The sequence below is a fragment of the Caballeronia calidae genome (assembly GCF_900044055.2).
Taxonomy (GTDB): Bacteria; Pseudomonadota; Gammaproteobacteria; order Burkholderiales; family Burkholderiaceae; genus Caballeronia; species Caballeronia calidae.
On sequence record NZ_FCOX02000001.1, the window covers coordinates 1 to 226,854 of the forward strand.

Annotated in this window: 211 protein-coding genes and 4 tRNA genes (1 of these 215 only partly in view); 86 read left to right on the forward strand and 129 right to left on the reverse strand. The window is 64.1% G+C overall.

Translation table 11 applies throughout. The annotated features are described in order from the left end of the window. Positions 1–527: 527 nt before the first annotated feature. From AWB78_RS00005 to AWB78_RS00020, 4 genes are all read left to right on the forward strand, one after another. Positions 528–1,742, forward strand: coding sequence for a DUF2863 family protein (locus tag AWB78_RS00005; RefSeq protein WP_062601320.1), 1,215 nt, complete (start codon positions 528–530; stop codon positions 1,740–1,742). 190 nt (positions 1,743–1,932) lie between these two features. After that, positions 1,933–2,742 carry a helix-turn-helix transcriptional regulator gene (locus AWB78_RS00010; RefSeq protein ID WP_062601321.1) on the forward strand — a complete coding sequence of 270 codons (810 nt, stop codon included), beginning with the start codon at positions 1,933–1,935 and terminating at the stop codon, positions 2,740–2,742. A 68-nt stretch (positions 2,743–2,810) separates the two neighbouring features. Beyond that, positions 2,811–3,485, forward strand: a complete 675-nt coding sequence (locus tag AWB78_RS00015) for a hypothetical protein (protein ID WP_062601708.1) — start codon at positions 2,811–2,813, stop codon at positions 3,483–3,485. A gap of 147 nt (positions 3,486–3,632) precedes the next feature. Continuing rightward, a complete protein-coding gene (locus tag AWB78_RS00020; protein ID WP_062601711.1) occupies positions 3,633–4,238 on the forward strand; it encodes a BspC domain-containing protein in 606 nt (201 codons plus the stop codon). 91 nt (positions 4,239–4,329) lie between these two features. Here the strand turns inward: AWB78_RS00020 and AWB78_RS00025 are convergent, their stop codons facing one another. Next, positions 4,330–5,490: a M14 family metallopeptidase gene (locus AWB78_RS00025; protein WP_062601322.1), complete on the reverse strand. Its 1,161-nt coding sequence runs from the start codon at positions 5,488–5,490 to the stop codon at positions 4,330–4,332. A 32-nt stretch (positions 5,491–5,522) separates the two neighbouring features. Continuing rightward, positions 5,523–6,302 carry a peroxide stress protein YaaA gene (gene yaaA / locus AWB78_RS00030; RefSeq protein WP_062601323.1) on the reverse strand — a complete coding sequence of 260 codons (780 nt, stop codon included), beginning with the start codon at positions 6,300–6,302 and terminating at the stop codon, positions 5,523–5,525. Positions 6,303–6,358: 56 nt separating this feature from the next. Between yaaA and AWB78_RS00035 the strand changes: the two genes are divergently transcribed. From AWB78_RS00035 to AWB78_RS00065, 7 genes are all read left to right on the forward strand, one after another. Next, on the forward strand, positions 6,359–6,850 hold the full coding sequence (locus AWB78_RS00035) for a putative toxin-antitoxin system toxin component, PIN family (protein ID WP_062601324.1): 492 nt from the start codon (positions 6,359–6,361) through the stop codon (positions 6,848–6,850). A gap of 47 nt (positions 6,851–6,897) precedes the next feature. Further along, on the forward strand, positions 6,898–8,079 hold the full coding sequence (locus AWB78_RS00040; protein ID WP_062601712.1) for a pyridoxal phosphate-dependent aminotransferase: 1,182 nt from the start codon (positions 6,898–6,900) through the stop codon (positions 8,077–8,079). A 99-nt stretch (positions 8,080–8,178) separates the two neighbouring features. Beyond that, positions 8,179–9,720, forward strand: a complete 1,542-nt coding sequence (locus AWB78_RS00045) for a 3-hydroxyacyl-CoA dehydrogenase (protein ID WP_062601325.1) — start codon at positions 8,179–8,181, stop codon at positions 9,718–9,720. Then, a complete protein-coding gene (locus AWB78_RS00050; protein WP_062601326.1) occupies positions 9,717–10,505 on the forward strand; it encodes an oxepin-CoA hydrolase, alternative type in 789 nt (262 codons plus the stop codon). The genes AWB78_RS00045 and AWB78_RS00050 overlap by 4 nt, the downstream gene beginning before the upstream one ends. Before the next feature lie 4 nt (positions 10,506–10,509). After that, the gene (locus AWB78_RS00055) at positions 10,510–11,235 is read left to right on the forward strand and encodes a histidine phosphatase family protein (protein WP_062601327.1); all 726 of its coding nucleotides are present in this window, start codon (positions 10,510–10,512) and stop codon (positions 11,233–11,235) included. A gap of 21 nt (positions 11,236–11,256) precedes the next feature. After that, the gene (locus AWB78_RS00060) at positions 11,257–12,360 is read left to right on the forward strand and encodes a phosphotransferase (RefSeq protein WP_062601328.1); all 1,104 of its coding nucleotides are present in this window, start codon (positions 11,257–11,259) and stop codon (positions 12,358–12,360) included. Further along, positions 12,357–13,571: an acyl-CoA dehydrogenase family protein gene (locus tag AWB78_RS00065; protein ID WP_062601329.1), complete on the forward strand. Its 1,215-nt coding sequence runs from the start codon at positions 12,357–12,359 to the stop codon at positions 13,569–13,571. The genes AWB78_RS00060 and AWB78_RS00065 overlap by 4 nt, the downstream gene beginning before the upstream one ends. 68 nt (positions 13,572–13,639) lie before the next feature. Here the strand turns inward: AWB78_RS00065 and AWB78_RS00070 are convergent, their stop codons facing one another. The 27 genes from AWB78_RS00070 to AWB78_RS00200 form a co-directional block, all read right to left on the reverse strand. Then, positions 13,640–14,098: a MaoC family dehydratase gene (locus AWB78_RS00070; protein ID WP_062601714.1), complete on the reverse strand. Its 459-nt coding sequence runs from the start codon at positions 14,096–14,098 to the stop codon at positions 13,640–13,642. Positions 14,099–14,118: 20 nt separating this feature from the next. Further along, entirely contained in the window at positions 14,119–15,234 is a 1,116-nt protein-coding gene (locus AWB78_RS00075; RefSeq protein WP_062601330.1) for an acyl-CoA dehydrogenase family protein, read from the reverse strand. 10 nt (positions 15,235–15,244) lie between these two features. Beyond that, positions 15,245–16,441, reverse strand: coding sequence for an acyl-CoA dehydrogenase family protein (locus tag AWB78_RS00080; protein WP_062601331.1), 1,197 nt, complete (start codon positions 16,439–16,441; stop codon positions 15,245–15,247). Between the two features lie 57 nt (positions 16,442–16,498). Beyond that, positions 16,499–16,948, reverse strand: coding sequence for a DUF1178 family protein (locus tag AWB78_RS00085; protein WP_062601332.1), 450 nt, complete (start codon positions 16,946–16,948; stop codon positions 16,499–16,501). 200 nt (positions 16,949–17,148) lie between these two features. Beyond that, positions 17,149–17,742: an NUDIX domain-containing protein gene (locus tag AWB78_RS00090; protein ID WP_062601333.1), complete on the reverse strand. Its 594-nt coding sequence runs from the start codon at positions 17,740–17,742 to the stop codon at positions 17,149–17,151. A gap of 50 nt (positions 17,743–17,792) precedes the next feature. Beyond that, complete coding sequence (locus AWB78_RS00095) at positions 17,793–18,113, reverse strand: DUF2818 family protein (RefSeq protein WP_062601334.1); 321 nt, start codon at positions 18,111–18,113, stop codon at positions 17,793–17,795. Then, positions 18,113–19,585: an NADH-quinone oxidoreductase subunit NuoN gene (gene nuoN / locus AWB78_RS00100; protein WP_062601335.1), complete on the reverse strand. Its 1,473-nt coding sequence runs from the start codon at positions 19,583–19,585 to the stop codon at positions 18,113–18,115. Before nuoN ends, AWB78_RS00095 begins: the two co-directional genes overlap by 1 nt. Positions 19,586–19,610: 25 nt before the next feature. After that, a complete protein-coding gene (locus tag AWB78_RS00105) occupies positions 19,611–21,110 on the reverse strand; it encodes an NADH-quinone oxidoreductase subunit M (protein ID WP_062601336.1) in 1,500 nt (499 codons plus the stop codon). 13 nt (positions 21,111–21,123) lie between these two features. Next, positions 21,124–23,196 carry an NADH-quinone oxidoreductase subunit L gene (gene nuoL, locus AWB78_RS00110; protein WP_062601337.1) on the reverse strand — a complete coding sequence of 691 codons (2,073 nt, stop codon included), beginning with the start codon at positions 23,194–23,196 and terminating at the stop codon, positions 21,124–21,126. 17 nt (positions 23,197–23,213) lie between these two features. Next, on the reverse strand, positions 23,214–23,519 hold the full coding sequence (nuoK, locus tag AWB78_RS00115; protein WP_007588140.1) for an NADH-quinone oxidoreductase subunit NuoK: 306 nt from the start codon (positions 23,517–23,519) through the stop codon (positions 23,214–23,216). Positions 23,520–23,539: 20 nt separating this feature from the next. Further along, on the reverse strand, positions 23,540–24,229 hold the full coding sequence (locus tag AWB78_RS00120; protein WP_062601338.1) for an NADH-quinone oxidoreductase subunit J: 690 nt from the start codon (positions 24,227–24,229) through the stop codon (positions 23,540–23,542). Between the two features lie 174 nt (positions 24,230–24,403). Continuing rightward, positions 24,404–24,892, reverse strand: a complete 489-nt coding sequence (nuoI, locus tag AWB78_RS00125; RefSeq protein ID WP_050327022.1) for an NADH-quinone oxidoreductase subunit NuoI — start codon at positions 24,890–24,892, stop codon at positions 24,404–24,406. A gap of 25 nt (positions 24,893–24,917) precedes the next feature. Beyond that, on the reverse strand, positions 24,918–25,982 hold the full coding sequence (nuoH, locus tag AWB78_RS00130) for an NADH-quinone oxidoreductase subunit NuoH (protein WP_062601339.1): 1,065 nt from the start codon (positions 25,980–25,982) through the stop codon (positions 24,918–24,920). 2 nt (positions 25,983–25,984) lie between these two features. Then, positions 25,985–28,324: an NADH-quinone oxidoreductase subunit NuoG gene (gene nuoG, locus AWB78_RS00135; protein ID WP_062601340.1), complete on the reverse strand. Its 2,340-nt coding sequence runs from the start codon at positions 28,322–28,324 to the stop codon at positions 25,985–25,987. Between the two features lie 52 nt (positions 28,325–28,376). After that, positions 28,377–29,699: an NADH-quinone oxidoreductase subunit NuoF gene (gene nuoF / locus AWB78_RS00140; RefSeq protein WP_062601341.1), complete on the reverse strand. Its 1,323-nt coding sequence runs from the start codon at positions 29,697–29,699 to the stop codon at positions 28,377–28,379. Continuing rightward, positions 29,696–30,181 carry an NADH-quinone oxidoreductase subunit NuoE gene (gene nuoE, locus AWB78_RS00145; protein WP_062601342.1) on the reverse strand — a complete coding sequence of 162 codons (486 nt, stop codon included), beginning with the start codon at positions 30,179–30,181 and terminating at the stop codon, positions 29,696–29,698. The genes nuoF and nuoE overlap by 4 nt, the downstream gene beginning before the upstream one ends. Positions 30,182–30,334: 153 nt before the next feature. After that, positions 30,335–31,588: an NADH-quinone oxidoreductase subunit D gene (locus tag AWB78_RS00150; RefSeq protein ID WP_062601343.1), complete on the reverse strand. Its 1,254-nt coding sequence runs from the start codon at positions 31,586–31,588 to the stop codon at positions 30,335–30,337. A gap of 9 nt (positions 31,589–31,597) precedes the next feature. Continuing rightward, positions 31,598–32,200 (reverse strand): NADH-quinone oxidoreductase subunit C, encoded by a 603-nt coding sequence (locus AWB78_RS00155; protein WP_062601344.1) that lies wholly within the window; start codon positions 32,198–32,200, stop codon positions 31,598–31,600. Between the two features lie 20 nt (positions 32,201–32,220). After that, complete coding sequence (locus tag AWB78_RS00160) at positions 32,221–32,700, reverse strand: NuoB/complex I 20 kDa subunit family protein (protein ID WP_006052903.1); 480 nt, start codon at positions 32,698–32,700, stop codon at positions 32,221–32,223. 61 nt (positions 32,701–32,761) lie between these two features. Then, positions 32,762–33,121, reverse strand: a complete 360-nt coding sequence (locus AWB78_RS00165; protein WP_041730499.1) for an NADH-quinone oxidoreductase subunit A — start codon at positions 33,119–33,121, stop codon at positions 32,762–32,764. Between the two features lie 214 nt (positions 33,122–33,335). Next, a tRNA-Leu gene (locus AWB78_RS00170) sits at positions 33,336–33,420 on the reverse strand. Between the two features lie 127 nt (positions 33,421–33,547). Further along, positions 33,548–33,922: a preprotein translocase subunit SecG gene (gene secG, locus AWB78_RS00175; protein WP_062601345.1), complete on the reverse strand. Its 375-nt coding sequence runs from the start codon at positions 33,920–33,922 to the stop codon at positions 33,548–33,550. 88 nt (positions 33,923–34,010) lie between these two features. Beyond that, entirely contained in the window at positions 34,011–34,784 is a 774-nt protein-coding gene (tpiA, locus tag AWB78_RS00180; protein WP_062601346.1) for a triose-phosphate isomerase, read from the reverse strand. Positions 34,785–34,968: 184 nt separating this feature from the next. Then, a complete protein-coding gene (locus tag AWB78_RS00185) occupies positions 34,969–35,985 on the reverse strand; it encodes an NAD(P)H-quinone oxidoreductase (RefSeq protein WP_062601347.1) in 1,017 nt (338 codons plus the stop codon). A 208-nt stretch (positions 35,986–36,193) separates the two neighbouring features. Beyond that, the gene (gene pnp / locus AWB78_RS00190; protein ID WP_062601348.1) at positions 36,194–38,332 is read right to left on the reverse strand and encodes a polyribonucleotide nucleotidyltransferase; all 2,139 of its coding nucleotides are present in this window, start codon (positions 38,330–38,332) and stop codon (positions 36,194–36,196) included. Between the two features lie 353 nt (positions 38,333–38,685). Next, on the reverse strand, positions 38,686–38,955 hold the full coding sequence (rpsO, locus tag AWB78_RS00195) for a 30S ribosomal protein S15 (protein WP_008341789.1): 270 nt from the start codon (positions 38,953–38,955) through the stop codon (positions 38,686–38,688). Positions 38,956–39,114: 159 nt separating this feature from the next. Next, entirely contained in the window at positions 39,115–40,404 is a 1,290-nt protein-coding gene (locus tag AWB78_RS00200) for a branched-chain amino acid ABC transporter substrate-binding protein (protein WP_096031722.1), read from the reverse strand. 175 nt (positions 40,405–40,579) lie between these two features. On the opposite strand from AWB78_RS00200, the gene AWB78_RS00205 reads away from it, so the two are divergent. After that, positions 40,580–41,095 (forward strand): hypothetical protein, encoded by a 516-nt coding sequence (locus tag AWB78_RS00205; RefSeq protein ID WP_062601717.1) that lies wholly within the window; start codon positions 40,580–40,582, stop codon positions 41,093–41,095. 66 nt (positions 41,096–41,161) lie between these two features. Here AWB78_RS00205 and AWB78_RS00210 read toward each other — a convergent pair whose 3' ends face one another. The 6 genes from AWB78_RS00210 to AWB78_RS00235 all read right to left on the reverse strand — a co-directional run bounded on the left by AWB78_RS00210 (position 41,162) and on the right by AWB78_RS00235 (position 49,543). Continuing rightward, positions 41,162–42,706: a 2-isopropylmalate synthase gene (locus tag AWB78_RS00210; RefSeq protein ID WP_062601350.1), complete on the reverse strand. Its 1,545-nt coding sequence runs from the start codon at positions 42,704–42,706 to the stop codon at positions 41,162–41,164. A gap of 387 nt (positions 42,707–43,093) precedes the next feature. Beyond that, complete coding sequence (locus tag AWB78_RS00215; RefSeq protein WP_062601351.1) at positions 43,094–43,753, reverse strand: C40 family peptidase; 660 nt, start codon at positions 43,751–43,753, stop codon at positions 43,094–43,096. Positions 43,754–43,900: 147 nt separating this feature from the next. Continuing rightward, entirely contained in the window at positions 43,901–45,499 is a 1,599-nt protein-coding gene (locus AWB78_RS00220) for an ABC transporter ATP-binding protein (protein ID WP_062601352.1), read from the reverse strand. Next, positions 45,496–46,554: an ABC transporter permease gene (locus AWB78_RS00225; RefSeq protein WP_198399186.1), complete on the reverse strand. Its 1,059-nt coding sequence runs from the start codon at positions 46,552–46,554 to the stop codon at positions 45,496–45,498. Before AWB78_RS00225 ends, AWB78_RS00220 begins: the two co-directional genes overlap by 4 nt. 64 nt (positions 46,555–46,618) lie before the next feature. After that, complete coding sequence (locus AWB78_RS00230) at positions 46,619–47,662, reverse strand: microcin C ABC transporter permease YejB (RefSeq protein WP_062601354.1); 1,044 nt, start codon at positions 47,660–47,662, stop codon at positions 46,619–46,621. A gap of 12 nt (positions 47,663–47,674) precedes the next feature. Further along, a complete protein-coding gene (locus AWB78_RS00235) occupies positions 47,675–49,543 on the reverse strand; it encodes an extracellular solute-binding protein (protein WP_062601355.1) in 1,869 nt (622 codons plus the stop codon). A gap of 237 nt (positions 49,544–49,780) precedes the next feature. Between AWB78_RS00235 and fabI the strand changes: the two genes are divergently transcribed. Further along, positions 49,781–50,578 (forward strand): enoyl-ACP reductase FabI, encoded by a 798-nt coding sequence (gene fabI, locus AWB78_RS00240; RefSeq protein WP_062601356.1) that lies wholly within the window; start codon positions 49,781–49,783, stop codon positions 50,576–50,578. An 88-nt stretch (positions 50,579–50,666) separates the two neighbouring features. On the opposite strand, the gene AWB78_RS00245 is transcribed toward fabI, so the two are convergent. The 3 genes from AWB78_RS00245 to AWB78_RS00255 form a co-directional block, all read right to left on the reverse strand. Continuing rightward, the gene (locus AWB78_RS00245) at positions 50,667–51,011 is read right to left on the reverse strand and encodes a hypothetical protein (protein WP_062601719.1); all 345 of its coding nucleotides are present in this window, start codon (positions 51,009–51,011) and stop codon (positions 50,667–50,669) included. 257 nt (positions 51,012–51,268) lie between these two features. Then, positions 51,269–51,628: a hypothetical protein gene (locus AWB78_RS00250; protein ID WP_062601357.1), complete on the reverse strand. Its 360-nt coding sequence runs from the start codon at positions 51,626–51,628 to the stop codon at positions 51,269–51,271. Positions 51,629–51,826: 198 nt separating this feature from the next. After that, positions 51,827–53,140: an MFS transporter gene (locus tag AWB78_RS00255; protein WP_062601721.1), complete on the reverse strand. Its 1,314-nt coding sequence runs from the start codon at positions 53,138–53,140 to the stop codon at positions 51,827–51,829. 145 nt (positions 53,141–53,285) lie between these two features. Between AWB78_RS00255 and AWB78_RS00260 the strand changes: the two genes are divergently transcribed. The 9 genes from AWB78_RS00260 (at position 53,286) to loiP (ending at position 61,090) form a co-directional block, all read left to right on the forward strand. Then, on the forward strand, positions 53,286–54,059 hold the full coding sequence (locus AWB78_RS00260) for a GntR family transcriptional regulator (RefSeq protein ID WP_062601358.1): 774 nt from the start codon (positions 53,286–53,288) through the stop codon (positions 54,057–54,059). Continuing rightward, positions 54,056–55,732, forward strand: a complete 1,677-nt coding sequence (gene mdcA / locus AWB78_RS00265) for a malonate decarboxylase subunit alpha (RefSeq protein WP_062601359.1) — start codon at positions 54,056–54,058, stop codon at positions 55,730–55,732. Before AWB78_RS00260 ends, mdcA begins: the two co-directional genes overlap by 4 nt. 14 nt (positions 55,733–55,746) lie before the next feature. Beyond that, positions 55,747–56,619 (forward strand): triphosphoribosyl-dephospho-CoA synthase, encoded by an 873-nt coding sequence (locus AWB78_RS00270; RefSeq protein WP_062601723.1) that lies wholly within the window; start codon positions 55,747–55,749, stop codon positions 56,617–56,619. 23 nt (positions 56,620–56,642) lie between these two features. Beyond that, a complete protein-coding gene (locus AWB78_RS00275; RefSeq protein ID WP_062601360.1) occupies positions 56,643–56,945 on the forward strand; it encodes a malonate decarboxylase subunit delta in 303 nt (100 codons plus the stop codon). Beyond that, positions 56,942–57,784 carry a biotin-independent malonate decarboxylase subunit beta gene (locus tag AWB78_RS00280; protein WP_062601361.1) on the forward strand — a complete coding sequence of 281 codons (843 nt, stop codon included), beginning with the start codon at positions 56,942–56,944 and terminating at the stop codon, positions 57,782–57,784. The genes AWB78_RS00275 and AWB78_RS00280 overlap by 4 nt, the downstream gene beginning before the upstream one ends. After that, positions 57,781–58,605 (forward strand): biotin-independent malonate decarboxylase subunit gamma, encoded by an 825-nt coding sequence (gene mdcE / locus AWB78_RS48120; protein ID WP_062601362.1) that lies wholly within the window; start codon positions 57,781–57,783, stop codon positions 58,603–58,605. The genes AWB78_RS00280 and mdcE overlap by 4 nt, the downstream gene beginning before the upstream one ends. Next, the gene (locus AWB78_RS48125; protein ID WP_232477578.1) at positions 58,605–59,234 is read left to right on the forward strand and encodes a malonate decarboxylase holo-ACP synthase; all 630 of its coding nucleotides are present in this window, start codon (positions 58,605–58,607) and stop codon (positions 59,232–59,234) included. Before mdcE ends, AWB78_RS48125 begins: the two co-directional genes overlap by 1 nt. Next, positions 59,231–60,166: a malonate decarboxylase subunit epsilon gene (mdcH, locus tag AWB78_RS00295; protein ID WP_062601726.1), complete on the forward strand. Its 936-nt coding sequence runs from the start codon at positions 59,231–59,233 to the stop codon at positions 60,164–60,166. Before AWB78_RS48125 ends, mdcH begins: the two co-directional genes overlap by 4 nt. Positions 60,167–60,331: 165 nt before the next feature. Continuing rightward, positions 60,332–61,090 (forward strand): metalloprotease LoiP, encoded by a 759-nt coding sequence (gene loiP / locus AWB78_RS00300; RefSeq protein ID WP_062601364.1) that lies wholly within the window; start codon positions 60,332–60,334, stop codon positions 61,088–61,090. A 59-nt stretch (positions 61,091–61,149) separates the two neighbouring features. On the opposite strand, the gene AWB78_RS00305 is transcribed toward loiP, so the two are convergent. The 7 genes from AWB78_RS00305 to cysS form a co-directional block, all read right to left on the reverse strand. Next, positions 61,150–61,647 carry an outer membrane beta-barrel protein gene (locus tag AWB78_RS00305; RefSeq protein ID WP_062601365.1) on the reverse strand — a complete coding sequence of 166 codons (498 nt, stop codon included), beginning with the start codon at positions 61,645–61,647 and terminating at the stop codon, positions 61,150–61,152. Positions 61,648–62,005: 358 nt separating this feature from the next. After that, positions 62,006–62,098: transfer RNA gene (locus AWB78_RS00310), tRNA-Ser, on the reverse strand. A 185-nt stretch (positions 62,099–62,283) separates the two neighbouring features. Next, on the reverse strand, positions 62,284–63,534 hold the full coding sequence (locus AWB78_RS00315; protein ID WP_062601366.1) for an aspartate kinase: 1,251 nt from the start codon (positions 63,532–63,534) through the stop codon (positions 62,284–62,286). A 324-nt stretch (positions 63,535–63,858) separates the two neighbouring features. Beyond that, entirely contained in the window at positions 63,859–65,286 is a 1,428-nt protein-coding gene (gene tilS, locus AWB78_RS00320; protein WP_062601367.1) for a tRNA lysidine(34) synthetase TilS, read from the reverse strand. 38 nt (positions 65,287–65,324) lie between these two features. Then, positions 65,325–66,296: an acetyl-CoA carboxylase carboxyltransferase subunit alpha gene (locus AWB78_RS00325; protein WP_062601368.1), complete on the reverse strand. Its 972-nt coding sequence runs from the start codon at positions 66,294–66,296 to the stop codon at positions 65,325–65,327. Between the two features lie 117 nt (positions 66,297–66,413). Next, complete coding sequence (locus AWB78_RS00330) at positions 66,414–67,475, reverse strand: endonuclease III domain-containing protein (RefSeq protein ID WP_062601369.1); 1,062 nt, start codon at positions 67,473–67,475, stop codon at positions 66,414–66,416. 47 nt (positions 67,476–67,522) lie between these two features. Beyond that, positions 67,523–68,920 (reverse strand): cysteine--tRNA ligase, encoded by a 1,398-nt coding sequence (cysS, locus tag AWB78_RS00335; protein WP_062601370.1) that lies wholly within the window; start codon positions 68,918–68,920, stop codon positions 67,523–67,525. A 485-nt stretch (positions 68,921–69,405) separates the two neighbouring features. Between cysS and AWB78_RS00345 the strand changes: the two genes are divergently transcribed. From AWB78_RS00345 to AWB78_RS00360, 4 genes are all read left to right on the forward strand, one after another. Further along, positions 69,406–70,206, forward strand: coding sequence for a tetratricopeptide repeat protein (locus AWB78_RS00345; protein ID WP_082883210.1), 801 nt, complete (start codon positions 69,406–69,408; stop codon positions 70,204–70,206). Positions 70,207–70,312: 106 nt separating this feature from the next. Next, positions 70,313–70,894: a peptidylprolyl isomerase gene (locus AWB78_RS00350; protein ID WP_062601372.1), complete on the forward strand. Its 582-nt coding sequence runs from the start codon at positions 70,313–70,315 to the stop codon at positions 70,892–70,894. Positions 70,895–70,972: 78 nt separating this feature from the next. Continuing rightward, a complete protein-coding gene (locus AWB78_RS00355) occupies positions 70,973–71,464 on the forward strand; it encodes a peptidylprolyl isomerase (RefSeq protein ID WP_062601373.1) in 492 nt (163 codons plus the stop codon). Between the two features lie 13 nt (positions 71,465–71,477). Then, positions 71,478–72,278 carry a UDP-2,3-diacylglucosamine diphosphatase gene (locus tag AWB78_RS00360; RefSeq protein ID WP_062601374.1) on the forward strand — a complete coding sequence of 267 codons (801 nt, stop codon included), beginning with the start codon at positions 71,478–71,480 and terminating at the stop codon, positions 72,276–72,278. A gap of 4 nt (positions 72,279–72,282) precedes the next feature. Here the strand turns inward: AWB78_RS00360 and cysE are convergent, their stop codons facing one another. Together cysE and AWB78_RS00370 are read right to left on the reverse strand one after the other, a co-directional pair. Further along, positions 72,283–73,080: a serine O-acetyltransferase gene (gene cysE, locus AWB78_RS00365; protein WP_062601375.1), complete on the reverse strand. Its 798-nt coding sequence runs from the start codon at positions 73,078–73,080 to the stop codon at positions 72,283–72,285. 177 nt (positions 73,081–73,257) lie between these two features. Beyond that, positions 73,258–74,028 (reverse strand): RNA methyltransferase, encoded by a 771-nt coding sequence (locus AWB78_RS00370; RefSeq protein ID WP_062601376.1) that lies wholly within the window; start codon positions 74,026–74,028, stop codon positions 73,258–73,260. Positions 74,029–74,309: 281 nt separating this feature from the next. On the opposite strand from AWB78_RS00370, the gene AWB78_RS00375 reads away from it, so the two are divergent. The 5 genes from AWB78_RS00375 (at position 74,310) to AWB78_RS00395 (ending at position 81,521) form a co-directional block, all read left to right on the forward strand. Then, a complete protein-coding gene (locus tag AWB78_RS00375; RefSeq protein WP_062601377.1) occupies positions 74,310–75,113 on the forward strand; it encodes an inositol monophosphatase family protein in 804 nt (267 codons plus the stop codon). Between the two features lie 228 nt (positions 75,114–75,341). Continuing rightward, positions 75,342–76,640, forward strand: coding sequence for a lysophospholipid transporter LplT (lplT, locus tag AWB78_RS00380; protein WP_062601378.1), 1,299 nt, complete (start codon positions 75,342–75,344; stop codon positions 76,638–76,640). Between the two features lie 202 nt (positions 76,641–76,842). Then, positions 76,843–77,211: an ElaB/YgaM/YqjD family protein gene (locus AWB78_RS00385; protein ID WP_062601379.1), complete on the forward strand. Its 369-nt coding sequence runs from the start codon at positions 76,843–76,845 to the stop codon at positions 77,209–77,211. A 247-nt stretch (positions 77,212–77,458) separates the two neighbouring features. Next, positions 77,459–80,149 (forward strand): DNA mismatch repair protein MutS, encoded by a 2,691-nt coding sequence (mutS, locus tag AWB78_RS00390; protein WP_062601380.1) that lies wholly within the window; start codon positions 77,459–77,461, stop codon positions 80,147–80,149. 55 nt (positions 80,150–80,204) lie between these two features. Then, positions 80,205–81,521, forward strand: a complete 1,317-nt coding sequence (locus tag AWB78_RS00395; protein ID WP_063958922.1) for a hypothetical protein — start codon at positions 80,205–80,207, stop codon at positions 81,519–81,521. A gap of 43 nt (positions 81,522–81,564) precedes the next feature. Here AWB78_RS00395 and AWB78_RS00400 read toward each other — a convergent pair whose 3' ends face one another. Then, positions 81,565–82,116: an FKBP-type peptidyl-prolyl cis-trans isomerase gene (locus AWB78_RS00400; protein ID WP_062601382.1), complete on the reverse strand. Its 552-nt coding sequence runs from the start codon at positions 82,114–82,116 to the stop codon at positions 81,565–81,567. A 33-nt stretch (positions 82,117–82,149) separates the two neighbouring features. Between AWB78_RS00400 and AWB78_RS00405 the strand changes: the two genes are divergently transcribed. Both AWB78_RS00405 and AWB78_RS48130 read left to right on the forward strand, forming a co-directional pair. Further along, on the forward strand, positions 82,150–83,388 hold the full coding sequence (locus AWB78_RS00405) for a cupin domain-containing protein (protein WP_062601383.1): 1,239 nt from the start codon (positions 82,150–82,152) through the stop codon (positions 83,386–83,388). Positions 83,389–83,656: 268 nt separating this feature from the next. Next, positions 83,657–83,917, forward strand: a complete 261-nt coding sequence (locus AWB78_RS48130) for a hypothetical protein (RefSeq protein WP_074173366.1) — start codon at positions 83,657–83,659, stop codon at positions 83,915–83,917. Between the two features lie 131 nt (positions 83,918–84,048). On the opposite strand, the gene AWB78_RS00410 is transcribed toward AWB78_RS48130, so the two are convergent. The 10 genes from AWB78_RS00410 to AWB78_RS00455 form a co-directional block, all read right to left on the reverse strand. Further along, the gene (locus AWB78_RS00410) at positions 84,049–84,822 is read right to left on the reverse strand and encodes an MBL fold metallo-hydrolase (protein ID WP_062601384.1); all 774 of its coding nucleotides are present in this window, start codon (positions 84,820–84,822) and stop codon (positions 84,049–84,051) included. A gap of 37 nt (positions 84,823–84,859) precedes the next feature. After that, on the reverse strand, positions 84,860–86,002 hold the full coding sequence (gene bamC, locus AWB78_RS00415) for an NlpB/DapX family lipoprotein (RefSeq protein ID WP_062601385.1): 1,143 nt from the start codon (positions 86,000–86,002) through the stop codon (positions 84,860–84,862). A gap of 182 nt (positions 86,003–86,184) precedes the next feature. Beyond that, positions 86,185–87,090: a 4-hydroxy-tetrahydrodipicolinate synthase gene (gene dapA, locus AWB78_RS00420; protein WP_062601386.1), complete on the reverse strand. Its 906-nt coding sequence runs from the start codon at positions 87,088–87,090 to the stop codon at positions 86,185–86,187. 63 nt (positions 87,091–87,153) lie between these two features. After that, positions 87,154–87,738 carry a class I SAM-dependent methyltransferase gene (locus AWB78_RS00425; RefSeq protein ID WP_062601387.1) on the reverse strand — a complete coding sequence of 195 codons (585 nt, stop codon included), beginning with the start codon at positions 87,736–87,738 and terminating at the stop codon, positions 87,154–87,156. Then, entirely contained in the window at positions 87,738–88,940 is a 1,203-nt protein-coding gene (locus tag AWB78_RS00430) for a tryptophan--tRNA ligase (RefSeq protein ID WP_062601388.1), read from the reverse strand. Before AWB78_RS00430 ends, AWB78_RS00425 begins: the two co-directional genes overlap by 1 nt. 4 nt (positions 88,941–88,944) lie before the next feature. Then, positions 88,945–89,610 carry a site-2 protease family protein gene (locus tag AWB78_RS00435; RefSeq protein WP_062601389.1) on the reverse strand — a complete coding sequence of 222 codons (666 nt, stop codon included), beginning with the start codon at positions 89,608–89,610 and terminating at the stop codon, positions 88,945–88,947. A gap of 131 nt (positions 89,611–89,741) precedes the next feature. Further along, positions 89,742–90,371, reverse strand: a complete 630-nt coding sequence (locus AWB78_RS00440) for an L-threonylcarbamoyladenylate synthase (protein ID WP_062601390.1) — start codon at positions 90,369–90,371, stop codon at positions 89,742–89,744. Positions 90,372–90,524: 153 nt separating this feature from the next. Beyond that, entirely contained in the window at positions 90,525–91,355 is an 831-nt protein-coding gene (locus AWB78_RS00445) for a 3',5'-nucleoside bisphosphate phosphatase (protein ID WP_062601391.1), read from the reverse strand. Between the two features lie 83 nt (positions 91,356–91,438). Beyond that, the gene (locus AWB78_RS00450) at positions 91,439–92,323 is read right to left on the reverse strand and encodes an alpha/beta fold hydrolase (RefSeq protein WP_062601392.1); all 885 of its coding nucleotides are present in this window, start codon (positions 92,321–92,323) and stop codon (positions 91,439–91,441) included. A 60-nt stretch (positions 92,324–92,383) separates the two neighbouring features. Then, entirely contained in the window at positions 92,384–93,223 is an 840-nt protein-coding gene (locus AWB78_RS00455) for a ferritin-like domain-containing protein (protein WP_062601393.1), read from the reverse strand. Positions 93,224–93,446: 223 nt separating this feature from the next. On the opposite strand from AWB78_RS00455, the gene AWB78_RS00460 reads away from it, so the two are divergent. The 3 genes from AWB78_RS00460 (at position 93,447) to AWB78_RS00470 (ending at position 95,486) form a co-directional block, all read left to right on the forward strand. Next, entirely contained in the window at positions 93,447–93,971 is a 525-nt protein-coding gene (locus AWB78_RS00460; protein WP_061123873.1) for a gamma carbonic anhydrase family protein, read from the forward strand. Between the two features lie 46 nt (positions 93,972–94,017). After that, complete coding sequence (hslO, locus tag AWB78_RS00465) at positions 94,018–94,968, forward strand: Hsp33 family molecular chaperone HslO (protein ID WP_062601394.1); 951 nt, start codon at positions 94,018–94,020, stop codon at positions 94,966–94,968. 164 nt (positions 94,969–95,132) lie between these two features. Next, positions 95,133–95,486 (forward strand): hypothetical protein, encoded by a 354-nt coding sequence (locus AWB78_RS00470; RefSeq protein ID WP_062601395.1) that lies wholly within the window; start codon positions 95,133–95,135, stop codon positions 95,484–95,486. An 88-nt stretch (positions 95,487–95,574) separates the two neighbouring features. Here the strand turns inward: AWB78_RS00470 and ftsB are convergent, their stop codons facing one another. The 10 genes from ftsB to AWB78_RS00520 all read right to left on the reverse strand — a co-directional run bounded on the left by ftsB (position 95,575) and on the right by AWB78_RS00520 (position 108,798). Continuing rightward, positions 95,575–96,042, reverse strand: coding sequence for a cell division protein FtsB (gene ftsB, locus AWB78_RS00475; protein WP_062601396.1), 468 nt, complete (start codon positions 96,040–96,042; stop codon positions 95,575–95,577). 113 nt (positions 96,043–96,155) lie between these two features. Further along, positions 96,156–97,439: a phosphopyruvate hydratase gene (eno, locus tag AWB78_RS00480; RefSeq protein ID WP_014191822.1), complete on the reverse strand. Its 1,284-nt coding sequence runs from the start codon at positions 97,437–97,439 to the stop codon at positions 96,156–96,158. Between the two features lie 406 nt (positions 97,440–97,845). Further along, positions 97,846–98,700, reverse strand: a complete 855-nt coding sequence (kdsA, locus tag AWB78_RS00485) for a 3-deoxy-8-phosphooctulonate synthase (protein WP_062601397.1) — start codon at positions 98,698–98,700, stop codon at positions 97,846–97,848. Beyond that, positions 98,697–100,391, reverse strand: coding sequence for a CTP synthase (gene pyrG / locus AWB78_RS00490; protein ID WP_062601398.1), 1,695 nt, complete (start codon positions 100,389–100,391; stop codon positions 98,697–98,699). The genes kdsA and pyrG overlap by 4 nt, the downstream gene beginning before the upstream one ends. A gap of 171 nt (positions 100,392–100,562) precedes the next feature. Beyond that, positions 100,563–101,384, reverse strand: a complete 822-nt coding sequence (locus tag AWB78_RS00495; RefSeq protein WP_062601399.1) for an alpha/beta fold hydrolase — start codon at positions 101,382–101,384, stop codon at positions 100,563–100,565. 16 nt (positions 101,385–101,400) lie between these two features. Beyond that, a complete protein-coding gene (locus AWB78_RS00500; RefSeq protein WP_062601729.1) occupies positions 101,401–103,884 on the reverse strand; it encodes a ComEC/Rec2 family competence protein in 2,484 nt (827 codons plus the stop codon). Positions 103,885–103,965: 81 nt separating this feature from the next. Then, entirely contained in the window at positions 103,966–104,754 is a 789-nt protein-coding gene (locus tag AWB78_RS00505) for a TatD family hydrolase (RefSeq protein ID WP_062601400.1), read from the reverse strand. Positions 104,755–104,779: 25 nt separating this feature from the next. Beyond that, positions 104,780–105,493 (reverse strand): lipoprotein-releasing ABC transporter ATP-binding protein LolD, encoded by a 714-nt coding sequence (gene lolD / locus AWB78_RS00510; protein WP_062601401.1) that lies wholly within the window; start codon positions 105,491–105,493, stop codon positions 104,780–104,782. Beyond that, positions 105,486–106,739: a lipoprotein-releasing ABC transporter permease subunit gene (locus AWB78_RS00515; RefSeq protein ID WP_062601402.1), complete on the reverse strand. Its 1,254-nt coding sequence runs from the start codon at positions 106,737–106,739 to the stop codon at positions 105,486–105,488. Before AWB78_RS00515 ends, lolD begins: the two co-directional genes overlap by 8 nt. A 244-nt stretch (positions 106,740–106,983) precedes the next feature. After that, positions 106,984–108,798 (reverse strand): hypothetical protein, encoded by a 1,815-nt coding sequence (locus AWB78_RS00520; RefSeq protein WP_232477579.1) that lies wholly within the window; start codon positions 108,796–108,798, stop codon positions 106,984–106,986. A 184-nt stretch (positions 108,799–108,982) separates the two neighbouring features. Between AWB78_RS00520 and AWB78_RS00525 the strand changes: the two genes are divergently transcribed. From AWB78_RS00525 to AWB78_RS00550, 5 genes are all read left to right on the forward strand, one after another. Next, positions 108,983–110,077: a hypothetical protein gene (locus AWB78_RS00525; protein WP_062601733.1), complete on the forward strand. Its 1,095-nt coding sequence runs from the start codon at positions 108,983–108,985 to the stop codon at positions 110,075–110,077. A 13-nt stretch (positions 110,078–110,090) separates the two neighbouring features. Next, positions 110,091–111,794, forward strand: coding sequence for a single-stranded-DNA-specific exonuclease RecJ (gene recJ, locus AWB78_RS00530; RefSeq protein ID WP_062601403.1), 1,704 nt, complete (start codon positions 110,091–110,093; stop codon positions 111,792–111,794). 84 nt (positions 111,795–111,878) lie between these two features. Further along, positions 111,879–112,983 (forward strand): peptide chain release factor 2 gene (gene prfB / locus AWB78_RS00540; protein WP_096031725.1). Its coding sequence is split into 2 segments (ribosomal slippage): positions 111,879–111,959 and positions 111,961–112,983, totalling 1,104 coding nucleotides; the frame shifts between segments, so codons are not numbered across the junction. An 86-nt stretch (positions 112,984–113,069) separates the two neighbouring features. Then, on the forward strand, positions 113,070–114,596 hold the full coding sequence (gene lysS, locus AWB78_RS00545) for a lysine--tRNA ligase (RefSeq protein WP_062601405.1): 1,527 nt from the start codon (positions 113,070–113,072) through the stop codon (positions 114,594–114,596). 291 nt (positions 114,597–114,887) lie between these two features. Beyond that, positions 114,888–115,640, forward strand: coding sequence for a glycine zipper 2TM domain-containing protein (locus AWB78_RS00550; protein WP_062601406.1), 753 nt, complete (start codon positions 114,888–114,890; stop codon positions 115,638–115,640). A gap of 68 nt (positions 115,641–115,708) precedes the next feature. Here AWB78_RS00550 and pssA read toward each other — a convergent pair whose 3' ends face one another. The 5 genes from pssA to AWB78_RS00575 form a co-directional block, all read right to left on the reverse strand. Next, positions 115,709–116,575: a CDP-diacylglycerol--serine O-phosphatidyltransferase gene (pssA, locus tag AWB78_RS00555; RefSeq protein ID WP_062601407.1), complete on the reverse strand. Its 867-nt coding sequence runs from the start codon at positions 116,573–116,575 to the stop codon at positions 115,709–115,711. Positions 116,576–116,588: 13 nt separating this feature from the next. After that, positions 116,589–117,233 carry a phosphatidylserine decarboxylase gene (locus AWB78_RS00560; protein ID WP_062601408.1) on the reverse strand — a complete coding sequence of 215 codons (645 nt, stop codon included), beginning with the start codon at positions 117,231–117,233 and terminating at the stop codon, positions 116,589–116,591. Positions 117,234–117,347: 114 nt separating this feature from the next. Next, positions 117,348–118,364: a ketol-acid reductoisomerase gene (gene ilvC, locus AWB78_RS00565; RefSeq protein ID WP_062601409.1), complete on the reverse strand. Its 1,017-nt coding sequence runs from the start codon at positions 118,362–118,364 to the stop codon at positions 117,348–117,350. Between the two features lie 64 nt (positions 118,365–118,428). After that, a complete protein-coding gene (gene ilvN, locus AWB78_RS00570) occupies positions 118,429–118,920 on the reverse strand; it encodes an acetolactate synthase small subunit (protein ID WP_008341906.1) in 492 nt (163 codons plus the stop codon). Between the two features lie 107 nt (positions 118,921–119,027). After that, positions 119,028–120,791 carry an acetolactate synthase 3 catalytic subunit gene (locus AWB78_RS00575; RefSeq protein ID WP_062601410.1) on the reverse strand — a complete coding sequence of 588 codons (1,764 nt, stop codon included), beginning with the start codon at positions 120,789–120,791 and terminating at the stop codon, positions 119,028–119,030. 411 nt (positions 120,792–121,202) lie between these two features. On the opposite strand from AWB78_RS00575, the gene AWB78_RS00580 reads away from it, so the two are divergent. From AWB78_RS00580 to AWB78_RS00625, 10 genes are all read left to right on the forward strand, one after another. Next, positions 121,203–121,766: an RNA polymerase sigma factor gene (locus tag AWB78_RS00580; RefSeq protein WP_062601411.1), complete on the forward strand. Its 564-nt coding sequence runs from the start codon at positions 121,203–121,205 to the stop codon at positions 121,764–121,766. Beyond that, positions 121,763–122,215, forward strand: coding sequence for a DUF3619 family protein (locus AWB78_RS00585; RefSeq protein WP_062601412.1), 453 nt, complete (start codon positions 121,763–121,765; stop codon positions 122,213–122,215). Before AWB78_RS00580 ends, AWB78_RS00585 begins: the two co-directional genes overlap by 4 nt. A gap of 28 nt (positions 122,216–122,243) precedes the next feature. Next, on the forward strand, positions 122,244–123,014 hold the full coding sequence (locus AWB78_RS00590; protein ID WP_062601413.1) for a DUF3106 domain-containing protein: 771 nt from the start codon (positions 122,244–122,246) through the stop codon (positions 123,012–123,014). 32 nt (positions 123,015–123,046) lie between these two features. After that, complete coding sequence (locus tag AWB78_RS00595; RefSeq protein WP_062601734.1) at positions 123,047–123,532, forward strand: RDD family protein; 486 nt, start codon at positions 123,047–123,049, stop codon at positions 123,530–123,532. 79 nt (positions 123,533–123,611) lie between these two features. Continuing rightward, a complete protein-coding gene (locus tag AWB78_RS00600) occupies positions 123,612–124,580 on the forward strand; it encodes a UDP-2,3-diacylglucosamine diphosphatase (RefSeq protein ID WP_074173367.1) in 969 nt (322 codons plus the stop codon). Positions 124,581–124,608: 28 nt separating this feature from the next. Further along, on the forward strand, positions 124,609–125,640 hold the full coding sequence (locus tag AWB78_RS00605; protein ID WP_062601415.1) for a glycosyltransferase family 4 protein: 1,032 nt from the start codon (positions 124,609–124,611) through the stop codon (positions 125,638–125,640). Next, complete coding sequence (locus tag AWB78_RS00610) at positions 125,637–126,182, forward strand: diacylglycerol kinase (RefSeq protein ID WP_062601416.1); 546 nt, start codon at positions 125,637–125,639, stop codon at positions 126,180–126,182. The genes AWB78_RS00605 and AWB78_RS00610 overlap by 4 nt, the downstream gene beginning before the upstream one ends. A 144-nt stretch (positions 126,183–126,326) precedes the next feature. Continuing rightward, positions 126,327–127,076, forward strand: a complete 750-nt coding sequence (locus AWB78_RS00615; protein WP_062601417.1) for a TetR/AcrR family transcriptional regulator — start codon at positions 126,327–126,329, stop codon at positions 127,074–127,076. Further along, positions 127,077–127,661, forward strand: coding sequence for an LOG family protein (locus AWB78_RS00620; RefSeq protein ID WP_062601418.1), 585 nt, complete (start codon positions 127,077–127,079; stop codon positions 127,659–127,661). It abuts the gene before it with no gap. 13 nt (positions 127,662–127,674) lie between these two features. Continuing rightward, a complete protein-coding gene (locus AWB78_RS00625) occupies positions 127,675–128,421 on the forward strand; it encodes an SDR family oxidoreductase (RefSeq protein ID WP_062601419.1) in 747 nt (248 codons plus the stop codon). Between the two features lie 31 nt (positions 128,422–128,452). Here the strand turns inward: AWB78_RS00625 and AWB78_RS00630 are convergent, their stop codons facing one another. The 6 genes from AWB78_RS00630 to sugE form a co-directional block, all read right to left on the reverse strand. Next, positions 128,453–129,031, reverse strand: coding sequence for a DUF924 family protein (locus AWB78_RS00630; RefSeq protein ID WP_062601420.1), 579 nt, complete (start codon positions 129,029–129,031; stop codon positions 128,453–128,455). Between the two features lie 2 nt (positions 129,032–129,033). Continuing rightward, on the reverse strand, positions 129,034–129,765 hold the full coding sequence (locus tag AWB78_RS00635) for an alanyl-tRNA editing protein (RefSeq protein WP_062601736.1): 732 nt from the start codon (positions 129,763–129,765) through the stop codon (positions 129,034–129,036). A gap of 81 nt (positions 129,766–129,846) precedes the next feature. Beyond that, positions 129,847–130,269, reverse strand: coding sequence for a group II truncated hemoglobin (locus AWB78_RS00640; protein WP_062601421.1), 423 nt, complete (start codon positions 130,267–130,269; stop codon positions 129,847–129,849). A gap of 15 nt (positions 130,270–130,284) precedes the next feature. Then, positions 130,285–132,774 (reverse strand): ABC transporter permease, encoded by a 2,490-nt coding sequence (locus tag AWB78_RS00645; protein ID WP_374729440.1) that lies wholly within the window; start codon positions 132,772–132,774, stop codon positions 130,285–130,287. A 98-nt stretch (positions 132,775–132,872) separates the two neighbouring features. Beyond that, positions 132,873–133,499: a DUF4126 domain-containing protein gene (locus AWB78_RS00650; RefSeq protein WP_062601423.1), complete on the reverse strand. Its 627-nt coding sequence runs from the start codon at positions 133,497–133,499 to the stop codon at positions 132,873–132,875. A 274-nt stretch (positions 133,500–133,773) separates the two neighbouring features. After that, positions 133,774–134,094 (reverse strand): quaternary ammonium compound efflux SMR transporter SugE, encoded by a 321-nt coding sequence (gene sugE, locus AWB78_RS00655; protein WP_062601424.1) that lies wholly within the window; start codon positions 134,092–134,094, stop codon positions 133,774–133,776. Between the two features lie 245 nt (positions 134,095–134,339). Between sugE and AWB78_RS00660 the strand changes: the two genes are divergently transcribed. Together AWB78_RS00660 and cydB are read left to right on the forward strand one after the other, a co-directional pair. Continuing rightward, on the forward strand, positions 134,340–135,797 hold the full coding sequence (locus AWB78_RS00660) for a cytochrome ubiquinol oxidase subunit I (RefSeq protein ID WP_062601425.1): 1,458 nt from the start codon (positions 134,340–134,342) through the stop codon (positions 135,795–135,797). Between the two features lie 16 nt (positions 135,798–135,813). Next, positions 135,814–136,818: a cytochrome d ubiquinol oxidase subunit II gene (gene cydB, locus AWB78_RS00665; RefSeq protein WP_062601426.1), complete on the forward strand. Its 1,005-nt coding sequence runs from the start codon at positions 135,814–135,816 to the stop codon at positions 136,816–136,818. 7 nt (positions 136,819–136,825) lie between these two features. On the opposite strand, the gene AWB78_RS00670 is transcribed toward cydB, so the two are convergent. Genes AWB78_RS00670 through AWB78_RS00680 form a run of 3 tightly spaced genes read right to left on the reverse strand, consistent with a single transcriptional unit; the run spans position 136,826 to position 139,270 of the window. After that, positions 136,826–137,308, reverse strand: a complete 483-nt coding sequence (locus AWB78_RS00670; protein WP_062601427.1) for a hypothetical protein — start codon at positions 137,306–137,308, stop codon at positions 136,826–136,828. Positions 137,309–137,347: 39 nt separating this feature from the next. Further along, positions 137,348–137,929: a peroxiredoxin gene (locus AWB78_RS00675; RefSeq protein ID WP_062601428.1), complete on the reverse strand. Its 582-nt coding sequence runs from the start codon at positions 137,927–137,929 to the stop codon at positions 137,348–137,350. 42 nt (positions 137,930–137,971) lie between these two features. Next, on the reverse strand, positions 137,972–139,270 hold the full coding sequence (locus AWB78_RS00680) for an EAL and HDOD domain-containing protein (RefSeq protein ID WP_062601429.1): 1,299 nt from the start codon (positions 139,268–139,270) through the stop codon (positions 137,972–137,974). 423 nt (positions 139,271–139,693) lie between these two features. On the opposite strand from AWB78_RS00680, the gene AWB78_RS00685 reads away from it, so the two are divergent. Together AWB78_RS00685 and AWB78_RS00690 are read left to right on the forward strand one after the other, a co-directional pair. Beyond that, a complete protein-coding gene (locus tag AWB78_RS00685) occupies positions 139,694–141,559 on the forward strand; it encodes a putative bifunctional diguanylate cyclase/phosphodiesterase (protein ID WP_062601430.1) in 1,866 nt (621 codons plus the stop codon). A gap of 142 nt (positions 141,560–141,701) precedes the next feature. Then, entirely contained in the window at positions 141,702–143,174 is a 1,473-nt protein-coding gene (locus tag AWB78_RS00690) for an HDOD domain-containing protein (RefSeq protein ID WP_062601431.1), read from the forward strand. A 32-nt stretch (positions 143,175–143,206) separates the two neighbouring features. Here AWB78_RS00690 and AWB78_RS00695 read toward each other — a convergent pair whose 3' ends face one another. Then, positions 143,207–143,650: a hypothetical protein gene (locus tag AWB78_RS00695; RefSeq protein ID WP_062601432.1), complete on the reverse strand. Its 444-nt coding sequence runs from the start codon at positions 143,648–143,650 to the stop codon at positions 143,207–143,209. 169 nt (positions 143,651–143,819) lie between these two features. Beyond that, complete coding sequence (locus AWB78_RS00700; RefSeq protein ID WP_082883212.1) at positions 143,820–145,487, reverse strand: methyl-accepting chemotaxis protein; 1,668 nt, start codon at positions 145,485–145,487, stop codon at positions 143,820–143,822. A 348-nt stretch (positions 145,488–145,835) separates the two neighbouring features. Between AWB78_RS00700 and AWB78_RS00705 the strand changes: the two genes are divergently transcribed. Next, the gene (locus AWB78_RS00705; RefSeq protein WP_062601433.1) at positions 145,836–147,095 is read left to right on the forward strand and encodes an MFS transporter; all 1,260 of its coding nucleotides are present in this window, start codon (positions 145,836–145,838) and stop codon (positions 147,093–147,095) included. 155 nt (positions 147,096–147,250) lie between these two features. On the opposite strand, the gene AWB78_RS00710 is transcribed toward AWB78_RS00705, so the two are convergent. From AWB78_RS00710 to AWB78_RS00730, 5 genes are all read right to left on the reverse strand, one after another. Continuing rightward, positions 147,251–149,146, reverse strand: coding sequence for a propionate--CoA ligase (locus AWB78_RS00710; RefSeq protein ID WP_062601434.1), 1,896 nt, complete (start codon positions 149,144–149,146; stop codon positions 147,251–147,253). A 91-nt stretch (positions 149,147–149,237) separates the two neighbouring features. Further along, positions 149,238–149,687 carry a hypothetical protein gene (locus AWB78_RS00715; protein WP_232477580.1) on the reverse strand — a complete coding sequence of 150 codons (450 nt, stop codon included), beginning with the start codon at positions 149,685–149,687 and terminating at the stop codon, positions 149,238–149,240. A gap of 26 nt (positions 149,688–149,713) precedes the next feature. Further along, the gene (locus tag AWB78_RS00720; protein ID WP_062601436.1) at positions 149,714–149,989 is read right to left on the reverse strand and encodes a hypothetical protein; all 276 of its coding nucleotides are present in this window, start codon (positions 149,987–149,989) and stop codon (positions 149,714–149,716) included. Positions 149,990–150,120: 131 nt separating this feature from the next. Next, positions 150,121–150,873 (reverse strand): 5'-methylthioadenosine/adenosylhomocysteine nucleosidase, encoded by a 753-nt coding sequence (locus AWB78_RS00725; protein ID WP_074173368.1) that lies wholly within the window; start codon positions 150,871–150,873, stop codon positions 150,121–150,123. A gap of 2 nt (positions 150,874–150,875) precedes the next feature. Continuing rightward, positions 150,876–153,242: a UvrD-helicase domain-containing protein gene (locus tag AWB78_RS00730; protein ID WP_062601438.1), complete on the reverse strand. Its 2,367-nt coding sequence runs from the start codon at positions 153,240–153,242 to the stop codon at positions 150,876–150,878. A gap of 182 nt (positions 153,243–153,424) precedes the next feature. Here AWB78_RS00730 and AWB78_RS00735 point away from each other — a divergent pair, with 182 nt between their 5' ends. Both AWB78_RS00735 and galU read left to right on the forward strand, forming a co-directional pair. Continuing rightward, positions 153,425–156,304 (forward strand): valine--tRNA ligase, encoded by a 2,880-nt coding sequence (locus AWB78_RS00735; protein ID WP_062601439.1) that lies wholly within the window; start codon positions 153,425–153,427, stop codon positions 156,302–156,304. Positions 156,305–156,383: 79 nt separating this feature from the next. Next, positions 156,384–157,265 carry a UTP--glucose-1-phosphate uridylyltransferase GalU gene (gene galU, locus AWB78_RS00740; protein ID WP_062601440.1) on the forward strand — a complete coding sequence of 294 codons (882 nt, stop codon included), beginning with the start codon at positions 156,384–156,386 and terminating at the stop codon, positions 157,263–157,265. 569 nt (positions 157,266–157,834) lie between these two features. On the opposite strand, the gene AWB78_RS00750 is transcribed toward galU, so the two are convergent. After that, positions 157,835–158,062, reverse strand: coding sequence for a sulfurtransferase TusA family protein (locus tag AWB78_RS00750; RefSeq protein ID WP_062601442.1), 228 nt, complete (start codon positions 158,060–158,062; stop codon positions 157,835–157,837). 285 nt (positions 158,063–158,347) lie between these two features. Between AWB78_RS00750 and AWB78_RS00755 the strand changes: the two genes are divergently transcribed. Both AWB78_RS00755 and AWB78_RS00760 read left to right on the forward strand, forming a co-directional pair. Further along, complete coding sequence (locus tag AWB78_RS00755) at positions 158,348–158,692, forward strand: type II toxin-antitoxin system RelE/ParE family toxin (RefSeq protein ID WP_062601443.1); 345 nt, start codon at positions 158,348–158,350, stop codon at positions 158,690–158,692. Beyond that, entirely contained in the window at positions 158,689–159,024 is a 336-nt protein-coding gene (locus AWB78_RS00760; protein ID WP_062601444.1) for a helix-turn-helix domain-containing protein, read from the forward strand. The genes AWB78_RS00755 and AWB78_RS00760 overlap by 4 nt, the downstream gene beginning before the upstream one ends. Positions 159,025–159,056: 32 nt before the next feature. On the opposite strand, the gene AWB78_RS00765 is transcribed toward AWB78_RS00760, so the two are convergent. Genes AWB78_RS00765 through AWB78_RS00775 form a run of 3 tightly spaced genes read right to left on the reverse strand, consistent with a single transcriptional unit; the run spans position 159,057 to position 161,942 of the window. Continuing rightward, a complete protein-coding gene (locus tag AWB78_RS00765; protein WP_062601445.1) occupies positions 159,057–160,073 on the reverse strand; it encodes a Gfo/Idh/MocA family oxidoreductase in 1,017 nt (338 codons plus the stop codon). Continuing rightward, positions 160,070–161,074, reverse strand: a complete 1,005-nt coding sequence (iolG, locus tag AWB78_RS00770; RefSeq protein ID WP_062601446.1) for an inositol 2-dehydrogenase — start codon at positions 161,072–161,074, stop codon at positions 160,070–160,072. Before iolG ends, AWB78_RS00765 begins: the two co-directional genes overlap by 4 nt. Further along, complete coding sequence (locus tag AWB78_RS00775) at positions 161,064–161,942, reverse strand: MurR/RpiR family transcriptional regulator (RefSeq protein ID WP_062601447.1); 879 nt, start codon at positions 161,940–161,942, stop codon at positions 161,064–161,066. Before AWB78_RS00775 ends, iolG begins: the two co-directional genes overlap by 11 nt. Before the next feature lie 216 nt (positions 161,943–162,158). Between AWB78_RS00775 and AWB78_RS00780 the strand changes: the two genes are divergently transcribed. From AWB78_RS00780 to iolD, 5 genes are all read left to right on the forward strand, one after another. Then, complete coding sequence (locus AWB78_RS00780) at positions 162,159–163,211, forward strand: sugar ABC transporter substrate-binding protein (RefSeq protein WP_062601448.1); 1,053 nt, start codon at positions 162,159–162,161, stop codon at positions 163,209–163,211. Positions 163,212–163,372: 161 nt separating this feature from the next. Then, positions 163,373–164,539 (forward strand): ABC transporter permease, encoded by a 1,167-nt coding sequence (locus AWB78_RS00785; protein WP_062601449.1) that lies wholly within the window; start codon positions 163,373–163,375, stop codon positions 164,537–164,539. A gap of 14 nt (positions 164,540–164,553) precedes the next feature. After that, complete coding sequence (locus tag AWB78_RS00790; protein ID WP_062601450.1) at positions 164,554–165,339, forward strand: ATP-binding cassette domain-containing protein; 786 nt, start codon at positions 164,554–164,556, stop codon at positions 165,337–165,339. 13 nt (positions 165,340–165,352) lie between these two features. Next, a complete protein-coding gene (locus AWB78_RS00795; RefSeq protein WP_062601451.1) occupies positions 165,353–167,353 on the forward strand; it encodes a bifunctional 5-dehydro-2-deoxygluconokinase/5-dehydro-2-deoxyphosphogluconate aldolase in 2,001 nt (666 codons plus the stop codon). Next, positions 167,350–169,233 carry a 3D-(3,5/4)-trihydroxycyclohexane-1,2-dione acylhydrolase (decyclizing) gene (gene iolD / locus AWB78_RS00800; RefSeq protein ID WP_062601452.1) on the forward strand — a complete coding sequence of 628 codons (1,884 nt, stop codon included), beginning with the start codon at positions 167,350–167,352 and terminating at the stop codon, positions 169,231–169,233. Before AWB78_RS00795 ends, iolD begins: the two co-directional genes overlap by 4 nt. 695 nt (positions 169,234–169,928) lie before the next feature. Here the strand turns inward: iolD and AWB78_RS00805 are convergent. The 5 genes from AWB78_RS00805 to AWB78_RS00825 form a co-directional block, all read right to left on the reverse strand. Further along, complete coding sequence (locus tag AWB78_RS00805; RefSeq protein WP_062601453.1) at positions 169,929–171,230, reverse strand: solute carrier family 23 protein; 1,302 nt, start codon at positions 171,228–171,230, stop codon at positions 169,929–169,931. 162 nt (positions 171,231–171,392) lie between these two features. After that, the gene (locus AWB78_RS00810; RefSeq protein WP_062601454.1) at positions 171,393–172,952 is read right to left on the reverse strand and encodes a methyl-accepting chemotaxis protein; all 1,560 of its coding nucleotides are present in this window, start codon (positions 172,950–172,952) and stop codon (positions 171,393–171,395) included. 538 nt (positions 172,953–173,490) lie between these two features. Next, complete coding sequence (locus AWB78_RS00815) at positions 173,491–174,033, reverse strand: response regulator transcription factor (RefSeq protein WP_062601455.1); 543 nt, start codon at positions 174,031–174,033, stop codon at positions 173,491–173,493. 43 nt (positions 174,034–174,076) lie between these two features. After that, complete coding sequence (locus tag AWB78_RS00820; protein ID WP_062601740.1) at positions 174,077–175,375, reverse strand: ATP-binding protein; 1,299 nt, start codon at positions 175,373–175,375, stop codon at positions 174,077–174,079. A 136-nt stretch (positions 175,376–175,511) separates the two neighbouring features. Further along, complete coding sequence (locus AWB78_RS00825) at positions 175,512–175,733, reverse strand: cysteine-rich CWC family protein (RefSeq protein ID WP_062601456.1); 222 nt, start codon at positions 175,731–175,733, stop codon at positions 175,512–175,514. A gap of 144 nt (positions 175,734–175,877) precedes the next feature. Between AWB78_RS00825 and argB the strand changes: the two genes are divergently transcribed. Both argB and AWB78_RS00835 read left to right on the forward strand, forming a co-directional pair. Further along, positions 175,878–176,777, forward strand: a complete 900-nt coding sequence (gene argB / locus AWB78_RS00830) for an acetylglutamate kinase (protein ID WP_014190130.1) — start codon at positions 175,878–175,880, stop codon at positions 176,775–176,777. Between the two features lie 49 nt (positions 176,778–176,826). After that, positions 176,827–177,573, forward strand: coding sequence for a pyrimidine 5'-nucleotidase (locus tag AWB78_RS00835; RefSeq protein ID WP_062601457.1), 747 nt, complete (start codon positions 176,827–176,829; stop codon positions 177,571–177,573). A gap of 20 nt (positions 177,574–177,593) precedes the next feature. Here AWB78_RS00835 and AWB78_RS00840 read toward each other — a convergent pair whose 3' ends face one another. Beyond that, positions 177,594–177,914, reverse strand: a complete 321-nt coding sequence (locus tag AWB78_RS00840; RefSeq protein WP_062601458.1) for a type II toxin-antitoxin system RelE/ParE family toxin — start codon at positions 177,912–177,914, stop codon at positions 177,594–177,596. Beyond that, on the reverse strand, positions 177,911–178,192 hold the full coding sequence (locus AWB78_RS00845; RefSeq protein WP_062601459.1) for a type II toxin-antitoxin system Phd/YefM family antitoxin: 282 nt from the start codon (positions 178,190–178,192) through the stop codon (positions 177,911–177,913). Before AWB78_RS00845 ends, AWB78_RS00840 begins: the two co-directional genes overlap by 4 nt. A 296-nt stretch (positions 178,193–178,488) precedes the next feature. Between AWB78_RS00845 and metX the strand changes: the two genes are divergently transcribed. The 4 genes from metX to AWB78_RS00865 are packed head-to-tail and all read left to right on the forward strand — an operon-like array spanning position 178,489 to position 182,489. Then, the gene (metX, locus tag AWB78_RS00850; RefSeq protein WP_062601460.1) at positions 178,489–179,634 is read left to right on the forward strand and encodes a homoserine O-succinyltransferase MetX; all 1,146 of its coding nucleotides are present in this window, start codon (positions 178,489–178,491) and stop codon (positions 179,632–179,634) included. Next, positions 179,631–180,239 carry a methionine biosynthesis protein MetW gene (gene metW, locus AWB78_RS00855; RefSeq protein ID WP_062601461.1) on the forward strand — a complete coding sequence of 203 codons (609 nt, stop codon included), beginning with the start codon at positions 179,631–179,633 and terminating at the stop codon, positions 180,237–180,239. Before metX ends, metW begins: the two co-directional genes overlap by 4 nt. 49 nt (positions 180,240–180,288) lie before the next feature. After that, the gene (locus AWB78_RS00860) at positions 180,289–181,575 is read left to right on the forward strand and encodes an AmpG family muropeptide MFS transporter (RefSeq protein ID WP_062601462.1); all 1,287 of its coding nucleotides are present in this window, start codon (positions 180,289–180,291) and stop codon (positions 181,573–181,575) included. Then, positions 181,572–182,489: a M48 family metallopeptidase gene (locus tag AWB78_RS00865; RefSeq protein ID WP_062601463.1), complete on the forward strand. Its 918-nt coding sequence runs from the start codon at positions 181,572–181,574 to the stop codon at positions 182,487–182,489. The genes AWB78_RS00860 and AWB78_RS00865 overlap by 4 nt, the downstream gene beginning before the upstream one ends. Positions 182,490–182,491: 2 nt before the next feature. Here the strand turns inward: AWB78_RS00865 and AWB78_RS00870 are convergent, their stop codons facing one another. The 5 genes from AWB78_RS00870 to gatC all read right to left on the reverse strand — a co-directional run bounded on the left by AWB78_RS00870 (position 182,492) and on the right by gatC (position 187,622). After that, complete coding sequence (locus AWB78_RS00870) at positions 182,492–183,280, reverse strand: exodeoxyribonuclease III (RefSeq protein ID WP_062601464.1); 789 nt, start codon at positions 183,278–183,280, stop codon at positions 182,492–182,494. Positions 183,281–183,305: 25 nt separating this feature from the next. Then, on the reverse strand, positions 183,306–184,145 hold the full coding sequence (locus AWB78_RS00875; RefSeq protein WP_062601465.1) for a PPK2 family polyphosphate kinase: 840 nt from the start codon (positions 184,143–184,145) through the stop codon (positions 183,306–183,308). Between the two features lie 151 nt (positions 184,146–184,296). Further along, on the reverse strand, positions 184,297–185,766 hold the full coding sequence (gene gatB, locus AWB78_RS00880; protein WP_062601466.1) for an Asp-tRNA(Asn)/Glu-tRNA(Gln) amidotransferase subunit GatB: 1,470 nt from the start codon (positions 185,764–185,766) through the stop codon (positions 184,297–184,299). Between the two features lie 2 nt (positions 185,767–185,768). After that, positions 185,769–187,262, reverse strand: a complete 1,494-nt coding sequence (gatA, locus tag AWB78_RS00885) for an Asp-tRNA(Asn)/Glu-tRNA(Gln) amidotransferase subunit GatA (RefSeq protein ID WP_062601467.1) — start codon at positions 187,260–187,262, stop codon at positions 185,769–185,771. 60 nt (positions 187,263–187,322) lie between these two features. Continuing rightward, positions 187,323–187,622, reverse strand: coding sequence for an Asp-tRNA(Asn)/Glu-tRNA(Gln) amidotransferase subunit GatC (gene gatC, locus AWB78_RS00890; protein ID WP_035509719.1), 300 nt, complete (start codon positions 187,620–187,622; stop codon positions 187,323–187,325). A gap of 376 nt (positions 187,623–187,998) precedes the next feature. Here gatC and AWB78_RS00895 point away from each other — a divergent pair, with 376 nt between their 5' ends. From AWB78_RS00895 to rodA, 5 genes are all read left to right on the forward strand, one after another. Then, positions 187,999–189,042, forward strand: coding sequence for a rod shape-determining protein (locus AWB78_RS00895; protein WP_004189550.1), 1,044 nt, complete (start codon positions 187,999–188,001; stop codon positions 189,040–189,042). A gap of 198 nt (positions 189,043–189,240) precedes the next feature. Beyond that, positions 189,241–190,362 carry a rod shape-determining protein MreC gene (mreC, locus tag AWB78_RS00905; RefSeq protein ID WP_062601469.1) on the forward strand — a complete coding sequence of 374 codons (1,122 nt, stop codon included), beginning with the start codon at positions 189,241–189,243 and terminating at the stop codon, positions 190,360–190,362. Next, positions 190,359–190,871 carry a rod shape-determining protein MreD gene (gene mreD, locus AWB78_RS00910; RefSeq protein ID WP_050328041.1) on the forward strand — a complete coding sequence of 171 codons (513 nt, stop codon included), beginning with the start codon at positions 190,359–190,361 and terminating at the stop codon, positions 190,869–190,871. Before mreC ends, mreD begins: the two co-directional genes overlap by 4 nt. Positions 190,872–190,962: 91 nt before the next feature. Beyond that, positions 190,963–193,254, forward strand: a complete 2,292-nt coding sequence (gene mrdA / locus AWB78_RS00915; protein ID WP_062601470.1) for a penicillin-binding protein 2 — start codon at positions 190,963–190,965, stop codon at positions 193,252–193,254. Between the two features lie 23 nt (positions 193,255–193,277). Beyond that, positions 193,278–194,426 carry a rod shape-determining protein RodA gene (gene rodA, locus AWB78_RS00920; RefSeq protein ID WP_062601742.1) on the forward strand — a complete coding sequence of 383 codons (1,149 nt, stop codon included), beginning with the start codon at positions 193,278–193,280 and terminating at the stop codon, positions 194,424–194,426. A 72-nt stretch (positions 194,427–194,498) separates the two neighbouring features. On the opposite strand, the gene AWB78_RS00925 is transcribed toward rodA, so the two are convergent. From AWB78_RS00925 to queC, 5 genes are all read right to left on the reverse strand, one after another. Continuing rightward, complete coding sequence (locus AWB78_RS00925) at positions 194,499–195,179, reverse strand: tetratricopeptide repeat protein (protein ID WP_062601471.1); 681 nt, start codon at positions 195,177–195,179, stop codon at positions 194,499–194,501. Beyond that, on the reverse strand, positions 195,176–195,958 hold the full coding sequence (locus AWB78_RS00930; RefSeq protein ID WP_062601472.1) for an HpcH/HpaI aldolase family protein: 783 nt from the start codon (positions 195,956–195,958) through the stop codon (positions 195,176–195,178). Before AWB78_RS00930 ends, AWB78_RS00925 begins: the two co-directional genes overlap by 4 nt. A 186-nt stretch (positions 195,959–196,144) precedes the next feature. Further along, positions 196,145–196,591 carry a 6-carboxytetrahydropterin synthase QueD gene (queD, locus tag AWB78_RS00935; protein WP_062601473.1) on the reverse strand — a complete coding sequence of 149 codons (447 nt, stop codon included), beginning with the start codon at positions 196,589–196,591 and terminating at the stop codon, positions 196,145–196,147. A 6-nt stretch (positions 196,592–196,597) separates the two neighbouring features. Further along, positions 196,598–197,230: a 7-carboxy-7-deazaguanine synthase gene (queE, locus tag AWB78_RS00940; RefSeq protein ID WP_062601474.1), complete on the reverse strand. Its 633-nt coding sequence runs from the start codon at positions 197,228–197,230 to the stop codon at positions 196,598–196,600. 25 nt (positions 197,231–197,255) lie between these two features. Then, on the reverse strand, positions 197,256–197,990 hold the full coding sequence (queC, locus tag AWB78_RS00945; RefSeq protein ID WP_062601475.1) for a 7-cyano-7-deazaguanine synthase QueC: 735 nt from the start codon (positions 197,988–197,990) through the stop codon (positions 197,256–197,258). Between the two features lie 694 nt (positions 197,991–198,684). Here queC and AWB78_RS00950 point away from each other — a divergent pair. Further along, positions 198,685–199,827, forward strand: a complete 1,143-nt coding sequence (locus AWB78_RS00950) for a glycosyl hydrolase (RefSeq protein ID WP_062601476.1) — start codon at positions 198,685–198,687, stop codon at positions 199,825–199,827. Positions 199,828–199,975: 148 nt separating this feature from the next. Then, positions 199,976–200,356: a hypothetical protein gene (locus AWB78_RS00955; protein ID WP_062601477.1), complete on the forward strand. Its 381-nt coding sequence runs from the start codon at positions 199,976–199,978 to the stop codon at positions 200,354–200,356. A gap of 239 nt (positions 200,357–200,595) precedes the next feature. Here the strand turns inward: AWB78_RS00955 and AWB78_RS00960 are convergent. The 9 genes from AWB78_RS00960 to def all read right to left on the reverse strand — a co-directional run bounded on the left by AWB78_RS00960 (position 200,596) and on the right by def (position 209,270). Then, a tRNA-Phe gene (locus AWB78_RS00960) sits at positions 200,596–200,671 on the reverse strand. A gap of 82 nt (positions 200,672–200,753) precedes the next feature. Then, a complete protein-coding gene (gene esaR / locus AWB78_RS00965) occupies positions 200,754–201,467 on the reverse strand; it encodes a response regulator transcription factor EsaR (protein ID WP_062601478.1) in 714 nt (237 codons plus the stop codon). Then, complete coding sequence (locus AWB78_RS00970) at positions 201,468–203,897, reverse strand: sensor histidine kinase (RefSeq protein WP_062601479.1); 2,430 nt, start codon at positions 203,895–203,897, stop codon at positions 201,468–201,470. Between the two features lie 22 nt (positions 203,898–203,919). Further along, on the reverse strand, positions 203,920–204,516 hold the full coding sequence (locus tag AWB78_RS00975; protein ID WP_062601480.1) for a DUF4390 domain-containing protein: 597 nt from the start codon (positions 204,514–204,516) through the stop codon (positions 203,920–203,922). After that, positions 204,513–205,931: a 16S rRNA (cytosine(967)-C(5))-methyltransferase RsmB gene (gene rsmB, locus AWB78_RS00980; protein ID WP_062601744.1), complete on the reverse strand. Its 1,419-nt coding sequence runs from the start codon at positions 205,929–205,931 to the stop codon at positions 204,513–204,515. The genes AWB78_RS00975 and rsmB overlap by 4 nt, the downstream gene beginning before the upstream one ends. 152 nt (positions 205,932–206,083) lie before the next feature. Next, complete coding sequence (gene htpX, locus AWB78_RS00985) at positions 206,084–206,938, reverse strand: zinc metalloprotease HtpX (RefSeq protein WP_062601481.1); 855 nt, start codon at positions 206,936–206,938, stop codon at positions 206,084–206,086. A 142-nt stretch (positions 206,939–207,080) separates the two neighbouring features. Further along, a complete protein-coding gene (locus AWB78_RS00990) occupies positions 207,081–207,728 on the reverse strand; it encodes a LysE family translocator (RefSeq protein ID WP_062601482.1) in 648 nt (215 codons plus the stop codon). A gap of 66 nt (positions 207,729–207,794) precedes the next feature. Then, entirely contained in the window at positions 207,795–208,763 is a 969-nt protein-coding gene (gene fmt / locus AWB78_RS00995) for a methionyl-tRNA formyltransferase (RefSeq protein WP_062601483.1), read from the reverse strand. A 3-nt stretch (positions 208,764–208,766) separates the two neighbouring features. Further along, positions 208,767–209,270, reverse strand: a complete 504-nt coding sequence (gene def, locus AWB78_RS01000; RefSeq protein WP_062601484.1) for a peptide deformylase — start codon at positions 209,268–209,270, stop codon at positions 208,767–208,769. Between the two features lie 200 nt (positions 209,271–209,470). Between def and dprA the strand changes: the two genes are divergently transcribed. From dprA to AWB78_RS01015, 3 genes are all read left to right on the forward strand, one after another. Next, positions 209,471–210,679: a DNA-processing protein DprA gene (dprA, locus tag AWB78_RS01005; RefSeq protein WP_062601485.1), complete on the forward strand. Its 1,209-nt coding sequence runs from the start codon at positions 209,471–209,473 to the stop codon at positions 210,677–210,679. A 74-nt stretch (positions 210,680–210,753) separates the two neighbouring features. Beyond that, complete coding sequence (locus tag AWB78_RS01010; protein WP_062601486.1) at positions 210,754–211,131, forward strand: thioredoxin family protein; 378 nt, start codon at positions 210,754–210,756, stop codon at positions 211,129–211,131. A gap of 171 nt (positions 211,132–211,302) precedes the next feature. Continuing rightward, entirely contained in the window at positions 211,303–213,948 is a 2,646-nt protein-coding gene (locus AWB78_RS01015; protein WP_062601487.1) for a DNA topoisomerase III, read from the forward strand. Between the two features lie 91 nt (positions 213,949–214,039). Here the strand turns inward: AWB78_RS01015 and gvmR are convergent, their stop codons facing one another. Next, a complete protein-coding gene (gene gvmR, locus AWB78_RS01020) occupies positions 214,040–215,125 on the reverse strand; it encodes a transcriptional regulator GvmR (protein ID WP_062601488.1) in 1,086 nt (361 codons plus the stop codon). A 140-nt stretch (positions 215,126–215,265) separates the two neighbouring features. Here gvmR and AWB78_RS46220 point away from each other — a divergent pair, with 140 nt between their 5' ends. Continuing rightward, a complete protein-coding gene (locus AWB78_RS46220; protein ID WP_157697388.1) occupies positions 215,266–215,418 on the forward strand; it encodes a hypothetical protein in 153 nt (50 codons plus the stop codon). A gap of 30 nt (positions 215,419–215,448) precedes the next feature. Here the strand turns inward: AWB78_RS46220 and AWB78_RS01030 are convergent, their stop codons facing one another. Then, entirely contained in the window at positions 215,449–217,317 is a 1,869-nt protein-coding gene (locus tag AWB78_RS01030; RefSeq protein WP_062601746.1) for a phosphoenolpyruvate carboxykinase (GTP), read from the reverse strand. A 486-nt stretch (positions 217,318–217,803) separates the two neighbouring features. Here AWB78_RS01030 and AWB78_RS01035 point away from each other — a divergent pair, with 486 nt between their 5' ends. Next, a complete protein-coding gene (locus tag AWB78_RS01035; RefSeq protein ID WP_062601490.1) occupies positions 217,804–218,820 on the forward strand; it encodes a D-2-hydroxyacid dehydrogenase family protein in 1,017 nt (338 codons plus the stop codon). 12 nt (positions 218,821–218,832) lie between these two features. Here the strand turns inward: AWB78_RS01035 and AWB78_RS01040 are convergent, their stop codons facing one another. From AWB78_RS01040 to AWB78_RS01050, 3 genes are read right to left on the reverse strand one after another with little or no spacing between them, the layout of a single operon-like run. Continuing rightward, positions 218,833–219,309: an OsmC family protein gene (locus tag AWB78_RS01040; RefSeq protein WP_062601491.1), complete on the reverse strand. Its 477-nt coding sequence runs from the start codon at positions 219,307–219,309 to the stop codon at positions 218,833–218,835. 10 nt (positions 219,310–219,319) lie between these two features. Beyond that, entirely contained in the window at positions 219,320–220,189 is an 870-nt protein-coding gene (locus AWB78_RS01045; protein WP_062601492.1) for a patatin-like phospholipase family protein, read from the reverse strand. After that, a complete protein-coding gene (locus tag AWB78_RS01050) occupies positions 220,190–220,597 on the reverse strand; it encodes a PaaI family thioesterase (RefSeq protein WP_062601493.1) in 408 nt (135 codons plus the stop codon). A gap of 178 nt (positions 220,598–220,775) precedes the next feature. Between AWB78_RS01050 and AWB78_RS01055 the strand changes: the two genes are divergently transcribed. Continuing rightward, positions 220,776–220,851: transfer RNA gene (locus AWB78_RS01055), tRNA-Lys, on the forward strand. Positions 220,852–220,898: 47 nt separating this feature from the next. Here AWB78_RS01055 and AWB78_RS01060 read toward each other — a convergent pair. Beyond that, complete coding sequence (locus tag AWB78_RS01060; protein ID WP_062601494.1) at positions 220,899–221,285, reverse strand: DUF488 domain-containing protein; 387 nt, start codon at positions 221,283–221,285, stop codon at positions 220,899–220,901. 194 nt (positions 221,286–221,479) lie between these two features. Here AWB78_RS01060 and AWB78_RS01065 point away from each other — a divergent pair, with 194 nt between their 5' ends. Continuing rightward, positions 221,480–222,862: an MFS transporter gene (locus AWB78_RS01065; RefSeq protein ID WP_062601748.1), complete on the forward strand. Its 1,383-nt coding sequence runs from the start codon at positions 221,480–221,482 to the stop codon at positions 222,860–222,862. A gap of 3 nt (positions 222,863–222,865) precedes the next feature. On the opposite strand, the gene dbpA is transcribed toward AWB78_RS01065, so the two are convergent. Together dbpA and AWB78_RS01075 are read right to left on the reverse strand one after the other, a co-directional pair. Next, entirely contained in the window at positions 222,866–224,248 is a 1,383-nt protein-coding gene (dbpA, locus tag AWB78_RS01070) for an ATP-dependent RNA helicase DbpA (RefSeq protein ID WP_062601495.1), read from the reverse strand. 4 nt (positions 224,249–224,252) lie between these two features. Next, positions 224,253–224,447, reverse strand: coding sequence for a hypothetical protein (locus tag AWB78_RS01075; RefSeq protein WP_062601496.1), 195 nt, complete (start codon positions 224,445–224,447; stop codon positions 224,253–224,255). A 151-nt stretch (positions 224,448–224,598) separates the two neighbouring features. On the opposite strand from AWB78_RS01075, the gene AWB78_RS01080 reads away from it, so the two are divergent. Further along, complete coding sequence (locus AWB78_RS01080) at positions 224,599–225,459, forward strand: AraC family transcriptional regulator (RefSeq protein WP_062601497.1); 861 nt, start codon at positions 224,599–224,601, stop codon at positions 225,457–225,459. Positions 225,460–225,461: 2 nt separating this feature from the next. Here AWB78_RS01080 and AWB78_RS01085 read toward each other — a convergent pair whose 3' ends face one another. Next, entirely contained in the window at positions 225,462–226,385 is a 924-nt protein-coding gene (locus tag AWB78_RS01085; RefSeq protein ID WP_062601498.1) for a phosphorothioated DNA-binding restriction endonuclease, read from the reverse strand. Positions 226,386–226,469: 84 nt separating this feature from the next. After that, a protein-coding gene (gene gyrB / locus AWB78_RS01090) for a DNA topoisomerase (ATP-hydrolyzing) subunit B (protein WP_062601499.1) crosses the window boundary here: on the reverse strand, positions 226,470–226,854 show its 3' end. It continues 2,099 nt past the right edge of the window; 385 of the gene's 2,484 nt are visible here — the last part of the coding sequence; its start codon lies off the right edge, out of view — the gene reads right to left on this strand; it ends in the stop codon at positions 226,470–226,472.

The following is a 226,854-nucleotide window of genomic DNA, read 5'->3' on the forward strand; positions in this document are numbered from 1 at the left end:
ATGATTTATTCCATCCAAAGATGAAAAAACCTTCCTCTGATACTTCGTGTGAGACTCTTGATTACTTTTGCTATTGCCGATTCCGAAGAACCAGCCGCACTCGCCATCAAGCGCCCACACTTATCGGCTGTTAGTTTTTAAAGAGCACATCGCAAGAGCTTTACTACCCTTCCGTCTTGCGTCGCTGCATCAGCAGCAGAGAAACGAGATTGTGAAGAACGTTTCTTTATCTGTCAACAAGAATTTGAAGCTTTCTTTTCTTGTCGACCGCGCCAGGAGCCTTCTACAACCTTCTCCAAGCACATAACGAAACCACCTTCCCCGCTCCCTTCGCGTTCATCGAATCGCGAAGGAACGGAATTCTAGTGAGCGAACCGCGCCTCCGCAAGGGGAAAACGAAAAAATATTCAGTGTCTCCGAACGATGATCGTGCCGACGGCTACTCGTGCTGCAACGCCACACGATAAAACCCGCTTCCAAGCGACTACAATTAAAGGTTCTCCGCACCAATTCATTCTTGTATCGATATGCGCTCGCGAATCGCAAAACGTATTCCCCCGGACGCCGACAAGCTCGTCAGCCTCTCCCTCGCGCTCTTTGCGTCCGGCAGCCGCGTCGAGGATCGCTTCTGGGAAGCCCGCCTGGACACGCTCATCGCCAAGCTCGTACGCAACGGCAACCAGACGACGCTCGACGCCGCGCTCGACCATCTGCAGCAGAATCATCCGGACGCCTATGGCGCGCTGGCCGATATGGCCGAGACGCACAGCGAGTCGTTCAGAATCGACATCGACGGCGCGCCTCACGAAGCGTTGCTGATCGCCGCGCCCGTGCTCGCGTGGACGCGCTACGCGATCCCGTCCGGCTCGCTCAAAAGCGATGCCGTCGATGCATTGCGCACGCAGATGCAAGCGCATGTCCTCGCGGCAGGCGCGCGCGTGACCGTCGCGCCCTATCTCTACAGCATCGACCAGTTGCCGAGACATCACGTCGATACGGCGCGCCTCGCGCAACAGTTGCTGCAAACCGTGCAGAGCGGCAGCGCGGCGCGCCTGAACCTGGCCGACCTTCCGGAGACCTCGCCGATTCTCGCCGACCCGCGCTTTCTGCTGGCTCTCGTCGTCGTGCCGGCCGGCGCGGCGCTGTTCCGCTGGCAGGAGGACGAGAACGGCAGTCGCGTCGAACGTGGCCAATGTCTCGAACAGTGGGCGGCACAGGGCGGCCCGAGCTTTGCAGCGATCCTTCCCGGCTGCGAGTTCGAATGCCTGCTTCCCGACGCCTATTACTCGGCCTGTCGCGATGCCGATGAGCAAGTCCGTCCGCACACCGTGCGTACCGCCGTCCGATATCTCTTCGACACCCTGGGCACCGCGCCTCAGGACTTGCGCGCGGTCATCGCGGGTTTCGGCGACCGGCGCATCGACGAATACCGCATCGGCTTCACGCGGCGCGGCAGCAATGACGTCATCTATGGCGTCGTGTGGCCGCTCTACGGACGAGAGAACGGAGAGCTGGGGATGGACGAGGATGCCGTCGATCTCGAAGGCGCGAATGGTCCGGTCGAGCAAATCGTCGAGTTGCTGAAGAAAGCCGGCGTATCGGACGTGCGCAGACATGCGGGACGCTTCGAGCCGGAGTTCTGCGACGACTGCGGCGTACCGCTCTATGCCGATCCGCTCGGCGAGATCGTCCATGCCGAAATGCCTGAAGACGCTGAGCCGGCACAACCACATTTCCATTAACGGCGCCAATTAGCTGCTTTATCAGCCCTGCGAACCCCGCCCTAGCGCGGGGTTTTGTGCATTTATGCCTATGCCATTCGGATAGGGGGTCAAGTGACCTCAAATTTGTCAATATTACCGGGACGCCGGCACTCAACCGGCATTGGGTTCCCGAAGCTACGGCGACGGGTGTATTGACGAGAGGTAAAGCATGAAAATAAACATCATTGGTTCCGACGCCGAACGCCGTGCGGGCCTTAAAACATTGCTGCGCCGCGTTGCGCGCCAGGCGCAATTCACCGAGGCGAAGGACTGGAGACAAGCTCGTTCTGCCTTGAAACGCGCTCAACCCGACATGATCGTGATCGACTGGGCGTCGAATCTGCGCATAGGCGACCTGCAGAACGTGCTCGACGATGCGCCCCGCATTCCGGTTGCAGTCATGGTCGACCGCTGCGGCGCCGCCCTCGTCTACGCACTGATGAGCGCGGGGGTAATGGGCGTGATCCCGCGAATGCTCGATCCAATCCTGATTCTTCGCGCACTGGAGATGGTGCTCGTCGGTGGACACTATATTCCGCCAGACGTCGTCGACCCGGAACTGACGCTCGAACTCACCGCCCGCCGCGCGCAAATCGGCGTCAAGCTTCCGCACAAGATTCGCCATCATCCGACGCTCTCGCCCCGGCAACGGCAGATCATGCGCTGCGTGCACATGGGAAGCACGAACAAGATGATCGCGAAGACGCTCGGTATCAGCGAAGGCACGGTGAAAATCCACCTTGCAAGTATCTTCCAGCAACTCGGTGCGACGAATCGCGCCGCCGCGGTCGCGATTTACAACGGCGTGCAAAACGCACATCTCGAGATTCTGCGGAGCGGAGACGCGTCATCGGTGCGGGTCGTGTCGGGCCAGCCAGGGGTGATCCCGCTGCGCAGGCCACGGACGCGCTATCCATCGCTCCTCGACAACGACGCGGCCTCGCTGCCGATCGCCGCCGAGCCTGAATCACCGTTCTAGCAACAAACGAGGCGAACGGGTCCGTCCTTTGCGCACACGTTTTACGCGCAACGAGTAATATGCAAGGCATGGGGTTCTTCTACACACCGCTACCGCTTTGGCTTACCGTCGGCAGCTGGATCGTCGCCGCGGGAGTGCTCGTGCTCGCGCTGATGCAGCGCCCGTTCGCGCGCCTGCAAGACGCCACGCTGCAGAACGTGTGGCTCGGCGTCATCGTCGCGGTCTCGGTGCTGTGGGCGTGCAACGCATGGTTCGACGACGGACCCGTTATCCATCTGCTGGGCGCGACGCTGATGGTCACGCTGTTCGACTGGCGGCTCGCGCTCATCGGCACCGCTGCAACGACAGGCCTCGCCGCGGTCGTACTCGATGCTTCCTGGCTCTCGGTCGCGACCACGTATCTTCTTTTCGGCGCATTGCCCGTCGCGGTCTCGACCCTGCTGCAACGTCTGAGCAACGCCTGGCTGCCTCGTAATCTCTTTACCTTTATCGCCGGGCATGGCTTCATCACGTCGGCGGCCGCGGTTGCGGCGGCGTGCGGCGCAACCGTGCTGCTGGAGATGGCGCTCGCCGGCGGCCACATCGTCGTGCCCGCCGCGTTCACGCGTGGCTCGCTGCTGCTGGGCGGGGGCGAAGCGCTGTTCACCGGTCTGCTCACCATCCTCATCACGGTGTACAAGCCTGCGTGGATCACCACGTATGATGTGCGCCGATATCGCCTCGATCGCGGTCCGCGCGTCTAGGTTTCGCGAAACGCACCGGTCGGTTGCCGCCGGGATCGACTCATATCGGATTTCTGCCAGTCGTCAGGCGCGCAAAGTACGATAAGATTGAACTCCTTCCCCACACGGCGCATCTTACTTGCCCGTGTCTTCTTAGCGCCAGACTTGATGGAAAGTAACTACGCACCGCGCCGGCTCCTGCGGCTCGTCGGCCGGTTGGCGGCATGCGCATCGTTGGCATGCGCGGTCTCCGCTTTTGCCGATTCGCTCGACGAGCGCAACGAACTGATTCACCACTTCGTCACCGACTTCAACGCCAATCCGCTCGTCGCGGATTGCGCCGCGCATGGCAACTTCATCGCCAGCACATCCACGGCCTTCGATCACGTCGAATTTCCGCCTACTTCGTTCGATGATTCCCACTCCGCGATCGAGCCTTGGAATGATTCGTTCGACGAGAAGAAACAGCGAATCAAGGTGGACAACGTCGTGACCGTCGAAGGTCAAGGCATTCCGAAGAACGGCGAGCGCGATTCCACCGCGCTCAAGTTCCGATGCGGTTATGTCGGCAGCCAGATGCTCGCGTTCGGCTGGAACGATCCCGTGCCGCCCTTGCGCGCACACGCCGAACCGCGCTCCACACACGCGACGGGCAAGCACGGCGCAAAAGGCAAAGCGGCGGCAGGCAAGACGAAAAACTCGGGCAAGAGCACGGCAAAGAGCGCGTCGAAGTCTTCAGGCAAGTCGACGAAGCAATCGACCAAGAAGCACTGATCCGCTTCTCCCCGCGTCGAAGACACAGAAAAAAGGGCGTGGCCACACAAAGTGGCCACGCCCTTTTTGCGTCTGCGTGAATCGCCGGCCGTCAATCGCCGAACGACTGGAGATGCCACAAAATAGCCTGCAACATCGATGCGCCGAGCGCCGCGCTGCGCGCGCCGTTCCAGCCGACGCTCTCGTCGGGCAGATTGGCGTTGTCCTTGAACGGCATCTCCAGCGTCAGCGACAGACATGTGTACTCGTTGCCGATGTACTTCGATGCGAGCTTGAGCGCATCCGTCTGATACTTGCCCGACTCGTAGCCGTAGACGTCCTGAAAATCCGGGCTCGCCTGCTTGAAGAAATCGACGAAGGCCTTCTGCTCTTTCGCCTGCTGCTCGGTGAAGCCCGGCAGCATCTCCGACCCCGCCACGAACACGTACGGAATGGCTTCGTCGCCATGGATATCGAAGAAGAGGTCGCAGCCGGTATCCTCGATCGCCTCGCGCACGAGCAGCACTTCAGGGCTGCGCTCGGCGCTCGGCTCCATCCACTCGCGATTCAGGTTCGCGCCCGCCGCGTTGGTGCGCAGGTTGCCGAGCACGCTGCCATCGGGATTCATGTTCGGCACGATATGGAACACGGCGCGTTCGAAGAGCGCGCGCGCGACCGGATCGCCCGCCCAATCCCCGAAGCCCGCGAGGCGCTTCACGAGACCTTCGACGAACCATTCGGCCATCGTCTCGCCCGGATGCTGGCGCGCGATGATCCACACTTTCTTCTTCGGTGCGGCGTCGCCGAAGTCCGGCAGACCGAGCGAGAGCACCGACATCGGCCGGCCCTGCACCGTGCTGCCGAGCTCGGTCAGCGTCGCGAGCGGCATCTGCTGGACGGCGCCGAGAAATTCCGAGTGGCGTTCCTCGCTGTAAGGCTCGAAGTACGCGTAATAGATGCGGTCGAAGTCCGGCGTGTGATCGATCTTCATGACCTTGCCGTCGTATTCCGTCGATACGCGGAACCAGTTCACGCGGTCATAGCTCGCGACGGCTTCGTAGTCGCGCCAGCCTTCCGGAAACGCGCACTGCGCCGCGTTCTCGAAGGTCATCACCAGACGCTCGCCGCGCGCGCCCGATACGCGGAAGTAGAACCATTGCGCGAAATCGGCATGCGAATCGGGACGAATGCGCAGGCGGATGTCCGCGGGCTCGTCGGCATTGATGACTTCGATCGCGCCCGCGTCGAAGTTGCTTGAAATGGAGAGGCTCATCTGTGTTTCCTTGCGTGCTTGCCGTACGGATCTCATTCCGCTACGCGGCGACGAAATAGGTATGTCGTATCGTTCGATGCCTTCGCATCGAACTTGTAGCCTTCGCTGTCGAAGCCCTTGAGCGCTTCCGGCTCGTCGATGCGGTTCTCGACCGCATAACGCGCCATCAGCCCGCGCGCGCGCTTCGCGTGAAAGCTGATGATCTTGTATCGCCCGCCCTTCCAGTCCTCGAACACGGGCGAGATGACGGGCGCGGCCAGCAGTTTCGGCTTGACCGACTTGAAATACTCCTCCGACGCGCAATTCACCAGCACGCGCGCGCCACGCTGCTTCTTCAGTTGCTCGTTGAGCGCCGCCGTGATGCGCTCGCCCCAAAAGGCGTACAGATCCTTGCCGCGCGCGTTGGGAAACTTCGTGCCCATTTCCAGCCGATAAGGCTGCAGCAGATCCAGCGGCCGCAACAGGCCGTACAGCCCCGACAGCACGCGCACATGGTTCTGCGCAAAATCGAGATCGCTCGCCGACAGCGATTTTGCGGCGAAGCCTTCATACACGTCGCCGTTGAACGCGAGCACCGCCTGCTTGGCGTTGTGCGCGTCGAAGGTCGTCGACCAGTCTGCGTAGCGCTGGAAATTGAGCGCCGCGAGCTGATCCGAAATGCCCATCATGCCGCCGATCTGCTGCGGCGAGAGTTCGCGCAGGCCGCCGATCAATTCGGCGGCGTCATCGACGAACTGCGGCAGCGTGTGCTTCTTGATATGGGCGGGCGTCTCGTAGTCGAGCGATTTGGCGGGCGAGAGAACGATTATCATGGAGGCTCGCCGGCACGCCGCCGGCGATCATTGGCATAAACCCCTGATTGTATCGAATGGACCATTCCGCCGCGCCGCCGCCGTTGCCGTTGTCGTCCCCGATGCGCGTGGTGCTCGATTCGAACGTGTGGATCGACATCCTCGTATTCGACGACCCCGCCACGCGCCCGATTCACGCGGCCCTCGAAGCCCGCACGCTCGAAGCGCTGATCGACGAGCGCTGTCTCAGGGAGCTCACGCGCGTGCTCGACTATCCGCAGTTCGTGCGCATGGAAGTCGACAAGACCGCGGCGCTCGCGACCGTCGCGCGCCTGTCGACGCACGTCGCCGCGACCATCGACGAAAACGAGCGGCCGCTGCCCAAGTGCCGCGACCGCGACGATCAAAAGTTTCTGGAGCTCGCGCACGCGTCGGGCGCCGACTGGCTCGTTTCGAAGGACCGCGCGGTGTTGAAGCTCGCACGGCGCGTCGCCCGCGACTTCGCGTTTCGCATCGCGGAGCCGAAGCCCTTCGTTCTCGAATTCGAGGCACAGGCGGCCATCGGCTGATGCTGTCTTAAAATAGCTGCGAGCCATCATCCATTGCCCACATGACCATGAACGCCACGCACGAATTGCCGCCGACACCGCCCGAGCTTTCCTTCCCGTCGCGTCTGCCCAATGTGGGCACGACCATCTTCACCGTGATGAGCGCGCTCGCGACGCAAAAAGGCGCGGTGAATCTCGGTCAGGGTTTCCCCGATTTCGATTGCGATGCGCGCATCGTCGATGCCGTCGCGACCGCGATGCGCGACGGCCACAATCAATATCCGCCGATGGCCGGCGTCGCGCCGTTGCGCCAGGCGATCGCGCGCAAGATCGACTCTCTTTACGGCCGTGCCTACGACGCCGACCGCGAGATCACCGTGACCGCCGGCGCGACGCAGGCGCTGTTGACCGCGATCCTGTGCTGCGTGCATCCGGGCGATGAAGTCATCGTCATCGAGCCGATGTACGACAGCTACGTGCCGTCGATCGAGCTCGCGGGCGGCAAGCCCGTGTTCGTGTCGCTCGAAGCACCCGATTACGCACTGCCCTTCGACAAGATCGCCGCCGCGATCACGCCGAAGACGCGCCTCCTGATGATCAACACGCCGCACAACCCGACCGGCCGCGTGTGGCACGCGGAGGACATGAAGAAGCTCGAAGAGATCGTGCGCGGCACCAACGTGCTGATCGTCTCCGATGAAGTCTATGAGCACATGGTCTATGACGGCGCGCCGCACGAAAGCGTCTCGCGCTATCCGGAACTGGCGAAGCGCAGCTTCGTCGTGTCGAGCTTCGGCAAGACGTTTCATGTGACCGGCTGGAAAGTGGGCTACGTGGCCGCGCCCGCTGCGCTCACCGCCGAATTCCGCAAGGTGCATCAGTTCAACGTGTTCACGGTGAACACGCCGATGCAGATCGGCCTCGCGCATTATCTCGAGGATCCGAAGCCATATCTGGAGCTGCCCGCGTTCTATCAGAAGAAGCGCGATTTCTTCCGCGAAGGCCTCGCAAAGACACGCTTCTCGCTGTTGCCGTCCGAAGGCACGTACTTCCAGTGCGTCGACTATTCGAAGATCAGCGACATGCCCGAAGCCGAATTCTCGCAATGGCTCACGAGCGAAATCGGCGTCGCGGCGATTCCGGTGTCGGCGTTCTATCACGAGAGCCATGAATCGGGCGTCGTGCGCTTTTGCTTCGCGAAGAAGGAAGAGACGCTCGCGCTCGCGCTCGAACGTCTCGCCAAACTCTGACCGACGGCGCGCGCCATTCCGCGCGCGCTCGATCGGCTGGCCTCGCCCGACGCTGTGCGAGCCACGCGTGTTCCATTCCTGAAGGAGCAGAGCCGCATCATGAGTCAGCACGAATACAGGATCGAGACGCTCGGTATCGTCGGTAGCGGTGCGATGGGGCGCGGCATCGCGCAGATCGCCGCGCTCGGCGGGCTGAACGTGCGCCTCTACGACACGAACCCGAGAGCGCTCGCCGCCGCCCGCGAATATCTTTCGGAGACGCTCGCGAAGCTCACCGCGAAGGGCAAGCTCAAGGAAGCCGACGCGCATGCGGCGCTCGCGCGCATCCGCGATGCGGGCGACACGAGCGAGCTGTCCGATTGCGATGCCATCGTCGAGGCGATCGTCGAGAATCTCGACATCAAGCGCGAGTTGTTCCGCGAGCTCGAAGCGGTGGTCGGCGAGCATTGCGTGCTGGCGTCGAACACGTCGTCGCTGTCGATCACCGCGATCGCCGCCGGATGCGCGCATCCCGAACGTGTCGCGGGCTTTCACTTCTTCAATCCGGTGCCGTTGATGCGCGTCGTCGAAGTGATCGACGGCCTGCGCGGCGACCCGCGCGCCGGCGACGCACTGATGGAGCTCGCGCGCCGCATGGGTCACACGCCGGTGCGCGCGAAGGACATGCCGGGCTTCATCGTCAATCATGCGGGCCGCGGCATGAACACCGAAGGCCTGCGCGTCGCGAGCGAAGGCGTTGCGAGCTTCGCGGACATCGACCGCATCATGCGCGAGCAGGCGGGCTTCCGGCTCGGGCCGTTCGAGCTGCTCGATCTCACCGCGCTCGATGTCTCGCATCCGGTGATGGAATCGATCTATCACCAGTTCTACGAAGAGCCGCGCTTCAAGCCGTCGCCGATCACGGGCACGCGGCTCGCGGGCGGGCTCATCGGGCGCAAGGCAGGCGTCGGCTTCTATCGTTATGTCGATGGCAAGCAGGAGGTTGCGCCGGAACCGGCCGCGCCCACGCACTTGCCGACGCGCGTCTGGATCAGCCGCGCATCGCACGAAGGACGCGAGGAAGTGCTGAAGCTGATCGCCAAGTGCGATTGCTCGGTGCATATCGACTCGGGCCACACGCCCGAGCCGGATTCGCTGATCATCGTGACCCCTCTCGGTTTCGATGCGACGACCACGGCCGTCGACGAGCATCTCGACGCGACGCGCGTCGTCGCCGTCGATACGCTCTTTCCGCTCGACACCGTCGCGCGCCGCACGATCATGACGACGCCTGCGACCACGCCCGCGATGCGCGACGCCGCGCACGCCCTCTTCGCCTTCGACGGCGTGCCCGTCAGCGTGATCCGCGATTCGACCGGCTTCGTCGCGCAGCGCGTCGTCGCGACGATCGTGAATATCGGCTGCGATATCGCGCAGCAAGGCATCGCGACGCCCGAGGACATCGATCTCGCCGTGACGCTCGGTCTCGGCTATCCGCGCGGCCCGCTCGCGCTCGGCGATGCGATCGGCGCGCGCACCATCCTCACCATCCTGCGCAATATCTACGCCGTGCTCGGCGATCCGCGCTACCGGCCCGCGCCGTGGCTCACGCGGCGCGCGCAGCTCGGACTTCCGCTTACCCATATCGAGGAGCTCAGATGAGCGCCGAACTACTGACAGACCGTCCCGCGGGCAGCGACACCACGCTCGTGCTGAAGCTCTCCAACCCCGGCGCGCGCAACGCGCTGCATCCGGACATGTACGCCGCCGGCATCGAGGCGTTGAACACGGCCGAACGCGACAACACCGTGCGCGCGATCGTGCTGACGGGCGCCGACAACTTCTTCTGCGCGGGCGGCAACCTGAACCGCCTGCTCGAGAATCGCGCGAAGGATCCGTCGGTGCAAGGGCAAAGCATCGACTTGCTGGCCGAATGGATCAGCGCGCTGCGGGCATCGACGAAACCGGTGATCGCGGCCGTCGAAGGCGCGGCGGCGGGCGCGGGCTTTTCGCTCGCGCTCGCGTGCGATCTGATCGTCGCCGCCGATGACGCGAAGTTCGTCATGTCGTATGCGCGCGTCGGTCTCACGCCGGATGGCGGCGCATCGTGGTTCCTGGCGCGCGCGCTGCCGCGCACGCTCGCGAGCGAAGTGCTGCTCGAAGCGAAGCCGATCGGCGCGGCGCGTCTGCATGAAGTGGGCGTCGTGAACCGGCTGACGAAGAAAGGCATCGCGCTCGATGCGGCCATCGCATGGGCCGACGATCTCGGCAGCGTGTCGCCGAAAGCGATGGCGCGCATCAAGTCGCTGATCAACGCCGCCGATGTGCAGCCGCTCGCCGCGCATCTCGACATGGAACGCGACAGCTTCGTCGACGCGCTCCATCACGGCGATGCGCTCGAAGGCATCACCGCGTTCCTCGACAAGCGTCAGCCGAACTATCGCTAAGCCCATGGCTCACTACGAACTGCCGAAGCGCCGGCGCATCTTTCTGATGCGTCATGGCGACGTCACCTATTTCGACGACAGCGGCCGCGCGATCGATCCGGAAAGCGTGCCGCTCAACGAGCGCGGACGCGAGGAAGCGCGCGCGGCGGGCCTCGAGTTCGCCGCACACAACGTACGGTTCGATCGCGTGATCGTGAGCGGACTGCCGCGCACGGTCGAAACCGCGCAACGCGTGCTCGCGGAAACGGGTCAGTCGATCGCACCGGAAATCTGGCCAGAATGGCAGGAGATTCGTGGCGGCAAGCTCAAGGACCTCTCGACGTCCGATATCGAGCGCGCGTTCCTCTCCGTGTTCGATGGCGTCGTGCCCGAAGACACGCAGTTCCTCGGCGGTGAAACGATCGGCGAGTTGCTCGATCGCGCGCTGCCGGCCGTCACGCGCCTGCGCGACGATCCCTCGTGGGACACGGTGCTGCTGGTGCTGCACGGCGGCGTCAATCGCGCGCTGCTCTCGCATGCGATCACAGCTGGCGGGCGCGCGTTCTTCGGGCATCTGTCGCAGGCGACGGGCTGCATCAACGCGCTCGATGTCGGCGATAAACCCGGCGACTGGGTCGTGCATGCGATCAATCATTCGCCGCCCTCGCCGCTGCACGCCGATGTGCGCAACACGACGATGGAACTGCTCTACGCGCAATTCATACGCTACAAGGCCGGCGACATGAGTTGATGTAATAGCCCGGAGGAGACGATGCAAAACAACGAGACTCAACACCAGTCCGATTTCTCCGCGTTCGAAGGAACGCGTCCCGTGCAGGAACGACAGCGCTTCGATACCGACGCGCTCGCGTCATGGCTCGCATCGCACGTCGATGGCTTCAGCGGTCCGTTGAGCGTCGAGCAGTTCGCGGGCGGTCAGTCGAATCCCACGTTCAAGCTCGTCACGCCCGCGCGCAGCTATGTGATGCGCGCGAAGCCGGGACCGGCCGCGAAGCTGTTGCCGTCGGCGCATGCGATCGAGCGCGAGTATCGCGTGATGGACGCGCTTGCCTCGACCGACGTGCCCGTCGCCCGCATGCTCGCGTTGTGCGAGGACGAAAGCGTGATCGGCCGCGCGTTCTATGTGATGGAGTTCGTGCAGGGCCGCGTGTTGTGGGATCAATCGCTGCCCGGCATGGCGCCCGACGAACGCACCGCGATCTATGACGAAACGAATCGCGTGATCGCGGCGCTGCATACGGTCGATGTCGAATCCGCCGGTCTTTCGAGCTACGGCAAGCCGGGCAATTACTTCGAGCGTCAGATCGGGCGATGGAGCAAGCAGTACGTCGCGTCGGAAACTGAAAAGATCGACGCGATGGATCGGCTCATCGACTGGCTCCCGCAGCACATTCCGCCATCGCGGAACGCGCGGGTCAGCGTCGTGCATGGCGACTATCGGCTCGACAATCTCATCTTTCATCCGACCGAGCCGCGCGTGCTCGCCGTGCTCGACTGGGAACTCTCGACGCTCGGCGATCCCCTCGCCGACTTTGCGTATCACTGCATGGCGTGGCATGTCGATCCTTCGCAGTTTCGCGGCATCGCCGGACTCGACTGGGCGGCGCTCGGCATTCCCGATGAAGCCGCGTACGTGAAGCGCTATTGCGAGCGCACGGGCTTCGCGATCGAAGGCGACTGGAACTTCTATCTCGCCTACAACATGTTCCGCATCGCCGCGATTCTGCAAGGCATCATGAAACGCGTCGTCGACGGCACGGCCGCGAGCGCGCAAGCCGTCGATGCGGGCAGGCGCGCGCGCCCGATGGCCGAGCTCGCGTGGCGATACGCACAAAAGGTGGAGACCAAGGCATGAACTTCGATTACACACCCAAGGTGCAAGCGTTGCGCGAAAAGCTGCTCGCCTTTTTCGACGCGCACATCTACCCGAACGAACGCGCTTACGCCGAAGAGATTGCGACAAACCGCGCGGCCGGCAACGCGTGGGTTCCGACGCGCCTCATCGAAGGTCTGAAAGAGCAGGCGCGCGCCGAAGGGCTTTGGAATCTCTTTCTGCCCGCATCGGAGCGCGGCGCGGGCCTGACGAATCTCGAATACGCGCCGTTGTGCGAAATCATGGGCCGCGTGCCGTGGGCGCCTGAAGTCTTCAATTGCAGCGCGCCCGACACCGGCAACATGGAAACCATCGAGCGCTACGGCACCGATGCGCAGAAGGCGCAATGGCTCGAACCGCTGTTGCGCGGCGAAATCCGCTCGGCGTTTCTGATGACGGAGCCGGAAGTCGCGTCGTCGGATGCGACCAACATCCGATGCAGCATCGCGCGCGACGGCGACAGTTACGTGATCGACGGTCACAAATGGTGGTCGTCGGGCGCGGGCGATCCGCGCTGCAAGGTGTATATCGTGATGGGCAAGACCGATCCCGACGCGCCGAAACACGCGCAACAGTCGATGATTCTCGTGCCCGCCGATGCGAGCGGCATCACGGTGCATCGGCCATTGAACGTCTTCGGTTACGACGACGCGCCGCATGGCCACATGGACATCACGCTCGACACCGTGCGCGTGCCGGCGGCCAATATGTTGCTCGGCGAGGGGCGCGGCTTCGAAATCGCACAGGGCCGGCTCGGGCCGGGACGCCTTCATCATTGCATGCGCCTGATCGGCCTCGCGGAACGCGCGCTCGAACTGATGACGAAGCGCACGCTCACGCGCGTCGCGTTCGGCAAGCCGATCGCGCAGCATGGCGTGACGCAGGAACGCATCGCCGAGGCGCGCATCATGATCGAGCAGGCGCGGCTTCTGACGCTCAAAGCCGCGTACATGATGGACACCGTCGGCAACAAGGGCGCGCGCGGCGAGATCGCGATGATCAAGGTCGTCGCGCCGAATGTCGCGTGTCAGGTCATCGACTGGGCGATTCAGGCGCACGGCGCGGGCGGCGTCAGCGACGACTTTCCGCTCGCGTATGCGTATGCATCGGCGCGCACGCTGCGTCTCGCGGATGGCCCGGACGAAGTGCATCGCAACGCCATCGCGAAGCTCGAGCTCGGCAAGCACGCGTGAAGCGTCGAGCGCGCTTCAGAACGCGTGCCGCGTGATGAACTCCGCGACGCTCTTCGACGACGCCACGCTCATGCCTGACCGCCCGGATCGCGCAGGCCGAAGAGCGCGGCCGAATCCACCGTGAGCACGAGCTCGCCGTTCTGGTTGTGCGCCTCCCAGCGCGTCTGCACGATGCCGCGATCCGGCTTGCTCTTCGACACGCGCTTGTCGAGCACGCGCACGGTGAGCCGCACCGTATCGCCGACGCGCACGGGCTTGATCCACCGGATGTTGTCGAGGCCGGGCGAGCCCATCGAGGTCGAATCGCCGACCATGTCGCGCACGAGGATGCCCATCATCGCGGAGCACGTGTTCCAGCCGCTCGCGACGAGCCCGCCGAAATGCGACGCCTCGCCCGCCGCCTCCGACAAATGAAAAGGCTGCGGATCGTACCTCTCGGCGAACCCGACGATCTCTTCTCTCGTGAACGTATGCGCGCTCAATTGGACCGCGCTGCCGATTTCGAAATCCTCATAGGCGTATTTCATGCATGTTTCCTCGGTGAGCATCAAACTTCGGTGACGGAGAATGCGGGAAGCGCGGCAAAGCGCGCGAGATGATGATCGACATCGCCGAGCGTCGTCTCGATGATCGACAGGCGCTTGAACCAGTGCGCCGCGGGCAGCTCGTTGGTCATGCCCATGCCGCCGTGCAACTGCACCGCTTGCTGACCGACGAAGCGCGCAGCCTGTCCGACGCGTGCCTTCGCGGCCGAGACGGCTTGCGCGCGCGTCGCGGCGTCGTCGCTCGTGTAGCGCGCGGCGGCCAGATACGTGATCGAGCGCGCCTGCTCGGTGTGGATCAGCATATCGACCATGCGATGCTGCAGCACTTGAAAACGCGCGATCGGCATGCCGAACTGCTCGCGCTCCTTCGTGTAAGCCACGGTCGCAAGGTTGAGCGCATCGAGCGCGCCGAGCGCTTCTGCGCACAGCAGGAAGGTCGCGTAGTCGGCGATGCGTTCGAGCGTTGCAGCGCCTGTGCCGCGACCGTCGAGACGCGTCGCGGGAGTATTGTCGAACGTGAGCGTCGCGGCGCGTTGTCCGTCGATCGTGCGGTATTCGGTGATGCCGACATTGGCCGCCTCTTTCCCGACGATGAACAACGCCACGTCGCCAGCGAGCCGTGCGGGCACGATCCAGTAATCGGCTTGTGCGCCATGCTGAACCATCGACTTCGTGCCGTCGATCGTGAAGTGGCCGTCATCGCCGCTCGCGATCGTGCGCAAATCGAAGAGATCGTAGCGCGCGTGCGGCTCATTGAACGCGACGGACAGACGAATCTCGCCGCGCCCCGCGCGTTCCAGCAAATCGCCGGCATTCGCAGCGAGCCGCAACGCTTCGATGCCCACCGCCGTCGCCCAATACGGCTCGACGACGAGCGCGCGCCCAAGCTCCTGCATCACGACGAGCATGTCGACCGGGCCGCCATCGAAGCCGCCCTGCGCTTCGGGAACCGGCAGCGCTAATAAACCAAGCTCGGCGAACGCGCGCCAATGCTTTTCATCGACGCCCGCCGCCGATGCGACGATTTTCTGCCGCGCGTCGAACGCATATTCCTTGTCGAGATAACGGCGCAGCGCGTCGCGGAACTGCTGCTGTTCATCGCTGAAAGTGAAGTCCATGCGGCGCTCCTCAAAGTCCCAGAATCATCTGCGCGATGATGTTCTTTTGAATTTCGTTCGAGCCGCCGTAGATCGAGGTCTTGCGGAAGTTGAAGTAGTACGCGGCGAGCGGCGCGGCATCGTCGTCGCCGGTGATGCTGTGCGCGCGCTCGCCTTCGAGATACGCGGGATCGAACGCGGCGGCTTGCGGGCCGATCGCTTCGACCATCAACTCGGTCAGCGCCTGCTGCACTTCGGTGCCCTTGATCTTCAGCATCGATGCTTCCGGTCCCGGCCCCTTGCCACCGGCTTCGCTCGCGACGACGCGCTGCACCGTTACTTCGAGCGCCATCAGTTCGACTTCGAGCGCGGCCACTTTCGCGGCGAAGCGCGGATCGTGCAGCAGCGGCTTCCCGCCTTCGGTGCGATCGGCTGCGGTGCGCTTCAGAAAGAGCAACTCGCGCTTCGATTGCCCAACGCGCGCGATTCCCGTGCGTTCATGCCCGAGCAGATACTTCGCATAGGTCCAGCCGCGATTTTCCTCGCCGACGAGATTCGCGACCGGCACGTCCACATCTTCGAAGAAGACCTCGTTGACTTCGTGATCTTCGTCGAGCGTGATGATCGGCCGCACGGTGATGCCGGGCGTCTTCATGTCGATCAGAAGGAACGAGATGCCCTCCTGCTTCTTGGCTTCCGGATCGGTGCGCACGAGGCAGAACATCATGTCGGCGTGCTGGCCGAGCGTGGTCCAGGTCTTTTGTCCGTTCACGATATAGCGATCGCCGCGCCGCTCGGCGCGCGTGCGCAGCGACGCGAGATCGGAGCCCGAGCCGGGTTCGGAGTAGCCTTGGCACCACCAGTCGGTGCCATCGAGGATGCGCGGCAGATAGTGCAACTTCTGCCCGGCGCTGCCGTACTTCATCAGCACGGGCGCGACCATCGAGACGCCGAAAGGCAGCACCATCGGCGCGCCGGCGCGGGCGCATTCTTCATCCCAGATATGGCGTTTCGTGACGTCCCAGCCCGGGCCGCCGTATTCCTTCGGCCATGCGACCGCCGACCAGCCGCGCGCGGCGAGCAGCCTGTGCCAGCTCGCGTAGTCTTCGCGGGTCAGACGTTTGTGATGGAGAACTTTGTCGCGCAGCGCGCGAGGGAGACTGGCTTCGAGCCAGGTGCGGATCTCGGCGCGAAAGGCGTCGTCGGCGGGGGAATAATCGAGGTTCATTCGCGGTGTCTCCCATTCATGGCTCAGTCCGGAGCCAAAGGAGACGCCGCGCGAACGTTACTGCAGCGGCTCTTTCAGTGCGTCCGGAACAGGCAACGGCATCACGTCGATCCCTTCTTCGAGCAAGGCGTGCGTCTCTTCGGGCGTCGTGACACCGCGAATGCTGCGCGCCGGCGCCTCGTTGTAGTGAATGCGCCGCGCCTCCTCTGCAAACCGTTCGCCCACGTTTTCGGTCTTCGCTATCAGCTCGCGCATGAAGTGCAGCGCGCGCGCCTGCAGCGCCGCCGCCTCGGGCGCCGCTTGAGGTTGCGGAGCCTGCGGCGCCGTCTCGCCTCGCGTAGACGACAGATTCAGGCGTGGCGCGGACGGCATGCGGCTCACTTCCGTCGACGAGCAAACCGGACATGCGACCAGCTTGCGCGACAACTGCGACTCGAACTCCTCGGTCGAGGCGAACCAGCCTTCGAACCGGTGTTCATGCGAGCACTTTAAATCGAGGACCTTCATGCTGATGGGGCTTCGTTGAAGTTTATCTCAAAATGGCGTTTTATGAACGCTCGTTCGTAAAACCAGATGGATGCGATGATCCGCGAGACGAGCGAACTATTCATTCTAGCCGTTCGGTCTGCCCGATGCTTTTCGTCGCTCGAAAACGACGAAAGCGGCCATCGAGGCCGCTTTCGCTTGAATCCCTCCGACGCCGACGCCTACGCCGACGCGCCCAGCTTCCATTCGCCCGAGCGGATTTTCTCCAGCCAGAACACGCCGATGATCGTCTTGACGTCGCTGATGCTGCCGTCCTTCACCCAGTTCAACAGTTGCGCTTCATCGGCGATGAAGGTTTCGAGAAACTCGCCTTCATCCAGCTTGGCATCGCCCGCGGTCAGGCCGCGCGCGAGGTAAAGATCGATGAACTCGGTCGAATACGAAATCACCGGATGGATGCGCGTGAGGAATGTCCATTCGCGCGCCGTGTAGCCCGTCTCTTCCTCCAGTTCCCGCTTCGCGCACGTCAGTTCGTCCTCGTTGGGATCGAGCTTGCCCGCGGGAAATTCCAGCAGCACGCGCCCCACCGGATAGCGGAACTGACGCTCGAGCAGCACGCGGCCATCGTCGAAAACGGGCAGGATCATCACCGCGCCGGGGTGCTCGACGAACTCGCGCGTCGCGTGTTTGCCGTCGGGCAATTCGACGGTATCGCGCTTCAACGTGAGGAATTTGCCCTCGTGCAGCGTGACGCTTTCGACCTTCTTTTCGATGAGGCCGTCGTCGTTACGGGGAATCGAGGAATGATCTGCCATCTTGAGCCCTGTGCTTTTGAAGCAAACAAGCCGCTAACGGCGCGAAGCCGTCAGCGGCGTTTGACGAGATACTGATACGTGAAGCCCGGAAAGGCGAACACGACGAAGAGACTGAAGGTAATGGCATAGAACTGCCATTCCTGAGCGAATCGGTTGCCGGCGCGCGCTTCGAGCATGAAGCCGAGCGCGCCGACCACGAAGTAAAGAACGATGAGCTCGCCGATGCGAATCCACGCGCTCTTCTTCGCCGCCTTGCGTCCCGTCGGCGCCGGAAGCGGCAACGGGACGAGGGCGAAGAGGCGCTGATTCAGGAACGGCACGTTGGCGAGAACGAGCGCCAACAGTACGATGAACCAGCCAGCCGCCGACATTAGAGTTGCAGCGTATGCGCGATCGCCGTCAGGCACGCCGTCATCAGCGGACCCGGCACCAGGCCGAGCACGAGGATGGCAAGACCGTTGAACGCGAGCAGCGAGCGGTTGAGGCCGCCAGCGACGATCGGCGACGAATCTTCCGGCGCATCGAAGTACATCAGCTTCACGACGCGCAGGTAGTAGAACGCGCCCACGAGCGAAGTCATCACGGCAAGAACGGCGAGCCAGGTGAGACCGGCGTTCATCGTCGCTTCGAGCACGGCGAGCTTCGCGTAGAACCCGACCGTCGGCGGGATGCCGGCGAGCGAGAACATCATGATCATCATGACGAACGCGAACACCGGGCTGCGCTGGTTCAGGCCCTTGAAGTCCTCGAGCATTTCGGCTTCGAAGTCGCGGCGCGCGAGCAGCATGACCACACCGAAGGTGCCGAGCGTCGTCACGAGATAGATGATGCTGTAGAACATCGCCGAGCTGTATGCGCCCGCCGCGCCCGTCACCTTGCCGTCAACCACGCCGGCCAAGAGACCCAGCAGCACGAAGCCCATGTTCGAGATGGCCGAGTACGCCAGCATCCGCTTGATGTTCTTCTGCACGATACCCGTGATGTTGCCGACGATCAGCGACAGCGCCGCGAGAATCACGAGCATCTCTTGCCAGTCCACCGCCAGCGGCAGCAGGCCCATCACGAGGAAGCGCAGACCCCACGCGAAAGCCGCGACCTTCGGGCCGCCGCCGGTGAGCAGCGTCATCGCGGTCGGCGCGCCTTGATAGACGTCGGGCACCCACATATGGAACGGCACCGCGCCCATCTTGAACGCCACGCCCGCGACGATGAAGATCACGCCGAACAGCAGCACTGCGTCGTTGATGCGGCCCGAAGCCACCGCCTTCAGCACTTCGTTCAGCTCGAGCGAACCGGTCGCGCCGTAGAGCATCGAGATGCCGTAGAGCAGGAAACCGGATGCGAGCGCGCCGAGCACGTAATACTTCATCGCCGATTCGTTCGACTGCGGCACGTCCTTGCGCAGCGCGATGATCGCGTACAGCGAGAGCGACATCAGTTCGAGGCCGAGATACAGCGTGAGGAAGTTGTTGCCCGAGATCATCACGCACTGGCCGAGCAGCGAGAACATGCCGAGCAAGAAGAAGTCACCGCGGAACAGGTCGCGGTCTTCCAGATACTTCTTCGAGTAGATGATCGACACCGCGTAGCCGAGGCACACCACCGCCTTCATCGCGCTCGCGAACGGATCGACGATGTACATGCGCGTGAAGAAGTAATGCGGCGTCGGATCGAGCGCGGTGAAGGCGAACCACACGCCGACGACGAGCGTCGAGACGAGCGCGATCAGATACGTCGTGCCGCGGCTCTTCGGGCCGAACATGGTGTCGTTCAGCCACGCGATGACGACCGCAGCCATCAGGATCGCGTCGGGCCACAGGAGACTCATAGGAGCGTTTTGCATGATCTTTTAGTTCCTCCGCACGACGTTACTGAGCCAGCGGCAGCTTGGACTGCGCGACGTGGGAGAGCAGGTTTGCCACCGAAGCGTGCATCACGTCCGTGAAGGGCTTCGGATGCAGGCCCATGTACAGCGTGAACAGCGCAAGGATGGCGAGCATCAGGAATTCGCGCTTGTTGATGTCGGCGAGCTTCGCGACGTGGTCGTTCTCGACCGCGCCGAAGTACACGCGCTTGTACATCCACAGCGTGTACGCCGCGCCGAGAATCAGCGTGAACGTGGCGAGGAACGCGATCCAGAAGTTGTACTTGACCGCGGCCAGAATCACCATGAATTCGCCGACGAAACCCGAGGTGCCCGGCAGGCCGCAGTTGGCCATCGCGAAGAGCATCGCGAACGCGGCGAACTTCGGCATCGTGTTCACGACACCGCCGTAATCCGCGATCTGGCGCGAGTGCACGCGGTCATAGAGCACGCCGATCGAAAGGAACATCGCGCCCGAGATGAAACCGTGCGAGATCATCTGGATGAGCCCGCCTTCGACCGCCAGCTGGCTCGATTCGCCGAACATGAAGAAGCCGAGCGTGACGAAGCCCATGTGCGCGATCGACGAGTACGCGACGAGCTTCTTCATGTCGGCCTGCACCATCGCGACCAGCCCGATGTAGATCACCGCGATCAGCGACAGCGTGATGACGACCGGAGCCAGGAAGTGGCTCGCGTCCGGCGCGATCGGCAGCGAGAAGCGCAGGAAACCGTATGCGCCCAGCTTCAGCATGATCGCCGCCAGCACGACCGAGCCGCCCGTCGGCGCTTCCACGTGCGCGTCAGGCAACCACGTGTGCACCGGGAACATCGGCACCTTCACGGCGAACGCCAGGAAGAACGCGATGAAGAGCAGCACCTGCGGCGTCATGTCGAGCTTCGCGGCTTGCCACGTGGCGAGATCGAACGTGTGCGTCTGCGTGTAGAGGTACAGCAGCGCGACCAGCATCAGCAGCGAGCCGGCCAGCGTGTACAGGAAGAACTTGAACGCGGCGTACACGCGATTCGGGCCGCCCCACACGCCGATGATGATGTACATCGGAATGAGCGTGGCTTCGAAGAACACGTAGAACAGCAGGCCGTCCGCCGTCGAGAACACGCCGATCATGATGCCCGAGAGGATCAGGAACGCGGCCATGTACTGCGACACGCGCTCGGTGATCACTTCCCAGCCGGCGATCACGACGACCACCGTGATGAGCGCGGTCAGCACGACGAACCACATCGAGATGCCGTCCACGCCGAGGTGATACGTGATGTTGAAGCGCTCGATCCAGTTCGACTGCTCGACGAACTGCAGCGCGGCGCTCGACGTATCGAAGCCGGTGATGAGCGGAATCGTGACGATCAGCCCGAGCACCGAGCCGACCAGCGCCATCCAGCGCGCGGGCGCCGGGTTGCGATCGTTACCAACTGCGAGTACCAGCAGGCCGAAAATGATCGGCAGCCAGATCGCGACACTGAGAATCGGAAAAGAGTGCATAGGATCCCTCGCCTTATTTGCCGCCGAGCGTCACAAACAGGGTCAAGAGCCCCAACATGCCGATAATCATGGCGAACGCGTAGTGATAGATGTAACCGGATTGAAGGAAGCGGATCACACCGGCGAACCAGCCCATGAACCGCGCACTGCCGTTGACGATGCCGTCGATGACGACCACATCGCCCTCTTTCCACAGGCCGCGACCGATGGCGATCGCGCCCTTCGCGAACACGACCTCGTTGATCTTGTCGCAGTAGTACTTGTTGTCGAGCAACACGTAGATCGGACGGAAGGTCTTCGCGACGACCGCCGGCAGATCCGGGCGCTTCATGTAGAAGAACCATGCGACGATCACGCCGAGCGCCGCGAGCCACACCGGACCCGGCGTGATGATGCCATGCAGCGCCATCGCGACCCAGCCGTGGAACTCTTCGGCCATTTCCTTCAGGCCTTCGTGGTTCTCGCCGATGAAGATCACCTTGTCGAACGCCACGCCGTGCGAGAAGAAGTCGCCGTAGATCATCGGGCCGATCATGATCGCGCCGATGATGATCGACGGAATCGCGAGCAGCACGAGCGGCAGCGTCACCACCCAGGGCGTTTCGTGCGGCACGTGCGGGCCGTGACCATGGCCGTGGTCATCGTGATGACCGTGCGCGTCATGACCGTGGCCGTTCGCTTCGGCCTGGCCCATCGGCGATTCGGGATGCTTCGGACCGCGGAAGCGCTCTTCGCCGTGGAATACCATGAAATACATGCGGAACGAGTACAGCGACGTGACGAACACGCTCGCCACCACCGCGAAGTACGCGAAGCCCGAACCCGCGAGATGCGAATACTTCACCGCCTCGATGATCGAGTCCTTCGAATAGAAGCCCGAGAAGAACGGCGTGCCGATCAGCGCGAGCGAGCCGATCAGCGACGTGATCCAGGTGATCGGCATGTACTTGCGCAGGCCGCCCATGTTGCGCATGTCCTGATCGTGGTGCATGCCGATGATGACCGAGCCCGCGCCGAGGAACAGCAGCGCCTTGAAGAACGCGTGCGTGCCGAGGTGGAACACGGCGACCGGGTAAGCCGACACGCCCAGCGCGACCGTCATGTAGCCGAGCTGCGAGAGCGTCGAGTAGGCGACCACGCGCTTGATGTCGTTCTGCACGACGCCGAGGAAGCCCATGAACAACGCCGTGATCGCACCGATGACCGTCACGAACGACAGCGCCGCATCCGAGTGCTCGAAGAGCGGCGACATGCGCGTCACCATGAAGATGCCGGCCGTCACCATGGTCGCCGCGTGAATCAGCGCTGAGATCGGCGTCGGGCCTTCCATCGAGTCCGGCAGCCAGACGTGCAGCGGGAACTGCGCCGACTTGCCCATCGCGCCGATGAACAGGCAGATACACGCGACCGTCAGCAGGCCCCATTGCGTGCCGGGGAAGGTCATCGTCGCGAGCTTGTCGCCCTGCGCGAAGACATCGCCGTAATTCAGCGAGCCTGCGAACGCGAGCAGCAGGCCGATGCCCAGCAGAAAGCCGAAGTCACCGACGCGGTTCACGAGGAACGCCTTCAGGTTCGCGTAGATGGCGCTCTCACGCGTGAAGTAGAAGCCGATCAGCAGGTACGACACGAGACCCACCGCTTCCCAGCCGAAGAACAGCTGCAGGAAGTTGTTGCTCATGACGAGCATCAGCATCGAGAACGTGAAGAGCGAGATGTACGAGAAGAAGCGCTCGTAGCCGACTTCCTCGTCCGCCATGTAGCCGATCGTGTAGATGTGCACCATCAGCGAGACGAAGGTCACGATGACCATCATCATTGCCGTGAGCGAGTCGACCAGGAAGCCGACTTCCATCTTCAGCGAGCCGACGTTCATCCATTCGTAGATGGTCGCGTTGAAGCTCGCGCCGTGCATCACGTCGTTGAAGACGAGCGCCGACAGGATGAACGAGATGAAGACGCCGAGGATCGTGATGCGATGCGAGCCCTTGCGCCCTACCGCCTTCCCGAATAGCCCCGCGATCAGCGAGCCCGCAAGCGGAGCCAGCGGAACCGCGAGCAGGAGGTTTTCATTGAGTGTCGTGGACATAACAGCCTAGCCTGAAATTAACCTTTGAGCTGATCGAGGTCCTCGACGTTGATCGTGTCGAGGCTACGGAACAGGGTCACGAGAATCGCGAGACCGATCGCGGCTTCAGCCGCGGCCACGGTCAACACGAAGAACACGAAGATCTGGCCGTGCACGTCGCCCAGATAGTGCGAGAACGCGACGAAATTGGTGTTCACCGCGAGCAGCATCAATTCGATGGCCATCAGGATGATGATGACGTTGCGGCGGTTCAGGAAGATGCCGACGATGCTGATCGCAAACAGGATCGCGCCGAGCACGAGGTAATGGGCAAGACTCAACATATTCGATTTCTCCTTCGCGCTCAGCCCTTGTTGTCGACCGTGCCCGCGCCGATGTTGCCGGTCACGGCGGGTTCGGTGGAGGCATCCGGCGCCTCCGTCTCGGGCTTCATCTTCACGATACGCACGCGGTCCTGAGCGCGCACCTTGACTTGCTGGCTGACGGTTTGCGTCTTCTTGTCCTTCTTGTCGCGGATCGTGAGCGAGATTGCCGCGATGATCGCGACGAGCAGCACGAGTCCCGCGATTTCGAACGCGAAGATGTAATCCGTGTAGATGACCTTGCCGATCAGCTGCGTGTTCGGCATCAGCGCCGCGCCGGAGACGCCTGCGCCCGCGGATGCATCGCGCAGCGGCGTGGTCGTCGCGCCGTAGCCGTGCCAAAGGATCAGCGCCGTCTCGATCACGATGATTGCGCCGACGATGCTCGCGAGCGGCACGAAGCGCTTGAAATCCTTGCGCAGGACATCAATGTTGATGTCGAGCATCATGACCACGAAGAGGAACAGCACCATGACGGCGCCCACATACACGAGAACCAGCAGAATCGCGAGGAATTCGGCTTGCAGCAGCATCCAGATCGCGGCCGCGTTGAAGAACGCGAGCACGAGGAAGAGCGCGGATGACACCGGGTTGCGCGAGGTGATCACCTTCAGCGCCGACACGGTCAGCAGCAGCGCGAAGATATAGAACAGTACGGTTGTGAATTCCATGATTACCGGTTCATCGTTAGGCCATCATCAGGCATGGTGTGTCGGCGCTCGTGGTCTCTTCTGCCCTCGAACGGACAGAACGCGACCTCGGCGCGCGCCGCAGTGTGCCAAACAGCAACAACAAAATCGCTTTGGTTCGATGCCGGAACCAGGGGTTTCGGCATCGAACGCATATCAACGATAAGGCGCGTCCGCCGCCTTCGATGCGGCGATTTCCTTCTCGTAACGATCGCCCACCGCAAGCAGCATGTCCTTCGTGAAGTACAGGTCGCCGCGCTTTTCGCCGTGGTATTCGAGGATGTGCGTTTCGACGATCGAATCGACCGGGCAGCTCTCTTCGCAGAAACCGCAGAAGATGCACTTGGTCAGGTCGATGTCGTAGCGCGTCGTGCGGCGGGTGTTGTCCGCGCGCGTTTCCGATTCGATCGTGATCGCCATCGCCGGGCACACTGCTTCGCACAGCTTGCAGGCGATGCAGCGCTCTTCGCCGTTCTCGTAACGGCGCAGCGCGTGCAGGCCGCGGAAACGCGGCGAGATCGGCGTCTTTTCTTCCGGGAACTGCACCGTGATCTTGCGCTGGAACGTGTAACGGCCCGTCAGCGCGAGACCCTTCAGGAGCTCGGTGAGGAAGAAGGTTTTGAAGAAGTTCTGAATAGCGTTCATGATGTTTTCGTCCGCCCGAGTCCTGTTACTTCCAGATGTTGAGCGGCGACATGATCCAGAAGCCGACCACGACCACCCAAATCACCGACACCGGCAGGAACACCTTCCAGCCGAGACGCATGATCTGGTCGTAGCGGTAACGCGGGAAAGTCGCGCGCGCCCAGATGAAGACCGACAGCAGCAGGAAAACCTTGAAAACGAACCAGAATACGCCCGGAATGAACGACAGGAAGCCGAACGGCGCATCCCAGCCGCCGAGGAACAGCGTCGTCGCGATCGCGGAGATCACGATCATGTTGATGTACTCGGCCAGGAAGAACAGCGCGAACGCCATGCCGGAGTAATCGATCATGTGACCCGCCACGATTTCCGATTCGCCTTCCACCACGTCGAACGGGTGACGGTTCGTTTCAGCGATGCCCGAGATGAAGTACACGACGAACATCGGCAGGAGCGGCAGCCAGTTCCACGACAGGAAGTTGATGCCCCAGCCCGCGAACATGCCGCGCTGCTGCGAGTGCACGATGTCGGACATATTCAGCGTGCCCGCGACCATCAGCACCACGACGAGCGCGAAGCCCATCGAGATTTCGTAGGACACCATCTGGGCTGCTGCGCGCATCGCGCCGAGGAACGCGTACTTCGAGTTCGATGCCCAACCCGCGAGAATCACGCCGTACACGCCGATCGACGAGATCGCCATCGCGTACAGCAGGCCCGCGTTGATGTTGCCGAGCACCGCCTGCGCCTGGAACGGGATGACCGCCCACACCGCGAACGCGGGCACCACGGTCATGATCGGCGCGATCATGTAGATCCAGCGGCTCGCCTGCGTCGGCTGAATGACTTCCTTCAGCAGAAGCTTCAGGACGTCCGCGATCGGCTGCAACAGACCAGCCGGACCGACACGGTTCGGGCCGAGACGCACGTGCATCCAGCCGATGAGCTTGCGTTCCCAGAGAATCAGGTACGCCACGCACAGCAGGATCACCACCGAAACCACGAGGATGCGGACCAGCGCCCACACCGTCGGCCATGCGACGCCCAGAAGCTGCGTGCCGCCTGCGTTGATCGTATCGAACAAGCCCATTTTTACGCCTTCTCCACTACCAGTTCACCGAACAGGCCGCCGAGCGCGGCGCCAGCCGTCGTGCCCGCCGACACGCGGACCACCGATTCCGCGAGATTCGCATCGCGGACCGCGGGCAGCGTCACCGACAGGTTGCCTTGCTTGATACGCACGGCTTCGCCGTCCTTCAGGCCGAGCTTGTCGAACAGCGCGGTCGGCAGACCTGCCACATTCGCGTCGCGTGCAGCGGCCGTCAGATGCAGCGACGGCGCGCGGCGCACGAGCGCATCGGCGTGATAGATCGGCACATCGGCGAGACGCTGCAGGCCGCTGCCGTTCAGCGTCACCTTCGATGCGGCGCGCGTGGCCGTCACCGTCGTCTTGTTCGACAGACGCGCGCTCAGATCGCCCGTGCCGAGCGCCGCGACGCGCACTTCTTCAGCCGTGTCGTACTCGAAGCCCGGCAGGCCGAGGATCGTGCCCAGCACGCGCAGCACCTTCCAGCCCGGACGCGTGTCGCCCAGCGCGCGCACGACGCCGTTGAACGACTGAGCCGTGCCTTCCGCGTTGACGAACGTGCCCGACGTTTCCGTGAACGGCGCGATCGGCAGCAGCACGTCCGCGTAGTCCATGCCGTGCTTGAACGGCGACATCACGACGACCATTTCCGCTGCCTTCAGCGCGGCGATGGCTTGCGCCGGATTGGCCGTGTCGTATTCCGGCTCGGCGTTGAGCAACACGTAGCCCTTGCGCGGCGCTTCGAACACTTCGCGTGCGTTGAGACCGCCCTCGCCCGGCAATGCATCGACGAGATGCGCGCCGACCGAGTTCGCGCCTTCCGTGAGGAAGCCGAGCGTCGCGCCGGTATTGTCGGCGATCCACTGCGCGGCTGCCTGAATTTGTGCAAAGTCCGGATGCTGCACCGCGACGTTGCCGAGCAGCACGACGCGCTTCTCGCCCGCCGACAGCGATGCCGCGACGTCCTTCGCCGCCGCCGACATTTCGCGGCCCGCGAACGCGTCGGGAAGCGCAACCCCGCGCGCTTCGGCCACTGCCGCAGCGATGCCCGCGAGCATGTCGAGCCATGCGGACGGCGCCGCGACCAGGCGATGCGCGGTCGGGATCAGGGAGTCGTCGTTGCTGGCGTTGAGGAACGTGACCTTCGCGCCGTTCTTCGCCGCCTGACGCAGACGCGATGCGAACAGCGGATGATCGCGGCGCAGGAACGAGCCGATCACGAACGCGGTGTCGACGGTCGACAGATCCGCGATCTTCGTGCCGAGCCACGGCGCGCCGACGCCCACCGGCGCCGAGAAATCGTTCTGACGCAGACGGAAATCGACGTTCGGCGTACCGACGCCTTCCGCCAGTTGCTTCAGCAGATGCAGTTCTTCGACCGTGCTGTGCGGCGTGGCCAAAGCGGCGATGGCGTTCGCGCCATGATCCGCCTTGATGCCCTTCAAACCCTTCGCGACGTATTCGAGCGCGGTCTGCCAGTCGGTTTCGATCCAGTTGCCGCCTTGCTTGAGCATCGGCACGGTGAGACGCTCGTCGCCATTCAGGCCTTCGTACGAGAAGCGATCCTTGTCCGAGATCCAGCATTCGTTGATGGCTTCGTTCTCCATCGGCAGAACGCGCATCACGCGATTATTCTTCACTTGCACGACGAGGTTCGCGCCGACGGAATCGTGCGGGCTCACCGACTTGCGGCGCGACAGTTCCCACGTACGCGCGCTGTAGCGGAACGGCTTGCTGGTCAACGCGCCGACCGGGCACAGGTCGATCATGTTGCCCGACAGTTCCGAATCCACCGTCTTGCCGACGAACGACGTGATTTCCGAATGCTCGCCGCGGCCCAGCATGCCGAGCTCCATCACGCCGGCGACTTCCTGACCGAAGCGCACGCAGCGCGTGCAGTGGATGCAGCGCGACATCTCTTCCATCGAGATGAGCGGACCCACGTTCTTGTGGAACACCACGCGCTTTTCTTCGCTGTAGCGCGACTGCGACTTGCCGTAACCGACGGCCAGATCCTGCAACTGGCACTCGCCGCCCTGATCGCAGATCGGGCAATCGAGCGGATGGTTGATCAGCAGGAATTCCATCACCGACTGCTGGGCCTTCACGGCCTTGTCGGAGGTGGTGCGCACGACCATGCCTGCCGACACCGGCGTGGCACAGGCGGGGACGGCCTTCGGCATCTTCTCGACTTCGACGAGGCACATCCGGCAGTTTGCCGCGATCGACAGCTTCTTGTGATAGCAGAAGTGAGGAATGTACGTATCGACCTTATGCGCAGCCTGGATCACCATGCTGCCTTCAGGCACCTCGACCGTCTTGCCGTCAATTTCTAGTTCAACCATGATGGGGAATGGTCCTCAACCTCTTATCTCGCGCATCTGACTGCGCGTCTGATTACGCGGTAAGCGCTTCGGACGGCGCGTGATGCGCATGCCCGCCGACGAGACAATGCTTGTGCTCGACGTGATATTCGAATTCGTCCCAGAAGTGCTTGAGCATGCCGCGCACGGGCATCGCCGCCGCATCGCCGAGCGCGCAGATCGTGCGGCCCATGATGTTTTCGGCGACCGAGTTCAGCAGATCCAGATCTTCCTTGCGGCCGAGACCGTGCTCGATGCGATGCACCACGCGATACAGCCAGCCGGTGCCCTCGCGGCACGGCGTGCACTGGCCGCATGACTCTTCATAGTAGAAGTACGACAGGCGCAACAGCGAGCGCACCATGCAGCGCGTTTCGTTCATCACGATCACCGCGCCCGAGCCCAGCATCGAACCGGCCTTCGCGATCGAATCGTAGTCCATGTCGGTGGCGAGCATCATGTCGCCCGGCACGACCGGCGCGGACGAACCGCCCGGAATCACGGCCTTCACCGACTTGCCGCGCACGCCGCCCGCCAGCTCCATCAGCGTCGAGAACGGCGTGCCGAGCGGAATTTCATAGTTACCCGGACGGTTCACATCGCCCGACACGGAGAAAATCTTCGTGCCGCCGTTGTTCGGCTTGCCGAGCTCGAGATAATTCTGCGGACCGATTTCCAGCAGGAACGGCACCGCCGCGAACGTCTCGGTGTTGTTGATCGTCGTCGGCTTGCCGTACACGCCGAAGCTCGCCGGGAACGGCGGCTTGAAGCGCGGCTGGCCCTTCTTGCCTTCGAGCGATTCGAGCAGCGCGGTCTCTTCGCCGCAGATGTACGCGCCGTAGCCATGGTGCGCGTACAGCTCGAACGAGAAGCCCGAGCCGAGGATGTTCGCGCCGAGATAGCCGGCACGGCGCGCTTCTTCGAGCGCCGCCTCGAACACCCGATAGACTTCGAAAATCTCGCCGTGGATGTAGTTGTAGCCGACGGTGATGCCCATCGCGTACGCGCCGATGGCCATGCCTTCGATCAGCGCGTGCGGATTCCAGCGCAGGATGTCGCGATCCTTGAACGTGCCCGGCTCGCCTTCGTCCGAGTTGCAGACGAGATACTTCTGCCCCGGGAACTGACGCGGCATGAAGCTCCACTTCAGGCCGGTCGGGAAGCCCGCGCCGCCGCGGCCGCGCAGACCCGACGCCTTGACGTCGGCGATCACCTGCTCGGGCGGAATCTTTTCTTCGAGAATGCGGCGCAGCTGCTTGTAGCCGCCGCGCGCGACGTAATCTTCGAGATGCCAGTTCTCGCCATTGAGACCGGCGAGGATCAGCGGCTTGATGTGACGATCGTGGAGTGACGTCATTTCGAAAGTTCCTCGATCAACTGGTCGATCTTCTCGCGGCTCATGAAGCTGCACATGCGGTGATTGTTCACGAGCAGGACGGGTGCGTCGCCGCACGCGCCGAAGCACTCGCCTTCCTTCAGCGTGAACTTGCCGTCCGGCGTCGTTTCGCCGAAGTCGATCCCGAGCTTTTGCTTGAGATACTCGGCGGCGCTGTCCGAGCCGCCGTCCGGACCGAGCTGGCAAGGCAGATTCGTGCAGAGCGTGATCTTGTGCTTACCGACCGGTTTCAGCTCGTACATCGTGTAGAACGTGGCGACTTCCTGCACCGCGACGGGCGGCATGCTCAGGTAATCGGCCACGAACTGCATGATGTCGGGCGAGAGCCAACCATGCTCTTCCTGAGCGACAGCAAGCGCCGCCATCACCGCCGATTGCTTTTGCTCGGCGGGATACTTCGCGACCGCGCGATCGATTTCTTTCAGGCCTTCAGCTGAGATCATTTTCAGACACGACTCTTTCAATTCCTACCGAACGAAAACCTGCCGCGCCCTTCGTATTGCGGCAGACCTGGCGTTCCTGCGGGTTCCTGTTATTGCTTTCGCGTTTTCGCGCACGGCGGCTCATTCAGCGCCCCATGCAAGCGGGCGATGAGATCAGCGATCGATCTCGCCGAACACGATGTCTTGCGTACCGATGATCGTCACAGCGTCGGCGATCATGTGGCCTCGCGCCATTTCGTCGAGCGCTGCGAGGTGTGCATAGCCCGGCGCGCGAATCTTCAGGCGATACGGCTTGTTCGCGCCATCCGAAATCAGGTAGATGCCGAACTCGCCCTTCGGATGCTCGACCGCCGCGTACGTTTCGCCTTCCGGCACGTGGAAGCCTTCGGTGAAGAGCTTGAAATGGTGAATCAGCTCTTCCATGTTGCTCTTCATGCCGACGCGCGACGGCGGCGCAACCTTGTGATTATCGACCATCACAGGGCCGGGATTCTTGCGCAGCCAGGCAATGCACTGTTGGGCGATGCGGGTCGACTGGCGCATTTCTTCCACGCGCACCAGATAGCGGTCGTAGCAGTCGCCATTCACGCCGACGGGGATATCGAAGTCGAGCTGATCGTACACTTCGTACGGCTGTTTCTTGCGCAAATCCCACTCGATGCCCGAGCCGCGCAGCATCGCGCCGCTCAAGCCCATTTGCAACGCACGCTCCGGGCTCACCACGCCGATGCCCACGAGACGCTGCTTCCAGATGCGGTTATCGGTGAGCAGCGTTTCATACTCGTCGACACACTTCGGGAAGCGATTGAAGAAGTCCTCGATGAAGTCGAGCAACGAGCCCTGACGGGTCTCGTTCATCTTTTCGAGCGCCTTCGCGTTGCGGATCTTCGATGCCTTGTACTGCGGCATCGCGTCCGGCAGATCGCGATACACACCGCCCGGACGATAGTACGCCGCGTGCATGCGCGCGCCCGACACCGCCTCGTAGACGTCCATCAGGTCTTCGCGCTCGCGGAACGCGTAGAGAAACACCGCCATCGCGCCGACGTCGAGCGCGTGCGAGCCGATCCACATCAGGTGGTTCAGCACGCGCGTGATTTCGTCGAACAGCACGCGGATGTACTTCGCGCGGATAGGGACATCGATGCCGAGCAGCTTTTCGATGGCGAGCACATAGCCGTGCTCGTTGACCATCATCGACACGTAGTCGAGACGGTCCATGTACGGCACGGACTGCAGGAAAGTCTTGGTCTCGGCCAGCTTTTCGGTCGCGCGGTGCAGGAGACCGATGTGCGGATCGGCGCGCTGGATGACTTCGCCGTCGAGTTCGAGCACGAGGCGCAGCACGCCGTGCGCTGCCGGGTGCTGCGGGCCAAAGTTCAGCGTGTAGTTTTTGATCTCTGCCATGACGCTCTCTTAATGTTTCAGACCGCCATAGCGATCTTCGCGGATCACGCGCGGCGTGATTTCGCGCGGCTCGATCGTCACAGGCTGATACACGACGCGCTTCTCTTCCGGGTCGTAGCGCATTTCCACGTAACCGGAGATCGGGAAGTCCTTGCGGAACGGATGGCCGATGAAGCCGTAGTCCGTGAGAATGCGGCGCAGGTCCGGATGGCCTTCGAACACGATGCCGTAGAGGTCGAACGCTTCGCGCTCGTACCAGTTCGCCGACGACCAGATATCGACCACCGAAGGCACGATGGGCACTTCGTCGTCCGGAGCGAATACGCGCACGCGCACGCGCCAGTTGTTCGTGATCGAGAGAAGATGGCTCACGGCCGCGAAGCGCGGACCGTCGTAGGCGCCGTCGCCGTAAGTCGAGTAATCGACGCCGGAGAGGTCCATGAGCTGCTCGAAGCGCAGCGACGGGTCATCGCGCAGCTGCTTGCAGACTTGCAGATAGTTCGCCGCCTTGACGACGATCGTCACTTGCCCAAGCGACTCCGTAACGCTCTGGAGACGGTCGCCAAACGCCGTCTCGAGCTTCGCTTTGAGGGTCTCGAGTTTGCTTGCCATAGTTGGGGAGACTCAGGCCCTTACTGACGGGCGATGGTGTTGGTGCGGCGAATCTTCGCCTGCAACTGGATCACGCCGTAGACCAGGGCTTCGGCGGTCGGAGGACAACCGGGGACGTACACATCGACCGGCACGATCCGGTCGCAACCACGCACGACGGAATACGAATAGTGGTAGTAGCCGCCGCCGTTCGCGCACGAGCCCATGGAGATGACCCAGCGCGGCTCGGCCATCTGGTCGTACACCTTACGAAGCGCGGGCGCCATCTTGTTGCACAGCGTGCCGGCGACGATCATCACGTCGGACTGGCGCGGGCTCGGACGGAACACCACGCCGAAACGGTCCAGGTCGTAACGGGCGGCGCCCGCGTGCATCATCTCGACCGCGCAGCAGGCGAGACCGAACGTCATCGGCCACAGGGAGCCGGTGCGCGTCCAGTTGATCAGCTTGTCAGCCGTGGTGGTGACAAAGCCTTCCTTCAAGACCCCTTCGATACTCATTTGTTTTCCACTCCAGATGAGCAGCCAGCCATAGCCGCCCATGAATCCGGTGATCTAACTGTCATTCCCAGTCGAGTCCGCCCTTTCTCCAGATGTAGGCGAAGCCGAGCAAAAATTCGAGCAGAAAAATCATCATCGCGATGAAGCCGGGCCAGCCGATATCGCGCAGGGACACACCCCACGGGAACAGGAACGCCGTTTCAAGATCGAAAATGATGAAAAGAATCGCGACGAGATAGTAACGCACATCGAACTTCATACGCGCGTCTTCGAAGGCTTCGAAGCCACACTCGTACGGCGCGTTCTTTTCGGTGTCGGGCTTGTTGGGACCGAGGATCTTGCCGATACTGACCAGCGCTATACCTAAACCAAGGCCCACCACGAGAAACAAGAAGACGGGGTAATAGGGTGCGAGGTTCAAGGCTATCCTCAGATCGGTAGATATGGTCTGTTAGTGATTGGGGCCTTCAGCCGGGACGGACCACCCGGCGGGAGAATTCACTTGGGACCGCTCACGATATCAGCGTACTGTGACAACCGCTTTGAGGATGTCGACGCTGCTGTGAAAACGTAAGGGTACTCCAGAAGTGACAATGCCAGCCGAAGCGATGCATGCGGCTGGCATTGGATAACTTTGGTGCCGACGGCGAGACTCGAACTCGCACAGCTTTCGCCACTACCCCCTCAAGATAGCGTGTCTACCAATTTCACCACGTCGGCACTGTACTGCAATCCGGGAAAACTACTTCTTAATTGCCGCGAATCGCTTCAAGACTTGAATTATAACTGGGCCCTACGAATTGTTCAACGCACAAAATGCAAATTTCGCGAAAAATCTGTTCTGCCGTTATTTGGGCACGTCAGCGCCCGGAGCCGACGACGCGACCGGTGCCGATGCAGGCGCCGAAGCCGCCGATGCCGCAGCAGCAGCCGATGTCGGCACGGGAGCCGCACCGCCCAGCACGCCCGCCGAAGTTTGCGGCTTGTAGCTGCCGAGGTAGGTCAGCGCCAGCGTGGTAACGAAGAAGATCGCGGCCAGTACCGCCGTGGTGCGCGACAGGAAGTTGGCCGAGCCGGTCGCTCCGAAGAGACTGCCCGATGCACCGCTGCCGAACGCCGCGCCCATGTCAGCGCCCTTGCCGTGCTGGAGCAGCACGAGGCCGATGACGCCCAACGCCGACAACAACTGGACGACGATAATCAATGTCTTCAAATACAGCATTTCAACTCACCCGATTCCTGATGTTTCCGTGACACCTTCGTGTCGCACTATGCTCTTTCGCCTGCCCTGCCCGCTTGCCGTTCGATGCTCAGTGCAACACGGTTTGCGCAGCCCGGCAGATCGCCAGAAAATCCTTCGACTTCAGCGACGCGCCGCCGATCAGCCCACCGTCGATGTCCTTTTGCCCGAACAGCTCTTCCGCGTTTTCGGGCTTCACGCTGCCGCCGTAGAGGAGCGGCACGTTCGCTACCGATGCACCCTTCTCGACCAGCTTGCGACGCAGGAACGCGTGAACGTCCTGCGCCTGTCCCGGCCGCGCGGTCTTGCCCGTTCCAATTGCCCACACAGGTTCGTACGCGACCACGATCCCCGCCGCCTGCGCTTCCGTCAGCAGGAGCAGGACGGCGTCGATCTGCTCGCCGATGATCTGCTCCGTCGCGCCGGCTTCGCGTTCGTCGAGCGTCTCACCGACGCAGACGATCGGTGTAAGCCCCGCTTCGATCGCGCGCTGTGCTTTCGCCGCGACGAGTTCCGGGCTTTCGCGATGATACGCGCGCCGCTCCGAGTGCCCGACGATCGCGTAGGTCACGCCGAAGTCCGCCGCCATTTCGGCCGCGACTTCGCCGGTGTAGGCACCGCCCGTATGCGCCGAAATATCCTGAATGCCCCACCGCACCACCGATCCGCTCAAGAGCGCCTGCGATTGCGCGAGATACGGACACGGCACGCACACGCCGACGCGCACGCCCTTTTGCAAAGCCGATGCGCCCGCGGCGACTTCGGTCAGCAAGGTCGCGTTGTCACCGATGCGACCGTGCATCTTCCAGTTGCCCACCACCAGTTTCGCTCGTTCTCTGGACATAAGTCTCGTCAGTCGGCGGCGGCTTCCGAGAGCCGCCATGTTATAGGAATGAACCCGCTACGAACTGCAAACTGCTTGCAAAACAGGCGATTTTACTGTGTTACGGCGAAGCCGGTCAAACCGCCGAAAGCGGGTCGCAACACGCAGCGCCCAAACGCGCGGCGCCGCGACCCACCATGAAACGTCACGCGGTCTCGCGCCAGTCGAGCACGATCTTGCCGACGTGCGTGCTGCTTTCCATGAGCGCATGCGCGGCGGCGGCTTCGGCTGCCGGAAAGACCTGATGGATCACCGGCTTGATACGCCCCGCCTCGATTTCCGGCCACACGCGCTCCTTGAGCTTGGCCGCGAGCTTCGCCTTGAACGCGACCGGACGCGGACGCAGCGTCGAGCCGGTGATGACGAGCCGCCGGCGCAGCACGTCGTTCAGATTGATCTCCGCCTTCGCGCCGCCGAGCAGCGCGATCACGCAGATGCGCCCGCCGTCGGCCAGCGCCTTGAGCTCGCGCTGCACGTAATCGCCGGCGACCATGTCGAGAATGACGTCGACGCCGCGATCGTTCGTCAGCGACTTCACCACTTCGACGAAATCTTCCGTCTTGTAGTTGATCGCGCGCTCCGCGCCGAGCGCTTCGCACGCGCGGCATTTTTCATCGGTGCCGGCGGTGGCGAACACGCGAAAACCGAGCGCCTTCGCGATCTGGATAGCCGTCACGCCGATGCCGCTCGACCCGCCCTGCACGAGCAGCGTCTCTTCCTCTCCGTTCTCGCCCGCGCCCAGCTGAGCGCGCTCGAAGACGTTGCTCCATACCGTGAAGAACGTCTCCGGCAGCGATGCGGCTTCGATATCCGACAAGCCCTTCGGCACCGGCAGGCACTGTTCGAGCGGCGCGACCGCGTACTCGGCATATCCGCCGCCCGCGAGCAGCGCGCACACGCGATCACCTTTTTTCAGGCCGAACGGGTTGTGCCTGGGATCGAAATCGCCATCGACGATTTCACCGGCCACTTCCAGCCCCGGCAGATCCGACGCGCCCGGCGGCGGCGCATACGCGCCCTTGCGCTGAAACACATCCGGCCGGTTCACGCCCGAAGCCGTCACCTTGATGAGCACTTCGCACTTGCCCGGCGCGGGCGTCGGGCGTTCGCCCAGCTTCAGTACGTCCGGTGCGCCAAACTCCGTGATCTCGATCGCCTTCATATGCTCTCCGTGACTTCGCGTGGGCTTACGTTTTCGCTGCAATCCGGCTTGGGCATTCGAACCGGATGGCACTGCGCGCGCATGAAGCAATCCGCGCTCCACACTGCCATCGAGTCCGATGACGCGTCGGACAATGCGTAGCGTCCGAAGCGTCATACATGAAAACGGCCGGCTCGCAAAAGCGGCCGGCCGTCTACACATTACCGCATTACTGCTGCGGGTGCGTAGGCTCTGCCTGCTGCGCGGCTTCGTTCAGAAGCGCCTTGGCCGACAGACGCACGCGGCCCTTCTCGTCCGTCTGGATGACCTTGACTTTCACGATCTGGCCTTCCTTCAGGTAATCGTTGATGTCCTTCACGCGCTCGTTGACGATCTCCGAGATGTGCAGGAGACCATCCTTGCCCGGCAGGATGTTCACGATCGCGCCGAAATCCAGCAGCTTGAGCACCGGGCCTTCGTAGACCTGGCCGACTTCCACTTCCGCCGTGATGTTCTCGATGCGCTTCTTCGCCTCGGCCATGCCTTCGCTCGACGTGCTCGCGATCGTCACGACGCCGTCGTCCGAAATGTCGATGGTCGTGCCGGTCTCTTCCGTCAGCGCGCGGATCACCGACCCGCCCTTGCCGATCACGTCGCGGATCTTCTCCGGATTGATCTTGATGGTGATCATGCGCGGCGCGTAGTCCGACAGCTCCGTGTTCGTGTGCGGAACGGCAGCCGTCATCTTGCCGAGGATGTGCATGCGGCCTTCCTTCGCCTGCGCGAGCGCGACCTGCATGATTTCCTTCGTGATGCCCTGGATCTTGATGTCCATCTGCAGCGCGGTCACGCCTTGCGCCGTACCGGCCACCTTGAAGTCCATGTCGCCGAGGTGATCTTCGTCGCCGAGGATGTCGGTCAGAACCGCGAACTTGTTGCCTTCGAGGATCAGGCCCATCGCGATGCCCGCGACGTGCGCCTTCATCGGCACGCCGGCGTCCATCAGCGCGAGACAGCCGCCGCAGACCGAAGCCATCGACGACGAACCGTTCGATTCCGTGATTTCCGACACCACGCGGATCGAGTAGCCGAACTCGTCGGCGCTCGGCAGGCACGCGACCAGCGCGCGCTTCGCGAGACGGCCGTGACCGATTTCACGACGCTTCGGCGAGCCGACGCGGCCGGTTTCGCCCGTCGCGAACGGCGGCATGTTGTAGTGGAGCATGAAGCGCTCGCGGTATTCGCCTTCGAGTGCGTCGATGCTCTGCTCATCGCCCTTCGTGCCGAGCGTAGCCACGACCATCGCCTGCGTCTCGCCGCGCGTGAACAGCGCCGAGCCGTGCGTGCGCGGCAAAACGCCCGTGCGGATTTCGATCGGGCGCACCGTGCGCGTGTCGCGGCCGTCGATGCGCGGCTCGCCGTTCAGGATCTGCGTGCGGACGATCTTCGCTTCGATGTCGAACAGGACGTTGCCGACCGTGGCCGCATCGGCCGCCGCCGTGCCCGCCGCAACCGCTTCTTCCGCCAGCTTCGCCGAGGTCGCTGCGTACACTTCCTTCAGCTTGGTCGAACGCGCCTGCTTGTTGCGCAGCTGGTAAGCCGCTTCGAGTTCCGGCTTGGCGATTTCCGCGACGCGCGAAATCAGCGCTTCGTTCTTCGGCGCCGGCTGCCAGTCCCACTCGGGCTTGCCGCCGTCGCGCACGAGTTCGTGGATCGCGTCGATGGCCGTTTGCATCTGCTCGTGGCCGAACACGACCGCGCCGAGCATCACTTCTTCCGAAAGCTGCTGCGCTTCCGATTCCACCATCAGCACGGCGCGCTCCGTGCCCGCGACGACGAGATCGAGCGCCGATTCCTTCATCTGCGGGCGCGTCGGGTTCAGCACGTACTCGTTGTTGATGTAGGCGACGCGCGCGGCGCCGACCGGGCCGTTGAACGGCAGGCCGGACACGGCCAGCGCGGCCGATGCGCCGATCAGCGCGGGAATGTCAGCCGGGACTTCCGGATTCAGCGACAGGACGTGAATCACGACCTGCACTTCGTTGTAGAAGCCTTCCGGGAAGAGCGGACGCAGCGGACGGTCGATCAGGCGCGAGATCAGCGTCTCGCCTTCCGACGGACGGCCTTCGCGGCGGAAGAAGCCACCCGGGATCTTGCCGGCGGCATAGGTCTTTTCGAGGTAATCGACAGTCAGCGGGAAGAAGTCCTGGCCCGGTTTGGCGGTCTTCGCGCCGACGACGGTGGCGAGAACGACGGTGTCTTCGATATCGACGATGACCGCGCCGCTCGCCTGGCGGGCGATTTCACCCGTCTCGAGGCGGACGGTGTGCTGCCCCCACTTGAACTCTTTGACGATCTTATTGAACATTTCGACTCCTTCTACGTGTGCGCCGCGCCGGTCGATTGGCGCGGGCGGGAAGGTCCGAAGCCACGCTTGAGAGGTGTGTTATGCCATTCCAGCGCGATGCGCTTCGAAGAGCGGCGTCGCGCTGGAATGACACAAAGCTCCGCTGCGAGGCTGGACCGAGTGTCGGACCGGATGCGTTCATCCGGGGTAAAGCCTATGAACTGCTGAAACTGCCTGATACGAGGCGCCGGCCGCATGAAAAGCGATCCGGCACCACTTCACGACCGAAACGTACAAAAACAAAGTGCCTGTATCAGCGAACTGACACAGGCACTTCATTAGAACGTTGGCCGCAAAGCCACGCTTCGCGCCAATTACTTGCGCAGACCCAGCTTCTCGATCAGCGAGCGATAACGGTCTGCGTCCTTGCCCTTCAGGTAGTCGAGCAGCTTACGACGACGGCTCACCATGCGCAGCAGACCGCGGCGGCTGTGGTGATCCTTCGAGTGCGACTTGAAGTGGACGGTCAGTTCATTGATGCGGCTCGTCAGCAGTGCGACTTGCACTTCGGGAGAGCCGGTGTCGTTTGCGCCGCGTGCGTATTCAGCGACGATATCGGACTTCTTGATTTCTGCTACGGACATTTGCTTTTCCTTTGATACAGACAGGCGGTCACGGAAGAAAGGCCGTGCCGTGGATTTACAAAAATGAATCGTTCGAGGCCATGCGCCAAAAACGAAGCGCAGAGTATAGCACAGCGCGATGTCTCACCGAAGGACTTCCGTGCAAGCCAAATCGAGGATTCAGCGGGCCGGGCGCGTCATCCTGCACGTCGTCGGCTGCGCGGTCCTGTCGGCGGGGACGTTCAGCAGCGTGCGGAAACCGTAGCCCGAGCCTTCGTTGTCGAATTTCACGCCCTTGGTTCCCGCCTTGTCCATTTCCATCACGTAAAGGGGCTGGATCACCTGGTGATCCTCCGCGCGCATGATCATCGCGTGAAAGCCCTCGCCGTCGAACTTCATGCCTTCCAGCGCGCGCGCCACCGCGAGCGGGTCGGCGCTGCCTGCGCGCGTCATCGCCGCGGCGAGCATTTCGATCATCAGCGGCATGCGCAGCGCGAGATAGTCGTCGGACGCGGCGGGATAGCGGGCGCGGAAAGCCCGGTAATAGGCGTCCGACGCGGCGCCACCCGCATTCGGATGCCAGTCCGCCACGGCGATCACGCGCCTCACGCCCGCATCGCCCAGCGCCGCCGGCGCGCCCAGACTGTTGCCGTAGAACGTGTAGAACTTCGTGTCGAGCCCCTGCTCGCGCGCCGCCTTGACGAGCAGCGTGAGATCGTTGCCCCAGTTGCCGGTGATCACGGCATCCGCGCCACTCGCGCGAATTTTCGCGATGTACGGCGCGAAATCCTTCACGCGCCCGATCGGATGAAACTCGTCGCCGGCAATCGCGATATCCGGGCGCCGCTCCTTCAGCGCGCGCTGCGCTTCGCGGCTCACGTCATGACCGAAGCTGTAGTCCTGATTCAGCAGATAGACCTTCTTCACCGCGCGATCGTTCTTGAGTGCATCGGCGAGCGCGTCCATGCGCATGCCGGCGTGCGCGTCGAAGCGGAAGTGCCAGAAGCTGCACGCGTCGTTGGTGAGCGCGGGATCGTCGGCGGAATAGTTGAGGAACAGCACGCGCCGCTCCGGCTCGCGCGCGTTCTGCTTGTCGATGGCCGCGACGAGCGCCGACGCCACCGCCGAGCTGTTGCCCTGCATGACGAAGCCGATTTTCTCGTCGATCGCCGCGCGCAGCTGCACGAGACTCGCTTCGCTGCTGCCCTTGCCGTCGAGCACGACGAGCTGCAGCGGATGCATGCCGTCGGCGAGCTTCACGCCGCCCTTCGCGTTCACGCGTTCGACGCCGAAGCGCAGATTGCGCTCGACCATCGCGCCGGCGTTCGCGAACGGGCCGGACATGCCTTCGATCAGCGCCAGCCTGACGGGCGGCAAATCGGCCGCATGCGCCGTCATGGACAACGCGAGGCACGCCGATGCCGCGACGCGCAGCCATCGCGTCGCGCGCCCGCCGATTCGTTTCTTCATGGTCCGCACCCGATCCGCCGAAAGCGCGGATCATAGGCCGCGCCGCGTTTCCGGCGCAAGTGCGACATTGCCGACACATCCGCTCGAATACCGCGACGTCGTGGAGAATGCTTTGCCGCGCGCGCGTGTCAAAATCACGGCAAAACATCGAACGATCCAGCACGTGGAGGCTGCCATGCCGCACCTATTCAACCGCCTGCGCGTCACGCTCGCGGGCGCGAGCGTCGCGCTGCTGCTCTCGGCCTGCGCGCAGCCGTGGCAGAACTATCAGGCCGGCGCCGATGTATCGACCGTCATCGCCCGCCTCGGCCCGCCGCGCGAAGTCTACGATCTGCCCAACGGCGGCAAGCGCCTGATGTGGCCGACGCAGCCGCTCGGCGAATTCACCACCGCAGCCGATATCGACGCGTCCGGCAGGATCGTCAGCGTGCGCCAGGTGCTCGACGAGAACGAGTTCTACAAGGCGCAGATCGGCACCTGGACGAGAAAGGACGTGCTCGAGAACTTCGGCCGCCCGGTGGAGACGTCGTATTTTCCGCTGATGAAGCGCGAAGTCTGGACGTACCGCTACATGGAAGCGAACATCTGGTACCTGATGTACAACTTCTATTTCGACGAGCAGGGCATCTTGCGCATGACACAGAAGACGCCCGATCCGCTGCACGATCCCGACAGGCGCAGCCTGTTCTGAGCACGCCGCACCAAAGAAAAAGCCCTCTCGCGAGGGCTTTTTCAATCAGACGAGACGACGCTCGACTCAGAGCTGCGGATTGAGCTTCTCGACCTTCGAATGCAGCTTGTTCAACGCGGCGATGTACGCCTTCGCCGAAGCCGCGACGATGTCCGGGTCCGTGCCCACGCCGTTCACGATGCGCCCGCTCTTCGACAGACGCACCGTCACTTCGCCCTGCGCCTGCGTGCCGGTCGTGATCGCGTTGACCGAGTACAGCACGAGTTCCGCGCCGCTCTCGACCTTCGACTCGATCGCGTGCAGCGTCGCATCGACGGGGCCGTTGCCGCGCGCTTCGCCCGTGACTTCGGTGCCTTCCACCGCGAACACGACCTTCGCCTGCGGCTGCTCGCCGGTCTCCGAATGCTGCTTCATCGAAACAAAGCGGAAATGCTCCTTCGCCTGCGCCTCGGCGGATTCCTCGGAGACGATCTGCATGATGTCTTCGTCGAAGATTTCGGCCTTGCGGTCCGCGAGATCCTTGAAACGGGCAAACGCGGCGTTCACGTCGGCTTCGGATTCGAGCGTCACGCCGAGTTCTTCCAGACGCTGCTTGAACGCGTTACGGCCCGAGAGCTTGCCGAGCACGATCTTGTTCGCGCTCCAGCCCACGTCTTCCGCGCGCATGATTTCATACGTGTCGCGCGCCTTCAGCACGCCGTCCTGGTGGATGCCCGACGCGTGCGCAAACGCGTTCGCGCCGACGACCGCCTTATTCGGCTGCACGACGAAGCCGGTGATCTGCGAGACGAGCTTGGACGTGGGCACGATCTGCGTCGTATCGATGCCGAGATCGAGGCCGAAGTAGTCCTTGCGCGTCTTCACCGACATCACGATCTCTTCGAGCGACGTATTGCCCGCGCGCTCGCCGAGACCGTTGATCGTGCACTCGACCTGACGCGCGCCGCCGATCTTCACGCCCGCGAGCGAATTGGCGACCGCCATGCCGAGGTCATCGTGGCAGTGCACGGACCAGATCGCCTTGTCGGAATTCGGCACGCGCTCACGCAGCGTCTTGACGAGATTGCCGTAGAGCTCGGGCACGCCGTAGCCGACCGTATCCGCGATATTGATGGTGCGCGCGCCTTCGTCGATCACGGCTTCGAGCACGCGGCACAGAAAGTCGATGTCCGAGCGGCTGCCGTCTTCCGGCGAGAACTCCACGTCATCCGTGAAGTTGCGCGCGAAACGCACCGCGAGACGCGCCTGGTCGTAGACCTGCTCCGGCGTCATGCGCAGCTTCTTTTCCATGTGCAGCGCCGACGTGGCGATGAACGTGTGAATGCGGAACTGGTTCGCGGGCTTGAGCGCGTCGGCGGCGCGCTGGATGTCTTTATCGTTCGCGCGGGCGAGCGAGCAGACCGTGCTGTCCTTCACGAGCGACGCGATGGTATGGATCGCGTCGAAATCGCCGTTCGAGCTGGCGGCGAAGCCCGCTTCGATCACGTCGACCTTCATGCGCTCCAGCTGCTTCGCGATACGGATCTTCTCTTCCTTCGTCATCGACGCGCCGGGGGACTGCTCGCCATCGCGCAAGGTCGTGTCGAAGATGATCAACTTGTCTGCTGCCATGTTGGGCTCCTGTGGGGAGATTTATCGATTGTTGGAAATATCGCGATCGTGTGGAAACGATAAGGCAAAAGGGAATTCGGGTGTTCGCGCCACCGCTGGCGTCGAAAACCTGAATTGGACGAGCAGACGGGAGGCGAGACGAATCAGCGCGGTAGGCGCGCTAGCAGCGATAGTGCGCGTAGCGACGCACCAGCCGGGAACAACGAGAAGGGGAACGGGAAAAAGTTCATTCAAAAACTATAACGGCTTTTGCGAGCGCGTGCAACGAGGCTTTCAGATCGCGCCGATCGACTTTCACCTGCCGCGGGCGATCCGCTCGAAAAACAAAAAAGCCTGCGTCCGAAAGGAGGCAGGCTTTTCGATGATCGCTTGTCGCGAGCTGGCTGGTCAGTAACCGCCGATGGTCGCGCTCACGCGTTGACGCAGTTCCGAGCCATCGCCGACTTGCGCGTTCTCGATGCGGCGCGCGCCCTGAAAGCGCTTTTCCCAATAGCCGTCTTCCATGTCGTCGACACGGATCGTGCTGCCGGTGGACGGCGAATGCACGAACTTGTTGTCGCCGATATAGATGCCGACGTGCGAGAACGAACGACGCATCGTGTTGAAGAACACGAGATCGCCCGGCTTCAGTTCGCTCACGGCGACCTTTTCGCCGACGCGGCTCATTTCCTCGGCGCGGCGCGGCAGGGTCATGCCGAGCGTGTCCTGGAAGACGTAGCGGACGAAGCCGCTGCAATCGAGGCCCGAATCAGGCGAATTGCCGCCCCAGCGATAGCGCACGCCGATCATGTTCAGCGCGCCGACGACGACATCGCCGGCTTTGCTCGCCACGCCCGACAGAAACGACTTGGCGCCGCCCGACGTGCTGGCGGTGTCTGCGGTCGCTGCGTCATTGGATTTGGTGGAGGAGAAAATGCCGTTTGTGGCATTCTGGCTTCTACTGCTGACTTCGTCGGCGAACGCGCCGGAAGTTGTTGTCATCAGGAGGCCGATCAACATGCTCGCGGCGGCGCGCGCGCATGTCTGAGTCATTGTAAGTGGCTGCATCGGTCGGTAGGTTTTACAATTAAAAGCTGCTAAATCAGGGAGATACGTGAAAGTTTGGAGGGATACTAGCCATAAAGTATTTAACTGTCAAAAGAAATAGAAAAATACAATTGAGATGGGCACTCAATTGGTGAAAAAGAAAGATTTTTAGGAATTTAGAGCTGCTTTCAGAAGCTTTCTTGTGTATTCGTCGGAAGGGTTCGCAAAAATCTTCTCTACCTCCCCCGCTTCCACGACAAAACCATTCCGCATCACCGCGACTCGATGCGCCATCGCGCCGATCACCTGCAAATCATGGCTGATGAAAACGTAGCCGAGATTGTGCTTCTTCTGAATGTCGGCCAGGAGCGCAAGTACTTGAGTCTGAATGGAAACATCGAGCGCGCTCGTCGGCTCGTCGAGGATCAGAATGCTCGGCTCCAGCACGAGGGCGCGCGCAATCGCGATGCGCTGCCGCTGCCCGCCCGAGAATTCATGCGGATAGCGATCGAGCGCCAATCGATCCATGCCGACTTCGCGCAGCACCGCGATCACCTTCGCGCGCCGCGCGGCCGCATCGAGTTCCGGGCGATGCAGCGCGAGCCCCTCTCCGACGATCCGCGCAACCGTCTGTCGCGGCGACAGCGAGCTGAACGGGTCCTGAAACACCACTTGCAGATTCGAGCGCAGCACGGTTTTCTCGCGTCCGCGAAACTCGCCGAGCGCGCGGCCCTGAAACTGCACGGTGCCGTTCGACGTGCGCTGCAGGCCGAGGAGCGCCATCGCGAGCGTGGATTTTCCCGAACCCGACTCGCCGACGATGCCGAGCGTCTCGCCCTGCCGCACCGTCAGCGTCACATCGTCGACGGCTTTGAAACGGCCGCGTCTGAACCAGCCGGCGAAACCCGGCAGGCGCGTCGGATAGTCCACCGACACGGCCTTCGCGTCGAGCAGCACCGGCGCGATCGGCAGCACGGGCAGCACGCTGCGCTTGGGCTTGCTCGCCAGAAGGCGCTGTGTGTACGGATGCTGCGGCGACGTGAAAATCTCCTCCACCGCGCCGCTCTCGACGAGCACGCCCTTCTCCATCACCGCGACGCGCTCGGCGAAACGCCGCACGAGATTCAGGTCGTGCGTGATGAGCAGCACGGCCATGCCGCGTTTCTCGGCTTCGTCGCGCTGCAACTCCAGCAGTAATTCGACGATCTGCGCGCGGATCGTCACGTCGAGCGCCGTGGTCGGCTCGTCGGCGAGCAGAAGCCGCGGCCGGCACGCGAGCGCCATCGCGATCATCACGCGCTGGCGCTGTCCGCCCGACAGCTGATGCGGATAGCTGTCGACGCGCCGCTCCGGCTCCGTGATGCCCGTGCGCGCGAGCAGCGCGATCGCGCGCTGCCGTGCTTCGCGCGGGCTCGCACCGTCGTGCAGCTGGATCGTTTCGCCGATCTGGTCGCCGACCGTGTAGAGCGGATTGAGCGCGGTCATCGGCTCCTGAAAGATCATCGCGATGTCGGAGCCGCGCAGACCTCGCATCGCGTGCTCGCTCTTCGAGAGCAGTTCGTCGCCGGCGAAGCGGATTGAGCCGCTCAGCTCGGCATCGCGCAAGAGACGCAGGATCGACAGCGCCGTCACGCTCTTGCCCGAGCCCGATTCACCGACGAGCGCCACGCGCTCGCCCGCGTGGATTTCGAGATTCGCGCCGTCGACGGCGAGCGTGTCGCCGAAACGCACGCGCAGGTCCTGAATCGAAAGAAGCGGTTCGCTCATTGATTGCCACCCGCCTTCACCGCATCGGCGATGCGCGTATCGAGCGCGTTGCGCAACGCGTCGCCCATGAAAGTCAGCAGCAGCAACGTGGCGACGAGCACGCCGAAGGTCGAGAGCGAAATCCACCACGCGTCGAGATTCGCCTTGCCTTGCGCGAGCAGTTCGCCGAGCGACGGCGTCGGCGACGGCACGCCGAGGCCGAGGAAATCGAGGCTCGTCAGCGCGAGAATCGCGCCGCTCATGCGAAACGGCAGAAACGTGATGACCGGCGTCATGCTGTTGGGCAGCACGTGCCGCCAGATGACCTGCCAGTTCGAGAGGCCCATCGCGCGCGCCGCCCGCACGTAGTCCTGCGTGCGATTGCGCAGAAACTCCGCGCGCACATAATCGGACAGGCCGATCCATCCGAATAGCGACAGCAGAATGATCAACAGAATCAGGCTGGGCTCGAAAATCGACGCGAAGATGATCAGCAGATAAAGCTCCGGCAACGCGCTCCATATCTCGATCAGCCGCTGCCCGGTGATATCGATCCTTCCGCCGAAGTAGCCCTGCACCGCGCCCGCGACGACACCGAGCACCGTCCCGATCGCCGTCAGCACGAGCGCGAACAGCACCGACACGCGAAAGCCGTACACGAGCCGCGCGAACACGTCGCGGCCGCGGTCGTCGGTGCCGAGCCAGTTCTCGCGCGAAGGCGGCGCCGGATTCGAGCCCTTCGAGAAGTAATTGAGCGTGTCGTAGTAGTAGTGATTCGGCGGATAGATCGCGAAGTTGCCGGGCGCGCTGAAGCGATCGCGCACGAAGGGATCGAGATAATCGGCGGGCGTCGGGAAGTCGCCGCCGAAAGTTGTCTCCGCATAGGTCTTGACGAGCGGAAAGTAGAACTGTCCCTGATAGCGCACGACGAGCGGCTTGTCATTCGACCAAAGCGGCCCCGCGAGGCTGATGACGAACGCCGCGACGAACACGATGAGGCTCCAGTAGCCCAGCCGATTGCGCTTGAAGCGCTGCCACACGCGTCGCCCGGGCGGCACCGATGTCTCGCCGCGCAGCGGTTGCGCGTCGCTGCCGTTGACGCCGCGCCGTGAAGATCGTGGTGAAGCGGCTCGATTCAAATCAGCGCTCCAGTTGTTCGAATTGAATGCGCGGATCGACCCAGACGTAGCACAGGTCCGAGATGAGCTTCGTCGCGAGGCCGATCAGCGTGAAGAGATAGAGCGTGCCGAGCACGACAGGATAGTCGCGCCGCACGACGGATTCATACGAGAGCAGGCCGAGGCCGTCGAGCGAAAAGAGCGTTTCGATCAGCAGGCTGCCCGTGAAGAACGCGCCGATGAACGCCGCCGGAAAGCCGACGATCAGCGGCAGCAACGCGTTGCGGAACACGTGCTTCCACAGCACGCGTCGCTCGCTCAGGCCTTTGGCGCGCGCGGTGAGCACGTATTGCTTGCGGATTTCATCGAGGAACGCGTTCTTCGTGAGCATCGTGATGATGGCGAAGCTGCCGACCACCGACGCCGTCACCGGCAATGTGATGTGCCACAGATAATCGAGAATCTTGCCGCCGAGCGAGAGCGTCGCCCAGTTGTCGGACGTGAGATTGCGCAGCGGGAACAGTTGCCAGAACGACCCGCCGCCGAACAGCACGAGCAGCAGCACGCCCAGCACGAAGCCCGGAATCGCGAAGCCGACGAGCACGATGAGACTCGTCGCGACATCGAACTTCGAGCCGTTCTTCACCGCCTTCGCGATGCCGAGCGGCACCGATATCAGATACGTGATGAAGAAGGTCCACAAGCCGATGCTGATCGACACCGGTAGCTTCGACACGATCAGCGACCACACGCTCTGATGCCTGAAATAACTTTCGCCAAGATCGAAGCGCGCGAATTTGCCGAGCATGAGGACATAGCGCTGCAGCGGTGGCTTGTCGAAGCCATAGAGCTTCTTGAGCTGCTCGACCTGTTGCGCGTCGACGCCCGTGTGCGTGCGCAGGCCGAAGCCGCCGCCACCGCCTTCCGACTGACCGCGCCGCAGATCATGCACGGCCTGCTCGACCGGTCCGCCCGGCACGAACTGGATCACGACGAACGTGAGCGTCAATACGCCGATGAGCGTCGGGATCATCAAGAGAATGCGTTTAAGGATGTAGCTCCACATGGCGCGTCCTCGTTACTTCGTCGCGTGCGCGGGTTTCGCCCACCACGTCGATATGACCCACTCCTCGGCGCCGTAATACAGCGGCAATGTCGACGGATACGCGAGCGTATTCCGATACGCCACGCGATGCGTCGCCGAGTACCAGTGCGGCACCACATAGTAGCCGTTCATCAGCACGCGATCGAGCGCGTGCGTCGCGTCGACGAGTTGCTCGCGCGTCTGCGCGGAGATCACTTTCTGCAGGATCGCATCGACGGCCGGCGACTTCACGCCCGCGAGATTGTCGGAGCCCTGCTCGTCCGCGGACTTGCTGCCGAAGCGCGAGACCTGCTCGGTGCCCGGCACCTGCACGTCGGGCATGCGCACGCTCGTCATGTCGAAGTCGAACGCGTCGAGACGCTTCTGGATCAGCGCGTAATCGACGGTGCGAAAGTTCATCTTGATGCCGAGCTTCTGCAGATTGCGCCCGAACGCGGCCGCGACCGGCTCCATCGACGCGCCGCCGCCGGTGTCGTCGAGAATCTCGAAGACGAAAGGCTCGCCCTTCGCGTTGCGCAGCGCGCCGTCGCGATACGTCCAGCCTGCCTGCGCCAGCAATTCACGCGCCTTGATCAGATTCGCGCGCAACGAGCCGGGCGGATCGGTGTTCGGCTGGCGCGGCATCTCGCCGAACACGGCGGGATCGAGCTGCTGCTTCAGCGGGTTCAGTATGGCGAGCTCGCCATCGCCCGGCTTGCCCTTCGCCTGCAGATCCGTATTGACGAAGAAGCTGTCGATGCGTCTGTACTGGTTGAAGAACAGTTGCCGGTTGAGCCACTCGAAATCGAGCGCGAGATCGAGCGCCTGGCGCACGCGCACATCCTTGAAGAGCGGCTTGCGCGTGTTCATGAAGAAGCCCTGCATGCCCGTGCCGTTGTGCTGCGGGAATTCGCGCTTGATGAGCTCGCCGCTGTCGAAGCGCTTGCCGATATCGCGCCGCACCCAGCTTCGCGCGACGTATTCGACGAGCACGTCGTACTCGCCCGCCTTGAACGCTTCGAGACGCGCGGTGGGATCGCCGTAGAGCTTGTAATCGATGTGCGCGAAATTGAACAACCCGACGCGCACCGGCAGCGCCGCGCCCCAGTAATCCGGATTGCGCCTGTATGAGATCGTGCGGCCGTTGTCGAACCGGTCGATCAGATACGGCCCGCTGCCGATGGGCTTCTGGAACGCGATCTGATCGAACGGAATGCGCGTGCCGTCCGGCTTCACGCCCCACTTGCGCGAAAACACGGGGATGCCGCCCGCGAGCAGCGGCATCTCGCGCGTCGCGATCTTGAACTCGAAGCGGATCGTGAGCGGATCGACGACCACCGCGCGCGCGATCTGCCCGAAGTAGACCGCGAACTGCGGCGCGGCCTTCGGGCTCTTCAGCGTTTCGAACGAGAACTTCACGTCTTCCGCCGTGACCGGGTCGCCGTTGGAGAAGCGCGCTTTCGGATTGATGTGGAACGTCGTCGACATGCCGTCGGGCGCGACGGAGATATCGTCGGCAAGCAGGCCATACGCGGTCGATACCTCGTCGGAACTGCCCGTCGTCAGGCTCTCGAACATCAGCGAAAGGCCCGGCGCAGGATTGCCGCGCAGCGTGAACGGATTGAACTTGTCGAAGCTCGTCAGCCGGTTCGGATTCGCGAGCACGAGCGTGCCGTCGCGCGGCGCATCGGGATTGACGTAATCGAAGTGCTTGAAACCGGCCGGATATTTCGGTTCGCCGTATTGCGCGATCGCGTGGACAGCGCAGGCCGGGCCCGCCATCAATGCGATCGATCCGGCCAGCGCGCAGGCGATGAACCAGTGTGAGGCGCGGAATGAGCGGATCGGCGTGCGAGTCGTCATGGGCCTCTTGGCGCGATGTGAATGGGTGACGCGGTTGAAGAGACCCGAACGAAAGCCCGGAGCGAACGCCGCAAGAATGCTTGGCGGGGCACTGCGATGTGAGAGAATTCTACCCAAAATCATGCGCCAATCGGCTCGTGGCCTAAGGGTTTGCATTTAAGCCGATCGCGCCACGCACGACGCGCGCGGCACCCGATCAATCGCCCGCGCCACATTGACATCAAAGAAGGAGCATTCATGGGCTTTCTCGCTGGAAAACGAATTCTGCTGACGGGCCTGCTGTCGAACCGCTCGATCGCTTACGGCATCGCCGAGGCCTGCAAGCGCGAAGGCGCGGAGCTGGCGTTCACCTATGTCGGCGAGCGTTTCAAGGAGCGCATCACCGAGTTCGCAACCGAGTTCGGCAGCGACATGGTCTACCCCTGCGACGTCGCCGACGACGCGCAGATCGAAGCGCTCTTCACGTCGCTCAAGGAACGCTGGGACTCGCTCGACGGCCTCGTGCATTCCATCGGCTTCGCGCCGCGCGAGGCGATTGCCGGCGACTTCCTCGACGGCATGACGCGCGAGAACTTCCGCGTCGCGCACGATATCTCCGCGTACAGCTTCCCCGCGCTCGCGAAGGCCGCGCTGCCGATGCTGAAAGACGGTTCGTCGCTGCTCACGCTCTCCTATCTCGGCGCCGAGCGCGCGCTGCCGAACTACAACACGATGGGCCTCGCGAAGGCATCGCTCGAAGCGAGCGTGCGTTACATGGCGGCGTCGCCGTCGCTCGGCGGCAAGGGCGTGCGCGTCAACGCCATCTCGGCCGGCCCGATCAAGACGCTCGCGGCGAGCGGCATCAAGGGCTTCGGCAAGATCCTGAACTTCGTCGAAGAGAACGCGCCGCTCAAGCGCAACGTGACCATCGAGCAAGTGGGCAATGTCGCGGCGTTCCTGCTGTCGGATCTCGCGGCCGGCGTCAGCGCGGAGCTCGTCCATGTCGATGCCGGTTTCCACGCGGTCGTCGGCGGAATGGGCAGCGAAGCGGAATAAGCGCGGTCGCTGCGCTCGAAAAAAAAGCGCCGCTCACTTGAGGTGAGCGGCGCTTTTTCGTTTGCTGCGGCAGGTCCAGGCCCTGCCCTCAGTGATGTCCGTGCCCGTTGCCGTGGCCCTTGCCGTGTCCATTGCCGTGCCCGTGGCCATGCCCATGATGGCGATACCAGTCGTTGCGGTTCCAGTAACGGCGGCCGTCCCAGTAGCGATCGCCGTGCCAGCCGATCACCACCGGCACCGCGTACACCGGCGCGGGCTGATAGATGACGGGCGGCGGAGGCGGCGCATAAACCGGCGTCGGCGCGACGTACACCGGCGCCGGAATGCCGACGTTCACGCCCACATGCACATCCGCGCGCGCGATGCTCGTCGCGCCCAGGGCCGCAACCGCCAGCACGCTCGCCAGGATTCGTCCCGCAAGTTTCTTTTTCATACGCAAACGCACCTCGCTTTTTTGCTTGTTCGCTTGCGGCAAAATATAACGGAAAGCTTTCAGCGCAATATTTCAGCTTTGTAAGTTCTTGCGCGCCTCTGCGTAATGTCAGGAGAAAGCTTACCTTTTGTTACATTGTGTGGAGGCGGGAATCTCCTGTCGCGCCGTATCTGTTGCGCGAATCCAACCTCTGATCATTGAGCGTCAATAAAAAAGCCACCCGCGCTGGCGGGTGGCTTCCTCTGACAGTCAAACGCTCAATGCCAGCCGTGATGGCCGTGACCGTGGCCATGATCGTCGTCATCGTCGCGATCGTGGCCGTATCCGTGACCATGATGGCGATACCAGTCGTCGCGCTCCCAATAGCGGCGGCCATCCCAGTAACGATCGCCATGCCAGCCGACCACGACGACCGGCTGCGCATACATCGGCGGCGGCGGCGCGTACACGACGGGCGGCGGGGGCGGCGCATAGACCGGCTCGGGCGCCACGTACACGGGCGCGGGCACGCCGATGTTGACGCCCACGGACACGCCCGCATTGGCCGCGCCGGACAGCATCAGGCCGCCGATCATCACGGCGCCAGCCAGCACGGAAGCCTTCGATACCTTGTTCATGTGAAGCCCCACCTCGATGGGTTGTTTGTTGTGTTGGCCGGACTATATCGGATGAAAACCGCGTCGAGTGTTCGGCTTCGTAACCACCTATTACTGAGCGCAAGCCTAGGGAAAACTTACGAAAAGTAAGCCTCGCGCGCATGAAAAACGGCGGCCTCCGATGATCGAAGGCCGCGCTCGCGATGCGTCTCGCGCCGCTCAGTTCGGCAGTTCCTGGCCCTTCGTTTCGGGCGCGAGCGGAATCACGGCAAGACCGATCAGGAACGCGACCGCCGTGATCGCGATCGGCACGCCGAGCGTCTTCATGTTGAGCACCATCGCGCCGATGCCGAAGTTCACGATCGCACCGAAGAAGCGCCCGATCGACGTGCAGAACGCGAAGGCGGTCGCCCGCACGCGGGTCTCGAACTGCTCGGGCAGCCACAACGAGAACAGCGCGAAGTTGCCGCCGAAGAAGCCCAGCACGACGAGCAGCGCGATGAACGGCACGAGCCCGTTCGGCAGATAGAACGCCCAGCCGAACGCGAGCGCGATCGACGCCGCCATGCCGGCGAAATACACCGCGAGCGTCTTCCTGCGGCCGATCTTCTCGGCCATCGGCGGCAAGGCGAGACAGCCGACGATCGTGCCGATCGAAAGCAGCCCGGTCGCGATCGACGCCATGCGCGCCGCTTCCGCCTTGTCCATGCCCGCCTTCGTCGCGAGCTGGATGACCGCCGACGGCTCGTACACCGCGCCCGCCCACAGGCCGATGATCGCCACCGTCAGCAGCACGGCCGCGACGATCGTGCGCTTGCGGTACTGCGCATTGAAGATCGCCTTGAGCGAGCTCTCATGTTTGACGTGCGGATGAACCGCTTCGGCGCGCTGCCACTTGTCGGTTTCCTTCACGCGCAGGAGCACCACGATCGACACGACGACCGGGAACAGCCCGACGAGGAACATCGCGCGCCAGCCGAACGCCGCGCCGATCGTGTAATTCAGCACCGCCGCGAGAAAGAAGCCCGCGTAGTAGCCCGTCTGCAGATAGCCCGCGCCCATCTTGCGGCGATCCTCCGGCCACGCCTCCGCGACATACGTCCCGGCCAGCGCCCATTCCCCGCCGATCCCCACGCCCGCGAAGAAGCGATAGATGCCGAGCTCCCACACCGTATGCGCGGTCGCGGCGAGCCCGGTGAAAATCGCGAACGTGAAGATGGTCGCCGCGAGCACCTTGGTGCGCCCGAAACGGTCGGCGAGCGGCCCCCAGATGAACGACAGGCCCCACCCGACCAGAAAGAGCGCGAACAGAATCGAGCCCGCGAGACCGACGTTCGCCGGCGTCGCCGCGTAGCCGGAGCGCGGCAGCAGCTCCGTGAGCGCCGGGGCGAGCACGAGCGCGTAGATGAACGAATCCATTCCGTCGAGCGTCCAGCCCGCCCACGCGCCCCAGAAACCGGTGATCTGCGACCGGTTGAGCGGCGTTTTCGTGGCGCGCGCGGCGCTTATCTCTCGATCCAGCGTTGTCGGCATGGCCATGTCTCTCTAAAGGGAATCAACGACGCGCCATCGAATAGTGTTTGTTATGGCGTCTAGGGAAAGCACCGGGGTCCGGTGCACCTTTTTATATACAATATTTAAACATCGACATACGATAACTCCGCACTTTCACCTAGCCATGCCGACCGATCTTTCCGCCGGATCGCAGACTCCGGCTTCATTTCGCGACGCGCAGTTCGAACCGCGCCAGAGCACGTCGCGCTTCATCGCGGATGCGCTGCGCGCCGCGATCGTCGAAGGCTCGCTGCTGCCGGGCGAGCCGCTGCGTCAGGACGCGATCGCGCGACAGTTTTCCGTCAGCGCGATTCCCGTGCGCGAGGCGTTTCGCCAGCTCGAAAGCGAAGGCTGGGTGACGATCGAGCCGAATCGCGGCGCGGCCGTCAGCCTGCAATCGGCCGACGAGGCGCGCGAGATCTACGAGATCCGCGCGTCGCTGGAAAGCCTGGCGATCGGCATCGCGATCGGGCATCACACGCCCGAGACGCTCGCGGAGTCGAAGCGTCTGCTCGAAGCCGCCGAGAACGAGCCCGATCCGGCGCTCTATGTGGTGCGCAACGAGCAGTTCCATATGAGCCTTTACGCGCCCGCGAGTCGTCCGCGCCTGATGGAGCTGATCGGCCAGATGCATCGGCGCGGCGAGCGCTATCTGCGTCTCAAGCTCGGCCTTCCGATTCACAAGGATGCGTCCGATGCCGAGCACCGCGCGATCTTCGATGCCCTCGCCGCGCGCGACATCGAACAGGCGCAGACGCTCGTCGCGCGCCATCTGCTCGCGACGGGCGAACTGATCCACCGCTTTCTCGCCGATGCCCAGGCGCTCGCTCAAACGAGCCACGTCAGGAAGAAGCGCCGCGCATCATCCCGAACGATCTCTTCGAAGGCCGACCGATGAACTCGTCCACCCCCGCCGACGCGCTCGCCGCATCCCGCAACTGGAACACGCGCGCGCAGGAAAAGGCGCGGCGTCTGAAGCTGATCGAGCCGTGGCTGAACGGCTGCGTGCTCGATACCGCGCGCATCGTCGATGCGCTGAGCGCGCTGATCGTCAGCGGCGATCGCGTCGCGCTCGAAGGCAACAACCAGAAGCAGGCCGACTTCCTTTCGCGCGCGTTCGCGAAGCTCGACTCCGGGCGCGTGCACGACGTGCATCTGCTCATCTCGAGCATCAGCCGGCCCGAGCATCTCGCGCTCTTCGAGCAAGGCATCGCGCGCAAGGTCGACTTCGCGTTCGCGGGGCCACAGAGCCTGCGCGTCGCGCAACTGCTCGAAGACGGCATGCTGGAGATCGGCGCGATCTATACGTACATCGAACTGTATGCGCGCATGTTCATCGATCTCACGCCGCAGGTCGCGCTCGTGTGCGCGGTGCAGGCGGACCGCCACGGCAATCTCTATACCGGCGCGAACACCGAGGACACGCCGACCATCGTCGAGGCCACCGCGTTTCGTCATGGCATCGTTGTCGCGCAGGTCAATGAAATCGTCGATGAACTGCCGCGCGTCGATATCCCCGGCTCGTGGGTCGATGTCGTCGTGGAGGCGGACAGGCCGTTCGCCGTCGAGCCGCTCTTCACGCGCGATCCGCGTCACATCGGCGAATTGCAGATCCTCATGGGGATGATGACGATCCGCGGCATCTACGACCGTTATGGCGTGACGTCGCTCAATCACGGCATCGGCTTCGATACCGCCGCGATCGAGCTGCTCCTGCCGACGTACGGCGAAGCGCTCGGGCTCAAGGGCAAGATCTGCACGAACTGGGCGCTCAATCCGCATCCGACGCTCATTCCCGCGATCGAATCCGGTTGGGTGCAAAGCGTGCATTGCTTCGGCAGCGAAGTGGGCATGGAGGATTACATCGCGGCGCGCTCCGACGTGTTCTTCACCGGACGCGACGGCAGCCTGCGCTCGAATCGCGTGTTCTGCCAGCTTGCGGGGCAATATGGCGTCGATCTTTTCATCGGCTCGACCTTGCAGATGGATGCGGACGCGAACTCGTCGACGGTCACGCTCGGGCGGCTTGCCGGCTTCGGCGGCGCGCCCAACATGGGACATGACCCGCGCGGGCGCCGCCATTCGAGCGAGGCATGGCTCAAGCTGCTGAAGGACGACGGCCCGAATCCGAAGATCGCGCGCGGTCACAAGCTCGTCGTGCAGACCGCCGAGACGTACAAGAAAGGCGGCGAGCCGACCATCGTCGATGCGCTCGATGCGATCGCGGTCGGCGAGAAAAGCGGCATGCCGATCGCGCCCGTGATGATCTACGGCGACGATGTCACGCACGTCGTGACCGAGGAAGGCATCGCGTATCTGCATGCGGCCGAAGGCGTCGATGAGCGTCGCGCCGCGCTCGCGGCGGTCGCGGGCGTGACGCCGATCGGCATGCGCGCCGATCCGGCGAAGACGGCGGAACTGAGGCGGCGCGGCATCGTCGCGTATCCGGAAGACCTCGGCGTGCGGCGCGGCGAAGCGAAGCGCTCGCTGCTCGCGGCGCGCAACATCGACGATCTCGTCGCGTGGTCCGGCGGGCTGTACGCGCCGCCCGCGCGCTTCAGAAGCTGGTGATCGCGATGGCTGGCATGACAGCGGCGGCCCTGCCCTTTTCGCGCGACGAAGCCCGCGATGACGCGACTTCGCCGCCGACCATCGCCGCGCACGCCGTCGATGCCTTGATCGCCGAGGCGCGTCTCACGCCGAAGCCTGCGCTCGTCGATGAACGCGGCAGCGGCGCGCATCGCGATCTCGATCTGGACACGATGCTGCGTTCCGCACACGCGCTGCAACCGACCTTTCTCGCGATCGCGCGCGCGGCGCACGGCGTGCGGCCGTCGCAGGTCTTGCGCGAGCAACTGGCGCGCATCGGCCGCGAGGGCGAAGCCGCGATGATGCGCGCGACCGACGGCAGCAACGCGCATCGCGGCGCGATCTGGATCATCGGTTTGCTGTGCGCGGGCGCGGCGATGCACATGCCCGGCGACAGCGAAGCGATCTGCGCATCGGCCGCGTGCATCGCGCGCTTCGACGATCGATACGCGCCCGCATCGGCGGCGGCGAGCCACGGCGCGCGCGTGAGCGAACGCTATCGGGTCGCGGGCGCGCGCGGCGAGGCGCGCGACGGCTTTCCGCATGCGCTGCGCATCGGCCTGCCCGCCCTCGACGATGCGCGCGCACGCGGTATCGGCGAATCCGGCGCACGGCTCGATGCGCTGATCGCGATCATCGCGTCGCTCGACGATACGTGTCTCTTGCATCGCGGCGGGCTGAACGCGCTCGAGGTGGCGCAACGCGGCGCGCAACGCGTGCTGCGCCAGGGCGGCGCGAGCACGCGCGAAGGCAGCGTCACATTGGAAAGACTCGAAGCCGAATTGCTGGCATTGAACGCATCGCCCGGCGGCGCTGCCGATCTGCTCGCGGCGACGCTCTTTCTCGACAGTCTCAGGGGCCTGGCTTAAGGCGCATCGAAGAGGAACGACCGATGGAAAACATGCGATACGAATATCCGGCCAAACGGTCCGTCACGCGCCGCGCGCACGTGGGCGTGGTCGGCTCGGGCGATCTCGAAGTGCTGCTGTCGCCGTCGCAGGGCGCGAACGCGGAAGTCGTGATCCGCACGAGCGTCGATGGTTACGGCCACGTGTGGAAGAGCGTGCTCGACCGCTTCTTCCAGCGCTACGACGGCGCCGCGAAAATCGAAGTCAACGACTTCGGCGCGACGCCCGGCGTCGTCATGCTGCGCCTGAACGAAGCGGTGGAAGCAAGCGAAGGAGACACACCATGAACGCGCACGCACCTTTTCTCGCGCGGCACAGCTTCATCGAGCTGACGGCGCGGGAGCGCGCGCAAGCATTGCTCGATAAAGGCACGTTCCGCGAACTGCTCGGCCCCTTCGACCGGCTCGAATCGCCGTGGCTCGCGATGCAGAACATCGTCTGTCAGGCCGACGACGGCGCGGTCATCGCGCGCGGCCTGCTCGCCGGCGAGCCCGCGGTGATCGCCGCGATCGAGCCCGCGTTCCAGGGCGGCAGCATCGGCGAAGTGTCGGGTGCGAAGATCGCGGCGGCGCTCGAAATGGCCTTGAGCGAATGCGAAGCCGGTCGCCCGATTCGCCCCGTCGTGCTGTTCGAAACCGGCGGCGTGCGCCTGCAGGAAGCGAACCTCGGGCTGGCCGTCATCGCCGAGATTCAGGCGGCGATCGTCGCGCTCAGGCGTCACGTGCCGGTCGTCGGCGTGATCGGCGGCATGGTGGGCTGCTTCGGCGGCATGTCGCTCGCGGCGGCCCTCTGCACGGAGCTCGTGATGACGCGTCAGGCGCGCCTCGGCATGAACGGTCCGGAAGTGATCGAGCAGGAAGCGGGCATCGAGGAACTGGATTCGGGCGACCGTCGCCTCGTCTGGTCGATGATCGGCGGCGAGGAACGCGTCGCGGTCGGGCTGGCGGATACGCTCGTCGACGACGATACCGATCAGGTTCGCACCGCCGTGCTCGCCGCGTTCGGGCGCGGCGTGCCGAAGCTGCATCGCAGCGAGAACGTCGACGGCTTCATCGCGCGGCTCGCGCAGGTGAATCCGGACGCCATCGATCCCGACACGCTGCGCACCTTGTGGGGCACATCATGACCGCCTTTCTTTCCCGCGGCGAGCGCTGGCTCGACGCGCTGACTTTTAGCGCCGAAGAAGCCAAAGCCACCCAAAGCGGCCCGATCCGCGCCCGCGACGGCCAGCTCGACGGCGAGCGCGCGAGCTTCTTCGCCGTCGTGCCCGATCCCGCGAACCGCTTTCCCCGCGCGACCGACAACGTCGTCGGGCTCGAACAGGGATGGCTGCTCGCGCGCGCCGTGCGCGCAGTCATCGACGCCGACCGCAACGCCGACGCGAAGCGCCCGATCGTCGCGGTCGTGGATGTGAAGAGCCAGGCGTACGGGCGTCGCGAGGAATTGCTCGGCATTCACCTCGCATGCGCCGCCGCCGTCGATGCCTACGCGAGCGCGCGCCTCGCCGGACATCCGGTAATCGCGCTGATCGTCGGGCCGGCGATGTCGGGCGCGTATCTCGCGCACGGCTATCAGGCGAACCGCATCGTCGCGCTCGATGCGCCCGGCACCGCGGTGCACGCGATGGGCAAGGAAGCCGCGGCGCGCGTCACGCGGCGCAGCGTCGAGAGCCTCGACGCGCTGGGCGACACGGTTCTGCCGATGTCCTACAAGATGAGCGCATACGCGAAGCTCGGCTTGCTGCACGAGCTGATCGAAGACATCGACGCGGATGCGCCCTCTCCCGCCGACATCGAGCGCGTGAAGACGTCGCTCGCCGCGGCGGTGAAGGACGCGCGCAACGGTCCGCGCGATCTGTCGAACCGTCTCGCGTCCGCCGATGCGAAGCGCACGCGCGCCGCGTCGATCGAAGTGCGCAGGCGCATGCGCGAGCAGTGGAGCGCGTAGTGGACCGCGCGCCGCGTCCGCACGACTTGCTGCACCTCGCGCCCGATGCGCCGCCTTTCGGCGATGCGCCCACGTGGGTCGCGGCGGCGCTCGCGCGCGCGCCTTTCGTGGTCGTGCGGCGCGCGCCTCGCATCGGCGATTCGATCGCGGTCGGCGTGCGCGGCATCACGCGCGGCGAACGCTTCGGCACGTGGATCGATCCGCGCCGGATCGATGCGCTGCTCACGCCCGAGGACCTGCGCACGCGCGCGCCCGATCCGACCCGCGCCGCCCTGCCCGCGTTCGCGTTGCTGCGCGCGGTCGCGCCGATCATCGATGCCGCCGGTCTCGACTGGGGCCCGACCGGCAGCGCCGGCTTCGAGCTCCCGAGCGCCATGCCGACGATCACGCCCGCGAGCGATCTCGACATCGTCGTGCGCGCGCCGACGCCGCTGCCGCGCGCCGATGCCGCCACGCTTCTCGACGCGCTCTCGCTCGCCGCGCGAAAGGAAGGCACGCGCATCGACGTGCAGATCGAAACGCCGGAAGCCGCGTTCTCGCTCGCCGAATTCGCGCGTACCGATCTGCGCGTGATGCTGCGGCACGCCGACGGTCCGCGTCTCGTCACCGATCCGTGGGCGGCGGCATGATCGCTTTTCTGTTTCCCGGACAAGGCGCGCAGACGCCGGGCTTTCTGCATCGTCTCGGCGGCGAGAAGCCGCATCCGGCGATCGCGCGCACGCTCGACGAAGCATCGGACGTGCTCGGCGAAAACGTGCACATGCTCGATACCGCCGATGCCCTCGCGTCGACCGTCGCCGTGCAGGTCGCGCTCGTCGTCGCGGGCGTGGCGGCGGCGCGCGCGCTTGCGGACGTTGGCATCGAGCCGCAGGCGGTCGCGGGGTTGTCGGTCGGCGCGTACGGCGCGGCGGTCGTCAGTGGCGCGATCGCCTTCGCCGATGCGCTGAAGCTCGTGCGCCTGCGCGCGCAACTGATGCAGGACGCCTGGCCGCGCGGCTACGGCATGCTCGCCGTGCTCGGGCTGAACGAAACCGAGATCGCCCGCGCGATCGCCGACAGCGGCGCCGATGCGTACATCGGCAATCTGAATGCGCCGCGTCAGATCGTCGTGTCGGGCAGCGACGACGCGCTCGCCCGCGTTCGCGACATCGCGCTTTCACGCGGCGCGCGCAAGGCCGAGCGCCTGTGCGTCAGCGTGCCGTCGCATTGCGTGCTGCTCGACGATGCCGCCCGACGGCTCATCGAAGCGGCCAGCGACGTGCATATCGACGCGCCGCGTATCGCGTATGTCGGCAATCGCGGCGCGCGCGTACTGCGGCGCGCCGACGCCATCCGCGATGACCTCGCCACCAATCTGCGCTATCCCGTGCGCTGGCACGACTCGACCATCGCGCTGGCGGAGCTCGGCGCGATGGTGTTCGTCGAAATGCCGCCGGGGCAGACGCTCACCCAGCTCGCGGCGGAAGCCCTGCCCGACGCCGCGGGCATCGCGATGGACGCATCGCCCGTCTCAACCGTGGCCGCCCGCGTGCGCGCCGCTTGCCGCCGCACGCACGACTGATTCGCTGCCTGCGCGCCACTGATTCGAATATTTGTCTTCTCGTTGTCAGGGTTTGTAAGGAAAATCGGAATTTTCGCGTAGCAAACGGGTCGTTCTCCATCGAGCATTTCGCCCGGCCCATGTCCGATACGGGCTTCAAACCACAACGCACTTTTAGGGACGACTATGAGAATCATCCGCTCGGCGATCGCGGCTGCCACCGTGACCGCGCTGGCATCGTGCAGCAGCATCGGCAATCTCAACCCCGACGCGCTCATGCAATCCGGGCAACTCGCCACGCAGGCACTCGCGCTGAGCGACAACGACGTGCGCACGCTCTCCGACAAGTCGTGCACGCAGATGGACAGCGAGAACACCATCGCGCCGGCGTCGAGCCCGTACACGCAGCGCCTGAACAAGATCGCCAAGCAACTCGGCGACAACATCAACGGCGTGCCGGTCAATTACAAGGTCTACCTCACGAAGGACGTCAATGCGTGGGCGATGGCCAACGGCTGCGTGCGCGTCTACAGCGGCCTCATGGACCTGATGAACGACGATGAAGTGCGCGGCGTCGTCGGGCACGAGATGGGCCACGTCGCGCTCGGCCACACCAAGAAGGCGATGCAGGTCGCCTATGCGACCTCGGCCGCGCGCTCGGTGGTATCGGCGAGTTCGGGCGTGCTCGCGAACCTCTCCAGCTCGCAGATCGGCGATCTGTCCGAGAAATTCGTCAATGCGCAGTTCTCGCAATCGCAGGAAACCGCCGCCGACGATTACTCGTTCGATACGCAGAAGAAGAAGGGCTACAACCCGGCGGGCCTCGTCACGGCGTTCCAGAAGCTCGCGACGATCGATGGCGGACAGTCGAGCATGTTGAGCTCGCACCCGTCGTCGCCGGCGCGCGCGAAGCACATTCAGGATCGGATCGCGTCGGGGAAGTGACGCGAACATGAGCGCGATGCGCGTGCGTTCGATTCGCACGCGCATCGGCGAGAGAAGAATCAGAAGAAGTAATGCACGCCGACGGTCAGGCTGTCGTTATGGCGATTGCCGCCGTCGTAGCGCGCCGTGTCGCCGGTGTACTCGGCCGCGACGCTCCATTTCTTGTCGAACTTGTATTCGACGCCCGCGCCGTAGTGCAGGCGCGTATCCGGCCAGAAGCCCGTGAAGCCGATGCGGGCATACGACATGACGTTGTTTATCGGCATGCCGATCTTTGCGTCGATGCCGGCGTCCTTCCCGGTCGTCGAGCCGCCGTGGAAGTCGGCGAATGCTTCGACGCCGAGCACCGCGCGCTCGACATCATAGTTGTAACCCGCCGTGAGGCCGGGGAAGAACGTGGTGTGCGTGGATTCCTGATAATGGACGCCGGTTGCATCGGACCCATTGAAGCCGAGTTTCGCGCCCGCGTAAGGACCGGCGAATTCGCTGGCCTGAACGTGTGCGACCGCGAGCAACGAGACGAGAACCGGCGCGATGAATTTCCTGATATCTGCCATGACTAACTTGATGAATCGTGAGAAAGGTCTGCCTGAACGCGTCAGCGCGTTCGGGCAACGACCATAATCTGGGCAACGAACGCTTGCGTTGCGCCCTGCTTGCCGAAAAGCAAGCAGGCAGCGAGATTAGTTATCCACGGTCATCATCGAAAGCGGAACTATCCGAAAGGAAAGTGACCTTTCGTTACAGGCAGGTGACTCCCAAGCGCACGATTCAGGCAGGATGACGAACCAATCGCAGTCGCGCAGCGACGAAAGCCTATGGCTCGAGCGGAAGAATGATGAGGACGACGCTGGAGGATGCGGAAAAGAAAAAGCCCCGCAAGTTTTTACGCTTGCGGGGCTCTTCTACGACAACTGGCGGAGACGGAGGGATTCGAACCCTCGATCCAGTTTTTAGCCAGATGCTCCCTTAGCAGGGGAGTGCCTTCGACCTCTCGGCCACGTCTCCCAAACTTTTCGTTGGCACCGGGAGTGCAGTGCAACGAGATCGAGATAATAGCGTGTTCGCGGGCGCCGGTCAAATTCGCATGACGATTTTTTGCCAATCGATGCATTTCGAATTCCGGCGCTACGCAAATCGCAACGATGCGAAGGCCCGCGAGCCTTCACATCCGCGTCACCTCGGAAGGCGGATTACCCGCGATCCAGTTCGAACGCCTTGTGCAGCGCGCGCACGGCCAGTTCCGTGTACTTCTCGTCGATCAGCACCGAAATCTTGATTTCCGACGTGGAGATCATCTGGATGTTGATGCCCTCTTCCGACAGCGTGCGGAACATCGTGCTCGCGATGCCCACGTGCGAGCGCATGCCGACGCCCACCACCGACACCTTCGACACCTTCGGGTCGCCCAGCACGGTTTCCGCCTGAACGTGGCCCTTCACCGTGTTGTTCAGAATTTCGAGCGCGCGCTGATAGTCGCCGCGGCCCACCGTGAACGTGAAGTCGGTCTTGCCGTTCACGCTCTGGTTCTGAATGATCATGTCGATGTCGATGTTCGCATCGGCGACCGGCCCGAGAATCTGATACGCGACGCCCGGCTTGTCGGGCACGCCCATCACCGCGATGCGCGCTTCGTCGCGCTGGAACGCGATGCCAGAAATCACTGCTTTTTCCATGTTCTCGTCTTCTTCAAAAGTAATCAGGGTGCCGGAGTGCATCTCGTCTTCGAGCGGCATCAGCGGATCGGTCAGGCTGGAGAGCACGCGCGTCTTTACCTGATACTTGCCGGCGAATTCCACCGAGCGGATCTGCAGCACCTTCGAGCCGAGGCTCGCCATTTCCAGCATTTCCTCGAAGGTCACGCGGTCGAGCCGGCGCGCTTCTTCGACGACGCGCGGGTCGGTCGTGTAGACGCCGTCGACGTCGGTGTAGATAAGGCACTCGTCCGCCTTCATCGCCGCCGCGATCGCGACTGCCGAGGTGTCCGAGCCGCCGCGGCCGAGCGTCGCGATATGGCCTTCCGGATCGACGCCCTGGAAGCCCGTGATGACCACGACCTTGCCTGCGTCGAGTTCCTTCAGCACGCGCTCGCCGTCGATTTCGCTGATGCGCGCCTTCGTGAAGGCGCTGTCCGTCCTGATCGGCACTTGCCAGCCGGCATAGCTCACGGCCTCGAGGCCTTCGGCGTGCAGCGCGATGGCGAGAAGTCCCACGCTCACCTGCTCGCCCGTGGAGGCAATCATGTCGAGTTCGCGCGGGTCCGGATCGGCCTTGATGTCTCTTGCGAGGCCGAGCAGGCGGTTGGTTTCGCCGGACATCGCCGAGGGCACGACGACCATCTTGTGGCCGGCCTTGTGCCATTTGGCGACGCGCTTGGCGACGTTCTTGATGCGCTCGACCGAGCCCATCGAGGTGCCGCCGTATTTGTGTACGATGAGTGCCATTGTCGTTCTGAACTGGAAGGAAAACCGCGCTTTACGCGCTCAACGCGAGAGCGCTCGAGACTCGCGCTCGATCGCTTCAGGGGATGTCGAAGCCGGCTACGATCGCGGGCGCTGCCGCACGCCCGCCGCGCGCTGACAAGAATGTGGGTATGCGGCGCACGGATGCGTGGTTGCGGGCGAAATCGAGTCTTTTGAACGCAGATGCCGCGCAAGAACGCGCTTGGGCGAAACGAGTTACCGTACCCGATCGAAGCTGAAATTACAAGATGACGCGCCCGTGGCGGCGATTTTACCGGCTTCGGCGCAACGCCCCGCGAAAGCGCTTCACGCCAGCAGCAAATCCGGCCGCCACACGATCCGCCGCAGCGGCCCGTGCGCCGCGCTCGGCGCCGCTTCCCGGTTCACGCCCACGTGCGGCACGAACAGCAGCGCCTCGCCGACGAACAGCAGCGGCACGTCGCGCTTCCACGCCGGCACGCCGCGCTCCTGAAACAGGTTCTTGAGCGTGCGGCTCGGCGCCTCGCCCGCGACGCGCATGCGCTCGCCGCCCATCCGCGAGCGCGCGACGAGCGGCGCGGTGCGCAACACGCCCTCCCCGACGACGTCGTCGGCGGGCGCATCGGCCGGCTCGAACACGAACGAGCCGCGCCATTGCGGCAGACGCCAGACTTCCTCGCCCTGCCATTGCAGATCCACCGTGGCGCGGGCCGCGCGCGCGCCTTCGTCGAGATCGGGAGCATCGGCGCTGTCGCCCGGCTCCCAGAACAGCACGTTGCGATACGCGCGCAGGCTATGCCCCGCATGATCGACGCGCAACGCGTGGCCGTCGCGCGCCGCGGCGGCGTCGCGCACCTGACGCAGCATGTCGGCGATACGCGCCGTCGATGCCGCCGGCAAGCCGCGCGAGCGAATCCAGAAACGCATCAGGTTGATCGCGCGTTCGTCGTCGAGGGCGAGGAACGTGTCGAGCGTCAACGCGCCGTCCTCGACGGCGCTTCGCACCTGCTCGAGATCGATGCGCGCGAGCTGGTCCAGCAACCGCTGCGCCGATGCCGCATGCGATGCCGTGCGCGCGAGCGCATCGCGGAAGCCGGGAAAATGCACCGCGAGCACCGGCAGCACGTCGTGACGCAGCGCGTTGCGGGAATAGCGCGTATCGGCGTTGGATTCGTCGTCGATCCAGCTCAGATCGCGCTCGTGCGCGTACTGCTCCAACTGCGCGCGCAAGAGCCGCAAGAGCGGACGCAGCCGCGGCGCCGCGCCATCCGAGCGCTGCGGCGCCATCGCCGCGAGACCCGCGACGCCCGCGCCGCGCAGCAGTTGCAGCAGCACGGTTTCGGCCTGATCGTCGGCATGATGCGCGATCAGGAGCGCGCTCGCGCCGTGCTCGTCGCAGAGTTGATCGAGCGCGCGGTAACGCGCATCGCGCGCCGCCGCTTCGAGACTCTCGCCGCCCGCGCGCGCGACATCGACATGGCGCGCCGCATAAGCCACGTCGAGCGATTGCGCGAAGCTCTCGCAATGCGCGGCCCACGCGTTCGCGTTCGGGCTCAGCCCATGATGAATATGCAACGCGACGACGCAGCGCGCGCCGAAGCAGCGCACGGCCGCATCGAGCAGGACGGTCGAATCGAGTCCGCCGCTCAAGGCGACGGCGAGAAGCGCATCGGGGGAAAGATCCGCGTCCGAAACCGCCGCGCGCACCGCCTCGAAGACGAGGCGGCCGGCTGGGGTTTCGTTATCGGATGTCACGAGAGATCGTGAGAAGAAAGATGACGATGAGCGCGGATTCAGGCGCCCGGAATCGATTCCTTGAACTTGCCGTACGCCATCAGCTTTTCGAAGCGGCGCTCGCGCAGCTCGTTGACGCTCATGCCCTGGAACTGACGCAGCGAATCGGCGAGCGCGCGGCGCAGCAGCGCGGCCATGCCCTTCGGATCGCGATGCGCGCCGCCGAGCGGCTCGTTCACGATCTTATCGATGAGACCGAGCGCCTTCAGGCGATGCGCGGTCAGACCGAGCGCTTCCGCCGCTTCCGGCGCCTTCGCCGCGCTCTTCCACAGGATCGACGCGCAGCCTTCCGGCGAGATCACCGAGTAGGTGGAGAACTGCAGCATCATCACGGTATCCGCGACGGCGATCGCGAGCGCGCCGCCCGAGCCGCCTTCGCCGATGATCGTCGTGATGATCGGCGTCTTGAGTTCGGCCATCACATACAGGTTGCGGCCGATCGCTTCCGACTGCCCGCGCTCTTCCGCGCCGATGCCCGGATACGCGCCCGGCGTATCGACGAACGTGAAAATCGGCAAGCCGAACTTCTCGGCGGTGCGCATCAGGCGCTCGGCCTTGCGATAGCCTTCCGGACGCGGCATGCCGAAGTTGCGCAGCGCGCGCTCCTTCGTGTCGCGGCCCTTCTGATGGCCGATCACCATGCACGGCTGACCGTTGAATCGCGCGAAGCCGCCGACGATCGCGAGGTCGTCCGCGAAGGCGCGGTCGCCATGCAATTCGTGGAAATCGGTGAAAAGCTCGCTCACATAGTCGAGCGTGTACGGACGCTGCGGATGACGCGCGATTTGCGAAACCTGCCAGGGCGACAGATTCGCATAGAGATCCTTCGTGAGTTGCTGGCTCTTCTTCGACAGCCGGTCGATTTCTTCCGAAATATCGACAGCGGAATCGTCCTGAACGAAGCGGAGTTCTTCGATCTTCGCTTCGAGTTCAGCGATCGGCTGCTCGAAATCCAGAAACGTGGTCTTCATGTGTTCGAGTCCTAGAACATCGGGCAGCGCGTATTCTAACCGCGTCCGTCCCTGATAAATGCGCGCGGAAGCTATGGATTATAAAACAACGATAGTTCCGTAATTCGCTGGCTGGAATCAGTGATCTGCCGGGATCGGATTGAGACTGCGCCACATGTACCACGTCGCGACCGTGCGCCATGGCTCCCAGTTCGCCGCGACCTCGCGCGCCTCGCTGCGCGTGACCGGCTCGCCGCTGAAATAGTTGACGCTGATCGCCTGGATCAGGCCGAGATCGTCGAGCGGCAAAACGTCCGGGCGCGACAGATTGAAGATGAGGAACATCTCCGCCGTCCATCGGCCGATGCCGCGAATCTGCGTGAGCTCGGCGATCACGGCTTCGTCGTCCATCGAGGTCCACGCGTTGACGTGCAGCGCGCCCGATTCGAAATGCTGCGCGAGATCGAGAATGTATTCGGCCTTGCGTTTCGACAAACCGCACGCCTGGAGCTTCTCGTGACCCAGCCCGATGAAGTGCGCCGGATGGATCTCCGGGCACGCGGCCTTCACGCGCTCCCAGATCGCTTGCGCCGCCTTCACCGAAATCTGCTGACCGGCCACCGAGCGCGCGAGCGTCGAGAACGGATCGCCGAGATTGACGAGGTGAATCTCGCCGAACTTCGGAATCAGCTTCTTGAGGATGCGGTCGCGCTTCATGAGATCGGCGCACGCGCGGTCCCAGTAGTCAGGACGGACGACTTCGCGCGTGAGTCCGCCGATCTGCACCGGCACCGCCGCATCGGACGTGACGACGCGCGACTTGCGCACGACTTCGCCCTGCTGCGTGTCCGGCACGAGCACCTGCGCGCTCGCGCCTGCCGCGACCGCGCGGCCGCTGCCCTTCGCGGGCGATGCCTCGGCTTCCTCGGTGCCCGCCTTCGATGCGCGCGCCGCGCCGTTCAGACGCGCCGTCGCCTCGGGTTTCGGTGCCTTGAGCGCGGCGCTTCTCGTCGGCTTCATGCCGGCACCCGCTCGCTTGACCGCGGTCGGGCGGCCGGTTGCCGTGCTCACGCCATCGATCTTCTGCGCGTTCGAGGCCGCGTTCGTTTTCGTATGCGCGCCGCGCGTGCGCTTCGTTGCGCCCGACGCATCGCTGACAGACGCGGGTCGCTTGACCGGCGCCTTCCTGGCCGTTGCCATCTTGCCTCCTGCCTGGTGAGTCGATCAGAGGGTTCGAAGGACCGCGCTCAAACGCGGCGCCATTCGGTCGACCCACCCGGTTTGTCTTCAAGCGCAATACCGGCTTCGAGCAATGCGGCGCGAATCCGGTCTGCTTCGGCATAGTTCTTCGCCTGCTTCGCGGCGATGCGTTCGGCGATCTTCGCTTCGATCTCCTGCGGCGAAAGGCCCTGCTCCGCGCCCGAGCCGGCCGCCTGCTGAAGGAAGACGCGCGGCTCGCGGCCGAGCAGGCCGAGCACGCCGGCGAGACCCTTGAGCTGGCGAGCGAGCGCGGCATCGCGCGTGCGGTTCACTTCGCCTGCAAGATCGAACAACACCGACACGGCCACCGGCGTGTTGAAGTCGTCGTTCATCGCTGACTGGAAACGCTGCGCGTTCGCTTCGTTCCAGTCAAGTTGCTGATTGTCCGGCTCGACATCCTTCAACGCCGTATATAGGCGCGTCAACGCGTTCTTTGCGTCGTCGATATGCACATCGCTGTAATTCAGCGGCGACCGATAGTGTGCCCGCGCAATAAAGAAGCGCACGACTTCGGCATCGAATTTTTCAAGGACTTCGCGGATCGTGAAGAAGTTGCCGAGCGACTTCGACATCTTCTCGTTGTCGATCTGCACGTAGCCGTTGTGCATCCAGTAGTTCACGAACGTCTTGCCGGTCGCGCCTTCGCTCTGCGCGATCTCGTTCTCGTGATGCGGAAACTGCAGATCCTGCCCGCCGCCGTGGATATCGAACTGTTCGCCGAGCAGCGTGCAGCCCATGGCGGAACATTCGATGTGCCAGCCCGGACGCCCGCGGCCCCACTTCGAGTCCCAGCCGGAGTCGGCGGGCTCGTCGGCCTTCGCCTGCTTCCACAGCACGAAGTCGAGCGGATCTTCCTTCGCATCGTTGGCGGCGACGCGCTCGCCCGCACGGAGGTCTTCGATCGACTTGCCCGACAGCTTGCCGTAGTCGGCGAACTTGCGCACCGCGTAGTTCACGTCGCCATCTTTCGCGTGATACGCATAGCCGTTCGCCTGCAACGCATCGATCATGCCGAGCATCTGCGGGATGAAGTCGGTCGCGCGCGGCTCGATATCCGGACGCGCGACGCCGAGCGCATCGGCGTCTTCATGCATGGCCGTGATGAAGCGATGCGTGAGCGACTTGATCGGCTCGTTGTTCTCGACCGCGCGGCGGATGATCTTGTCGTCGATGTCCGTGATGTTGCGCACGTACGTGACCTTGTAGCCGACCGTGCGCAGCCATCGCTGCACGATATCGAACACCACCATCACGCGCGCATGACCGATGTGACAATAGTCATACACCGTCATTCCGCAGACATACATGCGTACCTCGCCGGCTTTGAGCGGCGTGAAGGGTTGCTTGTCACGGGCGAGCGTGTTGTAGATGCGCAGCGAGTTCATAGAAGGCGAAGCGTAGGCCGGAATCACCGTGTGCCGGGAAGCAGGCGGCGTGATCGATGCGTGCGGGGGTCACGAAAGACGCACACGCGATGGCGAACACGACGGTCATGCGACCAGGACGGAGACGGCCACGAGTGGCGAAGGACAGTCTGGCGTCGGCGCGGGTACGCGCCCGGCAAGCACCAAGCGCAAGACACGTGCGCGGGACGTGCAGACCTTTTGTTAGAATGGGTCGGAGTATAACACCGGGACTTGAGCCTATGAAATCTCGAAGCGGCCGCGCGGCGGGCAGTGCAAGCCGCGCTCCAGGCGGGGCTGAAAGCCTTGCCGGACAGCGTGCCGCATCGGGCATTTCTGCCCGCGTTCCGGTCCATGCGCGCATTCACGGGCCCGTCCATCCGCTCATCGAAGCGGGTACGCGCCCGTCGTCTCGTTCGCCGCTTTCGTGGCTTCTTTCGCTGCATCATTCATTGACTCGATTCCAAGTGACTCATCGCAACGCGCGCACGCCTCTGCAACTCTCCTGCCGGCCGGTTGCCCGGACCTTCGGCACCTTCGCCGCACGCACGCTCGCCATCGCGACGCTCGGATTCGCCGCCTGCATCGGCATGTCGGGCGCCGCGCTCGCGCAGACGTCACCGGCCACGCGCGATGACACGCCGCAAGCCGATGCGGCCATCGCCAACAAGGACTGGAACGCCGCGCTCAAGCAGCTCGATGCGCGCATCGCCGGCAATCCGCGTGACGTGCAGGCGAAGTTCAAGCGCGCCACCGTGCTCGCGCGCCTGAACCGCGACGACGAAGCCATCGCCGCCTTCACCGAGCTCACGCAGGCTTACCCGGAATTGCCCGAGCCGTACAACAATCTCGCCGCGCTCTATGCGAAGAAGGGCCGCTACGAGGACGCGCGCGCCGCGCTCGAAACCGCGGTCAAGGCGAACCCCGGCTACGCGCTCGCGTATGACAACCTGGGCGACCTCTATCTTCGCCTCGCGAGCGAGTCGTACAAGCGCGCGCAATCGCTCGGCTCGAAGAGCCCGGTCACGAGCCAGCGCATCGCGGCGATTCAGAACATCTACAATCCGCCGAAGAAGCGCGCGGGCGCGGCGGATATCGCCTCGGGCACGCCCGCTGCGACAGCACCGCGTACGGCCGCCGACGAATGGGCGCCGGCATCGGGCACGACCTCGTCGCCGATGCCCTCGCCCGACGAGTACTCGCCGTTCGGCGGCCCGACCGCGCCGCTGCCGACCACGCCTTATGTCGCCCCGAAAGCGCAGCCTTGAACGAACGGACCGGCGCGCGCGGTAAGCTGTCGCCGCGCGTCGCAGTTTGCCGGACGCGCGCTTCGCGGTTGACGCTTTGCATTCACCACACGAGGATCGATCCTTCATGAAATTCCTGATGTTGGCGCTGTCGAGCGCTGCCCTGATCGCGAGCGCGCCCGCGTTCGCCCAGCCGAATGCGCAGGCCGCGCACCCCACCGTGCTCTTCAAGACCACGCAAGGCGACATCAAGGTCGAGCTCTATCCGGAGAAGGCGCCGAAGACGGTCGCGAACTTTCTCGACTACGTGAAGTCCGGTCAATACAGCGGCACGATCTTCCATCGCGTGATTCCGGGCTTCATGATCCAGGGCGGCGGCTACAGCACGAGCTTCGCGGAGAAGCCGACGCGCGCGCCGATTCCGCTCGAGAGCAAGAACGGTCTGAAGAACGCCACGGGCACGATCGCGATGGCGCGCACGAGCGACCCGAACTCCGCCACGGCACAGTTCTTCATCAATACGGTCGATAATGCGGGTCTCGACTATCCGAGCCCGGACGGCAACGGCTATGCCGTGTTCGGCAAGGTCGTCGCGGGCATGGACGTCGTGAAGAAGATCGAAGGCAGCCCGACCACCACGCGCGGCCCGATGCAGGACGTGCCGCAGAAGCCGACCGTGATCGAGTCGGCGAGCGTGGTCTCGCAGTAACCAGAAGCGCATGTCGCTGACCCGGCGCGCACGCCGCGCCGGGGCTCAAATCAAACACACATTGGAGAGAACATCATCATGGTCGAATTGCATACGAACCACGGCGTCATCAAGCTCGAACTGGACGCGGACAAGGCGCCTAAGACCGTCGAGAACTTCCTCAACTATGTGAAGAAGGGTCACTACGACAACACCGTGTTCCACCGCGTCATCGACGGCTTCATGATCCAGGGCGGCGGTTTCGAGCCGGGCATGAATCAGAAAGGCACGGACGCGCCGATCAACAACGAAGCGAACAACGGCCTCAAGAACGACACGGGCACGATCGCGATGGCGCGCACGAACGATCCGCATTCGGCGACCGCGCAGTTCTTCATCAACGTGAAGGACAACGACTTCCTGAACCACTCGTCGCCGACGCCGCAAGGCTGGGGCTACACGGTGTTCGGCCGTGTCGTCGAAGGCATGGACGTGGTCGAGAAGATCAAGAAGGTCAAGACCGGCTCGAAGGGCTTCCATCAGGACGTGCCGGTCGACGACGTGGTGATCGAAAAGGCCGTCGTAGTCTGATCCCGGTCATTGCATGATCGACACGAAGACCACGTTCGGTCACGAGACAGCGGGCGCAGCGCATAACGCGCGCCCGCTGTTTTTCATTGCCGACCTGCACCTCTCCGAAGCGATCCCGAGAACGGTCGCCGCGTTCGAGCATTTCATCGAAGTAACGGCGAACGAGGCGGACTCCGTCTTCATACTCGGCGACCTGTTCGAGTTCTGGATCGGCGACGACATTCTGGACGCGCCCGCAACCGACGCGCGCGCCAGCTTCGCGCGCCGCATGACGCGTCTCATGCACACGCTTTCCGAGCGCGGCATCGGACTCTACGTGATGCACGGCAATCGCGATTTCCTGCTGGGCAAGCGCTTCATGAAAGACGCCGGCGCGATGCCGCTGCCCGATCCGTTCGTGATCACCGCGTTCGGCAGGCGCATCGCGCTCGCGCACGGCGATGGCCTCTGCACGGCCGATCGTGCCTATCAAGGCTTTCGCGCGTTCGCGCGCAACAGGCTCGCGCAGCGGCTCTTTCTCGCGCTGCCGCTCGACACGCGGCTAGGCATAGGCCAGCGCATGCGCACGAAGAGCGAAGGCGCGCGCATGACGGGCGTCAAGGCGAAATACGATGTCACGAAGAAAGCCGTGTCCGAGCTCTTCATCAACAGCCGCACGCATACGCTGATTCACGGCCACACGCATCGCCCGGCGATGCATCGCGAAGTCGAAGGCGTGCGCTGGGTCCTGCCCGACTGGGAACTGGACATCGACACGCCGCGCGGCGGCTATCTGCGCCTCGACGCAGACGGCGTGAGCCCGTTGCCGCTCTGACGCTTCAGCGGTCGAGCGACGCGGCCCGCTCTTCGGTCTTGCCGTCCATCGACGTGCACAGGCGCTTGAGATCGACGAGCGCGGCGCCATCGGCGGCATTGAGCGCTTCCACGCGCGCGCCGAGCCGCTCGAGCGCCGCGACGATCTCGTCGATGCGCTGCGTCTGCGTCGATGCGTGATCGATGAGGCCGTGGATCGCGAGCGAGACCGGATCGTCCGCGTTCGGCGTGATGCCGTAGGCGCAAAAGCCGCTCTTCGCGGGTTCATCGGACCGCTTCTTCTCGACCGCCGGCATCACGATGCGCGCCGGATTGCCGACCGCCGTGCCGCCCGCCGGCACCGGCTTCACGACGACCGCGTTCGAACCGATTTTCGCGTCCGCGCCGATCGTGAAGCCGCCGAGCACCTTCGCGCCCGCGCCGACGATCACGCCGCGCTCGAGCGTCGGATGCCGTTTCGCGCCGCGCGTGAGCGACGTGCCGCCGAGCGTCACGCCCTGATAGATCGTGCAGTCGTCGCCGATTTCGGCCGTCTCGCCGATCACGACGCCCATGCCGTGATCGATGAACACGCGCCGCCCGAGCGTCGCGCCCGGATGGATCTCGATGCCGGTCAGAAAGCGCGCGACCTGCGACACGAAGCGCCCGAGCCAGCGCCATTGCGCCTTCCAGCACGCATGCGCGAAACGATGCAGCACGATCGCGTGCAGGCCGGGATAACAGGTGACGACTTCCCACGCGCTGCGGGCGGCGGGATCGCGCTCGCGGATGGCGGCGATGTCTTCGCGAAGTCGGTCGAACATGGCGATGTCTCTGTTGAGGGGAACGAGCGCGCCGTGGAGCGCGGGAAAACGCCCAAAGCACGGAACGCGCAAAGCTTATATCGGCAGTCGCCGTTTTTCGCCGATTGTAGGACGAGCGCGGACACTCTGCCCGATGCCCACGATGGCAGCGCGGTCGCTGCCGGCGAGCACGCGCATTCAGTCTTTCTTCGCGCGCAGCAGGATGTGCTTCGCGATGCCGCGCAGGATATTCACTTCCTCGCGCTCCAGTCCCGAGCGGGCGAAGAGCCGCCGCACGCGCGACATCAGCTTCTTCGGATTGGCCGGATCGAGGAAATCGAGCGAGACGAGCGCGTCTTCGAGATGCGCGTACATGCCTTCGATTTCATCGCTCGACGCGCTCTGCCCCGCCGAATCGACGACGGCGAGCGCGCTCGCGGGCGCCTGGAACGCGAGCCGCAGTTCGTAGGCGAGCAGCTGAACGGCCTGCGCGAGATTGAGCGAGCTGTAGGCCGGATTGGCGGGAATATGCGCGAGCGCGCTGCAGCGCTCGACGTCCGCGTTGGACAGGCCCGTGCGCTCGTTGCCGAACACGAGCGCGATGTCGCCGTGGCGCACGAAGTCGTGCGCGCGCTCGGCCAGGGCGCGCGGCGGCATCTGCGGCGGGCCGTACTCGCGCATGCGCGCGGTCAGCGCCACCGACCAGCGCACGCCGACGAGCGCATCGGCGAGCGTGTCGACCACGTGCGCGGACGCGAGAACGTCGTCGGCGCCGGAGGCCATCGCGATGGCTTCGGGCTCGTTCTTGACATCGGCCACACGCGGCGCGACGAGGACGAGGCGCGCGAAGCCCATCGTCTTGAGTGCGCGCGCGGCCGCGCCGACATTGCCCGGATGACTCGGCTCGACGAGGATGAAGCGCGTGGACGTGAAGCCGCCGGCAGGCGCGGAAAGATCGTTGGGTTCCAAGGCGCGATTTGTGCTGAAGTTGATGAACGTGCGAACCGGATATGTTAACGCGCTTTGCCGATGCGGCTCAAACTCGTGTCCACATGCGAGGAATTGCGGCGACTTTCGGGTAAAATGGCGCCTTCGCGCGCCGCGAACGGATTTCACGGTCAGTCGAACCTTCGCGCGAACGCCCCGCTCTTATTCAATTCGTCTTTCGTCGACATAGTCGTTGTCGCCAACTTTTCCGCCTGCGTGCGTTCACTTCGCGTGAGCATTCGGGCGGTCAGAGGATTTCGCTCATGCATCCGATGCTCAATATCGCTGTCAAGGCCGCGCGCCGCGCCGGACAGATCATCAACCGCGCGTCGCTCGATCTGGACCGCCTCCAGGTCAGCAAGAAGCAGCACAACGACTTCGTGACGGAAGTCGACAAGGCGTCGGAAGCAGCGATCATCGAGACGCTGCATACCGCCTATCCCGACCACTCCATCCTCGCCGAAGAATCCGGCGAAACGGATCGCGAGTCCGAGTTCCAGTGGATCATCGATCCGCTCGACGGCACCACCAACTTCATCCACGGCTTCCCGTACTACTGCGTGTCGATCGCGCTCGTGCACAAGGGCATCGTCACGCAGGCCGTCGTCTACGATCCGACGCGCAACGATCTCTTCACCGCCTCGCGCGGCCGCGGCGCGTATCTGAACGAGCGGCGCATCCGCGTCGGCAAGCTGGACCGTCTGTCGGATGCGCTGATCGGCACCGGCTTTCCGTTCCGCGACGGTCAGGGCCTCAACGCCTACATGCGCCTCTTCAGCGAAATGACGCTCTCGTGCGCGGGCCTGCGCCGCCCGGGCGCGGCCGCGCTCGATCTCGCGAACGTCGCGGCCGGACGCCTCGACGGCTTCTTCGAGCAGGGCATCCATCCGTGGGACGTCGCGGCGGGCAGCCTGATCGTCACCGAAGCGGGCGGACTCGTCGGCAACTACACCGGCGAATCGGACTTCCTGTTCAAGAATGAGATCGTCGCCGCCAATCCGAAGGTGTACGCGCAGATGATCAAGATTCTCGACCTGTACTCGCGCACGCGCCTGACGGGCGAATAAGCAGCAATTAAAGGGGCGCGTCTTGCGCCCCTTTGTTTTTCGCCCCTGGTTTTCTCTCCGCTTCCCTCCGCTCGCGCTGCGGGCGCGCCGCCTGCTCTGCAACGAATGCAGGGCTCCGTTACAGTGCAACCTTTCGCCCTCGTCCCAGAGGGCGCGCGGTTCATCCGCCCTTCTCCCGTTTCTCCGCCACGCGGGCCGCATGTCGGGTCCGGCACGTCATTCCCGCTCATGAAAAAAGGCTTCTACACGATCATCGCAGCGCAATTCGTTTCGTCGCTCGCCGACAACGCGCTCCTCATCGCCGCGATCGCGATGCTGGCCGTCGTGCGTTCCGCGCCGTGGGTCACGCCGCTGCTGCAGATTTTTTTCACGATTTCGTATGTTGTGCTCGCACCATTCGTCGGCGCATTCGCCGATGCGGTCCAGAAGCGCCACGTCATGTTCATCTCCAACGCGCTCAAGGCGGCTGGCTGCGCGATGATGATCGCGGGTATGCATCCGATGATCGCGTACGGCGTCGTCGGTCTGGGCGCAGCCGCGTATTCGCCCGCGAAGTACGGCATTCTCACCGAGCTGCTGCCGCCGCAGAAGCTGATCGCGGCGAACGCATGGCTCGAATCGGCGACCGTCGGCTCGACGATTCTCGGCACCGTGATCGGCGGCGCGCTCGTGAGCCGGGTCGTGGCGCGCTGGGTCACGCACGCGCATCTGCCGTTCGTGAGCACCGCCGCGCATGCCGCGCTCTTCGCGGTAATGGTGATTTACGCGTCGGCGGCGGTCATCAACGTGTTCATTCCCGATACCGGCGCGCGCTATCCGAATCTGCTGACCGAGCCGACGAAGCTCGTCAACGATTTCTCGCACTGCTTCATGGTGCTCTGGAAGGACAAGCTCGCGCAGATCGCGCTGTGGGTCACGACACTGCTCTGGGGCGCGGCCGTCACGCTGCAGTTGCTCGTGCTCAAATGGGCCGATGCGAACCTCGGCCTGTCGCTGTCGAAGGCGGCCGTGCTGCAGGGCATAACCGGCTTGGGCATCGCGCTCGGCGCGGCAGCGGCATCGGCGTGGATCGTGCTGCGCCAGTCGCTCAGGGTGTTGCCGGTGGGCGTGCTGATCGGCGCGGTGGCCGTCGCGATGGCGTTCTACAACAAGGACCTGTTCCCGGCCGGCGCGGGCGTGCAGATCGGCCCGTTCTTCGCGCCGGCGTACATTCTGATGGCCTATCCGCTGATGATCGCGCTCGGCGGGCTGTCCGGCTTTTTCATCGTGCCGATGAACGCGATCCTTCAACATCGCGGCGCGACGCTGCTATCCGCCGGACATTCCATCGCCGTGCAGAATTTCAATCAGAATCTCGCCGTGCTGGCGATGCTCGGCGCCTACGCGCTGATGTTGACGTCGAAAGTGCCGGTGCAGTGGATCATCGTCGTGTTCGGGCTGTTCGTGTGCGCGATGATGGCGCTCGCAATGCGCCGCCACACGCAGAACGAGCGCGAAACGGACCTCGTGGCGCTCGTCGAGGAATGAAGCTTGCTCAACGGTGTATTCTGGGTTCATACCCCGGCGCCGGCCTACGAGGAAGACAGGGAGGGAACGCGGGCGGCGGGGGCACGGGTCGTAATGTTGTAACCGCGGCAGTAAGCGGCGCGCCGGGCCATCCGCGCAACAAGACGACACGACGCGAGCCCGGCGTCATTCTTCCTCGGCAACGTCAATAAGGAGCAAGGAAATGGGATTGTTCACACGTTCGACGCTCGACAGCAAAATCAATGGCGCAGCCAACCTTGGCGAACGCGCGGTGCGCGGTGCGAGCGACGCGGTCGATTCGGCCAGCGGTCAGTTGCGCAGCCTGCTCGACGATCTGGAAAGTTCGATCCAGAACGCGAAGGACATCGACGCGGACAAACTGCGCAAGGAGCTGCAGTCGAAACTCAAGACCGCGCGTTCGCAGATGAACGGCGCGAGCGGCGCCGTCGCAAGCCGGTTCAACGATGCTGCAGGCTATGCCGACGACTTCGTGCATGACAAGCCGTGGCATACGCTCGGCGCGGTGGCGGGGCTCGCGTTGCTCGTCGGGTATCTCGCCGGGCGCGCGTGACGCGTCCTGACTTCTTAGGCACCGGCCGCCGGAACGGCATCGCGTTCGTTCCGGCGGCGGACGCCGCTCCCGCCGAATCTGCGCGGGCGCGCTCGCCTCGTTGCGCCGGCTGATCGCATTCCATTGGCCATTCGGCCGACTCTGCGCGCATCCCACGACAGGTTAAACTCATGCCCTATCGGCTGATTTGCGGCCGGCGCACGTTGCGTCCGGCCGTTTGATCATTCCGGCTTCCACAGCAGGCAAGATGGGCAATCACACGGCAACTCCCGACACCTCTTCCGACACCGCCCCGCTCGCGGACCTGTCGCAGCACACGCCCATGATGCAGCAGTATCTGCGCATCAAGGCGGAGCATCCCGGCACGCTCGTTTTTTACCGGATGGGCGATTTCTACGAGCTCTTCTTCGACGACGCCGAGAAGGCCGCGCGTCTGCTCGATCTCACGCTCACGCAGCGCGGCGCTTCGGGCGGCAATCCCATCAAGATGGCGGGTGTGCCGCATCACGCGTGCGAGCAATATCTCGCCAAGCTCGTGAAACTCGGCGAGTCGGTTGCGATCTGCGAGCAGATCGGCGATCCGGCTACATCGAAGGGGCCGGTCGAGCGCAAGGTGGTGCGCGTCGTCACGCCGGGCACGCTGACCGATGCCGCCCTGCTCTCCGATAAAAGCGATGTCTACCTTCTCGCGCTCTGCCCCGCGCATAACCGGCGCGGCGTGGTCACGAGCGTCGGCCTCGCGTGGCTCAATCTCGCAAGCGGTGCGCTGCGGCTCGCGGAAGTCGCACCCGGCCAGGTGAGCGCGGCGCTCGAGCGGATTCGTCCGGCGGAAACGCTCATCGCCGATTCGATCACCGATGTTCAGGCATCGCTCGGCGTGGCGAACCCGGGCGCAACGACACGTGTTCCCGCGTGGCACTTCGACGTCGGCTCGGGCACGCAGCGCTTGCGCGAGCAACTCGACGTCGCGAGCCTCGACGGTTTCGGCGCGCAGACGCTCACATGCGCGTGCGGCGCGGCGGGCGCGCTGCTGCTCTATGCCGCCGCGACGCAAGGCCAGCAATTGCGCCACGTGCGCAGCCTGAAGGTCGAGTACGAATCGGAATACATCGGGCTGGATCCGGCCACGCGGCGCAATCTCGAACTGACCGAAACGCTGCGCGGCACCGAATCGCCCACGCTTTTCTCGCTGCTCGACACCTGCTGCACGACGATGGGCAGCCGTCTGTTGCGTCACTGGCTGCATCATCCGCCGCGCGATGCATCGATCGCGCAGGCGCGCCAGCAGGCCATCGGCGCACTGCTCGACGCGCCCACGAGCGGCGGTCTCGACACGCTGCGCGGCGCGTTGCGCAAGATCTCGGATATCGAACGCATCACGGGCCGCCTCGCGCTGTTTTCGGCGCGGCCGCGCGATCTGTCGAGCCTGCGCGACACCTTCGCCGCGCTGCCCGATCTGCGCGCGCTCGTCGCGGGCGTCGCCGCGCAGACGTCGGCGCTGGAGCGCATCACCGCCGCGCTGGAGCCGCCGCACGAGTGCCTCGATCTGCTGACGAGCGCCATCGCGCAAGAGCCCGCCGCGCTGATTCGCGACGGCGGCGTGATCGCGCGCGGCTACGATCCCGATCTCGACGAACTGCGCGATATTTCGGAGAACTGCGATCAGTTCCTGATCGATCTCGAAGCGCGCGAGCGCACGCGCACGGGCATCGCGAACCTGCGCGTCGAGTACAACAAGGTGCACGGCTTCTATATCGAGGTGACGCGCGGACAGACCGACAAGGTCCCCGACGACTATCGCCGCCGTCAGACGCTCAAGAACGCCGAGCGCTACATCACACCCGAGCTGAAAACGTTCGAGGACAAGGCGCTGTCCGCGCAGGAACGCGCGCTCGCCCGCGAACGCGCGCTCTACGATGCACTGCTGCAGAACCTGCTGCCCTTCATCGCCGATTGCCAGCGCGTCGCTGGCGCGCTCGCGGAGCTCGATCTCCTGTGCGCGTTCGCGGAGCGTGCCCGCGCGCTCGACTGGGTCGCGCCGGAATTCACTGCCGATGCGGGCATCGATATCGAGCAGGGCCGGCATCCGGTCGTCGAGGCGCAGGTCGAGCAGTTCATCGCCAATGATTGCTGTCTCAGCCAGGACCGCAAGCTCTTACTCATCACCGGCCCGAACATGGGCGGTAAATCGACCTTCATGCGTCAGACCGCGCTGATCGCGCTGATGGCGCATGTCGGCAGCTACGTGCCCGCGAAGCGCGCGCGCTTCGGCGCGCTCGATCGCATCTTCACGCGCATCGGCGCGGCGGACGATCTCGCAGGCGGCCGGTCTACCTTCATGGTCGAGATGACCGAAGCGGCCGCCATTCTCAACGACGCGAGCGCGTCGAGCCTCGTCTTGATGGACGAGATCGGACGCGGCACCTCGACCTTCGACGGTCTCGCGCTCGCATGGGCCATCGCGCGACATCTGCTCACGCACAACGGCTGCTACACGCTCTTCGCGACGCACTACTTCGAGCTCACGCAATTGCCCGCGGAGTTCGCCCAGGCTGCGAACGTGCACTTGTCGGCGGTCGAGCACGATCATGGCATCGTGTTCCTGCACGCGGTGAGCGAAGGTCCGGCCAATCAGAGTTACGGGCTGCAGGTCGCGCAGCTCGCGGGCGTGCCGTCCGCGGTGATCCGCGCCGCGCGCAAGCATCTCGTGCATCTGGAGCAACAGTCGATCGGCCAGCCCACCGCGCAATTCGATCTGTTCGCGAGTCAGCCGGTTGCGCCTTACGAGGACGAACCGCAAGCGACGGAAACGCCCGAGCATCCCGTCATGGAAAAGCTGCGCGCGCTCGATCCGAACGATCTGCGTCCGCGCGATGCGCTCGATCTGCTCTTCGAACTGCATGAACTGGCGAATAGTCCGCCGGATGCCTCGCGTTGAGCGTGGCGCCGCCGCGCGCGTTTCGCGTGCGTCGCGCCTGAGAAGCGCCGTGAGGATGACGGTCGCGGCCGCGCTCGCGTGCGGCGCCGCCGTTCACGCGCATGCCCAAGGCAATGCGCCGCTCAGCTTCGCCGTGATCTCCGACGCGCTCACGCGCCCCGCCGACGAAGCGCCGGTGCGCCGCATGCTCGATGCGATCGGGCGCGACGGCAACATCGCGTTCATCGTCTACGACGGCAATTTCAAAGGCAGCGCCGAGCCGTGCCGCGACAGCGTCTATCAGTCGCGCCACGACTTGCTGGACGCGTCGCGCACGCCGCTCGTCCTGCTGCTCGGCCAGCACGACTGGGCCGATTGCGGTCTCGCGCACGCGGGCGCCTACGACCCCGTCGAACGGCTCGATTTCGTGCGTCAGCTCTTCTTCATCGATGCCACCGCGCTCGGCCAGACGCCGCTCACGCTCTCGCGCGAAAGCGATGTCGCGCGCTTTCGCACGTTCAGGGAAATCGTGCGCTGGCAGGCGCAAGGCATCGCGTTCATCGGCCTCAACGTGCCGAGTCCGAACAATCACTATCTGACCGCGGGCGGGCGCAATGGCGAATTCGAAGACCGCGCCGTCGCCACGACCTTCTGGCTCGAACATGCGGCGGAATCGGCGCGGCGCAGCGACATGCGCGCGCTCGTCATCCTGCTTCAGGGCGATCCGGATTTTTCGCGCTACGAAAAGCGCGACCGTTTTGCCTGGCTGCGCTTCTCGCATTCGAATCAGCCGCGCGATGGCTTTCTTGAATTGAAGCGCAGCCTCGTGAAATCGGCGGAGCTGTTTCGCGGGCCGGTCATCGTGATTCACGGCACGGATGCGCCCGAGCCCAATGGCTTTCATATCGATCAACCATTGCGCAACGACAAGGGCATGGTCGTCACGAATCTCACGCGCGTGGCGGTCGCGTTCGGGAAGCCGCAGTCGCAATGGCTCGAAGTACAAAGCGATGCGCAATGGCGTCCGCCGTTTCGCCTGCGCGTGCGCGATGTAAAGGAGTCCCGCACGCGCGAACCGGTCGCGCCGGCGCCGGAGACGCCCGCGCAATCGGGCATGCCGTATGTGCCGTACCCTGCTCCGTACCTTGCTCCGTACCCGGCGCCTCAACCTACGCTGCCCGCATCATCGATGCCGCCCGCGATGCCGCGCAACGATCTGCCCGAATCGCTGCCCGCGCCGCCGTCGATGCCGCTGCCGGCCTCCGACCTGCCCCCGATCCTCACACCGCCGCAAGCGCGGCCGCCGATCTATCCGGTGCCCGCGTCGGGCGTGCAGAACGGCGCGCTGCCAGCTGGCAAGAGCGACGACAGGAGCAAGCCGGCCGGACAATAAAAAAGCGCAGCCGCGGCTGCGCTTTTTTCATGGGCCGATGCCTTCAGTGAAGCGTCGGACCTGCGTCCTTGCGCTGTTCGTCGTCATCGTCGTCTTCGTCCTCGTCGACGACGTGCAAGCCGTCAGCGCCATGCGCGTGCTGATGCTCGATCTCGTCGTCGGTCGCCGTGCGGACTTCCTGCACCGACAGCGCGAAACGCAGCGCCATGCCCGCGAGCGGATGATTGCCGTCGAGCACGACTTTGTCCTCGGCGACATCGGTCACGGTGTAGATGAGCGAGTCGATGTCGTCGTCGCCGTCTTCCGGCGTGCCTTCGAACTGCATGCCGACTTCCAGCGGCTCGGGAAAGCGGCTGCGCTCTTCGATCTTCACGAGTTCGGGATCGTATTCGCCGAACGCATCCTGCGGCTCGAGCTGGATGAGCGTTTCATAACCCGCCTCGTGACCGTCGAGCGCTTCCTCGATCTTGGGGAACGTGCCATCATAGCCGCCGTGCAGATAGACCATCGGCTCGTCGCTCTCTTCGATCAGATTGCCTTGCGCATCCGATAGCTTGTACGCGACCGAAACGACAGTGTCTTTCGCAATTTTCATTGGATCCTCCAAGATACAAGCCTCGATTATACGATGCCCAAGCGGCCACAATACGCAACACCTTCCCCCGTTTCCGGCCTTCCCGAGCACGCTCGCGCGCCCTTGCCAGACGAACTCACGCCCTTGTTGGGCAACCGCACGCCGCGACAGTTCATGCGGCGTTACTGGCAGAAAAAGCCGCTTTTGATCCGCCAGGCGATTCCCGGCATCGCGGCCCCGCTACAGCGCGACGAACTCTTCGAACTCGCCGATCTCGATGACGTCGAGTCGCGTCTCATCACACATTTTCGCAATACGTGGAATCTGGAGCACGGCCCGTTCGCACCCGACGAATTGCCTGCGGTCAGAAAGCGCGAATGGACCTTGCTCGTGCAAGGCGTGAACCTGCACGACGACCGCGCGCATGCGCTGATGAACCGGTTCCGTTTCATCCCGGACGCGCGCCTCGACGATCTGATGATCTCGTATGCCACGGATGGCGGCGGCGTCGGACCGCACTTCGACTCTTATGACGTGTTTCTGCTTCAGGTTCATGGCAAGCGCCGCTGGCGCATCGGCGCGCAGCGCGATCTTTCGCTAAAACCCGGACTGCCGTTGAAAGTTTTACAGCACTTCGAGCCCGAGGAAGAATGGGTGCTGGAGCCGGGCGACATGCTCTATCTGCCGCCGCACATCGCGCACGACGGCATCGCCGAGGGCGAATGCATGACGGCATCCATCGGCTTTCGCGCGCCCTCCGCGCACGAGCTCACGGCACAGTTTCTGTATCACCTCGCCGAACGCGCGGACGATGCATCCGACAACGCCCGCGCGAACCCGCGCTATCGCGATCCGGCTCAGGAGCCCGTATCGAATCCGGCCGCGTTGCCCGGCCTTCTGATCGAACGCGTTGGCGCGATCCTTGCGAACGTGGACTGGAACGACAAGGACATCGCCGCGTTTCTGGGCACCTATTTGAGCGAGCCGAAAGCCAGCGTGGTATTCGACGCGCCCGAGCGCGCGCTGAATGAGCAAAAGTTTGTGGCGCAGGCAAAAAAATCTGGCCTGAGACTGGATAGAAAGACTATTTTGCTGTACGACGCACGGTCATATTTCCTAAATGGCGAAGCCGCGTTGTTGTCGTCGAAGTTGAAAAAATGGCTCCCCGAATTGGCCGATACTCGGTGTCTAGAGGCGAAACGCTTTGTAACACTTACAGACGAATCGTCAATGACAGCGCTGCTGCACGAATGGTATCGTGCGGGCTGGATTCGGATGGGCGCTTTGCCTTGACAGGCTTGCCTTCAGGAGACTTCCCGGCACGCTGCGGATGCTAGAATTTTGCTGTTCCGCAATATGAAAGTTTGTATGAGAAAGACAACGCATCGTCCCCTGATTTATCGACGGTCGTTACGAAAGTGCCTATAATTTCCGGCCAAGCCGTAGGAAGTCTCACATAAAAAAGAATTGTGAGTCTCCACAGCGGCCCAGGTCGGTGTTGGAGCACACATTACCGGTACTTTGCGCTGTTGCTTACCTTTAACCATAAAAGGACGTGATCATGAAGAAATCCCTCCTCGTAGCATCCCTGTTGGCTGCTGTTGCTCTGGCTGCATGCAACAAGTCTAGCGAAACGGCTGCTCCGAGCGCTGCAAGCGAAGCGCCGGCAGCTTCGGCTCCGGCTGCTGCTGCTTCGGACGCAAACGCTGCTGCATCGAGCGCTTCGGCCGCTGCAAGCGACGCAGCTTCGGCTGCTGGCGCGGCTTCGGACGCTGCTGCTTCGGCTGCTACCGCAGCTCCGGCATCGGGCGCAAGCCAGTAAGGCGTATCGGCGCCACATCGTGGCGCTACGCCTTGGGCCGCTCCGAGCGGCCCGCCAACGAAAAAACCGGCTCTTTGGGCCGGTTTTTTCATATCTGCTTTGCGCGCAGTTCTTACGTCACGCGCGGCCTGTCACAGCGTGAGCCAGTCGAAGCCTTCCGCCTGAGTCGCGACAACCACGTCGACAGCCGACGCCCCCACGACCGCCGCAAGCGCGGCCTGCGCGAGATGCGGCAGATTGTTTTGCTGACTGAGATGAGCGGCCACGAGATGGCGCAGCCTGGAACGGTCGAGCGACGCGAGTATGGCCGCCGCCGCTTCATTATTCAGGTGTCCGTGAGTCCCGCCGATGCGCGCCTTCAGCGAGGGCGGATAGCGGCTCGCGGCGAGCATCTCGACATCGTGATTGGATTCGAGCACGAGCGCGTCACAGCCGCTCAGCACGCTCGTGATATGCGGCGTCGATACGCCGACATCCGTCAGCACGCCGAGGCGGCACGCGCCGTCGGAGAACACGTATTGCAGGGGCTCGCGGGCATCGTGAGGCACGGTGTACGGCAGCACGCTCAGATCGCCGATGGCGACGCTCTCATCGCCCCATAACACGTTCAGTTCGACGTTGGCTTCATCGGCGCCGATCGCGCGCGCCGTGCCCCAGCTCATGTAGAGCGGAATGGACCATCGGCGCGCGAGCGTCAGCGCGCTGCCGATATGGTCCGTATGCTCGTGCGTGATGACGATGGCGTCGAGGTCTTCGGCACGGCAGTTCAGACGCGCGAGACGGCGCTCGACCTCCTTGCCGGAGAAACCGCAATCGAGCAGCACGCGCGTCGTGGTCGTGCCGCTCGATGCCTCGACGAGCAATGCATTGCCCTCGCTGCCGCTGCCAAGACTGGCGAATCTCACGATGAACTCATGATCGACTGAAGATGACGCGTGTCGCCTAGTTCAACTGAGCATGCAGCAAGGACACGATGCGCTGCGCATCGGACGAGGTGTCCGGCTGACCGTTCGCATCGATCACGCCCACTTGCGTAAGCGAGTCCGCCTTCGGCTTCACGTTGACGAGGAACTGACGCGTCGGCTTCGGCGTGTTGCCCGAGAAGAACTTGCCGAAGAGGCCGTCTTTTTTCAGCTCCGCCATGGAGTCCGAATAATGGACGTAGTAAATGCCCTTGTCGCGATCACGATTGTCGACGGTGAAGTTGGTGCGATCGAGCGCGAGGCCCACGCGCAGCCACGCGCGATCGAACGGCTCGGCGAGATCGAGCGTGGAGCCGCCCGCGCTCTGAGCCACCGCCACCTTCGCGCCCGACGGACGCGCCTGTGCCATCAACTGCTGCGACTGCTTTTCGGTGAGACCGAACTTCTGCATCATCTTCGTGAGCACCGCGGCTTCGAGCTGCGGATTGCGCGGACGCGCTTCCCAGCGCGACGAGGTCTTGTCCTGCCCCGTCAGCACTTCTTCCATCGCGCTGTGCGTGACGGAGATGTCCGTCGAGCCGTTGGATGCGCGGTCCACCTGCGTGCGGAACATGTCGCGCGTGCCCGACGAGTACGCGAAGTCGAGCAGCTTGCCCACGCTGTTGCGGAACCAGTCGTTCGGGATGTTCGCGCGGTTCTCGGCCCAGTCGGTGGCCATGATGCCGGTTTGCGGCGCGTCGGTCTTGAGCGTAAAGCCGTTCTCTTCCCAGAACTCCTTCAGCGGTCCCCAGATCTGATCGGGCGAGCGGCCGTCGACGACGAGCCAGCGGCGGTCGCCGTCGCTCTCGACGTGCATGCCGTACGGGTCCTGCGCGTTCGGCACGCCGAGCGTCGCGTTGCCGGCCGGCGTGACCGCACGCTCCGCGGCGCCGCCGAGCGCGTTGACCTTCGGCGGCGCGGCATAGCGCTGGCTGATGTCCGCGGTGGACAAATCCGACGGCACGCTGAGCGCGGGTGCGGTTTCAGCAGCCTTGTAGTTGACGCGATCCGGCGCGAGCCAGTCGTTGAGCGTATCGCAACCCGCAAGCGCGAAGAGCGCGCTGGCGCCGAGCGACAACACGCTCAGGCGTTTGGCTTGAGTAAGAAGAGCGGAACGTTTCATGAGGTCCTTCTTTGCTGCTGATGACGCATTGCGTCGCGCCGGCCCCGCTCTACCGGAGCGGTTCGGCGAGACGAATGTTGAGGCCAATGAGCGGCGGTTGATGACTGAAGGTGAGGTTCATCTCGATCACTTGCGGCGGCGCGGACTTTCGATTCTTTGGACTCGGGTGCCGCCGCATGTGATCAGGCGAGAAGCCCGGAATCGCGCAACGCGTCACGCACCACGTCGTGATAGCGCGCGTCGAGCGGCGTGAGCGGCAAACGGATGCCGCCTTCCATGCGGCCCAGTTCGGCGAGCGCCCACTTGGCCGGAATCGGATTCGATTCGCAGAAGAGTTGCTTGTGCAGCGACAGGAGCTTCAGATGGATGCGGCGCGCGGTGATGGCGTCGCCTTCCAGCGCGGCGCGGCAAAGCTGGCTCATTTCCTTCGGCGCGACGTTGGCCGTCACCGAGATATTGCCGTGGCCGCCGAGCAGCATCAGCGCGATAGCCGTGGGATCGTCGCCGCTGAAGATCGAGAAATTCGCCGGCGCGTGCTTGATGAGATGCGCCGCGCGGTCGATGTTGCCCGTCGCTTCCTTCACACCGATGATGCCCGGCACGTCGGCGAGGCGCAGGATCGTCTCGTTGCTCATGTCGGCAACAGTGCGGCCCGGCACGTTGTAGAGCAGCACGGGAAGATCGACAGCTTCAGCGATCGCCTTGAAGTGGCGATACATGCCTTCCTGCGTCGGCTTGTTGTAATACGGGACGACCTGGAGCGTGGCGTCCGCGCCGACCTTCTTCGCGTGCTTCGACAGCTCGATGGCTTCCGCGGTCGAATTGCCGCCCGCGCCCGCGATGATCGGGAAACGCTTGGCCGTGTGCTCGACGGCCGTCTGGATCATGAGCATGTGCTCTTCGACCGACAGCGTGGCCGATTCGCCGCTCGTGCCCACCACGACGAGACCGTTCGAGCCTTGCTCGACGTGCCAGTCGATCAGTTTTCGAAACGCCGGCAGATCGAGACTACCGTCCTCGTGCATCGGTGTGACGATGGCAGGAATGCTGCCGCGGATCTGGATGCCGCCGTGTGTTCCGTTTGTCATGAAACTCTATGAATTTAATCGTGAATTTAATCGCAAAAAGCGATATTACGCGATTGTAGCGGATTAGCCGGTCAGCGCGTAACGTGGCGGACCCGGGGGTGTGTTACCAATCGTGAGCGCATTTTCCGCTGACCGCGATACGCGAACCGCGCAAATCCGCTGCACATAGGCAGGACGCGGATCGTCGAGAAATCCGTCCTCGTAAGCAATCACGCGCAGCCGCCCTCTCACGGCTTCCAGCAGTTCGCCGGGTCCCAGCAAAAACGCCGGATTCGACGGCTTGCCGATGCTGCCGTTGCCCGCCGCGAAGGTTTCGTAGATCAGCACGCCGCCGGGCGCGAGCGCGTCGATCAGATGCCCGAACAGCGGCCGATGCAGATAGTTCGTGACGACGACCGCATCGAACGTTCGGTCGTTCGAAAGCGGCCACGGCGCGTTTTCGATATCGGCCGCAAGTGTTTCGATGCCCTCGCCTGGCGGCATCGACGCCAGCGCGTCGGCGTCGCGGTCGACTGCGAGCACGGCGAAGCCGCGGGCGGCGAACCAGCGCGCGTGCCGGCCCCGACCCGATGCCACATCGAGCACCGCGCCGCCGGGCGCCACCAGATGCGCCCAGCGCTCGACCCACCGACTCGGCGCGCCTTCCATCAGTTGTAAGACAGACCCATGGCCTCGCGCACTTCGCGCATCGTCTCGGTGGCGAACTTGCGGGCCTTGTCGCAGCCGTCCGCGACGATCGCGCGCAGCAGCGACGGATCGTCCATGTACTTCTGCGCGCGCTCGAGCATCGGCTGCTGCTCGCGCAGAATGCCTTCGATCACCGGCTGCTTGCACTCCAGACAGCCGATGCCCGCGCTGCGGCAGCCCTTCTGCACCCATTGATGCGTGGCTTCGTCGGTGTAGACCTCGTGCAGCTTCCACACCGGGCACTTGTCCGGATCGCCCGGATCGGTGCGGCGCACGCGCGCCGGGTCGGTCGGCATCTTGCGGACCTTCTGCTCGATGGTCGCCGCGTCCTCGCGCAGGCCGATGGTATTGCCGTAGGACTTCGACATCTTCTGCCCGTCGAGGCCCGGCATGCGCGACGCTTCGGTCAGCAGCACCTGCGGCTCGACGAGGATGATCTTGCGCGAGCCTTCCAGATAGCCGAACAGGCGCTCGCGGTCGCTCATCGACAGGCTTTGCGATTCCTGCAGCATCGCGCGCGCTTGCTCGAGCGCTTCGTCGTCGCCTTCCTGCTGATACGCGACGCGCAACTCGTGATACAGCTTCGAGCGCTTGCCGCCGAGCTTCTTCGCGGCTTCCATCGCCTTCTCTTCGAAACCCGGCTCGCGCCCGTAGAGATAGTTGAAGCGGCGCGCGATCTCGCGCGTCATCTCGACGTGCGGCACCTGATCTTCGCCGACCGGCACGAGCGACGCGCGATACAGCAGGATGTCCGCCGCCATCAGCACCGGATAGCCGAGGAAGCCGTACGTGGAGAGATCCTTCTCCCTCAGCTTCTCGATCTGCTCCTTGTAGGTCGGCACGCGTTCGAGCCAGCCGAGCGGCGTGCCCATGCCGAGCAGCAGCGAAAGCTCGGCGTGCTCCGGCACGCGGCTCTGGATGAAGAGCGTCGCCTGCGCCGGATCGATGCCCGATGCCAGCCAGTCGATGAGCACTTCCCAGACGTTTTTCTCGATGACCTCGGGCGTCTCGTAGTGCGTCGTGAGCGCGTGCCAGTCGACCACGGCGAAGAAGCACGGGTATTCGGACTGCAGCCGCACCCAGTTTTTCAGCACGCCGTGATAGTGGCCGAGGTGCAGCGACCCGGTGGGCCGCATGCCGGAGAAGATACGGTCAGGGAACATGATGTTATGGAAATAGTGAAGCGAGGGGATTCAGAATAGCCGACACCGCCGTATAACCGACGTTCACGAGCGGGCTCAGCCAATAGCGCGTCAGGAAGCCGGTCACGACGAGCGCCATCACGATGAAGAAGCCGTACGGCTCGAGCTTCGAGAACGCGATGGACGCGCGCACCGGCAACAGCGCCATGACGACGCGCCCGCCGTCGAGCGGCGGCAAGGGAAAGAGGTTCAGCACGCCGAGCACGAGATTCACGCCGACGCCCGCGGCGGCCATGCGCGTGACAAACGGCTCGTCGACGTGAAAGGCCGCGAGCAGCACCGCGATCACGCCCCAGACGATCGCCTGCACGAAGTTGCTGCCTGGGCCCGCCGCCGCGACCCACAGGCTGCCCCAGCGCGGATTGCGCAGATTGCCGAACGCCACCGGCACGGGCTTCGCGTAGCCGAACATGAACGCGCCGCTCGTCACGAAATACAGGACGATCGGAATCACGATCGTGCCGATCGGATCGATATGGCGCATCGGATTCATGGAAACACGGCCCAGCACGTAGGCCGTGTTGTCGCCGAGCAGTCGCGCGGCATAGCCATGCGCGGCCTCGTGCAGCGTGATCGCGAAGATCACCGGGAGCGCGTAGACCGCGATGGTTTGTATCAGGGAAGGATCCATAGGACGGTATTGTATCAAGCAGGCAGGCCGGATCAGACGCGCGCAGTGAGGCCGGGCGCGCACGATTTCGCCCCATGATGTGCGAGAACGCTTAATCGGGTCGTATGCCCGTGTGCGCTACTGCGCGGCGCTTACGCCGTGAGCCCGAACGGTTCGAGACTGCCTCTCCCCGCGCGCACGAGCACTGGCTCCCCCGATGAAAGGTCGATCACGGTCGAAGGTTCCGCCGGACACGCGCCGGAATCGATCACGAGCTCGATCTGTTTTTCCAGACGCTCGCGGATGTCCTCAGGATCGTTGAGCGGCTCGGTATCCGGCGGCAGGATCAGCGTCGATGCGAGCAGCGGCTCGCCGAGCGCCTCGAGCAGCGCGAGCGCGATCGCGTGATCGGGCACGCGCAGCCCGATCGTCTTGCGCGACGGATGCGAGAGCCGGCGCGGCACTTCCTTCGTCGCCTGCAGCACGAACACGTACGGCCCCGGCGTCACCGATTTGATCAGCCGGTATTGCTGGTTATCGACCATCGCGAAATTGGACAGCTCGGAGAGATCGCGCACGAGCAGCGACAGCAGCTGCTTGTCGTCGATGCCGCGTATGCGTCGCAGGCGCTCGACCGCGTTCTTGTCGTCGAGATGGCAGCCGAGCGCGTAGCTCGAATCCGTCGGCAGCGCGACAAGCCCCCCGTCCTTGATGATCTGCACGGCCTGGTTGATGAGCCGCGGCTGCGGATTGTCCGGATGAATGCGAAAGAATTGAGACATGGCGACGCCTTGTTGTTTCGATCGTTTTCGCGAAGGTCGGGCGCGGCGCGAACCAGTGCGCGAGCGCGCCTTCACGCATGATGCGTGCGGAAAATCAGCATTGATGCAAAGACCGTGCGCGCGAGGCGAAAGAGGCTCGCGCGCGGGACAGCGCTAAAGCCAGCGCTCCCAGACGGGCGTGAGATCGTCGGGCAGCGGCGGCAGCAGGCCGAGATCGACACGCCCCTCGCCCGCGCCGTGGAAGTCGGAGCCGCGCGACGCCTCGAAACCGTAGCGGCGCGCGACATCGGCGTATTCGCGGTATTGATCGGGCGTGTGGCTGCCCGTGACGACCTCGATCGCGCGGCCGCCGAGCTGGATGAACTCGTCGAAGAGCGCGGCGAACTGGACCGGCGTGTAGTCGTAGCGCCCCGGATGCGCGACGATCGGCTCGCCGCCCGCATCCTTGATCCACTTCATCGCGTCCGCGAGTTTCGCCCACCGATGTCCGACGTAACCCGGCTTGCCTTCGCCAAGATAACGCGCGAAGACGTCGGAGGTGGACTGCGCGTAGCCCGCTTCCACCAGAAAGCGCGCGAAGTGTGTGCGCGAGATCATGTCGGGATCGTCGGTGAAGCGCAGCGCGCCTTCGTAGGCATTCGGAATGCCGACCGCGGCGAGCGCCTCGCCGATGGCGACGCCGCGCGCCGCGCGCCCGTTGCGCGTGGACGCGAGCCCGTTGCGCAGTGCTTCGTTCGCCGGATCGACGTTCATGCCGACGATATGCACCGTACGCGATGCCCACGTCACCGAGATCTCGACGCCGGGCAGATAGCCCATGCCGAGCGCCTCGGCCGCCTGACGCGCTTCGTCCTGCCCGCCCAGCTGATCGTGATCCGTGAGCGACCACAGCGTCACGCCGTTCGCATGCGCGCGCGCCGCGACCTCGGCGGGCGCGAACTGGCCGTCGGACACAGTGGAGTGGCAATGCAGATCGGCGTTCATCATGGGCTCGTGGATATCACTGACATTCTAACTGTATCGGCATGACACGCCGATTATGTAGTCGCTTCGCTCTGGCAGCGCCCTCATGCGCAGAACAACTCGATCAGCGCCGCGATGCGCTCCGGCTGGTCGTGGTGGATCATGTGACCCGCCTCGTCGACGATTTCCTCGCGCCAGTCGGAAAACACGTCGAAGCGCGTCTTGAACTCTGCGACGGGCATCTTCCCCGCGAAGACCGCGAGGGCCGGCGAATCCTTCGCTTCGACGTGCAGCACTGGCGCCTCGACGCGCGCCCATACGGCGCTCACCTCGTCCAGCCGATAAAGCGTGGGTCCGCGCAGCTTGTGCGCCGGATCGGCGAGCAGATGGAAGCGCTCGTCCGCTTCCTTGCGCGACCAGTGCTGCGCGAGATAACGCGCGCGGTCGCGCGCAAGACGCGGATTCGTGCGGATGAGCCGGTCGGCGACTTCGTCGAGGTTCGCGTAGCTGCGCAGCGCGGGCGGCGCGCGCAGATCGTCGAGCCATTGCGCGATGCGCCCCGGAGACTGCGACGCGCGCGCGGCAGCCAGCCCGAAGCCTTCCAGATCGACCACGCGGCGCACACGCTGCGGCCGCACGCCCGCGTATAGCAACGACACGTTCGCGCCCATGCTGTGTCCGACGAGATTCACCTGCGCGCCCGGCGCGTAGTGATCGAGCAGCACGTCGAGATCGCCGAGGTAGTCGGGGAAGTAGTAATGGCCCCCACCCTTTTGAGCGACCGGCCAGTCCGACAGTCCGAAGCCGCGCGCGTCCGGCGCGAGCACTTGCCAGTCGCCGGCGAGCGCATCGACGACGAACTGGAACGACGCGCCGATATCCATCCAGCCGTGCAGCATGAAGAGCATCGGGGCGTCGGGCGAGCCCCAGCGGCGCACGTGCAGACGCACGCTGCGCACATCGACGAACTCGGAGCGCGATTCTTTCATGGTCTCGTCTCGCATCGAATGAAAAAGGATGATCGTTCGATTATAGCGGCGATGGGCGCGCTACTTTGCGTCGTCGAGGCCGGCGAGCGCGCGCAACTCGGCCTCGTCGAAGCCGGCGTCGCGGCGGGCCTCGAAGTTGAACGGGCCGCGCAGCTTCGGCGCGTGATAGCGCTCGGCGAGGCTTTCGTAGGTCGTGTGCGGATCGAGATTCTCGCCGTCGCACAGGAAACGGAACCAGCGATTGCCGATCAGCACGTGCCCGATTTCATCGCGCAGGATCACGTCGAGGATCGCCGCCGACGCGTGATCGCCCGCCTGCGCGAGGCGCTTTCTGATAGGCGGCGACGCGTCGAGTCCACGCGCTTCCAGCGTGCGCGGCACGAGCGCCATGCGCGCGAGCACATCTCCGCGCGTGCGCTGCGCCATTTCCCACAGGCCGTCGTGAGCGGGGAAATCGCCGTAGGCGTGGCCGAACTCGGCGAGCCGCGCGCTCAGCAACGAAAAATGATGCGCTTCCTCGGCAGCCACTTTCAACCAGTCAAGATAAAAATCGACTGGCATCGACGGAAAGCGCCATACGGCGTCGAGCGCGAGATTGATCGCATTGAATTCGATGTGCGCGAGCGCGTGCAGCAGCACCGCGCGCCCTGCTTCCGACTGCATGCCGCGGCGCTTCAGCGACGAGGGTTCGACGAGTGCCGGGCGCTCGGGCCTTCCGGGCAAGTCGCCCGGTTCCGCGAATGTCGCGCCCGGATCGATGCGCGACGGCTCCGCGCGCACCGCGTCCCACAGCGCGCCGGCGCGCGCCGCTTTCGCGGCGGGCTCGCGCTCGCGCAGGATGTCGAGCGCCGCGCGGCGTGCGCAATCGTCGGCGTCGGGGAAAATCGTTGACTCGTGCATCGGACTATCTCGAAAACAGACGGCGAAGGCGACGGTCCGGCGGACCAATGTCGCAAACAGCTAAAATGGTAATCCCGGCGAACGCCTCATCACGCGCAACAATCGGCGCAAGGATCGCGCGACGGCGTCGGTCACGCCGCACCGGCAGGCGCGCATTTTAGCGCCGCAGCCACGCGGCGCCGCGCGCGCCCCACCTTCACGACACCACGCCCCAGGAGACAATGTGGCCATCTACAAACTCGGCGACGACGCCCCCACCATCCACGAAAGCGTGTTCCTCGCGGACACCGCGACCATCATCGGCCGCGTGACGCTCGAGGAAAACGCGAGCGTCTGGCCCGCCGCCGCGCTGCGCGGCGACAACGAGCCGATCGTCGTCGGGCGCGGCAGCAATGTCCAGGAAGGTGCCGTGCTGCATGCGGACCCGGGCTTTCCGCTGACGATCGAAAACGACGTCACCGTCGGCCATCAGGCGATGCTGCACGGCTGCACGATCAAGGAAGGCTCGCTGATCGGGATTCAGGCGGTGGTCTTGAATGGTGCGGTGATCGGCCGCAACTGTCTGGTTGGCGCGGGCGCCGTCGTCACCGAAGGCAAGGTGTTCCCGGACAACACGCTGATTCTCGGCTCGCCCGCGAAGGCGGTGCGTGAGATCGGCGAGGCGGATATCGCCCGCATGCGCGCGGCCACGGCAAGCTATGCCGACCGGCGCGAATATTACAAGGCGCAGCTCGTGCGCATCGGCTGAGCACCGCGCAAGACGGCGCATCGGCCTCATTACCCAAGGAAGAGTTGTGAACGACCAGTTGCAGAAATTCATGTTCAACGCGGCGCCCGTGCGCGGCGAGATCGTCTCATTGCACCACACGTGGCAGGAAGTGCTTGCGCGCCGCGCCTATCCGCTGGCCGTGCGCAACGTGCTCGGCGAGATGATGGCCGCGTGCGCGCTCCTGTCGGCGAACCTCAAGTTCGACGGCACGCTCGTCATGCAGATCTACGGCGACGGCCCGGTGAAGATGCTGGTCGTGCAATGCCACTCGAACCTCTCGCTGCGCGCCACCGCCAAGCTCGCGGAAGGCGTGGAGGGCGAGCTCGAGAACGAGATGTCGCTCGCCGATCTGCTGAACCGGCACGGGCGTGGCCGCTGTGTCATCACGCTCGATCCCGCCGACAAAAAGCCGGGGCAGCAGCCGTATCAGGGCATCGTGCCGCTGTCGGGCGAGCATGGTCCGCTTGCATCGATGGCCGAAGTGCTCGAGCACTACATGCATCACTCCGAGCAGCTCGACACGCGCCTGTGGCTCGCCGCCGATACCGATCGCGCGGTCGGCATGCTGCTCCAGAAGCTGCCGGGCGATGGCGGCATCATCCCGCATCCGGGCGAGCACGACGCCGACACCTGGCAGCGCGTCTGTCATCTCGGCAGTACGCTTTCGAATGAGGAATTGCTGAAGGAAGAGCCGGAGACGGTCTTCAAGCGGCTCTTCTGGCAGGAGAACGTGCAGCATTTCGATCCCGCGCCGGCGCGCTTCCAGTGCACGTGCTCGCGCGAGAAAGTGGGCGGCATGCTGAAGATGCTCGGCCGCGAGGAAGTCGACAGCGTGCTCGAGGAGCGCGGCGACGTCGAAGTGCATTGCGAGTTCTGCAACCAGCGCTACGACTTCGACGCCGTCGACGTCGCGCAACTTTTTGTCGCGAAAGAACTCTCACAGGGTGTGAGCCCGGCGTCGGATCAGCGGCACTGAGCACCTGCGAAAGCCTTGTTCAGCGGGCGTTACGCCGCACTGGCCGAAGCGCCGGAGGCACGACGCGCGGCGGTCGTGCCCACCCGGCGCGGGTGTCTCGTCATATCCGCTGCGCGCTATGATGGGGCTCTTGCTTAGTTGTCCGACCCGCTGGAGGTCGCCAGATGAAAACCGCAACGCTCAACCTGAAACTCGCGTCGTGCATCGCCGGGGTGGCGCTCGCCGCCGGCTGCACGATGGACCCGCCCGGCCCCTCGCCCATCTATAGCCGCCTGCCCGATGCGCCCCCCGCGCTTCAGCAGACGCTGACGCCGCAACAGCAGATGGACCGCTACAACGCCATCGACAAGCAGGCGCTGAACGAATCGCAACAGGCCGCCGCAGCGGGCAACGCCGCGAAGACGATGTCGCAGTTCTACGCGCCCATGCCGGTCTCGGTCTACGGCGGATATTCGAGCGGCGGCTGGGGCGGCGGTCCATACTGGGGTGTCGGCACCGGTTTCGGCACCGCGTGGTGAGCGAAGCAGCAAGCAGAAGCCGGATACAAAAATGGCGCGGTCGATGTGACCGCGCCATTTTTTCGTCTTGCCCGATGAAGCCGCCACGCTACTGCGCCGCGCCCTCCTGCTTCTTCTTCGCTTCAGCCGCTTTTTCCTTCTGCGCCTTCTTGTCCATGTCGCGCAACTCCTGCTTCGAGCGCGAAACGGGATTCGGCACCACGCGCAGCGGCGCCGCCGAGACCTGACCGCGCGTCGAGCCGGTCACGCCCGGCACGTTCGCCGAATTGACGGGCGCGGTGGAATTCGGCGAGACGAACTGCACGAAGACTTCGCTGTCTTTCACCATGCCCATCTCGTAGCGCGCGCGCTCTTCCACGGCGGCAGTGCCGCCTTGAAGATCCTGCACTTCGCCCTGGACGCGCTCGTTGCGCAATCGAAGGTTCGTGTTCTTCTCCGTCTGCTGCGCGAGCTGCTGTTGCAATTCATGCACACGCAGCCAGCCGCCGTGCCCCCACCAGAGCGGGTATTGGATCAGCACCAGCAACAGAACCAGAACGACAGTTACGAGCCGCATTCACGTAGCCGAAATAAGCGCCGCCCCGCGGCAAAAAAGCCGTTGGGCGGCGGGCTTCAAAGATGACGCATCAAAGACCACTAAGCGTCTTATCGACTAAAGCGGCAAAAGCTTTAGCGCAAGTTATAGAACGCCGACTTGCCCGGGTAGCTGGCGATATCGCCGAGATCTTCCTCGATGCGCAGCAGCTGGTTGTACTTCGAGATGCGATCGCTGCGCGACAGCGAACCCGTCTTGATCTGACCGGCATTCAGGCCGACCGCAATATCCGCGATGGTCGAATCTTCCGTTTCGCCCGAGCGGTGCGAGATGACGGCGGTGTAGCCCGCGCGCTTGGCCATTTCGATCGCCGCGAAGGTTTCCGTCAGCGTGCCGATCTGGTTGATCTTGATGAGGATCGAGTTCGCGATGCCCTTCTCGATGCCTTCCTTCAGGATGCGCGTGTTGGTGACGAAGAGATCGTCGCCGACGAGCTGGATCTTCTTGCCGAGCTTGTCGGTGAGCAGCTTCCAGCCTTCCCAGTCGGACTCGTGCATGCCGTCCTCGATCGAAACGATCGGGAACTTGTCGGCCAGCGTGGCCAGATAATCCGTGAATTCCGCCGACGACAGTTGCAGGCCTTCGCCCGCGAGCTGGTACTTGCCATCGTGGTAGAACTCGCTCGCCGCGCAGTCGAGCGCGAGCAGCACGTCTTCACCCGCGCGGTAGCCGGCCTTCTCGATGGCTTGCAGGATGGTCGACAGGCACTCGTCGTTGCTGCCGAAGTTCGGCGCGAAGCCGCCTTCGTCGCCCACCGCCGTGCTCATGCCGCGCTCGGCCAGAATCTTCTTCAGCGCATGGAACACTTCGGCGCCGCAGCGCAACGCTTCGCGGAAGGTCGGCTGGCTCACCGGCACGATCATGAATTCCTGGATGTCCAGGCTGTTGTTCGCGTGCGCGCCGCCGTTGACGATGTTCATCATCGGCACGGGAAGCTGCATCGCGCCCGAGCCGCCGAAGTAGCGGTAGAGCGGCAGGCCGGCTTCTTCAGCCGCGGCCTTGGCGACCGCCATCGACACGGCCAGCATCGCGTTCGCGCCGAGGCGCGACTTGTTGTCGGTGCCGTCGAGCTCGAGCAGGGTCTTGTCGAGGAAAGCCTGTTCCGAGGCGTCGAGGCCCATGATGGCTTCGGAGATCTCGGTGTTGATGTGTTCGACGGCCTTCAGCACGCCTTTGCCGTTGTAGCGGCCGGCTTCGTCGTCGCGCAGTTCGATGGCTTCGCGCGAACCGGTGGACGCACCCGACGGCACCGCGGCGCGGCCCATCGTGCCCGATTCGAGCAACACGTCGCATTCGACGGTCGGATTGCCTCGCGAATCGAGAATCTCGCGTCCGATGATATCTACGATAGCACTCATGGTTTCCTCAAGAAATGACGATGAATTCTGTCAGTCACAACGAAGCGCGCCGCGTGTTTTTACACTTCGATACACCCATCGGCGCGCGCTTCACTGGCTTCGCTCAGACCTTTCGATGACCGCCGGGTTCAGCTCCGGCGCAGCGAGCGGTCATATCGGGATCGGCGATTCATCGCGACCTGGCGCAGATGCCGCCCTCATCGCGAATCGAATCCGATCCGCATCGCTTTCGTGGGGAGCGGGCGTTGGTCCCGCTGATCGCGGGTATCGCCCTGATGCGTTGCACGCTCCGCCGTTGCTCCGGTCACTCCAGGTGACCTTCGCGACGCGGGCGCCGATCAGGACGCCCGTGTCTTGCTGCTTCTCGTTACTTTTTGCTGCCGTTTGCTGCTTTTTCTGCCGATGCTCAGCTGAAATCGTTCTCGAGGAACGCGCCGCTCTTCACCGCGCGATCGATCGTGATGAGCGTCGTGAGCAACGCTTCCATGTGATGCAGCGGCACCGCGTTCGGGCCGTCCGACTTCGCGCAGGCCGGGTCCGGATGCGTCTCCATGAAGAGACCGGCCACGCCCGTCGCGACCGCCGCGCGCGCCAGCACCGGCACGAACTCGCGCTGACCGCCCGAACTCGTGCCCTGCCCGCCCGGCAACTGCACCGAGTGGGTTGCATCGAACACGACGGGCGCGTTGGTTTCGCGCATGATCGCGAGCGAACGCATGTCGGACACGAGATTGTTATAGCCGAACGACACACCACGCTCGCACGCCATGAAGCGGTCTTCCGACAGACCCGCTTCACGCGCCGCGTCGCGCGCCTTGTCGATCACGTTCGTCATGTCGTGCGGCGCGAGGAACTGGCCCTTCTTGATGTTGACGGGCTTGCCCGAGCGCGCGCACGCGTGGATGAAGTCGGTCTGACGGCACAGGAACGCGGGCGTCTGCAGCACGTCGACGACCGATGCGACCGCTTCGATTTCTTCTTCCGTGTGCACGTCGGTGAGAACCGGCACGCCGAGTTGCTTCTTCACTTCGCCGAGAATGCGCAGCCCTTCGTCCATGCCGGGACCGCGAAACGACTTGCCCGAGCTGCGGTTCGCCTTGTCGAACGACGACTTGTAGATGAACGGCACGCCGAGCTTCGAGGTGATTTCCTTGAGGCGCCCGGCGACGTCGATTGTCATCTGCTCCGACTCGACCACGCACGTACCGGCGATCAGAAAGAACGGCTTGTCGAGACCCGCTTCGAAGTGACACAGCTTCATGCTTGTGCTCCTGCGGTAGCTGCTGCGCGGACCGGCGCCTTCGCGCCGCCTGCCTCGGCGTGCCCGCGCGCCGCTTCGACGAACGCCTTGAAGAGCGGATGCCCGTCGCGCGGCGTCGAGGTGAATTCGGGGTGGAACTGCACGCCGACGAACCACGGGTGCAACGACTGCGGCAACTCCATCATCTCGGGCAGATCCTCGCTCGGGGTACGGGCGCTGATGATAAGCCCGCCCGCCTCGAGTTGGGGCACGAAACGGTTATTGACTTCATAACGGTGACGATGACGCTCGTTCACATCGGTGCCGTAGATGCGCTCGGCCATCGTGCCGGGCTTGATCGGGCACTTCTGCGAACCGAGGCGCATGGTGCCGCCGAGATCCGACTCTTCGTTGCGCTTTTCGATGCGGCCTGCGCGGTCGTACCACTCGGTGATGAGCGCGACGACCGGGTTCTTCGTGTCCTGATCGAACTCGGTACTGTTCGCGTCTGCCAGACCGGCGACATCGCGTGCGAACTCGATCACCGCGAGCTGCATGCCGAGGCAGATGCCGAGATACGGCGTCTTCGATTCACGCGCATAGCGGATCGCCTTGATCTTGCCTTCCGTGCCGCGACGGCCGAAACCGCCCGGCACCAGCACGGCGTCGAGGTGCTTCAGCGCGTCGGTGCCTTCGGCGTCGATCTGCTCCGAATCGATGTACTCGATGTTGACCTTCGTCGACGTATGAATGGCCGCGTGACGCAGCGCTTCGATCAGCGACTTGTACGACTCCGTCAGTTCGACATACTTGCCGACCATGCCGATGGTCACTTCGCTCTTCGGATTCTCGAGCTTCTGCACGAGGTCCGACCACATTTTCAGATCGGCCGGCGGCGGCGAGAGCTTAAGCTCTTCGCAGATGATGTCGTCGAGATGCTGGTCGTTGAGCATCTGCGGAATCTTGTAGATGCTGTCCGCGTCCCACACGGAGATGACCGCGTCTTCCTGCACGTTCGAGAAGAGCGAAATCTTCTGGCGCTCGTCGTCGGGGATCGGACGGTCCGCGCGGCACAGGAGCACGTTCGGATAGATACCGATTTCGCGCAGCTTCTGCACGCTGTGCTGCGTGGGCTTCGTCTTCAGCTCGCCCGCGGTCGCGATGAACGGCACGAGCGTCAGGTGCACGAAGCACGCGCTGTTGCGGCCCATGCGCAGACTCATCTGACGTGCGGCTTCGAGGAACGGCAGCGATTCGATGTCACCCACCGTGCCGCCGATCTCGACGATCGCGACATCCGGCTGGCCGCACGTGGCCGCGGCCGCGCCGCGCTCGACGAACGCCTGGATTTCGTTGGTGATGTGCGGAATGACCTGCACCGTCTTGCCGAGATACTCGCCGCGGCGTTCCTTGCGGATCACCGATTCGTAGATCTGGCCGGTGGTGAAATTGTTGGCCTTGCGCATCTTCGTGCTGATGAAGCGCTCGTAGTGGCCGAGGTCGAGGTCGGTCTCCGCGCCGTCTTCCGTCACGAACACTTCCCCGTGCTGGAACGGGCTCATCGTGCCGGGGTCGACGTTGATGTAGGGATCGAGCTTGAGGAGAGTGACTTTGAGACCGCGCGATTCGAGGATCGCGGCGAGGGAGGCGGCGGCAATACCCTTGCCAAGGGACGAAACTACGCCGCCGGTGACGAATACATATTTGGTCATCGCTAGATGCTCGCGGGAAAAACGGATTATACCGTAAAGGCAGGTTCCCACGAAGCGCGCGCGAGCCGGGAGTTGACTGCAAATACGCCCATTTTCATGCCGTTCGCGCGGATCATTTCGTCACGCATTCGTCAAGCCCCGGAGGCGTGCTCGCGCCCTTTTGACGAGCCGTCAGAGGGATGCCCGCATCGCCTTAAGCAGGCGCTGCACTGCACGCGCGGTGTCGACCGGACGCTCCATCGGAAAGAGATGGCTGCCTTCCATCCATTCGAAATACTCGCCCGCGATGCGCCGCGTCATGCCGAGTCCGACCTGCCGCACTTCACGCGAATGCGTCCCCGCGATGAAGCCGACCGGCACCGGCGCGCCGTGCGCGAGCCGCGCGCCGAGCGTGTGCGGCAGCGTGCGGTAGATCAGATACTCGATGTGCCGGTCGAATGCGAGCGTGCGGGCGCCGTTCGCTTGAGTCTGCGGAATGCCGAAGTCGATATAGTCTGCGAGCATGCGCGCGTCCCAGCGCGCGAACGCGGGCTTCGCCAGGAAATGCCGCCATGCCTCCTCGCGGCTCGCCCATTGCGTGCGGCGCTTCTTCGTCGCGGCGGCGGGCGACAGCCGCTCGTCCAGCCCGGTCCATTGCGTGACGCGCAACAGGCTGCTCTTCCAGCCCGCGATCACCGGCGAATCGAGCATCACGACGCCTTTCACCCACCGCGGACGTTTCAGCGCCGCCATCATCGACAGATAGCCGCCGAGCGAATGCCCGACGAGCCACACTTTCGGATGCCCTTCATCGGCGTCGCGGCGATAGCGGCTCATATCGTCGATGAGTTGATCGACGAGATACGGCCAGTCGCGCGTGACCGGAAAGCGCGCGTCATGACCGATGCGCTCGATGCTGCGAATCTCGTAATCGTCGGCGAGCTCCGAGAAAATCGTGCGATACGTCGACGCCGGAAAGCCGTTCGCGTGCGAGAAATGGATGATGTCTTTCAAGCGTGTCTCTGTTTTTTTAGCGCGCCATCCAGTAGCGCGCGTGGCTTTGCCGGTAGCGCTCGAACGTGATCTGCGAACCGATTTCGCTGCGTGCCGCGCCGTCTTCGTCGCTGCGCGAGAGAACGATATCGCGCATCCGATACCGCGCGAAGACAGTCGGATGCGGATGATGAAAGCGGTTGCGATAGCCTACCTGAAATATCGCCGCGAACGGCCCGACGGAATCGAGGAAAGGCTCGATCGACGAGGTCCGGCTGCCGTGATGCGGCACGATCAGCACGTCGGCGCGCAAGGCGGCGCCTTCATGCGCGATCAGCGTTCTTTCGACGTCGGCTTCGATATCCGCCGCGAACAGCGCCGCGCGCCCCGCCGCGCTCGTCACCTTCAGCACGCACGACTGATGGTTCGGCTTGCCTGAAAGCGGGCCGGGCTCGGGCCACAGCATGCGGAACTCGACGCCGTCCCACGTCCAGCGCTGCCCGGCCGCGCAACGCAGCGTTTGCGCGCCGCGCGAGCGTGCGCCGGACCAGAGCGCGTCGTTCGCCGGCAACGACGCGAGCAACTGCCGCACGGCGATCGACTGCAGCACGGCCGGCGCGCCGCCCGCGTGATCCGAATCGGAATGGCTGATCACGAGCGCATCGAGCGCATGCACGCCCGCGGCCCGCAGATACGGCACCACGATGCGCTCGCCCGCATGCGTCGATTCCGGGCCGGGACCGGCGTCGAAGAGCAGCGTATGCCGCGCGGTCTCGACGACGAGCGCCGAACCCTGACCGATATCGAGGGCGGTCACGCGAAACGCACCTTCGGGCGCGGGATGCGCGGCGGGCGCGAGAAGCGGCAGCCAGGTCAGCGGCGCGGCGAAGCGCAACGGCCAGCCGCGCGGCGCGAGCGCCCACGCGATGCCGATGCACGATGCGGCGAGCGCGAACGCATCGGGCCGAGGCAGATACCAGAGCGGCGACGACGCGGCATCGGCGAGGCGCGCGAGCATGTCGCAGAGCACGGACAGCGCGGCATGCGCGGCGTGGAGCATCGGTGCGTCGAGCGGTGCGGGAAGCATGAACCCGGCGAGTGTCGCGGGCGTAACGAGCACGCTGATCCACGGAATCGCGAACGCATTCGCGAGCGGGCCGAAGAGCGGAATCTGCGAGAACCAGTAGACGGTGAGCGGCGCGAGCGCGATCGTCACCGCGTACTGCACGCGCACGCTCGACGCGATGTGACGCCGCGCGCGACCGACGAACCGCGCGATGAACGCGAGCGGCCTGCGCTTTCTCGAAGGCTCGGGACGCCCCCCGACTTCGCTCGGGTCGACGCGATCCCATTGATCGATATCATCGTGATCCTGCGCCTGCGCCCGCGATTCGACCCGGCCCGCCGACGCGATCGCATGCAGGATCGCCGCCACCGCGCAGAACGACAGCCAGAATCCCGGCGACGTCACCGCCCACGGATCGGCGATCAGCACGAACGCGAGCGCCCACAAAAGCACGAGCGACGACGCTGGCCGCCGCCCGCACAGAAACGCGACCGCGACGATCAGCAGCATCCAGAGCGTGCGCTGCGCGGGCACGTTGAATCCGGCGAGCGCGGCGTAGCACGCGGCGAACGCGGCCGCGCCGGCCGCCGCCACTTTCGGCGCCGCCGCGATCAGCGGCGCGCTCACGCCCCGCACGCGAATGCGCTTCCATGCGAAGCCGACGATCAACGCCGCCAGTCCCGCGACGAAGCCGATATGCAAGCCCGATATCGCGACCAGATGGCTCGTGCCGGTCGCGCGCATGACGGTCCAGTCGGCGTCGCTGACGGCGTCCTGCGCGCCCACCGCGAGCGCGACGATGATCCCGCGATGCGGCGCATCGCCCAGAACGCTTTCGATGCGATCGCGCGCGCGGGCGCGCAGACGATCGATCGTCAGACGCGGGCCGGTTGCATCGGGCCTCAGACGACGCGGCATGCGCGCGGTCGATACGTTGCCCGTCGCGCGGATCCCGCTTTCGAGCAAGCTTGCTTCGGCATCGCGCAAGCCGAAGTTCGCGTTCGCGTGCGCGCGCTTCAGACGCGCGCTCAACGTCCATCGCTCACCGGCCCGAAGCTTCGCGTGATCCGGCGACATCCAGACCAGTCGCACGAGGCGCGGAAAGTCACGCAGGCCCGCGCCGTTCGTTTGCACTTCGAAGAGAAAGCGCGTGCCATCGGGCTGTTGCTGCGGCAGCCCGTGCACGAAACCGGTCAGTTCGATATCGCGCTGCTCGTATTCGACGGGCAATTGCTCGCGCAGCCGCACGTCGGCGCGTATCGCGGCATACGCGAAGCCGAACGCGCAAGCCGCGATCGCGAAGCTCGCGATGCGCACGCGCGGCTTCATCGCGCCGAGCGTCATCGCGAAGAGAAACGAAGCGACACACGCCGTCCACCCGATCGAATCCGGCAAGCGAGCCTGCTGCTGCAACCACCAGACGCCCAACGCAAATCCCAGCAGAATCGCCCGCACTTCTTCCTCTTCGTTCTTCGTCACGGCGAACGCATGCGTCCGGAACGGCGTCCGGAACCAACGATGCGTTGACTGAAACGATTATGAAGAGGCGAGCGCGAGCCGTGGGAGCGCTGCGTGAGCGTTGGCCATTGTGCCTAGGGAAAGCGCGTTTTCATCGATGCCGCGCAACTGCGCGAGCACCTTCGCGATGGCCGCGACCTGATCCGGCGTGTTGCGCCGCTTGTAGAGCCACGAAGGCGCGATGTCGGGTGCATCGGTTTCGAGCACGATCGCGTCGAGCGGCAGTTCGGTCGCGAGACGGCGAATCTGCAGCGCGCGCTCGAAGGTCAGATTGCCGCCGAAGCCGAGATGCATGCCCTGCGCGATGAACGCCTCGGCCTGCTGAAAACTGCCGTTGAACGCATGCGCGATGCCGCCGTGGATATCGTGCACGCGCAGGCCCTTCAGCACCTTGTCCTGCGACTTGCGCACATGACAAATGACCGGCAGATCGAATTCCCGCGCGAGCTTCAGCTGTTCGTTATAGAAGAACTGCTGGCGCGCATCGTCGAGCGTCGGCACGAAGTAATCGAGCCCGATCTCGCCGATGCCGACGAAAAGCGGATCGTCGAGACTCGCCTCGATTTCATCGCGCAGCACACGCAGATCGTCTTCGTGCGCGCCCGGCGTGAAGAGCGGATGAATGCCGAGCGCATACGCGCCGCCCGTGACGCGATGCGCGAGCGCGCGCACCGTGCCGAAGTTGCCGCGATCGACGCCCGGAATCACGATGCGCGTGACGCCCGCGCCGAGCGCCGCAGCGGCGACGGCGTCGCGGTCGGCGTCGAATTCTCCGGCATCGAGATGACAGTGCGTATCGATCCACATGGCGGCCTCCGCGCCTCGCGAAACGTCAGACCGGCACGACCGGCTCTTCGTGCAGCACGCCGTCGCGCAGGCGCATGATACGGTCGCAGCGCGCGGCGAGATCGGGATCGTGCGTGACGATCACGAAGCTCGTTTCGAGCGTCTGCGACAACTCCAGCATCAGGTTGAAGACGGTATCGGCCGTGCCGCCGTCGAGATTGCCGGTGGGTTCGTCGGCCAGCACGCACGCCGGACGCGTGACGAGCGCGCGCGCGATCGCCACGCGCTGCCGCTCGCCGCCCGACAGCGCGCCCGGCCGATGCTTCGCGCGATGCCCGATGCCCACGCGTTCGAGCATCTGCTGTGCCTCCTTGCGCGCGTCGTCTTCCGACATGCGGCGGATGCGCAGCGGCATCGCCACGTTATCGAGCGCCGTGAATTCCGGCAGCAGATGATGGAACTGATACACGAAGCCGAGCGCGCGGTTGCGCAGCTCGTTGCGCTCCTTCTCCTTCAGCTCGGTGAACGGCTTGCCGAGCAGCGAGACCTTGCCGGCGCTCGGCTCGTCGAGGCCGCCGAGCACGTGCAGAAGCGTGCTCTTGCCCGAACCCGACGCGCCGACGATCGCGAGCTTCTCGCCCTTCATCACTTCGAGTTGCGCGTTGTTGAGCACCTGCACGTTGAAGCCGCCCTGCACGAAGGTCTTCGAAATCGCGGATGCGTGCAGCACGACATTGTTGGCGGGAATCAGATCACTCATAGCGCAGCGCCTCCGCCGGACGAACCTTCGCGCCGCGCCAGCTCGGATAGAGCGTCGCGAGCGACGACAACAGGAATGCGATGACGCCGATCTTCGCGACATCGCCCGGCACGAGCTCGGACGGCAGCTCGCTGATGAAGTACACCGAAGACGGCAGGAACTGCACGTTGAAGAGATGCTCGATCATCGGCACGAGCCACGGAATGCTCCACGCGATGAGACAGCCGAGCGTGACGCCGAGCGCCGTGCCGATGAAGCCGATCGTCACGCCCTGCACGACGAAGATTTTCATGATCGAGCCGGGTTGCGCGCCGAGCGTGCGCAGGATGGCGATATCGGCCTGCTTGTCGGTGACCGTCATCACGAGCGACGACACCAGATTGAACGCCGCCACCGCGATGATCAGCGTGAGGATGATGAACATCATGCGCTTTTCGATCTGCACGGCGGAGAACCAGGTCTTGTTCTGCTGCGTCCAGTCGCGGATGTAGAGATCGCCCGAGAGCGTGCGCGCGAGCTGGCGCGCGACTTCGGGCGCGCGCTGCATGTCCTTCAGGCGCAGGCGCACGCCGGTCGGCGCGGGCAGGCGGAAGAGCGCTTCGGCATCGCGGATCGAGATGAGCGCGAGCGTCGAGTCGTACTCGTAGTGTCCCGACTCGAAGATGCCGACCACCGTGAACTGCTTGAGGCGCGGCATCATCCCGGCCGGCGTGATGGTGCCTTCGGGCGCGACGAGCGTGATCTTGTCGCCGTCCATCACGCCGAGATTGGCCGCGAGATCCTTGCCGAGCACGATGCCGAATTCGCCCGGCCTGAGGTCCGTGAGCTTGCCCGCGCGCATTTCCTTGCCGATGTCCGATACCTCCGGCTCGAGCGTCGGTTCCACGCCGCGCAGCGCGACGCCGCTCACCGCGCCCTGGCGCGTGAGCAATGCCTGCGCTTCGACATACGGTGCCGCGCCGGTCACTTCCGGATTGCGGCGCGCTTCCTGCGCGGTCAGTTGCCAGTTGGGCATGGAGCCGGTCGGCGAGAAAATTTCGACGTGCGCGAGCACCGAGAGCATGCGGTCGCGCACTTCCTTCTGGAAGCCGTTCATGACCGACAGCACGACGATCAGCGCGGCGACGCCGAGCGCGATGCCCGCCATCGACACGAGCGCGATGAAGGAGATGAAGCCGTTGCCTGTCGTGCGTTTGCTGGCGCGTGTGTAACGCCAGCCTATCTGCCATTCGTACGGAAGTTTCAAGCGATTCCTTTCTGCTGCTGGTTCAGCGTTGATGTGCCCCGGTGGCGCGGCGGTTGTCGCTTTGCCCGATGTCGCCGGCATTGCGTGAATGCACCGCGGCGCGGCGCCGATGCATGGCGACGGCGGCGTAGCGGGCCGACGTCCCACGCCCGAGCGTGAAATTTGCGAAAGTTTGCCATATATGGCGGGAGCGAGACGTTACGCGACGCCGAAACGCGTGCCTTGCGGACGGCCTCCGATCGTCTCAGCGCAGGCTCACGCGGCACCACTGGTAGACGGAAACGCCCGCCCCGATGCCGGAGCGATAGCGCTCGCACGACGCCGTATCGAGCACGAAGCCATTGCGCTCGAACGCGGGCGCTGCTCGCTCGGCCAGAAAGCGGTTTTCGGCATCGACGTCGCGCACGTCGTCGGCGCGCAGATCGAGGCGGCAGCGTTTGGAACCGGCGGCTTCGTCGTGATAGCTCGCGCGCAGGCGCAGATGATCCACGGCCCAGCGCAGCGCGCCGCAGCCCCGCGCGCCCGACGTTACACCGAGCCGGTCGAGAAACGCATTCGTGCGCGCGACGGTCTCGATTCGCCCGTTGTAGCTTCCGTCGATGAGCGCGAATGCGGGGCCGCCGCGCGAGCGCACCGTCTCGCGCACGCGTTCCTCGAAGGCCGGACCGCGCGGAAAACTGCTGTCGATCTGCGTGAACGCGACTTCGACGGGAAAGCGCGTCGCGAGCCAGGACCACGCGGTGCTCGAACTGTAGATGATGGCCGTCGTGCGCGCGGGCTCGGACAACACCGGAAGCTCCGCGTGATAGAGCGGGTCCGCCCAGCCCTCATGGCCCCAGTTGCGCACGCCGCCGCCGACCGTCACCGCGACCGCACCGCCGATGAGCCAGAACGCCGCGCGCCGCGCCAGCCGATACTCGAAGAGCCGCTGGAGCAGCACGAACATGACGATCGGCGTGAGCACTTCGACGGCGACGATGTATCGGTAGATGCTGAAGCCTTTCATCCACGCGAGATAGCCGAGCGCGACATAGACGACGACGAAACGCGCCCGCGTGTCGAGGGGCGCCATACCGCGCCCGCGGAACTTCGCGACGACGCGCGCCGCGACCCAGATCCAGAACAGCGCATAAAGGATCGGCCACACGATCTGCCGCACCGGCACTTCGCCGACACGCTTCGGGTCGGCGGCGAACACGAATGGCCACAGCGCGGTTTCGACCACGTTGCGCGGCAGCCAGCGCACGTCGCCGGCGATCGGCACGGTCAGCGGATCGGGGAACCACTTCGCGAAGAGCGGGAAGAACGGGTTGCCGTACAACTGCCACATGTGGAACAGCCAATAGCCGCCCGTCACGGCGAATCCGGCCAGCGCGCCGATGCCGAAGACAAAGGCGAGCCGCACGCGCGCGGCAAGCGATGCGGGATACCACATGAGGGCCGCGCACAGCGCCACGGCGAAGATTGCATTGGTGAGCTTGAAACCGACGCCGAGCCCGCACAGGACGCCGCTGCCTGCAACGACGAGCCAGCTTCGCACGCGCACCGATGACAGCGTCTCCCAGTTCGCAAGCAGCACGAGCAGGCTCGCGAGACTGAAGAGCGCGGTCGTATCGTCGCCCATCGAGTTGCCGAGGCCGGTCAGGAAGCTGCCGCTCAGGCAGCCCGCGAGCGCGAGCAGCAGCGGCACGCGATTCGCGTCCTCCGCCGTTCGATTTGGCACCGCATGCCGCGCCACGTGGAACAGGAGCACGAACACGAGGCCATGCAGCGCGCCCATCGCGAAGCCGACGACGCGCGAAGGCAGATGCGTATTCAGCCAGTACAGCCCGACGTCGAGCATCGGATTGAAGTACGACTGCATGCCCGCGGGCGCGAAGTCGATCGACAGCTTGCCGTTGAGCCACGCGAACGGGTTGTACAGGTGATAGTTGTAGAGATCCCAGTTTGCGTCCGCGCCGAGCCACAGGGAATACAGGCCGAAGAACACCGGCACGAGAGCGAGTGCCAGGGCACGCGTGCGCGATGAGTTCAGATCGGCGGACTTCAGTCTCGCCATCCATGACGACCGCGACGCGGGTATATCGGATGTCCGCATCGGAACGAATGCTTTCAATTTTGAGGAGGCGCCATTCTACGTGGCCGCACGCGCCTGGCTCAAAATTTCGACCCGCGACGGCAAGGCAGACACGTCCGCGCCGTCACCGCATGGCCGCGCATCGGTCGATGCGCTTTGGCCTACAATGCCGACCATCATGCACGTTCACCACCTCCATCTCCTGTTGCCGTTCGCCCTGCCTTCGGCCGCGGACGCCGCCACCGCCCTGCACGGACTGGAGAGCGCGGCGCTCGACAAGCTGCTCGCCCGCGCGACGCTCGCGGAGCGCGTCGTCGGCGAGGATTTTCAGCGCACGCTGCCGCACGAACGCTGGATCGCGCGAAGCTTCGGCGCGGTCACGCCCGCCGATCAACGCTACGCCGACGACGCTCCGCTCGCACCCTTCATGCTGCTCGCCGATGGCGGCACACCCGGCGATGCGCTCTGGGCCTGCATCGAGCCGGTTCATGTCCGGATCGCGCACGATCATCTGGTGCTGATCGATCCCGACACGCTCGGCGTGCACACGGAAGAAGCGCGCGCGCTCTTCGGAACCGCGCGGCCCGTGATCGAAGATCTGGGCGTCGCACTGCAGGCGCCGACGCCGCTGCGCTGGTATGTGTCGGGCGAAGCGCTCGGCGCGCTCGCGGGCGCATCGCCGTTGCGCGCGACGGGACGCAACATCGAAATCTGGCTGCCGCACGAAGCCCGCACCGGCGAGCGTTCGCGCGCGTGGATGAAGCTGCAGAACGAAGTGCAGATGGCATGGTTCGAGCATCCGCTGAACCTCGCGCGCGAATCGCGCGGGCTGCCCGCGATCAACTCTATCTGGCTGCACGGGCAAGGCAAGCTGCGGCCCGTGAAAAGCCCGTTCGTACGCGTGATGTCCGACGCCGCCGCCACGCGCGGCCTCGCGCTCGCGGCGGGCGTTGCGCCGTCGATGTCGCCGGAGTCGTTCGCCTCGCTCGCGAAAGACGACGCGCAAGGCACGACGCTCGTCGAGCTGAATCCGTTCTCCGCGCCGTTCATCGAGCAGGACTGGATGCGCTGGAACGCATCGCTGCAGGAGCTCGAAGGCGCATGGTTCGCCCCCGCGCTGCAAGCGCTCACCGATGGCTCGCTCGGCCGCCTGAGCCTCACGCTCTGCGGCGATACCGGCTCGGTCACGCTGTCCGTCACGCGCGCCGATTTGCGCAAATTCTGGCGGCGCCGGCCGATCGCGTCGCTTTTCATCGAATAAGGCACACCCTGCAATGACGCGAATCGTTACGCGCGCCTCCTCTCCCGCCGACACCGAAGCGCTGATGCGTCACGGCCTGCATCCCGTCATCGCGCGTCTTTACGCGTCGCGCGGCGTGAGTTCGCCCGATGAAGTCGAAACCGAGTTCAAGCGCCTGCACGCGCCCGCCGGCCTCAAAGGCTGCGACGATGCCGCCGTCGTGCTCGCCGATGCGCTCGCGGCGGGCAAGCGCATGCTCGTCGTCGCGGACTACGACTGCGACGGCGCCACCGCGTGCGCCGTGGCCGTGCGCGGGCTGCGCATGTTCGGCGCGACGATCGACTATCTCGTGCCGAACCGCTTCGAATACGGCTATGGCCTGACGCCGGAGATCGTCGAGCTGGCCGCGCGCTCGAAGTCCGGCCTGCCCGATCTGCTCATCACGGTCGATAACGGCATCGCCAGCGTGGATGGCGTCGCGGCGGCGAATGCGCTCGGCGTCGACGTGCTCGTCACCGATCATCACCTGCCGGGCGACGAGCTGCCCGCCGCGCGCGCGATCGTCAATCCGAATCAGCCGGGTTGCGAGTTTCCGAGCAAGTGCATCGCGGGCGTGGGCGTGATGTTCTACGTGCTGCTCGCGTTGCGCGCCGAGTTGCGCCGTCGCGGTGCGTATGACGATGCGCGTCCCGAGCCGCGTCTCGACGGCCTGCTCGATCTCGTCGCGCTCGGCACCGTCGCCGATGTGGTGAAGCTCGACTGCAACAACCGCATTCTCGTCGCGCAGGGTTTGAAGCGGATTCGCGCGGGGCGCATGCAGCCGGGCATCGCCGCCCTCTTCCGTACCGCCGGCCGCGATGCGCGCACCGCGTCCGGCTTCGACCTCGGCTTCGCGCTCGGCCCGCGCCTGAACGCGGCGGGACGGCTGTCGGACATGTCGCTCGGCATCGAGTGTCTGACCACCGACGATGTCGGCCGCGCGTGGGAACTCGCGCAGCAGCTCGATTCGATGAACCGCGAACGCCGCGAGATCGAAGCGGGCATGCAGCAGCAGGCGCTCGCCGAATTGCAGACTTTCGATTGCGGCGAACGTGCGACGCTCACGCTCTTCGATCCGAGCTGGCACCAGGGCGTGATCGGCATCGTCGCGGGGCGGCTGAAGGAGCGGTTTCACCGGCCGTCGTTCACATTCGCGCACGCCGACGACAGCGGCACGCTCTGCAAGGGCTCGGGCCGCTCGATTCCCGGCTTCCATCTGCGCGACGCGGTCGATCTCATCAGCAAGCGCGAACCCGGCCTCATCCACAAGTTCGGCGGCCACGCGATGGCCGCGGGCCTGACGATCGCCACCGCCGATATCCCGCGCTTTACGGAAGCGTTCGAAGCGATCGGCCGCGAATGGCTGACGGCCGAGGCGCTGTCGCGCACGATCGAAACCGACGGCGAGCTCGAAGACGCCTACTTCACGCCGCAATTCGTCGAGATGCTGGACGCCGCCGTGTGGGGCCAGGGCTTTCCGGCGCCGACCTTCTCCGGCGAGTTCGAAATTGCTTCGCAGGCGCTCGTCAAGGACAAGCATCTGAAGCTGTCGCTGTTGCGCGGGCGCCAGCGCTTCAACGCGATCTGGTTCAACCACGTCGATCCGCTGCCGCCGCGCGCGACCGTCGCGTACCGGCTCGTCAGCGATTCCTGGAACGGCGTCGCGCGGGTGCAACTGATCGTCGAGCACGCGGGCTGAACGCGTCTCCCGCGCACCGGCAAAGGCGGGGAAACCCGGTCGATCGGCTATAATTTCATCTTTTTACGAAGCCGAAGATCGACAATGGAAGCGGAACGTCTCAACGCGATCGAAAGCCTTCTGGCCGACCTGCGCCGCCGCGCGGGCGAGCTACGGGGGTATCTTTGACTACGACGCCAAGTCCGCGCGTCTAGCCGAAGTCAACAAGGAACTCGAAGATCCGAACGTCTGGAACGACTCGAAGAACGCCCAGGCGCTCGGTCGTGAAAAGAAGCTGCTCGACGGCGTGGTGTCCACGCTGACCGCCCTCGACAACGATCTGCGCGACGCGAACGAACTGTTCGACATGGCGCGCGACGAAAACGACGAGGACACGCTCGTCGCGTCCGAAGCCGACGCCGATGCGTTGAAGGCGCGCGTCGAGGACATGGAATTCCGCCGGATGTTCGCGAACCCGGCCGACCCGAACAACTGCTTCATCGACATTCAGGCGGGCGCGGGCGGCACCGAAGCGTGCGACTGGGCGTCGATGCTGCTGCGTCAATACCTGCGCTACTGCGAACGCAAGGGCTTCAAGACCGAAGTCCTCGAAGAGTCCGAAGGCGACGTCGCGGGCATCAAGAGCGCGACCATCAAGGTGGAAGGCGAATACGCGTACGGCTATCTGCGCACCGAAACCGGCATTCACCGGCTCGTGCGCAAGTCGCCGTTCGATTCGTCGGGCGGGCGGCATACGTCGTTCTCGTCGGTGTTCGTGTATCCGGAAATCGACGATTCGATCGAAATCGAGATCAATCCCGCCGATATCCGCACGGACACGTATCGCGCATCGGGCGCGGGCGGCCAGCACATCAACAAGACGGACTCCGCCGTGCGTCTCACGCACGCGCCTACCGGCATCGTCGTGCAGTGCCAGAACGACCGCTCGCAGCACCGCAACCGCGCGGAAGCCATGCAGATGCTCAAGGCGCGTCTCTACGAATTCGAGATGCGCAAGCGCCAGGCCGAACAGGACAAGCTCGAATCGAGCAAGACCGACGTGGGCTGGGGCCACCAGATCCGTTCCTACGTGCTCGACCAGAGCCGCGTGAAGGATCTGCGCACCAACGTGGAAATGAGCAACACGCGCGCCGTGCTCGACGGCGACCTCGACGACTTCATCAGCGCGAGCCTGAAACAGGGCGTTTAACCGCCAACGCGGGTATCGGCTTCGGTATCCGCGTTTTTCGTTTCATCCCAACGCGCATCTGCCTGTATCACAAGCCAAGAATCATCATGACCGAACCGACTCAACCGGGCGCCGCTCCCGAACTGGAAGAGAACCAGATCATCGCCGAGCGCCGCGACAAGCTGCGCGCGCTGCGTGAGCAAGGCGTCGCCTATCCGAACGATTTCCGCCCGACGCATCAGGCGTCCACGCTGCAAAGCGAATACGCCGAGACGGATAAAGACGCGCTCGAAGCGAATCCCCTGCCCGTCGCGATCGCCGGCCGGATGATGTTGAAGCGCGTGATGGGCAAGGCGAGCTTCGCGACGGTTCAGGACGGCAGCGGCCAGATCCAGTTCTTCGTGACGCCCGCCGACGTGGGCGCCGAAACCTACGATGCGTTCAAGAAGTGGGACCTGGGCGACATCGTCGCCGCGAAGGGCGTGCTGTTCCGCACGAACAAGGGCGAGCTGTCGGTGCGCTGCACGGAATTGCGTCTTCTGTCGAAGGCGCTGCGTCCGCTGCCGGACAAGTTCCACGGCCTCGCCGATCAGGAAACGCGCTATCGCCAGCGCTACGTCGATCTGATCGTCACGCCGGAATCGCGCAAGACGTTCATGGCGCGCACGAAGGCCGTCACGTCGATCCGCAATTTCATGGCGAAGTCGGAGTTCATGGAAGTCGAAACGCCGATGCTGCATCCGATTCCGGGCGGCGCGGCGGCCAAGCCTTTCACGACGCATCACAACGCGCTCGACATGCAGATGTTCCTGCGCATCGCGCCTGAGCTTTATCTCAAGCGGCTGATCGTCGGCGGCTTCGAGCGCGTGTTCGAGATCAATCGCAATTTCCGGAACGAAGGCGTGTCGCCGCGCCACAACCCGGAATTCACGATGATGGAGTTCTACGCCGCGTACACCGATTATCAATGGCTGATGGACTTCACCGAGCAGTTGATCCGCCAGGCCGCGATCGATGCGCTCGGCACCGCGACCATCACGTATCAGGGCCGTGAACTGGATCTCGCGAAGCCGTTCCATCGTCTGACGATCAATCAGGCCATTCAAAAGTTCGCGCCGCAGTACACGGACGCGCAGTTGTCGGACGCCGCGTTCCTGCGCACGGAACTGAAGAAGTTCGGCGTCGACACGACGCAGCCCGCTTTCCTGAACGCGGGCCTCGGTTCGCTGCAGCTCGCGTTGTTCGAAGAGACAGCGGAATCGCAATTGTGGGAGCCGACATATATCGTCGACTATCCGATCGAAGTGTCGCCGCTCGCGCGGGCGTCGGATTCGGTGCCGGGCATCACGGAGCGCTTCGAGTTGTTCATCACGGGTCGCGAAATCGCGAACGGCTTCTCGGAGCTGAACGATCCGGAAGATCAGGCCGCGCGTTTCCAGAAGCAGGTCGATCAGAAAGACGCCGGCGACGAGGAAGCGATGTACTTCGACGCCGACTATATCCGCGCGCTCGAATACGGCATGCCGCCGACGGGCGGTTGCGGCATCGGCATCGACCGTCTGGTGATGTTGCTCACCGACAGCCCGAGCATCCGCGACGTCATTCTGTTCCCGCATCTGCGCCGCGAAGACTGATTTTTCGCGTTGTTCGCGTGACGGCAAAGCGCGCCCTGCGGGGCGCGCTTTTTTTTCGTCTGAGCGATGTTTGTTGTAACCGCTGGTAAATGTTTCAAGGGTGATTGGCGCCCCGTGTCCGGTCGCCGCGTGCTTTGGGCGCTTGGCACCCGACATGCTTCTGTCAGAGCACGCCGTGTCCGCGAAATTGTTACAAGCCGAAAAAGCTAAAAATCCGTGGTTCCCCGAAAATGGGTTGTGACAGAAGGCATCGGTCGTAGCGGCAGTTCGCCTCGAAACGGAGGTTCAAAAATGGATAACGGAACCAGCAAGCTCAGCACATCGCCCTCTTCCGGCGGCGGACAGCCGCAGCAGCGGCGTCTGCATCCACTCATCGCGACGGCTGCGGGCGCGGTCATCGTCGCGAGCCTCGCGGCCACAGCGGCGATGACGGGACTGTTCCCGAAGGCATCGAGCAATTCAGCCCAGAATCCCCAGACGCAGACGGCCGCGGTCGCGCAGCAGCCCGTCGTGGATTCTGCCGCGCCGAGTCCGGCGCAGCCGACGGCGGCTCAACAGCAGGCGGCTCAGCAGCAAGCGGCTCAACAGCAGGCGGCTCAGCAACAAGCCGCCGCGCAACAAGCGGCCCAGCAGCAGGCACAACAACCTCCGGCGCAACCGCAGCCCGCGCAACCATCGTATGCCCAGCAGCCACCGCAGCATCCCGCATACTGCTCGACCTGCGGCACAGTCGAGGCGATCTCCGCCGTCAAGCATGAAGGCCACGGCACGGGCATCGGCGCGGTCGGCGGCGCGGTGGCGGGCGGTGTCGTCGGCAATCAGTTCGGAAGCGGCGGAGGACGTACCGCGATGACCCTGCTCGGCGCACTCGGCGGCGGTCTGGCCGGCAATTCGGTCGAGAAGCACATTCGCAGCGAAACCGATTACTCAGTGCGCGTGCGGTTGGAAAGCGGCAAGACGCGCACCTTTACGTACAAGAATCCGCCGCCGTTCCAGCAAGGCCAGCGCGTGCATATTCAGAACGGCACGCTGGTTTCAGGCTGACCGATCAGTCCGAGAAAGCAAAAAGGCGGCGAACCTTACGGTTGCCGCCTTTTTTACACGCGCTCGATTCAATGATCCCGCTGCGAACTGCGCGCCGGATTCGGCCTGCCGCGTATCGCCATATACGCCCACCAGACATAGCCCGAGAAGCCGTACAGCACGAACAGGCAGAACAGCATCACCGGCGGATCCGACGACACCAGCACGAACGCCACCACGATCAGCAGCACGCCCGCGAACGGCACGCGATAGCGCACATCGAGCGCCTTGCCGCTGTAGAAAGGCGCGTTCGAGACCATCGTCACGCCCGCATAGATCGTTAGCGCGAACGCAACCCACGGCAGCCAGACGAGCTTGAGCGGCACGCGGTTATCGGTCGCGAGCCAGACGAAACCGGCGATCAGCGCCGCCGCGGCCGGCGAAGGCAGACCCTGGAAGTAGCGCTTGTCCACGACGCCGACATTCGTATTGAAACGCGCGAGCCGCAGCGCCGCGCCCGAACAATAGACGAATGCCGCGAGCCAGCCCCATCGGCCGAGGTCTTTCAGCACCCATTCGTACATCACGAGCGCCGGCGCGACGCCGAACGACACCATGTCCGAGAGGCTGTCGAACTGCTCGCCGAACGCGCTCTGCGTGTGCGTCATGCGCGCGACGCGGCCATCCATGCCGTCGAGCACCATCGCGACGAAAATGGCGATGGCCGCGATCTCGAAGCGCACGTTCATCGCCTGAACGACGGCGAAGAAACCGCAGAACAACGCGGCCGTGGTGAACGCATTGGGCAGCAGATAAATGCCGCGCTTCCTGAGAAACTGCTGCCGCTTCGCGCGCCGAGTCTCCACGGCGCCGACGTCCTGCGCGGCCTTGTTGCGGCGGAACGCGCGGGGCGTCGTCGCGTTCGCGCGGTTACGGCGCGGTTTGAATGCCGCCATCGCGTCCTCCGCGTTATTCCGCGAACTCGGCCAGGATCGTCGACGAAGCCGAAACCTTCTCGCCGATCGACACGCGCGGGCGGCTGCCCACCGGCAGGTACACGTCGACACGCGAGCCGAAGCGGATGAAGCCGTAGCGCTGGCCGCGCGTCAGCGGCTCGCCGTTGTGCACGTAGCAGAGAATGCGCCGCGCGATCAGGCCGGCGATCTGCACCGACGTCACGGTCTGCCCGCCCGCCGTCTGCAACACGATGGCGTTGCGCTCATTCTCGGTGGACGCCTTGTCGACCGCGGCATTGAGATACGCGCCCGGGAAGTACTGAACCTTCGAGATGACGCCGTCCACCGGCGAGCGCTGCGAGTGCACGTTGAACACGTTCATGAACACGCTGATCTTCAGCGCTTCGCGGCCCACGTACGGATCGTGCGCGGTTTCGACCGCGACGATGCGGCCATCCGCCGGACACAGCACCGCGTTGGGCTGGGTCGGGATCGGGCGCGCGGGATCGCGGAAGAACTGGACGACGAAAATCACGATCAGCCAGAGGATCCAGGCAAAGCCGAAGCCGCCCATCGCTTGCACGAGGATGGCGACGACAGCCGCGATGGCGATGAACGGCCAGCCTTCGCGGGCAATGATCGGATGAGGATAGTTCATGAACGGGTTCTGTGATTTTTAAAAACCGTAGGATAGCAAAAGCCGCCCGGCGCACAGGGCATCCGGGCGGCTTTTCTACAAGCAAGAAGCGTGAAACGACTCACGCAAGCGAGCTTAGTTCTTCGACTGGTCGACGAGCTTGTTCTTCGCGATCCACGGCATCATCGCGCGCAGCTTCTCGCCGACCTGCTCGATCTGATGCTCGGCCGTCAGACGGCGGCGCGATTGCAGCGTCGGCGCGCCGGCGCGGTTCTCGATGATGAAGCTCTTCGCGTATTCGCCGGTCTGGATGTCCTTCAGCACGGCCTTCATCGCCTTCTTCGTCTCTTCCGTGACGATGCGCGGACCCGTCACGTACTCGCCGTACTCGGCGTTGTTCGAGATCGAGTAGTTCATGTTGGCGATGCCGCCTTCGTAGATCAGGTCGACGATCAGCTTCAGCTCGTGCAGGCACTCGAAGTACGCCATTTCCGGCGCGTAGCCCGCTTCCACCAGCGTTTCGAAGCCGGCCTTGATCAGGTCGACGGTGCCGCCGCACAGAACCGCCTGCTCACCGAACAGGTCGGTTTCGGTTTCTTCACGGAAGTTCGTCTCGATGATGCCCGCACGGCCGCCGCCGTTGGCCGCCGCGTACGACAGCGCGACATCGCGCGCCGCGCCCGACTTGTCCTGCGCGACCGCGATCAGGTGCGGCACGCCGCCGCCCTGGCTGTACGTGTTGCGCACGGTGTGGCCCGGAGCCTTCGGCGCGATCATGATGACGTCCAGATCCGCGCGCGGGATCACCTGGCCGTAGTGCACGTTGAAACCGTGCGCGAACGCGAGGGCTGCGCCCTGCTTGGCGTTGTCGTGCACTTCGTTCTTGTAGACTTCGGCGATCTGCTCGTCGGGCAAGAGCATCATGACGACGTCGGCGCCCTTCACGGCTTCGGCCACTTCCTTCACCTTGAGGCCCGCGTTTTCGGCCTTGCTCCACGATGCGCCGCCCTTACGCAGGCCGACCGTCACGTTCACGCCGCTGTCCTTCAGGTTGAGCGCGTGCGCATGGCCTTGCGAGCCATAACCGATGATGGTGACTTGCTTGCCCTTGATGAGGGAGAGGTCGGCGTCCTTGTCGTAGAAAACTTTCATGGTGGTTCCTTGAGTCCTGATAAATGGTTGCGCTACGTGCTGCAAATGAGTGGGTGAGGCGCCGTCAAACCTTGAGAATCCGCTCGCCCCGGCCGATGCCGGAACTGCCCGTGCGAACCGTTTCGAGAATCGCCGTGGCGTCGAGCGCCTGAATGAACGCGTCGAGCTTGTCGCTCGCGCCCGTCAGTTCCATCGTGTAGGTCTTCTCGGTCACGTCGATGATGCGGCCGCGGAAGATATCCGCCATGCGCTTCATCTCTTCGCGTTCCTTGCCGACCGCCCTTACCTTGATGAGCATCAGCTCGCGCTCGATGTGGGCGCCCTCTGTCAGGTCGACCACTTTCACCACCTCGATCAGGCGGTTCAGGTGCTTCGTGATCTGTTCGATCACGTCGTCCGAGCCAATCGAGACGATGGTCAGCCGCGACAGCGAGCTGTCTTCGGTCGGCGCCACCGTCAGCGTTTCGATGTTATAGCCGCGCGCCGAAAAGAGCCCGACGACGCGCGATAACGCGCCCGGTTCGTTTTCCAGCAGTACGGAGATGATGTGTTTCATGTTCGTATTCCCGATGTATATCCAGTTGAGCTTCGAAACGAATCCGCGCGCCGCACATGTCTTTCGTGGAGACAGGCGCGCGCGAACCCGCGCATTCGAAACCCGCGTTATAGATCCTCAGACCCGAGCAGCATTTCCGTGATGCCTTTACCGGCTTGCACCATCGGGAATACGTTTTCGGTGGGATCGGTCTGGAAGTCGAGAAATACGGTGCGATCCTTGAGACGCAGCGCTTCCTTCAGCGCCGGCTCGACGTCCGCAGTCTTTTCGACACGAATGCCGACATGGCCATACGCCTCGGCCAGCTTCACGAAGTCGGGCAGCGCGTCCATGTACGAACTGGAATAGCGCTTCTTGTACTCGATCTGCTGCCACTGGCGCACCATGCCCAGATAGCGGTTGTTCAGCGAGATGATCTTGACGGGCGTGTTGTACTGCTTGCACGTCGAGAGCTCCTGAATGCACATCTGGATGGAGCCTTCGCCCGTGATGCAGACCACTTCGTCGTCCGGATAGGCCATCTTCACGCCCATCGCCGCCGGCAGGCCGAAGCCCATCGTGCCGAGGCCGCCCGAATTGATCCAGCGGCGCGGCTTGTTGAACGGATAGAACTGCGCCGCCCACATCTGATGCTGGCCGACGTCCGAGCAGACGAACGCGTTGCCGTCGGTGAGCTCCCAGAGCTTTTCGACGACGTACTGCGGCTTGATGATCTCGCTCTTGCGGTCGTACGCGAGGCAGTCCTTCGAGCGCCAGCCTTCGATCTCGTCCCACCACGTCTTGAGCGCGGCCGTGTCCGGGCCGTGCTCCGCGTGCTGAAGCTGCTCGATCAGTTCCTTCAGCACTTCCTTCACGTCGCCGACGATGGGGATATCCACCTTCACGCGCTTGGAAATGGACGACGGATCGACGTCGATATGGATGATCTTGCGCGGCGACGACGCGAAGTGCTTCGGATCGCCGATCACGCGGTCGTCGAAGCGCGCGCCGATCGCGATCAGCACGTCGCAGTTCTGCATCGCCATGTTGGCTTCGTACGTGCCGTGCATGCCGAGCATGCCGAGGAACTTCTTGTCGGACGCGCGGTAGCCGCCGAGGCCCATCAGCGTGTTCGTGACGGGATAGCCGAGCAGGTCGGCGAACTGGTTCAGCTCGCGCGATGCGTCCGCGAGAATGATGCCGCCGCCGGTGTAGATGTACGGGCGCTTCGCGGAAAGCAGCAGTTGCACCGCCTTGCGGATCTGGCCCGAATGGCCTTTCGTGACCGGGTTGTACGAACGCAGCGACACGCTCTTGACCGGCTCGTACTTGCACGGCGCCTTCGACACGTCCTTCGGAATGTCGATCAGCACGGGACCGGGACGGCCGGTGCGCGCAATGTAGAACGCCTTCTTGACGGTTTCGGCGAGATCACGCACGTCCTTCACGAGGAAGTTGTGCTTGACGCACGGACGCGTGATGCCGACGGTATCGCATTCCTGGAATGCGTCGAGGCCGATGGCCGCGGTGGGCACCTGGCCGCTGATGACGACGAGCGGAATCGAATCCATGTAGGCCGTGGCGATGCCGGTGACGGCATTGGTGACGCCCGGGCCCGAAGTCACGAGACACACGCCCACCTTGCCGGTCGCACGCGAATACGCGTCGGCGGCGTGCACGGCGGCCTGCTCGTGGCGCACGAGGATGTGCTGGATCTGGTCCTGCTTATACAGCTCGTCGTAGATGTAAAGTACCGAGCCGCCGGGATAGCCCCAGATGAACTCGACGTCTTCATCGGCCAATGCGCGCATGAGCACGGTGCCGCCGATGGAGTCGGCTTCGTGAGGGGGAGTGGTATCCGACGTGGAGAATTCCGCGCTAGGCATGTTCATTCATCACCTTTCGAATTTTCGGCAAAAAATTGATCGGGTGCTCTCTACCGGGCTTATGGCTCGGGTTCAAGCGGCGCGTCTAGGTTTGACAGGCGTGCTTCTTGGGCTCGCCTCAAAGCAGACATTTCACTGGATGATGCGAGTCAGAAAATGTAACAGCGGCGTGCGCGGCGGGTCAAGTAAAAAGTTTCCGAACGACCGACAGCGCCTTCTTTGGCACGGTCGGGCGGGAAAAGCCGCGTGCAGACGCATGCTGTCTGCCCCACGAGGAATTCATCGAACGCAAGCGACAAGTGGCAACAAAACCTCTCAATTTGTCCGGATGCGGCGAAACTTTGCTAGGATTCGCAGGTTTTCCTCGAACCTCACGATCCCTTTCGACGCAAATTCGTTGCGCCGGGTCCCCAACGGATGGCATCAGACAAGGAACTCGCCGACTTTCTGGCGGGCGTCGAAAGACGCGCGTTCAAGCAGACCGTGTACACCGTTCGCGACGACGACGCGGCGCTCGACATCGTGCAGGACGCGATGATCAAGCTGGCGGAGAAGTACGGCGACCGTCCATCGTCCGAGCTTCCGCTACTTTTCCAGCGTATCCTTCAGAACGCGACGCACGATTATTTCCGTCGCCAGAAGGTGCGCAACACCTGGGTCAGCCTCTTCTCGTCCTTCGGCAACGCGGACGACGACGAATTCGACCCGCTCGAGACCTTCGAATCCGAGGACGGCGCGGTCGGCAGCGAAAGCAGTGAGAACAAGCTGGAGCGCGAACAGGTCCTGAACCTGATCGATGCGGAGATCCAGAAACTGCCGGCACGTCAACGGGAAGCGTTTCTCATGCGTTACTGGGAAGACATGGATGTCGCCGAGACGGCCGCCGCGATGGGGTGCTCCGAGGGCAGCGTGAAAACGCATTGTTCACGCGCCACGCACACTCTCGCACAAGCCCTGAAAGCCAAAGGGATCACGCTATGAGTTCCGCTCTTGAAACGAAGGAAAACGAGTTCGCGCTGAAGGTCGTGCGCGCGCTGGACGAAAACACGTCGAATATTCCGGCTGCCGCCGTCGACCGGCTGCGCGAGGCGCGCCGCGCCGCGATCGCGCGCAAGAAGCCGGAGAAAGTGGCCGCGGCCATTGCCGCGCCCGCCTTCACGCCGGCGTTGGCCGGGGCGGACGCCACGCTCACCACCGGCGATTCAGGCGAGGGCCGGCGCCCGAAGGGCCTGCTCGCGCGGCTCGGCGGCCTCGGCCTCGCGTGGCCGCTCGCGGCACTGGTCATCGGGCTGGCGGGCATCGCTTACTGGGAAGACCAGGAGCGCCGCGCGGAACTGGCGGACATCGACGCCGCCATGATGAGCGACAGCCTGCCGATCGACGCCTATCTCGATCACGGTTTCAATGCGTACCTGACGCGCAATCATTAAGCACTGGATACAGCGGGGGAATTTTCGGGTGAGTTACAAGCGCGGTCTCGCGATTGTCTTTGGTTGCGCGATTGCGGGACTGGTTGCGTTCGCCGCGACTTATCCGCGCTTTTATTCGACCGCCCCCGCCGCGCCTTCGCCCGTGGCGGCGCCGAGCGGCGGCGCGAGCGCGCCTGCGGACGGGAAGGTCTCGCCGCTGTCCGCGCTGTCTGCCGAAAGCCCGCTCGCCTGGAGCCATCTGACCGAGGCGCAGCACATCGCGCTCGCGCCTTTCGCCACCCAGTGGGATTCGTTTTCCGACGAGCGCAAGCAAAAGTGGCTGAAGATCGCGTCGCGATTCCACCGGATGTCGCCTGAAGCGCAGAAGCATCTGCATCAGCGCATGCAGGAATGGGTGCGCCTCACGCCGGACCAGCGCAAGGTCGCGCGCGAGAACTATCAGGTTTCCAAATCGGTGCCGCTGGAGAAGCGCGAAAAGGCCTGGGACGCCTATCAAAAGCTGTCCGAGGAGCAGAAGAAGAAGCTGGCCGCGAGCGAGCACGTGCATCGCCCGACCGTCGTCTCCGCGCCGCCCACGGGCAAGACCGAAGTGAAGGACATCAATCGCCTCGTCGCGGCCCGCGAGCAGGGGGCCGCCTCCGGACACGCGGGAAGCGGGTCGGGCCCGGCAACCGCGCCGGCCGCGCCCGTCTCCGGCGTGCCGACGCAACCGGCCATTCCGAACGCCGGGAGCTTCGTGCCGGCCACGCCGATTCCCGTGTCGCCGCAGCAGGCGCCTGCGATGTACAACGGCTCGTGAGCGCGCAGCCGGCAGTGGCCACCATCGACCCGATGCGCGCGCCCGCGCTGCGCCGCCGCCTCGCGACGATGCTCTACGAAGGCGTGATCCTCTTCGGCGTCGTGTTCATCGCCGGGTATCTCTTCAGCACGCTCACGCAGCAAAAGAACGGCCTCACGCATCACAACTGGCTGATGTCGTGGATCGGCATCGTGCTCGCAGCCTACTTCGTGTATTTCTGGACACACGGCGGCCAGACCCTGCCGATGAAAACCTGGCGCCTCAAAATCGTCGATGCGCACGGCCAGCCCATCAAGCCGGCTCGCGCGCTCACCCGCTATGTGCTCGCGTGGCTGTGGTTCCTGCCGCCGCTCGCGCTGCATCCCCTCCTCTCGCTCGCCGTGCCGCAAACGCTCGCCGTGTTCGCGGCGTGGGTCGCGCTGTGGGCCGCCGCCGTGTGGCTCGATCCCGCGCGCCAGTTCCTCCATGACCGTCTCGCCGGCACGCGCATCGTCGCGGTCGCGCCCATCGCCAAGTAATAAGAACTTCTTGTGACTGTCACGGCTCGGTCACGGCCGCATGGCGCAATGCGCATATCGAAACCCGATGCGCGAGCCAATGGCCTTTACCTCGTCAGCCCCGCCCTCTCCCTTCAGCTTCAGCAATAGCGAGCTGCGCACCGGTCCTTTCGCGCTGCGATCCGAGTCCACCGAATCAAGCGAATCCGCTGCGACGAGCGTGCCGGGCTTCTCCGATCCCCGCGCCGCCGCGCCCGTCCATCATGACGTGCCGGGTGATACCGCCGATGGAACGCATCGCTATCGCACGATCTGGCTGTCGGATATTCACCTCGGCTCGGGCGGCTGCCAGGCACCCTATCTCCTCGATTTCCTGCGGCATCACGAGTCGGAGTATCTGTATCTCGTCGGCGACATCATCGACGGATGGCAGCTTCGCAAGGGCTGGTTCTGGCCGCAGGCGCACAACGACGTCGTGCAGAAGATCCTGCGCAAGGCGAGGAAGGGCACGCAGGTCGTCTACATTCCCGGCAACCACGACGAAGCCGCGCGCCAGTTTTGCGATCTCGCGTTCGGCGATATCCACGTGCGCGGCGAAGCGTTCCACACGACGCTCGCGGGCAAGCGCCTGTGGATCGTGCACGGCGATCTCTTCGACGGCGTCATTCAGCACGCCAAATGGCTCGCCTATCTCGGCGACACCGCCTACACGATGATCCTGCTGCTCAACCGCTGGTTCAATCGCGTGCGCACGAAGCTCGGCTTCAACTACTGGTCGCTGTCGCAATACCTGAAACATCAGGTGAAGAACGCGGTGAACTTCATCTCGCAGTTCGAGCGCGTGATGACCGACGAAGCGCGCCGCCGCGGCTGCGACGGCGTCGTGTGCGGGCACATCCACAAGGCCGAGATCCGCGACATCGACGGCATTCTCTACTGCAACGACGGTGACTGGGTCGAAAGTCTCTCGGCGCTTGTCGAGACCTACGACGGCGAGCTGAAGGTCGTCTACTGGACGGTGATGCGCTCGCCGGAAGCGCACACGACGAAAGCGCGCGCGACTGTCTGAACACGAACGAACCACGGGGCCATAGCCGATGAAAATCATGATCGTCACCGACGCATGGGAGCCGCAGGTCAACGGCGTCGTGCGCACGCTCACGCAGACGTCGAAGGAGCTCACCGCGCTCGGTCATCGCGTGGAGCTGCTCACGCCGCTCGAATTCAGAACGATCCCCTGCCCGACCTATCCGGAGATTCGTCTCTCGCTGCTGCCGGGACGGCGCGTGGCCGAGCGCATCGACGCGTTCGGGCCGGATGCGCTGCATATCGCGACCGAAGGCCCGCTCGGGCTGGCCGCGCGCGCCTACGCGCTGCGTCACAAGCTGCCGTTCACGACCGCGTATCACACGCGTTTTCCGGAGTACGTGAAGGCGCGCTTCGGCATTCCGCTGTCGATGACCTACCGCTTCCTGCACTGGTTCCACAAGGACTCGCAGGCGGTGATGGCGCCGACGCCCGTCGTCAAGAGCGATCTCGAGAAATACGGCTTCACCAATGTCGTGCTGTGGACGCGCGGCGTCGATCTCGACATCTTTCATCCGATGGAGTCGAAGGTCCTCAACACCGCGCGGCCGATCTTTCTGTACGTCGGGCGCGTGGCCGTCGAGAAGAATGTCGAGGCGTTTCTGAAGCTCGATCTGCCCGGCTCGAAGTGGGTCGCGGGAGAGGGACCGGCGCTCGCGGAGCTGAAGTCGCGCTACACGAACGTCAACTATCTCGGCGTGCTGTCGCAGCCGGAACTCGCGAAGGTCTATGCGGCGGCGGATGTCTTCGTCTTCCCGAGCAGGACCGACACCTTCGGGCTCGTGCTGCTCGAAGCGATGGCCTGCGGCACGCCGGTCGCCGCGTATCCGGTGACGGGCCCGATCGACGTGCTCGGCACCGACGGACCCGGCGCGCTCAATCACGACCTGCGCGAAGCCTGCCTCGATGCATTGAAGATCGAACGCGGCGATGCCCGCGCATGGGCCGAGCGCTTCTCGTGGCGCGCGGCATCGGAGCAGTTCGCATCGCATCTGCGGCAGTTCGGGCCAGGCGCGACGACGTCCGAACAGGCGGCCGCATGACGCGACGCGCCGTCGCAGAGGAACGGGCGGAAGCGAATGCGCGCGCGGCGCCGGCCCGCGCGCGCGATCCCTTCGACGACGACCTCGAGGACATCGACGACACGCCCGCGCAACCCGCCGAGCCGCTCGGCCCGGACGACCTGCCCTTCAACCCGTACAAGGGCAATCGCGGCTTCACGCGCGCCTGGCACGCGATGAAGAACTCGCTCTACGGCTTTCGCGTCGCGATCCGCGAGGAAAGCGCGTTTCGCCAGGAACTGACGCTCGCCGCGATCCTGCTGCCGTGCAGCGTCATCGTGCCGGTCGCGTCGGTCGAGCGCGCGGCGCTGATCGCATCGGTGTTGCTCGTGCTCATCGTCGAATTGCTCAATTCGAGCGTCGAAGCGGCCATCGACCGCATCTCGCTCGAACGGCACGAACTCTCGAAGCGCGCGAAGGACTTCGGCAGCGCCGCGGTGATGGTCGCGCTCGGCGTCTGCGTGCTCACCTGGTGCCTGATACTGTGGCCGCTTGCATCCGCGTGGCTGGCGCGTATCTTATAAACGAGAACCGCGGCGCGTGAGAGGCGCGTCCGTGCAGTCGAACGACCGGTTTATAATCGTCCGATATTCTCAAAAATAGCAACGGAAGCGGCCGCGCGAACGCTCATCCCGAGCCGCCGGGGCCCGATGCCAAGGTCGGACGACATGGAAGCCAAACCACCCCGCCGCACCCGCGAACGGATTCTCGAGCTGTCGCTGAAGTTGTTCAACGATATCGGCGAGCCGAACGTCACCACGACGACGATCGCCGAGGAGATGGAAATCAGTCCAGGCAACCTGTACTACCATTTCCGCAACAAAGACGACATCATCAACAGCATCTTCGCGCAGTTCGAGCAGCAGATTCAGAAGCGCCTGCGCTTTCCGGACGATCATCGCCCGACGATCGACGAGATGTGGTCGTATCTGCAGTACATGGCGGATTTCCTCTGGACCTATCGCTTTCTCTATCGCGACCTGAACGATCTGCTCGCGCGCAACCGCACGCTCGAGACGCACTTCAAGCAGATCATCACGCACAAGGTGCATTTCGCGAGCCAGTTGTGCGAAGCGCTCGTGGCCGATCAGGAAATGGTCGCGACGCCTCAGGAGATCGAGGTCATCGCCACCAACATGGGCGTGATCGCAACGTACTGGCTCTCGTACCAGTACGTGATGAATCCGCGCAAGTACAACGATCAGGAAGCGATCCGCGCGGAGCTGCATCAGGCGAGCCTGCACATCATCTCGATCATGGCGCCGTATCTGCGCGGGCGCTCGCGCCAGCTCTTCGACGATCTCGTCTCCGGTAAACTGCCCAAGCGCGAGTACGCGGACTTCCTGCCGCCGCGCGACGAGTCACAGCCGGGCGCATCGAATGCGTCGAAGAGCGAAACACCGAAGGATTCCAGATAAATGAAGGCAGTGTGTGTCTATTGCGGCTCCTCGAACGGAGCTCGTCCCGTCTATGCGGAAGCGGCCAGGGCATTCGGCCGCGCGCTGGTTCAGAACAATCTCTCGCTCGTCTATGGCGGCGGGCGCGTCGGCCTGATGGGCCTCATCGCCGATGAAGTGCTCGCCGCGGGCGGGCGCGCCGTCGGCGTGATTCCCGAGCTGCTGCTCGCGAAGGAAGTCGGCCACACGGATCTCACCGAGCTGCACGTCGTGCCCGACATGCACGAGCGCAAGAAGCAGATGGCCGATCTCTCCGATGCGTTCGTCGCGATGCCCGGCGGCGTCGGCACGTTCGAGGAGTTTTTCGAGGTGTACACGTGGGCGCAGCTCGGCTATCACCAGAAGCCGGTCGGCCTGCTCGACGTGAACGGTTATTTCGATCCGCTCATGTCGATGCTGCGTCACACCGTCGACGAAGGTTTCATGCGCGCGCCGTATCTGGACATCATCCAGGTCGCGGCCGAACCGGATGAGATGATCGCGAAGCTCGCGGCGTACCAGCCGCCCGCGCACGACAAGTGGTCCGAGAAACGCAACGCCGTTTGAGGAAAACAAAACCATGTCCAAAGTCATCCTGATCACCGGCGGTAGTCGCGGCATCGGCCGCTCGGCTGCCGTGCTCGCGGGCGCGCGCGGCTGGAGCGTCGGCGTGAACTACGCGTCGAATGCCGCTGCCGCCGATGAAACCGTCGCGGCGGTGCACGCGGCGGGCGGCAAGGCCATCGCCATTCACGGCGACGTGAGCGACGAAGCCGCGATCATCGCGATGTTCGACGCGACCGAGAAGGCCTTCGGCAAGATCGACGGCGTCGTGAACAACGCAGGCATCGTCGCGCCCGGCTCGACGCTCGCGGACATGGACATCGCGCGCATGAAGCGCATCTTCGACATCAACGTGCTCGGCGCGTATCTGTGCGCGCGCGAGGCGGCGCGGCGCATGTCGCGCTCGCGCGGCGGCAAGGGCGGCTCGCTCGTGAACGTTTCGTCGGCGGCGGCGCGGCTCGGCGGGCCGAACGAGTATGTCGACTATGCGGGGTCCAAGGGCGCGATCGACACGCTGACCATCGGGTTGGCGAAGGAGCTCGGGCCCGAGGGCGTGCGCGTGAACGCGATTCGCCCCGGCCTCATCGACACCGATATCCATGCGAGCGGTGGCAAGCCGGATCGCGCGCATGTGCTCGGCGTGCAGACGCCGATCGGACGCGCAGGCACCGCCGATGAGGTCGGCGAGTCGATCGTGTGGCTGCTGTCGGATGCGTCGTCGTATGTGACGGGCGCGGTGCTGGATGTGTCGGGCGGGCGGTGAATATCGAAACGGCGGATTGAGACCCGGAATCTCAAAACCCGCCGTGCTTCGCCAGCCACGCTTCCTCGTCGGGCAAAACGTCGCGCCCGAGAATGCGATTGCGATGCGGAAAGCGCCCGAAGCGCCCGATCACTTCCGCATGTTCCACGGCCGATTCGTAAAAGCTCGAAACGCCGGTTTCCTCTTTTAGTTTTCCGAATAATCGCAGCGCCTCGCGCTGGCTTTCGGGCGTCTCATCGTGCTCGAACGGCATATACGCGAACGCGCGATGATACGCGCCCGGCAGACGCAGATCGTCGCCCTTCTCGATGAGCGCTTTCGCCAGCGCAAGCGCGCGCGCATCGCCCGCGAATGCACGCGGCGTGTTCCGATAGCAATTGCGTGACAGTTGATCGAGCAGCACGATCAGCGCGAGCGTGCCGAGCGGCGTGCGCTCCCACTCCTGCAATCCGCCCGCCTGCGCTTCGTCGAGCAACGCGCCGAAGCGCTCCGTGAGCATCGAATCGAAGGCGCGCTTTTTCTTCCACCACAACGCGCGCTCCGTGCCGAACTCCGGCGAACCGGGCGCGCCGAACCACAGATCCAGCACCGCCTGCGCGCGAGGATCCATGCTCACGCCAGTTCCAGCACCAGCCGCCGCGTGCGCGCGCTCTTCTTCTCCAGCTTCGCGATGCGCAGCCCGCCGATCTCGCCGGTGTTGCGCACATGCGTTCCGCCGCACGGCTGCAGGTCCACGTTTTCGATGCGCAAAAGACGCACGCGGCCGAGGCCCATCGGCGGCTTCACGCTCATCGTGCGAACGAGTTCGGGGCGCTCGGACATTTCGTCGTCGGTGATCCATTCGGTGTGCACGTCGTGCGCGCCGCCGATCAGTGCGTTCAGCTTCGCCTCGACGCTTTCGCGCTCGATCGGCTCGACCGTCGCCAGATCGAGACGCGCGTACTCGGTCGTGATGCTGCAGCCGTCCACCGGATACGGCAGCACCGCGCAGATCAGATGGCTCGCGGTATGCAGCCGCATATGCCGATACCGCCGCGCCCAGTCGATCTCGGCGCTCAGCTTGCTGCCGACCGTCAGCTTCGCCAGCGCCGCTTCCTGGCCGGGCGCGGGCACGTGCACGGCGTCATCGGGCGTCGCGCCTTCGAACTTCGCCTTGCGCGTATCGGCGATCGCGATGACGGTGCCGTCTGCGAGCGTCAGCGTGCCCGCGTCGCCCGCCTGGCCGCCGCCGAGCGGATAGAACACGGTCTGATCGAGATGGATGCCCTGCTCGTCGATGGCCGTTACCGTCGCGTCGCAGCGCGTCTGGTAGGCGTCCTCGCGAAAGAGTGCGCGTGTGCTCATGTCTGCCTTCCTTGCGATGATGCGAAAGAGCCGATGATGCATCACGCGCGCCCCGCGTGAACCGATACAAAACGCAGCGTTTCAACCGGGACGGTTGCGCATCCAGTCGGCGGTGTCGAAGAAGGACGTCAGGAGGCGCTCGCGCAAGGCCTCGTCGATGCCGATGTCTTCCATCGCCCACGCCATGCAGCGCAGCCATTGATCGCGCTCGTCCGACGCGATCGCGAACGGCAGATGCCGCGCCCGCAGACGCGGATGCCCGAAGCGGTCGATGTAATGATCCGGCCCGCCCATCCAGCCGCACAGGAACCAGAAGGTCTTGTCGCGCGAGTTGTCGAGCGTCGGCGGATGCAGCGCGCGGATGCCCGCGAACTCGGGCTCGAGATCCATCAGGTCATAGAAACGATCGACGAGCGCGCGCACGCGCGCTTCGCCGCCGATCAGCTCGAAGGCGGTCGGCTTCTGTGCTTCGTCGTCGGGGGAGGATTGATTTGTTTCGGTCATTGCTCAAACAAATAATTACGCATCGCGCAGGGACTGCAACGCCGGGCGCGCCAGCACACGGCGCAGGCTGAGCCAGCCGCCGAGCCCGGCGCACGCGACGCCCGCCACGATGCCCGTGGGCAGAAGCCACGGATTGAAGTCGATATGAAACTCGAACACGCGCGCCGCGAGCACGTAGCCGATGGCCTGCGCGCCGATCGCCGCCATGAGGCCGGACAGCGCGCCCACGGCGACGAACTCGGCCACCTGCACCGAGCGCACCTGCCTGTGCGACGCCCCGAGCGCGCGCAGCAGCGCCGATTCGCGCACGCGCTCGTCGCGCGTGCCGGCGAGCGCGGCGTACAGCACGAGCACGCCCGCCGCGAGCGTGAAGAGGAACAGGAACTGCACCGCGCCGATCACCTGCGCGAGCGTGCGATGGATCTGCGCGAGAATCGGCGCGATATCGATGGCCGTCACGTTCGGATAACGCGCCACCAGCCCGTCGATCACGCGCTGCTCCTGCGTCGGCAGATGAAAGCTCGTGATGAAGGTCGCGGGCAGATCGGCGAGCGCCTGGGGCGGCAGCAGCACGAAGAAGTTGACCTTGAACGAGTTCCAGTCGACCTTGCGCACGCTGGTCACCGGCGCTTCGACCGGCAGACCGGCGACATCGAAACGCAGCGTGTCGCCCATCTTCACGCGGATCGTCTTCGCGATGCCCTCTTCGATCGACACCTGTGGCTTCGTGTCGGTGCCGAACCATGTGCCCTGCGTCACGCGGTTGTCGCCGGGCAGCTCGGTCGTGTAGGACAGGTTGAATTCGCGATCGACGAGGCGCTTCGCATCGGCCTTGTCGTAATCGTCCGGATTCACCGGCTTGCCGTCGATCGCGACGAGACGCGCGCGCACCATCGGCGACAGCGTGGCGTCGGGCTGGCCGTGCGTGTGCAGATAGTCGAGCACGCCCTGGCGCTGGTCCGGCTGGATATCGATGAGGAACTGATTCGGCGCGTCGGGCGGCGTCGCGTCGCGCCAGCCCTTGATGAGATCGTTGCGCGTCATGCCGATGAGCAAAAGGCACATCAGCCCGATGCCGAGCGCGGTGATCTGCAGCGCGCTCGATCCGCTCCTGCGCTCCAGCGACGCAAGCGCGTAGCGCCAGCCCACGCCCGCGCGGCTGCGTTCGCGCCGCACGAAGCGCGCCGCCGCCCAGAGCGCCGCGCGCGCGATTGCGCCGAACACGAGCAGACCCGCCGCGAAGCCGCCCGCGACGATGCCGCCGAGCTTCCACTCGCCCGCCGCGAGAATCAGCAGCGCCGCGAACAGCAGCACGCCGACGCCATACGCCGCATGCGCGACGCGCCCGGCATCGCCGAGCTCGCGCCGAATCACGTGCACCGGCGGCACGCGCGTGATCGGCAACAGCGGCGGCAGCGCGAAGCCGAGCAGCAGCACGAGGCCCATCGCGATGCCCTGCAGCGCGGGCCAGACGCTCGGCTGAGGCAATTCGACATCGACGAGCGAGCCGAGCCAGTTCAGCAGCACGAGATGGCCGCCGAAGCCGAGCACGACGCCCGCCGCGCTGCCGATCAAACCGATCGCGAGAAATTCGTTCAGAAAGAGCGCGCGCAGCGTGCGCTGGCTGACGCCGAGACAGCGCATCGCGGCGCAGCCGTCGAGATGCCGGCGCGCGAAGCGATGCGCGGCCATCGCGATCGCGACCGCGGCGAGCAGCGCGGTCAGAAGCGACACGAGCGTGAGGAAGTGGCTCGCGCGGTCGATCGTCTGGCGCACCTGCGGCTGCCCCTCGGACAGCGACTCCAGCGCGACGCCGCGCAGCTTGCCGCCATCCACCTTGTCGCGCGCGAACTTCGCGAATTGCTCCACCTGGTCGTCCGGCCCCGCGACGAGCAGCCGGTACGTCACGCGGCTGCCATAGCCGATGAGACCCGTGCCCGCGATGTCGTCGGCGCGCATCATCAGGCGCGGCGAGAAATTGACGAAGGAAAAACCGCGATCCAGCTCGCGCGTGATGACGCCCGCCACCGTGAACGTGCGCGTGCCGACCTTGACCGTGCCGCCGACTTTCGTCTTGAGCGCATCGAGCAAGGCGGCATCGGCCCAGACCGTGCCGGGCGCGGGAATGCCTTGCGCGGGCGCATCGGCGGCGTCGATGCCGGGCGCAATGCGCAGCGCGCCGCGCAACGGATACCCCGGCGTCACGCCCTTGATCGCCGCGAGCCTGGAAGCGGGCTGCGCGGACGTCGAGCTGATCATGCTCGGGAAGATGGTGGTGCCCGCCGTCTCGAGCCCGAGCGATTTCGCCTCGCTCGCGAACATCGGATCGACGGGATGATCGGAGCGCACGATGAAATCCGCTGCGATCATCTGGCGCCCGTCGCGCGCGAGGCCCTGGCGCATGCGATCGGCGAGAAAGCCGACGCTCGACAGCGCCGCGACCGCCAGCACCAGCGCGAGCAGAAGCATCGTGAGTTCGCCCGCGCGCCAGTCGCGCGCGGTCATGCGCCATGCCTGGCGCACCGTCTGCGTGAAACCGAGCCGGATGGTCGGATGCGAATGTCCTGCCTTGCGTGCAGCCTGATCGTTCCTGAATGCGGTGCTCAATCGTGCTTGCTCCGCAGCCGGTTCATGCGGTCCGAGCTCGGCAGCATGTGCTTGGCCATGCGCGACACGCCGCCATGCACGCCGCGCGCGAGCCGCGGCAGCGCCCAGCCCGCGAGCACCAGGAACGCGAGCAGGAGCAGGAGAAACAAGAGCGGCACGAAGAGCGCGAGCGTGATGCCCGCGAGCGCGCCGACATCCTCGGTCGCCGACGCCGCCCAGTTCGACACCGGCTCCGGCGACAGATTGATGAGCGCGCGCGTGCCCGCCTTCGCGAAATGCGACGCGCCGGCGAGCGTGCCGCCCGCGAGCGCGGCGACGGTCAGCATGGCGGGATCGGCGTGGCCGAGCGAGCCGGCCGCGAGCACGGCGCCCGCCGGAATGCGGATGAAGGTGTGAACCGCGTCCCAGAGGGAATCGACGGCGGGAATCTTGTCGGCGAGAAACTCGACGAGCGCAAGCACCGCCGCGACGCCGATCACCCACGGCGAACCGAGCACCGCCAGCGAATCCGGCAGATGGACGAGCCCCATGCGCTGGAACATGCCGGCGATGAAGACGGTGAGGTACAGGCGCAGCCCGCTCGCCCATGACAGGCCCGCTGCGAGCGAAAGTGACTCAAGCATTGCCGCCTCCCTTAATGCGCCGGCTGCCGGCTTTCGCCGCTATCGGGCGATTTGCCAGCTCAAAAGAGCGGTCTTTCCGGCAGATATCGAAAGAAGCCGCCTACCTCCGCGAAGATACAACGAAAAACCGCGGAACCATAGGAATCGGACGAAAACCGGATGACCTCAGATCATTATATCCACGCAAATCCGCGCGGTGCAGCAAGGGTTAAGCGATTGCCGTTCCCGGTTCTGCAACGCACGCAAGGGTGGCGCGCGCACAACGGATGCGCTTTCAGTGACCCGACGAGAACTTCAGCCCGACCAGACCGGCGACGATCAGCACAGCGCTCACGATGCGCGCCGCCGACAGCGCCTCGCCCATGAACACGATTCCGAAGATGAACGCACCGATCGCGCCGATACCCGTCCACACGGCGTAAGCGGTGCCGAGCGGCAGTTGCTTCATGGCCATCGCGAGCAGCACGAAGCTGCCGAGCGCGGTGATGATCGTGAAAACGGACGGCCCGATTCGCGTGAAGCCTTCGGACGATTTGAGACCCGCGGCCCACGCGACTTCCAGCAGACCGGCGATGAAAAGAAGAATCCAGGACATCGAGCGACTCCCTTGCAGAAATGGGGCCGTCCCCGATGAAACGATGCGCATGCGGTCGTCCGCATGGCCTTTAGACCGAACGTCGGATTGTATCAAATTGGTGCATCGGCGGTGCGGCGGCCGCGGCACCTTGCCGCGCGTCGCGTGGCCGCGTGCCTGAAAACCGTGTATTAAGGAACGAAGCGCCCGCGCGAGGCGCACCTTTCGACATATCCGCTGCAAAAAGCCTGAACAAAGGAGCGTTCATGGATGTCGATTCGGTCCTGCTCTCCCGCTTCCAGTTCGCGTGGGTCGTCGCGTTCCATATCCTGCTGCCGGCTTTCACGGTCGGCCTGTCGTGCTACATCGCCACGCTCGAATTCAACTGGTGGATCACGAAGCGCGACGTGTATCGGCGGCTCTCGGCGTTCTGGCTGAAAATCTTCGCGGTGTCCTTCGGCATGGGCGTGGTGTCGGGCATCGTGATGCCGTTCCAGTTCGGCACCAACTGGAGCCGCTTTTCCGATGCCACCGCGAACGTCGTCGGCCCGTTGATGGGCTACGAAGTGCTGACCGCGTTCTTTCTCGAATCGGCGTTCCTCGGCGTGCTGCTCTTCGGGCGCAAGCTCGTGCCGCAATGGGCGCACGTGATGTCGGCGATGTTCGTCGCGGCGGGCACCGTGATCTCGTCGTTCTGGATTCTCGCGGTCAACAGCTGGATGCAGACGCCGCAAGGGCATCGCATGTTGCCGGACGGCCGCTTCGAAGTGGTGAGCTTCTTCGACGTGATATTCACGCCGTCGTTTCCGTACCGGCTCGGGCATACGGTGAGCGCGTTTCTCGTGACGGCGGGCTTCGTCATTCTCGGCGTCGGCGCGATGTATCTGCGCGAGCGCCGCGCGCTCGAGGAAAGCCGCGTGATGGTGAAGATGTCGCTCGTCTTTCTCATCATCATGGTGCCGGTGCAGATGGTGATCGGCGACGCCCACGGCCTCAACACGCTGAAGCATCAGCCCGCCAAACTCGCGGCGATGGAAGGCCTTTGGGAATCCGGCACGCGCGTTCCGGCCAATCTCTTCTCGATCCCCGATCAGGACGAGGAACGCAACCACTTCGAGATTTCGATTCCGGTGCTCGGCAGCATTTATCTGACGCACGATCCGAACGGCTTCGTGCGCGGACTGAAGGACTTTCCGCGCGAGGACCGGCCGCCCGTGGCCGTCGTGTTCTTCGCGTTTCACATCATGGTCGGCATCGCGCTGCTGATGTTCGTGCTCGTGCTTTCGGGCATCGTGCAACTCGCGCGGGGCAGGATCGAAACGAGCGAGCGCTGGCTGCGCGCGGCCACGTGGGCGATGCCGCTCGGCTTCATCGCGGTGATCGCGGGCTGGACGACAACCGAGGCCGGCCGCCAGCCGTGGACCGTCTACGGCATCCTGCGCACGAAGGATTCGGTGACGCCCTCGCTCACCGCCGCCGATGTCGGTCTCTCGTGGCTGCTCTACGTGCTCGCCTATCTCGTGATCTTCGGCGCGGGATTTTTCCTGCTGCGGCGGCTGGTGCGCGTCGGCCCAGCGGAAGTCGGGCATATGCACGAAAAGGATGAACTCGATGCGAAGACCCGCGCCGCCCGCCCGCTTTCGGCGGTATCGACGAGCGCGGACCGCGCCGCGCGGCCGGTGCGCGAGGACGATATCGTCCCGCCAGGGCGCGGCCGCAAATAGGAACCGGGAGAACGCGATGCTCGATCTCGTGCCGCTGTGGGCCGCCATTCTCGCGCTGGCCGTGTTCATGTACGTGCTGCTCGACGGCTTCGATCTCGGCGTCGGCATGATGTTCCTGCTGCGCCGCGACGGCGAATCGCGCAATCTGATGATCAACTCCGTCGCGCCCGTATGGGACTTCAACGAAACCTGGCTCATCCTCGGCGGCGGCGGCCTGTTCGCGGTGTTTCCGCTCGCGTTCGCGATCATCGTGCCGGCCGTCTATTTCCCGATTCTCTTCATGCTGCTCGGGCTGATCTTTCGCGGCGTCGCGTTCGAGTTCCGCGAGGTGATCGGCGCGCGCAAGTGGCTGTGGGACGGCGCGTTCGGCTGCGGCTCGCTCGTCGCGACGTTCTCGCAGGGCATCGTGCTCGGCATGTTCATCCAGGGCTTTCCGATCGAAGGCCGCGTCTATGCGGGCACGAGCTGGAACTGGGTTGCGCCGTTTCCGCTGCTCGTCGGCGTCGGGCTGATCTTCGGCTACGCGCTGCAGGGCACGACCTGGCTCGTGCTCAAGACCGAAGGCGAGTTGCAGGAATGGAGCCGCACGATGGCGCGCTACGCGCTCATCGGCGTGATCGCATTCATCCTGCTCATCAGCCTGTGGACGCCGCTCAAGGACGCACGCATTGCGGCGCGCTGGTTCGGCTTTCCCGGAAGCCTCGCATTCGCGCCGGTGCCGCTGCTCACCGCGCTCATCGCGTGGACGCTCTGGACGAGTCTCGCGAAACGCCGCGAAGTGCTGCCGTTCGTGTGCTCGATCGGCCTCTTCTTTCTCGCTTTCACGGGGCTCGTGATCAGCCTGTGGCCGTTCATCGCGCCGCCTTCGGTGACGCTGTGGGATGCATCCGCCGCGCCGCTATCGCACCAGTTTCTGCTGATCGGCACGATGTTTCTGCTGCCCGTGCTCATGATCTACGTGATCTGGTCGTACTGGGTGTTTCGCGGCAAGGTGCGCGGCGATATGGGCTATCACGCGTGACGCGGCGTCAGAGCTTTTGCTGGGTCGCGAGCGACAGGATGCGCGCCCATTTGTGCGCCTCGCCGCGATCGCGCATCGGCAGCGACCAGGCGCCGTGCTTCGCGTCCTGCACGTCGAGCACCACCTGCCAGGCGCCGCCGCTGCTGCCCGGCTCCTGCATGCGCGCGCCGCGCAGGTCCGCGAAGATATAGCTGCCGCGCTCGTCGCCGACGCGCACATCGCACAGACGTTTGCCCGCCGAAACCCGCACGCCGCCCCAGTCGGTCCTGAGCTCGTGGGTCCAGTCGCCGCTCTCGCCGCGGCGCAGGTTCGGCGCGATCTCGCGCCGGCCCGCGAGCCAGCGCATCACGCCCGCGGCGATCGCGAGCAGCACGACGATCGCGACGCCCACCGCCACGCCGATGCCGAAGTGCGCGTGCAGCGCGTTGAACGACCAGATCGCGCCGTAGATCAGCAATCCCAGGGCGATCAGTCCGACGACGATGGGCATGGCGCCTCCCGCACGCTCAGTGGGTGAGACCGAAGCGTATCACTGCGCCTTGTGCTTCGCGTTCCAGTCGCGCAGCGCCTGCAGCGTGTTCGCGACGTGCTGGTCCGGCGACAGGCTCGTGTACTCGTAGATGATCTTGCCGTCCGGCGCGATCACGTAGGACACGCGATTGGCCATCGTGCTTTTCATCGGCATGGAAGCGTCGTAGGACTTGATGATCTTCGAGTTCTCGTCGGCCGCGACCGGGAACTTGCTGCGGCACTCGCTCACCGAGAACTTCTTCAAGGTATCGATGTTGTCATGCGACACGCCGATGACCGTCGCGCCTTCGGCCTTGTACTGATCGACCGCTTCGGCGAATTCGTGCGCCTCGATCGTGCAGCCCTTCGTGAACGCCGCCGGATAGAAGTACAGCACGACGGGGCCCTTCTTCAGCGCATCGGCGAGCGAGTAGTCGTACACGTTACCGCCGAGCGATGCCTGCGCGGTGAAATCGGGCGCGGGATCGCCCGGCTTGAGCGTCGCGCCCGCCGTGAGCGGATACACCGCCGCCGCGCAGCCGATCGCCGCCGCGATCGCCAGGGCACAACCCGCCGTCCAGCTCGAAATCTTCCGTTTCATGCGCGCTCCTTTCGATGACCTCGTCGATGCGGAACCGGCGTGCTACGCGTGGTCCGCGTATTGATCGATGCGATGTTCGGCGAACCACGCCGCCGCTTCGAACTGCAACGTCGCGAGCGCGGCGGGCGTAAGCACGTCGAGCGCGGGCTGCGCGTGGCGGCTCGCGTCGATGGCGCCCGCATCGCCCCGCTCCGCCGCCCGCGCGATGCCGAGCAGCGCGCCGAGCGGCCCTTCGCCCGCGAGAATCGCCGTGCGGATTTCCGCCGCCAGATGCAGCTTATCGACAATTTCGGTGGGCTGCATGTCGAGCACGACATGCACGAGCGAGAAGATGCCGGTCATGAACGCGGCATCGGAGAACGCTTCGTCGGCGGGACGCAGCAGCCCGGCCGCGAGCTCCAGAAAACGCGCCCGCGTGCCGACGAGCTGCAGGAGCGGGTCCGAACGCCACGGCAGGCCGCTGCCGTCCGCGTAGAGCAGCAGTTGCGTCCAGCGCATCAGCTGGCGCGTGCCGGTCGCGGCGATCGCCTCGCGCAGCGACGACACGCGCCGCCCGCGTATCTGCGCGCTCGAATTGGCGAGGCGCATCAATTGCACGACGATATCCGGATTGCGCTTCAGTTCCGTCTCCAGCTCGCGCATGTCCGGCTCGCCCGCGAGCACGGCCATGAGGCGCAGGAGCGGGCCGCGCGCGGGACTCGCGCGCCGCGCCGACAGCACCTGCGGCCGCGCGAAGAAATAGCCCTGGAAGAAATCGAAGCCGAGCTGCCGCGCCTGCGCGAAATCCTCGGGGGTTTCGACCTTTTCGGCCACGAGCTGCTTGCCGCGCCGCTTCACCGCCGCAGCGAGCTCCGGCAGATGGCCGCGATCCGCCGCGAGAAAGTCGACCTTGACGATATCGACCGAAGGCAGCGTGGCGAGCAGCGCATCGTCGAGCCGCACGACGTCATCGAGCGCGAAGCGAAAGCCCTCGCGGCGCAGCTGCGCGCAGCGCTTGAAGAGCGCCTCGTCGAACGTGATGTTCTCCAGCAGCTCCAGCACGAAGCGCCCGGGCTGCATGATATGCACGATGTCGTCGAACAGCAGCTCGCGGCTCATGTTCACGTAGCCCGGATGCGGCCCGAGCACCGCGGGCACGCCGATCTCCCCCACCGTGCGCGCGACCACATGCGCGGTTGCCTGCATGTCGTCGTGAACGCGCGCGCGGTTTTCGGGGCTGTCGCGAAACAACAGCTCGTAGGCGACGAGCGCGCCGTCGCCGTCGAGGATCGGCTGACGCCCGACGTACACGCTCTGCCCGCGCTTCGCCGGCGCCACGCGCTTCAGGGACGAATTGGGCATGACGCGAACCGGATGGCGGCGCGCCGTGGCGCGGTGAAATGCTGCACGCAGGCCGGCAGCTTGATGGATTCGATCATGGGGCGAACGAGTCGAACGGAATTCTTATGGTCAACGGCGCGGCGAAAGCCTGGCGGCGTGCGGCAACGGCGGCGGCGGTGCGCCGCAAACGCGCCACTGTAACCGAATTCGCCGCCCGACATGATACGGAACTCCCATCGACGATTCCTGGACATCCGCATTCCTGCGAGGGAATTGTTGCCGCGGCGTCACCGGTTAAAGAATTCGTGCCGCGCGCCGATAACTCGCCTGATAGAGCGTGCCGCGCCCGTTCCGGCACATCCCGGCCGGAACCGCGAGGCGCGCGTTTCGCCCGCCGCCGTTTGCCCGATGAAGGCAGGCGCCGCCGCCAGACCCTACGAGACCATGCAAGCGAACCGGACCAACGTCTCCCGCCGCGCACCGTGGCGCATCGCGCTCGATGCGCTCGCCCGCGCCTGGGGAAGCCCCGCGCGCGCGCGGCCCGCGAGCACGCCCGACTCGCATTCCGAAGACGCCGAAGCGAATCCGGCATTGCCCGCGGCCAGCGCGTGCGCGCCGGCGGACGCGACCGAAGCCACGCTCGGCGCGGTCGATTTCCTCGCGCAGCTCGACGATGCGCTGCGCTTCCAGTACGTGTCGGATGCGAGCATCGAGTTCATCGGCTATCACCGCGACTATCTGAGCATGCTGACGCTGCACGATCTCGTCGCGTCGGAAGAAGCCGACGAGCTGCACGCGCTCGTCGCCCGCGCGCGCGCGAGCGGCAAGCTCGAATCGGCGACGCTGACCGTCGTGAAATCGCTCACCTATCCGCTCTGCGTCGAGCTGCGGCTTGTGTCGACCGCCGCGCGCGGCACGCCCGGCTTTGCGCTCGCCGCCTTCGAAGTGACTCACTGGCGCGAGCGCGAGGCATCGCTCACGCACGCGCTGAATCACGATGCGCTCACGGGCCTCGACAATCTCGTCTCGCTCAAGACGGCGATCGCCGCGGCGCAGGCCGAAGCCGAGGTCACGCGCACGCACGCCGGGCTGGTCCTGCTCGACATCGACGACTATCAGCGCATCAACCGCGCGCTCGGCTACGACGCCGGCGACGAGCTGCTGCGCGAGACCGCGCGGCGCATCCAGCACACGGCGGGGCACGGCGAGCGCGTCGCGCGCGTGGCCGGCGACGCGTTCGCCGTGCTGCTGCCCGCCGGCACCACGGCGGAGCTCGCCGAGAGCCTCGGGCGGCGTCTCCTGACCGCGATCGCGCAACCGTACCGGCATCGCGGGCAGCACACGCATTTGTCCGCGAGCGTGGGCGTCGCGCTGTATCCGGATCAGGCGGGCAAGAACGCGCGCAGCGGCGTGCAGACGAGCCTGCTGCGCATGGCCGATCACGCGCTCGAGCAGGCGAAGGAAGCGGGCGGCAACGCGCTCGTGTTCCACACGCTCGACGACAACCCCGCCGACGCCGAGCGCCTGAAGCTCGAAGCGGACCTGTACGAAGCCGTGCGCAACGGCGAGTTCTCGCTCTACTTCCAGCCGATCACGAAGATCCGCACGGGCGCGGTGGTCGGCGTGGAGGCGCTGATGCGCTGGAATCATCCGGTGCACGGGCTCGTGCCGCCGTCGACGTTCATTCCGCTCGCGGAATCGATCGGCCTCATCAACTATCTGGGCAACTGGGTGCTGAAGGCCGCGTGCATGCAGATCACGCAGTGGGACGCGATCGGCATCCGGCTCGATTACGTGTCGGTCAACGTGTCGCCGCAGCAGTTCCGCGACAAACGCTTCACCGCCGCGGTGAAGGAAGCGCTCGCGCTTACCGGCATCGACGCGCATCGGCTCGTGTTCGAGATCACCGAAAGCCTCCTGATGCACGACCCGGAAGAAGCGACGCGCCTGCTCGAAGCGCTGAGGGCGATCGGCATCCGCTTCGCGGTGGACGACTTCGGCACCGGCTATTCGAGCCTCGCCTATCTGCAACGTTTTCCGCTGTCGAAGCTCAAGATCGACCGCAGCTTTGTCGAGAACCTGATTACGTCCCACAACAATCGCGCGATCGTGAGCGCGGTCGTCGGGCTCGCGCAATCGCTCGGGCTGGAGCTGGTCGCCGAAGGTGTCGAGACGGAAGCGCAGCGCGACCTGCTCGCCGACCTCGGCTGCGATCATATTCAGGGCTGGCTCGTCAGCCACGCATTGCCGTCGGACGAGCTGGCGCGCTCGTTCAAGTCGAACTCGCTTCTGCTGCACGCGACATTATGAGCGGGCAATTGTTCGTGTTCTAATCGAGGAACGCGCCGTAACTCCCTAATAACGTGTACATTTCGTTGTTGGGGCGCTGGATTGATTTGCTGGGCCGCCTCGGTTAGCCGTCGCGCATTCGAACGGGTTCTTATTATTAGCAATGGCACGCACCAAGGCCGAACTACTGGACAAGTTGTGGTCGCGCATGAGCGAGCGCGGGGACTTCCCCATGCTCTCCCAGGCGCTGCGCACGACCGTGTCCGCGATGAGCGATGACGACCTCGACTTCACGTCCCTCGTGCAAGTCGTGCTGTCGGACGTCGGCCTCACGCAGAAGGTGCTGCGCCTCGCCAATTCGGCGATGTACATCGCGTTCGGCGGCAATATCACCACGGTCACGCGCGCGTTGATGGTGCTCGGCATGGATGCGGTGGGCCATCTCGTCGTCGGTCTCAAGCTCGTCGATCACTTTCATCAGAGCGCGCCGCGCCGCATCGACGCGAAGCTCGAACTCAACCGCACCCTGCTCTCCGGCGCGGTCGCTCGCCAGCTCACCGAACACAAGGATCTGCGTTCCGCCGAAGAGGCGGTCGTCTGCACGCTGATGCGGCAGATCGGCAAGCTGCTCGTCGCGTTCTATCTCGAGCACGAGTGGGATCAGCTGCGGCGCAAGGCCGCGTCGGAAAACATTCCGGACAGCGCCGCGTGCGCCGCGCTGCTCGGCGTGACCTTCGACGAAATCGGCCTCGAAGCGGCGGACCGCTGGCGTCTGCCCGAGACCATCCGCGAAGGCATGCGCGCCACCGACCCGAACGCGCCCGTCGACGAAACCGTGCCGAAGCACGTGCGCTGGCTGCGCGCCATCTCCAACTATTCGACCGAAGTCGCCGACGCGCTCACCGCGCAGAGCGCGGCCACGGAGGGCCGCGAGTCGACGCTCTTCGACATCGCCAACCGCTACAGCGGCGCGCTCAACACCGACGCCGACACGCTCACGTCGATGAGCCTCGCGCTCGCGAACGAGGAAGCGAGCGACGGCGTGATCCGCGAGATCTCCGAGCTGCAGGCGAACGCCGATGCCATGGCGCGCGCGAACGTATCGGCACAGGCGCGCATTGACGCGAGCGTCGCGGACTTGCGCTCGCTGCCGTCGAAGAATGCGCTGGCGCCGGCGCTTTCGCTCGCATCCGAGTCGATACTCGCGAGCCTGCATCTGTCGCGCACCGTGGTGTTCGTGCGCCAGGCCAATAACGAATTCCACGCGCGTCTCGGCCTCGGCGCGGGCGTCGAGCCGGTGCTGTCGCAACTGCGCTTCTCCGCCGAGTTCCGGCCCGACGTCTTTCATCTCGCGATCACGAATCCGGTGGGCATTTTCATCGAGAACGCGCGCGACGCGCGCATCGATGCGCGCCTGCCGCGCTGGTACAAGGACACCCTCGGCGAGGCGCAGGCCTTCGTGCTCCTGCCGGTGAAATCGAACGATACGACCGTCGCGCTCATCTACGGCGACTGGACTTCGCCGCAGCACGTGCGCAAGATCTCGGCGCCCGAGATGAGCGCGCTGAACGATCTCACCAAGGAACTCAGCCGTTTTTTCCTTAGCGCGAACTGGAAGGAAGTCGAGCTGATCTGACCGGCTTCCTTCCTGCGCGCGTCACGCTTCTCTCATTCCCGCTTCAGGATCGCCACGGCCTGCTCGCCGTATCGCACGATATAGCCGCCGTGCCCGCGCTGCCAGTCGAGCGCGTCCGCCTCGTTCGCAAACCAGTTCTTTTCGAAATCGTTGAACGCGCCCGCATCGAGCCGGTAGCGGTCGATCGCCGCAACCGGTCGCGTGTCGATATCGGGCTTGCACGCGTCCCAGCTCGCGTAGCCGAGTTCGGCGGCGAGCATCGCGAGCAGATGCTTCAGTTGCAGGCCGTCGCGGATCGCGTGGAGATCGGCGAGACGTTCGGCGCGCGTGACCTTCGCGGCAAGCAGGCGGCGCAGGACGGGCATGGACGCGCTCGTGTCGCCGTCGCGGGCGTGACGAAGCAGACGCCGCGCATGCTCGCGCAGATAGTCGCTATTGGAAACGGAAGAAGAGATTGGACAGGATGTAGACCACATGACGTTGTTCCTTTTAATGCGCCGTTCTCGCTGCGGCTGAAAAGGTTCGACGTTGCGGTTCGATCCAGATTGGATGTGCTGCTCGATGCACTGAAGGCAGGTGCGTAGGACTTTCGCGAGAACGGGCGCCCTGCCGCGCCCGTCCGCGATTCTATCTCGATGTCTTCGCTCAGGCCAACTGGAATTTCCCGACGAGCGACTTCAGCGCGCGCGCCTGATCGTCGAGCGATTGCGCGGCGGCGGCGGCCTCTTCGACGAGCGCGGCGTTCTGCTGCGTGCTCGCGTCCATCTTCGTGACGGCCTCGCCGATCGACTCGATGCCTGTCTTCTGCTCGGCCGATGCCGCCGAAATCTCGCCCATGATGTCGGTCACGCGGCGCACGGCCTTCACGACTTCCTCCATCGTCGCGCCGGCTTCCTGCGCGTAGGTCGAGCCGTCGGATACGCGCGACACCGACGTGTCGATCAATCCCTTGATCTCCTTCGCCGCCGACGACGAGCGCTGCGCGAGACTGCGCACTTCGCCCGCGACGACCGCGAAGCCGCGCCCCTGCTCGCCCGCGCGCGCCGCCTCGACGGCCGCGTTGAGCGCGAGGATGTTGGTCTGGAACGCGATGCCCTCGATCACGCCGATGATGTCGCCGATGCTCTTCGCGCTCGCATCGATGCGCTGCATCGTCTCGACGACGCGGCTCACCACCGCGCCGCCCTTCTCCGCGATCTCCGATGCATTGGCGGCGAGCGTGCTCGCCTGCTTCGCGTTGTCGGCGTTCTGGCGCACGGTGGACGTGAGCTGCTCCATGCTGGCCGCGGTCTTTTCCAGCGCGACCGCCTGCTCTTCGGTGCGGCGCGACAGGTCGACGTTGCCCGTCGAAATTTCGCTCGATGCCGATGCGATCGCTTCGGCACTGGCCGCGATATCGCCCACGGTGGACGACAGCCCCGCCTGCATTTCCGAAAGCGCGTGGAGCATGGAAGCGTCGTCGCGACGCTTGAGCCGGATCGGATAGCCGAGATCGCCCGATGCGATGCGCCGCGCGATGTCCTTGGCATAGCCGGGCTCGCCGCCGAGCTGGCCCGCGAGGCGCCGCACGACCCATTCCGAGACGACGATCGCGAGCGCGAACAGCGCGAGCGTCAGCGCGGACACCATCACGAACGACGAATGGAAGATGAACGCCGCGGAATCGATCGTGGCCTTCGCGGCGGCGCCACGGCGTGCGACGAGATCGTCGACCGTCTTTTCGAGCTTGCCCGTCTCGACGAGCAGCGACACGTCCTGCGTGCCCACCTGCCAGTTCATCTGCGAGAGATCGAGCGGCTGCTCCTTCACGAGCTTGACGAAGGTGCGCACGTTATCGCTCCACTTTGCCAGCGCGCTCGCGAAGCTTTTCTGCTGAGCGAGCGCGTCCTTGTCCGCGTGATCGATGTATTGCGCGAGCTGCGCCTGCTCACGGCCGATATCCGCGAGCGACTGCTCGATCTGCGCGCCGAGATCGTCGCGCTCCTTCGCGGTGGTCGCGGTCAGCAGCATCTTCTGCGAGCGGCTCGCGCGCAGCAGATAGCCGCGCGTTTCCTCCGCCGCGCGGCTCGCGACATAGCCCTGCGTGTAGATGGATTCGGTCGCGCCGTTCAGACGGCTGATCTGCGTGAGCGAAATCGCGCCGATGGCAAGCGTGCCGGCCAGCACGAGCCCGAACGCCAGTCTGAGCGACGCCTTGACGGACAGCGCGCGCTTCGCCGTGATGCCCTCGCGCGTCCGTTCTTCAGCCGACGCGGCCCCGGTGTGCGCCATGAAGCCCGCGTCCTGTGCGCCGCGCAGCGAAAACAGTTTCATCGATCGATCCCCGATTTGATCTGCGGACTTGGCCATTGTGTGGCGTGTCCTGGTCTGGTCCCCACCGTGAGTTACGGCAGGTTGGCCGGTTTTCTTGAGCCTTTTTTATCGGAAAGCGAACATGCGTTCGCCCGCCGGCGTTTCTTATAACAGGCCAAAAATCGTTGCGTAAGACGAAATAACGGTTGCCAGAGGCAGTCATCCTGTCCGATTCGCGACAAACCTTGTCATGACAACGCGACACGGACAGCCTACACTTGTCAGAAATTCAGTCTGCGCATAAATGTCGCAGCGTGCGCTGAGAAAATCAAAAACCGAGACGCTTTCCGTTTTCACCAGCCATTCATTATGCAAACGAGCATCGACAAGGGCGCTCTGTCGCCTTCCGGCACAGCCGCCGGCGCTTCTTCCGCCGCAGGTTCCGCGAGCACGGCCACGCAACGCACCGTTTATTCCGTTCTCGGCGCGATCAGCTTCTCGCATCTGCTGAACGACATGATCCAGTCGCTGATCCTCGCGATCTACCCGATGTTCAAGAGCGAGTTCGCGCTCTCCTTCGGACAGATCGGCCTGATCACGCTGACCTATCAAATCACGGCTTCGCTGTTGCAGCCGCTCGTCGGGCTATATACCGACAAGCATCCGAAGCCTTATTCGCTTCCCGTCGGCATGGGCTTCACGCTGTCGGGCCTCCTGCTGATGTCGGTCGCGGGCAACTTCGGCACGCTGCTCATCGCGGCGGCGCTGGTCGGCTGCGGATCGTCGGTGTTTCATCCGGAATCGTCGCGGGTCGCGCGCATGGCGTCGGGCGGCAAGCATGGCCTCGCGCAATCGCTGTTTCAGGTGGGCGGCAACGCGGGCTCGTCGCTCGGGCCGCTGCTCGCCGCGCTGATCGTGATTCCGCACGGCCAGAAGAGCATCGCGTGGTTCTCGGCTGCCGCGCTCGTCGCCATGTTCGTGCTGGCGAACATCGGCCGCTGGTACAAGCGCCATCCGGCGACGAAGAAAGGCCGCGCGCAAGTCGCGCACGCCACGCTGCCGCGCAACAAGGTCATCATGGCGATGAGCGTGCTCGTGCTGCTCGTGTTCTCGAAGTACTTCTATCTCGCGAGCATCACGAGCTACTTCACGTTCTATCTGATCAGCAAGTTCGGCGTGTCGGTGCAGGCGGCGCAGATTCACCTGTTCGTGTTTCTCGCGGCGGTGGCCGCGGGCACGATCATCGGCGGGCCGGTCGGCGACAAGGTCGGGCGCAAGGCGGTGATCTGGGTGTCGATTCTCGGCGTCGCGCCGTTCACGCTGCTGATGCCTTATGCGAATCTGTTCTGGACGGGCGTGCTGTCGGTGATCATCGGGCTCGTGCTGGCGTCGGCGTTTTCGGCGATTCTCGTGTACGCGCAAGAGCTGATTCCCGGCAAGGTCGGGATGGTCGCGGGGCTGTTCTTCGGCTTCGCGTTCGGGATGGGCGGTGTCGGTGCGGCAGTGCTCGGGCATGTCGCGGACGCGACCAGCATCGACTACGTGTACAAGGTCTGCGCGTTCCTGCCGCTGCTCGGCGTGCTGGCGGTGCTGTTGCCGAAGACACACGAGGCGACTGCGAAGGCCTGAGGCCGTTCGGGTTTCGAGAATGCACCCGGCATCGTGTTTCGACACATGCCGGGTTTTTTTGCGCCCTGCGCCGCGCGACGAGATCGGCTCTATCGGATGCGCCGCAGGACGCCGTGTTCCGAGCACGCGCGCTCAGAGCGCAACGCGAATGGCGATCACTTCGCGCCCAACGCCTCCCTCACCTGCATCAACGCGCCCGGGTCCTCGATCGTCGGCAGCTCGCCCGGATCGCGCCCTTCCGCCAGCGCCGCGATCGCGCGCCGCAGCAGCTTGCCTGAGCGCGTCTTCGGCAGCATCGTCACGAAATGCACGCGCGCCGGACGCGCGATCGCCCCGAGCTGCGAATCCACCGCGTGACACAGCTCCGCTTCCATGCCCTCGCGCGCGCCCGGCGCATTGATGCGGTCTGCGTCGCGCAGCACGACGAACGCCGCCGCGGCCTGCCCCTTCACCGCATCCGCGATGCCAACGACCGCCACCTCCGCCACCGCCGGATGCGCGGACAGCGCTTCCTCGATCTCGCGCGTCCCGAGCCGATGTCCCGCGACATTGATCACGTCATCGGTGCGGCCGAGGATCGACACATAGCCGTCTTCGTCCTGCACGCCCCAGTCGAAGGTCGAATAGACGTCCTGATCCGGCACGCTCTTCCAGTAGGTATCGACGAAGCGTTGGTCATCGCGCCACACGGTCTGCATGCAGCCCGGCGGAAGCGGATAGCCCAGCGTGACGACGCCCTTCTCGCCCGGCGCGCACTCGTCGCCCGTCGTCTCGTTGCGCAGCTTGAGATCGAAGCCCATCGACGGCACGCCGGGCGAGCCGAGCTTCGACGGCAGCTCTTCGATGCCGCGCGGAATCGCGATCATCGGCCAGCCGGTTTCCGTCTGCCAGTAATTGTCGATGACGGGCTTCTTCAGCGCGCTCTGGATCCACTGCGCGGTCGGCTCGTCGAGCGGCTCGCCCGCGAGAAAAAGCGTGCGCAGGCTCGCCAGATCGTATTTCTCCATCAACGCGGGATCCTGCTTCTTGAGCACGCGGATCGCGGTCGGCGCGGTAAACATCAGGTTGATCTTGTAGTGCTCGACGAGTCGCCACCAGATGCCGCCATCGGGACGGATCGGCGTGCCTTCGTACATCACGGTGGTCAGTCCCGCGATCAACGGCGCGTAAATGATGTAGCTGTGCCCCACGACCCAGCCGACATCCGATGCGGTGAACATCGTGTCGCCGGGCGCGCCCTGAAAGATGTGCTCCATCGATGCGGCCAGCGCCACCGCATAACCGCCGACATCGCGCTGCACGCCCTTCGGCCTGCCCGTCGTGCCGGACGTGTAGAGAATGTAGGAAGGCTCGTTCGATTCGAGCCATTCGCAGGGCACGTGGGCATCGAAAAACTGTTCGCGCAGCGGCTCGTAGGCGACGAGATAACTCGCCTGAAGACGCTCGGGCGCGAGCTGCCGGTCGATCAGCAGCACTTGCGGCACCTTGTAGTCGGCGCGCGACAAGGCTTCATCGACGAGCGGCGTGTAGTCGATCACCTTGCCCGCACGCGCGCCGGCGTCGGCGGTAACGATGAGCGCGGGCTCGGCATCGTCGATGCGCGCCGCGAGATTCGGCGCCGCGAAGCCGCCGAAGACGACCGAATGGATCGCGCCGATGCGCGCGCACGCGAGCATCGCGAAGAGCGCTTCGGGGATCATCGGCAGATAAATGAGCACGCGGTCGCCCTTCTTCACGTGCAGCGAGCGCATGACGGCCGCCATGCGGTTCACTTCCGCATGCAGCTCGGCGTAGGTGAAGCGGCGCTCGATGCCCGTTTCCGTCGATACATAGACGAGCGCGTCCTGTTGCGCGCGCGACGCGAGATGACGATCGACCGCGTTATGACACAGGTTCGTCCTGCCGCCGGTGAACCAGCGCGCGAACGGCGGCTTGCTGGCGTCGAGCACCTGATCGAACGGCGTCTGCCAGTGGATGCGCCGGGCCTGTTCGGCCCAGAACGCCTCGGGCTCTTCGATCGACCGGCGATACGCTTCTCGGTAAGTCGGCATGCGCGTCCTCTGCAAAGCGGCGTTGGCCCCACAGGATAGAGCAGCCGTCGACCCCCTGCTAGACCGGGCGCGCCCTGATCGGTCGGACGGTTCAGATGGCGCGGCTGCGCGTCGCGGGAACGGGCGCGGCCCCGGACGCCGAATGCTTCAGCAGCACCGGCGCGAGCTCGCCCGCCACCCGCATGCTCGACACGACGACCGTGCGCAGCCCGCTGCCTTCGGTCAGCGCGCGGAGCGTCTCGCGCGTCGTCGCGCGCGCCTCGATGCGCGGCTCGATCACGATCAGACCGCGGCAATACGCGGCCAGCATCGCGCGATGCGTGCGCATCCACGCGGCGCGCAGGCGGGTATCGTCGGCGGTTTCGTTTGCGTCGTGATCGGCGACCAGCACGAAGGGCGTCGCGAGCGACATGAGGCGATGCATCTGCGCGCTCCACGCGAACGCGTAGCCGGGCTTCACGGCGCGCGGGCGCACGCGCACGAGCGGGAAACGGCTTGCATCGAAGAGGCGCGCGTCGAGCGCGAGCGAGGAAGGCATCATGGATGTCGAAGAGGAATCGGCGGCGTTCACAGCGGTTTCGGGCTCCAGTAATTCAGCGCGGCGACGAGCGATGGCCAGCGCGAACGCCGCGGCACGACGCGTTTTTTCGGTTGCGATGCGCGCGGCGGACGGCGCACCGCCTCTTTCGGCGCTTGGGCCGTCGACTCGCTCCAGGCGCGGCGTGTGGTTTCGATAACCTTCGCGGCGTTCGCGGAAATCGCGCGCGTTTCGCCTCGTCCGCTCGCGGCGCATGCCGGGCGCCCGGCGGTCGTCGTACCGATGGCGGTGAAATCCTTGGTCATGTCCTCGGGCCTCCTGTTTTGTTCCAGGTGTGCGGGCCATTGTATTGAGAATTATTCTCAACTACAAGCGGGGACTTCGACGATGGACGGCACGGCGGGAAAGCCCGCCGCGCGTGGGATTCAGTGCTGAATCAGCCGACGGCGCGCAGAAAGCGCGACAAAATGCCCGAGGAATAAGTCGCGGCGATGGAAGTCAGGAATTCGGCGAACGATGCGGGCGCGGCGGCATCCGCCGTATCGGAAATGGTTCGCACGACCGCGCACGGCACGCCGTGCTCGTAGCAGACCTGTGCGATGGCCGCGCCTTCCATTTCGACGGCGAGCGCGTCAGGCATGGCGCCGCGCAACGCGAAGAGCGCATCGTGGCTCGCGATGAAGCGGTCGCCGCTCACCACCAGCCCGCGATGCACGCGCGGCGCGGCCACGGTGAAACGCTCCGACAACGCGCCGCCCTCTTCCGCGATGAACGCATCGGCGGCGGCGGCGAGCGCTTCGGACAGCGCAGGATCGGCATCGAAGCGCGCGCGGTCGAGCAGCGGCACTTCGTAGCGCGGAAAGAGCGGGGAAGCATCGAGATCGTGCTGCATCAGCGCATCCGCGACGACGACATCGCCCACTTGAACGTCAGCGCGCACGCCGCCCGCGACGCCCGTGAAAACGATGGCATCGGCCTCGAACACGTGGATGAGCGCGCTCGCGGTCGCGGCCGCCGCGACCTTGCCGATGCGCGCGAGCGTGACGACCGCCGGCAGGCCGTGCGCGTCGCCGACGTAATACTCGCGCCGCCCGAGCGTGACGGTGCGGACCTCGCCCGCCGCCTGCATCTGCGCGATGAGATCGCCGAGCTCCTGCGGCAGCGCCGCCATGATGCCGAGGCGCTTCATGTTCATTCGACGGCCTGCAGCTTCGCGACCGCGAGCGCGAGCCACTTTTCGCCGTGGCGCTTGAAGCGCACTTGCGCGCGCGCATCGCCGCCGGAGCCTTCGAGCGCCGTCACCGTGCCTTCGCCGAACTTCGTGTGGAACACGGCCTGTCCGACCTTGAAGCCGGCATCGGCCGCGCGCTGCTCGTTCGCGAACGACGGCAAGCGCTCCTGCGCCTGTCCACCGCCGTAAGAAGAACCACCTCGCTCCTGTCCCGGGCGCGCGAACCAGTCGCGGCCCCAGCCGGCGTTGTCCGAGCGTCCGCCCCAGCGCGCGCCCGCCTCGATCTTCGGCGTGAGCCACTTGAGCGAACCTTCGGGCAATTCGTCGAAGAAACGCGAGCGGATGTTGTAGCGCGTCTGACCGTGCAGCATCCGGCTCTGCGCGAAAGAAAGATAGAGCCGCTCTTTCGCGCGCGTGATCGCGACATACGCGAGCCGCCGCTCTTCTTCCAGCCCGTCCGACTCCTGCGCGCTGTTCTCGTGCGGAAACAGGCCCTCTTCCAATCCGGTGATGAACACCGCGGTGAATTCGAGGCCCTTCGCCGCATGCACGGTCATCAGTTGCACGGCGTCCTGCCCGGCTTGCGCCTGGTTGTCGCCGGCTTCGAGCGATGCATGCGACAGGAAGCCGGCGAGCGGCGTCATCGTGTCGGGATTCTGCGCGGGATCGGCGATGCCTGGCGCATCGAGCACTTCGATCTCGCCGTCCTCGCTCACCGCCGCGATCTCCGGCGCCGATGTCGCGCCCGGACGCAACGGGATGGAACGCGCGGGCGTGTCGAGGCCGTAGCCTTCCTCGCTGACGAACGCCGCGGCCGCGTTCACGAGTTCCTGCAAGTTCTCGAGACGATCCTGTCCTTCGCGCTCGGTTTCATAGAACGCGGCCAGCCCGCTCGTGCGCACGACGTATTCGACCGTTTCCGGCAGGCTCATCTGCTGCGTCTCGGCGCGCATCTTCGCGATCAGCGTCGCGAACGCGCCGAGGCTCGTGCCCGCCTTGCCCGTGACGTACGGCACGGCGGCGGCCATCGAACAGTTGTAGAGACGCGCCGCATCGGCCAGTTGCTCGATCGAGCGCGCGCCGATGCCCCGCGTCGGAAAATTGACGACGCGCGCGAACGCGGTGTCGTCGTTCGGGTTGTCGATCAGGCGCAGATACGCGAGCGCGTGCTTCACTTCCTGACGCTCGAAGAAGCGCAGTCCGCCATACACGCGATACGGGATGCCCGCGTTCACGAGCGTGTGCTCGATGGTCCGCGACTGCGCATTGCTGCGATAAAGCACCGCGACTTCGCCGCGCGACATGCCGGTATTGATGAGCGCCTTGATTTCCTCGACGATCCAGCCCGCTTCCTGCGAATCCGTCGCGGCCTCGTAGACGCGCACCGGCTCGCCGTGGCCCGCATCGGTGCGCAGATTCTTGCCGAGCCGCCGCGAGTTGTTCGCGATCAGGAAGTTCGCGGTATCGAGAATATGGCCGTGCGAGCGGTAGTTCTGCTCCAGCTTGATGAGATTGCGCACGCGGAATTCGCGCTCGAAGTCGTGCATGTTGCCGACGTTCGCGCCGCGGAACGCGTAGATCGACTGGTCATCGTCGCCGACCGCGAAGATCGCGTTGTGCTCGCCCGCGAGCAGCTTGAGCCACGCGTATTGCAGCTTGTTCGTGTCCTGAAACTCGTCGACGAGAATATTGCGAAAACGCGCCTGATAATGCGCGCGCAGCGGCGGATTGTGCGCGAGCAGCTCGTAGCAGCGCAGCAGCAGCTCCGGAAAATCCACCACGCCTTCACGCTGACATTGCTGGTCGTACGCCTCGTAGAGCTCGACGAACTTGCGGTTGAACGCGTCGGTGGCATCGACGTCCTTCGGACGCAGGCCCTGCTCCTTCGCGTTGTTGATGAAGTACTGGAGGTTCTTCGCCGGATACTTTTCGTCGTCGACGTTCAAGCCCTTCATCAGCCGCTTGATGGCCGAAAGCTGGTCGGACGTGTCGAGAATCTGGAAGGTCTGCGACAGGCCGGCGTCGCGGTAATGCGCGCGCAGCATGCGGTTGCACAGACCGTGGAAAGTGCCGATCCACATGCCGCGCGTGTCGATGGGCAGGAGCGCGGAAAGGCGCGCCATCATCTCGCGCGCGGCCTTGTTGGTGAAGGTGACGGCGAGCACGGTGGGCGGCGACGCGTAGCCCTGCTGGATCAGCCACGCGATGCGCGTGATGAGCACGCGCGTCTTGCCGCTGCCCGCGCCCGCGAGAATGAGCGCGGGCTCGTTGGGCAGCGTCACGGCGGCGAGTTGTTCGGGATTCAGATTCGCGAGCAGGTCGGGCATGGAAAAGTCAGACGACGGAAAAACGGCTGGAACGGCGGGCCGACCATTATAAGACCGCGCCGATGGCGGCGTTTCGGCCTACGCCTTCCGGCCGAGGGCCGAAAACGTGGGGGCAGCCTTGCGGAACCTTATAATTGGGGATTCCACCGCATTTTTTCACGCAATTTTCGGCAGATTCCACAATGAGCGACAACACGCTTGCGAAGAGCTTCGAGCCTCAAAACATCGAGTCCCAATGGGGCCCGGAATGGGAAAAGCGCGGGCTGTCCGCACCCACGTTCAAAGAGGGCGCGAAGAATTTCTCCATCCAGTTGCCGCCGCCGAACGTCACCGGCACGCTGCACATGGGGCACGCGTTCAACCAGACCATCATGGATGGCTTGACGCGCTATCACCGCATGCTCGGCGAGAACACGCTGTGGGTGCCGGGCACGGACCACGCGGGCATCGCGACGCAGATCGTCGTGGAGCGCCAGCTCGATGCCCAAGGCGTCTCGCGCCATGACCTCGGCCGCGAGGAATTCCTGAAGCGCGTCTGGGCCTGGAAGCAGCAGTCCGGCTCGACCATCACGAATCAGGTGCGCCGCCTCGGCGCGTCGATCGACTGGTCGCGCGAATACTTCACGATGGACGACAAGATGTCGGCCGCCGTGCGCGACGTGTTCGTCACGCTCTACAAGCAAGGGCTCATCTATCGCGGCAAGCGCCTCGTGAACTGGGACCCGGTGCTCGGCACGGCCGTGTCGGACCTCGAAGTGGTGAGCGAGGAAGAAAACGGCCACCTCTGGCACATTCAATATCCGCTGCCGGAAGGCTCGGTTGCGGGCTCGGGCCATCTGACCGTCGCGACCACGCGTCCGGAAACCATGCTCGGCGATGTCGCCGTGATGGTGCATCCGGACGACGAGCGCTATCAGCATCTCATCGGCAAGACGGTGGTGCTGCCGCTGTGCGACCGCGAAATTCCGATCATCGCCGATGAATACGTCGACCGCGAGTTCGGCACCGGCGTCGTGAAGGTCACGCCCGCGCACGACTTCAACGACTACGCCGTCGGCCAGCGCCACAAGCTCCCGCAGATCGAAATCCTCACGCTCGACGCGAAGATCAACGACAACGCGCCCGAGAAGTATCGCGGCATGGATCGCTTCGACGCGCGCAAGCAGGTCGTGAAAGATCTCGAAGCGCTCGGCCTGCTGGAATCCGTCAAGCCGCACAAGCTGATGGTGCCGCGCGGCGACCGCACGCACGTCGTCATCGAGCCGATGCTGACCGACCAGTGGTTCGTCGCGATGACCAAGCCCGCGCCGGAAGGCACGTTCAATCCGGGCAAGTCGATCACGGAGACGTCGCTCGATGTCGTGAGGAGCGGCCAGATCAGGTTCGTGCCGGAGAACTGGACGACCACGTACTATCAATGGCTCGAGAACATCCAGGACTGGTGCATCTCGCGTCAGTTGTGGTGGGGCCACCAGATTCCCGCGTGGTACGGCGAGAACGGCGAGATCTTCGTCGCGAAGACGGAAGAGGAAGCCCGCGCCGACGCCGACGCGCAAGGCTACAAGGGCGCACTGAAGCGCGATGAAGACGTGCTCGACACGTGGTTCTCGTCCGCGCTCGTGCCGTTCTCGTCGCTCGGCTGGCCGAACGAGACGAAGGAGCTTGAGGCCTTCCTGCCCTCCTCCGTGCTCGTGACGGGCTTCGACATCATCTTCTTCTGGGTCGCCAGAATGGTGATGATGACCACGCATTTCACCGGCAAGGTGCCTTTCGACACCGTCTATGTGCACGGCCTCGTGCGCGACGCCGAAGGCCAGAAGATGTCGAAGAGCAAGGGCAACACGCTCGATCCGATCGATATCGTCGACGGCATCGATCTCGAATCGCTCGTCACGAAGCGCACGACCGGCCTCATGAACCCGAAGGCCGCCGCGCAGATCGAGAAGAAGACGCGCAAGGAATTCCCCGATGGCATTCCGTCGTTCGGCACGGACGCGCTGCGCTTCACGATGGCGTCGATGGCCACGCTCGGCCGCAACGTGAACTTCGACCTCGCGCGCTGCGAGGGCTATCGCAACTTCTGCAACAAGCTGTGGAACGCCACGCGTTTCGTGCTGATGAACTGCGAAGGCCACGATTGCGGTTTCGCCAATCCCGGCGCGTGCAAGCCGGGCGATTGCGGTCCCGGCGGTTACACGGATTTCTCGCAGGCCGACCGCTGGATCGTGTCGCTCCTGCAGCGCACGGAAGCGGAAGTCGAGAAGGGCTTCGCGGACTATCGCTTCGACAACGTCGCGAGCGCGATCTACAAGTTCGTGTGGGACGAATACTGCGACTGGTATCTCGAACTCGCGAAGGTGCAGATCCAGACCGGCACGCCGGAACAGCAGACCGCGACGCGCCGCACGCTGTTGCGCGTGCTCGAAACGGTGCTGCGTCTCGCGCATCCGGTCATTCCGTTCATCACGGAAGCGCTGTGGCAGAAGGTCGCCCCGCTGACCGACGCATTCCCGCAAGGCGCGAAGGAAGGCGACGTATCGATCATGACCCAGCCCTACCCGCGCGCCGAACAGAAAAAAATCGATGAATCCGCGGAACAGTGGGCCGCCGAACTGAAAAGTGTCATCGATGCATGTCGTAATCTGCGTGGCGAAATGAATCTGTCGCCCGCGGTGAAGGTGCCGTTGCTCGCGCACGGCGACGCGGCGCGCCTTTCCGCGTTCGCGCCGTATGTCGCCGCGCTCGCGCGTCTGTCCGAAGTCAAGATCATCGAGGACGAAGCCGCTCTCGACAAGGAAGCCCATGGCGCACCTGTCGCGATCGTCGGCACGAGCAAGCTCGTCCTGAAGGTGGAGATCGATGTCGCCGCGGAACGCGAGCGTCTGACGAAGGAAGTCGACCGTCTGAAAGCCGAAATGGCCAAATGTAACGCGAAGCTCGGTAATGAAAGTTTTGTTTCAAAAGCGCCGGCCGCTGTCGTTGAACAGGAGCGCAAAAGGCTGGCAGAATACGGAACCACTATCGAGAAACTGCAGGCCCAATTATTGCGTTTGCCTGTTTGAATTGGGGGTTCGAATCACTTATCGTTCCACACCGGTTATCTCGACGTTCTAAATGATTTAAGAGGATCAGGGTTATCACATGCTAAAAGTTACCAAAGCGGTATTCCCCGTAGCAGGTCTGGGCACGCGGTTTCTTCCCGCGACCAAGGCCAGCCCGAAGGAAATGCTGCCAGTCGTGGACAAGCCGCTGATTCAATATGCGGTCGAGGAAGCGATGGCGGCCGGCATTACCGAAATGATCTTCGTCACCGGCCGCAGCAAGCGTGCCATCGAAGATCACTTTGACAAGTCCTATGAAATCGAAGCGGAACTCGAGGCGCGCGGCAAGGAGAAACTGCTCGAACTCGTGCGCAGCATCAAGCCGAGTCACGTGGACTGCTTTTATGTGCGTCAGGCGGAAGCGCTCGGTCTCGGCCATGCCGTGCTGTGCGCGGAGAAGCTCGTCGGCGATAACCCGTTCGCCGTGATCCTCGCGGATGACTTGCTGTACGGCAAGCCGCCCGTGATGTCGCAAATGATCGAAGTCTTCGACCACTATCACAGCTCGGTGATCGGCGTCGAGGAAATCCCGCCGGAGGATTCGAAGTCCTACGGCATCATCGACGGCAAGGAATGGGAAGACAACATCTTCAAGCTGTCGGGCATCGTCGAGAAGCCGGAGCCCGCTGTGGCGCCGTCGAACCTGGGCGTGGTCGGCCGTTATGTGCTGAAGCCGCGCATCTTCGATCACATCCGCGCGCTGAAGCCGGGCGCGGGCGGCGAACTGCAACTGACGGACGCGATCCAGTCGCTGCTGTCGGATGAACAGGTGCTCGCGTACAAGTACCACGGCACGCGCTTCGACTGCGGCAGCAAGCTCGGCTATCTGAAGGCGACGGTGGAGTTCGCGCTGCGTCATCCGGAAGTGAAGGCGGAATTCGAGGAATATCTGCGCACGCGCGCGCCGATTCTCGAAGGCTGAAGTCCGGGTTCATACACCGGGTAGTCGACGGGCAGGAAGAGCAGGTGATGCTCTTCCTGCCCGTTTTCATTGGAACCGTTCACCGCGCGCGACTTCGCGAATCGACCAAGCTCAGACAGCCAGCTTTTCAGATTTATCGTTTAGACAGGCGACCGAAGCATCCTTACAGTCTTCATGCGTGATCCGGCATCTGAGGCAGCTTCAACGCCGGTATCGCGTTATCCTGAGAACTACGGAGCATTCGATATGAAAAGAAAAGCACTCTGTCTTGCGTTCGCTGCTGCATCGGTGTTGTCGTCACTGAGTCTGTCCGCGTCGGCGGCCCCTTCAGTTTCCCCCTCCCCGCTTGGAGGTCAGGCGTTCGCCATGAAGTCCGAGGTCGCTACGCGCGCGGCCATGCCGTCGCAAAAGCTGGCGTTCGGCTACTGGATCTGCTGGGCGGACATGGACCCGAGCGATTGCTACTGGTTGCCCGGCGACTGATCGACGCCAATTGATGGTCCGATCATGAGCAAAACGAAAGGCCCGTCATTCAACATGGCGGGCCTTTCGTATTTTTCGTTCGACGCTCAGCGACGCCGCATCAGGAACGTGAAGACTTTGTCCTGCGTGGTCACTTCGACGATCTCATTGCCGGTCTGCCTGGCGAAGGCCGCGAAATCGCGCTGCGATCCCGGGTCGGTGGCGAGCACCTTCAGAATCTGACCGCTCGTCATGTCGGCGAGCGCCTTCTTCGCCCGCAGAATCGGCAACGGGCAGTTGAGCCCGCGCGCGTCGACTTCCTTATGAACTTCCATCGCGATTGAACCTTTCCTTTGCCTGTGGGATAAGCGCTCGGTGAGGATTCGATTTTAACGCAGCGGTCACAACTCCACCGCCCTCCCACTTTCATAAGCCTGCCGCATCGCGATGCCGATGCGCGTCGCTTCGCGTAAAGGCAAAACGAACGCCCCGCGCTGATTGAGACTTTTCCAGTTCATGTGTCACGACATTGAAGTTGGCCTCGTCGGACCGAAGGCCAGCGTTCCAGACAGCAGCCTGATCCAAAAGCAACCCGTGACAAACGTATAAAATTTTATACAATGAACGATGAGAAAGAAATTCGCTGGGTCGGCTCATCCTACGATGACGTTCTTGAATTTCCGTCGGCCGCCCGGCGCGAAGCGGGCTTCCAGCTCGGCCGTCTTCAGGCCGGGCTCGATCCGGAGGACTGGAAGCCGTTCGACGAGGTGGGTGCCGGCGTGCGCGAAGTTCGCATCCGGGACCCGAATGGAATATTTCGCGTGATGTACGTGGCCAAGTTCGAGGAAGCCGTCTACGTGCTCCATTGCTTCCAGAAGAAGGTCCAATCAACATCGAAGCAGGATAAAGAAATCGCGGCGATTCGCTATCGCGCCATCCTGCGTGAAAGGAAAGAGCGGCCATGAACAAAGTCGATACACATGTGCGACATGTAACGAAGCGCGGAGCGAATCTGTTTGCCGAACTCGGTTTTTCACCCGACGAAGCGCGCCGACATCAAGCCGAATCGCAGGCGCTGATCGGCCAGACCCAGGCGCTCAAGGAACAGCTCATGGACGAGCTTGCTTCCTGGATCGAAGCACATCATCTCAAGCAAACCGAAGCAGCCGAGATATTGCACGTCACGCGGCCTCGCGTGTCGGATGTGGTGAACAAAAAGACGAGCAAGTTCACGATCGACACGCTCGTGGAGATGCTGACCCGTGTAGGCAAGCCGGTGAAACTGGTCGTGGGCTGACGACCCGCGCCCACGAAGCGGGCCGCCCGCACTCACAACTCCACCGCCCTCCCACTTTCATAAGCCTGGCGCATCGCGATGCCGATGCGCGTCGCTTCCCGCGCATCGTCGAGCGTCAGCCCGGTCGGCTTCCCATCGATGAGCGCCGCCACGAACGCCTGCGCCTCGCGTAAAAACGCATCCTCGAAGCGTTCGAAGAACGTCGGCGTGCATGCGTTGCGCATGCCGTGCGCATCCGCGATCTCGACGCGATTCGCGCGCGGATTGCGCCCGACCGAAAGCGCGCCCGCCGTGCCGATGACTTCCGTCTGCGTGTCGTGGCCGTGCGCCATCGTGCGCGATGCGTACAACACCGCGAGCCGCCCATCCTCGAACTCGATCGTGCCGACGCCGTTATCGATGTCACCGCACTCGCGCAAGCCCTCGTGGATCGCGATCGTCCCGCTCGCGTACACGCGCTTCGGCCGGGGATTGCCGAGCAGCCAGCGCGCGAGATCGATATCGTGCACGCTGCAATCGAGAAAGAGCCCGCCCGATGTCGGCGCGAAACGCACGAAGAAGCCGTCCGGATCGTTCTTGTCGCAGGTCTGCGAGCGCACCATGAAGGGCCGGCCGATCGCGCCCTTCGCGATGCCGTCGAACGCATCGCGATAGCTGGCATCGAAGCGTCGCACGAAGCCGATCATCACGTGCAGTTGCGGATGACGCGCGGCCTCTTCGATCACCGCATCGCATTCGGCGAGATCGAGCGACAGCGGCTTCTCGCAGAACACGTGCTTGCCCGCGCGCAATGCCGCGATGATCTGCTTCGCATGCAGCGACGTGGGCGTGACGAGCCACACGGCGTCGATGGACGTATCCGCGAGCAATTCATCGTAGTCGCCATGAAGCGCGAGCTCGGGAAGGCTCGACGAAGCCCACTCGCGCTCTTCCTTGACCGGGCTGCACGCCGCGGCGAGCTTCGCGCCCGGCACGTGCCACGCGAGATTCTCCGCATGACGACGCCCGAGCCTCCCCAATCCGACGATACCGACGCGCACGGCCTTCATGCGGCGTTCTCCCCGAGCTTGACGATGCGCTTCTCGCGCCACGAAAGCGTCGCGGCTTCGGCGAGCTCCAGCGCCTTGAGACCGTCCGCGACCGTCGTGCGGACCGGCTTGCCGTTATTGACCGCATCGAAGAAATGCGCGATCTCCGCTGCATACGCCGCGCGATAGCGTTCGAGGAAGAACGCCTCGGGAACGTCGTTCGACACGGCCGTCTTCGCATACGACGTGACTTCGGTCGGCCGCACATTGCCCGCCTGCAGCATGCCGAGACTGCCGAGCAATTCGAAGCGCTGATCGTAGCCATACGCCGCGCGCCGCGCCGTGTTGATCTGGCACAGACGCCCGCGCTTCGTGCGGATCGTCACCGCGGTCGAATCGATATCGCCCGCATCGGCGATGGCCGGATCGGAGAGGCAACTGCCCGTCGCGTGCAGCGTGTCGGCTTCGTCATCGAGAATCCAGCGGAAGATATCGAAATCGTGGATCAGCATGTCCTTGAAGATGCCGCCCGAATGCCGGATGTACTCCACCGGCGGCGCGCCCGGATCGCGGCTCGTGACGATCAGCATTTCCGGATCGCCGATTTCGCCCGCATCGATGCGCGTCTTCAACGCGGAAAACGTCGGATCGAAGCGGCGCTGAAAGCCGATCATGCAGACCACGCCCGCATTCGCCACCGCATCCGCGCAGGCGCGCGCACGCTCGATCGTGAGATCCACAGGCTTCTCGCAGAAGACATGCTTCTTCTGCGCCGCCGACGCCAGAATCAGATCCGCATGCGTATCCGTGCTCGAACATACGACTGTCGCGCCGACGGAGGCATCGCCCATCGCGCCATCGACATCGGCGACTTGCGCGCCATACAGAGCAGCCAATGCGGAAGCCGCATCGCGATTCACATCGACGACATATTTCAAACGCACGCCCGGCTGCCGCGCGAGATTGGCCGCGTGAATCTTGCCGATGCGCCCCGCTCCGAACACCGCCACATCAATCGTCATAGCCACCTGTCTCCTTGGATTCCTCAACGTTCAACTCGAGCCGGTACGCGAGCGCGATGAACAACGCCTGGCACAGGCAAATGGTGCTCGTGAGCGAACGGAACGCGAACGCGCTGCCCTCCTTCACGAACAGACTCGCGCTCGCGTGACGCGCGAGCGGCGAAAGCTGGCTATCGGTGATGACGAGGGTCTTCGCGCCGTGATGCTGCGCGGCGCGCACGCAGTATTGCGTCTCCTTGCCGTAGGGCGCGAAGCTGATCGCGACCACCACGTCCCCCTTCTTCACGCTGCGGACCTGCTCGCGGAACATGCCGCCGAAGCCCGAGATCAGATGCACGCGCTTCTTCGTGTGCTGCAATGCATAGACGATGTAGCTCGCCACCGCGAACGAACGCCGCACGCCGATCACATAGATGTTCTCCGCCTGCGACAGCATCTCGACAGCGGCTTCGAACTGCACGTCGTCGAGACCGGCTTCGAGCTCGTCGAGACCCGTTCGGCTCGCCGCGATGAATTCGCGCGCCACCGATACGCCCGACGCCTCGCCCGCCTTCTCATCGATGAGCTTGCGGATGCGCTGCTGATAACTCTGCTGCGAGCCGCCGCCGCCCGCGTACGCCTGGCGGAACACGGCCTGCAGGTCCGAGAAGCCGGAAAAGCCGAAGCGCTGCGCAAAGCGCACGACCGCCGACGCGTGCACGCCGCACGCGTTCGCGATATCGCTCGTGCGATCCATCATCACGCTCTGGCGATGCTGCTCGATATACGTCGCGACGCTCTTCAACTGGCGCGGCAGCGAGTCGTACGCGTCGGTGATCCGCTGCATCAGTTCGTCGACGCTTTGGACTTCGGTGCTGGTGTCATCCATTTCGATGCTCGTCTGTTGCGCGCTCCGTGACGAGCGCCGTGGAACCGATTATAGGAAGGCGGCAAGCAAATTGGAATGTATTTTCCATTTATCGCACGCATAAAATTTCTATTGCAGACGCTCGAAAACTGACCTACTCTTGGTCCTGAGCACGACACACCACGTGCCGGCTCGCGAAAACATCACACCAAACAACAACCGAGATAGGTGGAGACAATGACCATTTGCAACGGTCGGGCGGCGCTGCGCGCGCTGGTGGCTGCGGCTGCGTTGTGCAGCGCGGCGTTGATGACGGCGAGCCCCGCACACGCGGCGCCCGACGCGAAGTTCGTGCTGATCAGCCATGCGCCGGATTCGGACTCGTGGTGGAACACCATCAAGAACGCGATCAAGCAGGCGGATGAAGACTTCAACGTGCAGACCGACTACCGCAATCCGCCGAACGGCGATATCGCGGACATGTCGCGCCTGATCGAGCAGGCCGCCGCGCGCAACTACGACGGCGTCATCACCACCATCGCGGACTTCGACGTGCTGAAGAGCTCGATCAACAAGGTCACCGCGAAGAAGATTCCGCTCGTCACGATCAACTCCGGCACCGAGGAACAGAGCGCGCAACTGGGCGCGATCATGCACGTCGGCCAGCCGGAATACGTCGCGGGCAAGGCGGCCGGAGAGAAGGCGAAGGCCGCGGGCATCAAGTCGTTCCTGTGCGTGAATCACATCGCGACGAATACGGTGTCGTTCGATCGCTGCCGCGGTTTCGCCGATGCGCTCGGCGTCGATTACAAGGCCGCGACGCTCGACTCGGGCCAGGACCCGACGGAGATTCAGTCGAAGGTCTCGGCGTTCCTGCGCAATCATCCGGACACGCAGGCGATCCTCACGCTCGGACCGACGCCCGCGTCCGCGACACTCAAAGCTGTCGCGCAAATGGGTCTGCAAAACAAGGTCTATTTCGTGACCTTCGACTTCTCGGACGACATCGCGAAGGCGATCAAGGACGGCACGATCAAGTTCGCGATCGATCAGCAGCCGTATCTGCAAGGTTATATCCCGGTGGCCGTGCTCGCGATCGTGAAGAAGGAACATACGACCGATCCCGCGAAGATCCGCCAGATTCTCGAAGCGAATCCGAAGTTCAAGGCGCGCCTCGAAACCTACGGATTGCAGCCGTCGTATGGGCCCAAGAACATTCGTTCCGGCCCGGGTTTCATCACCAAAGAGAATCTCGACAAGGTCGTGAAGTACGCGGGTCAATATCGTTGATCGCGGCATGATCTTTTTCGGGCGGTTCGAAAGCTCTCGATAAACCGCCCGCTTTTCTCAAGTCACCTGTGTCTTTACTGCGTCCGTTCGCGGACGCGGTAGGGACGCGCGCATCGCTACTGCATCGACCTTAAGTTCGTTTCAAGTCTCAAGGAGCCATCATGGGCGTAGCCGGCAAGCATTACCCTCCTCACGTGAACCCCCAGCAGGACAACGCTGACGCACCTGACAAGGCAAAGCCCTCGGATGAGCGCGTACGCCAGCAATCGTGGTTCGGCCATTTGCTGAATCGCCCGGAATTCGCGGCGATTTCCGGCACGGTGCTCGTATTCCTCGTGTTCGGTTTCGGCGCCGGTTCGTCGGGCATGTTCAATCTCGACGGCGTGATGAACTGGTCGCAGGTGGCCGCTTATCTCGGCCTGCTCGCGGTCGGCGCGTGTCTGTTGATGATCGCGGGTGAGTTCGACTTGTCCATCGGCTCGATGATCGGCTTCGCCGGCATGATGGTCGCGCTGCCCTCGGTCTATTTCCACTGGCCGATCTCGCTTTCGATTCTCTTTGCGTTCGTGATGTCGATGCTGCTCGGCGCATTGAACGGCTATCTCGTGATGAGAACGCGTCTGCCATCGTTCATCGTCACGCTCGCGTTCCTGTTCATCCTGCGCGGTCTCACGCTCGCGCTGTCGATCATGTTCGCGGATCGCACGATCATCTCCGGCGTGGGCGATCTCGCGCAGAACGATCCGATCGCCAACACGCTCTTTCATGGCGTCGCGTTCCATGGCGTGTTCACGTGGCTCGCGCACATGGGCATCGGCAAGCTGCTCGACAGCGGCGAGCCGCTCGTGCCGGGCATTCCGAAGGTCATCATCTGGTGGCTCGCGCTCGCGGCGGTCGGCGCGTTCGTGCTCGCCAAGACGCGCTACGGCAACTGGATTCTCGCGGTAGGCGGCGATGCGACCGCCGCAAAGAATGTCGGCGTGCCGGTGAAGCGCGTGAAGATTTCGCTGTTCGTGCTGACCGCGTTCTGCTCGTGCCTCTTCGCGGTGCTGCAAGTGTGCGATATCGGTTCGGCCGCGGCCGACCGTGGCCTGCAGAAGGAATTCGAAGCGATCATCGCGGCGGTCATCGGCGGCACCTTGCTGACGGGCGGTTACGGCTCGGTGGTCGGCGCGTGCTTCGGCGCATTGATCTTCGGCGTCGTACAGATCGGCATCACTTATACGAACGTCAGCTCGGACTGGTTCCGTGTGTTCCTCGGCGTGATGCTTCTGATCGCCGTGCTCTTCAATCACTACGTGCGCCGCCGCGTGTCCCAGGCTCAATGAGAGGAGAAACGATCATGCAAGACGACAACATCCTCGCACTCGAAAACGTCAGCAAGTTTTTCGGCAAGGTGATCGCGCTCAACGGCGTCACCTTGCGCCTCAAGCGCGGCGAAGTGCATTGCCTGCTCGGCGATAACGGCGCGGGCAAGTCCACGCTCATCAAGACGCTCGCGGGCGTGCATCAGCCCTCTTCCGGCGACTATCTCGTCGATGGCAAGCCGGTGCATTTCGAATCGCCGAAGGAAGCGCTCGATCTCGGCATCGCGACCGTGTACCAGGATCTCGCGCTCGTGCCCTTGCTTTCCGTCGCGCGCAATTTCTTCATGGGCCGCGAACCGCAGAAGAAGCGCTTCGGCATCAGCGTGATGGACCTCGATCTGGCCGCCGAAACGTCGCGCGCCAAGCTCGCGGAAATGGGCATCAACGTGCGCGATCCGCATCAGCCGATCGGCACGATGTCCGGCGGCGAGAAGCAATGCCTCGCGATCGCCCGCGCGATCCACTTCGGCGCGCGCGTGCTGATCCTCGACGAACCGACCGCCGCCCTCGGCGTGAAGCAGAGCTTCAACGTGCTGAAGCTGATTCACAAGGCGCGCGAGAAAGGCATCTCGGTGATCTTCATCACGCACAACGTGCATCACGCGTATCCGATCGGCGATTCCTTCACGCTGCTCAATCGCGGCCGCTCGATGGGCACGTACACGAAGGACACCATCAGCAAGAACGAAGTGCTCGACATGATGGCGGGCGGCGCCGAAATGCAGCAGATGATGAGCGAACTCGAAGGCGCGACGATCTGAGGACCTACAAGCCATGCCAACATCCACCACCTCTCGTTTTGCATCGGACCGCGCGCGCGATATCGTGTGTCTCGGGCGCTTGGCCGTCGATCTGTATGCGCAGCAGGTCGGCGCGCGACTCGAAGACGTATCGACCTTCGCGAAGTATCTCGGCGGCTCGTCGGCGAACATCGCGTTCGGCTGCGCGCGGCTCGGGCTCAGATCGTCGATGCTCGCGCGCGTCGGCAACGATCACATGGGGCGCTTCCTCACGGAGACGCTCGAGCGCGAAGGCTGCGACGTGAGCCACGTGCGGATCGATCGCGAGCGCCTCACCGCGCTCGTGCTGCTCGGGCTCGAAGACCGCGATACGTTCCCGCTCGTGTTCTATCGCGAGAACTGCGCGGACATGGCTGTCGATGAAAGCGATTTCGATGAAGCGTATATCGCATCGTCGAAGGCATTGCTCATCACCGGCACGCACTTCTCGACGGAGCAGGTCAATCGCACGAGCCGGCGCGCGCTGGAATATGCGCGGCGCAACGACGTGCGCACGATTCTCGACATCGACTATCGGCCGGTGCTGTGGGGTTTGACCGGCAAGGCCGATGGCGAGACGCGCTTCATCGCGGATGAAAGCGTGACCGCGCACTTGCAGCGCATTCTGCCGCTGATCGATCTCGTGATCGGCACGGAAGAAGAGTTTCGCATCGCGGGCGGCAAGGACCGTCTGATCGATGCGCTCGCGATGGTCCGCAAGGTGACGAGCGCGACGCTCGTCGTGAAGCGCGGGCCGCTCGGCTGCTCGATCATCGAAGGCACGGTGCCCGCTTCCATCGACGATGCGCCGATACATGGCGGCGTCGAAGTGGACGTGCTCAACGTGCTCGGCGCGGGCGATGCGTTCGCGTCGGGCTTTCTCTCCGGATGGCTGCGCGACGAGCCGCTCGAAGCGTGCGCGCGCTCGGCGAATGCATGCGGCGCGCTCGTCGTGTCGCGGCACGGCTGCGCGCCCGCGATGCCCACGCCCGCCGAGCTCGATTACTTCCTCGCCGCGGCCAAGGATGATCCCGTGCGCATGCGCCGCCCCGATCGCGATGCGACGCTGGCGCGGCTGCATCGCGTGAGCCCGAGCCGCAGGCAATGGGACGAAGTGCTCGGCTTCGCGTTCGATCATCGCAATCAGTTCTTCGATCTCGCGCAGCAGACCGGCGCGAGCGAGGCGCGCATATCGACGCTGAAGAACCTGTTCGTCGAAGCGGTCGCGCAGACCGAGGAAGAGCTTGGCCTCGCGGGACGCATCGGCGTGTTGATCGACGATCGATACGGTCAGGATGCATTGAATGCTGCGACGGGGCGCGGCTGGTGGGTCGGGCGTCCGGTGGAATTGCCGGGCTCGATGCCGCTCGTGTTCGATCATGGCCGCTCGATCGGCACGACGCTCGTTCAATGGCCGCGCGAACAGGTCGCGAAATGCCTCGTGCAGTATCACCCCGATCATCCGCATGACGTGCGTCTCGAACAGGAAGCGCAATTGCGCGCGCTCTACGATGCCGTGCAGGAAAGCGGCAATGAACTGCTGCTCGAAGTGATCGTGCCGAAGAACGGTCCGCCCGTCGAAGATGACACGGTGTATCGCGCGTTGAAGCGTCTGTACAACCTCGGCATCTACCCTGAATGGTGGAAGCTCGAACCGATGAGCGCGAAGCAATGGCAAGCCGTCGATGCGCTGATCGCCGAGCGCGATCCGTATTGCCGCGGCGTCGTGCTGCTCGGCTTGTCGGCGGCTGTCGAGCAACTGAGCGATGGCTTCAGGGCCGCCGCATCGTCGAAGACATGCAAGGGCTTCACGGTCGGGCGCACGATCTTTCATGAGCCGAGCCATGCGTGGCTCGCGGGCGAGATCGACGACCGCGAGTTGATCGCCCGCGTGCGCCGCACGTTCGAAGCATTGATCGGTGCGTGGCGCGCTGCGCGCGCATCGCGCGACACATCCGCCGATTCCATTCACGCGAGACAGGAGCAGCCCGCATGAACCAGCGCGCAACTCAATCCGAAACGGCAGTTGGCTCGACTGTTCGCCTGACCGCAGCGCAGGCCGTCGTGCGCTATCTCGCGGCGCTTCGCACGGAACATGGCGAGCCGCTGTTCGGCGGCGTGTTCGCGATCTTCGGGCATGGCAATGTCGCGGGCATCGGCGAGGCGCTGTATCGATATCGCGATGACTTGCCGACGTATCGCGCGCACAACGAGCAGGCGATGGCGCATAGCGCGATCGCTTATGCCAAGGCGCACATGCGCCGCCGCATGATGGCCGTGACGACGTCCATCGGCCCGGGCGCGACGAATCTCGTCACGGCCGCCGCGCTCGCGCATGTGAACCGCTTGCCGGTGCTGTTGCTGCCGGGCGATATCTTCGTGTCGCGCGCGCCGGACCCGGTGCTGCAGCAAGTCGAGGATGGTCACGATGGCGGCGTGTCCGCGAACGATGCGTTGAAGGCGGTGTCGCGTTATTTCGATCGCATCGTGCATCCCGCGCAATTGCTGAGCGCATTGCCGCGTGCGATTCGCGTGCTGACCGATGCGGCGACCTGCGGCCCCGTCACGCTCGCGTTGCCGCAGGACGTGCAGGCGATGGCCTTCGACTACCCTGCTTCGTTTTTCGAGCCGCGCGTCGTCGAGTTTCATGCGCCCTCGCCCGTGCCGCGCGAGATCGAGCGTGCTGCCGCGATGCTGCGTGAGGCGCGCGAGCCGCTCATCGTGTCGGGCGGCGGCGTGCTGTACGGACTCGCGACCGATGCCTTGCGCAGGTTCGCGCACAAGCACGGCGTTCCTGTCGCCGAAACGCAGGCCGGCAAAGGCGCGCTCGCGTGGGACGATGCGTTGAACGTCGGCGGCATCGGCGTGACGGGCGGATCGGCTGCGAACGAACTTGCGCATGCGAGCGATTGCGTGCTCGCTGTCGGCACGCGTCTACAGGATTTCACGACCGGCTCCAACACGCTCTTCGCGCAGGCGCAACTCGTCGCGATCAATGCCAATCCGTTCGATGCGTTGAAACGCAACGCCGTGGCCGTGCAGGCGGATGCCGCTCTCGCGCTCGATGTGCTCTCCGATGCGCTCGGCGACTGGCACGCCTCGCCGCAATGGACGACGCGCGCGCATCGGCTGGCGAACGATTGGCGCGAGACTGTTGCGCATGTGACGAACACGCCCGTCGGCGATGGCCTGTTGCCGCGCGAAGCCGATGTGATCGGTGCGGTGCAGCGTTCGGATGCCGACTCGGCTGAGAACGATATCGTCGTGTGCGCGGCGGGGACGCTGCCTGCCGATTTGCAGAAGCTATGGCGCACGGGGAAGCCCGGAGGCTATCACGTCGAGTATGGCTATTCGTGCATGGGCTATGAAGTCGCGGGCGGCCTCGGCGTGAAGCTTGCGCGGCCCGAGCGCGAGGTGATCGTGATCGTCGGGGACGGCAGCTATCTCATGATGAACAGCGAGCTCGCGACGTCGGTGATGCTGGGCGCGAAGATCATCGTCGTGTTGCTCGACAATCGCGGGTTCGGGTGCATCAATCGCTTGCAGCAGGCTTGTGGCGGGGCGTCATTCAACAATCTCATCGAGGATTGCAGGCAAGGCGCGATCGGTGCGCCCGAGATCGATTTCGCGATGCATGCGCGGTCGCTCGGCGCTTTATCGGAGCATGTGTCGAGCATCGATGAGCTTCAAGCCGCGATGAAGCGCGCGCGGGCTGCTGATCGGAGCTACTTGATTTCTATCGATACCGATGCCGCTCGGCCTACCGAGGAAGGTGGATGGTGGTGGGAAGTCGCCGTGCCGGAAGTTTCGGACCGCGCGGCGGTGGTTGTGGCTCGTGAGGCTTATGAGAAGGCTGTTGGGGCACGGGGGTTTTGATTGAGGCTTCTATGGAATCCTGCTTTCGTGTCGGTCTATTTGCGTTGCCCCTATGCGGGGCGGCAGTCACTTTCTTTGCTGCTGCAAAGAAAGTAACCAAAGAAACAGCTATCCCCAGCCTAAGCACTTCAGGCCGGCCGCGGCACAGAACTTCGCACGTGGTCCGGCAGTAGCGAGTGCCCTCATAGGCCTAACCGGGCTTGGACCGCGCACGGTCTGACAAGCTAGAAGTTATAGCGCGCTGGTTCAGCACCAAATAGCTCCGGCACAGCGCTACGCGCTGCCGTTGGGTCTGCAAGGGAAACCAACAAACCACCGATGCGGTGAGATGGACGTGTCAGCAAGGAAGCGCGCGCCGACCCGATGGACCGGTCGGCCGCGAAGCGGGACGGAGCTATTTGGCGCCTTACCAGTCAGTTGAGTGGTGCGATGTGACAGACCGTGCGCGATCCAAGCCCGATTAGACCTATGAGGGCACTCGCTACTGCCGGACCACGAGAGTGCTTCTGTGCCGCGGCCGGTGTGAAGTACTTTGGATGGGGATAGCTGTTTCTTTGGTTACTTTCTTTGCAGCAGCAAAGAAAGTGACTGCCGCCCCGCACAGGGGCAGTGCTAATAGACCGACGCGAAATCGGGATCCGGCGAAAGCCTCAACGAAGCAGCCCAACCCCAACCCCAACCCAAAGCCAAAACCGTTAAATCACGCCCGCCTCACGCCGCCGCAACAGCGCATAAAAAATGATCGCTCCAAACGTAGCCGTCCCGATCCCGCCAAGAGCAAACCCACCGAGCTTGAGCGTGAAATCCCCAGTGCCAAGCACAAGCGTCACCGCAGCAACGATCAAATTCCGGTTATCCGAAAAATTCACCTTATTGACGACCCAGATCCGCGCGCCGGTGACGGCGATGAGCCCGAACACGACGATGGAAACGCCGCCCAACACCGGCCCTGGGATCGTCTGAATCAACGCGCCGAACTTCGGCGAAAACCCGAGCACGATCGCAAAGAGCGCCGCGATCACGAACACGAGCGTCGAATAGATCTTAGTGACGGCCATCACACCGATATTTTCGGCATACGTCGTCACGCCGGTCCCGCCCGCGAACCCGGAAACGATCGTCGCCAGCCCGTCGCCGATGAACGCGCGCCCGATGTATTTATCGAGGCTCTTGCCCGTCATCGCGCCAACGGCCTTGATGTGCCCGAGATTCTCCGCCACGAGAATGATCGCGACGGGCGCGATGAGCGTCATCGCCGGGGCTTCGAACACGGGCGCAGTGAAGTGCGGCATGCCGAACCACGCGGCATTCGCGACGATCGCAAAGTCGATCGGCTTGCCCATGCCCATGCCGTTGGTCAGCACGGCATAGATGAGGTACGCGATCGCGAGGCCGATCAGAATCAGCAACCGCTGCGCCATGCCGCGCGCGAACACCGCGACGCCGCCCACGCACAGCACGGTGACGAGCGCCATCCACGATTCGAAGCTGCTGCCCATCACGCCCTTCACGGCGATCGGCGCGAGATTCAGCCCGATCACGCAGACGATCGCGCCCGTGACGACCGGCGGCATCAGCGTTTCGATCCACTTCGTGCCGACCGCCGCAACGATCACGCCGATGATTGCGTAAGCCACACCGCAGGCGATGATCCCGCCGAGCGCGACCGCAATATTCATGTTCGGGCCCTGACCGCCATAACCCGTGACCGCGATCACCAGACCGATGAACGCGAAGCTCGAGCCGAGATAGCTCGGCACGCGCCCGCCGACCAGCACGAAAAACAGCAACGTGCCGATGCCCGACATGAAGATGCACAGATTGGGATCGAAGCCCATCAGGAGCGGCGCGAGCACGGTCGAGCCGAACATCGCGACGACGTGCTGAATGCCCATCGCGATCATCTGCGGCCAGGGCAGACGCTGGTCGGGCGCAACGACGCGCCCCTCCTGGGCGTCCGGCTGAACCGGCCAGCGCGGGAAATAGGAATCGGACATCGGCGGGGCTCCTTCTCGGCGGTGAGGCGCCGACCGTGCGGCGCGCTTGATCTGAAAAAACAGGCGCGAGTGTACGGAGCGGGCTCTCGGGTGGCAAGCGAGCCGATATTACGACCGTTTGGCCGTCGTTCGCCCGCCACGCGTCACGTCTGCCCAGGCGTTTCAGGCGCCGCGCGCCAGCTCGAACACCGCGACGGCGCTCTTCAACTGCTCCGCCTGATAGGCCATCGCGCCCGCGGCGGCGGCCGCCTGCTCGACGAGCGCCGCGTTCTGCTGCGTCACCTGGTCCATCTGCGCGACCGCGCGATTCACCTGCTCGATGCCCGCGCTCTGCTCGTGCGACGCCGACGAAATCTGCGCCATGATGTCCGTCACGCGGTGCACGGCCTGCGTGACGTCGGCCATCGTCGCGCCGGCGCGCTCGGCGAGCGCCGCGCCGCTGTCGACGCGCGCCGTCGATGCCTCGATCAGCTCCTTGATCTCCCTCGCCGATGTCGCGCTGCGCTGCGCGAGCGAACGCACTTCGCCCGCGACCACCGCGAACCCGCGCCCTTCCTCGCCTGCACGCGCCGCTTCCACCGCAGCGTTCAGCGCGAGGATATTCGTCTGGAACGCAATGCCCTCGATCACGGCGATGATGTCCGTCATGCGCTTGCTGCCCGACGCCAGCTCGCGCATGTTGTCGACCACCTCGCCGACGAGTTCGCTGCCGCGCGCCGACACATCCGACGCGCCGCGCGCAAGTCCGCTCGCTTCGTCCGCATTGCTCGCGTTCTGGCGCACGGTCTGCGTGAGCTGCTCCATGCTCGATGCGGTTTCCTCCAGCGACGCCGCCTGCTCTTCCGTGCGCTGCGACAGATCGGTGTTGCCCTGCGCGATTTCGCGCGACGCGTACAGGATCGAATCGCTCGAATGACGAATCCCGCCGACGATGTCCGCGAGCTTCGCGCTCATGTTGCCGAGGCTCGCGAGCATGCTGGTGTCGTCGCCGGGGCGCGTGGCGACGCGCGCACTCAGGTCGCCGCGGGCGATGCGGTCGGCGATGTCGGCCGCATACGCCGGCTCGCCGCCGAGCTGCGCCGACAAACGCCGGCCGATCAGCACCGCAAGCAGCGCGCCCGCGATCATCGCGCCGAACACCAGCGCGAGCATGACGACGCGCATCGTTTCATATTCCGACGCCGCGTCGTTGCGCGCCTCGGTCGCGCGCTTGCGCTTGAAGTCGGCGAGACGTTCCAGCGCATCGCGCGCCTTCTCGCTCGCGGCGATCGCGCGCGCGATGAGGCCCATCTGGTCCACGTCGACCGGCATCGGCTTCTTGCCCATCTGCATCAGCACGATGTCTTCCCACGCGGCGACGGACTTGCTCGCGGCGTCGTAAAGCGCGATGCCGTCGGCGGAGCGGATCGTCGGACGCATCTGCTCGAACGCACGGTGCATGCTGTCGAGCGAGCCCGACATGCCTTCCTTCAGCTTCGCCTTGCCGGCATCGTCGGCGAAGGTGAGGTTCGCGGCGGCGAGATCCGTGTTGAGCTTGTTCTTGTTGACTTCCTCGACCCAATAGAGACCGTCCATATGACGGTCGCCGATTTCGTCGATCAGGCCGTTCATCTTCGCTAGCGAAACCACGCCGGTGGCGCCCACGCACGCGGTGAACAGAATCACCACCGCGAAGGACAGCAAGAGCTTGCTGAGCACGGACAGCCGGTCAAACCATTTCATCGATGTCTCCTCTCGTCGGCCGAAACAGGCGATGGATCGCCCCGCTCCGGCCTTCACGCAAAAGCCGGCGCCCCGCAGACGACGCCCGCGGACGGCGCGGCACGAACCCCGGTTCGCGCACAGAGTGGCTTTACGGCGCTCGTGTCGACTTTCTTGAGCGCGTATGAAGGAGATAACGCCTCGTGGATGAGGCTCGGATATCGACGAAAGACCCGCTCGAACTTGTCCGAAAAAGAAACTGCCGAAAAGCAGACAATCTAGGCAGATTCTTAATTAAGACTTCTCTTATTTGGGCATACAACTCCGCCACGTATGCTTTCTACGTGCGTGTTCCATGTATGCGCATGTAGTCGTTGCAACTCTCCGATTTCGCCCTTGGCACCCGGCTTGGGCGGTTCTTTTTTGGGCGAACGGTTTTCCACCTGTACCCGCTGTTCCGGTCTCGCGCCGTCCCGGTCCCAATAACTCCCGCTTTACCTGAATTCGTCCGGCGCGTTCGCGCGCAGAGCGACGAGCCGCTCATGCGCGCGTTTTCCCGCTACTGACGCACCGGCTTCTTCGCGAGCTTGCGCTGCAGCGTGCGCCGATGCATGTTGAGCGCGCGCGCCGTCGCCGAGATATTGCCGTTGTTCTCGGCAAGCGCCCGCTGGATATGCTCCCATTCGAGCCGCGCGACGGACAAAAGCGTCGGATTCTCGATCGCCTCTTCGGCCGTCTGCTCGCTCGCCTGCTCGTGCAGCGCGGCGAGAATCGTCTCGACGTTGGCCGGCTTCGCGAGATAGTTGTCGGCGCCGTCCTTCACCGCCTGCACGGCCGTCGCGATGCTCGCGTAACCGGTCAGCACGAGAATGCGCGCGTCGGGCTGCAGGTCGCGCAGCGGCGAGACGAGCCGCAGACCGGAATCGTTGCCCAAATGCAGATCGACCGTGATCTGACCGAACTTGTGCTGATTGGCGAGCTTCAGCGCTTCGTCGGCGTCGTGCGCCTGATGCGTGGTATAGCCGCGCCGCGTGAGGCCGCGGGCGAGAATGCCCGAAAAGACTTCATCGTCGTCGATGATCAGGAAGTTCGTATCGCTCATGCTTTTTCTCCGTAGTGCCGTTTTCGCGCGCCTGAGTTCGAGTTCAGGCCGCGCCGCTGCGTTCAGTCCTGGCCGCTTGCGCCGGCGCCGCGGCCGCGCCGCGGTTCGGCAGGCGCAACACTGCGCACGTGCCGCGCGGTTTTCCGTCAATGAGCTCGATCGATCCGGAAAGCCGCGCCGCCGCCGCGAACGCCAGATAAAGCCCGACGCCGTGCCCGCCTTGCGTGCTGTCGACCGGGCTCGCGCCCAACGTCGCGCGCAGCGCGGGCGGAATGCCCGGGCCACGGTCGCACACGTCGAAGCGCACGTAATCCATTGTGTCGATGGTTTCCGCCGACGCCCGCAGCGTCACCGATTCGCTGCTTGCACGCGCCGCGTTGTCGAGCAGGATCGTCAGAATCTGGCCGACGGAGACGGCATCGTCGATCGACGCATCCTCGGGCGTCTCGCCGATCCGCGCGAATTTCACCTGCGGATGTCGCAGTCGCCATTGCTCGATGAAGCTCGGAAGCCATTCGTCGAGCGCCTGGCGACTCGAAGGCCCACCCGCGCGGCTGCGCAGGCGCGCGAGCGCCGAGGTGCAGAGCGCCATCTGCTGCTCGAGCAGTTCGAAGTCCGATGCGTAGGGCGCGAGATTCTTGTCGTGCGCGGCGGAGTCGCGCAATTCCTCGGACAGCATCGCGATGGTCGAGAGCGGCGTGCCCATTTCGTGCGCGACGGTCGCGGCCTGCACGCCGAGCGCGACCGCCCGCTCGTCGCGCAGATGGCGCTGCTGGGCATCGGCGAGCGCGGCATCGCGCACGCGCAGCGCCCGCGACATGCGCGCGACGAACCAGCCGATCAGCCCGACGCTCACCATGAAGTTGACCCACAGGCCGGTGCGGAAATAATCGAAGAGATTGGCCGGATTCTCGATGTTGAGCGGCACGTAGTTGTACGACAGCAGCGCGTAGCACGCGACGGCGAAAAGCGCGAGGCAGGCCATCATGGTCCACGGCAGCACGGCGGCGGCAATGGCCAGCGACGGCAGATAGAGCGTGACGAACGGATTGGTCGCGCCGCCGGACAGGAACAGCAGCGCCGAGAGCGCGCCGAGGTCGACCCACATTTGCCCGAACAGTTCGAGATTGGTCTCCGGCCGCGCCCGCGCGACCCGCAGAAACGTGAGGCCGTTGAAGATCATTTCCAGCGCGATCACGAGCAGCATCGCGGGCAGCGGGAGCTTCGCGCCGAAGAAGATCTGCACGACGGCGATGGTCGTCAGCTGGCCGATGATCGCGAGCGAGCGAAGCCAGAAGAGATGACCGAGATTGACCCGTCCGGTGGTGGTTATGCGATGCATCTGGTTGAGTGTCTGATCGTGCCCGCGCGCGTCATCGCGCTCCATGCGACATTATCCCGCTTGCATCGAGCTTGCTGCGGCATCTGGCGCGATTTGTCGCACCTCGGCTCGCACGGCTGCCGCGGCACGTCGACTGCTAATCGGATCGGGCGATGCGTTCGATTTCCGCCGCGAGACACGCCGGACACAGGCAACTCATGCCGGGCCGCAGGCGATCGACAGGCAGCGCGGGCAGTCCGGCGCACCAGCAGACCGCGTCGCCCGCGAGCTTGCCGCAGCGAAACGGCGCGCCGCAGCGTGCGCAAACCTGCGCGCCTCGCGCTTCAGGCGCGTTCGATTCCGGGGGTACGTTCATCATCTTGTCATCAATCCGCTCGAACGATGATCGCATGCCGGCCGCCCGGCCGGAAAACGTGGCGCCGGCGCGGCAATTCGTCCTGCTGCGCTGCGTCAGTCCTGTACAATTCGGCGTGTTTAAACGCCCTTCGCCTCATTTGCCGCCATGTCCGAGCTTCCCGACCTCACGCAAATCGCGCCTACCCTGAAGGCTGAAATCCTGGCCGAGGCGCTGCCCTACATCCGTCAGTATCACGGCAAGACGGTCGTGATCAAATACGGCGGCAATGCCATGACCGAAGAGCGCCTGAAGCAGGGCTTCGCGCGCGACGTCATCCTGCTGAAGCTCGTCGGCATCAATCCGGTGATCGTGCACGGCGGCGGCCCGCAGATCGACCAGGCGCTCAAGAAGATCGGCAAGCAGGGCACCTTCATCCAGGGCATGCGCGTCACCGACGAAGAAACCATGGAGGTCGTCGAATGGGTGCTCGGCGGCGAGGTGCAGCAGGACATCGTCACGCTGATCAATCACTTCGGCGGCCACGCGGTCGGTCTGACCGGCAAGGACGGCGGCCTCATTCACGCGCGCAAGCTGCTGATGCCGGACCGCGACAATCCGGGCCAGTTCATCGACATCGGCCAGGTGGGCGAAGTCGAGGCGATCAACCCGGCGGTCGTGAAGGCGCTGCAGGACGACGCGTTCATTCCCGTCATTTCGCCGATCGGCTTCGGCGAGGACGGCCTCTCGTACAACATCAACGCCGACCTCGTCGCGGGCAAGCTCGCCGTCGTGCTGAACGCCGAAAAGCTCGTCATGATGACGAACATCCCCGGCGTGATGGACAAGGAAGGCAATCTGCTGACCGATCTGTCCGCGCGCGAGATCGACGCCCTCTTCGCCGATGGCACCATCTCGGGCGGCATGCTGCCGAAGATTTCCTCCGCGCTGGATGCGGCGAAGAGCGGCGTGCGCTCGGTGCACATCATCGACGGGCGCATCGAGCATTCGGTGCTGCTCGAGATTCTCACCGAACAGCCGTTCGGCACGATGATCCGCTCGCATTGAGCTTTCTTCAGTTCCTCGAACGCCCGCCCATGCGCGGGCGTTTTCACATATGACCGCGCATCGCCCGTCCCGCCGCCGCCGCGTCAAAACGCGCGGCCCCGTCTGGCTCTTCGATCTCGACAACACGCTGCACCACGCGTCGCACGCCATCTTCCCGGCGATCAATCGCGGGATGACGCAGTACATCATGGATCGCCTTTCCGTCGATGTCGACGAGGCGAACCGGCTGCGCATCGGCTACACGGTGCGCTACGGCGCGACGCTGCTCGGCCTCACCCGGCATCACGGCATCGATGCCGCCGATTTCCTGCGCGAGGTTCATACCTTCCCCGATCTGCCGTCGATGGTGCGCGCCGAGCGCGGTCTCGGGCGCATGCTGCGCGCGCTGCCCGGCCGCAAGATCGTGCTGACCAACGCACCGACGCTGTATGCGCGCTCCGTGCTCGCGGAACTGGGCATCGCGAACCTGTTCGAGCGCGTGATCGCGATCGAGGACATGCGCGAGGGCGAGCACTGGCGCGCGAAGCCCGATGCGCCGATGCTGCGCCGTGCGATGCGCCGCGCGCATGTGCGTCTTTCGGATGCGATTCTCGTCGAGGATACGCGCGGGCATCTGAAGCGCTATCGGCGATTGGGAATCCGCACGGTGTGGATCGTCGGGCATCTGCCGGTCACGAAGACATCGAGCGGCGGGCTGTCGATGCGCAAGCCGGGCGTCGGCCGACCGCATTATGTCGATCGGACGGTGCGCTCGTTGCGCGCGCTGACGCTCGGCATGCGCGGCGCCGCGTTCTGACGCAATCGCGCCGATTGCCGCTACATCCGAAACAGCCGCCGCGCGAGTATGTCCTCGAGGTCCGAACGCGTATCGACGACGAGGTGCACGTAGATGATGTCGCCATCGACCTTGTAGATGATCCGGTTCGTGCCGCTCAGGACTTCGTAGTAGCCCGACATGCGGAAGTCGGCGAGCTCAGGCGGTGTCGAGCCATTGCGCGGCGCGGCTTCGATTTCGGCGATGGTGTCCGCGATCTTGTCGCGCGTCGCCGCCCACGCGGTGCCGCCGAACTTGTTGATGACGTAGCGACGGAAGTTCTGCAAGTCCACGCGAACGGGATCGAGAAAGACGGTCTTCACTTGACGCCTTCTTCACGGCCCATGCGGTCGATTTCGGCGAACACATCGCCCGCGCTCGTGCACTGACCGGCTTCGATGGTCTTCTGTCCCATCGCCAGAATCTTCAGGAGCGCGAGCGTCTGATGCAGATCCTCGTAGGACTGCACGTCCTGCACGACGACCCTGCCTTCGCCGTTCTGCGTGATGAGCATCGGCTCGCGGCTCTCGACGATGTTGCGGATCATCTCCGCCGCGCGGCTCTTCAGATGACTCAGCGGTCTGACCCGGCTCGGTTTCATTCGCGCATCTCCGCAAATCGAGACGATTAGTCAATATAGGCATAAAAGCAGGCCGCATCCAGCCAGCGCGCCGATTCGCGACGTCATGACGTTTTCCGCTATACTTCACCGCTAACGAGAATTTCTCGAACATCAACAACGCGCCGATTTGCTGACTCGATTGCGGGCGCGCGAGCCTCAGAGCTTCATCGCTGAAGGTTCACTATAAATGCGGCTAAAGAGGTCGTCAGCCGCGCCATCGCCGTATCTCCGCGCATCGCCGACACCGTTTAGCCGCTTGGTCAAAGGCGGAATGAATGGAATCGATCGGCATCGTCACTCCCCAAACACTGCGCTTCACCGAACCGCTCGCGATGCAGAACGGGTCGTCGCTCGGCGACTACGAACTCGTCGTCGAAACGTATGGCGAGCTCAACGCCGCGCGCTCGAACGCCGTGCTCGTGTGCCACGCATTGAACGCATCGCATCACGTCGCGGGCATTCATGCCGATAACCCGAAGAACGTCGGCTGGTGGGACAACATGGTCGGCCCCGGCAAGCCGCTCGACACCAATCGCTTCTTCGTCATCGGCGTGAACAATCTCGGCTCGTGTTTCGGTTCGACCGGGCCGATGAGCATCGACCGCGCAACAGGCAAGCCGTATGGCGCGAGCTTTCCGGTCGTCACGGTCGAGGACTGGGTGAACGCGCAGGCGCGTCTCGCGGATCGCTTCGGCATCGAGCGCTTCGCGGCCGTGATGGGCGGCAGCCTCGGCGGCATGCAGGCGCTCGCGTGGAGCATGATGTATCCGGAACGGCTCGCGCATTGCATCGTCGTGGCATCGACGCCGAAGCTGTCCGCGCAGAACATCGCGTTCAACGAAACGGCGCGCTCCGCGATTCTCTCCGATCCCGACTTCCACGGCGGCGATTATTACGCGCACGGCGTGAAGCCGCGCCGCGGCTTGCGCGTCGCGCGCATGATCGGGCACATCACGTATCTGTCGGACGACGACATGGCCGTGAAATTCGGCCGCGCGCTGCGCCGTGCCGAAGGCGCGCTCGACGCATACAACTTCAGCTTCGATGTGGAATTCGAGGTGGAATCGTATCTGCGCTATCAGGCCGACAAGTTCGCCGAATACTTCGACGCGAACACGTATCTGCTCATCACGCGCGCGCTCGATTATTTCGATCCCGCGAAACCGTTCGACGGCGATCTCACGAAAGCGCTCGCCAACACGAGCGCGAAATATCTCATCACCAGCTTCACGACGGACTGGCGTTTCGCGCCGGCGCGCTCGCGCGAGATCGTGAAGGCGCTGCTCGACAACAAGCGCACGGTGAGCTACGCGGAGATCGACGCGCCGCACGGCCACGACGCCTTCCTGCTCGACGACGCGCGCTATCACAACCTGATGCGCGCCTACTACGAACGCATCGCCACGGAGATCGGCGCATGAACCAGCACACACTTGATTCGCTCGCGCTGCGCTCGGATTTTCGCGCGATCGCCCGTTGGGTCGAGCCGCGCTCGACGGTGCTCGATCTCGGCTGCGGCGACGGCTCGCTGCTCTCGCTCCTCGGCGAAGAACTCGAAGTGAAGGGTTACGGCATCGAGATCAACGATGCCGGCGTGCTCGCGTGCGCGCAAAAGGGCGTCAACGTGATCCAGCAGAATCTCGAAGACGGATTGCGTCTCTTTGAAGATGACAGCTTCGATTTCGCGATCCTCTCGCAGACGCTGCAGACGATTCATCAAACCGCCGCGATCCTGCGCGAGACCGTGCGCGTCGGGCGCCAATGCATCGTGTCGTTTCCGAATTTCGGGTACTGGCAGCATCGGCTGTCGGTGATTCAGGGGCGCATGCCGGTGTCGAAGTCGCTGCCTTATCAATGGCACAACACGCCGAACGTGCGCGTGCTCACGATCAAGGACTTCGAAGCGCTCGCGCCGGAAGTGGGCATCGAGATTCTGGACCGCGTGGCGCTGCACGACGGGCAGTCGGTCCGTTGGGGCGCGAACTGGCGTGGTAGTCTTGCGGTCTATCGCGTGAAGCGCCGGTGATTCGTCCCGGCGTATCGCGCATCGACAACACCGCTTCTCCAGATTCGACATGCCCGACACGCCACACGAGGCGCCCGCTCTAACCGCACACGAAGATCATCCAGGATGGCGCGCGTTTCTCAACAAGCGCATCCTCATTTGCGTCTTTCTCGGCTTTTCGTCCGGATTGCCGCTCTTCACGCTCTACAGCCTGCTGCAGGCGTGGCTCACGACCGCGCACATCAACGTGAAGGAGATCGGCCTCTTCGCGCTCATCGGACTTCCGTACACCTGGAAGTTCGTCTGGTCGCCGCTGATGGACCGCTTCATTCCGCGCTTCCCGGGCTGGAGTCCCGGCAGACGGCGCGGCTGGATGTTCCTCACGCAAGTGCTCGTGATGATCGCCATCGGCTCTTTCGGGTTCTTCTCGCCTGAGCAGAACCTGTGGGCCGTCGCGGCAATCGCCGCGCTCGTCGCGTTCTTCAGCGCGAGCCAGGATATCGTCATCGATGCCTACCGCCGCGAACTGCTCGCCGATACCGAGCAGGGGCTCGGCAATGCGGTGCACGTCAATGCGTACAAGGTCGCGGGACTCGTGCCCGGCTCGCTTTCGCTGATTCTCGCGGCCTTTCTGCCGTGGAAAACCGTCTTTATCATCACCGCGGCGTTCATGTTGCCGGGTCTCGTCATGACGCTCGTCGTCAAGGAGCCGGCGATTCACGGCGCGCCGCCGAAGAATCTGCGCGAGGCGATCGTCGAACCGTTTCACGAGTTCGTCACACGCGACGGCTGGCGCGCGGCGCTGCTCGTGCTCGGCTTCATCTTCCTCTACAAGCTCGGCGACACGATGGCGACCGCGCTCGCCACGAAGTTCTTCCTCGACATCGGCTTTTCGCTCGCTCAGATCGGCGTGATAGCGAAGGCGGTCGCATTCTGGGCGAGCATCGCGGGCGGCCTGCTCGGCGGCATCGCGCTGGTGAAAATCGGCATCGCGCGCGGACTGTGGATCTTCGGCGCACTGCAAATCATCGCGACGCTCGGTTTCGCGTGGCTCGCGAAGATCGGGCCGTCGCCGTTGGCGCTGGGCGTGTTGTACGGCTTCGAAACCTTCGCGACCGGTCTGACGCTCGCCACGTTCACCGCGTACATCGCCAGCACGACGGACCCGCGCTACACCGCGACGCAATTCGCGCTCTTCACGAGCCTCGCGGCCGTGCCGCGCACCTTCGCCGCGGCGGGCAGCGGTTATATCGTAAATGAAACGGGCTGGTTTCCGTACTTCCTGATCTGCGTCGTGCTGTCGATACCGGGCATGTTACTGTTGCCGAAAATCGCGCCCTGGAGAACTCAACGATGACGCTTTCTTTCAAGCTTCGCGCCTCGGTTCGCGCATGGACACTGGCGGCGTCGCTCGCGCCCTTGTCCGCGCATGCTCAGGACGAACCGAAGACGCCGCCGCCGTACTCCGCGCCGAACAATCAGATCCGCTTCGGCAACACGGCGCTCTTTCGCAATCTGATTCCACCCGCGACGCTCGAGGCGCAGTCCGCCGAGGAATACGCGCAGGTCATCCACGACGCCGAACGCAACAAGACCCTGCTCGCCGATAACAACCCGCTCGTCAAGCGCGTGCGCGATATCGCGAATCACGAGATCCCGTTCGCGCTCAAGTGGAACGATCGGGCGAAGAACTGGAAGTGGGAGATCAACGTCATCAAGTCGCCGGACACGCGCATGGTCTGCCTGCCGGGCGGGAAGATCGTCGTGTATAGCGGGCTCGTCGACAAGCTGCGTCTGAACGACAACGAGATCGGCATGATGATCGGCCACGAGATCGCGCACGCGTTGCGCGAGCACGCGCGCGAGCGCCTCGGCCGGCAGCAGGCAGCGCAACTTTCCTCCAATGGAATGCCGCAGCTTTTCGGCTTTTCGAATTACGGGTCGCAGCAGCCGGATATCGGCGACGAACTGCTTTCGATGCGCTATTCCCCCGCCGACGAAACCGAAGCCGATGTAATCGGCAGCGAGATCGCCTCGCGCGCGGGTTACGATCCGCGCGCGGCCGTGACGTTGTGGAACAAGATCGATTCGGGAACGCGCCGCGCGGATGACGGCTTCATCTGGCTGCATCCGTATGGGCCGGAACGCAGGCAGGATCTGCTCAAACGCATGTCGGACATGATGCCGCTTTATGCGAAGGCGCTCGGCAAGACCATCGACCAGTTGCCGAATTACGCGGGCATGGGCCGGTTCAAGAAGACCGGCCGCTAGCTTTATTTCTTCGCTTTGCCGAGCTTCCAGTCGTAGTCGATGGTCAGCGGCGCGTGGTCGCTGAACTTGATGTCCCTGAAAATCGATGTCTTCTTGGCGGTCGCGGCGACTTCCTTCGTCGCGATCTGATAGTCGATACGCCACCCGACGTTCTTCGCGTACGCCTGGCCGCGGTTGCTCCACCATGTGTACTGCTCGGGACGCTGATCCAGCGTGCGGAATACATCGACATAACCGACGTCGTCGAAAAGCTTCGTGAGCCACTCGCGCTCTTCGGGCAGGCAGCCGGAATTCTTCTGGTTGCTCTTCCAGTTCTTGATGTCGATTTCCTTGTGCACGATGTTCACGTCGCCGCACAGAATGACTTCGCGCTCTTTCGAAAGCTCGTGAAGATGCGGCATGAACTCGTCCATGAAGCGGTATTTCGCCTGCTGACGCTCGTCGCCGCTCGACCCCGACGGCACATACACCGACACCACCGACAGCTTGCCGAAGCGCGCTTCCACGTAGCGCCCTTCCGGGTCGAACTCCTCCGAGCCGAAGCCGATGACCACGTCGTCCGGTTCATGGCGCGTGTAAAGGCCCGCGCCGCTGTAGCCCTTCTTCACGGCATGCTGGAAGTAGCCCTGAAAACCGTGCGGCGCGAGGAATTCCGGCGTCAGATCATCCTGCGAGCATTTGATTTCCTGCACGCACACGACGTCGGATTTCTGTTCGCCGAACCAGTCGAAGAAGCCTTTCTTGGCGGCCGAACGGATGCCGTTCAGATTGGCGGTAATCACGCGAAACATACGCTTCCTTTTTCTTGAGTTCGTCTTACTCGACCTTCACGCCTTTCAGCGATTCCTTCGCCGGCGGGAATTCGAGCTTCATGTCCTGCATCGTGCGCAACAGCAGCTCGGCGATCATCACGTTGCGATGCGTCTTCGAATTGCCCGGGATGATGTACCACGGCGCGTATTCGGTCGAGGTCGCGCCGAGCGCGTCCGCATACGCCGCCTGATAGTCGTCCCATTGCTTGCGCGCGTCGAGATCGGAGACATCGAACTTCCAGTGCTTCGTCGGATCGTCGATGCGCGCCTGCAGGCGCTCACGCTGCTCGTCCTTCGAAATATGCAGGAAGCATTTGACGATGGCCGTGCCGCTATCTGCAAGCAGCGATTCGAAATCGCGGATATGACGATAGCGCCGCTCGCATTCGTCGGCATCGATCGTTTTCAGCACGCGCGGCACGAGCACGTCTTCGTAGTGGCTGCGATTGAAGATTGCTAGTTCGCCGGCCATCGGCGCCTGCGCGTGCACGCGCCATAGAAAATCGTGCGCGGCCTCGTACTCCGACGGCGCGCGAAACGGCACGATGCGCAGTCCGAGCGGATCGACGTTCTGGAACACGGCGCGCACGGTGCCGTCCTTGCCGCTCGTGTCGGTGCCTTGCAGGATCAGCAACACGCGGCGGCGGCGTTGCGCGTGGAGTTTCTCCTGAAGGTCATCGAGCTGTGCGCCGATCACCGCGAGACGTTCGCGGTCTGCGTCCTTCATGCCCGTCGAGAACGGCTTCGCGGAGGGATCGACGGAGCTCAGATCGAAGGGCTTCGGCTTCTTGCCGCCGTCGAAGAAAGGCACGCGAAAGTCGTCGAGTTCGGATTTCTTAGCCATGTTTTTTCCTCTCGCCAATGAAAACGGGCTGCTGCCTGGCTCGCCCGGCAACAGCCCGTTCATCTTTACATCTTTCGGACCGTGAAGGGCCCGAACGTGCTCGGGGCAAAGTCTGTCCCCGCGAGCGCGGAGACAGCATGCACAGGTGCGCTCAGGACAGCTTCTTCTTCAGCAATTCGTTGACCTGCTGCGGATTCGCCTTGCCCTTGGTCGCCTTCATCGCCTGGCCGATCAGCGCGTTGAACGCCTTCTCCTTGCCCGCGCGGAATTCGTCGACCGACTTCTGATTCGCCGCGAGCACCTCGTCGATGATCGCTTCGAGGGCGCCGCTGTCCGAAATCTGCTTCAGGCCCTTCGCCTCGATGATGCGATCCGCCGCGCCTTCGTCGGTCGCCTTTTCATCCCAGATCGTCTGGAAAATTTCCCGGCCGATCTTGTTCGAGATGGTGCCGTCCGCGATGCGCTGCACGATCAGCGCCAACTGCGCCGCCGATACCGGCGATTCGCCGATATCGAGCGATTCGCGGTTCAGTTGTGCGGAGACGTCGCCCATCATCCAGTTCGCGGCGATCTTCGCTTGCGCCGCACCCGCCTTCTGCACGAGCGCTTCGAAGTACGAAGCCATCGCCTTCGACGATGTCAGCACGCCCGCGTCATACGGCGTGAGGCCGTATGTGTCGACGATGCGCTTCTGCATGTCCGCCGGCAGCTCGGGCATCTCGCCCTTCACGCGATCGATCCACGACGATTCGATCACGAGCGGCATCAGGTCCGGATCCGGGAAATAGCGGTAATCGTGCGCGTCTTCCTTGCTGCGCATCGAGCGCGTTTCGCGCTTGTCCGGATCGTAGAGACGCGTTTCCTGAACCACCGTGCCGCCGTCTTCGATCAGCTCGATCTGGCGGCGCACTTCGTACTGGATCGCCTCTTCGAGAAAGCGGAACGAGTTCAGGTTCTTGATCTCGGCGCGCGTGCCGAATTCCTTCTGGCCGACCGGACGCACCGACACGTTCGCGTCGCACCGGAACGAGCCTTCCTGCATGTTGCCGTCGCAGATGCCGAGCCACACGACGAGCCCGTGCAGCGCTTTCGCATACGCGACCGCTTCCGCCGCGCTGCGCATTTCCGGCTCGGTGACGATTTCGAGCAGCGGCGTGCCCGCGCGGTTCAGGTCGATGCCCGTCATGCCGGCGAAGTCTTCGTGCAGCGACTTGCCCGCGTCTTCCTCGAGGTGCGCGCGCGTCAGATTGACGGTCTTCGAATACGCTTCCTTGCCCGCCTTTTCATTGGCCGGAACCTGGATCGTGACCTGACCGCCCTGCACGACCGGAATCTCGTACTGGCTGATCTGATAGCCCTTCGGAAGATCCGGATAGAAGTAGTTCTTGCGCGCGAAGATGCTGCGCGGCGCGATGTGCGCGCCGATCGCGAGGCCGAAGCGGATCGCGCGCTCGACGGCGCCCTTGTTCATCACGGGCAGCACGCCGGGCAGCGCGAGATCGACGGGACTCGCCTGCGAGTTCGGGCTCGCGCCGAACTGCGTGGGCGCGCCCGAGAAAATCTTGGAGACGGTGGAAAGCTGCGCGTGCGTTTCCAGACCGATGACGACTTCCCACTGCATGTTCACACTCCCGATGCCGATGGTGCCTTGCGGTGCCAGTCGGTCGCGCGCTGGAACGCGTCGGCGACCTGGAGCATCCGGGCTTCGTTGAAATAGTTGCCGATGATCTGCAGACCGACCGGCCGATTCGCATTCGCGCCCGCGCCGAAGCCGCACGGCACGCTCATGCCGGGCAGACCCGCGAGGCTCACGGAGAGCGTGTAGATGTCGGCGAGGTACATCTGCACGGGATCGTCGGCCTTCTCGCCGAGATTCCACGCAACCGACGGCGCGACCGGCCCCATGATGACGTCGCACTGCTTGAACGCTTCCTGGAAGTCGCGCGCGATGATGCGGCGAATCTTCTGCGCCTGCAGATAGTACGCGTCATAGTAGCCGTGCGAGAGCACGTAGGTGCCGACGAGAATCCGCCGCTTCACTTCCGGCCCGAAGCCTTCGGCGCGCGACTTCTTGTACATGTCGAGCAGATCCTTGTACTGCGCCGCGCGATGCCCGTAGCGCACGCCATCGAAGCGCGACAGATTCGACGATGCCTCCGCCGGCGCGATGATGTAGTACACGGGAATCGAAAGCTCTGTCTTCGGCAGCGACACTTCGACGAGCGTGGCGCCGAGCGCTTCGTATTGTTTCAACGCGGCGTCGATGGACGCGCGCACGTCGTCGGCGAGACCGGCGCCGAAATACTCCTTCGGCAAGCCGATGCGCAGGCCCGCGAGCGGTTTGCTCGCATCGCCGCCGTTCCAGGTCTGGCCGAGATAGCGCGTGTAGTCTTCGTTCTCACGCTGCAGGCTCGTGGAATCGCGCTCGTCGAAACCGCCCATCGCGTTGAGCAGGAGCGCGCAGTCGGCGGCGCTTTGCGCCATCGGACCGCCCTGATCCAGCGACGACGCGAACGCGATCATTCCATAACGCGAAACGCGGCCGTAAGTCGGCTTGATGCCCGTGATGCCGGTGAACGACGCGGGCTGGCGAATCGAGCCGCCCGTGTCCGTGCCGGTCGCGGCGGGCGCGAGACGCGCGGCCACGGCAGCGGCCGAGCCGCCCGACGAGCCGCCCGGCACCGCTTTCGGATCCCACGGATTTTTCACCGCGCCGAAGTACGAATTCTCGTTGGACGAGCCCATCGCGAACTCGTCCATGTTGGTCTTGCCGAGCGTGACCATGCCGGCGTTTTTCAGACGATCGACGACGGTCGCATCGAACGGGCTCGCGTAGTTTTCGAGCATGTGCGAGCCGGCCGTGGAGGTCCAGCCGCGCGTGACGAACACGTCCTTGTGCGCGATCGGCACGCCGGTGAGCGCGCCCGCGTTGCCTTGCGCGATGAGCGCGTCGGCGGCCTTCGCCTGTTCGAGCGTGAGCTCGCGATCGATGCCGATGAACGCGTTAAGGTCCTTCGCGGCCTCGATGCGTTGCAGATACGACTGCGCCAGTTCGACCGCGGAGATCTCCTTCGAGTCGAGCGCGGCGCGCAATTCGGTCAAGCTTTTCTGATGCATTGCAGTTCCCTGATGAGCGCGGCACCGCGTGCCACGCGCTTTGCGCTGGATATTCGACGGTTACTCGATGACTTTCGGCACGAGATACAGCCCGTCCTGCACCGCGGGCGCGGAGCGCTGGAACTCTTCGCGCTCGACACGCTCTGAGACAGCGTCGTCACGCAAACGCAGCGCGACTTCCTCGATCTGCTCGATCGGATGTGCGAGCGGCTCGATGCCGGTCGTGTCGACTGCCTGCATCTGCTCGACGAGACCGAAAAAATCGTTGAGCCGCGCAAGCGTGGGTTCGGCCTCGTGGTCGGGCAATTCGAGCCGCGCCAGGTGCGCGATGCGTTTTACGTCGGTCAGGGTCAAAGACATGGAATCACCGGAGAAAGCGTGGACAGCCCCAATCTCGAAAACTTTCGCTGTGACAGCTAGTTACGATCTCGGAAGGAGCCCTCGGAAGCAGGTAGGACGATGGCAAAAACTGCCATCCTTTTCCTATAGATGCCCACAAATTATAAGGTATCATTACACGTTCGACTCACCTCTGGAACGCTCTGTCGGCGGCTTTCTCCCTGAATCACTCAATTGCGAGAAACGTTTGCGTACAGCGTTCCATTCTGCGGTAGATTTCTTCCCGGATTTGCACTTCACGGCGAGCGTTCGCCGCCCCGGCAAACCGTTATTTTTTCCGCTGCCGTTCCCGGCGCACCTCGCGACGAACGGCCACCCAGCGAGACAGGATTTTTGAATGTTCGGTTTTTTGCGCAGCTATTTCTCCAACGACCTGGCGATTGATCTCGGCACCGCCAACACGCTGATCTACATGCGCGGCAAGGGCATCGTCCTCGACGAGCCCTCGGTCGTTTCGATTCGCCAGGAAGGCGGCCCCAACGGCAAGAAAACCATTCAGGCGGTAGGCAAGGAAGCCAAGCAGATGCTCGGCAAAGTGCCCGGTAACATCGAGGCCATCCGCCCGATGAAGGACGGCGTGATCGCCGACTTCACCGTCACCGAGCAGATGATCAAGCAGTTCATCAAGACCGCTCACGAATCCCGCATGTTCTCGCCCTCGCCGCGCATCATCATCTGCGTGCCGTGCGGTTCCACGCAGGTCGAGCGCCGCGCGATCAAGGAAGCGGCTCACGGCGCAGGCGCGTCGCAGGTCTATCTGATCGAAGAGCCGATGGCCGCCGCGATCGGCGCGGGCCTGCCGGTATCGGAAGCAACGGGCTCCATGGTCGTCGACATCGGCGGCGGCACGACGGAAGTCGGCGTCATTTCGCTCGGCGGCATCGTGTACAAGGGCTCGGTGCGCGTCGGCGGTGACAAGTTCGACGAAGCAATCGTCAACTACATCCGCCGCAACTACGGCATGCTGATCGGCGAGCAGACCGCCGAAGCCATCAAGAAGGAAATCGGCTCGGCGTTCCCTGGCTCCGAAGTGAAGGAAATGGAAGTCAAGGGCCGCAACCTGTCCGAAGGCATTCCGCGCAGCTTCACCATTTCGAGCAATGAAATTCTCGAAGCGCTGACGGACCCGCTTAACCAGATCGTGTCGTCGGTGAAGATCGCGCTCGAACAGACGCCGCCGGAACTCGGCGCGGACATCGCCGAACGCGGCATGATGCTGACGGGCGGCGGCGCGCTCCTGCGCGATCTCGATCGCCTGCTCGCGGAAGAAACCGGCCTGCCGGTGCTCGTCGCCGAAGACCCGCTGACCTGCGTGGTGCGTGGTTCGGGCATGGCGCTCGAGCGCATGGACAAGCTCGGCAGCATCTTCTCTTACGAGTGATCTCCCGGACGAAGGCCTTCGCTCTCCTTCTCTTGAGCGTCATGGCCTTCGACGCGACCAGCAAACGCACCCGCGTAACGCGACGCGCGCTCGGCCCGGCAATTGTCCGGGCCGTTGTCGGAACAGCGTAGGGCAGGTTTCGCCGCCGGCGAATCACCTGCAGCATCGATCCATCCGTTCACGCCCTCGGCGCCGACCATGGAATACAGTCCGCCGCCACTTTTCAAGCAAGGCCCTTCCGCGCTCGCGCGCCTGATCTTCTTCGTGGTGCTCGCCATCGCGCTGCTCATCTCGGATGCGCGCTTCAACACGCTGGAAATCGTGCGCGGTATCCTCGGCGCGGGGCTGTATCCGTTGCAGCGCGCGGCGCTCGTGCCACGCGATATTTTCATGGGCGCGGCGGATCTCGCCGTGACGAGCGCGACCTTGCGCAGCCAGAACCAGAAGCTCGCCGACAAGAACCTCGAACTGTCCGTGAAAGCCGGCGATTCGGCGCAACTCGCCATCGAGAATGCGCATCTGCGCGCGCTGTTGAATTTGCAGTCGCGCGCGACCACCGAAGAAACGCCCGCCGAAATTCAGTACGACACGCGCGATCCTTTCACGCAGAAGGTCGTGATCGGCAAGGGTTCGCAACAGAATATCCAGGATGGCGCGCCGGTCGTCACGGAAGACGGCGTAATCGGCCAGGTCACGCGCGTGTTTCCGCTGCAATCGGAAGTTACGCTGCTCTCCGACAAGGATCAGGCCGTGCCCGTGCAGATCGCGCGCACCGGCTTGCGCAGCGTGATCTACGGCACGCCGAAGGGCGACACGCTCGATCTTCGCTTCGTGCCGATCAGCGCCGACGTGCAAGCCGGCGACGAACTCGTGACGAGCGGCCTCGACGGCATCTATCCGCCGGGCCTGCCGGTCGCCAAGGTGCTACGCGTCGACAAGCAGGCGGACACGGCGTTCGCGCGCGTCGTCTGCGTGCCGATCGCGGCTGTGCGCGGCGCACGCCAGCTGCTCGTGCTGCATTACAACGTGAACGTGCCACCGAATCCGATCGAAGTCGAAGCGGCTGCCGCCGCCAAGGAAGCGAAGGAAAACAAGGGCAAGAAGAAAGCCGCGCCGAAGGCGGCGCCTGCTGCCGGCGCGAGCGGCGCATCGGCGCCTGCGGCCGCGTCGGTCGCCGCGCCGGGCTCCGCACCGGTCGCAGCAGCGGCTCCGGCCAAGCCGGCGCCGGCGTCTGCACCGAAGGCGGCATCGGGCGCGGCGGCAAAGCCGTCGAAGAAGGCGCAGTCGCCTAAGCCCGCTTCCTCGGGAGCCGCACGATGAATCGTCCGCAATACATCCTTCAGCCGGTCAATCCGTACTTCATCACGTTCAGCCTCGCTGCCGCGTTCCTGCTGAACCTGATGCCGTGGGGACGGCTCATCGGCGTGCCGGATTTCGTCGCGCTCGTGCTGCTGTTCTGGAACGTGCATCAGCCGCGCAAGGTCGGCATGGGCATCGCGTTCATGCTCGGCATCCTGATGGACGTCCATAACGCGAACCTGCTCGGTGAGCACGCGCTGGCCTACACGCTCCTGTCCTACGGCGCGATCACGATTCACCGCCGCGTGCTGTGGATGGCGCTGCCCGTGCAGATGTTCGTCGTCGCGCCGCTGCTCGTGGGCGCGCATCTGGTGCCGTTCGTGATCCGCCTGATGACCGGCGCGGCGTTCCCTGGCTGGAGCTATCTGATCAACGGATTCGTCGAAGCGCTGCTCTGGCCGGTCGCGAGCTTCCTCCTGCTGATGCCGCAACGGCGCGCCGCCGACCCGGACGACACGCGCCCTATCTGAGCGCGTCAGCGCGCGGTCCTTCGCCGGATAAACGCCCGCGCGCGAACTACACTTGAATCGCGAAAGATCGCGAGAAACCCGCGAAAGCTGCATGACCGAAATAAAGAACACCGAGCAACAGTTGTCGAAGTTCCGTCTGCGCGTCGCGGCGGCGGGACTGTTCGTGTTCGTCTGCTTCGGGCTGATCGGGCTGCGTTTTCTCTATCTGCAAGTCTGGCATTTCAGCAAATACTCGTTGCAGGCGAACGAGAATCGCATCTCCGTCGCGCCGATCGTGCCGAACCGCGGCATCATTACCGATCGCAACGGCATCGTGCTCGCGAAGAACTATTCGGCCTACACACTGGAGATCACGCGCTCGAAGATCAACGGCACGCTCGATGAAACCATCGACGAGCTCTCGCAAGTCATTCCGATCGACGCACGCGACCGCCGCCGTTTCAAGAAGCTGCTCGAAGACTCGAAGAATTTCGAAAGCCTGCCGATCCGCACGCGTCTCACCGACGAAGAGGTCGCCAAATTCACCGCGCAGCGCTACCGCTTTCCGGGCGTCGAAGTGCGTGCGCGCCTGTTCCGCCAATATCCGCTCGGCACGACCGCCGCGCACGTGATCGGCTACATCGGGCGTATTTCGCAGCGCGATCAGGAGCGCATCGACGACGCGAGCGACGCCAACGACGAAAGCTCCGATCACTACGATCCGCGTGTCGACGCCAACAACTACAAGGGCACGGATTACGTCGGCAAGATCGGCGTCGAGCAGAGCTATGAAACCGAGCTGCACGGGCTGACGGGTTTCGAGGAAGTGGAAGTGACGGCGGGCGGGCGGCCGGTACGCACGATGTCGCGCACGCAGGCGACGCCTGGCAACAATCTCGTGCTGTCGCTCGATATCGGCTTGCAGCAGGTCGCCGAGCAGGCGTTCGCGGGCAAGCGCGGCGCGCTCGTCGCGATCGAGCCTTCCACCGGCGACGTTCTGGCGTTCGTGTCGGCGCCGAGCTTCGACCCGAATTCGTTCGTCGACGGCATCGATCAGCAAACGTGGGACGCGCTCAACAACTCGCCGGATCACCCGCTGCTGAACCGTCCGTTGCACGGCACGTATCCGCCGGGCTCCACGTACAAGCCGTTCATGGCGCTCGCCGCGCTCTCGCTCCACAAGCGCACGCCGGGCTGGGGTTTCCAGGATCCGGGCTACTTCACCTTCGGCGGCCACACGTTCCGCAACGACGTCCGCTCGGGCCAGGGCTGGGTGGACATGAACCGGGCGATCGTCGTGTCGAACGACACCTACTTCTACATGCTCGCGCGCGATCTCGGCGTCAATGCGATGGCGGGTTTCATGAAGCCGTGGGGTTTCGGCCAGATCACCGGCATCGATATCGCGGGCGAGGCGCGCGGCATTCTTCCGTCGACGGAATGGAAGCGCAAGGCGTATCGCAAGCCCGAGCAACAGCGCTGGTATGAGGGCGAAACGATCAGCCTCGGCATCGGCCAGGGCTACAACTCGTTCACGATCCTGCAACTCGCGCACGCAACGGCCACGCTCGCGAACAACGGCGTCGTGATGAAGCCGCACCTCGTGCGCGATGTCGAAAATCCGATCTCCAAGGCCATGCGCAGCGTCGTGCGCGATCCGAGCGACAAGATTCCGGTGCAGCAGAAGGACATCGACGTCATCAAGCACGCGATGGAAGGCGTCGTGACGAACGGCACGGCGGCGAAGGTGTTCGCGGGCGCGTCGTATCTCGCCGCGGGCAAGACGGGCACGGCGCAGGTCTATTCGCTGCAGGGCGCGAATTACAAGGGACACGCGACCGCCGAGCATCTGCGCGACCACGCGCTTTTCATCGCGTTCGCGCCGGCCGAGCAGCCGAAGATCGCGCTCGCGCTGATCGTCGAAAACGGCGGCTGGGGCGCGGAATCGGCGGGCCCGATCGCGCGCAAGGTGCTCGACTACTATCTCGTCGATCGACTCAAGCCGGGCGCGGAAGCCGCCGCGGTCGCGGCAGCCGCATCGGCCACCGCCGACGACGGCCTGCCTATGATCGGCGGCGCGCAGCCGCCCGCCGCCGTGGCGCTGCCCGCATCGGTCGCGAATTCATCGCCGGCGTTTTCACCTCAGGCGGCATCGAATCCGGACGTCGCGAAGTCGGCCTCCGCGCCGGCGCTTTCGGCCTCCGCACCGAAAGCCGCGAAGCCCCGCGCCGCATCGGCAACGCCCGCGACACCCGCCGCACCCGCAGCCGCGCTGCCCGCGTCGGCGCCCGGCCGCGCGCCCGCGCCGAAAAAGCGCCCGACGGAGCCGACGCCCACCATGGTGCGCGGCAATGACAAGGACGGCGTGCGCGTTCTCGCGCCGTCCGGCGGCATCGACGAGTAAAGGAAACCGCCATGCAACTGCACATGCAATTCGACAAGCGCGAACTGATCGACCGCGCGAAGCGCATGTTCGCGGGCTTCGACAAGCCGCTCGCGCTCATCGTGTTCCTGCTGTTATGCGTCGGCATCGTGACGCTCTACAGCGCGAGCCTCGACATGCCCGGCCGCGTCGAGGACCAGCTTCGCAACATCATGCTGACCTTCGGCCTGATGTGGGTGCTCGCCAACATCCCGCCGCAAATGCTGATGCGCTTCGCCGTGCCGCTCTATACGGTCGGCGTCGCGCTGCTGCTCGCCGTCGCCGCGTTCGGCCTGACGCGCAAGGGCGCGAAGCGCTGGCTCAACGTCGGCGTGGTGATCCAGCCGTCGGAGATCATGAAGATCGCGATGCCGCTGATGCTCGCCTGGTACTACCAGAAGCGCGAGAGCAGTATTCGCTGGTGGGATTACATCGTCGGCTTTCTGATTCTCATGCTGCCGGTCGGCCTGATCGCGAAACAGCCTGACCTCGGCACGGCGGTGCTCGTGTTCGCGGCGGGCATGTTCGTCATCTATTTCGCGGGATTGAGTTTCAAGCTGATCGTGCCCGTATTGATTGCGGCGGTGATCGCGGTGGCGGGCGTCGCTGTTTTCCAGGACAAGATCTGTCAGCCCGACGTCGTCTGGCCGATGATGCACGACTACCAGAAGCACCGTATCTGCACGCTGCTCGACCCGACCTCCGATCCGCTCGGCAAGGGCTTCCACACGATTCAGGCGGTCATCGCCATCGGCTCGGGCGGCACGCTCGGCAAGGGCTGGCTGAAAGGCACGCAGGCGCACCTCGAATTCATCCCCGAAAAGCACACGGACTTCATCTTCGCCGTGTTTTCGGAGGAATTCGGGCTCGCGGGCGGGCTCGTGCTGCTCTTCCTCTATATGGCGCTGATCGCGCGCGGGCTGTATATCGCGGCGAATGGCGCGACCTTCTTCGGGCGATTATTGGCCGGATCGCTCACGCTCGCGTTCTTTACCTACGCGTTCGTGAATATCGGCATGGTGAGCGGGATTCTGCCCGTGGTCGGCGTGCCGCTGCCGTTCATGAGCTACGGCGGTACGGCCTTGACGACGCTCGGCGTCGCCGTCGGGCTGATCATGAGCGTCGCGCGCCAGAAGCGCCTGATGCAGAGCTAGCGAGCGTCTTCTTCGCCCGATTCCCAACTCGAAGCCGTGGATGCGTCCGCGGCTTTTTGTTTTCTCGCCGCGTCACTGCGGCTTTCGCTGCCCGAGTTCGGCGCTGAGTTGCAGATACTTGAGCTTGGCGGCCGGATCGCCCTGCGCAGCCGCCGCCGCGTAATAGGCGCGCGCGACGTTCAGATTGCGTTCGACGCCATCGCCGCCGCGCTCGTAGAACGATCCCGCGACGTATTGCGCGGTCATGTCGCCGCCTTCGGCCGCCTTCTTGTACCAGTTGAACGCCTGCTCGTTGTCGCGCGCGGTGCCGCGTCCGTCGAGAAACTGATTGGCGAGCGCCAGTTCGGCCTGCACGTGGCCCTGATTCGCCGCGCGCAGGAACCAGCGATGCGCCTCCGCCGGATCCTTCTCCACGAACTGCCCGTCGTCGTACATCTTGCCGTACACATATTGCGCGTGGGTCATGTTCGCGTCGGCGGCGCGGCGCAGCCATTTCTTGCCTTCGGACACGTCGGCCGGGCCGCCTTCGCCGTTGAGCAGCATCATCGCGTAGTTGAATTCGGCGAGCCGGCTGCCCCGTTGCGCCGCGCGACGAAACTCGGAGCGCGCCGCGACGAGATTGCCCGCGTTGTAATCGGCGACGGCGTTTTGCGTCGCGATATCGGTTGGCCTGGGCGCGTTGTCGGCGTGCGCCGCGCCGCCCGAAATCGACAGGCTCAGCGCCGCGGCCACCGACGCCATGGCGGTTTTCATGATCTCGCCTCCTGCAACGCCTGACGCGTCGCCTTCAACAGCCACATCACATCCGCGCCTATCGCGACGAGCTTGATGCCCGCCTGCGCGTACTGCTTCGCGCTCGCGGCGTCGAGCGCGAAGATGCCGCTCGCGATGCCCGCGCGATTCGCCGCATCGACGATCTTCGTGATCGCCGCCTGCACGTCGGGATGCTTGCCGTCGCCGAGATGGCCGAGGCTCGCTGCAAGATCCGCCGGGCCGATGAACAAACAATCGACGCCCGGCGTCGCGGCGATTTCATCGACGGCTTCGAGCGCCGCCGCCGATTCGATCTGCACGATCGTCGCGATCTGCGCGTTCGCGCTCGTCGCGTAATCGCGACGCATACCGTATGCCGCGGCCCGCACCATGCCCGCGACGCCGCGCAGACCATGCAGCGCTGCTTCGGTCGGATACTGCGTGAGGCTTACGATGCGCGCCGCCTCTTCCGCCGATTGCACGTTCGGGAACATCAGTGTGCGCGCGCCCGCGTCGAGCGCGCGCTTCACGAGCCAGCCCTCGCTGGACGGCACGCGCACGATCGGCTCGCTCGGCAGATGCGCGGCGGCGATCGCGCGGAGTTGCGCGACGACGTCGGCGCTATCGTTCGGCGAATGCTCCATGTCGATGCACAGCCAGTCGAAGCCCGCGTGCGCGAGCGCCTCGGCGGCATCGGCGCTGCCGAGCGACAGCCACAGGCCGAACGCGGTGCCCGGTTCGGAGAAGCGCTGCTTGAGGGGATTGGTGAACGTGCTCATCGCGCGGCTCCTTCGAGGGTTTGAAGGATGACCGCGCGCGGCCGCGAAAAGGAAAACGACAGAAGAAGTGACGGCATGCGTGCGCTCCGTGTCTTGCCGCCTCGGATAATGGGCGACTCATCGGACGATCATACCGTGACAAAAGCGCACGCGCCGGACGTGCTCCGGGCGCTCGCGCGCGGGAAATCAGCCGCGCTCGACGTCGGCCCAGCAATTCGGCGTCTCGTACAGACGCACGCGCTTCAGCTTCAGATTGACCCCGTAATGCGCGTCGTACACATCCGCGAGAAGGTCGAAAGCGACGGCGGCGAGGTTCTCGACCGTCGGAATGCGATCGAGCACGACGGTCTTGTGATCCGACAGCGTTTGCAGGAATTCGCGCACTTTGACATCGCCTTCATAGACGATGAATGCATGATCCCACTTGTTGACGAGATGCTCCATCGCCAGGGCTTTCACGTCGGCGAAATCCATCACCATCCCGCGATCGGGCGCGCCTTCCACGTCGACCAGTTCGCCTTGCAGCGTGATTTCGAGCACATAGCGATGCCCGTGCAGATTGCGGCACTGGCTGCGGTGATCAGGGATGCGGTGGCCCGCATCGAATTCGAGTTTTCGGGTAATCGTCTGCACGGCGGTTCAGGGGATGTTCAGATATTTGTGCGTCTGCATCGACAGCCGCCACTTCGGATGGCGCTTGCACCAGTCGATCGCCAGCTTCGTGTTGATGTCGCGCGACGGGCCGTCCATCGGCTGCACGAGGAAGTAATCGAAGTCGAGCTTCTCGTACTCCGCGAGGCGCTGGTTGTCCTGCGGCACCACGACCTTCAGCTCGTTGCCCTTCATGACGACGAGCGGCGCATCCGCCTTCGGGCTCACGCAGATCCAGTCGATGCTGTCGAGCACCGGCAGCGAGCCGTTCGTCTCGATGGCCATCTCGAAGCCCGCTTCATGCAGCGCGTCGACGAAAGGCTGATCGATCTGCAGCATCGGCTCGCCGCCCGTGCAGACGACGAACCGGTGCGCCGCGCCTTCCGGCCACAGCGCCGCGATCTTCGCGACGAGTTCCGCCGGCGTCTTGTACTTGCCGCCGTTCTCGCCATCGGTGCCGACGAAATCGGTGTCGCAGAACTGACAGACGGCGTCCGCGCGATCTTCCTCGCGGCCCGACCACAGATTGCAGCCCGCGAAGCGGCAGAACACGGCCGGACGCCCGGCATTGGCGCCTTCGCCCTGCAACGTGTAGAAAATTTCCTTTACCGCGTACGTCATGACTGCTTCGTGAACCTCGTAAAAATCAGACCGGCGCGGTCGTGACCTGCTCGCCCGCGCGATACGCCTCATAGCCGCGCTTGCGCAGTTTGCATGCCGGGCATTGGCCGCAGCCGAAGCCCCAGTCGTGCAGTTCGGCGCGCTCGCCGACATAACAGGTGTGCGTTTCGACGCGGATCAACTCGACGAGCGCCTCGCCGCCGAGCGTTTCCGCGAGCCGCCATGTGTCGGCCTTGTCGAGCCACATGAGCGGCGTTTCCAGTGCATAGCGCGTTTCCATGCCGAGATTGAGCGCGACTTGCAGCGCTTTCATCGTGTCGTCGCGGCAATCCGGATAGCCGGAAAAATCAGTCTCGCACATACCGCCGACCAGCACCTTCAATCCACGCCGATACGCTACTGCTGCAGCAATCGTCATGAACAGCAGATTTCGGCCCGGCACGAACGTGTTCGGCAAGCCGCTCGCCGTCGACTGGATCTCGATCTCGCGGGTCATCGCGGTATCGCTGATCGCGCCGAGCACCGACAGATCGATCGTGTGATCTTCGCCAAGGCGCTCGGCCCATTGCGGGAAGGCGCGCGTGATGGCCGCGCGAAAACCGTCGCGGCATTCCAGTTCCACGCGATGGCGCTGTCCGTAATCGAAACCGAGCGTCTCGACCGTCTTGTAACGTTCGAGCGCCCACGCGAGGCAAGTGGCCGAGTCCTGGCCGCCGGAAAACATCACGAGCGCGCTGTCTTTAGCGTCTATCCGAGTCACCGTAACTCCGTACTCCGTGAATGAGATTGGCGTGGCACGCCGCACAGGCAGTCGGAGTGACCGGACCTCGCGATGCGCGGCGCGGGCGGCGACGCCCGCGAATCCAGTATAGGCCGGCGGCCTTCGCCCGGGCGCGCGCGCCATTTATGCCGCCGATAGCGGAACAAAAGCGGGATGGTCGAGCGCCGCGGATTCGTTCCGGCGCGTCGCGCACGCGTTTTTGGGGCGTCGAAAAGGAAAGGACTTGCGGGTCCGAGGACGAGGCAAGTCCTTAATTCGGCGCGAATTTTAGCACGGAGCACGACGGTTCGCCGAGCTCGGCGCGGTATCGGCGGCTTTCCGTTGCCCTGCGGCTTTCGGGCGTTCCGTCGAAGAAGGTGCAGGCGAAGTCGTTGAGGAATATCCGGCCGCGCTGCCGGGCCTCAAAGGCATATTGCAAATTCGAATCAGTGAATTTTACGGATTGCTCTATCGGCGTTCTTCGGAGGTCACGTAGTCTTATTCGAGTTGTCAACGGTTTCGGAAGAAATTTCCGATTTCAGGCACTCGCAGGGTTCGGCTGAGTCGTCGATACATCGCTCAATCGCTCGGAAGACCTTCGTTCGCGTTGAACGATCACCGTTGATCGGCCGTTTCGTTGAGCGCATCGGTTTCGCTCATGAGTACATATTCATCAGCATTACTAATCAGAAGTATGGGCAAGAGCGCGCTGATAACGAGCGTTGTCATAGCCAGCACGCTGCTCGCCGCTTGCGGCGGCGGTGGAAACAACGCACTCACCACCGCGGCGAACGCCGAGGTCGCCAGCAGTGCGATCGCGGCAAGCGAAACGGCCACCGCCCCCAACACCACGACGACGGTCGATGCTGCCGCCAGCAGCGCGGCCACCACGACCGACGAGCCCCCCGCGACGACGCAAATCTTCTACGGCGCGAACGGCCACAACAACGAGGGCGGCGCATACGACATCTCGAGCCCGGCGCTTCAACTTGCGCAATTGCAGAATCTCGGCGTAAAGCTCTATCGCAATGAAGTGTACAACCAGGCGTCCGTCAACAAGCTCGCGGGTATCGCAAAGACGATGGCGTCGGGCGGCGTGACAGTGTTTCCGGTTCTGTTGATCAGCACCGACTTCGACAGCGAGTCCGACGCGTACGACGCCGGCTATATGCTCGGCCGGCAAACGGCACTGTCGTATCGCTATCCCTATTACGAGGTCTCGAACGAACTCGGCTCGAGCAACCATGCGCTGATCGGCAATGTGGACGGCGTGTACCCGGAGCAGTACAACAACGCGACCTTTCAGAAAGCGCGCGGCGCGATCCGCGGACTGATCGACGGCATCAAATCGGTGGACACGTCGGGCAAGATCATCATGGGCGGCGAAACCTGGTTGCACTACGGCTTCGATCAGATGCTGGCGGCCGGCACGCAGCCGGACGGCTCGGACGGACATCCGGTCGTGACGTGGGACATCACCGCGTGGCATTGGTATTCGGAACAGGGCGACATCACACACGCGTGCGGCGGTACCGGTTGCTACAACGTGCTCGACGTCCTCAAGCAGTTTGGCAAGCCGATCTGGCTGACGGAATTCGGCGTGCGTCCGTGGCACGGCAGCGATCAACAGATCGCGTCGTACATCGTCGGCGACAAGATGATGGCGCAGTTCGTATCGCTGGCGTCGCAGTACGACATCCAGGCCATTCAGGTGTATCAACTCTACGATGATCCGTCGGATGGCGAAGGTAACTATGGCCTCTTGAAGAACGACGGCAAGACGCAAAAGGCTGCGTATTCGGCGTTCAGGGATTTCGTGGCGTCAAATCCGAAATAGTGAGAGCGTCGTCGCGCAGCGCTCGAAGAACCCACGCGGGCAGGCAGGCCGGACTCTCATTCCGGCGGCGTGTCCGCTTTGTGTTTCTGCAAAAAGAACGCCGTCTTCTTTCCGTGCCGACGGCGAGCCTGATCTCGCAACCAGCCCGATGCTTGCCGTCTGCGGCGGTGGCAGCGCCAACGACGCCTTCGACACGGCGTCGACCGTGAACGCTGCGAGCCGCAACGCGACCGCCTTCACCGCGAACGGCACCGTGACGGTGAAGGGCATGACGGGAACGAAGTGGGCGAAAGTCCCCGTCGTCGACATGACCACGGGCGAGAAGGTCGCGGGCCACGCCACGCCCTCGAACGGCCATAACAACGAAGGCGGCGCGTACGACATTTCAGCCGGCGCTTTCATGCGCAGCAGTTCGACAACACCAGGTTCCCGATCGGGCGGGGCGTCATTCGCGGATCATCGCGAGTGTGAAGTCGGTGATCCGACGGCAAGATCACCATGGACGGCAGCACGTGGTTGCATGACGTGACGCCCCCATAGGCGGCGAAGACGTATACGGCCTTGTGAAGAACGACGATATAACGCAAGAGGCACAATACCCGGCGTTCAAGGACTTCGTCGCGGCGAATCCGAGGTAAGGAACGGCCGGTTGAAAAAAAGCGGGCAGGTCGCTTCCACGAACTGCCCGCTCTCGAATCTGGACGTGCGAAAAAAACACAAGCAAAGAAAAAGCCCGAGAGCGATAACACTCTCGGGCTTCTTGCATTCTGGTGGCCTGGGGCGGAATCGAACCACCGACACGCGGATTTTCAATCCGCTGCTCTACCAACTGAGCTACCGGGCCAACGAAGAGGTGAAACTATAGCAGAGACTATCGCGCCTCTCAAGCCCCTTTGCGCATTTTTCTAAAAAATTCGAAGTGGCGTTCAGACCTCGTTCTTGTTCTTTCCGAGATCGACGCCCAACTGCTTGAGCTTGCGATACAGATGCGTGCGCTCGAGCCCCGTCTTTTCCGCGACGCGCGTCATGCTGCCGTTCTCGCGCGCGAGGTGATACTCGAAGTACGCGCGCTCGAACGCATCGCGTGCGTCGCGCAATGGGATGTCGAACGAGATAGATGCGGTCTGTCCCGCCTGACTCTGCGTCGCGCCGCCTGCCGCCGCATCGTTCGATGTATGCAACGCCGATGCCGTCGGCAATGCGGCCGCCACCGGCACGCCCGATGCGCTCGCGCTCGCAGGCGGCTTAGCCGCTGCCGCCACCGGCGCCGCCGCGGTGCCGTGCGCGAGCCCCTGCTCGACGGCCTTCAGCAGCTTTTGCAGCGCGATCGGCTTTTCGAGGAAGTTGAGCGCGCCGATCTTCGTCGCTTCGACAGCCGTGTCGATGGTCGCGTGACCCGACATCATGATCACCGGCATCGTGAGCTTGCCCTGCGCGGCCCACTCCTTGAGCAGGGTCACGCCGTCGGTGTCGGGCATCCAGATGTCGAGCAATACGAGATCGGGCGTCTGTTGCAGACGGTAGTCGCGCGCGACCTGCGCGTTTTCCGCCACCTCCACGACATGGCCTTCGTCGCTCAGGATCTCGGAGAGCAGTTCCCGGATCCCCATTTCATCGTCTACCACCAGGATGGTTGCCATTTACGCTGCCCTTGTCTGCACTGTTGCTTTTGTCGTTCCCTGATTCGCTGCCGCACCGGCCCCCGGAGGCGTCGCCTCAGGCGCCGCGGTATCGTCCGCGAGTTGTAGAAACAGAATCGATATCTGCGCCCCTTCGATCACATCGGCCGCCTTCGAGCGGTTGCGTATGTCGATGCGCGCGCCGTGCTCGTCGACGATCTTCTTCACCGTTGCAAGTCCCAGGCCCGTGCCTTTCGCTTTCGTCGTCACGTAAGGCTCGAAAGCACGCGACAGTATGCGCGCCGGGAATCCCGAGCCATTATCCGAGACTGTCAGACGAACAGCGACCCGCGCATGACCCAATGCATCGGGCTCGCCATATTCTACTGTTCTCGTTTCGAGCAGCACGCGCGGCTCCGCGACTTCCGCCACTGCGTCCTGCGCGTTCTGCAGCAGGTTGTGGATCACCTGGCGAATCTGCGTCGCGTCGCCCCGAATCACCGGCAGTTTCGCGAGATCGACCTTGATCGGGCTCTTGCCTTCCTCGATGCCGTACAACGTCAGCACTTCGGCGACGAGATCGTTGAGTTGAAGATTGCCAAGTACCGCGGGCGGTGTGCGCGCGTATTCGCGGAAGTCATCGACCATCTGCTTCATCGCCTGCACCTGATTGACGATGGTCGTCGACGCACGCTTGAGCACGTCCGCATCCGGCGGCGCGAGCTTGTCCGCGAGCTTCATTTGCAGGCGCTCGGCGGACAGCTGAATGGGCGTGAGCGGATTCTTGATCTCGTGCGCGAGACGCCGTGCGACTTCGCCCCACGCGACGGAACGCTGCGCGGAGATCACGTCGGAGATGTCGTCGAACACGACGACGTAGCCGGTCGTCTCCGCATCTTCGGATTCGCTCTCGGTCACGCTCAGCAACTGCGTGCCGCGCACGAGCAGCGTCAGCGGATCGTTCTCGCCCGGTACGGTGACCGCGACCTGCTGCTGCCAATGTCCGCGGTCGCCAACCGGATGCCCGCTGCCGACCGCCGCTGCATCGCGCTCGGCGAACGCTTTCTTCACCATCGCGCCGAACTCGGCCAGCACGTCGATGCGATCGAGCGGATGGTTGAGCAGCGCGCCGAAGGGCTGGCGGAAGATGCGTTCCGCGCCGCGATTCGCGGTGGTCAGACGGAACTGGCGATCGAACACGAACACGCCCGCCGTGAGGTTCGCGAGGATACTTTCCAGATACGCCTTCGAATGCTCCAGCGCGATGCGATTGTTCTCGACCGCGGCGCGCGCCTCGGATAGCTGGCGCGTCATCGCATTGAAGGACTGCGTAAGGAAGCCGAGTTCGTCGCGCGAATTGATCTCGCGTTTGGGCGTGTAGTCGCCTTCGGCCACCTCCTTCGTGCCCTGCGCGAGGAGGAACAGCGGCCGCGCGAGCTGGTTGCCGAGCGCGAGCGCGAGCATCATCGCGATGAAGGTCGCCAGGAAGAGCGCGAGCGTCAGCGTGCCGATATACATCTTGCGCAAGCCCGAGCGCCCGAGCCGCTTCTCCTGATACTCGCGATACGCGCGCTGCACGGCGTCGGCGTTGCGCGCAAGCTCCTGGCTCACGGGCTGCTCGATCTGCAGGAAGCGGTCGACGTGCTGGAATTCCGTGGTCGTCGTGGGATCGGGGATCTTCGTGACCACGCGCAGCCGCAGCGCGCCCTTCGGTCCGTTCGATTTCGGATCGCCGTCGATCTCGCCTTCGATCGCGCCGTACGGATGATCCTGCGCCTCCTTCAACATCGTGCTGGTCGGCTCGTTGGACGGCAGCAGCGCGTAGTAATTGCCCGATGCCTGCGCGACCGTGCGCAAGCCCGCCACACGCTGCGAGCCGTTGTTCGACGCGAGATCCTCGCGGTTGTACTGATCGCGCTGACGCTCGAACACGACCGCATCCTGCACGCCGTACTGATCGCGCAGACGCAGAAGCGACAGCGTGAGACTCGACGGATCGGCGCTCGCGAGCTGATCGCTCATCTGGCGGCCGCGATTCTTGAAATCGGCGAGCGAGGTTTCGAGCATGCCGCGCCCGAGCGTCAGGCCCGATGTGAGCGCGGTCTCGACGTTCACGTCGAACCACGATTCGATGCTGCGCGACACGAACTGATACGAAACGACGTAGATGATCGCGCCCGGCACCACGCCGACGAGCGCGAAGATGAGCGCGAGCTTCGCCAGCAATCGCGTGCCGAAGCGCCCCTGCCTCACCCGCGACACGATGATGACGACGAGACTGATGACGATCAGCATGAAGACGATCGCCACCGCCACGTTCGCCGCATAGAGCCAGCCGTAGTAGCGGTCGAAGAACTCGGTGTTGGCGCTGGCGAGCGCGAGCATCACGAGCAGCAGAACCGCCGTGAGCGCAACCGTGGAGACCAGCAGCCGGACGACGAAACTCTTCATGTCCGTGCGGCCGCGTCGAAATCTATTTCGCACGTTCTGCCGCCGTAAAAGTAAAACGCTTCCAGTCCGAGGAAAGGTTCCAGTCGCGGTTGTTCACTGCGTCGATCTGGAACGGCTTGGGCATCAATGCGATGTCGAGCTGCATGCGCACCGATGCGTTATAGGTTTCACCGCCATGCACCTGATTTCGATCGATGACATGCCACGACGTCACATGCTTGATGACCGCGAGCGCCTCATTGAGCGATGCGAAACGCAATTGCAGGCCGCCCGTCGACACCCGATATTCGTTCGTGAGCGGCTGATAGGAAAGACGGATGCTCTGCGACACGTTGACCGGCTCTTCGTCGAACCAGTACCAGCGCGGTCTCGAAAGATTGAAGTCGATCGTGAAATAGAGCGGCACGCTGCGGTTCACGGCATCTTCGAGGCTGGTGTTGAGATCGAAGTCGAAGTGCGCGTCGAGACTCCAGCCGTTGTTGTCGGCCTGAAGCGATGCGCGTTGCACGCCGATCGTTTCAGCAAACGCGGGTTCGGCCGCGGCGAACGTCAGCCAGAGCGTCAGCGCAGTCCAGATGACGGCCGCGAGCCGAAGCGGAAAAAAGCGTTTGATCGTCACCGTTTCTGAAAACGCGCGTAGAAGAATCCGTCGTGGTCCGCGAAGGGCTCCGCGTCCCCATCCGGGTTCGCGAGATTTGTACCGTCCGGTGAACCTTGCGCCGCGCCCGCGCTTTCACGCGCCGCGGTCGGCAACAATTGCCCCGGCGCGTCCAATCGTACCGCATCTTGATGCGCGGCTCCAAACCAGCGAGCCTGCTCTTCGCCCTCCTCGGGAAAGATGGAACACGTCACGTAAAGCAGCTCGCCGCCCTTTGCGACGAGCGGCCACAGCGCGCTCAGGATGCGCCGCTGCGCTTCGACGAGCGCGCCGATATCCGATTCACGCCGCAGCCAGCGGATATCCGGATGACGCCGCACGATGCCCGACGCCGAACACGGCACGTCCGCGAGAATGCGATCGAACGGCGCGCCGTCGAACCATTGCGCGGGATCGCCCGCGTCGCCGACCTCGATCTGCGCATCGAGTTTGAGCCGCGACAGATTCTGCCCAATGCGGCCCGCGCGCTCGGCATCGCTTTCGAGCGCGATCAGATCGACGTTCGCCAGTTCGAGGACATGGCCCGTCTTGCCGCCCGGCGCGGCGCACGCGTCGAGCACGCGCATGCCGTCTTTCACGTCGAGCAGTTGCGCGGCGAGCTGCGCGCCCGCATCCTGCACCGACACGACGCCTTCGTCGAAGCCGGGGATGCGGTCGACGGGCATCGGCGTTTTCAGGCGCACCGCGTGCAGGCCGGCGGCATCGGCTTCGATATGCGCGTCGCGCAGACGCGAGAGATAGTCATCGACGCTCGCGTGGCGCGCGTTCACGCGCAACGTGAGCGGCCCCTGCGCGTTGCCCTCATCGAGAATGCGCTGCCATGCGTCGGGCTGGCCGCGCTTCACGGCATCGATCCACCATTGCGGATAGTTCCATCGCGCGACGTCGTTCTTGCGCGCTTCGTCGATCAAGGCATCGCGCTCGCGCAGGAAGTTGCGCAGCACCGCGTTCACCAGCCCCTTCGCGAACGCGAATTCGCGCCGCGCGGCAATCGCGCTCACCGCCTGATCGACGACGGTGAACGGCGCGTAGGCCGCGTGCGCTTCGTCATCGGTCAACAGCGTGAACGCGCAGACCAGCACGTTCGCCACATGCGGCGGCGGCGCCTTCTTCACGAGCTTGTGCAGCAGCGCATCGGCGAGCGCGAGACGGCGCATCGCGCGATACGCGATGTCCTGCACCGCGCCGCGCGCCGCCGCATGCTTTCCCGACGCGACGACCGTCTGCAACGCGGCCGGCAGCGCCGAACCCGCGCGCACCGCGCCCACGGCTTGCGCCGCGCAGTCGAGCGCGAACGCGAGCGAATCGGGCGCGAGATGCGGCGCGCTCAGACGGGAATGCGCGGCGGCGTGCCGCCGGGAAGGCTTGTCGGTCATGGCGAAACGGGAACGGTCGAGCGGCAAGCGGACGGCTTGCGTGAACGAGGATTGTAACGTGCGGGCATTGCGCGCCCGGACGGGCGGCGGCGGAACGAGAAAAAGGCCGTTCCGGCGGAACCGGAACGGCCTTCGTTACGACATGAAACGCGTCAGAAGCGGCCCGTGCGCGCCATCTCCATCAGACGCGCGACGCGCTCCTCCGTCGCCGGGTGCGTCGAAAACAGATTCGCGATGCCGCCACCGGAAAGCGGATTCATGATCATCATCTGCGCGGTTGCCGGATGCGCTTCCGCCGTCGGGAACGGCACGCCGGTCGCGTACGCGTGGATCTTCTCGAGCGCGCTCGCGAGCGCCTGCGGATCGCCCGAAATCTCCGCGCCGCCGCGGTCGGCTTCGAACTCGCGCGCGCGGGAGATCGCCATCTGGATCATCGCGCCCGCGATCGGCGCGAGGATCGCCACCAGAATGCTGGCGATCGGATTGGACGGACGGCCCTCGTCGTCGCGCCCGCCGAAGAACATCGCGAAGTTCGCGAGCGCGGAGATCGCGCCGGCCATCGTCGCGGAGATCGTCGAGATCAGGATGTCGCGGTGCTTGACGTGCGCCAGTTCGTGCGCCATCACGCCGCGCATCTCGCGCTCGGACAGCACGCGCAGAATGCCCGTGGTCGCCGCGACTGCCGCGTGCTCGGGATTGCGGCCCGTGGCGAACGCGTTCGGCGCGTCCTCGTTGATGAGGTAGACGCGCGGCATCGGCAATTGAGCGCGCGTGGCGAGCTCGCGCACCATGCGATAGAACTGCGGCGCGGTCGTCTCGTCGACTTCCTGCGCGTTGTACATGCGCAGAACCATCTTGTCCGAGAACCAGTACGAAAAGAAATTCATGCCGAGCGCGATGATCAGCGCGAGCATCATGCCCTTCGATCCGCCGATCATTCCGCCGATCACGACAAAGAGGGCCGTGATCGCAGCCATCAGCATCGCGGTTTTGACCCAGTTGAACATGTCCGGAGCTCCTCTCCCTAGATACGCTGCGCGAAGTGCGCGGTTGCCCCGGCCGACATGGCCGGGACGACAATTGTAAGCAAAATGTTAGATAGGGGCATCCGTCAATAATTCAATCCGCGCCGAAGCAATTTGAAGCGATTTATCGATGCGTCGTCGCGAGCTTGATGCCGAGGCCGACGAACGCACTGCCGACGCCGCGGTCCAGCCACTTCTTCACGCCGGATTTGCCCGCGAAGCGCTCGGTGACGCTGCCCGCGATCCACGCGACGAAGCTGTTCCAGACCGTGCTCATCGCGATGAACACGATGCCGAGCGTGAGGAACGCGAGCGTCTTGTGCTGGCTGTCGGCGGCGACGAACTGCGGGAAAAAGGACACGAAAAACAGCACGACTTTGGGGTTGAGCACGTTCGTGACGAAACCTTGCGCGAAGAGCTGGCTCAGCGATTTCGGCGCGGCTTTTTCGCCTGCCGTCTGCTCACGCGTCGCGTCGGCGTCGTCGTGCTTCGCAAAAATGAGGCGCACGCCGAGATAAATCAGATAAATCGCGCCGGCGATCTTGATGACGGTGAACGCCGTCGCCGATGCCGCGAGAATCGCCGTCAGGCCGAACGCGCACGCGAGCGTATGAACGATGCAGCCCGCCGAAATGCCGAGCGCCGACACGATGCCCGCGCCGCGCCCCTGCGCGACGCTGCGCCCGACGATGTAGGCCGTATCGGGACCGGGCGTGACGTTGAGAAGAAAGACGGCGATCAGGAAGAAGGTGAAACCGGTAATGCCGAGCATCGGAAGCTCCAGACAGGCGCGTATTGACAGCTATTTATTTTAGCGCCGCGCCCGGTCTGGCGCCCCTTACTGCAGCGCGAAATGCTGGCCTTTTGCGAGCGGCGCACCCGCGAGGAATTCGCGCACGGGCAGACGTTTGCCACCCGGTTTCTGCAGGATCGTGAGCTTGAGCGCACCGCGACCGCACATCACGACGATGCCTTCCGGCGATACGTCCGCGATCACGCCCGGCTCGCCCGAGCCAGCGATGGGCTGTGCCGCCCAGATCTTGATGGCGGAGCCATCGAGCGTGCCCGACGCACCCGGGAACGGATCGAACGCGCGAATCTGGCGCGCGAGTTCTTCTGCCGAACGGCGCCAGTCCAGCGCCGCTTCATTCTTCGCGATTTTCTCGGCGTAGGTGGTGCCATCTTCCGGCTGCGGCGTAGACGGCAGCACACCATCCCGCTCCAGATCGCGCAGTCCCGCGACGATCAGTTCGGCGCCCATTTGCGCGAGCCGGTCATGCAGCGTCGCGGTGGTGTCGTCGGCGAGAATCGGCGTGCGCGCCTCGCGGATCATCGCGCCGGTATCGAGGCCGGCGTCCATCTGCATCAGCATGATGCCGGTTTCTTCATCGCCCGCTTCGATCGCGCGATGGATCGGCGCCGCGCCTCGCCAGCGCGGCAACAGCGACGCGTGAATGTTGATCGCGCCGCGCGGCGGGATATCGAGCACTTCCTGCGGCAGGATCAGACCGTAAGCCGCGACGACCATCACGTCGTGCGGCGTGGCCTTCAACAGGTCGATTGCTTCAGCCGCCTCCTGCGGATACTTCCCCGCGCGACGCAGCGAAGTGGGTTGCGCGACTTGCAGGCCATGCTCGACGGCGAAGCGCTTCACCGGACTCGCCGCCAGCTTCATGCCGCGTCCGGCGGGCCGGTCGGGCTGCGTCAGAACGAGCGGCACGGAAAAACCGGCCGCGTGAATGGCCGCGAGCGCGGCGGCAGCGAATTCGGGCGTCCCGGCGAACACCACGCGCAGCGACTGAGTCATCGGTTACAGCGCCTTTTCCAGCTTCTTCATCTTGCCGCGAATACGCGTCTGCTTGAGCTGCGACAGGTATTCGACGAACACGTGCCCAGCCAGATGATCCATCTCGTGCTGGATGCACACCGCGAGCAGGCCGTCGCAATCGAGCTCGAAGGTCTCGCCCTTTTCGTTCAGCGCCTTCACGCGCACCTTGTCCGGGCGCTCGACGAAATCGTAGATGCCCGGCACCGACAGGCAGCCCTCTTCCCATTCCTTCTTTTCTGCGCTCGTCCAGACGAGTTCCGGGTTGATGAAGACCATCAGTTCGTTGTGCTCGTCGGAGACGTCGATCACGATCACGCGCTCGTGCACGTCCACCTGCGTCGCGGCGAGGCCGACGCCGGGCGCGGCGTACATCGTTTCCGCCATGTCGGCGACGAGCTTGCGGATGCGGTCGTCGACCACGGCGACGGGCTTCGCGACCTTGTTCAGCCGCTTGTCCGGGTAGTTGAGTATCTTGAGCAGAGCCATGATTCGGATTGTCTACGCGCGCCGTGACGCGTGTAAATCGGCCATTCGGCCAGGTTGCGGGTGATTGGCGGCATGCCGAAGATATGCGGACGAATCCAGTGGATTCGACGCCGCCGGCAAGCGGCCAATGGGCGTCGCTTCGGGCCTCTGGACCAGGCCGGGCGACGATTCTTTATCTGTTCCGGATCAAAAATCTTAACATGACGACCGCCGCACTGCCGACCGGGGAAGCTGCCTCCACACTCGATGCCGAAGAACTGCGCGCCTGGCTGCGGCTCGCGCATGCAAAGGACTTGCGGCCGCTCGCGCTGCGTGCGCTGCTCGGCGCGTTCGGCGGGCCGCTCGAAGTGTTGTCGGAAAGTTTTGCGTCGCTCGCCGCTGCCGCCGACGCGAGCGCCGCCGAGGCCGCGCTCGCGCCGCCGCCCGATATCGAAGGCGTCCCGTTCGACGACTATATTGAAGCGGTTCTGACGTGGGCCTCGGAACCGGGGAATCACATGCTGACCCTCGCCGATTCCGCCTATCCCCAAGCGCTGCTCACCATGCCCGACCCGCCGCCGCTGCTCTACGCGAAAGGCCGGCTCGACTTGCTGCAAATGCGCGCGGTCGCGATCGTCGGGAGCCGGCACGCCACGCCGCAAGGGCTGGAGGATGCGCGGCGCTTTGCACGCGTGCTGTCGGATGCCGGTGTCGTCGTCGTTTCGGGGCTCGCGCTCGGCATCGACGCATCCGCGCATCGAGGTGCGCTGGAGGGTGCCGCCGGCACGGTATCGGTGATCGGCACGGGTGCGGATCTGGTGTATCCGGCGGCGCATCACACGCTCGCGCATGAAATCGCCCGCGACGGCGCGATGCTCTCCGAATGGCCGCTCGGCACACCCGCGCGCTCCGCCAACTTCCCGCAGCGCAACCGCCTGATCGCGGGCCTGTCGAGCGGCGTGCTGATCGTCGAGGCGGCGATGAGATCCGGCTCGCTCATCACCGCGCGCCTCGCGAACGACATGGGACGCGACATTTTCGCGATTCCCGGCTCGATTCACGCGCCGCTTTCGCAGGGCTGTCATCGGCTGATCAAGCAGGGGGCGAAGCTCGTCGAGACGCCGGAAGAAGTTCTCGAAGAGTTCGGTTTTCCGGCCAGAAACGCGGCATCGGCCGCAGGCCGGAAACGCACGAAGCCTCGCCCGGTCAGCGCGTCATGGGCATCGGCGACATTGCCCGATTCCGCCATGAACGGCGATGCCGGCCGCGTGCTCGATGCGCTCGGCCACGCGCCCGCGACGCTTGAAATCCTCGCCGCGCGCACCGATCTCGATGGCGCGGCGCTCCAGGGTGCGTTGCTGCAACTCGAACTTTCCGGGCATGTGGCCGCGCTTCCGGGCGGCCGCTACGCGGCGGTGGAGCGCTCTTGAAGCCGCATCGTGCTACATTCGCGGAAAAATGAGCCGTCCCCGCAGTCGATACAAAAAAGGAATCCGCACCCGTCATGTCCGCGCTGAATCTCGATACCGATGCCGATCGCATCGCGGAGCGCATTGCCGTGCCCGGCACGCTGTTCGTCGCCTGCCTGTGCGCCGAATGGTGCGGGACTTGCCGTGAATATCGCGAAGGCTTCGACAGGCTCGCGGACACGCATCCCGACATCTGCTTCGCGTGGATCGATATCGAGAATCACGCCGACCGCTTCGACGACCTCGACGTGGAAAATTTTCCGACCATCCTGATCGAGGATTCGGTCACCACGCGCTTCTTCGGCACGGTGCTGCCGCAGGCGTCCATCGTCGAGCGGATGCTGACGGATCTGACCGCGCTGCCGGGCATGGTCGGTGCGCCGAAACTGCGCCCGGCGCTTGTTACGGCCTGATCGCGGCGCGCGCGGACGGCACATTTCACGGCGTTCGAAGCGCGCTTCGCGAACCACGTATCGAAACGCCCGGATTTGCGCTTCGGCGCCCACCGCGCAAAGCCTGTGCTATAAAGCGGACGTTAAAGCAGTCCAAACCGGGCCGCTGCCAGTTCCCAACTATATTGAGTCATGTCCAAAGCCCTGATCATCGCTGAGAAGCCCTCCGTCGCGAACGACATCGCGCGCGCGCTGGGCGGCTTCGCCAAGCATGACGAGTACTACGAGAGCGACGACTATGTGCTCTCGTCCGCGGTCGGCCACCTGCTGGAGATCGCGGCGCCGGAAGAGTACGACGTCAAGCGCGGCAAATGGAGCTTCGCCAACCTGCCGGTCATTCCGCCGCATTTCGACCTGAACCCGATCGCGAAGAGCGAATCGCGCCTGAAAGTCCTGACGAAGCTGATGAAGCGCAAGGACATCGACCGCCTCATCAACGCATGTGACGCGGGGCGCGAGGGCGAGCTGATTTTCCGCCTGATCGCGCAGCACGCGAAGGCGAAGCAGCCGGTTCAGCGCCTGTGGCTGCAATCGATGACGCCCGCTGCCATCCGCGAAGGCTTCGCGAACCTGCGCAGCGACGCCGACATGCAGCCGCTCGCCGACGCCGCCCGTTGCCGTTCGGAAGCCGACTGGCTCGTCGGCATCAACGGCACGCGTGCGATGACCGCGTTCAACAGCAAGGGCGGCGGCTTCTTCCTGACGACCGTCGGTCGCGTTCAGACGCCAACGTTGTCGATCGTCGTCGAACGCGAGGAGAAAATCCGCCGCTTCGTGCCGCGCGACTATTGGGAAGTGCGCGCTGAATTCATCGCCGCGAAGGGGCTGTACGAAGGCCGCTGGTTCGATCCGAAGTTCAAGCGCGTCGAGAACGATCCCGAGCAGCGCGATTCGCGCCTGTGGAGCCTCGCGGCGGCGGAATCGATCGTGGCGGCGTGCCGCGGCAAGACCGGCACCGTCACCGAGGAATCGAAGCCTTCGACGCAAATGTCGCCGCTGCTGTTCGACCTGACCAGCTTGCAGCGCGAAGCCAACAGCCGCTTCGGCTTTTCGGCGAAGAACACGCTCGGCCTCGCGCAAGCGCTTTATGAAAAGCACAAGGTCCTGACCTACCCGCGTACCGATGCGCGTGCGCTGCCCGAGGACTACTTGAACACGGTCAAGGACACGATGACCATGCTCAAGGAGAGCAACAACTATCTGCCGTTCGCCAAACAGGTGCTCGACAAGGGCTGGGTGAAGCCGAACAAGCGCATCTTCGACAACTCGAAGATCAGCGATCACTTCGCCATCATCCCCACCTTGCAGGCGCCGAAGTCGCTGTCCGAGCCGGAGCAGAAGCTGTACGACCTCGTCGTGAAGCGCTTCCTGTCGGTGTTCTTCCCGGCGGCGGAATATCTCGTGACGACGCGCATCACCGAAGTCTCGGGGCATCACTTCAAGACCGAAGGTAAGGTGCTCGTCGAGCCGGGCTGGCTGCAGGTGTACGGCCGCGAGGCCGCCGGCGAGGACGGCAATCTCGTGCCGGTGCAGAAGGACGAAAAGGTCGATGTCGAAAAGGTCGAGGCGCACGGTCTCGTGACCAAGCCGCCCGCGCGCTACAACGAAGCGTCGCTGCTCTCGGCGATGGAAGGCGCGGGCAAGCTCGTCGAAGACGAAGAGCTGCGCGATGCGATGGCCGCGAAGGGCCTCGGCACGCCGGCGACGCGCGCGGCGATCATCGAAGGTCTGCTCGGCGAAAAGTACATGGTGCGCGAAGGCCGCGAGCTGATCCCGACGGCGAAGGCATTCCAGTTGATGACGCTGTTGCGCGGCCTGGGCGTCGAGGAACTCACCGCGCCCGAGCTGACCGGCCAATGGGAGCACAAGCTTTCGCAGATGGAGCGCGGCAACCTGCATCGGGATGCGTTCATGCAGGAAATCGCACGCATGACGCAGACCATCGTCAAGCGCGCGAAGGAATACGACTCCGACACGATCCCCGGCGATTACGCCACGCTCGAAACGCCGTGTCCGAATTGCGGCGCGCAGGTGAAGGAAAACTATCGCCGCTTCGCGTGCACGAAGTGCGAGTTCTCCATGTCGAAGATTCCGGGCGGACGCCAGTTCGAGATTCCGGAAGTGGAGGAATTGCTTCGCGAGAAGACCATCGGGCCGCTGTCGGGTTTCCGCAGCAAGATGGGCCGTCCGTTCTCGGCGATTCTCAAGCTCGCCCTCGACGACGAGATCAAGAACTACAAGCTCGAATTCGACTTCGGCCAGGACAGCGGCGGCGAAGACGGCGAACCGCCCGATTTCTCCGAGCAGACGCCGGTCGGCGCGTGTCCGAAGTGCCAGTCGCGCGTGTTCGAGCACGGCATGAGCTATGTCTGCGAGAACTCGGTGTCGAACCCGAAAACGTGCGATTTCCGTTCGGGCAAGGTGATTCTCCAACAGGAGATCGCGCGCGAGCAGATGGAAAAGCTGCTGAACGAAGGCCGCACCGACCTGCTGACGAACTTCAAGTCGTCGCGCACCGGACGCAACTTCAAGGCGTTTCTCGTGAAGCAACCGGACGGCAAGATCGGCTTCGAGTTCGAGAAGAAGGAAGGCAAGCCGGCGGCGAAAACGGCGGCCAAGCGTGGCGCGGCAGCGGAGGCGCAAGCCGACAGCGGCGATGAATCCGGCGATAGCGATGTCGCCGTAGCCGCCAAGACGACGTCAGCCAGGACCGCGGCGAAGAAGGCGCCGGCGAAAAAGGCTGCTGTGAAGAAGACCGCGGCGAAGAAGTCGAGCTGAGCTTTTTTTCAGGCCGTAAAGAAAAACCCCCGCGAAGCAGTTCGCGGGGGTTTTCTTTTTCATTTGCTCATGTGCGCTTCGCGCGAGCCTTTCAAAACGGCGATGCGACCGGCATGCGCCCTCGCGTTCGCGACGGTTTCGACAGCTTCGGCGCCAGTTCGCCGTCGATGGGACGCGAGCGCGGCGCGGGCGCCGCGTCTTCATCGGCGTGCTCGTAGTGGGCATGCGTAGCCGGTGCGGGCCTGCCGCGGCCATCGCGGATCCACTGCTCGCTCACCTGATGATTCGGCGTCTGGCTGAAATGCTCGACGAGGTGATCGATGAACGTGCGCACCTTCGCCGGCAAATGTCGGCGGCTCGGATATGCGACGTTGATCTCGACCTGCGGCAACTGATAATCGCCGAGCAGGCGCACGAGCTGGCCGCGCGTCGTGTCGTTGCCGATCAGATAGCTCGGCAGAATCGCGATGCCCATGCCGAGCAGCGCGAACTGCCGCAGCATTTCCGTATTGTTCGCGATGATCACGTTCTGCGGCCGTACGCGCACCTCGCCCTCCGGGCCGGTGAACACGCGCTCGTCACCCCAGTACTCGGACGGCAGGCTCAGGCACGGATGCTCGAGCAGATGCTCGGGACGCGTCGGCGTGCCGTGCTTTTCCAGATACGCGGGCGTCGCGCAGACGGTCATGCACCCCGTCGTCAGGCGGCGCGTGACGACGCTCGCGCTCTTCACCTGACGCGCGATGACAATGCCGACATCGAAACCTTCCTCGACGAGATCCACCTGACGGTCGACCAGCGTCACGTCGGGGACGACCTTCGGATAGCGTTGCGCGTAGGTCTGCAGGACCGGCGCGAGATTGTGCAGCCCGAACACCACGGGCGCGACGATTCTGAGCGAACCCAGCGGTTCGTGATTGCGCGCCACCACCATTTGTTCGACGTCTTCCAGCTCGTCGAGAATTTGCCGGGCCCGCTCCAGATAAACCTGACCGGACTCCGTGAGCGAAAGGCTGCGCGTCGTGCGGTTGAGCAAGCGCGTGCCGAGGCGGCCCTCAAGGTCCGCGACGTGGCGCGTCGCCACCGCATTGGAGATGTCCATCGCGCTCGCGGCCCGGGCGAAACTCCCGAGATCGGCGACACGGACGAACACTCTCATCGACTGCAAATGATCCATAAGACAACTCCTGCCGCTAGATGGCTTGAATTCTGCTGCAAAGCAATTCAGGATTATCCTAGGACCGGGGCAATCGTGCAGAAGTTGCCGGTAGGCACGAAAAAGTCGAAAAAAATCTGGCGCCAAGACCGCTTACGCCGATGAAAGATCACCGATTGTTGCGTTTTGCACAACACACGACGCAGTTCACGCTGATGGACGAAACTCCGAAACGCACTGGCGTCATTGATTTTGACGGTGTAGGCAAGAAAAAACGGGCCCGCTTGCGCGGGCCCGTTTTTTTTGGGGATTGATTCAGTTTTCGTCATCAATCCGGCGCGGCATCACGCTGCGAGACGCTTCTCCATGCCCGCTTTCGCCTCGGGCAGGGCTTCCGGCAGGCCGTGCTTCAGCTTGGTGAAGAGTTCGTCGTGTAGCGTCAGTTCATCGCGCCAGGCCGTGTCGTTCACCGAGATGACCTGTTCGAACTGCTCGCGCGTGAAGCCGAGCGCGCCCCAGTCGATATCTTCGTAGCGCGGCGAAATGCCGAACGCGTGCTCTTCGCCCTTCGCCGTGCCTTCGACGCGGCCGATCATCCAGTTCAGCACGCGCATGTTCTCGCCGAAGCCCGGCCAGACGAACTTGCCGTCGTCGCCCTTGCGGAACCAGTTGACGCAGAAGAATTTCGGCGCCTTTGCGTTCGAGGATTCGAGACGCTCGCCCACCTTCAGCCAGTGACCGAAATAGTCGGCCATGTTGTAGCCGCAGAACGGCAGCATCGCGAACGGATCGCGGCGCACGACACCTTGCTGGCCCGCGGCGGCGGCGGTGGTTTCCGACCCCATGGTCGCGGCCATGTAGACGCCTTCCTTCCAGTTCCGCGCTTCGGTCACGAGCGGCACGGTGTTCGAGCGGCGTCCGCCGAAGATGAACGCGTCGATCGGCACGCCCGCCGGGTTCTCCCAGTCCGGATCGATGGACGGGCATTGCGACGCCGGCGCCGTAAAGCGCGCGTTCGGATGCGCTGCCTTCGCGCCGGTTTCCTTCGCGATCGCAGGCGTCCAGTCGCGGCCTTGCCAGTCGATCAGATGCGCGGGCGGCGTGTCGGTCATGCCTTCCCACCAGACGTCGCCATCGTCGGTCAGCGCGACGTTCGTGAAGATCACGTTTTCCTTCAACGTGGCCATCGCATTGAAGTTGGTCTTTTCGCTCGTGCCCGGCGCGACGCCGAAATAGCCCGCTTCCGGGTTGATCGCGTACAGGCGGCCGTCGCGGCCCGGCTTGATCCACGCGATGTCGTCGCCGATGGTCGTCACTTTCCAGCCGTTGAGATCGCTCGGCGGAATCAGCATCGCGAAGTTGGTCTTGCCGCACGCCGACGGGAACGCCGCGGCGACGTGATATTTGCGGCCCTGCGGCGACGTCACGCCGAGAATCAGCATGTGCTCGGCGAGCCAGCCTTCATCGCGGCCCATCGTCGACGCGATGCGCAGCGCGAAGCACTTCTTGCCCAGGAGCGCGTTGCCGCCGTAGCCCGAGCCGAAGCTCCAGATCTCGCGCGATTCGGGGAAATGAACGATGTACTTCGTGTCGTTGCACGGCCATGCGACGTCCTTGCGGCCATCGGCGAGCGGCGCGCCCACCGAATGCACGCACGGCACGAACGCGCCGTTTTCGCCGAGCACGTCGTACACGGCGCGGCCCATGCGCGTCATGATGCGCATGTTCGTCACGACATACGGGCTATCCGACAGCTCCACGCCGATATGCGCGATAGGCGAGCCGAGCGGGCCCATCGAAAACGGCACGACGTACATCGTGCGGCCGCGCATCGCGCCGTCGAACAGGCCGTCGAGCGTGACGCGCATTTCCTGCGGATCGATCCAGTTATTCGTGGGGCCGGCGTCTTCGCGGCGCTCCGAGCAGATGAACGTGCGGTCTTCGACGCGCGCCACATCCGAGGGGTCCGAGCAGGCGAGGAAGGAATTCGGGCGCTTCTCGGGGTTGAGCTTCTTCATCGTGCCGGCTTCGACCATCTGCGCGCAAAGCCGGTCGTATTCTTCCTGCGAACCGTCGCACCATTCGATGCGGTCCGGCTTGGTCAGAGCCGCGACACGCTGCACCCATTCGATGAGTCTTCGGTGCCGGACATAAGCCGGCGCTTCGATGTCGATGGCGCTTTTATTGTCTTCGACTACTGCGGGCTGGTTCATCGAGCTGTCTCCGTTCTTCTGCAATGAAAAACCTTTCGCCCATCGACGCTGCATGCGAGAGGCGTTGCGACTCGAACCGCCGGGCGCTTTCGTGCAGTCGCGATGCGCTCTTTCATCGCACGAAAAGCGGTTCGCGAGCCAATGCGGCGTCACGGACATGAATTCTCTACACAGCAAACCGTACCTTTCGCGGCTTGCGTCGCAAAGGAACAAACTGTTAAAAAGAGATACTAAGTGGCCTGTCTCCTTGCGGATTACCGTGTTTTCCGCCAGTTGCGCAGAATTTCTTTATTCTGGCGCGGACACACGAGGCTCCCGAAAAATGGGGAGTCAAGCATAACACCGCATCGCCCGAACCATGTGATGCAGCGCAATAACTCGGAAAAGAGCGCAATTTATCGGTATTTACCCGAAGTTAAATGCTCTATTCTCGCGCCCGCTCAAAAAGCAGCACGTTTGATGCCTAACAAAAGCCAATCAATGCCCATGAAAATCGCCATTCTCGACGACTACCAGGACGCCGTCCGGAAGCTCGATTGTTTCCATTTGCTCGATGAGCATGAGGTGAAGGTCTTCAATAACACGGTGCGTGGTCTCGGACAGTTGGCCAGCAGACTGTCGGAAGTCGACGCGCTCGTGCTGATCCGCGAGCGCACCCGCATCAGTTCGCAATTGCTCGACAAATGCCCCAAGCTGCGCATGATCAGCCAGACGGGACGCGCGGGCGGCGGTCACATCGATATCGACGCGTGCACGGAGCGCGGCATCGCGGTGCTCGAGGGCACGGGCTCGCCTGTCGCGCCGGCCGAACTGACGTGGGCGCTCATCATGTCGGCGCAGCGGCGCATTCCGCAGTACGTCGCGAATCTGAAGCAAGGCGCGTGGCAGCAGTCGGGGCTGAAGACGTCCGCGCTGCCACCGAACTTCGGTCTCGGGCAAGTGCTGCGCGGTCAGACGCTCGGCATCTGGGGATACGGCAAGATCGGCAAGCTGGTCGCGGGCTACGGCAAGGCGTTCGGCATGAACGTGCTCGTCTACGGACGCGAGCATTCGCAGAGCGCGGCGCGCGAGGATGGTTTCGCCGTCGCCGAAAGCCGCGAGGCGCTTTTCGAGCAGAGCGATGTGCTCACGCTGCATCTGCGCCTGACCGATGAGACGGCGGGCATCGTCAAGCAGGACGATCTGATGCGCATGAAGCCGACCGCGCTCTTCGTCAACACGAGCCGCGCGGAGTTGCTGGAGGAGAATGCGCTGCTCAATTCGCTGCATCACAACCGGCCTGGCATGGTCGCGGTCGATGTCTTCGAGAGCGAGCCGATCCTGCAGGGCTACGGTCTGCTGCGTCTGGAGAACGTGATCTGCACGCCGCACATCGGCTATGTGGAGCGCGAGAGCTACGAGCTGTATTTCGGCGCGGCGTTCAGGAACATCCTCGCGTTCGATGCTGGCGATACGTCGAGCGTCTTCAACGAGGAAGCGCTCCAGCACGCGCGCCGCCGTTGAGTTTTTCCGGCGTCAGAGCGTCGATATGTCGATCGACGGCTCGCAACGCACCGGAAAATTCACCGAGTTCGCGATGAAGCAGAAGCGGTGCGCCTCTTCGTGAAGGCGCGTCGCGAGACCGGCGTCGCCGCCGGCACCGATCGTCACGCGCGGGCGCAGCAGCACATCGACGAAGCGCCCGTCTCCTTTCGACTCTTCCTGCATCGTGCCGATGGCTTCATCGACATAGCCTGTCACGACGATCTTGTTCGTCGCGCACAGATGCAGATACCAGAGCATGTGGCACGACGACAGCGACGCCACGAACAGTTCTTCAGGATTGTGACGCGTGGGATCGCCGCGGAAAGCCGGGTCGCTCGAGGCCTCGATCGCCGCCTTCGTGCCGACGCGCACGAGATGATCGCGCGAATAGGCATCGTAGGCGGAGGTGCCGGAGCCGAGATTGCCGGTCCAGTCGATGGTCAATTGATACGTGTGCTTCTTTGCCACGGTCTGCTCCTCAAGCGAGATGCGCTGCGGTCTCCATCAGGCGCGGCAGCTTCATCAGAAAATCCTCGCCGTCCGCGCGGCCCAGGTCGTAAGCATGTTGCATTTGCGCGGGGCTCGTATAGTCCCAGCTCGAAATCGGCACCTTGCGCGATGGCTGAATGTAAATGCGCTGCTGCTCCGCGTGCGGCACGACGAACATGCGCTCGCGTGGATAGAGACGCGTGACCATCACGAGGACGAGGCCGGGCGATGCATCGAGCGCGGAGACGGGCACGTTGTCGACCATGCCGCCATCGAGGACCGGGCGGCCGTTGCGTCGCAGGATCGGCGTGAAAGGCGGCGTGCTCGACGATTGCAGGATCAGATCGGCGAGATCTTCGATCGTCGCGCATTCCTGCGCCTTCACGAATTCCGGATGAAAGCCGAGCGCCTGGCCGAGCGTCGGGTGCAACGTCTTGCGCACGTACTTTTCGATGTTATACGCGATGAGCCCCGCCGCGACCGCGCTGCGCGCGCCGAGCCAGCGCGGCAGATGCGACACGCCGATGCGGATTTCAGGCGCTTTCGCGAGTTCCTGGAAGCGCTCCGCGAAGATGTCGAGCAGCGCCTGACGATAGATGCGGTAGTGCGGAAACACCGACTGGCCGCGCAGCAGGTTGCCCCAGTAGGCGTTGCGGGTGTTGTCGCGCAGGACGTGGGCGTAGTAATCCATGACCCGGCGCGATTCGTTCGTGTAGAGCATGCAGGCCGTCGCGGCGCCCGCCGATATGCCCGCGATGATGCGCGGCCGGAGATTCAGTTCCGGCTGGACGACGTCCCAGAAACCGGCTTGCCACCAGCAGCGGTTCCCGCCGCCGGCGAATACGACCTGGTCGAACATTTATTTATTGATGAGCGCGTAGGTTGTGGTCGCGTGGGCGGCGAGCTCGCCCTGGTCGTCGTGCATGTCGATTTCGCCGAAGACGAGGTTGCGGCCGCGACGCTGGATCTGCGCCGTGATCAGCACGTCGCCTGCCTTTACGGGACGCATGAAGGTCGTGTTCAGCGAAACGGTGGTCATCGGCTGGAAGCCGCCGAGGACGTGGGAAATCGCGACGACCATCGCGGTGTCCGCCGCCGCCATGAAGACTTGCCCGCAGATGACGCCGCCCGCGTGGCGCAGATGATCGGAATACGGCAGGCGTAGCGTGACGGCGTTTTCGGCGATGGATTCGGGTGCGAGGCGCAGCTCCTTGACCCACGGGGCGAGGATGCTGTCGAGCAAGGCGCGGATGGCGGTTTCGTCCATGGTGCTTTCGGGGAATGTTCTTGCGTCGGGGCGTCGCGGTCGCGAAGGATGCGCCATGATACCGGGCTGTCGGGCGGCCGGAGATGCGGCCGGTTGAAGGCTTCGTAAAAAGTCTAAGAATTTTCTGCGCGGGGGCTTGCGCTTCTGCAAAAGCACCCGCTATAATTTCTCTTCTGTTGGGGCGTTAGCTCAGTTGGTAGAGCAGCGGACTCTTAATCCGTAGGTCGAGTGTTCGAGTCACTCACGCCCCACCACCAGATTCGAAGGGCTGCGCATCGCGCAGCCCTTTTTCGTTTTCGCCTCAGGTCACATCGGCATCACGCGCTTTTAGCAACTCCCGCAGCACCGACCGATGACATCGCGCCTCATCCTCGCAATAGCACCCGACCGAAAAGTTCGTCTGATGCGACAACGCCGCCAGTAAATCCAGCGTCTTGCTCGCATCCGATTCAGCCATCTCCGCCTTGAACTTCTTCACGAACGCGCCCCATTCCTTATCGCTTTCGGCGTGAAGCGCTTCGGTCACCAGCTCCTGCGTCGGCGAAAGCACCGGATACCACACGTCATAAAAATCGCGCGCCGCGAATTCGGACTTCGGCACGCCGCGCGGCGGTCGCCGCACCGTCCCGATACGCAGCCCCTCATCCCTCGCGCGCGGCGTTCCCAGTCTCACGATTCGAATCGTCATCCATCGGTCTCCTCTAAGGCTCGTCCGCACAGCATACCCGCTGACATCGCTTTGAAAGCTCCCGCGACCTCGCTCAGCGAAATCTCGCGTCTTCCCGTATTGTCTCGGATTATTCTCCCTCCGCTTACATCCGAAATCCCGCCGTGCCCACCGAAGAACACCGCAAAACGACGCCCCGCGATCCCGACGCACCGATGACCCCGCTCGAGCGCCGCGGCATGGCCGCGATCCTGCTGTCGGTCTCGCTCGCGACGCTCGATACCGCCATCGCCAATACCGCACTGCCGGCCATCGCCGCCGATTTGCACACGACGCCCGCCGCGTCGGTCTGGATCATCAACGCGTATCAGCTCGCCATGGTCGCGACGCTGCTGCCCTTCGCGGCGCTCGGCGGCATCCTCGGGCATCGGCGCGTGTATCTCGGCGGGCTCGTCGTGTTCCTGATCGCGTCCGCGGTGTGCGCGTTCTCGTGGTCGCTGCCGACGCTCGTCGCCGCGCGTCTGCTGCAGGGCCTCGGCGCGAGCGCGATCATGAGCGTCAACGCGGCGCTCATCAGCGCGATCTTTCCGCCGCATCGACTGGGGCGCGGCGTCGGGCTGAACGCGCTCGTCGTCGGCATCGCGTTCGCGGTCGGGCCGACGGTCGCGTCGATCGTCCTCTCGCTCGGCACGTGGCCGTGGCTTTTCGCGGTCAATCTGCCCGTCGGCGTGTTCGCGTTGATGATCGCGTGGCGATCGTTGCCGCAGACGAAGCGCGCCGAGCATGGCTTCGACCGCATCGCCGCGCTGCTCAACGTCGTCACGTTCGCTGCGCTGATCTTCGCGCTCGGCGAAGCGGCCCAGCGCGCCGCGACGCACATCGTGCTCGCGTCGTTCGGCGTCGCGCTGATCGCGGGTTGTCTGCTGCTGCGACGTGAACGCGGCCATCCCGCGCCGATGCTGCCCGTCGATCTCTTTCGCCGCCCGATGTTCGCGCTTTCGACGATGACCGCCGTCTGCTCGTTCGCCGCGCAAGGGCTCGCGTTCGTGTCGCTGCCGTTTTTCTTCGAGAGCGTGCTGGGCCGCAGTCAGGTCGAAACAGGATTTCTGATGACGCCGTGGTCCGCGCTGGTCGCGTTGATGGCGCCGATCGCGGGACGAATGTCCGATCGCCATGCGCCCGGCCTGCTCGGCGGCGTCGGGCTGGCGATTCTGTGCGTCGGGATGGTCTCGCTCGCGATGCTGCCCGAAGAGCCGCATGTGCTGGAAATCTGCATCCGCATGGCGATCTGCGGCGCGGGCTTCGGCTTCTTTCAGTCGCCGAATCTGAAGGCGTTCATGTCGAGCGCGCCGCGCGAGCGCAGCGGCGGCGCGAGCGGCACGATTGCGACGTCGCGCCTGATCGGGCAGGCGACGGGCGCGGCGCTCGTCGCGCTGTGCTTCAGCATCGCCGGAAAGCATGGGCCGACGCTCGCGTTGTCGATCGGCGCGGCGTTCGCGGGCGCGGGCAGCATCGCGAGCGGCTTGCGGCTCGTGAAGCGCAGTCCGTCGAAGGCCGCGCCCGATGCAATCGCGGGCGAGCCATCGCGGAAAGCCTGACGCTCACATGCGCCGCACTTTGACTTTGCGGCCTTTCAGCTTGCCCGCGCCCAGTCTGCGCACGGCGTCGTCGGCGATATTTCGTTCGACGGCCACGTACGTGACCAGGTCCATCACGTTGATCTTGCCGATCTGCTTGCCGTCGTAGCCCGCTTCGCCGGTGAGCGCGCCGAGCACGTCGCCGGGACGGATCTTGTCCTTGCGGCCGCCGAGGATTTGCAGCGTCGCCATCGGCGGCTTCAGGTGGCCCGGTTCCGCCGATGTCAGCTCGGCCAGCGGATGCCATTCCACTTCCGCGCGCAGCAATTCCTCGATCGCGCCGACGCGCCCCATCTCGTCCATGCTCGCGAGCGACAGCGCCCAGCCCTCCTCGCCCGCGCGTCCCGTCCGTCCGATTCGATGGACGTGCACTTCGGGGTCCGGCGTCACATCGACATTGATCACCGCTTCGAGTTGCGCGATGTCGAGACCGCGCGCGGCGACATCGGTCGCGACGAGCACCGAGCAGCTGCGATTCGCGAACTGCACGAGCACCTGATCGCGCTCGCGCTGTTCCAGTTCGCCGTGCAAGGTCAGCGCTTCGAAGCCCTGCGCGCGCAGCACGTCGAGCAAATCGCGGCATTGCTGCTTCGTGTTGCAGAACGCGATGGTGCTCACCGGCCGATAGTGATCGAGCAGCAAGCCGACCGCGTGCAGGCGCTCATCATCCTCGACCTGATAGAAGCGCTGCTTGATCTTCGCGTTGCTGTGCTGCTCGGTGAGCTTGATCTCGCGCGGATTGCGCAGGAACTGCTGGCTGAGCTTCGCGATGCCTTCGGGATACGTCGCCGAGAACAGCAAGGTCTGACGCTCCTTCGGACACTGGCGCGCTACGGACGCGATGTCGTCGAAGAAGCCCATGTCGAGCATGCGGTCGGCTTCATCGAGGACGAGCGTGCGGACCGCGTCGAGCGCGAGCGTTTCGCGCTGAAGGTGATCCATGATGCGCCCCGGCGTCCCGACGATGATGTGCGCGCCATGTTCCAGGCTCGCGACCTGCGGGCGCATCGGCGTGCCGCCGCATAGCGTCAGCACTTTCACGTTTTCTTCCGCACGCGCGAGGCGGCGGATTTCCTGCGTGACCTGATCGGCGAGCTCGCGCGTCGGGCAGAGCACGAGCGCCTGCACGGCGAATCGGCTAGCGTCGAGTTTGGAGAGCAATGGCAGCGTGAAGGCCGCGGTCTTGCCGCTGCCGGTTTTCGCCTGTGCGATGAGATCGTGGCCCGCGAGCGCGGGCGGCAGGCTCGCGGCCTGGATCGGCGTCATCGACAGATAGCCGAGTTGCTGCAGATTCGCCTGCATCGCCGGCGAGAGCGGCAGGCTGGTGAAGTTCGTATCGGTCGTCATGGCGTTAGCGCTTGCCGTAGGGCGGGATTTCGGTGACCTGCTCGTACGTGGTTTCGCCTTCCTTTGTCTGGTGGCGTGTCACGTAGTTGCGCGCGCCGCACATCGGACAGCGGAACAGCAGGCCCTGGCCCTCGTTTTTGATGACGACGTCCGATAGCTCCCACGCTGCGCCGCAGGACTGATTTCGACAGGTGAACATATTCGTGATTCTCTGGTTTCGTGGCGCGTTCGTGCGCTCAAAGGCGAAAGTGTACGCGTGTCTCGTGTCGGCGCGGTCAGAGCAAGTCAGCAAGAAATGCTAAAGCGGGTCGTGCTACTTTGCTTGCATCGAGATTGTCCGGAGACAGACGATGAGTAGCAGGCTCTACGAAGCGCGGCTCGCGCGCGTGGTCGCGCATATCCACGATCATCTCGACGACGAACTCGATCTCAATCGGCTCGCGGAGGTGGCGTGTTTGTCGCCGTATCACTGGCATCGGATTTATCACGCGTTCTATGGCGAGACGGCGGCGGCGACCGTGCGAAGGCTGCGCTTGCATCGGGCGGCGAATGAGCTTTTGCAGGGTTCGGTGCCAATCGATTCGATTGCCGAGCGCGCCGGGTACAGCAGCGTGCAGGCGTTTTCGCGGGCGTTTCAGGCCAGTTACCGGATGGCGCCGGGGCAGTTTCGCAGCGCAGGCGGCGCTTCGATGTTTATGTCTTTGGATGAGACTCGATCAGGAGATACGGCGATGCATCAAGTCGATATTCGTACTCAGCGTGGATTTACCGTCGCCGCGATGGAGCATCGCGGCTCGTATATGAACATCGGGCGGGCGTTCGAGATGCTGTTTCATTGGCTCGCAACGCGCGGGCTCGTCGATCCGCGGGCGCGATCGCTCGGGATTTATTTCGACGATCCGGCGGCTGTGGCCGAAGATGAACTGCGGTCGATGGCCTGTTGTGAGTTGTTCGGGCCGGATGCGGTGAAATTCGAGGCGCCGGTGTCACGTGTCGAAGTCGCGGGCGGGGAGTTTGCCGTGCTGACGCATGTCGGGCCGTATGCGCAGCTTTGCTTCGCGTATCAGTGGCTTTATGGGGAATGGTTGCCGAAGTCCGGACGCGAGACGGGCGAGGCGCCCGTGTTCGAGGTCTATGTGAGCGATCCGAAAGAAACCGCGCCGGCGGATCTGGTGACGGAAATCTGGTTGCCGCTGAAGGAATCGGTGTGATGTCAGATCGGCCGCGCGGCGCCTTTGAATACCTGGTCGCGATGCCAGTCGACGAAGCGCTGTTCCGGATGATGTTCCTTTCGCACGGGCGCGTTCAATTGTCCGCCGTGATGTCTGAGCAAGATTTCGTCGAAGCGCTGGCTTCCGTGCGCTTGCTCCGAAACGAGCACGCGACGATCGTCGCCCAACGTGAACGCGCCGATGTCGAAGAGCTTGTGATGCAGACAGCACAGCGCGATGCCGTTCTCGACGACATCCGGGCCGCTCGCCTGATGCCACTTGATATGCGCAGCTTCGAGGCCGATCGTCATGTTGCCGATGCGCAGATCCAGATCGCATAGCGCGCATCGATACTGATACGCGGTGAGCACGGCGCTCCGAAACTCAGGGTCGCGCCGCCTGCGCGTAACCGACGTGTCATTGACGAGCGTGGATACTGCCTCGTCGTCGAGCGCGAGCCCGACTGCATCGAGAACATCGCTGTGAATGCTGTCCGGAAAATGCGCCGCGAGCAGCAGGCGGGCGATCGCGTTGATCGCTTTGGGGTCGCGCTGGAAAAGTTGCTGCACTTCGCGCGAAAAATGTCCCGTTGCGTTCAGTTCCCGCAGTTCGGTCTTTTTCAGATCGTTTCGCCGTGCGATCGGATCGGACGCTCCGTCGACCGTGACCTCCCATACGTCGTCGTTTTTCAAACGAATGAACGGCATCTCCGGGTAAAGCGTCCGGCGTTGCGGGGCAAATTCCCGCAGGAGTTCGCTCAACTTGCCCTCGTACTGAAGGAAGGGCACGTCTTTGATGCCTTGCGTGTACAACCCGAGCGCCAGCAATACGAGAAGCGGCTTATGAGGCGCGCGTTCACCGTTGCGCCGCCAGATGTTCAAATCGGCAAAGCGCTGAAGCACTTCGGTAAGGTTGGAAGCGTTCATACTTCAAACAAACAATCGACGGCAAAGAAAAACCCGTGACGCTCAGTGCGAACACGGGTTTGGATGGCGCGGGAGGCTTACACCTCAAACATCAATATTCCCCGCCCGCAACGCATTATTCTCGATAAACGCTCTGCGCGGCTCGACGTCATCCCCCATGAGCGTGGTGAAGATGCCATCGGCCGCAATCGCGTCTTCGATCTGCACGCGCAGCAAGCGCCGCACGCTCGGATCCATCGTCGTTTCCCAAAGCTGCTCGGGGTTCATCTCGCCGAGACCCTTATAGCGCTGCTTGCTGACGTTGCGCTCCGCATCTGCGATCAACCACTTCATCGCGCTCTTGAAGTCGGTCACCGCCATCGACCGCTCTCCGCGCTTGATCAAGGCGCCTTCACCGATCAGCCCCTTGAACGTATCCGCGGTGGAAACGAGCTGCTTGTAGTCCGCGGTCAACTGAAGGTCTTCGTCA

What these genes read in the sequence shown, in the direction of transcription:
- AWB78_RS00375 (WP_062601377.1), top strand. Translation starts at nt 74,310, where the DNA reads ATGCATCCGATGCTCAATATCGCTGTCAAGGCCGCGCGCCGCGCCGGA.
- def (WP_062601484.1), bottom strand. Translation starts at nt 209,270, where the DNA reads ATGGCTCTGCTCAAGATACTCAACTACCCGGACAAGCGGCTGAACAAG.
- AWB78_RS00610 (WP_062601416.1), top strand. Translation starts at nt 125,637, where the DNA reads ATGACGCGACGCGCCGTCGCAGAGGAACGGGCGGAAGCGAATGCGCGC.
- nuoF (WP_062601341.1), bottom strand. Translation starts at nt 29,699, where the DNA reads ATGACGTCACTCCACGATCGTCACATCAAGCCGCTGATCCTCGCCGGT.
- rodA (WP_062601742.1), top strand. Translation starts at nt 193,278, where the DNA reads ATGCAATTCGACAAGCGCGAACTGATCGACCGCGCGAAGCGCATGTTC.
- AWB78_RS00455 (WP_062601393.1), bottom strand. Translation starts at nt 93,223, where the DNA reads ATGCACGAGTCAACGATTTTCCCCGACGCCGACGATTGCGCACGCCGC.
- AWB78_RS00275 (WP_062601360.1), top strand. Translation starts at nt 56,643, where the DNA reads ATGGAAAACATGCGATACGAATATCCGGCCAAACGGTCCGTCACGCGC.
- AWB78_RS00785 (WP_062601449.1), top strand. Translation starts at nt 163,373, where the DNA reads ATGGGCGTAGCCGGCAAGCATTACCCTCCTCACGTGAACCCCCAGCAG.
- AWB78_RS01085 (WP_062601498.1), bottom strand. Translation starts at nt 226,385, where the DNA reads ATGAACGCTTCCAACCTTACCGAAGTGCTTCAGCGCTTTGCCGATTTG.
- AWB78_RS00315 (WP_062601366.1), bottom strand. Translation starts at nt 63,534, where the DNA reads ATGGCACTCATCGTACACAAATACGGCGGCACCTCGATGGGCTCGGTC.
- AWB78_RS00360 (WP_062601374.1), top strand. Translation starts at nt 71,478, where the DNA reads ATGATCGACACGAAGACCACGTTCGGTCACGAGACAGCGGGCGCAGCG.
- mdcE (WP_062601362.1), top strand. Translation starts at nt 57,781, where the DNA reads ATGACCGCCTTTCTTTCCCGCGGCGAGCGCTGGCTCGACGCGCTGACT.
- bamC (WP_062601385.1), bottom strand. Translation starts at nt 86,002, where the DNA reads ATGAAACGTTCCGCTCTTCTTACTCAAGCCAAACGCCTGAGCGTGTTG.
- AWB78_RS00395 (WP_063958922.1), top strand. Translation starts at nt 80,205, where the DNA reads ATGACGGTCGCGGCCGCGCTCGCGTGCGGCGCCGCCGTTCACGCGCAT.
- AWB78_RS00640 (WP_062601421.1), bottom strand. Translation starts at nt 130,269, where the DNA reads ATGACCGAAACAAATCAATCCTCCCCCGACGACGAAGCACAGAAGCCG.
- AWB78_RS00550 (WP_062601406.1), top strand. Translation starts at nt 114,888, where the DNA reads ATGGATAACGGAACCAGCAAGCTCAGCACATCGCCCTCTTCCGGCGGC.
- AWB78_RS00670 (WP_062601427.1), bottom strand. Translation starts at nt 137,308, where the DNA reads ATGCCCATCGTCGTCGGACTGATCGCCCTGGGATTGCTGATCTACGGC.
- cysE (WP_062601375.1), bottom strand. Translation starts at nt 73,080, where the DNA reads ATGTTCGACCGACTTCGCGAAGACATCGCCGCCATCCGCGAGCGCGAT.
- AWB78_RS00645 (WP_374729440.1), bottom strand. Translation starts at nt 132,774, where the DNA reads ATGACCGCGCGCGACTGGCGCGCGGGCGAACTCACGATGCTTCTGCTC.
- AWB78_RS00875 (WP_062601465.1), bottom strand. Translation starts at nt 184,145, where the DNA reads ATGGCTAAGAAATCCGAACTCGACGACTTTCGCGTGCCTTTCTTCGAC.
- nuoN (WP_062601335.1), bottom strand. Translation starts at nt 19,585, where the DNA reads ATGCAAAACGCTCCTATGAGTCTCCTGTGGCCCGACGCGATCCTGATG.
- metW (WP_062601461.1), top strand. Translation starts at nt 179,631, where the DNA reads ATGAACCAGCACACACTTGATTCGCTCGCGCTGCGCTCGGATTTTCGC.
- AWB78_RS00200 (WP_096031722.1), bottom strand. Translation starts at nt 40,404, where the DNA reads ATGAAGAAACGAATCGGCGGGCGCGCGACGCGATGGCTGCGCGTCGCG.
- AWB78_RS00695 (WP_062601432.1), bottom strand. Translation starts at nt 143,650, where the DNA reads ATGTGGTCTACATCCTGTCCAATCTCTTCTTCCGTTTCCAATAGCGAC.
- AWB78_RS00160 (WP_006052903.1), bottom strand. Translation starts at nt 32,700, where the DNA reads ATGAGTATCGAAGGGGTCTTGAAGGAAGGCTTTGTCACCACCACGGCT.
- metX (WP_062601460.1), top strand. Translation starts at nt 178,489, where the DNA reads ATGGAATCGATCGGCATCGTCACTCCCCAAACACTGCGCTTCACCGAA.
- AWB78_RS00505 (WP_062601400.1), bottom strand. Translation starts at nt 104,754, where the DNA reads ATGTGGATCGATACGCACTGTCATCTCGATGCCGGAGAATTCGACGCC.
- AWB78_RS00825 (WP_062601456.1), bottom strand. Translation starts at nt 175,733, where the DNA reads ATGATGAACGTACCCCCGGAATCGAACGCGCCTGAAGCGCGAGGCGCG.
- AWB78_RS00120 (WP_062601338.1), bottom strand. Translation starts at nt 24,229, where the DNA reads ATGGAATTCACAACCGTACTGTTCTATATCTTCGCGCTGCTGCTGACC.
- yaaA (WP_062601323.1), bottom strand. Translation starts at nt 6,302, where the DNA reads ATGATAATCGTTCTCTCGCCCGCCAAATCGCTCGACTACGAGACGCCC.
- nuoL (WP_062601337.1), bottom strand. Translation starts at nt 23,196, where the DNA reads ATGTCCACGACACTCAATGAAAACCTCCTGCTCGCGGTTCCGCTGGCT.
- AWB78_RS01035 (WP_062601490.1), top strand. Translation starts at nt 217,804, where the DNA reads ATGAAAATCGCCATTCTCGACGACTACCAGGACGCCGTCCGGAAGCTC.
- AWB78_RS00065 (WP_062601329.1), top strand. Translation starts at nt 12,357, where the DNA reads ATGAACTTCGATTACACACCCAAGGTGCAAGCGTTGCGCGAAAAGCTG.
- lolD (WP_062601401.1), bottom strand. Translation starts at nt 105,493, where the DNA reads ATGAGTGATCTGATTCCCGCCAACAATGTCGTGCTGCACGCATCCGCG.
- AWB78_RS00250 (WP_062601357.1), bottom strand. Translation starts at nt 51,628, where the DNA reads ATGAACAAGGTATCGAAGGCTTCCGTGCTGGCTGGCGCCGTGATGATC.
- AWB78_RS00720 (WP_062601436.1), bottom strand. Translation starts at nt 149,989, where the DNA reads ATGACCAAGGATTTCACCGCCATCGGTACGACGACCGCCGGGCGCCCG.
- AWB78_RS00070 (WP_062601714.1), bottom strand. Translation starts at nt 14,098, where the DNA reads ATGAAATACGCCTATGAGGATTTCGAAATCGGCAGCGCGGTCCAATTG.
- AWB78_RS00715 (WP_232477580.1), bottom strand. Translation starts at nt 149,687, where the DNA reads ATGATGCCTTCCTCGCTCGCGCTCGACGCGCGCCTCTTCGATGCAAGC.
- AWB78_RS00660 (WP_062601425.1), top strand. Translation starts at nt 134,340, where the DNA reads ATGGATGTCGATTCGGTCCTGCTCTCCCGCTTCCAGTTCGCGTGGGTC.
- AWB78_RS00895 (WP_004189550.1), top strand. Translation starts at nt 187,999, where the DNA reads ATGTTCGGTTTTTTGCGCAGCTATTTCTCCAACGACCTGGCGATTGAT.
- AWB78_RS00255 (WP_062601721.1), bottom strand. Translation starts at nt 53,140, where the DNA reads ATGCCGACAACGCTGGATCGAGAGATAAGCGCCGCGCGCGCCACGAAA.
- fabI (WP_062601356.1), top strand. Translation starts at nt 49,781, where the DNA reads ATGGGCTTTCTCGCTGGAAAACGAATTCTGCTGACGGGCCTGCTGTCG.
- AWB78_RS01065 (WP_062601748.1), top strand. Translation starts at nt 221,480, where the DNA reads ATGACCCCGCTCGAGCGCCGCGGCATGGCCGCGATCCTGCTGTCGGTC.
- AWB78_RS00025 (WP_062601322.1), bottom strand. Translation starts at nt 5,490, where the DNA reads ATGAGCCTCTCCATTTCAAGCAACTTCGACGCGGGCGCGATCGAAGTC.
- AWB78_RS00440 (WP_062601390.1), bottom strand. Translation starts at nt 90,371, where the DNA reads ATGTCTCAATTCTTTCGCATTCATCCGGACAATCCGCAGCCGCGGCTC.
- AWB78_RS00705 (WP_062601433.1), top strand. Translation starts at nt 145,836, where the DNA reads ATGCAAACGAGCATCGACAAGGGCGCTCTGTCGCCTTCCGGCACAGCC.
- AWB78_RS00280 (WP_062601361.1), top strand. Translation starts at nt 56,942, where the DNA reads ATGAACGCGCACGCACCTTTTCTCGCGCGGCACAGCTTCATCGAGCTG.
- AWB78_RS01060 (WP_062601494.1), bottom strand. Translation starts at nt 221,285, where the DNA reads ATGACGATTCGAATCGTGAGACTGGGAACGCCGCGCGCGAGGGATGAG.
- AWB78_RS00355 (WP_062601373.1), top strand. Translation starts at nt 70,973, where the DNA reads ATGGTCGAATTGCATACGAACCACGGCGTCATCAAGCTCGAACTGGAC.
- nuoE (WP_062601342.1), bottom strand. Translation starts at nt 30,181, where the DNA reads ATGATCTCAGCTGAAGGCCTGAAAGAAATCGATCGCGCGGTCGCGAAG.
- cysS (WP_062601370.1), bottom strand. Translation starts at nt 68,920, where the DNA reads ATGAACTCGCTGCGCATCTACAACACGCTCGCCCGTGACAAGCAACCC.
- AWB78_RS48130 (WP_074173366.1), top strand. Translation starts at nt 83,657, where the DNA reads ATGAAGAAATCCCTCCTCGTAGCATCCCTGTTGGCTGCTGTTGCTCTG.
- kdsA (WP_062601397.1), bottom strand. Translation starts at nt 98,700, where the DNA reads ATGAAGCTGTGTCACTTCGAAGCGGGTCTCGACAAGCCGTTCTTTCTG.
- AWB78_RS00615 (WP_062601417.1), top strand. Translation starts at nt 126,327, where the DNA reads ATGGAAGCCAAACCACCCCGCCGCACCCGCGAACGGATTCTCGAGCTG.
- AWB78_RS01030 (WP_062601746.1), bottom strand. Translation starts at nt 217,317, where the DNA reads ATGAACCAGCCCGCAGTAGTCGAAGACAATAAAAGCGCCATCGACATC.
- mrdA (WP_062601470.1), top strand. Translation starts at nt 190,963, where the DNA reads ATGACCGAAATAAAGAACACCGAGCAACAGTTGTCGAAGTTCCGTCTG.
- AWB78_RS00050 (WP_062601326.1), top strand. Translation starts at nt 9,717, where the DNA reads ATGAGCGCCGAACTACTGACAGACCGTCCCGCGGGCAGCGACACCACG.
- ilvC (WP_062601409.1), bottom strand. Translation starts at nt 118,364, where the DNA reads ATGAAAGTTTTCTACGACAAGGACGCCGACCTCTCCCTCATCAAGGGC.
- nuoI (WP_050327022.1), bottom strand. Translation starts at nt 24,892, where the DNA reads ATGAACGCTATTCAGAACTTCTTCAAAACCTTCTTCCTCACCGAGCTC.
- AWB78_RS00005 (WP_062601320.1), top strand. Translation starts at nt 528, where the DNA reads ATGCGCTCGCGAATCGCAAAACGTATTCCCCCGGACGCCGACAAGCTC.
- AWB78_RS00245 (WP_062601719.1), bottom strand. Translation starts at nt 51,011, where the DNA reads ATGAAAAAGAAACTTGCGGGACGAATCCTGGCGAGCGTGCTGGCGGTT.
- AWB78_RS01080 (WP_062601497.1), top strand. Translation starts at nt 224,599, where the DNA reads ATGAGTAGCAGGCTCTACGAAGCGCGGCTCGCGCGCGTGGTCGCGCAT.
- AWB78_RS00925 (WP_062601471.1), bottom strand. Translation starts at nt 195,179, where the DNA reads ATGAAAACCGCCATGGCGTCGGTGGCCGCGGCGCTGAGCCTGTCGATT.
- lysS (WP_062601405.1), top strand. Translation starts at nt 113,070, where the DNA reads ATGACCGAACCGACTCAACCGGGCGCCGCTCCCGAACTGGAAGAGAAC.
- AWB78_RS00730 (WP_062601438.1), bottom strand. Translation starts at nt 153,242, where the DNA reads ATGCCCGACCTGCTCGCGAATCTGAATCCCGAACAACTCGCCGCCGTG.
- AWB78_RS01010 (WP_062601486.1), top strand. Translation starts at nt 210,754, where the DNA reads ATGTCCGCGCTGAATCTCGATACCGATGCCGATCGCATCGCGGAGCGC.
- mreD (WP_050328041.1), top strand. Translation starts at nt 190,359, where the DNA reads ATGAATCGTCCGCAATACATCCTTCAGCCGGTCAATCCGTACTTCATC.
- htpX (WP_062601481.1), bottom strand. Translation starts at nt 206,938, where the DNA reads ATGTTCAACTGGGTCAAAACCGCGATGCTGATGGCTGCGATCACGGCC.
- AWB78_RS00585 (WP_062601412.1), top strand. Translation starts at nt 121,763, where the DNA reads ATGAGTTCCGCTCTTGAAACGAAGGAAAACGAGTTCGCGCTGAAGGTC.
- AWB78_RS00055 (WP_062601327.1), top strand. Translation starts at nt 10,510, where the DNA reads ATGGCTCACTACGAACTGCCGAAGCGCCGGCGCATCTTTCTGATGCGT.
- AWB78_RS00205 (WP_062601717.1), top strand. Translation starts at nt 40,580, where the DNA reads ATGCCGCACCTATTCAACCGCCTGCGCGTCACGCTCGCGGGCGCGAGC.
- AWB78_RS00790 (WP_062601450.1), top strand. Translation starts at nt 164,554, where the DNA reads ATGCAAGACGACAACATCCTCGCACTCGAAAACGTCAGCAAGTTTTTC.
- AWB78_RS00735 (WP_062601439.1), top strand. Translation starts at nt 153,425, where the DNA reads ATGAGCGACAACACGCTTGCGAAGAGCTTCGAGCCTCAAAACATCGAG.
- AWB78_RS00780 (WP_062601448.1), top strand. Translation starts at nt 162,159, where the DNA reads ATGACCATTTGCAACGGTCGGGCGGCGCTGCGCGCGCTGGTGGCTGCG.
- AWB78_RS00330 (WP_062601369.1), bottom strand. Translation starts at nt 67,475, where the DNA reads ATGGCAACGGCCAGGAAGGCGCCGGTCAAGCGACCCGCGTCTGTCAGC.
- AWB78_RS00595 (WP_062601734.1), top strand. Translation starts at nt 123,047, where the DNA reads ATGCGCGCGCCCGCGCTGCGCCGCCGCCTCGCGACGATGCTCTACGAA.
- AWB78_RS00955 (WP_062601477.1), top strand. Translation starts at nt 199,976, where the DNA reads ATGCTTGCCGTCTGCGGCGGTGGCAGCGCCAACGACGCCTTCGACACG.
- AWB78_RS00435 (WP_062601389.1), bottom strand. Translation starts at nt 89,610, where the DNA reads ATGGATCCTTCCCTGATACAAACCATCGCGGTCTACGCGCTCCCGGTG.
- gatC (WP_035509719.1), bottom strand. Translation starts at nt 187,622, where the DNA reads ATGTCTTTGACCCTGACCGACGTAAAACGCATCGCGCACCTGGCGCGG.
- AWB78_RS00260 (WP_062601358.1), top strand. Translation starts at nt 53,286, where the DNA reads ATGCCGACCGATCTTTCCGCCGGATCGCAGACTCCGGCTTCATTTCGC.
- AWB78_RS00085 (WP_062601332.1), bottom strand. Translation starts at nt 16,948, where the DNA reads ATGAAGGTCCTCGATTTAAAGTGCTCGCATGAACACCGGTTCGAAGGC.
- iolG (WP_062601446.1), bottom strand. Translation starts at nt 161,074, where the DNA reads ATGACGATTGATGTGGCGGTGTTCGGAGCGGGGCGCATCGGCAAGATT.
- AWB78_RS00060 (WP_062601328.1), top strand. Translation starts at nt 11,257, where the DNA reads ATGCAAAACAACGAGACTCAACACCAGTCCGATTTCTCCGCGTTCGAA.
- AWB78_RS00805 (WP_062601453.1), bottom strand. Translation starts at nt 171,230, where the DNA reads ATGTCCGATTCCTATTTCCCGCGCTGGCCGGTTCAGCCGGACGCCCAG.
- AWB78_RS00685 (WP_062601430.1), top strand. Translation starts at nt 139,694, where the DNA reads ATGCAAGCGAACCGGACCAACGTCTCCCGCCGCGCACCGTGGCGCATC.
- AWB78_RS00430 (WP_062601388.1), bottom strand. Translation starts at nt 88,940, where the DNA reads ATGTTCCCTGACCGTATCTTCTCCGGCATGCGGCCCACCGGGTCGCTG.
- mdcH (WP_062601726.1), top strand. Translation starts at nt 59,231, where the DNA reads ATGATCGCTTTTCTGTTTCCCGGACAAGGCGCGCAGACGCCGGGCTTT.
- AWB78_RS00560 (WP_062601408.1), bottom strand. Translation starts at nt 117,233, where the DNA reads ATGAACTATCCTCATCCGATCATTGCCCGCGAAGGCTGGCCGTTCATC.
- AWB78_RS00520 (WP_232477579.1), bottom strand. Translation starts at nt 108,798, where the DNA reads ATGGCGAGACTGAAGTCCGCCGATCTGAACTCATCGCGCACGCGTGCC.
- AWB78_RS00620 (WP_062601418.1), top strand. Translation starts at nt 127,077, where the DNA reads ATGAAGGCAGTGTGTGTCTATTGCGGCTCCTCGAACGGAGCTCGTCCC.
- lplT (WP_062601378.1), top strand. Translation starts at nt 75,342, where the DNA reads ATGAAAAAAGGCTTCTACACGATCATCGCAGCGCAATTCGTTTCGTCG.
- AWB78_RS00625 (WP_062601419.1), top strand. Translation starts at nt 127,675, where the DNA reads ATGTCCAAAGTCATCCTGATCACCGGCGGTAGTCGCGGCATCGGCCGC.
- AWB78_RS00635 (WP_062601736.1), bottom strand. Translation starts at nt 129,765, where the DNA reads ATGAGCACACGCGCACTCTTTCGCGAGGACGCCTACCAGACGCGCTGC.
- gatB (WP_062601466.1), bottom strand. Translation starts at nt 185,766, where the DNA reads ATGCAGTGGGAAGTCGTCATCGGTCTGGAAACGCACGCGCAGCTTTCC.
- AWB78_RS00775 (WP_062601447.1), bottom strand. Translation starts at nt 161,942, where the DNA reads ATGGATGACACCAGCACCGAAGTCCAAAGCGTCGACGAACTGATGCAG.
- AWB78_RS00305 (WP_062601365.1), bottom strand. Translation starts at nt 61,647, where the DNA reads ATGGCAGATATCAGGAAATTCATCGCGCCGGTTCTCGTCTCGTTGCTC.
- secG (WP_062601345.1), bottom strand. Translation starts at nt 33,922, where the DNA reads ATGCTGTATTTGAAGACATTGATTATCGTCGTCCAGTTGTTGTCGGCG.
- AWB78_RS00650 (WP_062601423.1), bottom strand. Translation starts at nt 133,499, where the DNA reads ATGCTTGAGTCACTTTCGCTCGCAGCGGGCCTGTCATGGGCGAGCGGG.
- AWB78_RS01015 (WP_062601487.1), top strand. Translation starts at nt 211,303, where the DNA reads ATGTCCAAAGCCCTGATCATCGCTGAGAAGCCCTCCGTCGCGAACGAC.
- AWB78_RS00445 (WP_062601391.1), bottom strand. Translation starts at nt 91,355, where the DNA reads ATGAACGCCGATCTGCATTGCCACTCCACTGTGTCCGACGGCCAGTTC.
- AWB78_RS01050 (WP_062601493.1), bottom strand. Translation starts at nt 220,597, where the DNA reads ATGGACGAAACCGCCATCCGCGCCTTGCTCGACAGCATCCTCGCCCCG.
- AWB78_RS00600 (WP_074173367.1), top strand. Translation starts at nt 123,612, where the DNA reads ATGGCCTTTACCTCGTCAGCCCCGCCCTCTCCCTTCAGCTTCAGCAAT.
- nuoG (WP_062601340.1), bottom strand. Translation starts at nt 28,324, where the DNA reads ATGGTTGAACTAGAAATTGACGGCAAGACGGTCGAGGTGCCTGAAGGC.
- sugE (WP_062601424.1), bottom strand. Translation starts at nt 134,094, where the DNA reads ATGTCCTGGATTCTTCTTTTCATCGCCGGTCTGCTGGAAGTCGCGTGG.
- AWB78_RS00235 (WP_062601355.1), bottom strand. Translation starts at nt 49,543, where the DNA reads ATGACGACTCGCACGCCGATCCGCTCATTCCGCGCCTCACACTGGTTC.
- mreC (WP_062601469.1), top strand. Translation starts at nt 189,241, where the DNA reads ATGGAATACAGTCCGCCGCCACTTTTCAAGCAAGGCCCTTCCGCGCTC.
- AWB78_RS00710 (WP_062601434.1), bottom strand. Translation starts at nt 149,146, where the DNA reads ATGCCGACTTACCGAGAAGCGTATCGCCGGTCGATCGAAGAGCCCGAG.
- ftsB (WP_062601396.1), bottom strand. Translation starts at nt 96,042, where the DNA reads ATGCGGCTCGTAACTGTCGTTCTGGTTCTGTTGCTGGTGCTGATCCAA.
- AWB78_RS01045 (WP_062601492.1), bottom strand. Translation starts at nt 220,189, where the DNA reads ATGTTCGACCAGGTCGTATTCGCCGGCGGCGGGAACCGCTGCTGGTGG.
- pnp (WP_062601348.1), bottom strand. Translation starts at nt 38,332, where the DNA reads ATGTTCAATAAGATCGTCAAAGAGTTCAAGTGGGGGCAGCACACCGTC.
- nuoK (WP_007588140.1), bottom strand. Translation starts at nt 23,519, where the DNA reads ATGTTGAGTCTTGCCCATTACCTCGTGCTCGGCGCGATCCTGTTTGCG.
- rpsO (WP_008341789.1), bottom strand. Translation starts at nt 38,955, where the DNA reads ATGTCCGTAGCAGAAATCAAGAAGTCCGATATCGTCGCTGAATACGCA.
- AWB78_RS00755 (WP_062601443.1), top strand. Translation starts at nt 158,348, where the DNA reads ATGAACGATGAGAAAGAAATTCGCTGGGTCGGCTCATCCTACGATGAC.
- AWB78_RS00400 (WP_062601382.1), bottom strand. Translation starts at nt 82,116, where the DNA reads ATGAAAATTGCGAAAGACACTGTCGTTTCGGTCGCGTACAAGCTATCG.
- cydB (WP_062601426.1), top strand. Translation starts at nt 135,814, where the DNA reads ATGCTCGATCTCGTGCCGCTGTGGGCCGCCATTCTCGCGCTGGCCGTG.
- AWB78_RS00045 (WP_062601325.1), top strand. Translation starts at nt 8,179, where the DNA reads ATGAGTCAGCACGAATACAGGATCGAGACGCTCGGTATCGTCGGTAGC.
- iolD (WP_062601452.1), top strand. Translation starts at nt 167,350, where the DNA reads ATGAACCAGCGCGCAACTCAATCCGAAACGGCAGTTGGCTCGACTGTT.
- AWB78_RS00425 (WP_062601387.1), bottom strand. Translation starts at nt 87,738, where the DNA reads ATGGAAGGCGCGCCGAGTCGGTGGGTCGAGCGCTGGGCGCATCTGGTG.
- tpiA (WP_062601346.1), bottom strand. Translation starts at nt 34,784, where the DNA reads ATGTCCAGAGAACGAGCGAAACTGGTGGTGGGCAACTGGAAGATGCAC.
- AWB78_RS00860 (WP_062601462.1), top strand. Translation starts at nt 180,289, where the DNA reads ATGCCCGACACGCCACACGAGGCGCCCGCTCTAACCGCACACGAAGAT.
- esaR (WP_062601478.1), bottom strand. Translation starts at nt 201,467, where the DNA reads ATGGCAACCATCCTGGTGGTAGACGATGAAATGGGGATCCGGGAACTG.
- nuoH (WP_062601339.1), bottom strand. Translation starts at nt 25,982, where the DNA reads ATGGGCTTGTTCGATACGATCAACGCAGGCGGCACGCAGCTTCTGGGC.
- AWB78_RS00845 (WP_062601459.1), bottom strand. Translation starts at nt 178,192, where the DNA reads ATGAAACCGAGCCGGGTCAGACCGCTGAGTCATCTGAAGAGCCGCGCG.
- AWB78_RS00765 (WP_062601445.1), bottom strand. Translation starts at nt 160,073, where the DNA reads ATGAAGGCCGTGCGCGTCGGTATCGTCGGATTGGGGAGGCTCGGGCGT.
- AWB78_RS00210 (WP_062601350.1), bottom strand. Translation starts at nt 42,706, where the DNA reads ATGGCAGCAGACAAGTTGATCATCTTCGACACGACCTTGCGCGATGGC.
- AWB78_RS00075 (WP_062601330.1), bottom strand. Translation starts at nt 15,234, where the DNA reads ATGGACTTCACTTTCAGCGATGAACAGCAGCAGTTCCGCGACGCGCTG.
- AWB78_RS00810 (WP_062601454.1), bottom strand. Translation starts at nt 172,952, where the DNA reads ATGAAATGGTTTGACCGGCTGTCCGTGCTCAGCAAGCTCTTGCTGTCC.
- AWB78_RS00150 (WP_062601343.1), bottom strand. Translation starts at nt 31,588, where the DNA reads ATGGCAGAGATCAAAAACTACACGCTGAACTTTGGCCCGCAGCACCCG.
- AWB78_RS00080 (WP_062601331.1), bottom strand. Translation starts at nt 16,441, where the DNA reads ATGAACCTCGATTATTCCCCCGCCGACGACGCCTTTCGCGCCGAGATC.
- AWB78_RS00325 (WP_062601368.1), bottom strand. Translation starts at nt 66,296, where the DNA reads ATGAAGACCACGTTTCTGGATTTCGAGCAGCCGATCGCTGAACTCGAA.
- AWB78_RS00270 (WP_062601723.1), top strand. Translation starts at nt 55,747, where the DNA reads ATGACAGCGGCGGCCCTGCCCTTTTCGCGCGACGAAGCCCGCGATGAC.
- AWB78_RS00575 (WP_062601410.1), bottom strand. Translation starts at nt 120,791, where the DNA reads ATGAACATGCCTAGCGCGGAATTCTCCACGTCGGATACCACTCCCCCT.
- AWB78_RS00680 (WP_062601429.1), bottom strand. Translation starts at nt 139,270, where the DNA reads ATGCCCAATTCGTCCCTGAAGCGCGTGGCGCCGGCGAAGCGCGGGCAG.
- AWB78_RS00580 (WP_062601411.1), top strand. Translation starts at nt 121,203, where the DNA reads ATGGCATCAGACAAGGAACTCGCCGACTTTCTGGCGGGCGTCGAAAGA.
- AWB78_RS00230 (WP_062601354.1), bottom strand. Translation starts at nt 47,662, where the DNA reads ATGTGGAGCTACATCCTTAAACGCATTCTCTTGATGATCCCGACGCTC.
- AWB78_RS00950 (WP_062601476.1), top strand. Translation starts at nt 198,685, where the DNA reads ATGGGCAAGAGCGCGCTGATAACGAGCGTTGTCATAGCCAGCACGCTG.
- AWB78_RS00405 (WP_062601383.1), top strand. Translation starts at nt 82,150, where the DNA reads ATGCCCAAGCGGCCACAATACGCAACACCTTCCCCCGTTTCCGGCCTT.
- AWB78_RS00015 (WP_062601708.1), top strand. Translation starts at nt 2,811, where the DNA reads ATGGGGTTCTTCTACACACCGCTACCGCTTTGGCTTACCGTCGGCAGC.
- AWB78_RS00040 (WP_062601712.1), top strand. Translation starts at nt 6,898, where the DNA reads ATGAACGCCACGCACGAATTGCCGCCGACACCGCCCGAGCTTTCCTTC.
- AWB78_RS00760 (WP_062601444.1), top strand. Translation starts at nt 158,689, where the DNA reads ATGAACAAAGTCGATACACATGTGCGACATGTAACGAAGCGCGGAGCG.
- AWB78_RS00220 (WP_062601352.1), bottom strand. Translation starts at nt 45,499, where the DNA reads ATGAGCGAACCGCTTCTTTCGATTCAGGACCTGCGCGTGCGTTTCGGC.
- AWB78_RS00095 (WP_062601334.1), bottom strand. Translation starts at nt 18,113, where the DNA reads ATGTCGGCGGCTGGCTGGTTCATCGTACTGTTGGCGCTCGTTCTCGCC.
- loiP (WP_062601364.1), top strand. Translation starts at nt 60,332, where the DNA reads ATGAGAATCATCCGCTCGGCGATCGCGGCTGCCACCGTGACCGCGCTG.
- recJ (WP_062601403.1), top strand. Translation starts at nt 110,091, where the DNA reads ATGACGCGAATCGTTACGCGCGCCTCCTCTCCCGCCGACACCGAAGCG.
- AWB78_RS46220 (WP_157697388.1), top strand. Translation starts at nt 215,266, where the DNA reads ATGAAAGATCACCGATTGTTGCGTTTTGCACAACACACGACGCAGTTC.
- AWB78_RS00725 (WP_074173368.1), bottom strand. Translation starts at nt 150,873, where the DNA reads ATGAAGCGCCTCGGCATCATGGCGGCGCTGCCGCAGGAGCTCGGCGAT.
- AWB78_RS00750 (WP_062601442.1), bottom strand. Translation starts at nt 158,062, where the DNA reads ATGGAAGTTCATAAGGAAGTCGACGCGCGCGGGCTCAACTGCCCGTTG.
- AWB78_RS00835 (WP_062601457.1), top strand. Translation starts at nt 176,827, where the DNA reads ATGACCGCGCATCGCCCGTCCCGCCGCCGCCGCGTCAAAACGCGCGGC.
- AWB78_RS00020 (WP_062601711.1), top strand. Translation starts at nt 3,633, where the DNA reads ATGGAAAGTAACTACGCACCGCGCCGGCTCCTGCGGCTCGTCGGCCGG.
- AWB78_RS00795 (WP_062601451.1), top strand. Translation starts at nt 165,353, where the DNA reads ATGCCAACATCCACCACCTCTCGTTTTGCATCGGACCGCGCGCGCGAT.
- AWB78_RS00035 (WP_062601324.1), top strand. Translation starts at nt 6,359, where the DNA reads ATGGACCATTCCGCCGCGCCGCCGCCGTTGCCGTTGTCGTCCCCGATG.
- galU (WP_062601440.1), top strand. Translation starts at nt 156,384, where the DNA reads ATGCTAAAAGTTACCAAAGCGGTATTCCCCGTAGCAGGTCTGGGCACG.
- AWB78_RS00105 (WP_062601336.1), bottom strand. Translation starts at nt 21,110, where the DNA reads ATGCACTCTTTTCCGATTCTCAGTGTCGCGATCTGGCTGCCGATCATT.
- pyrG (WP_062601398.1), bottom strand. Translation starts at nt 100,391, where the DNA reads ATGACCAAATATGTATTCGTCACCGGCGGCGTAGTTTCGTCCCTTGGC.
- AWB78_RS00605 (WP_062601415.1), top strand. Translation starts at nt 124,609, where the DNA reads ATGAAAATCATGATCGTCACCGACGCATGGGAGCCGCAGGTCAACGGC.
- pssA (WP_062601407.1), bottom strand. Translation starts at nt 116,575, where the DNA reads ATGGCGGCATTCAAACCGCGCCGTAACCGCGCGAACGCGACGACGCCC.
- AWB78_RS00385 (WP_062601379.1), top strand. Translation starts at nt 76,843, where the DNA reads ATGGGATTGTTCACACGTTCGACGCTCGACAGCAAAATCAATGGCGCA.
- AWB78_RS00470 (WP_062601395.1), top strand. Translation starts at nt 95,133, where the DNA reads ATGAAAACCGCAACGCTCAACCTGAAACTCGCGTCGTGCATCGCCGGG.
- AWB78_RS00185 (WP_062601347.1), bottom strand. Translation starts at nt 35,985, where the DNA reads ATGAAGGCGATCGAGATCACGGAGTTTGGCGCACCGGACGTACTGAAG.
- AWB78_RS00970 (WP_062601479.1), bottom strand. Translation starts at nt 203,897, where the DNA reads ATGAAGAGTTTCGTCGTCCGGCTGCTGGTCTCCACGGTTGCGCTCACG.
- AWB78_RS00155 (WP_062601344.1), bottom strand. Translation starts at nt 32,200, where the DNA reads ATGGCAAGCAAACTCGAGACCCTCAAAGCGAAGCTCGAGACGGCGTTT.
- mdcA (WP_062601359.1), top strand. Translation starts at nt 54,056, where the DNA reads ATGAACTCGTCCACCCCCGCCGACGCGCTCGCCGCATCCCGCAACTGG.
- gvmR (WP_062601488.1), bottom strand. Translation starts at nt 215,125, where the DNA reads ATGGATCATTTGCAGTCGATGAGAGTGTTCGTCCGTGTCGCCGATCTC.
- AWB78_RS00525 (WP_062601733.1), top strand. Translation starts at nt 108,983, where the DNA reads ATGCCGACCATCATGCACGTTCACCACCTCCATCTCCTGTTGCCGTTC.
- AWB78_RS00865 (WP_062601463.1), top strand. Translation starts at nt 181,572, where the DNA reads ATGACGCTTTCTTTCAAGCTTCGCGCCTCGGTTCGCGCATGGACACTG.
- AWB78_RS00010 (WP_062601321.1), top strand. Translation starts at nt 1,933, where the DNA reads ATGAAAATAAACATCATTGGTTCCGACGCCGAACGCCGTGCGGGCCTT.
- AWB78_RS00630 (WP_062601420.1), bottom strand. Translation starts at nt 129,031, where the DNA reads ATGGATCCTCGCGCGCAGGCGGTGCTGGATCTGTGGTTCGGCGCGCCC.
- AWB78_RS00700 (WP_082883212.1), bottom strand. Translation starts at nt 145,487, where the DNA reads ATGAAACTGTTTTCGCTGCGCGGCGCACAGGACGCGGGCTTCATGGCG.
- fmt (WP_062601483.1), bottom strand. Translation starts at nt 208,763, where the DNA reads ATGACTCAGTCGCTGCGCGTGGTGTTCGCCGGGACGCCCGAATTCGCT.
- mutS (WP_062601380.1), top strand. Translation starts at nt 77,459, where the DNA reads ATGGGCAATCACACGGCAACTCCCGACACCTCTTCCGACACCGCCCCG.
- AWB78_RS00990 (WP_062601482.1), bottom strand. Translation starts at nt 207,728, where the DNA reads ATGCTCGGCATTACCGGTTTCACCTTCTTCCTGATCGCCGTCTTTCTT.
- AWB78_RS00930 (WP_062601472.1), bottom strand. Translation starts at nt 195,958, where the DNA reads ATGAGCACGTTCACCAATCCCCTCAAGCAGCGCTTCTCCGAACCGGGC.
- AWB78_RS00350 (WP_062601372.1), top strand. Translation starts at nt 70,313, where the DNA reads ATGAAATTCCTGATGTTGGCGCTGTCGAGCGCTGCCCTGATCGCGAGC.
- AWB78_RS00675 (WP_062601428.1), bottom strand. Translation starts at nt 137,929, where the DNA reads ATGAAACGGAAGATTTCGAGCTGGACGGCGGGTTGTGCCCTGGCGATC.
- gatA (WP_062601467.1), bottom strand. Translation starts at nt 187,262, where the DNA reads ATGCATCAGAAAAGCTTGACCGAATTGCGCGCCGCGCTCGACTCGAAG.
- AWB78_RS00870 (WP_062601464.1), bottom strand. Translation starts at nt 183,280, where the DNA reads ATGTTTCGCGTGATTACCGCCAATCTGAACGGCATCCGTTCGGCCGCC.
- dbpA (WP_062601495.1), bottom strand. Translation starts at nt 224,248, where the DNA reads ATGACGACCGATACGAACTTCACCAGCCTGCCGCTCTCGCCGGCGATG.
- AWB78_RS00215 (WP_062601351.1), bottom strand. Translation starts at nt 43,753, where the DNA reads ATGCAGCCACTTACAATGACTCAGACATGCGCGCGCGCCGCCGCGAGC.
- AWB78_RS00450 (WP_062601392.1), bottom strand. Translation starts at nt 92,323, where the DNA reads ATGAAAGAATCGCGCTCCGAGTTCGTCGATGTGCGCAGCGTGCGTCTG.
- AWB78_RS00690 (WP_062601431.1), top strand. Translation starts at nt 141,702, where the DNA reads ATGGCACGCACCAAGGCCGAACTACTGGACAAGTTGTGGTCGCGCATG.
- AWB78_RS00090 (WP_062601333.1), bottom strand. Translation starts at nt 17,742, where the DNA reads ATGGCAGATCATTCCTCGATTCCCCGTAACGACGACGGCCTCATCGAA.
- eno (WP_014191822.1), bottom strand. Translation starts at nt 97,439, where the DNA reads ATGAGTGCTATCGTAGATATCATCGGACGCGAGATTCTCGATTCGCGA.
- AWB78_RS00820 (WP_062601740.1), bottom strand. Translation starts at nt 175,375, where the DNA reads ATGCATCGCATAACCACCACCGGACGGGTCAATCTCGGTCATCTCTTC.
- queE (WP_062601474.1), bottom strand. Translation starts at nt 197,230, where the DNA reads ATGACGTACGCGGTAAAGGAAATTTTCTACACGTTGCAGGGCGAAGGC.
- dapA (WP_062601386.1), bottom strand. Translation starts at nt 87,090, where the DNA reads ATGACAAACGGAACACACGGCGGCATCCAGATCCGCGGCAGCATTCCT.
- argB (WP_014190130.1), top strand. Translation starts at nt 175,878, where the DNA reads ATGTCCGAGCTTCCCGACCTCACGCAAATCGCGCCTACCCTGAAGGCT.
- rsmB (WP_062601744.1), bottom strand. Translation starts at nt 205,931, where the DNA reads ATGACCGACAAGCCTTCCCGGCGGCACGCCGCCGCGCATTCCCGTCTG.
- AWB78_RS00815 (WP_062601455.1), bottom strand. Translation starts at nt 174,033, where the DNA reads ATGAGCGATACGAACTTCCTGATCATCGACGACGATGAAGTCTTTTCG.
- AWB78_RS01075 (WP_062601496.1), bottom strand. Translation starts at nt 224,447, where the DNA reads ATGTTCACCTGTCGAAATCAGTCCTGCGGCGCAGCGTGGGAGCTATCG.
- ilvN (WP_008341906.1), bottom strand. Translation starts at nt 118,920, where the DNA reads ATGAAACACATCATCTCCGTACTGCTGGAAAACGAACCGGGCGCGTTA.
- dprA (WP_062601485.1), top strand. Translation starts at nt 209,471, where the DNA reads ATGACGACCGCCGCACTGCCGACCGGGGAAGCTGCCTCCACACTCGAT.